This is a genomic window from Streptomyces sp. NPDC045998, from assembly GCF_056430285.1.
On sequence record NZ_JBWKLJ010000001.1, the window covers coordinates 550,482 to 778,844 of the forward strand.

Here is a 228,363-nt window from a genome sequence, read left to right on the forward strand (position 1 = left end):
GGGGGGAAGTGGGCCCCCGGCCACTCCGTCCGGCCCCGGCCACTCCGTCCGGCCCCGGCCACTCCGTCCGGCCTCGGCCACTCCGCTCGGCGCCGCCCCCCCCGCCGCCCGGCGCCGTCTGGCTCCGACTGGCGTAAGGGGCCCCGGCAGGGACGCGTGTGGTGACAAAAGGACTATTACGGTCGGAACATGCCCGTACCGGAACCCGCAGCCCCCTCAGACGCCCCCGCTCCCGCCTCCGCCGTACCGGAAGCGATCCACCGCCGCCGCTGGCTCATCCTCGGCGTCCTGATGTTCAGCCTGCTCATCGTCGTGCTGGACAACTCCATCCTCAACGTCGCGGTCAGGACCATCGCCGCCCCCGCGCCCGTAGGCCTCGGCGCCGCCCAGAGCGAGCTGGAGTGGGCGATCAACGCGTACACGCTCGTCTTCGCCGGCCTGCTCTTCACCGCCGGGCTCCTCGGCGACCGGCTCGGCCGCAAGAAGGTCCTGCTCGTCGGCCTGGTCGTCTTCGGTACGGGCTCGGCGCTCGCCGCGCTGTCCGACGCGCCGGGCGAGCTGATCGCCCACCGGGCGCTCATGGGGATGGGCGGCGCGCTGGTGATGCCCGCCACCCTCGCCATCCTGATGAACGTCTTCGAGCGCGACGAGCAGCCGAAGGCCATCGGCATCTGGGCCGGCAGCGTCGGTCTCGGCATCGCCATCGGCCCGGTCACCGGCGGGCTGCTCCTGGAGCACTTCTGGTGGGGCTCGATCTTCCTGGTCAACGTCCCCGTCGTGCTCGTCGCGCTGGTCGCCATGGTCCTGCTGGTACCGGACTCCAAGGACCCGCGCCCCGGCCGGCTCGACCCGCTGGGCGTGGCCCTCTCCATCGTCGGCCTCGTCCTGCTGGTGTACGGGATCATCCGGGGCGGCGAGCTCGCCGACTTCACCGCCCCCTCCTCCCTGCTGCCGCTGCTCGGCGGGCTCGCGGTGCTGGCCGGTTTCGTCCTGCACGAGAAGCGCACCGACCACCCGGCCATCGACATGGCGCACTTCCGCAAACCCGCCTTCTCCGGCGCCGTCGCCGCCATCTCGCTGGTGTTCTTCGCGCTCATGGGCGTGACCTTCGTCGCCGCCTTCTACCTCCAGAGCCTGCGCGGCTACAGCGCCCTCCAGGCCGGGCTGCTCCTGCTGCCGCTGGCCGTGGCGCAGCTGCTCTTCGCGCCCCGGGCGCGGCTGGCGGTGGCGCGCTTCGGGGCCCGGGCCGTGTGCACGGCGGGCATGCTCGTGATCGCCGGCTGCCTCGCCTCCTTCGCCTTCTACGACGCCACCACGCCCGTCTGGGTCCTGGAGCTGGTGCTCTTCGCGCAGGGCGCCGGGATGGCGCACGTCATGCCGCCGGTGACGGTGACCGTGATGCAGACGCTGCCGAGGGCCCGGGCCGGCTCCGGTTCGGCGATCAGCAACACCTTCCGGCAGGTCGGCGGGGCGCTCGGGGTCGCGGTCCTCGGCTCGGTGCTGTCGACCGCGTACCGCGACGGCGTCGAGGGGCACCTGGACGCGGTTCCGCCGGGCGCGGCCCGCGAGGCGGCGGGGGAGTCCATCGAGTCCACCCTCGCCGCCGCCGACCGCCTCGGCGCGGCCGGGCGGGAGCTGGCCCCGGCCGCGTACGACGCCTTCCTCGCCGCCATGCACCTCACGGCCGTGGTGTCGATGGGCGCCGCGCTGGTGGGCGCCGCGGTGGTGTCCACGGTGCTGCCCGCCCGCAGGCCGCCGCACGGCCCCGGCCACGGCGGCGGGCCCGCGCCGCAGGCCCCGCACGGGGACGCGCGGGAGGAACCGGTACGCGGCTGAGCGTGGGGCCCCGCGGCTCGGTGTCGCCACCGCGTCACCACCGGCCGCACAACGGTCGCAAATATGCGCGTTCTGTCACAGCTGCCGCCTCGACCGCAACCTTCGGAACCCGGCCGCGCCGCAATCTCGTCCTCGGGACAGTACGGCCGTCACCCGATCCCCTAGGGTCGGGGTTCCGGGGGACGGTGAGCACGACAAGCAAGGCAGTGAGGACGACGGAATGGCGCAGGTGGACGTGACGGAGACGGGGAGCGGCGGCGGCGCGGAGCGCGAGCGCACCGGATCCCGGGTCCGGTCGGTGGCCGACCGCTTGCGCCGCGATCCGGGGATCTGGCGCCGGGGCGTCCTCCTCGCCCTCTGCGCGGTGCTCCTCGCACTGGTGATGATCTTCCACGCCGAGATCCCGAACCGCGTCGGCAACATCGGCAGCCTCACCGAGACGTTCCTGCCCTGGATCGGCGTCTTCCTGCCGGTCCTGCTCGTCGCCGCGCTGCTGCGCCGCTCGGCGACCGCGCTGATCGCCCTGGTGCTGCCGGTCGCCGTCTGGCTCAACTTCTTCGGCGGCCTCGCCACCGACAAGTCCGGCCCCGGCGGCGATCTCATGGTCGTCTCGCACAACGTCAACGCCGACAACCCCGACCCCGAGGGCACCGCCCGCAGCGTCGCCGCCTCCGGCGCGGACGTCGTGGCCCTGGAGGAGCTCAAGCCGGCCATGGTCCCGGTGTACGAGAAGGCACTCGCCGACCGCTACCCGTACCACTCCGTCCAGGGCACGGTCGGCCTGTGGAGCACGTACCCGCTGGCCGACGTCGCCCCGGTCGACATCCGGCTGGGCTGGACGCGCGCCATGCGCGCCACCGTCTCCGCGCCCATGGGCGACTTCGCGGTGTACGTCGCCCACCTGCCGTCGGTCCGGGTCAAGCTCAACGCCGGCTTCACGGCCAACCAGCGCGACAACAGCGCCGACGCGCTGGGCGAGGCCATCGCCCGCGAGCCGCTCGGGAAGGTGATCCTGCTCGGCGACCTCAACGGCACCATGAACGACCGCTCGCTCAACGCCGTCACCTCGCAGCTGCGCTCCACGCAGGGCGCGGCGGGCGACGGCATGGGCTTCAGCTGGCCGGCCGCCTTCCCGATGGCGCGGATCGACCAGATCCTGGTGCGGGGCGTCGAGCCGGTCGCCTCCTGGACGCTCCCGGCGACCGACAGCGACCACCTGCCGATCGCCGCCCGCGTCACGCTCTGACCGCTCGCTGGGCTCAGCGCTCCGCGCGCTACGCCGTCGTCTCGCGCCAGCGGTTGGTGATCGGCAGGCGCCGGTCCTTGCCGAAGCCCTTGGCCGAGATCTTGGTGCCCGGCGGGTACTGGCGCCGCTTGTACTCGGCGACGTCCACCAGCCGCAGCGTCCTCGTCACCAGCTCCTCGTCGAAACCGGCCGCGACGATGGCGTCCTTGCCCCGGTCGCGGTCGACGTACAGCTCCAGGATCCGGTCCAGCACGTCGTAGTCGGGCAGGGAGTCCGTGTCGACCTGGCCGGGGCGCAGCTCGGCGCTCGGGGGCTTGGTGAGGGAGTTCTCCGGGATCGGCGGCGTCTGCCCGCGCTCCTCCGCCGCCCGGTTGCGCCACCGCGCCAGCCGGAAGACCGCCGTCTTGTACACGTCCTTGATCGGCCCGTACGCGCCGACCGAGTCGCCGTACAGCGTCGAGTAACCGACCGCCAGCTCGGACTTGTTGCCGGGCGCCAGGACGATGTGGCCCTCCTGGTTGGAGAGGGCCATCAGCAGCGTGCCGCGCAGCCGCGACTGGAGGTTCTCCTCCGCGAGGCCCGTCAGCCCCAGGGACCCCATGTACGCGTCGAACATCGGCTCGATCGGCACGGTGCGGAAGTTCAGCCCGGTGCGGCGGGCCAGCTCGGCCGCGTCGTCCTTGGAGTGCTGGGAGCTGTACTTGGACGGCATCGACACGCCGTACACGTTCGCCGCGCCCAGCGCGTCGCACGCGATCGCCGCGACGAGCGCGGAGTCGATGCCGCCGGACAGGCCGACCAGCACGGAGCGGAAACCGTTCTTCGCGGCGTACGCCCGCAGGCCCACGACCAGCGCGGTGTACACCTCCTCGTCGTCGTCGAGGCGCTCCGCGTACCCGCCCGTCAGCTCCGGCTCGTACGCCGGCAGCGGCTCCTCCGACAGCACCACCCGGTCGATGCGCAGCCCGTCGTCGACCAGGCCCTCCGGCGCGTCCGCGGCGGCGGCCGGCAGGTCCAGGTCCAGGATCACGCTGCCCTCGGCGAACTGCGGCGCCCGGGCGACGACCTCACCGTCCCGGTCCACGACGATCGAGTCGCCGTCGAAGACGAGCTCGTCCTGGCCGCCGATCATCGCCAGGTACGCCAGCGTGCAGCCGGCCTCCTGGGCGCGCTTGCGCACGAGGTCCAGCCGGACGTCGTCCTTGTTCTGCTCGTACGGCGAGGCGTTGATCGAGATCAGCAGACCCGCGTGCGCGCTGCGGGCGGCCGGGACGCGCCCGCCGTCCTGCCACAGGTCCTCGCAGATCGCCAGCGCGACGTCCACGCCGTGGACGCGCACGACCGGCATGGTGTCGCCCGGCACGAAGTACCGGAACTCGTCGAAGACGCCGTAGTTGGGCAGGTGGTGCTTGGCGAACTGCAGCACGACCTCACCGCCGTACAGCACGGCCCCGGCGTTCCGCGGCGCCCCGGCCGGCTGGCCGTACCGGGGCTGGGCCTTCTCCGCCCGGTCCAGGTACCCGACGACGACCGGCAGCTCCCCGAACCCCTCGTCGGCCAGCCGCCGGGCGAGCGCCCGCAGCGCGGCGCGGGAGGCCTCCACGAAGGACGACCGCAGGGCGAGGTCCTCGACGGGGTAGCCGGTCAGCACCATCTCCGGGAACGCGACGAGGTGCGCCCCCTGCTCGGCGGCGTGCCGGGTCCAGTGGACGACGGCCTCGGCGTTGGCCGTGAGATCGCCGACCGTCGAGTCGATCTGATTGAGGGCGAGGCGTAGTTGAGGCACGCGACCAGTCTAATCGTCAAAGCGACGCAATGTCCTGCGCCGACCCGCCCGCGTCCGCCCGCGGCACGGCGGAGGGGCACGGCCGGCCGGCCGTGCCCCTCCTCGTGCGTGCGTGCGCGTGTTACGGGGCGTAGACCCGCTCCGCGAACTCGGCCACCTGGCGGTCCGACAGGTGCCGGGCGAGGTCGGCCTCGCTGATCATGCCGACCAGGCGCTTGTTCTCGATGACCGGAAGCCGGCGGATCTGGTGGTCCTTCATCATCGTGAGGACCTCGCTCACGTCCGCGTTGGCGTCGATCCAGCGCGGCGTGCCCTTCGCCATGTCGCCCGCCGTCACCCGTGCCGGGTCGCGGCCCTCGGCCACACAGCCGACGACGATGTCGCGGTCGGTGAGGATGCCGCAGAGGCGCTCGTTCTCGTCCGCGATGGGCAGCGCGCCCACGTTCTCGTCGCGCATCAGCTGCGCGGCGCGGTCGAGGGTCTCGTGCTGGGGAAGCCAACGTGCGCCGGGGTGCATGATGTCCTTGGCGGTGGTCATGGGGTGCGTACCTCCGTAATGCAGGGTCATAAGGCCGTACGTCCCCGAGCGCTTCCCATTCTCGTCCGGCCCCCGTGCCCCCGCGACCGCTGTGGGCCGTCACGGGGGCACGGGTGGCGCCGCCGGCGAAGCTCAGCCCCGCGGCTTGGCCCCGCGCTTCGCCAGCATGTCGGTCATCAGCCGGACCTCCGACTCCTGCGCGTCGACCATGCCCTGGGCCAGCCGCTGCTCGACCCCCACCTCGCACTTCTCGACGCATCCCTGCGCCATGTGCACGCCGCCCTTGTGGTGGTCGATCATCAGCTGGAGGTACAGGACCTCCGCCTCCTTGCCGCTCGCGGCCCGCAGCCGGTCGAGCTCCGCCTTGGTCGCCATGCCGGGCATGAGCCCCTGGGCACCGGCACCGGCACCGGGGGAGGAGCCGTGCGACGGGCTGTGCGACGAACCGTGGGACGAGCCGTGCGACGAGCCGTGGGACGGCGTGCCCATCCAGGCCATCGGCTCCTGGTCCATGGCCACCTTCGGCAGCCCCCACAGGTCCAGCCAGCCCATCATCATGCCGCGCTGGTTGGCCTGGGTGTTGGCGATGTCGTACGCCAGGCGGCGCACCTCGTCGTCCGCCGTGCGGTCCCGCACGATGAACGACATCTCCACCGCCTGCTGGTGGTGGTCCGACATGTCCCGCGCGAACCCGGCGTCCGCCGAGTGCGCCGCCGGGGTCCGGGCCTCCTCCTCGCCGCCCTTGCCGCCCGCCGTGGCGACCGTCGCCACCCCGGCGAAGAGCAGCGCGAGCACGATCGCCACGGCGGCGGCCAGGTGCGTACGGGTCACCTTCACTGCGCGCCCACTCCGCCCGTGCACGCGGCACCCGGCTCGGGGGTCTGCGGGCCCTTGACGTACTTCGTGAGGAACTGGTCCACGCGCGGGTCATCGGCCTTGTCCACGGAGACCTGCTTGCCCCAGGCGCTCAGCATGATCGTCCCGGCCTGGTCCTTGACCGGGCTCATCAGCGTGTAGGGGGTCTTGCCGACCTTCTCCTCCAGCTTCTTCACGTCGGCGGCGGCCGCCTTGTCGTTGTACGTCACCCACACCGCGCCGTGCTCCAGCGAGTGGACGGCGTTCTCGTTGCGGACCGGCTTCTTGTAGACGTCGCCGTCGCAGTTCTGCCACACCGGGTGGTGGTCGCCGCCGACCGGCGGCTTCATCGGGTACGAGACCGGCGTGGTGGGGTGGTTGCGGCCGAGCTTCTTCGCGTCCCAGGACTTCTCGTCCTTGATGGGCGCCTTGGCCGCGGCCTCCTCCTGCCGCTTCTGCTCCTTCTCCTCGTTGAGCACGTACACGCCGAAGCCGACGAGGCCCGCGACCACCACCGTGCTCAGGGTGATGGTGAGGATGCGGTTGCGGCGCTCGCGCGCCTTCTCGGCACGGCGCATCTCCTCTATTCGGGCGCGGCGGTCGGCGCTGGAGGTGTTGCGGTTGGCAGCCATGATGTCGATGTCCTTCGTGAGGTGCGTGATCGGCGATGTGTGACGCGTAAGCGAGCGGACCTGGTCGATCTAGGTCCGCAGCACCTGAAGGACATGGAGGTCCGGGGCGCGCGCCCGCACCGCGACCCGGTCCGGGCGGTCGGCGGCGTACGCCACGGGGAGGCCCGCGAGCCCGTCGGTCTGCCGCGGCGGATCGAGCGGCGGGGCGGTGAGGACGGCGGGGGAGAGGTGGGGGAAGAGGGCGCAGTCGCCGTGGTCGTACGGGCAGGTGTACTCGGTGGCGACGGCGGCGAGCGTGATCCGGCGGGGCTCGTCCTGCCGGACCCCGGGGCGGTCGCCCCCGCCCAGACAGACGAAGAGCGCGGCGAGCAGCGTCACCACGGCGCTCACCAGCACCATGGGACGCGCGACGCGTATGAGCCCCAGGCCCCCCATGGGCGCTGATGTTAACGGCCGTACGCCTACGGGGCCACGGCCGCCGCCCCGCTCGCGTCCGGCGCGCTCAGCGCCAGCAGCGCCACGTCGTCGGCGATGACGCCCGCGTACGCGGACAGGTCCCGCCACACCTCGCGCACCAGCTCCACCGGCGGGCCCGCGTGGCGCGGGACGCGGGAGACCAGCGGGTAGAAGGCCCCCGTCGCGTCCCGTGCCTCCGTCACGCCGTCGGTGTGCGCGAGCAGGACGTCCGTCGGGCGCAGCGCCACGGTCGCCACCGGCGGCGGCCGGTACTCCGCGAGCCCCAGGCCCAGCGGCGACCCCGGCTCCACGGCCACCTCCCGCGCCCCCTCGCCGTTCACCAGCAGCGGCGCCGGGTGCCCGCAGCTGAGCACCCGTACGGCCCCCGCCGCCCCGTCGGCCCCCGGGGGCGCGAACTCCAGCAGCACGGCGGTGGCGAAGACCTCCGCCTCGGCGCCCCCGCGCCCGGCCGAGTCGACCACCAGCCGCCGGTCCAGCCGGGCCGCCACCCCGCCGAGCTCCGGTTCGTCGAGGACCGCCTCCCGGAAGGTGCCGAGCAGCGCCGCCACCGTCGCGACGGCCGCGAGCCCGTGCCCCTGGACGTCGGCGACGACGGCCCGCACGCCGTACGGCCCGTCCTGGACGTCGTACAGGTCGCCGCCGACGAGCGTGCCGCGCTCGGCGGCCCGGTACAGCGCCCCGCACCGCACCGGCCCGACGCGCTCCGGCAGCGGGGGCAGCACCGCGAGCTGCGCGGCCTCCGCGACCGTCCGCACGGACACCAGCTGGGCGTCCCGGCGCGCCCGCAGCCACGCCAGGAGCACGCTGACCGCGCCGATCAGCGAGAACGCCAGCAGGTCCCCGTGGGTGACGTCATCGGCCCGGATGGCCGGCATGAGCAGCAGCCCGAAGAGCGTGCCGGAGACCAGGGCCGTGCCGAGCATCCCGTACACGAGGGACGTCAGCGGCGGCACGACGGCGAAGGCGAAGCCGAGCTGGACGGTGGCGGGGGTGGTCAGCTGGACGATCACCAGGACGAGCAGCGCCAGCCACGGCAGCAGCCGCAGCCAGTCCGGCACGCGGGTGCCGGGCAGCTCCTGTGCGCCACGGTCCATAAGGCCCAGTCTGCGAGGCCACCGTTACGTACGCCACAGCCCGGCAGGCAGTATGGGTTCGCAACGTGCACGAAACCGTGTGGTGGCATGCTGGCCTGATCAGCGAGGATGGGTGTTGGAAATGGACAAGCAGCAGGAATTTGTGCTCCGCACGCTCGAGGAGCGCGACATCCGGTTCGTGCGCCTGTGGTTCACGGACGTGCTGGGCTTCCTGAAGTCGGTCGCCGTCGCCCCCGCCGAACTCGAACAGGCCTTCGATGAGGGGATCGGCTTCGACGGCTCGGCCATCGAGGGCTTCGCCCGGGTGTACGAGTCCGACATGATCGCCAAGCCGGACCCGGGCACGTTCCAGATCATCCCCTGGCGCGCCGAGGCCCCCGGCACCGCCCGGATGTTCTGCGACATCCTCATGCCCGACGGCTCGCCCTCCTTCGCCGACCCCCGCTACGTCCTCAAGCGCATCCTGGCCAAGACGTCCGACCTCGGGTTCACCTTCTACACCCACCCCGAGATCGAGTTCTTCCTGCTGAAGGACAAGCCGCTGGACGGCAGCAAGCCGGTTCCCGCCGACAACTCCGGCTACTTCGACCACACCCCGCAGAACGTCGGCATGGACTTCCGCCGCCAGGCGATCACCATGCTCGAATCGATGGGCATCTCCGTCGAGTTCAGCCACCACGAGGGCGCCCCGGGCCAGCAGGAGATCGACCTGCGGTACGCGGACGCGCTGTCGACCGCCGACAACATCATGACCTTCCGCCTGGTCATGAAGCAGGTCGCGCTGGAGCAGGGCGTCCAGGCCACCTTCATGCCGAAGCCGTTCTCCGAATACCCCGGCTCCGGCATGCACACCCACCTCTCGCTCTTCGAGGGCGACCGCAACGCCTTCTACGAGTCCGGCGCCGAGTACCAGCTCTCCAAGGTGGGACGTTCCTTCATCGCGGGCCTCCTGCGCCACGCGGCGGAGATCTCGGCCGTCACCAACCAGTGGGTCAACTCCTACAAGCGCATCTGGGGCGGCTCGGCCCGCACCGCCGGCTCCGGCGGCGAGGCCCCCTCCTACATCTGCTGGGGCCACAACAACCGCTCCGCCCTGATCCGCGTCCCCATGTACAAGCCCGGCAAGACCGGCTCCTCCCGCGTCGAGGTCCGCTCCGTCGACTCCGGCGCCAACCCCTACCTGGCGTACGCGGTCCTCCTCGCGGCCGGCCTCAAGGGCATCGAGGAGAACTACGAACTCGGCCCCGGCGCCGACGACGACGTCTGGGCCCTCTCCGACGCCGAACGCCGCGCGATGGGCATCGAGCCGCTCCCGCAGAACCTCGGCGAGGCGATCTCCCTGATGGAGCGCAGCGAGCTGGTCGCCGAGACGCTCGGCGAGCACGTCTTCGACTTCTTCCTCCGCAACAAGAAGCAGGAGTGGGAGGAGTACCGCAGCGAGGTCACGGCCTTCGAACTGCGGAAGAACCTGCCGGTGCTGTAAGCGCAGACGCGGTAGCGAGCGGTAACGACCACCCGGGCCGGCGGCACTCAGCCACTGGCCCGAAGTAGTCTCAACGGCCTTGGGCCGCCTGTGGGCCGTCCGGCGTGGAAGCGGCGGCTCTGCGGCCTGCTTGCCGCTCGGGCTCCTGTGCGGTCGCCGGCACCTACCCCACCCCGCCCCCTTCGGCAGAGTGCGCCAAACCTTCAGGCTATGCATCGTTTGCTATAGGCTATAGGTAGATGGCTTCTTGCTATAGGCGTACTGAGGGTAGGTGATGGCTGTGGTTCGCGCGGGACTGAGCCCGGAGCGGCTGACGCTCGCTGGTGCGGAACTCGCCGATGAGGCCGGTTTCGATCAGGTGACCCTGTCCGCGCTCGCCCGGGGTTTCGGCGTGAAGCAGGCGAGCCTGTACGCGCATGTGAAGAACTCCCACGACCTCAAGACCCGGATCGCGCTGTTCGCGCTGGAGGAACTCGCCGACCGGGTCGCCGACGCCGTGGCCGGGCGCGCGGGCAAGGACGCCCTGACGGCCTTCGCGAACGCCTACCGGGACTACGCCCGAGCGCACCCCGGCCGATACGAAGCGGCGCGGTACCGGCTCGACCCGCAGACCGCTGCGGCCAGCGCCGGCGTCCGGCACGCGCAGATGGCTCGGGCGATCCTGCGCGGCTACGAGCTGGCCGAGCCGGACCAGACACACGCGGTACGCATGCTGGGCAGCGTCTTCCACGGCTACGCCTCCCTGGAGGCAGCCGGCGGCTTCGACCACACCGAGATCTCCGCGCAGCAGTCCTGGGCCTGGACCTTGGACCGCCTCGACGCCGCACTGCGGAGCCGGTCCACCACCTGACCGGTCGCGTCACCCGCGACGGCTTCTTCACACCGACCCGACACCCCGCCCCAGGCTTGAGGCAATGAGCACCGAACAGCACCTGATCACCACCCCCGTCACCGCCGACTTCCTGCACGGACACCTCGAGGTGGAGGAGACCGCCCACGGCCTGCTGCCGCACCGGCTGCCCGCCGGGGCACGCCGCCAGATCCCCGACGCCCTGCTGGCCGTGGCCGAGGCTCAACCCTCAGGTGTCCGGCTGGCCTTCCGTACGAGCGCCACCACCATCCGCCTGGACACCCTGCCGACCAAACGCGTCTACCGGGGCTACCCGCCCCCGCCGGACGGCGTCTACGACCTCCTGGTCGACGGCCGCCTCACCGCCCAGGCCACCGTGGACGGCGGGAACCTGCGCACCATCACCGACATGCGGACCCAGACCGCGGAGTTCACCCCGGGCCCCGCCGGCACCGCCCACTTCACCGACCTCCCCTCCGGCGAGAAGGACATCGAGATCTGGCTCCCGCACACGGAGATCACCGAGGTCATCGCCCTGCGCACCGACGCCCCCGTCGAGCCGGCCCGGAAGACCGGTCGCCGGGTGTGGCTGCATCACGGCAGCTCCATCAGCCACGGATCCAACGCCGTCTTCCCCAGCACCATCTGGCCCGGGGTGGCCGCCTCCGCAGGCGATGTGGAGCTGATCAACCTCGGATTCGGCGGCAGTGCACTGGTCGACCCGTTCACCGCCCGCGCGATACGCGACACCCGTGCAGACCTGATCAGCCTCAAGCTCGGCATCAACGTCGTCAACAGCGACGCCATGCGCCTGCGCGCCTTCGCCCCCGCCGTCCACGGCCTCCTCGACACCATCCGCGAGGGCCACCCCACCATCCCCCTGCTCCTGGTCTCCCCCGTCCTGTGTCCGACCCACGAGAACACCCCCGGACCTCTCATGCCGGACCTCTCCAGCGGAACCCTGAAGTTCAAGGCCACCGGTGATCCGGCCGAGACCGCCGCCGGACGGCTGACGCTCACGATCGTCCGCGACGTCCTGGCCGACATCGTCAAGCAGCGGTCCGCCGAGGACCCCAACCTCCACTACCTCGACGGACTCGACCTCTACGGCGAGAGCGACCACGACGAGTTCCCCCTGCCGGACGGGCTCCACCCCGGCCCCGAAGGACACCGCCGCATCGGCGAGAACTTCGCCAGGCTCGTCTTCGCGAACAACGGGCCCTTCGCCCGGGAAGCGGCGGGCGCCTGACGCCGGACGCTCACGCGCGCCCCAACCCGCCGGTGCCGTCAGCGAAAAGCGGGTGCGCGCGCATCCCCGGCTTGGCTAGCGTGCGCGCCCATGACCTCTTCTCCTGTACGTCCCGTACGGCCCCCCTTCGACGCCGACGAGCGGACCCAGCTCGTCGGGTGGCTCGACACGCAGCGCGCCATCGTCCGGTGGAAGTGCGAGGGCCTCGCCGAGGCGGACGCGCACCGGGCCGTGCTGCCGCATTCGCCCCTCATGACCGTGGCCGGTGTCGTGTCGCACCTGCGGTGGGTGGAGCACGCCTGGTTCAAGGTGCTGTTCCTGGGCGAACCGGCCGACAGCAACCCGTCGTTCGACGAAAGCGAAGAGGACCTCGACATGAAGGTCGAGGGAGTGCCGCTCGCGCGGCTCCTGGAGGAGTACGAGCGGCAGTGCGAGGTCTCCAACGAGATCGTGGCGGCCCACGCCCTGGAGGAGACGGGACGCCACCCCGACTTCCGGTCCGGGCGGGCGAGCCTGCGGTGGATGCTCATCCACATGGTGGAGGAGACCGCACGGCACGCCGGGCACCTGGACGCGATGCGGGAACTGCTGGACGGGCAGAAGGGCTACTACTGACGCCCCCCGGCGCGCGGGGCTAGCGCTCCGAGAGCTCCGACGGGGCCTCCTGGACCGTCCAGCCGTTGCCGTCCGGGTCCTTGAAGAACATGAAGGAGTTCCAGGTCTCGCCCTTGCCCTCGGCCCAGCCCTCCGGGCCCACGTGCTGCACCGGGCTCACCTCCACCCCGCGCGAGACCAGCTCCGCGCGGGCCGCGTCGATGTCCGTGACGCACAGCTGGGGGCCCTGGAGCGACCCCGGGGCCATGGCCTTCTCGCCGGGGGCCAGCGGCATGCCGCTCTGCAGCGCGATCGAGCAGCGGGAGCCTGGTGGCGTCAGCTGGATGATGCGGATGCCCGGGGCCACCTCCGTGTCCAGGTCCACCTTGAAGCCGCACTTCGTGCCGTAGAAGTCCTTGGCCCGGTCCAGGTCGGTGACCGGGACGAGGACGACTTCGAGGGTCCAGTTCATGGACCGGGACCGTACTGGCCGCCGTCGGCCCGGGCAAGGACCCGGCCCTCACCTCTCCCAGGGCGTCCAGCGCAGCCGGCCGTCCAGGCCCAGGGCCGCGAAGCCGTACGGGGACGCCGCCGGGGCACCCGCGAAGAGACCGGAGCCGGGCGCGGGACGGCCCGCCGCGTCGAGCGGCGCCGTCCACAGCGCGCCGCCGCCTCCGCGCAGGGCCAGCCCCTCGCCGGACGCCGCCACCGCGCCGTAGCCGCCGCGGCCCCCGGTCCCGGTCCCGGTCCCGGTCCCGGCGCCGAGCACCGTCACGTCACCGCCCGCCGCGACGCGGGCCGAGCGCACCGCTCCCGAGTCCGGCTCGCGGAACCAGAGCCGTACGCCGTCGGCACCGTCCGGCGTGGCGCTCAGCGCCACCGTGGTCGGCGGCAGCCCGGTCGCCGCCGGGCCCGTCACCGGGGCGCCGGGGGCCGCCTGCGTCCAGGCCAGGACCGTCGTGGCCGTACCCGCGAAGACGTAGCCGCGGCCCGTCGCGTCGTTCACCGCCACCGGGTTGCCGTGCACCCCCTTCCCGCCCGCGGAACGCCACGGCGTCCACCCGCCGTCCGGCCGCTGCGACGTCACGCTCAGGCCGTGGCCCGCGTCCCGTACGTACACCGTCGCCCGGCCTTCCCGGTCCACCAGCACCGCCGGGACGCTGATGTCCGACGTGCCCGCGGCGTCGTCCGGGTCCGGCGTACCCAGGGAACGCCACGGCCCGAAAGCGCCCCCCGGTGCCGTCTGCACGGCGGTCACCACGTCACGGCGGTACGCCTCCGGGCGCTCGCCGCCCAGGTCCGTACGCGTGCCGAACACCGCGATCCGCCCGTCCGGGAGCCGGACGGACGTCACGCCGCCGTCCAGCCCCGCGCCCGCGTGGAGCACCGGGCCCGTCCACTCCGTCGTGGCCGTCCGGTGCCAGACCGCGAGGCGGCCGTCGAGGACGCCGAACGCGTACAGCTCACCGGGCCGGGGCCCCTGCCGCACCCACGTCGTCGACTCCGAGCGCGTGTAGCGGATGGACTGCGCCCAGCCGTGCCCGGCCGGCCGCGCGGCCACCTTGCGGTCGCCGCAACCGGCCGGGTCCTCGCAGTAGTCGGTGTGGTCCATCCACGCGTACGTCCTCAGCGAGCGCAGCTTCGCCTCGGTCGTCTCCGGGTCGAGCGCGTGCGGCAGGCCGCCGGTCGAGTACCCGAGGTAGTTCTGCACGGCGAACGGCGGGTGGCCCGGGGAGTCCGCGTACCGGGCCAGGGCCGCCTGCGCGAACCGCGCGCCGTACATGTGGTCCTGGTGGTCCGAGAGCTTGCCCGTACGGTCGTTGTGGCCGGGCGTCGGGTCCATCATCCGCACGAAGGTGGGGCGGAAGCGGTCGAGGAGGCCGGCGAGGGTCTCGACCGTCTCCTCCTTGCTGTACGAGAACTCCTCCCGCACCGGGGAACCGGCCGCCAGCTGCGACTCCAGCTCCTCGATCCGGCCGTCCCACAGGCCGTGCAGGCTGTGCGGGCGGTCGCCGGTGATGCTGCCCGCCTCGCGCAGCTGGAGCCAGACGAGGCTGACGTGCGGCTTGGCGCGCAGCGTGTCCAGCTCCGCGAGGCCGCCGCCGGCCGTGCGTATGGAGGTGCGGTCCCACGGGCTCGTGCGGTTGCCGGTCGCCATCTCGGCGTACGCGGCGCGGATGCCGTTCTGGCGCGCCTCGGCGTACGCCGCCTTGTCCGCGGGCGGGCGCGGGTCCTGGTGGCGGGCGTTGCGGCCGTCGGACTCGCCGGCCGTCAGGTAGACGGACGTCAGGCTCCGGCCGGTGGCGAGGGAGTGGCCGGTGTCCGGGTTCATGAAGAACAGGTCGTCGTCCGGGTGGGCCATGATCTGCACCACCGACTCCCCGGCCGTCCGCACCGGCTTCACCGCGTGCGCCTCCGGCACACCCCGGCTCGGCCAGTCGGACGCGCCCGAGGAACCGGCGGTGAACGCGAGCGTTCCGCCGGTGATGGCGGCGAGCACGGCGACGGGCGCGGCGAGGAACAGACGGCGGCGGGCGGGGCGACCGGCGGGGCGGGCAGCGGGGCGGCGGGGCATGGGCGAGGGCTTCCGTACGCGGAGGAATGGGCGAACCGGGGGAGAAGAGCGCGTTTGCCGTGATCGGGTTCATTGGGGGCGGTGTGCGGTCGGTCACGCCGACGGGCCGGTGCCGCCCGCTGCGCCGGTGCCTGCCGGTCCGCCGTCCCGGCCGGTGCCGCCCGCGGCCCTTGCCGCCGGCCGGAAGCCAGGTGCGTTCATGCCCCCGCCCGCCTGGGCCGATAGGCTCGGCGGCGACCCTTACTCGCGGTGGAGGGAGACCCATGACGGCGCCGGGGCGCAGGAGCAGTACCTTCACGCGGCTGCTGCGGCACGGGTTCACCGACCCCTCCGCCGCCGGGCGGCTGCTGGAGCTGCCGGTGCTCGCGGCCGTGCGCGAGAACCCGGTGCTCCTGGACGCGCTGGGCGCCACCGCCGATCCCGACCTCGCGCTGCGCGGGCTCGTACGCCTCGCCGAGGCGCAGGAGGACGGGCAGCTGCTGGCGACGCTGGTCGGCGCCAAGCCGCTGCGGGACCGGCTGCTCGGGGTGCTGGGGGCGTCCGAGGCGCTCGGCGACCACCTGGCGCGGCACCCGCAGGACTGGCGGGCGCTCGTCACGTACGAGGCGGCCGACCTGCACCCCGGGGTCACGGAGTTCGAGCGCGGGCTCGCCGGGGCCGACGACCCCGTGGCGCTGCGCGTGGCCTACCGCAGGTGCCTGCTGGCCATCGCCGCGCGCGACGTGTGCGGCACCATCGACGTGGCCGAGACCGCCGCCGAGCTCGCCGACCTCGCCACGGCCACCCTGCGCCGGGCGCTCGCCATCGCCGAGGCCGCCGCGCCCGAGGACGCCGCCGCGTGCCGGCTCGCCGTCATCGCGATGGGCAAGTGCGGCGGGAACGAGCTCAACTACGTCTCCGACGTCGACGTGATCTTCGTCGGGGAGGCGGCGGACGGCGGCGACGAGGGCAAGGCCCTCCAGGCCGCCACGCGGCTCGCCTCGCACCTCATGCGCATCTGCTCCGAGACGACCGTCGAGGGCGCCATCTGGCCGGTGGACGCCAACCTCCGGCCCGAGGGGCGCAACGGCCCGCTGGTGCGGACCCTGTCGAGCCACCTCGCGTACTACCAGCGCTGGGCGAAGACCTGGGAGTTCCAGGCCCTGCTGAAGGCGCGCCCGGTGGCGGGCGACGCCGAGCTGGGGGAGGCGTACATCGACGCCGTCTCCCCGCTGGTGTGGCAGGCCGCCGAGCGGGAGAACTTCGTCGCCGACGTCCAGAAGATGCGGCGCCGCGTGGTCGACAACATCCCGGTCGCCCAGGTCGACCGGGAACTGAAGCTCGGCCCCGGCGGCCTGCGGGACGTCGAGTTCGCGGTGCAGCTGCTGCAGCTGGTGCACGGGCGCAGCGACGCCACGCTGCGCAGCGGTACGACCCTGGAGGCCCTGAAGGCGCTGGCGGCCGGCGGGTACGTCGGACGGGTGGACGCGGCGCAGATGGACGAGGCGTACCGCTTCCTGCGCGCCATGGAGCACCGCATCCAGCTGTACCGGCTGCGCCGGACCCACCTGGTGCCGGAGGGCGAGGACGACCAGCGGCGGCTCGGGCGGTCGATGGGCATGCGGACCGACCCGGTGGCGGAGCTGAACCGGGAGTGGAAGCGGCACGCCGCCGTGGTGCGGCGGCTGCACGAGAAGCTGTTCTACCGGCCGCTGCTGGACGCCGTCGCGCAGCTCGCGCCCGGTGAGACGCGGCTGAGCGCCAAGGCGGCCGGGCAGCGGCTGGAGGCGCTTGGGTACGCCGATCCCGTCGCGGCCCTGCGCCACCTGGAGGCGCTGTCGTCCGGGGTCACCCGGAAGGCGGCGATCCAGCGGACGCTGCTGCCCGTGCTGCTGGGGTGGTTCGCGGACTCGGCGGATCCGGACGCGGGGCTGCTCGGCTTCCGCAAGGTGTCCGACGCGCTGGGCAAGACACCGTGGTACCTGCGGCTGCTGCGCGACGAGGGCGCGGCGGCGGAGAACCTCGCGCGGGTGCTGTCGGCCGGGCGGCTGGCGCCCGACCTGCTGCTGCGGGCCCCGGAGGCGGTGGCCATCCTGGGCGCGCCGGAGGGGCTGAAGCCGCGCCGCCGCGATCACCTGGAGCCGGAGATCCTCGCGGCGGTGGGCCGCGCCGACACCGCCGAGCAGGGTGTCGCCGTGGCCCGTGGCGTACGGCGCCGGGAGCTGTTCCGTACCGCCGCCGCCGACATCGTCGACTCGTACGGCACGGAGGACCGGCCCGCCGAGGTCGATCCGGGGGTGCTGGTCGACCGGGTCGGCGACGCGGTCACCGACCTGAACGCCGCGACCCTCGCCGGGGCCCTGCGTGCCGCCGTGCGCGAGCAGTGGGGCCAGACCCTGCCGACGAAGTTCGCCGTCATCGGCATGGGCCGCTTCGGCGGGCACGAGCTGGGGTACGGCTCCGACGCCGACGTGCTGTTCGTGCACGAGCCGCGCGAGGGCGTCGACGAGCAGGAGGCGGCCCGCGCGGCGAACGCCGTGGTCGCGGAGATGCGGCGGCTGCTCCAGCTGCCGACCGCCGACCCGCCGCTGCTGATCGACGCCGACCTGCGCCCCGAGGGCAAGAGCGGCCCGCTGGTGCGCACGCTCAAGTCGTACGAGGCGTACTACCGCCGCTGGTCGCTCGGCTGGGAGAGCCAGGCGCTGCTGCGGGCGGAGCCGATGGCGGGCGACCCGGAGCTCGGCCGCCGGTTCATCGAGCTGATCGACCCGCTGCGCTACCCGGCGGGCGGGCTGGACGAGGGCGCCGTACGCGAGATCCGCCGGCTCAAGGCGCGGATGGAGACCGAGCGGCTACCGCGCGGCGCCGACCCCACGCTCCACACCAAGCTGGGGCGCGGCGGCCTGTCCGACGTGGAGTGGACCGTGCAGCTGCTCCAGATGCGGCACGCGCGCGAGGTGCCCGCCCTGCGCACCACCCGCACGCGGCAGGCGCTGGCCGCCGCGCGCGAGGCGGGCCTCCTCGACGAGCACGACGCCCGGACGCTGGACGAGGCGTGGGTGCTGGCCACCCGGGTCCGCAACGGCGTGATGCTGGTACGCGGCCGGGCCGGCGACACCTTCCCCTCGGACGGGCGCGAACTGGCGGCCGTCGCCCGCTACCTCGGGTACGGCCCCGGGCACGTCGGCGAGATGGTCGAGGACTACCGCCGTACGACGCGCCGCGCGCGGGCCGTGGTGGAGGAGCTGTTCTACGGAGCGGCCTGAGCCTGAGGCGCCGCAGCCTGTGGGGCCGCAGCTTGGGGGACCGCGGCCTGGGGGACCGCACCACCGGTCACGGCCACGTAGCGGGGCAGGCGGTGCGGCACGCTGCCGTACCAGACGGACGCGAGCGCGTACCCGAAGGCGAGGCAGAGCAGGCCGCCGACCGCGTCCAGCCAGAAGTGGTTGGCGGTGGCGACGATGACCACCAGCGTGGCGACCGGGTAGAGGAAGCCGAGGATCCGCGCCCAGGGCGCCCGGGCCAGGGCGTAGATCGTCAGCCCGCACCACAGCGACCAGCCGATGTGCATCGACGGCATCGCGGCGTACTGGTTCGACATCTGCTTCAGGTCGCCGGAGGCCATCGACCCCCAGGTCTGGTGCACCAGGACCGTGTCGATGAATCTCTCGCTGGTCATCAGCCGCGGCGGCGCCAGCGGATACAGGTAGTAGCCGAGCAGGGCGACACCGGTGGTGGAGAACAGCACCAGGCGGGTGGCGGCGTACCGCCCCGGGTGCCAGCGGTAGAGCCAGACCAGGACGCCGATCGTCACGATGAAGTGGAGCGTGGCGTAGTAGTAGTTCATGCCCACGATGAGCCACGTCACGGAGTCGACGGCGTGGTTCACGGTCTTCTCGACCGCTATGCCGAGCGCCTGCTCGGCCCGCCAGATCCAGTCGGCGTTGCGCAGCGCCTCGGCCTTCTGCTCCGGTACGGCGTTGCGGATCGCCGAGTACGTGCCGTAACTGACCGCGATCAGCAGGATCTCGAACCAGATACGGGGGCGACGGGGGGCCCGCAGGCGCTCCAGGAGGGTCCGGCGCGGGGGCGCGGCCTGGGGGCGCTGCTCCTCGATGGGTGATGAGGGGGCCGTCGTACGGCCTTCCATTGTTCTCACTGTTGTGTCACCCATGGGCCAAGAGTCTGCCAGATATGTCCACTGCGTCGATCATCCGTCAGCCGGGTCCTCGCTGCCATCGCTGCCGTCGCCGCGCCGGTCCGCCCCCCGCCGGCCTTGGGGTCCGGAGGCCGTGGAGCCCCGGACGACGAGCTCGGGCATGAAGACGAACTCGCTGTGCGGGGCGGGGGTGCCGCCGATCTCCTCCAGCAGCGCGCGGACCGCCGCCTGGCCCATCGCCTGCACGGGCTGGCGGATGGTGGTCAGGGGCGGGTCCGTGAACGCTATGAGGGGGGAGTCGTCGAAGCCGACGACGGAGATGTCACGGGGGACGTGCAGGCCCCGCTGGCGCGCCGCGCGGATGGCGCCGAGCGCCATCATGTCGCTGGCGCAGACGACGGCGGTGCAGCCGCGCTCGATGAGCGCGGTCGCGGCGGCCTGGCCGCCCTCCAGGGTGTAGAGGGAGTGCTGGATGAGCTCCTCCGTCTCCTCCGGGGAGAGCCCGAGCCGCTCGCGCATGCCGCGCCGGAAGCCCTCGATCTTGCGGAGGACGGGGACGAAGCGCTTCGGCCCGACGGCGAGGCCGATCCGGGTGTGCCCGAGGGAGGCGAGGTGGGTGACGGCGAGCTGCATCGCGGCCCGGTCGTCGGGGGAGACGAAGGGGGCCTGCACCTTGGGCGAGAAACCGTTGATCAGGACGTACGGGACGCCCTTGCCGCGCAGCTGGTCGTAGCGCGTCATGTCGGCGGTGGTGTCGGCGTGCAGACCGGAGACGAAGATGATGCCGGAGACGCCGCGCTCGACGAGCATCTCGGTGAGCTCGTCCTCGGTGGAGCCGCCGGGCGTCTGGGTGGCGAGGACGGGGGTGTAGCCCTGGCGGGTCAGGGCCTGGCCGATGACCTGGGCGAGGGCCGGGAAGATCGGGTTCTCCAGCTCGGGCGTTATGAGCCCGACGAGCCCGGCGCTGCGCTGCCGCAGCCGCACGGGCCGTTCGTAACCGAGGACGTCGAGCGCGGCCAGCACGGACTGGCGGGTGGCCGCGGCCACACCCGGCTTGCCGTTGAGCACGCGGCTGACTGTGGCTTCGCTGACCCCCGCCTGGGCTGCGATGTCGGCTAGCCGCGCGGTCATAGGATGCGACTGTACCGGCCGCACGTCAGCTTGCCCACCAGACGCAGGAATCGGGGGCGAGGAGGACCGTCCGCCCGCTGTCGCCGGGCTCGGCGCCGTCCGGCAACTCGCGTGCCGGCGCGGGCACTTTGCCCTCGGCGGCCGCCCCGGACCCGGTCTGCGCGAAGTCGGCGCCCTGCGGCACGGGTGGCGCGCTCGCGAGCAGCAGCCGCCCCGGAACGGGCAGTTCCACCGGCTCGCCGCCGAGGTTCACCGTGCAGACGAAGACCGCGTCACCGGCGCGGCGGCGGAAGGCGAGCACACCGCGCGGCGCCGGGAGCCACTCCACGCCGTCGCCCGCGCCGAGGGCCGGGTGGGTGCGGCGCAGGGCGAGGGCGCCCCGGTAGAGCTCCAGCGTGGAGGCCGGGTCGCCGGTCTGGGCCTCGACGCTCAGGCCTCCCCAGGCGGCGGGCTGCGGGAGCCAGCTGCCGCCCGGCCCGAAGCCGTACGAGGGGCCCCCGGTGGTCCACGGGATCGGCACGCGGCAGCCGTCGCGCAGCCCGTCCTGGCCCTCGCCGCGCAGGAACGCCGGGTCCTGGCGCACATCGTCCGGCAGCTCCGTGACCTCGGGCAGCCCCAGCTCCTCGCCCTGGTAGAGGTAGACCGAGCCGGGCAGGGCCAGCATCAGCAGCGCGGCCGCCCGGGCCCGCCGCAGGCCCGCCTCGCCGTGGCCGTAGCGGGAGGGGTGGCGTACGACGTCGTGGTTGGAGAGGACCCAGGTGGTGGTGGCGCCCACCGAGGTGGTGGCGCGCAGGGAGTCGTCGATGACCCGGTGCAGGCAGTCGGCGTCCCACGGGCAGTTGAGGAACTGGAAGTTGAACGCCTGGTGGAGCTCGTCGGGGCGGACGTAGAGCGCGAGGCGCTCCGCCGACGGGGCCCACGCCTCGGCGACGCCGATGCGCTCGCCGTCGTAGGAGTCGAGCAGCCGCCGCCACGCGCGGTGGATCTCGTGGACGCCGTCCTGGTCGAAGAAGGGCAGCTGCTGGGTGCCGATCAGCCGGGCCTGCTCGCCGTGGCCGATGTCGGGCATGCCGGGCGCCTTCACCATGCCGTGCGCGACGTCGATGCGGAACCCGTCGACGCCCAGGTCCAGCCAGAACCGCAGCACCGAGTCGAACTCGGCCCGCACCTCCTCGTGGTCCCAGTTCAGGTCGGGCTGCTCGGGCGCGAAGAGGTGCAGGTACCAGGCGCCGTCCGGCACGCGGGTCCAGGCCGGGCCGCCGAAGACCGACTCCCAGTCGTTGGGCGGCAGCGAGCCGTCCGGGCCCCGGCCGGCGCGGAAGTGGTAGCGCTCGCGGCCCGTGCCCGCCAGCGCCTCCCGGAACCACGGGTGCCGGTCGGAGGTGTGGTTCGGGACGATGTCGACGATCACCCGCAGCCCCAGTTCGTGGGCCCGGCGCACCAGGTCGTCGGCGTCCGCGAGGTCGCCGAAGACGGGGTCGACGGCGCGGTAGTCGGCGACGTCGTACCCGCCGTCCGCCTGGGGCGAGGCGTAGAACGGCGTGAGCCACACGGCGTCCGCGCCCAGCTCCACCAGGTGCTCCAGCCGCTCCCGGGCGCCGCGCAGGTCGCCGATGCCGTCGCCGTCGCTGTCGGCGAAGGAGCGGACGTACACCTGGTAGATGACGGCGTCCCGCCACCACCCGGTTGCGGCGGCGCCGGCGAGGCACGCGTCCTCGGGTGCCTGGACGGGCGAGGTGAGCTCGTGGGGCATGCGCGGGTCCCTCTCGGTGGGCCGGGATGGGGGCTACGTACAGGCAACGAGGTGGGAGTGGGCGTGAAACGGTCCTGCAATGTGTCTGCAACGACTTCTGAAAAGGCTTGCAGAGGCTTCCAGGGGTCCGCAACCCATCCGTACGGGCGTGTCAAGCGATGTATCGGCAACTGTAGGGACACGCGAATGTAACGATCACCCGTGCTTGCAGAAAATTCCCGCAAGCTCTTTCGGCAAGTTTTCATCCCTGTTACGTTCCTGCCAGCCCGGCGCGCCGCGAGGGAGCGGTCGGCAGGAGGCGAGTACGCCTTCGTCTTCCCGGGATCAGTTGAAGGAGTTCACATGCGGCGTGGCATAGCGGCCACCGCGCTGGTCGCGGCCCTCGGCCTCACGATGGCGGCCTGCGGCGGCGGAGAGGGCGACGGCGGCAAGAAGAGCTCGGGCGAGCTCTCCGGCACCGTCACCTTCTGGGACACCGCGAACGAGGCGGAGAAGCCCACCTACAAGGCGCTGGCCGAGGGCTTCACCAAGCTGCACCCCAAGGTGAAGGTCAACTACGTCAGCGTGTCGTTCGGCGAGGCCAACGCCAAGTTCAAGAACGCCGCCGGCGGCAACTCCGGAGCGCCCGACGTGATGCGCACCGAGGTCGCCTGGGTCGCCGACTTCGCCAACCTGGGCTACCTCGCCCCGCTGGACGGCACCCGCGCCGTCGAGAACGAGGTCGACTGGCTGCCGCAGGCCGCCGCGTCCACCAAGTTCAACGGCAAGACCTACGCCGTGCCGCAGGTCATCGACACCATGGCGCTCTTCTACAACAAGAAGATGCTCAAGGACGCCGGCGTCGAGGTCCCGAAGAACATCGAGGAGCTCAAGGCCGCCTCCAAGAAGATCAGCGAGAAGTCGCCCGGCAAGACCGGCCTCTACCTCCGCGGCGACGACCCGTACTGGTTCCTCCCCTTCCTGTACGGCGAGGGCGGCGACATGGTCGACGCCAAGTCCAAGGCCGTCACCATCGACGACCCGGCGGGCGTCAAGGCGTTTGCGACCATCAAGGACCTGGTCGACTCGAAGGCGGCGATCACCGACGCCTCCGACGGCTGGAACAACATGCAGAACGCCTTCAAGTCCGGCAAGGTCGCGATGATGCTCAACGGCCCGTGGGCCATCGCCGACTCCCGCGCCGGCGCCGAGTTCAAGGACCCGGCCAACCTCGGCATCGCGCCCGTCCCGGCCGGCAGCGCCGCGCAGGGCTCCCCGCAGGGCGGCTGGAACCTCTCCGTCTACGCCGGGTCCAAGAACCTCGACGCGTCGTACGAGTTCGCCCGCTACATGAGCTCCGCCAAGGTCCAGCAGCAGACCACCGAGAAGCTCAGCCTGCTGCCGACCCGCCTGTCGGTCTACACGCAGCCGTCCGTCGCGGACAACGAGATGGTCAAGTTCTTCAAGCCCGCGGTCGACAAGGCCGTCGAGCGCCCCTGGATCCCGCAGGGCAACGCGCTCTTCGAGCCGATCCGCCTGCAGATGGCCAACGTCCTGGGCGGCAGGACCACCCCGGAGAAGGCCGCCCAGGAGACCGGCGACGCCTACCGCAAGATGCTCAAGGACTACAAGTAAGCAGTGAGAAGGGCTGACCGACCCATGGCTGTCGAGACCAGCCAGTCGGAGGCCACCGCCGCGGGCGCCCACAGCGCCCGCGGCCGCGGCCGCCGCACTGAGAAGACCCCCGGGCCCACGAGCCCGGGCCGGCTGCGCAGGGCGCTGACCACTCACTGGTACGCCTGGAGCATGGTCGCTCCGGTCGTCGCCGTGATCGGCGTGATCATCGGCTACCCGCTCGTGCGCGGCGTCTACCTGTCGCTCACCGACGCGAACGAAGCCAACGTCGAGCGCACGATCGGCGTCAACCACATTCCCGCGACGTACCAGTCCGTGGGTCTCGACAACTACAAGGCGATCCTCACCGACGGCGTCTTCTGGGACCGGCTCGGCTGGACCGTGGTGTGGACCGTCGCCTGCGTGTCGCTCTCCTTCACGCTCGGCCTGGCGCTGGCCACCCTGCTCAACCGGAAGATCAAGGGCCGCGCCTTCTACCGCATGGCCCTCGTCCTGCCGTGGGCCGTGCCCGCCTTCGTCTCCGTCTTCACCTGGAAGCTGCTCTTCAACGAGCGCAGCGGCGTGTTCAACAAGCTGCTCTCGGGCGGCGGCATCGACGCCGTCTCCTGGCTCAACGACCCGACCTGGGCGAAGATCTCCGTCATCGCCGTCAACGTCTGGATCGGCGTGCCCTTCATGCTGGTCGCCCTGCTCGGCGGGCTCCAGGCCATCCCCGGTGAGCTGTACGAGGCCGCCGAGATGGACGGCGCGACCCCCTGGCAACGGTTCCGCCACATCACGCTGCCCGGCCTGCGGCCGGTCTCCGCGACGGTCACGCTGCTCAGCTGCATCTGGACCTTCAACATGTTCCCGGTGATCTTCCTGCTGACCCGGGGCGGGCCCGGCGACGCCACCGAGATCCTCGTGACGTACGCCTACCGGCTCTCGTTCGTCGTCAGCCCGCGCGACTACGCGGCCTCCGCGGCCTGGGGCGTGGTGATCCTGCTGCTCCTGTCGCTCTTCGCGGTGGTCTACCGCCGTGCGCTCAAGAAGCAGGGAGACATGTGGTGAGCACCGCGACCAAGACCCCCGAGGTCTCCAAGACCGCCAAGGCCCGCAAGGTCCGCGGCCGCGAGGAGCGCTCCCCGCTGGCCTCCGTCGGCCTGCACCTGACGCTGCTGGCCGCCACCGTCATCGCGGTCTTCCCGCCGCTGTGGCTGGTCATCACCTCCTTCAAGCCGAAGACCGACGCCTTCGACACCTCGCTCGTCAAGAACTTCACCCTCGGGAACTACACCCACGTCGTCAACGACACCCAGTTCCTGTCCTGGCTCGGCAACTCGCTGATCGTCGTCGGCATCACCACCGTCGTCGGCGTCTTCATCTCCGCCACCACCGGGTACGCCGTCAGCCGCTTCCGCTTCCCGGGCCTGCGCCCGCTGATGTGGATGCTGCTGATCACCCAGATGTTCCCGGTCGCGGTGCTGATCGTGCCGCTGTACAACCTGCTCGCCTCGATGGGGCTGCTCAACCAGCCGGTCGGCCTGGTCGTCACGTACCTGACCGTCGCCGTGCCGTTCTGCGCCTGGATGATGAAGGGCTACTTCGACGGCATCCCGGCCGAGATCGACGAGGCGGGCCGGGTCGACGGACTGACCCCGTTCGGCACCTTCTGGCGGCTCATCATGCCGCTCGCCAAGCCCGGCCTCGCCGTCACGGCGTTCTACACCTTCATCACCGGCTGGGCCGAGGTCGCCTACGCCTCCGCCTTCATGACGGGCGAGGAGAACCTCACCCTCGCGGGCGGCCTGCAGACCTTCGTCAACCAGTACACCGCCGACTGGGGCTCGCTGACCGCCGCCGCCGTGCTCATCGCACTGCCCGCCGCCGTCATCTTCGGCCTCGTCCAGCGGCACCTGGTCTCCGGACTGACCGCCGGTGCCACCAAGTCCTGAACCTCCGTCCCGGTCTGCGGTGACCGGTCCGTGCCTGACACCGGACCGGTCACCGCTCCACTCCTTATGACTCCAGGGAAGACATGACCCAGCACCTCGCTGCCCCCGCCCCCTCCGCAACCGGCACCACCGGCACGCACACGGGCTGGTGGAGAGACGCGGTGATCTACCAGGTCTATCCGCGCAGCTTCGCCGACGGCAACGGCGACGGCATGGGCGACCTGGAAGGCATCCGCAGCCGGCTGCCGTACCTGAAGGAGCTCGGCGTCGACGCCGTCTGGCTCAGCCCCTTCTACGCCTCGCCGCAGGCCGACGCCGGCTACGACGTCGCCGACTACCGCGCCATCGACCCCATGTTCGGCTCCCTGCTGGACGCCGACGCGCTGATCCGCGACGCCCACGCGCTCGGCCTGCGCATCATCGTCGACCTCGTCCCCAACCACTCCTCCGACCAGCACGAGTGGTTCCAGCGCGCCCTGCGCGAGGGCCCCGGGTCGCCGCTGCGCGAGCGCTACCACTTCCGCAAGGGGAAGGGCGCCCACGGGGAACTGCCCCCGAACGACTGGGAGTCCATCTTCGGCGGCCCCGCCTGGACGCGCGTCGAGGACGGCGAGTGGTACCTGCACCTCTTCGCCCCCGAGCAGCCCGACTTCAACTGGGAACACCCCGCCGTACGCGACGAGTTCCGCTCCATCCTGCGCTTCTGGCTCGACATGGGCGTCGACGGCTTCCGCGTGGACGTCGCCCACGGGCTCGTCAAGGCCGACGGCCTGCCCGACATCGGCGCGCACGACCAGCTCAAGCTGCTCGGCAACGACGTGATGCCCTTCTTCGACCAGGACGGCGTCCACGAGATCTACCGCTCCTGGCGCCAGGTCCTGGAGGAGTACGACGGCGAGCGCGTGCTCGTCGCCGAGGCGTGGACCCCGACCGTCGAGCGCACCGCGAACTACGTGCGCCCCGACGAGATGCACCAGGCCTTCAACTTCCAGTACCTCGGCACCCACTGGGACGCCGCCGAGCTGCGCAAGGTCATCGACGCCTCGCTCGCCGCGATGCGCCCCGTCGGCGCCCCGACCACCTGGGTGCTGTCCAACCACGACGTGACCCGCCACGCCACCCGGTTCGCCAACCCGGCCGGCCTCGGCACCCAGCTGCGCACGCCCGGCGACCGGGAGCTCGGGCTGCGCCGGGCCCGCGCCGCCACCCTGCTGATGCTGGCGCTGCCCGGCTCCGCGTACGTCTACCAGGGCGAGGAGCTCGGCCTGCCGGACGTCACCGACCTGCCCGACGAGGTGCGCCAGGACCCGTCGTTCTTCCGCGCCACCGGCCAGGACGGCTTCCGCGACGGGTGCCGCGTGCCCATCCCGTGGACCGTGGACGGCTCGTCGTACGGCTTCGGCGCCGGCGGCAGCTGGCTCCCGCAGCCCGCGAGCTGGGCCGCCCTGAGCGTCGAGGCCCAGACCGGCGACCCGTCCTCGACGCTGGAGCTGTACCGCGCCGCGCTGGCGGTGCGCCGCGAGCAGCCGGGGCTGGGCGCGGGCGACGAGGTGGAGTGGCTGGACGCCCCCGAGGGGCTGCTGGCCTTCCGCCGCGACGGCTTCGTGTGCACGGCCAACACCACCGGCGAGGCGATACGCATCGAGGTGCCGGGCCGGATGCTGCTCGCCAGCGAGCGGGTGCGCACCAGCGTCGACGGCACCACCGAGGTACCCGCCGACACCACCGTCTGGTGGGCGGTGTGACGGCCTTCGTGCCGTCCGGTGAGCCGCGGGGCGACGGAGGAGGGGGCGCCCCGCGGCTCGCCGACATCGCGGCGCAGGCCGGTGTCAGCGAGGCCACCGTGAGCCGGGTCCTCAACGGCAAGGCGGGCGTCGCGGGCGGGACCCGCACCCGGGTGCTCGCCGCCCTCGACGTCCTCGGCTACGAACGGCCCGTACGGCTCAAGCGCCGCAGCGCCGGCCTGGTGGGGCTCGTCATCCCCGAGCTGACCAACCCCATCTTCCCGGCGTTCGCGCAGGTCATCGAGCAGGTGCTGGCGGCTCACGGCTACACCCCGGTGCTGTGTACGCAGATGCCGGGCGGTGCCACCGAGGACGAGCTCGTCGAGCAGCTGGAGGAGCGGGGCGTCACCGGCATCGTCTTCCTGTCCGGCCTGCACGCCGACTCCGCCGCCGACCCGGCCCGGTACGCCCGGCTGGCCGCGCGGGGCGTGCCGTTCGTGCTCATCAACGGCTTCAACGAGCACATCGACGCGCACTTCGTCTCGCCCGACGACCGCTCCGCCGCCCGCATGGCCGTACGGCACCTGGTGGAGCTCGGTCACGAGCGCATCGGCCTCGCCATCGGCCCCACCCGGTACGTGCCGTCGCGCCGCAAGGCCGAAGGCTTCACGGCGGCGCTGCGCGCGCTGCTGGGCCTCGGCCGCGAGGAGGTGGCACCGCTGGTGCGGTCCACGCTGTTCGGCGTCGAGGGCGGGCACGCGGCGGCGGCCGAGCTCCTCGACCAGGGCTGTACGGGGATCGTGTGCGGCAGCGACCTGATGGCGCTCGGCGCGATCCGCGCGGTGCGCGGGCGCGGGCTCGACGTGCCCGGGGACGTGTCGGTCGTCGGGTTCGACGACTCGCCGCTCATCGCGTTCACGGATCCGCCGCTGACCACGGTGCGCCAGCCGGTGCAGGCGATGGCGACGGCGGCGGTCGACGCGCTGCTGGAGGAGATCGACGGGAATCCGGTGCAGCGCACGGAGTTCGTCTTCCAGCCGGAGCTCGTGGTCCGGGGGTCGACCGCGCAGCGCCGGTAAGGGTGGTAACCGGCCCGGTCGGCCGGGCGCGTGGGAGCCCCGGGTTGACGGGGACCCTCGGCCGACCGGACCGGAGCGCTGGTTGAACGTAGCACCGCTGCAACTGCTTGCGAAAGAGCTTGCAGCGAGGACACCCGCGGATTTCCAGGGTGTAACCGGACTGTGTCCGAGGGGTTGACCGGAGGCCGGGCGGCTCGTACGGTCTCGACCGAAAACTGTTGCTGCTTTCTTGCAGCAAGAACCTTCAACTCCACAGGCCTTGCGGGCATGGCGCGTTGCCGCACGAGGCTGCACCGTCGCATCCGCACCTCCCTTCCCCAGGAGGAAACATGGCCAGAAAGCCCGTGGCCGCCGCGCTCGCCCTCGCCACCGTCGTGGCGGGGGCCGCGGTCGCCCTCACGGCGCCCCCCACCCCCGCGCAGGCCGCGCCGCCCGGCACCAAGGACGTCACCGCCGTGCTCTTCGAGTGGAACTTCGCCTCCGTGGCGAAGGCCTGCACCGAGCAGCTCGGCCCGGCCGGATACGGCTACGTCCAGGTCTCGCCGCCGCAGGAGCACATCCAGGGCGGCCAGTGGTGGACCTCGTACCAGCCCGTCAGCTACAAGATCGCGGGCCGTCTCGGCGACCGCGCCGAGTTCAAGAACATGGTCGACGCCTGCCACGGCGCGGGCGTCAAGGTCGTCGCCGACACCGTCATCAACCACATGGCGGCCGGGAACGGCACCGGCACCGGCGGCAGCGCGTACACCAAGTACGGCTACCCCGGCCTGTACTCCGCCCCGGACATGGACGACTGCACGGCCCAGATCACCACCTACCAGGACCGCGCCAACGTCCAGAACTGCGAGCTCGTCGGACTCGCCGACCTCGACACCGGTGAGGAGTACGTCCGCACCAAGATCGCCGGCTACCTGAACGACCTGCTGTCGCTCGGTGTCGACGGCTTCCGCATCGACGCCGCCAAGCACATGCCGGCGAACGACCTGGCCGCCATCAAGGCCAAGCTCACCAACCCGGGCGCCTACTGGAAGCAGGAGGCGATACACGGCGCCGGCGAGGCCGTCTCGCCCAGCGAGTACCTCGGCAACGGCGACGTCCAGGAGTTCCGCTACGCCCGCGACCTGAAGCGGATGTTCCAGAGCGAGAGCCTCACCCACCTGAAGAACTTCGGCGAGGCCTGGGGCTACATGGAGTCCGGCAAGTCCGCCGTCTTCGTCGACAACCACGACACCGAGCGCGTCGGTGACACCCTGAACTACAAGAACGGCTCCGCCTACACGCTGGCGAACGTCTTCATGCTGGCCTGGCCGTACGGCTCCCCGGACGTCCACTCCGGCTACGAGTGGACCGACAAGGACGCCGGCCCGCCCTCCGGCGGCCAGGTGAACGCCTGCTACAGCGACGGCTGGAAGTGCCAGCACGCCTGGCGCGAGGTCGCCTCCATGGTCGCCTTCCGGAACGTGGCCCGCGGTCAGGGCGTCACGAACTGGTGGGACAACGGCGGCGACGCCATCGCCTTCGGGCGCGGCACCAAGGCGTACGTGGCCCTGAACCACGAGACGTCCGCCCTCACCCGCACCTTCCAGACGTCGCTGCCCGCCGGCGACTACTGCGACGTCCAGTCCCACCGGACCGTGACCGTCAACGGCTCCGGCCAGTTCACCGCCACCCTCGGCGCGGGCACCGCCGTCGCGCTGCACGCGGGTGCGCGCACCTGCACCGGCGGCGGGACCACCACGCCGGTGACCGGCGGCGCGTCCTTCGCCGTCAACGCCACCACCGTCCCCGGCGAGAACATCTACGTCACCGGCGACCAGGCCGCCCTCGGCAACTGGAACCCGGCCGCCGCCCTGAAGCTCGACCCCGCCGCGTACCCCGTCTGGAAGCTCGACGTGACGCTCCCCGCCGGCACCTCCTTCGCGTACAAGTACGTCCGCAAGGACGCCGCCGGGAACGTCACCTGGGAGAGCGGCGCCAACCGCACGGCCACCGTCCCGGCCACCGGGAAGGTCGCCCTGAACGACACCTGGCGCGCCTGACGCCGCCGTACGTCCACGGCCCGGCGCCCTACGCCCCGCGTCCTGTGCCCCGCGCCCGGAGCTTCCCGGGCGTGGGGCCCCTTCTCCGCAACCCTCCCCGAGGAGAACCCGCCTTGATACGCCCCCGATCCCAGCCGCGCGTCCCGCGCAGAACGGCGGCCGCCCTCGCGGCGGCGACGCTCGCCGCGCTCGTGCCCGCGCTCCCGGCCGCCGCCACGCCCAGGCCGCCCGCGCCGCCCTCGGACAAGGCGCTCGCCGCCCAGCCCGCCCGCCACGACCTGACGCGCGAGCAGTTCTACTTCGTGCTGCCCGACCGGTTCGCCAACGGCGACCCGGAGAACGACCGCGGCGGGCTCACCGGCACGCGCCTCACCACCGGGTACGACCCCGCCGACAAGGGCTTCTACCAGGGCGGCGACCTCAAGGGGCTGACGGAGAGGCTCGACTACATCAAGGGCCTCGGCACCACCGCCATCTGGATGGCGCCGATCTTCAAGAACCAGCCCGTACAGGGCGAGGGGAAGGACGCCTCGGCCGGCTACCACGGCTACTGGATCACCGACTTCACCCAGGTCGACCCGCACTTCGGCACCAACGCCGACCTGGAGAGGCTGATCGACAAGGCCCACGCCAAGGGCATGAAGGTCTTCTTCGACGTCATCACCAACCACACCGCCGACGTCGTCGACTACCGGGAGAAGTCCTCCTCCTATCTCTCCAAGGGCGCCTTCCCCTACCTGACGAAGGACGGCGTCCCCTTCGACGACGCCGACTACGCCGACGGGACCAAGCCCTTCCCGAGGACGGACCTCGACTCCTTCCCGCGCACGCCCGTCGTGCCCGAGGGGAAGCGGAACCTCAAGGTCCCCGCCTGGCTCAACGACCCCGCGATGTACCACAACCGGGGCGACTCCACCTTCGCCGGCGAGTCCTCCACGCACGGCGACTTCGTGGGCCTGGACGACCTGTGGACCGAGCGCCCCGAGGTCGTCGAGGGCATGGAGAAGATCTACCAGCGCTGGGTGCGCGACTTCGACATCGACGGCTTCCGCATCGACACGGTCAAGCACGTCAACACCGAGTTCTGGACCCAGTGGGCCACCGCCCTCGACGCGTACGCCGCCCAGCGCGGCCGTGACGACTTCTTCATGTTCGGCGAGGTGTACTCGTCCGACCCGGCCGTCACCGCCCCCTACGTCACCCGGGGCCGGCTCGACGCCACCCTCGACTTCCCCTTCCAGGACGCCGCCCGCCGGTACGCCTCGCAGGGCGGCCCCGCCGCCAAGCTCTCCGAGCTGTTCGCGCAGGACTACCGCTACACCACCGACAAGGCCAACGCCTACGAGTCGGTGCCCTTCCTCGGCAGCCACGACATGGGCCGCTTCGGCACCTTCCTGAAGCAGGACAACGCCGGCGCCGACGACACGGAGCTCCTGGCCCGCTACCGGCTCGCCAACGAGCTGATGTTCCTCACCCGCGGCAACCCCGTCGTCTACTACGGCGACGAGCAGGGCTTCACCGGCGCGGGCGGCGACAAGGACGCCCGCCAGACCCTCTTCGCGTCGAAGACCGCCGACTACCTCGACGACGACCAGCTCGGCACCGACCGCACGCACGCCACCGACGCGTACGACACCGGCCACCCCCTCTACCGCTCCATCGCCGCGCTGGCGAAGCTCCGCAAGGCCCACCCGGCCCTTGCCGACGGCGTCCAGACCGAGCGCCACGCCGACAGCGGCCAGGGCGTGTACGCCTTCTCCCGTACGGACACGAAGGCGCGCACCGAGTACGTCGTCGCCGTCAACAACGCCACCGCCCCGAAGACCGTGGAGGTCACCACCGACTCCCCGGACACGGCCTTCCGTTACGTGTACGGCGGCAGCGGGACCGGCACCGGCACGGTCACGAGCAGCGGCGCGAAGCTGAAGCTGACCGTCCCCGCCCTGTCCTCCGTCGTCCTCAAGGCGGGCAAGCCCGTCCCGGCCCCGGCCACCAAGCCCGCCCTCGCCCTCAAGGCCCCGGCCGCCGGAGCCACCGGCACCGTCGAGGTCACCGCCGACGTCGACGGCGGCGGCCTGAACCGGGTCGTCTTCGCCGCCCAGCAGGGCACCGGGAAGTGGCAGGTCCTCGGCTCCGCCGACCACGCCCCGTACAAGGTCACCCACACCGTCACCGCCCCCGAGGGAACGGCCCTGCGCTACAAGGCCGTCGTCGTCGACGGCACCGGCCGCACCGCGAGCGCCGTCGCCACCACGACCGCCGGCCGGGCGCCCAAGCCCGGCAAGCCCAGCGCCGTCGACCGCGACTACGCCGTCGTCCACTACCAGCGCCCCGACGGCGACTACGACGGCTGGCAGCTGAGGACCGGCTCCACCACCGCCGCCTTCACCGGCCGTGACGCGTACGGCGCCTTCGCCTGGGTCAAGGTCGAGGACGGTACGACGTCCGTCCCGTACACCGTCGAGAAGGCGGGCACCGCCGACGGCCCGCAGCGCGTCCTCGACCTCTCCGCCACCGCCGAGGTCTGGGTCAAGCAGGGCGCGGACGGCCAGGCGGACAAGGCGCCCGACGGCGCCTACCCGCCGCAGGACCCGGGCAAGGCCGTCATCCACTACCACCGCCCCGACGGGAACTACGACGGCTGGGGCCTGCACACCTGGACCGGCGCCGCCACCCCCACCGACTGGTCCAAGCCGCTCCAGCCGGTGAGGAAGGACGCCTTCGGCCTCACCTTCGAGGTACCGCTCGCCGCCGGGGCCACCTCCCTCTCCTACATCGTCCACAAGGGCGACGAGAAGGACATCCCCGCCGACCGGTCCCTCGACTTCGGCACGTACGGCAAGGAGGTCTGGCTCCTCACCGGCGACACCGGCTACCTCCTGCCCACCTCGGGCGCCGCACCCGCCCTCGACCTCACCAAGGCCGAGGCGCAGTGGATCGACGCCGACACCATCGTCTGGAAGGTGAAATCCGCCCCCGGCACCAGCACCCAGCTCGTGTACGCCCGGGACGGCGGCATCACCGCCCCCGGCGGTGCCCTCTCCGACGAGGGCCGCTGGCTGCGCCTCACCCCGTCGGCCCTCACCGACGCCCAGAAGGCGACGTACCCGCACCTCAAGGACTACCCGGCCTTCACCCTCGACCCGCGCGACCGCGACCGGGCGCGTGACGCCCTGCGCGGCCAGCTGATCGCCACCCACCGCGCCCCCAACGGGGCCCTGCTCGCCGCGACCGGCGTCCAGATCCCGGGCGTCCTCGACGCCCTGTACGGCACGAAGGCCCAGCAGGCCGGCCTCGGCCCCGTCTTCCGCAAGGGCAGGCCCACCCTCTCCGTCTGGGCGCCCACCGCGCAGAACGTCGCCCTCGAACTCGACGGCAAGCGCGTGGCGATGAAGCGCGACGCGGCCACCGGCGTCTGGTCGGTCACCGGCCCGCCGAGCTGGCGGAACAAGCCCTACCGGTACGAGGTGACGGTCTGGGCGCCCAGCGTCCAGAAGGTCGTCACCAACAAGGTCACCGACCCGTACTCGACGGCCCTGACCACCGACTCCGCCCGCAGCCTGGTCACCGACCTCGCCGACCCGGCCCTCGCCCCGGCGGGCTGGGCGACCCTGAAGAAGCCCGCCGCGACCCCGCTGCGCGACGCGCAGATCCAGGAGCTGCACGTCCGGGACTTCTCGGTCGCGGACCGTACGTCCCGGCACCCCGGCGGCTACCTCGCCTTCACGGACACCACGTCCGACGGCATGAAGCACCTGAGGAAGCTGGCCGCGAGCGGCACCTCGTACGTCCACCTGCTGCCCGTCTTCGACATCGGCACCATCCCCGAGAAGAAGTCCGACCAGACGGCGCCCACCTGCGACCTGAAGGCGTACGCGCCCGACTCCGACGAGCAGCAGGCGTGCGTGGCGAAGGCCGCCGCCAAGGACGCGTACAACTGGGGCTACGACCCGCTGCACTACACCGTCCCGGAGGGCTCGTACGCCTCCGACCCGGAGGGCACGCGCCGCACGGTCGAGTTCCGGCGGATGGTGCAGTCCCTCAACCAGGCCGGACTGCGCACCGTCATGGACGTCGTCTACAACCACACCGTCGCGAGCGGCCAGTCGGAGAAGTCCGTCCTGGACCGGATCGTGCCCGGCTACTACCAGCGGCTGCTGGCCGACGGCACCGTCGCCACCTCCACCTGCTGCGCCAACACCGCGCCCGAGAACACGATGATGGGCAAGCTCGTCGTCGACTCGGTCGTCACCTGGGCGAAGGAGTACAAGGTCGACGGCTTCCGCTTCGACCTCATGGGCCACCACCCCAAGGCCAACATGCTCGCCGTCCGCCAGGCCCTCGACGAGCTCACCCTCGAACGCGACGGCGTCGACGGCAAGAAGATCATCCTGTACGGGGAGGGCTGGAACTTCGGCGAGATCGCCGACGACGCCCGCTTCGTCCAGGCCACCCAGAAGAACATGGCCGGCACCGGCATCGCGACCTTCTCCGACCGGGCGCGCGACGCGGTGCGCGGCGGCGGCCCCTTCGACGCCGACCCCGGCGTCCAGGGCTTCGCCTCCGGCCTCTACACCGACCCCAACACCTCGAAGGCGAACGGCACCCCGGCCGAGCAGAAGGCCCGCCTCCTGCACTACCAGGACCTGATCAAGGTCGGCCTGACCGGCAACCTCGCCTCCTACACCTTCACCGACACCTCCGGGAAGAAGGTCAAGGGATCCGAGGTCGACTACAACGGCGCCCCCGCCGGCTACGCCGCCGCCCCCGGCGACGCCCTCGCCTACGCGGACGCCCACGACAACGAGACCCTGTACGACGCGCTCGCCTTCAAGCTCCCGGCGGCCACGTCCCCCGACGACCGGGCCAGGATGCAGGTCCTCGCCATGGCGACCGCCGCCCTCTCCCAGGGCCCGGCGCTCTCCCAGGCGGGCAGCGACCTGCTGCGCTCCAAGTCGCTGGACCGCAACTCGTACGACAGCGGTGACTGGTTCAACGTCCTCAACTGGGACTGCCGGGCCGGCAACGGCTTCGGGCGGGGCCTGCCGCCCGCCGCCGACAACAAGGACAAGTGGTCCTTCGGCAAGCCGCTCCTCGCGTCACCGTCCCTGACGGTGGGCTGCCCGCAGATCACCGGCGCCTCCGCCGCCTACCGGGACCTGCTGACGATCCGTACGACGGAGAAGGCGTTCGGCCTCGCCACGGCCGACCAGGTCCAGTCCGCGCTCTCCTTCCCGCTCTCCGGCACGGAGGAGACCCCGGGCGTCATCACCATGCGCCTGGGCGACCTGGTCGTCGTCTTCAACGCCACCCCCAGGGAGCAGGCCCAGAAGGTGCCCGCACTCGCCGGCCAGGGCTACGCCCTGCACCCGGTCCAGGCGCGGGGCGCCGACGCGGCGGTCAAGTCGTCGTCGTACGAGGCGACTTCGGGCACCTTCACGGTTCCGGCCCGCACGGTGGCGGTTTTCAGCCGCAGCTGAGGAGATCGGTGACGGATTGACCACGGGCGCCCTGCCGACGGCAGGGCGCCCGCTTATCGTGAAGCGGCGCAGGACTCACACGCCGCACGACTCACACGGCGCACGAGTCACACGAGACAGGAGTGACCACGCCCATGCCGCACATCAGAGTCGACTACTCGGCCTCCCTGGAGGACGCCTTCGACCGGCGGGGCTTCGCGCTCGCCCTGCACCCGGTGGTGGCCGACACCGTCAGCACCAGCGTCACCAACTGCAAGTCCCGTTTCCGCCGCGCCGAGGACACGGTCGTGGGCGACGGCTCCGGCGAGGGCGCGGTGATCCACGTCGCGATCCGGCTCGCACCCGGCCGTACGGACGAGGTCAAGGGGCGGCTGACGGAGGCCGTCCTCGCCCTGCTGCCCTCCCACGTGAAGCCGGTGGAGGGCCTGACCGTGCACCTCTCCGCCGAGGCGCACGACTTCGAGAGGTCCTACCGCAGGCGCTGAGCCGGCACCTGCGGCAGCGCCCGCACCGTCGGCAGCAGCGCGCCCAGCCGGCCGATGAGGTCGCCCAGCGGCCCGTCGGCCGGCTCGTCCGCGAGCATGCGGACCAGCAGGGCCGCCATCTCCTCGTCGTACGCGGCGCTCACCGCCGCCAGCGCCGCGAAGTCGTGCACCAGCTGGAGCTCCAGCTCGGCGCGCGGGATGCGGCGCCCGTCCAGCCACAGCAGCGCCGTCGACTCGGCGAGCGACACCCAGGACCGGACGACCAGCTCCAGCCGGGCGGGCGGGTCGGTCACGCCGAGGTGGGCGAGGATCTGCTCGTACGCCGCCTGCCGCACCTCGTCGATCATCGCGTGCGTCGTGGAGGACCCCACGGCCGGTCCGCCGCGCATCAGCGCCGCGAAACCCGGCCCGTGGTCCTCCACGAAGCCGAAGAAGCGCCCCATCACGCGCAGCAGCCGCGCGCCCAGCGGCCCCTCGTGCGGCTCCTCGAAGCGGGCCGCCAGCTCGTCCGCCGCGCGCCGCAGGGCGGCCTCGTACAGGCTCTGCTTACCGGGGAAGTAGTGGTACACCAGCGGCCGCGAGATGCCCGCCGCGGCGGCCACCTCGTCGATCGACACGTCCTCGGGGGAACGGCGGCTGAACAGCTCCAGTGCCACACCGATCAGCTGGCGTCTGCGCTCCTCGACACCCATCCTGCGGCGCACCCCGGTCGTCATGCCGAACAGCGTAACCGTCCCTTCGAACAGTGCCCGCTACACCTTCCGTTACGCTGCCGGACATGAGCCTCTCCGACGAGGAAACCGCGCCCGCCCCCCACGCCCCACGGCCCGGACTCAGCCCGCGCCAGGCGCGGCGCCTGCGGATCGCCGCCGCCTCCGTCCTCCTGGTGGCCATGGCGGTCGTGCTGGTGCTGCGGCTGGCCAGCCGCACCTCCGTGCTGGTGGTCGGCGTGTACGGACTGGCCATGATCCTCTGCGGCGTCGTCATCGAGCTCAGCCGCAACGGCCGCACCCGGCTCGGCACCTGGCTGCTCGGCACGGGCCTGCTGGCGGCGCTGGCCGCCGACTGGCTCCTGCTGCCCTGACCGGCCTCAGAGGTCCAGCACCAGCCGTTCGCCGCGGCAGCGCGAGACGCAGATCAGCATCGAGTCGTGCCGCTCGTCGTCCGTCAGCAGCTCGTCGCGGTGGTCGACCTCGCCCTCCAGCACCCGCTGCTGGCAGGTCCCGCAGAACCCCTGCTCGCACGAGTACGACACGTGCGGCACCTCCGCGCGCACGGCGGCGAGCACCGACTGGTCCGCCGCCACCGCCACCGTACGGCCGGAGCGGCGCAGTTCGACCTCGAAGGCCCCGCCGTCCGCGGCCGAGGCGCCGCCCGGCGCGAACCGCTCCAGATGCAGGGTGACGCCCTGCGGGAGGACGGCGGCGACCGCGTCCATCAGGCCGTCCGGGCCGCAGCAGTAGACCCGGGCCTCCCGCGGCACGTCCGCCAGGAAGGCGCCCAGGTCCGGCAGCCCGGCCTCGTCCTCGGCCACCACCGTGACGTTCCCCAGCCGCTCCAGCTCCTCCAGGAACGGCATCGTCGCGCGCGAACGCCCGCAGTACAGCAGCCGCCAGTCCGCGCCCGCCGCCCGCGCCGCGCGCACCATCGGCAGCACGGGCGTGACGCCGATGCCGCCGGCGACGAAGACGTACGACTCCGCGGGGACCAGCGGGAAGCGGTTGCGCGGCCCCCGGATCTCGACCTCCGTGCCCTCGTGCAGCTGCTCGTGCACCTCCCGGGAGCCGCCCCGCCCGTCCTCGATGAGCCGGGTCGCGACGGTGTAGGTGTCCGGGTGGGCCGGGTCGCCGCACAGCGAGTACTGCCGCACCAGCCCCGACGGCAGCACCAGGTCCAGGTGCGCGCCCGGTTCCCACGGCGGCAGCCCGGTGCCCTCCAGCCGCAGCTGGACCACGCCGTCGGCGGGCGTGCTCCGGCCGGTGACCAGCACGCGGCGCCGCACGGTGGACGCCCGGCGGCCCCGCCCCGAGACGGGCTCCTCCAGGGCGGGCAGCGGCCACAGCGGGGCCGCCTGGATGCGGCGGCGCACGGCCCGCCTCACCAGCAGCGCCGCTCCGGTGGCGAGGACGACGGTACGCAGACGGGGTGGCATGGCTCAGTGACCTCCGGGGGCGGCGGGGGCGGCATGGGCGGCGCCGGCGGCGTGGGATGCGTTGGCGCCCGGGGAGGAGGCGAGGTAGGCGACCGCCTGGGCCGTACTGCCCTCCTGGGAGGGGTGGTAGGCCCGGCTCAGGTAGCGGGGTATGGAGCGCAGCATGTCCGGGGTCGACGGCAGGACGCCCTGCCGCCCGCGCCGGACGAAGTCCCCCAGCGTCGCCTTGCCGTCGAGGAGGGAGGGGTCGTTCTCCATGAAGAACCGCACCCCGCGCTGCCACAGGAAGACCAGCGCCGAGAACGCCGTCGCCCACGTGCGCACGCGCCGCCGGTAGCCGCCGTCGACGTGCAGGAACAGCTCGAAGGCGACCGCGCGGTGCTCGACCTCCTCCGCGCCGTGCCAGCGCAGCAGGTCCAGCATCACCGGGTCCGCGCCGCGCCGGTCCAGCTCCTCGGCGCCCAGCACCCAGTCGCCGAGGAAGGCGGTGTAGTGCTCGATCGCGGCGATCAGCGCCACCCGCTCCATGAGCCACCACTGCCGGGCCTTGCCGGGCGGCAGCGTCCGGTCCCCGAGGAGCTTCTCGAAGAGCCAGTCGACCTGCGCGGTGTACGGGGTCGGGTCGAGCCCCAGCTTCTTCAGGTGCGGCAGCACGTCGTCGTGCGCCTGCGAGTGCACCGCCTCCTGGCCGATGAACCCGATGACGTCCGCGCGCAGCCGGTCGTCCCGGATGTACGGCAGGACCTGCCGGTAGACGTGGATGAACCAGCGCTCCCCGGCCGGGAGCAGCAGGTGCAGCACATTGATGGTGTGAGTGGTGAACGGGTCGCCGGGAACCCAGTGGAGCGGGGTCTCCTCCCAGTCGAAGGAGACCTTCCGGGCCTTCAGCTCGCTCCGCTCCGACGTCCGCGCCGCCGGTTGCGTATTAGACATGGCGTCAATGTACTGATGGGTACGCCGCCGGCAACAGGGTCGTGCACGCGATTGTTCGGAGGACCGTTCGAGGGAGCCGCGGGCGCGCGCGAGGACGGTTCAGTGCAGGCTGTTGATCCTCGTGCCGTCCTGGAGCCGCGCGCCGAGCTCGACCCGCTCGGCCGGCTTCCCCTTCACCGCCACGGCGAGCAGCCGCTCGTCCGCCGCTCCCGTCACCGCGCCCGAGACGGCGATCGACGCCACCTCGGGGCTCCCGGCCGCGACCATGTACCACTGCCCGGCGGGCGACTTCCACAGCGCGCCCGCCAGGACGTGCGGGTCGCGCGCCCCGCACGCCGGTGAGTCGTCGGCCTTCGCGACGACCGCGCCGGCCGCCACCGCGCCCGCGTGCGGCTCGGACGATCCGGTGGCCTCGGGCGCCTGGAACTGGGCCAGCACCTTGCCGCCCGTACCCCGCCAGGTCTCCGCGCGCGTGCACAGCCACCGCGCGGTGCCGCCCTCGGCGGGCAGCTCCTGCTGCGCGAACCGCCAGGAGTTCACCGTCCGCACGCCGTGCGAGCGCACCATCGGCAGGAGGCAGGCCGTACGCGCCCACTCCGCGCGCGCCGCGTCGTCCGTCACGTCCACCGGAGCCGAGGGCGGCCCCGAGGTGAGCCGGGCGGGGGTGAGCTCGCCGAGGTCGGTCAGTACGCGCGTGGTCACGCCGTCGCGCACCTCCAGGGCGTCCCACGTGCGGCACTGGCTCGGCGCGACCGGGCTGAGCATCGGCTTCGTCACCCCGTCCGCGTCCCGCTCCAGCGGACGCGCCGCCTCGGCCGGCTTGAGCAGGTCCCGTACCGCCACGTCCCGCACCCAGGGCGCCGTCAGGTAGCGGACGTTGGCCTTCGTACGGCCCACCACCAGGGCGCCCGCCGAGGCCGTGTCGGCGCCGTCGGTACGGACGAAGTCCAGCGCCGCCCCGGCCGTACCGTCCGTCGGCTCCGCGTACCGCACCACCCGCAGGCCGTCGTGGAACAGCACCACCCGCGCCTGGTCCACCTCCCCGGCGAACAGCAGCTGCGCCGGGCCCATCGGCGGCCCCGGCGGCGTCCCCGGCGCCGCGGACACCTGCACCGTGTGCCCGGGCCGCGCCCACACGGCGAGGGCGCGCCGCAGCAGGGCGGTGTCGTTCACCAGCCCGCCGCGCGCGGGCCACACCGAGAAGTCCGTACGGGCGGAGCGCTGCCACATGGCCGGGGCCACCCGGCGCAGGTGGGCCGGGTCCAGCGCCGCCTCGGAGACCGGGTTGCGGGCGTACGCCGGAGCCGCCGCGCCGTCGGGACCCCAGCCCTCGCCCGGCAGCCCCAGGAGCGCCCCGCACACCACCGCCGCCGCCAGGGCCGCCAGCGCCGCCTTGGCGTGCTGGCGCCGCCGCATCAGGTCCGTCGGCCGGGCCTGGAGCGAGCACGGGTCGAACTCGGGCGACTCCAACAGGGCGGCCGCGCTGATTTCCCCCGGCGCCTCGAGGGTGTCCGCCTCGGCGAGCGCCGCCTCCGGGTCCTCGACGCCGGCGGCCTTCAGGACCCGGCACGCCTCCGCGTCGCCCTGCCGCTCCACCCCGCGCAGCACGTACGCCGCCCGGCCCGGCCCGGACAGCGCCGAGAGCCGCTGGTCCAGGGCCAGTTCGTCGGCGCCGCCGGAGCGCGGGAACAGCCGCAGGCCCCACACCTGGGGCAGCAGCGGCGGCAGCTGCGCCCGCTTGGGCCACGCCCGGCGCCTCAGCGGCAGACCCGCCTCCAGCGCCTGGCGCAGCACCTGGCCGCGTACGTACGCGTACCCCGGGTCGACCGCGTCGTCCGCCGTCCGCCGCTGCCCGGGCATCGCGCCCCGGCCGCCGGGGGAGCGGCGGCGGGGCAGCGCGCGCTGCACGAGCGCGTGGGCGGTCAGGACGCGGCGGTTGCGGCCGAGGGAGGGCGGCAGCACCAGATAGGCGATGCGGACGAGCCGGGGGTAGTGCTCGACGAGCGCCGCCTCGGCCTGTTCGACGTCGACGGGGGCGGGGGTAGCCAGTTCCTGGGTGCTCACGTTCAGCAGAACGAGCGAATCCGGGGATGGTCACCTGGCGCCCGTGTCCCCCGGACGCGGTCACCAGCCCGTCAGTCCGCTGAACTCCACCGTGCCGCGCGCCCCGCCGCCGCCGTTCCCGGCGGTCATGAACAGGCCCGCGTCCTGCACGGCCGCCGCGCCCGGCACGCGCACCGTGGCGACCGTACGCCACGTCGCGCCGCCGTCCGTGGAGCAGGCGCCGGTGTACGCGCCGCCCGCGCGGGACAGGCGCAGCAGCACCGGGGCCGTGACGCCGGTGATCCGCCGGTAGGTGTCCATGGCGCCGTCGCCGTCCGCGTCGTACGTCAGCGCCACGCCGTTGCCGGGGGTGACCGCCAGGTTGAGGAAGCCGGTGGAGCGCGGCGCGGCCAGGGAGTCGCGGACGGCGATCCCGGCCCGCGCCCAGGCGCCGGTCGCGTCCTGCGTGTCCACGCGGACGGTGAGCGCGCCTCCCTCCGCCAGGACACCCTCCCGGTAGAGGGCGCCGAACTCGGCGGTGGACCTCCACAGGTCCGCGCCGCCGCCGTTGATCGCGTACCGGTCGCCGAGCTGCCCGAAGACCGCGCCGTTGGTGGCGTACGTACGCCACGCCGCGTCCCGGAGGGGCCCGGCGACGTACAGGTCGCCCCGCTGGACGGCGGTGACCGGCTCCTCGCCCTCGGGGCCGTACGTCGTGCGCAGCTCGTAGGGGAGCGGCTCGACGGGGGTGGACAGGGGGCGGGCGGGGGCGGTGACTTCCCAGGAGACGTGTCCGGTGCCGGCGGGCGGGACGGGCGGCAGCTCCAGGGGCGGCTGGTCGCCGAAGCCCGTGAGCGCGAAGCCGACGCGGCCGGTGGCGCGCAGGCCGTTGACGTTCCGGAAGGCCGCCGTGAGCAGCGCGGTGCCGCCCGGGCGCAGCGCGGCGGGCTCACCGGAGACGGTGACCGCGCCCTGGTAGGGCGCGCGGGCGAGGACGTCATGGACCCTGCGCGCCGTCGCGTACGGATCGTTGCGGGGCCGCACGGGATAGGTCTTGGTCCCGTGGGTCCACGCCTCCTCGACCGCGTACCAGTCGAACGTCTTCGGGGCGCGGCCCTGGGCGAGGGCGTCCTCCAGGTCGTCCAGGTACGCCTGCCACTGGGGGAGGTGGACGTCGGCGATGAGGCCGGACCAGTCGCGGTTGGCGTAGTTGGCGAGGCGCCCGCCGTCGGCGGTGGGGCGGTCGGCCCAGGTGGTGACGAGCACGCGCGCGGTGCGCTCCAGCCCTTCGCGGCGTGCGTCGGCGAGCCACGGCCCCAGCAGGAACGCGTGGTGGGAGCCGGTCATCTCGTCGCTGAGCCGCATCAGCCGCAGCCACAGCCGGGACAGGGCGCGGAAGGTGTCCGGGTCTTCGCGCGTGAACGCCGCTTTCAGCTGTCCGATCAGGTGCCAGGAGCGGTTGGCGAGGACCTGCCGTCCCAGGTCGGTGAGGTCGTGGCGGTACGCGTCCGAACGGCGCAGCGGCTCCCGTACGGCGAGCAGCGCGGCGAAGGCCCGGTCGAAGCGGGCGGGGTCGAAGGCGGGGGAGTGGGTGGCGTAGTGGGCGCCCGAGCGGGCGTCCAGGGAGGGGCGGGCGGCGAAGACGGAGTCGTGGGGCCGGCCGTCGCGGCTGGTGATCCGGTACGCGGTGTCCCGCAGGACCGCGAACGCCTCCCGGGCGTGCGCGTCCCGGCCGCCGTAGCGCAGGTCCGCGTACGCCTCGAACCAGCGGGTCCGATCGACGGGCTCCCGCCGCCAGGCGAGCTCGGAGAAGAGCTCCAGGGCGACCGGGTCGCGCTCGGCGGCCTCCGGCATGTACGCCGTCCCCGCCAGGGCGGAGCCCGGCTTGTCGCGCCAGGCGGTGAAGCGGTCGGCCCACACGTGGGTCTTGGCGCCGAGGGTGGTGCGGCCGCCGAAGTTGGGGATGGTGCCGAAGGCGTACGGCGCCCCGCCCCAGTCGCGCTCGCGGTCGGTGACCGCCTCCAGGTCGGAGAGCCCGTCCAGGACCAGGACCTTGGTCCTGTCGAGCGCGTCGAGCAGCTCGCGGCGCGGGTTGGCCTGCCAGCCGAGGATCATCCAGAGCGCGCCGGGCCGGGCCTCCTGGAGCGCCGCCTCGACGGCCCGGGCGGCGTCCGGTACGGGCACGTCGCCCGCCGAGCCGCCCTCGTGCAGCAGGTCCATCTTGACGTGCCGTACGTCGCCGAAGAGCTCGGCCTGGTGGCGGTAGAACGCCGCCGCCACGCGCCGGAACGCGAGCGTGCGCGGGTCCAGCCAGTCGGGGCGCCTCAGGCCCGCCCAGACGCCCTGCGGGACGGTGCGGGCGCCGGGGTTGCGGGCGGCGAAGCCGTCGGGGACGGTGCCGAAGTACCCCGGCAGGACGGGGGCCATGCCGAGCGCGCGCAGCCGGTCCGCGATGCGGCGGCCCAGCGCGGCGCGGCGGGCGATCAGGCCGGGGTCGAGCGGGCCGCCGTACGCGCTCATGTTCTGCAGCAGCCACCAGGGCTGGTGCGAGGGCGCGGGAAGCCAGGCGCGCGCCTCGGCGTCCGTGTACCCGAAGTCCATGAGCAGCCGGTGGTAGACGGCCTCCTGGCCGACGGTGACGAGGACCTCGTTGAAGCCGTGCAGGGCGAGGACGTCGATGAGCCGCTCCCAGCGCGCCCAGTCGGCGTACGGCGCGGTGTAGCCGTCGTGCGTGTCGTTGAAGACGAACCGGTGCGGGACGGTCGCCTCGTGCGCGAGCGGCTCGCGCGGGGACGGCAGCGTACGGGGGAGGCGCAGCTGGGAGCCGGACCAGGACAGGTGGGCGCCGCACACGTACTTCAGGTACCAGTGGACGCCGGTGAGGAGGGTGGCGGGGCTGGTTCCCGCGACCTCGACGCGGGCCGCGCCGGGACCCGGCGACCCGGTGACGCGGAAGCGCTCCGGGCCGCCGGTGAGGTGGCGGAGGCGGAACTGGTCCGCGTGGTCCGGCAGGAGCCGCGCGAGGGCGGCGCGGGCCGGCGCCGTACGGCTGTCGTCCCGCGGCCCGGGCCCTGTCCCGTCCCGCGTCCCGTACGCCATGGCGTGCTGCCCGTTCCCGGCGAGGGCGGCGCCCGCGCCGATCGCTCCGGCGGTCCCCAGCAACGTACGTCTCGACACTCCGGCCACGGCGCTCCTCCATGGTGCTGACGTGCCATCAGATGCGTGAGGGTCGCACGTTACCCCGGGTTCGCACCCGGAACAGGGGTGCGAACCGGCACGATGGCCAGATGCGCACGGAACGACGAACGCGTACGCGTACGCGCACCGCACGGGTGGCCGCGACCGCCCTGATATCCCTGACCCTTCCGCTCCTCGCGGCCTGCGAGGCGGAGCGCGGGACCGACGCGGCGCCACCGACGGCGCCCACGGCGACGGGCACCCTGGAGCAGCTCGCGGAGAAGGCCGCCTGCGAGCCGGACATCTCGACGGACGCGAAGGAGCTGCGTCAGGCGACGTGTGAGACGAAGGACGGAAAGTACGTCCTGACCACGTTCGCCACCGACCGGGGCCAGCGCGAGTGGATCAACGAGGCGAACGACTACGGCGGCGCCTACCTGGTGGGCCGCAAGTGGGTCGTGTCGGGCGACCAGAAGGTGGTCACAGCACTGCGCGGCCGGCTCGGTGGTGACGTGGAGACCGGCGCCTCACACGGAGGGCACGAAGGGTCCCACTCGGGTCACCACGGGAGCTGACCGCGCAGGGAAGGGGGTGACGGATCAGATGGTGATCGGCGTGATCACCCGTCAAGTGATCACGCGCAACGGCGACCGCCGTTGATGCAGTTCACCATCTGGTTCATCAGCCTGCTGTTGAAGACGTTGATGAAATCTCCATGGTCGGTGATCGGCTTGTGGAGCTGCTCGGGGAACGAGTCGACGGCGAAGACCGTCCCTTGCGGCACGTCGTAGACGATGCGCTGCACGAGCTGCGGAATCGCCCGGAAGCCCCGGGGGCACTGCCCGTTCGCGTTGGCGAAGGCGACATGCGTGCGGTGGTTCGCGCTGTCGGTGTTCCGGCCGTCCCAGCAGCTCTGGAACTTGAACGTGCGCACCACCTGGCTGCCCTGCGGGCAGATCGGGTACTTGTCCTTGAGCTGGCGGTTCTCGAATCCGGTACAGCTCCAGGACGCGTTCGCATTGGCGTCACCGTTCGTGAAGGCCTTGGCGTCACCGGTGATGATGCGCAGGAAGCGCGGCATCGGGGACACCTTGGAGACCGGGTTGCCGACGAAATTCATCGTGACCTGGGAGGGCGTCAGGATTTCGCCGACGTTCTGGTCGTTCCCGCCGCCGTCGGCATTGGCGTCGTTCTCGTTCTGTCCGTTCTGCAGGCGCAGTACGGGCCAGAAGTAGGTCGACTTGTCGCCTTGATTACGGCAGGTGGTCTGCCCCCGGGCCAGGTCGGCATCGCTCGCGAAGGCGTCGTTGGCCTGGTTGCCGACGTAGTCGTGCATGTGGTGGGCGCCATTGCTCACGCCGGGCGCGACGATGACGTTGTCCGGGTTGAACTTGCCGTTCTCGTTGCGGCCGCAGTCGGTGACGAAGCTCCCGCGGGAGGCTCCGCTCAGCTGGCGCGGGGTGCGGACGTTGGGCTGGACGGACTGGATGTCGACGAAGTCCCCGGCGACGGGCCCGTTGCCGGCCTGCCCCTGGCCTTGTCCCTGGCCTTGGCCTTGGCCTTGGTTCTGGTTGTCGTCCTGGCCGTCTTGCCCCTGGTTCTGGTTCTGATTCTGGTCCTGGCCTTGGGCGCCACCGCCGCCGAACGTGTTGGCGTCGTCCGCGCGCAGTGTGCAGGGCGCCATGCTCCGCAACCCCTCGGGGCGGTCCGCGTTCCGGCCGATGGCCACGGTGATCCGTTCGATGGCGGCCAGCCGCTTGTCCTTGAGCGGATTGAGAATGGCGTTGTCGGCGAACCGGGGATCCTGCTGGATCCGTTGCTTTTCCTCGGCGAACCGCTGGTACGCCTCGGTGATCTGGCTGTCCATGTTCGCCAGTTCCCGGTCCACCTCCCCCCGTGCTTCGTCGGGCACCTGGGGAAGGCCGTTGGCGACTTCGGGGCAGTCGATGGTGGAGATCTGCTGCCCGGCGTTGAGGGTGTTCTGCCGCTGGGGTGGCGGGCTGGACCAGCTCTCACCCGCGGATGCGTAGAAATTGGCCGCGACCAGCCCACCCCCGCCCAGTAGCAAGGCAGCCGAGGCGGCGATCGCCCGGTTGGCCAGTGTCGAGCGTTTTCGTGTGCGTCCCATGGAACTCCAATCCCGGGAGGGGAGAACCGCTCCGTTCCATACGGAAGGCGCGCGCGGCCCGTTCAGCCCCTGCCCGGGTTCGTAGAAATCCACATCCGCAAAGGGTGCGTACTACTCCAGCCGTGCCGGCTTCTTCACCTTTCCAGCCCCAGCACCCCGGCCTCCTGTTCCGGACTCAGCCCCACCTGCGCCCGGTCGGGGCGCTGCGGCGCGGCGCCCCCGAGCGCGCACAGCCACGCCCAGGTGTCGTCGACCGTCTCGGCCACCGGCCGGCACCGCAGCCCCGCCGTGAGCGCCTTCGACACATCGGCGCGGTGCATCGCGTCGTGCAGCTCGCCCGGCGGCGTCCAGACCGGCAGCTGCGTCCAGGGCTCGACGCCCGCGCCGACGATCGCCTCCGGTTCGGTCCAGCGCAGCTCGGCGTCCGCACCGGTGGCCCGTACGCAGGCGTCCAGCAGCCCGCCCATGGTCGTGTGCCCGGACGGGGAGACCAGGTTGTACGCGCCCGAGAGCCCCCTCTCCGCGGCGTCCAGGGTCCACTCCGCCAGGTCGCGCACGTCGATGTACTGGAGCGGCAGGTCGCGCGGGCCCGGGGCCAGGACCGGACCGCCCCGGGCGATGCGGCCCAGCCACCACGGCAGTCGGCCCACGTTCTCGCCGGGCCCGAGGATCAGGCCCACCCGCACCAGCAGCGTCCGGTCCTCGCCGAACGCCCCGAGCGCGGCCAGCTCCCCGCCGCGCTTCGCTTCGGCGTACGGCACGTCCGCCGCGTCCGGGGACCCCTCCACCAGGGGCCCGTCCTCCGCGAGCCCCGGCGCCGGGGGCCAGGCGTACACCGAACGGCTGGAGACGTACACGTACCGGCCCGCCCGCCCGGCGAGGAGCCGCGCCGCGTCCCGTACGGCGACGGGCGCGTCCGTCCACGTGTCGACGACCACGTCCCACGGGCCGGCGTCCGCGAGGGCGGCGAGGCCCAGCCCGTCGGGCGCGGTGCGGTCGCCGAGCAGCGCGCTCACCCCCGCGGGCGGCTCGTGGCGGCCCCGGTGGAACACCGTCACCTGCCAGTCCCGGGCGAGGGCCGCCTCCGCCACCGCGCGCCCCGCGAATTCCGTACCACCGAGTATCAGAAGTCTCATGACGGCGACTCTGCCGCGTGGGCCCCTGCACTGACCAGCGGTTCCGCTGCGGGAGGAACATCGCGGAAGACGGCACTCCGGCCCCCCGGGGCTCCCGCCCGCAGCGCGGGGGTGGCAGCATGAGCGGACCATGACGGAGCCCCGGTCGCCGTTGCGCGCCCTGCGTGCCGCACTTTTCGCGGCGGTGTGCGTGACCTTGGCCGCGGTGGGGCATTCGTCCATGTCTGCGCATGACATCCCCCTGCCCGCGCTGCTCGCCGCCTTCGGCGCGACGACCGCCCTGGCCTGGCTGGCCGCGGCCCGCCGCAGGGGGGCGGCCTTCATCGCGACGGGTCTCCTGGGCCTCCAGGCCGCCCTGCACGTGACCTTCGGCGCGGGCCGCCCGCACGGCCACGGTCACGGCCACGGCTACGACCACGGCCACGGCGGCATGGAGATGAGTGACGCGGGCCGCGGCACCGGCTCCCTCCTCGACGCCATCGGCCTGGACGTCGTCGGCCTGGATGACATCGGCCTCGGCGGCGCGTCCGCCGGGATGCTCGCCGCGCACCTGCTCGCCGCGGGCGTCTGCGGCCTGTGGCTGGCCCGTGGCGAGGCCGCGTTCTTCCGGCTCGCCCGCGCCGTCGGCGCCCTCGCCTTCACGCCGCTGCGGCTGCTCCTCGCCCTCGTACGGCTGCCCGAGGCCCCGCGCCCGCCGCGCGGCGCCCGCCCGCGTCCCGTACGGCGGCACCACGGCGTCGTCCTCGCGCACAGCCTGTCGCGGCGCGGGCCGCCCGCGCTCGCCGTACCCCGCGCCACGGTCCCCGGAGCCGCGCTCGTCTGACCTGGGGGCCGCTTCCCCCTGCGGACACCGCAGACAACGCCGACTCCTAGGACAGTCATGGCCATTGACGACCGCACCACCACCTCCGTACCAGAACAAACCACCCCCAGACGGGACGGTTCGACGTGGGGCGCCCTGCGCCCCCTCCTCCTGCGCGTCCACTTCTACGCGGGCCTCCTCATATCCCCCTTCCTCCTCGTCGCCGCCGTGAGCGGGCTGCTGTACGCCCTCTCCTTCCAGATCGAGAAGGTCGTGTACGACCACGAGCTGCGCACCCCCGTCGGAGAGCGGGTCCTGCCCCTCTCCGCACAGGTGGACGCCGCCCGTACGGCCCATCCCGAAGGGACGGTGACGGCCGTGTGGCCGTCACCGGAGGAGGGCGCCACCACGCGCGTCCTGATGAGCAGCCCGGACGTCGAGGAGGGCAAGTCCCTCGCCGTCTTCGTCGACCCCTACACCGCCGAGGTGCGCGGGGACCTGCCGAGCTACGGCAGCTCGGGCGCCCTCCCGCTGCGGGCCTGGCTCTCCCAGTTCCACGCGGACCTGAAGCTCGGCGAGTTCGGCCGCCACTACAGCGAGCTGGCCGCCAGCTGGATGTGGGTCGTCGCCCTGGGCGGCCTGCTGCTCTGGCTCGGCCGCAGGCGCGCCGCCAAGCGGTCCCTGTTCCTGCCCGAGCGCGGCCCCAAGTCCCGTCGCCGTACCCTCTCCTGGCACGGCGCGGTCGGCCTGTGGGCGGTGACCGGACTCGTCCTGCTCTCCGCCACCGGTCTGACCTGGTCGCGGTACGCCGGCGAGAACGTCGACGCGCTCCAGGCCCGGCTCGGCGGCACCACGCCCACCGTCTCCGCCACCCTCGGCGGCGCCGCGCCCACGACGGACGGCGGCGGCCACGAGGGCCACGGCGCCGGCCACCAGCAGCCGCAGGCGCCGGCGGGGCCGGACGTCGGCATCGACAAGGCCGTCGAGGCGGCCGCCGCCGCGGGCGTCGCCGGGAAGATCGCGGTGACCCTCCCGGCCGACGGCAAGGGCTACGTCGTCAAGGAGACCGACACGCAGTTCCCCGCCCACCTCGACTCGGTCGCCGTCGACCCGGCCGACGGGCGGATCCTGGACGAGCTGCGGTTCGCCGACTACCCGCTCCTCGCCCAGCTCACCCGCATCGGCATCGACGCCCACATGGGCGTCTACCTGGGCCTGCCCAACCAGCTGGCCCTGGCCGCCCTCATGGTGGGCCTCATCCTCCTCATCCTGTGGGGCTACCGGATGTGGTGGCTGCGCAGGCCCACCAAGGAGCGGACGCTGAGCTTCGGCCGCCCCGTGCCGCGCGGCGCCTGGCGCAGGGTGCCGGCCACGCTGCTCCTGCCGCTGGCGGCCGGGACGGCGCTGGTGGGCTGGTTCGTACCGATGCTCGGCATCAGCCTGCTGGCGTTCCTGGTGCTGGACGCGGCCCTCGGACTGTTCGCCGGGCGCGCCTCCCGGCGCGCCGCGCAGGACGCCTCCTAGGGCGCGTACTTGTAGCCGACCCGCCGTACGGTCTGGATCGTACGGCGGTGCTCGGCGCCCAGCTTGCGGCGCAGCCGCGCCACGTGCACGTCGACGGTGCGCCCGTCCCCGACGTGGCCGTAGCCCCACACGGTGGTCACCAGCTGGTCGCGCGTGTGCACGCGGTGCGGGTTCGCCACCAGGTGCGCCAGCAGCTCGAACTCCAGGTACGTGAGCTCCAGCGGCCGCCCGTCCACCAGGGCGGTGCGGCGGACCGTGTCGATGACCACAGGGCCGCCGGCCGGCCCCTGAACCACGGCGGCCGGGCCGGGCAGGGCCTCCCCCTGCTCGGCCGGTACGAGGACGAGGTAGCCGACCATCGGCGGCTGCCCCGGCAGTACGGGCACGGCGTGCGGCGGCGCGGGCAGCCAGGTGGCACCCGGCGGGATCAGCTCGGAGACGTCGACGACCTCGTCCCGGCCGACGGCACGCAGCCGGTGCCGGCCGGACGGCAGGGGGAGAGGGGCTACAGGCGGGAGGGCGGTGACAGGGACGGCGGTACGGGTGTTCGCCATGATGAGGTCAGCTCTTTCGCGCGGAGGGACGGGAGTACGTCGTTGCGCGACGGCCGAAGGCGTGAGGGACCTGAGGGGCCTTCAGAGGCGTTAGGGGGCCGACGCGTTCCTCGCGCGGCAACACACCCGGTCGAAGTCGTGGTGCTGACGGGACGGCCAGAACGGCTCGAGGTCGTCGCTGCGACCCGTGGCGGTGTTCCGGAGGCTGGCCATACCGCTATTCAAGCAGAAACCCCCGTACGCGCGGGAGGGCGCCCGCCGAAAATCGGCGGACGCCCTCCCGGGTGCGTCGGGTGACGGCGGATCAGGCCTGGCCGGCCTTCTCCAGGGCCTCGCAGCAGGTGTCCACCAGCAGGCGGGTCACCACGTACGGGTCGACGTTGGCGTTCGGACGGCGGTCCTCGATGTAGCCCTTGCCGTCCTGCTCGACCTGCCACGGGATGCGGACCGAGGCGCCGCGGTCGGACACGCCGTAGGAGTACTGGTCCCAGGGGGCCGTCTCGTGCAGACCGGTCAGGCGGTCGTCGATGCCCGCGCCGTAGTTCTTGACGTGGTCCAGCGGCTTCGAGCCCTCACCGAGCGCCTCGCACGCGGTGATGATGGCGTCGTAGCCCTCGCGCATCGCCTTCGTCGAGAAGTTGGTGTGCGCGCCCGCGCCGTTCCAGTCGCCCTTGACCGGCTTCGGGTCGAGGGTGGCGGAGATGCCGAAGTCCTCGGCGGTGCGGTAGAGCAGCCAGCGCGCGATCCACAGCTGGTCGGCGACGACCAGGGGGGCCAGCGGGCCGACCTGGAACTCCCACTGGCCGGGCATGACCTCGGCGTTGATGCCGGAGATGCCCAGGCCCGCCTTCAGGCAGTTGTCCAGGTGCGCCTCGACGACGTCACGGCCGAAGATCTCGTCGGCGCCGACACCGCAGTAGTAGCCGCCCTGCGGGGCCGGGAAGCCGCCGGCCGGGAAGCCCAGCGGACGGGTGCCGTCGAAGAAGGTGTACTCCTGCTCGATGCCGAAGATCGGCTCCTGGGCGGCGTACCGCTCCGCGACCTCGGCCAGCGCCGCACGCGTGTTGGACTCGTGCGGGGTCATGTCCGTGTTGAGGACCTCGCACAGCACCAGGATGTTCTCCCCGCCGCGGATCGGGTCCGGGCAGACGTAGACCGGCTTCAGGACACGGTCCGAGGAGTGCCCCTTGGCCTGGTTGGTGCTGGATCCGTCGAAGCCCCAGATGGGGAGCTCGGCGACGCCGGTGGCCGCGCCCGCCGGGAGGATCTTCGTCTTCGAGCGAAGCTTGGCGGTCGGCTCGGTGCCGTCGATCCAGATGTACTCGGCCTTGATGGTCACGGGGGTGCCTCATCCTTCGGGTGCAGCGGGTGTCGCGCTCCGGGAAGCTTGGCAACACGGGATTTCCCGACGGTGTCCCGATTGTGAACCCCGTGTTACTCAGCTTTTCCGTAATGCTCCGGAACGCCCCTTATGCCCCTCGGTTCTTCACACCCTGTGCGACGGCGTGCGCGTCGAGCAACGGACCGAACCCGGCGGCCCGGACACGCGCCACCAACTCGGCGTACCCGGTGCCCAGCGCCTCCGCCGTACGCCCCAGGTGCCAGTCGCAGTCCGCCAGCCGCCGCAGCAGGTAGCCGCGCCGGACCTGGTTCTCCGACAGCCGGAACGTCTTCAGATAGGCCGTCCGCCCCTTGTGGTCGGTGATCAGCTCCCCGATGTGCTGCTCCGTCCCGCCGCCCCGCAGGAACGGCGGCAGGAACCGGTACAGCGCGTACGGGCCCATCCGCCGCACCCGCTCGAAGGCGTACGGGGTCTGCAGCAGGTCCCGCGCCATGAGCCCGTCGTGCGACTCCGTCCACGCCCGCTCCTGCGCCCGCGCCGCGGCCCGCAGACCGGCGAGCGTGCGCGGGGCGGCGGTGTCGGGGATGCGCGCGGTGAACTCCGGGACCGGCGCGCCGTACAGGGCGTACTGGTACACCGTCTCGCCGTACAGGTCCTCGATGAGCGACGGATGCAGGGCGCGGTAGTCGTCCGGGTGCGGGACGACGAAGGCGGCGGCGAGCGCGTCCGCCGCGTACACCATCACCCCGCACTGGCCCGGGTGGATCTCGAAGACGCGCAGCGCCTCACCGAGCCCGCGCACCCGCCGCCCGGCGTACGCGTCCTCCGCGCGCGGCGACAGGCCCTGGCGTACCGCCTGCCGGGACCACTCCTCCCACACGATGGACGGGCCGCCGAAGTGCAGCGCCAGGTACCCCTCCAGGGCGAGGTGCAGCGGCAGGAAGCGGACCCGCCCCGTGCGCCGCTCGCCCTTGACCAGGCGGTGGTGGACCCGGACGGGGACGCCGCAGGGCGGCCCGCCCCCGGCGTCGTCCGCGCCGAGCCGGGTCCCGTACGCCGCCGACTCGGCCGGCTGCCCCTTGCCGCCGGACCAGTCCGCCACGAGACCGTGCGGGATGTACGACACGTACTCGGTACGGGGGCCGACGTCGACCACGCCGTACCCGCCGTAGACCCGCCGGTGCAGGCGCAGCCCCTCCAGCGGCTCGGCCCGCACCAGCGGTACGAGCCGGATGCCGCCCCACACCTGCGCGGGCCGGGCGGTCAGGCCCGCCAGATCGATCCGGGTCACGACACGCCCTCCAGGAACAGCTCCACCCGCCGGTCGAAGTACGCCCGCAGCTCCGCGAGCCCCGTGCGCCCCTCCGCGAACTGCGCCACCTCCACCAGGGCGGGCAGGTCCTCCGCGTCCCGGATCCCGGCCGTCGGCACGCTCGGCGCGAGGCGCCGCACGTCGAAGCCGTCGGCGTCGTACACCGGGTTCAGGTGCACCACGCTGGTACGCCGCTCCGGGTCGAGCCGGGTGCGCCAGACCCGCAACACCTCGCCGGCCAGGCCGGGCGGCGCGTTGTCCCACCCGTCCGAGACGATCACGAGCCGCTGCGGCTCCGCCTCCAGCGCGTCGAGGATCCGCGTACCGAGCGGCGTCGGCCCCCAGGGGCGCACGAGGAGGGCGTCCGTGCCACCCGAGGTCCACAGGGGCGTGTACGCCGTCGCCAGCGCCTCCAGCAGGAAGTGGCAGCCCAGTGCCACGGCGAGCGGGCGGCGCCGCTTCTCACCGGAGCCGGACGCGGAGTAGCTGTCGTCGAGGACCGCCGCGACGCGCCCCCACGTCCCGGCGTACGGCCCCGCCGCCCGGCGCGCCGCGGCCCGCAGCGCGCCCGTCAGCTCCGCGCGCCGCGCCACCCGCTCCTCGACGCCGAGCGACAGCGCGTACAGCGCGAGCCGGGTCAGCGGCATGCCGGAGAGGTCCGCGGCCGGGCCGGTGCGCTGGGTGCGCAGCCGCTCCAGCCGGGTCATCCGGGGCGCGATGCGCTCCAGGAAGACCTCGCGCGGGATGCCGTGGTGGGCGGCGAAGCCCTCGGCGACGGTGAAGGGCAGCTCGTAGACCGCCGCCTGCTCGTAGTAGGCGCGGTGGTGCGCGTCCAGGAGGGCGTGGTCGTACCCCAGGTGGCCGCGGGACGCGAAGAGGAACCGCCCCACCTCGTCGCCCGGCAGCGGGGCATGGGCGTGGCGGGCGGCCGTCTTCATCCCGGTGCGGTACTTCACCGCGTCGTACGCCGGGTCGGGGCGGGCCGCCAGCCAGTCGCGTATGAGCGCACGCGTGCGGCGGTTGTTGACCCTGGCGGCGCGCAGCGCGCGGAAGAGGCGGTACACGCGCGGGGGCGGGAAGGTGGCCAGCCGGGCCGCGATGAGCCGCCCCTCGGCGCGCTTGGCCTCGGCGCCGCCCGCTTCGGCCGCCGTGCGGAGCAGCGCCTCGATGATGAGCGCGGCGTTGTGGTCGTTGATGTCGAGGGCGAGCGTGGCGGCGTACAGGGGCCGGTAGTTGACCCGTACGTACTCGTGGAGGAAGGACAGCGACAGGCGCTGCTCCTGTGCGTCCGACCGGAACTCGCGCTGGCCCGTCGCCGTCACGGCGGCGTTGACGAAGAGCAGCACGTCCTCGGCCGCGATGAGGTCGGAGAGGGTCTCCGCCATCGTCTCTTCCCCCCGGGACTGCTGTACTGGCGGCTGCGAACGTCGGTGCCGGCCGGGGAATGAGGGCGCGAACAGCTGAATCATTGCTTCATAGGCAAGTCCCGGAAGTCGCACCGGAGTCCCGCGGCCGGCCTCCGCAAGGTAACACCGCGGGCGGAGACGCGGCTCGGGCTTTTGTCAGCCCACGCGTTCGATCCGGGCCTTGCGGATCAGGAACTTGCCGGGCTCGCGGACCTGCTCGAACGCGGCGTTGTTCAGCAGGGCGCAGCTGCCGGAGAGGGCGGTGACCTCGACGGTGGTGGACTTGTTGTTGTCGAGGTTGGTCACCTTGAGCTTGGTGCCGATGGGGAACTGGTTGCTGGAGGCGGCGGGGGCGCCGCCCTCGCCGGAGAGGGTCACCGTGGACCCGGCGCAGACGACCTCGCCGACGGCACCACCACCGCCCTGCTGCCCGCCCTGCCCGGCACCCGCACCTGCTCCGGCAGCGGCCCCGGCTCCCGGGGCCTGGCCGCCGGCCTGGGCACCACCGGCTCCGGCTCCCGGGGCCTGGCCGCCGGCCTGGGCTCCACCGGCACCAGCGCCGGCACCACCCTTGTCGGCGGCGCCACCGCCGGCCCCGCCCTTGCCTGCGGCGGCGCTGCCCTGCCCCACCTCGCACCCGGAGGCGGCCTGCTTGCGCTTGATCTCCTCGATCACCGCCAGCCGGTTGGCGATCCGGGCCTCCGACTGGGCGTCAGGGTTGGCGCGCTGACCGGCGATGAACTGCTCGTTGTTGCCCAGCGCGGTCGCGAGCCCGTCACAGGCGACGGACGCCTGGCTGGTCCCGGTCATCACCACCGCCGTACCGCCGACCATCGCGACGGCACTGATGAGGAGGGCGAGTTTCTTCTTCCCGCTGAGGGTCTTTCCGCGTGACACGTGGGGGGCTCCTGTCCCCGGCCGCACGGGGGAACGGCGGCCGGATCGGTTCCGTGTGTGCCCCTACGTACGAGTAGCAAGCGGAATCTGCTCAACCGCCCCTCAGGAACGGCCGATTGCGTCCCGCACCGCCTCGTCGGTGCGGCCCACCACCGCCGTGCCGTCGTCGGCCGTGATGATCGGACGCTGGATCAGCTTCGGGTGCTCCACCAGCGCCGTGATCCAGCGCTCACGCGCACCGGCGTCGCGCGGCCACTCCTTCAGGCCGAGCTCCTTGGCGGCGGCCTCCTGGGTGCGGGTGATGTCCCACGGCTCCAGGCCGAGCCGGTCCAGTACGTCGCGGATCTCGTCCGCGGAGGGCACGTCCTCCAGGTAGCGGCGGACGGTGTACTCGGCGCCCTCCTCGTCGAGCAGCTTCAGGGCGCCACGGCACTTGGAACAGGCCGGATTGATCCAGATCTCCATGCCCGTCACCGTACCCGCCGCACCACCGGAAACCCGGGCGGAGCCCCCTGCGAAGCCCCGTCGGACAGGGCCGGTTGTCAGTGGTGGCCGGTAAAATTCAGGTAGTTCGTGAGGGCCCGGGGGAGGGCCCCCACACCGCGTACCAGGAGGTCGCCGATGGCTGTCGCCACGGTCCGGACACTGCCCCTCGAACCCTGGAAGCCTCTGCAGAAGAAGCCACTGCCGGCGGGCCGGCCCCGCGAGTGGTACGTCTCCCACAACCGCCGCCTCAAGGCCATGCGCCTGGCGATCGCCCTGCTGGACTCGGGCGTCTACCACCCGTCCAAGGCCGACGACGACACGATACGCAGCACGGCGGCGCGCCTCGACATGCACGCCCCGTCCGACGCCACCTGCCGGATGGTGCGCACCCTGATCCGCTCCGGCCGCTGAACCCCTCTCCCGCCGCCCCTCCCGGGGCGGCGGGCCCATGCTCCCGCTGGCTGAGGACCCTCACATGACGAGCACCCGCCCCCGTATGACCGCCGAGGAGCGCCGTCGGCGTCTCGCCGTGCGCCACCACCTGGCGCCCGCCGCCCGCGCGGCCACGGCCGAGGAGGTGGCGCGCTCGCTCACCGCCCTGCACGGCACCGACCCGGCCACCGTGTACCTGGCGGTGGGCGCCCGGCTCACCGACCCGGCCGGCCCGGTGGCCGCCATGGAGCGGGCGCTGTACGAGGACCGCACCCTGGTCCGTATGCACGGAATGCGCCACACCGTCTTCGTGGTGCCCACGGACCTCGCGCCCGTCGTCCAGTCCTCCACCACGCACGCGGTCGCCGCCCGCGAGCGGGCCAACCTCCTCAAGCAGCTGACGGCGGGCAGCTCCCTCGACGGGGCGTGGCTGGCGGACGTCGAGGAGTCCACCCTCGCGGCCCTGGCCCGCCTCGGCGAGGCCACCGCCGCGGAACTCGCCGCCGAAGAACCCCGCCTGCGCGAACAGTTCGTGTACGCCCCCGGCACCGCGTACGAGACCAAGCAGAGCGTCACCACGCGCCTGCTGCGGCTCCTCGGCACCGAGAACCGCGTCGTCCGCTCCCGCCCGCTGGGCTCCTGGACCTCCAGCCAGTTCCGCTGGGCGATCGCCCCCGTACTGCCGGACCTCCCGCCCGCCGAGGCCCAGGCCGCGCTCGTCCGCCGGTGGCTGAAGGCGTACGGCCCGGCGACGGAGGCGGACCTCAAGTGGTGGACGGGCTGGAAGGTCACGGACGTCCGCAAGGCCCTCAAGGCCGTCCAAGCGGTCGAGGTCGACCTCGACGACGACACGACCGGCCACGTCCTGCCCGACGACACGTCCCCCACCGACCCCCCGGCCCCCTGGGCGGCCTTCCTCCCGGCGCTCGACCCCACCCCCATGGGCTGGCAGCACCGCGACTGGTACCTCGACCCGGCCCACCGCCCCGAGCTCTTCGACCGCAGCGGCAACATCGGCCCCACCATCTGGTGGAACGGCCGCGTCATCGGCGCCTGGACCCAACGCCCGACCGGCGAACCGACCTGGCGCCTCCTCACGGACCCGGGCCGCGAGGCGACCTCCGCCATCGAGACGGAAGCGGCCCGCCTCCACACCTGGCTCAACGGCACGCGCATCACCCCCCGCTTCCGCACCCCACTGGAGCGCGCGCTGTCCGCGTAAGGGCGTGGCACGGACACACGGCGAAGGCCGCCACCCCGCTCCGGGGGTGGCGGCCTTCGCACGGGATCCGCGGCGTGCGGGCCGGCTTAGAGGTCGAAGTACAGCTCGAACTCGTGCGGGTGCGGGCGCAGCTGGATCGGGGCGATCTCCTTCGTGCGCTTGTAGTCGATCCACGTCTCGATCAGGTCGGACGTGAAGACGCCACCCGCCTGGAGGTACTCGTTGTCCTCCTCCAGCGCGTTCAGCACCGACGCGAGGTCCGTCGGGACCTGCGGGACGCCCGCGTGCTCCTCGGGGGCCAGCTCGTAGAGGTCCTTGTCGATCGGCTCGGCCGGCTCGATCTTGTTCTTGATGCCGTCGAGGCCCGCCAGCAGCAGGGCCGAGAAGGCCAGGTACGGGTTGGACGACGGGTCCGGGGCGCGGAACTCGACGCGCTTGGCCTTCGGGTTGGAGCCCGTGATCGGGATGCGCATCGCGGCGGAGCGGTTGCGCTGCGAGTAGACGAGGTTCACCGGGGCCTCGAAGCCCGGGACCAGGCGGTGGTAGGAGTTCACCGTCGGGTTGGTGAAGGCCAGCAGCGACGGGGCGTGCTTGAGGATGCCGCCGATGTAGTAGCGGGCGGTGTCCGAGAGGCCCGCGTAGCCCTGCTCGTCGTAGAAGAGCGGCTCGCCGCCCTGCCACAGCGACTGGTGGACGTGCATGCCGGAGCCGTTGTCACCGAAGATCGGCTTCGGCATGAAGGTCGCGGTCTTGCCGTTGCGCCAGGCGACGTTCTTCACGATGTACTTGAAGAGCATCAGGTCGTCGGCGGCGGCCAGCAGCGTGTTGAACTTGTAGTTGATCTCGGCCTGACCGGCGGTGCCCACCTCGTGGTGCTGGCGCTCGACCTGGAGGCCGGACTTCTCCAGCTCCAGGGAGATCTCGGCGCGCAGGTCGGCGAAGTGGTCGACCGGCGGGGCCGGGAAGTAGCCGCCCTTGTAGCGGACCTTGTAGCCGCGGTTGTCCTCGAGGGCACCGGTGTTCCAGGCGCCGGCCTCCGAGTCGATGTGGTAGAAGCCCTGGTTCGCCGAGGTCTCGAAGCGGACCGAGTCGAAGACGTAGAACTCCGCCTCCGGGCCGAAGTACGCCGTGTCCGCGATGCCGGTGGAGGCGAGGTACGCCTCCGCCTTCTTGGCGATGTTGCGCGGGTCGCGGCTGTACTGCTCGCCCGTGATCGGGTCGTGGATGAAGAAGTTGATGTTCAGCGTCTTGTCACGGCGGAAGGGGTCCACCCGCGCCGTGGACAGGTCGGCGCGCAGCGCCATGTCCGACTCGTGGATGGCCTGGAAGCCGCGGATCGACGAGCCGTCGAACGCGAGCTCCTCGGCCGGGTCGAACGCCGTCGCCGGGATCGTGAAGTGCTGCATCACACCCGGAAGGTCACAGAACCGGACGTCGACCATCTTGATGTCGTTGTCCTTGATGAACTTCTGGGCTTCGTCGGCGTTCTGGAACATCCAACTCCTCCTACTCCCACCCAGGGAGGGGCGGGGTTGCAGCTCGGTCGTGGGGCCAGTGCGGTGGCACACGCTGGTTCCGACCCTAGGTACCCGGGATTTCTCGGGCATGACCCATTTGTTTCGGGAAAGTTAACCAGCGGACGCGCGCGTAACACGTCAAGGACCCGGGTCGAAGTGATCGAAAGCGGGCACAGTACCGTGGTCGCGTGGACAACAGGCAAGCAATCGGATCGTGGCTCTCCGGACCGCGCGCGGCCGCGGAGGAGATGGGCGCGGACTTCGGCTACCGGGGTGAACGCCTCGGCCTGCCGCAGGAGGGGCCGGGCTCCATCGCCCCGCTCGGGCGGCGCTTCGGTGCCCTCTTCATCGACTGGACCCTGTGCCTCGTGATCGCATACGGGCTGATCGCGCCCGGTGACCAGACCAGGGCCGGCAACTGGGCCGTCGTGGTGCTCTTCGTCCTCAGCGTGCTCACCGTCGGTACCATCGGCAGCACCCCGGGCAAGCGTCTCCTCGGTCTGCGCGTCATCTCCGTCGACGGCGAGCGGCTCCCGTTCCTCCGCGTGTGGCTGCGCAGCATGCTGCTCTGCCTCGCGATCCCCGCGCTGATCTGGGACCGCGACGGGCGCGGACTGCACGACCGGCTCTCCCGCGCCGTGCAGGTCCGGAGCGGCTGACTGTACGCCCACGCATACGCCTACGAAAGAGGGGCGCCCCACCGCCGGCGGTGGGGCGCCCCTCTTTCGTAGGTCGCAGTCGCGGCTAGCGCATCCGGCCGCCGCGCGGCATCCGCATGCCCTTGGGCATCGGGCCCTTCGGCAGCGGCATGTTGCTCATCAGGTCCCCGAGCGCGCGCAGCCGGTCGTTGGCCTGCGTCACCTGCGGGCCCGTGAGCACCCGCGGCAGCTTCAGCAGGGTCACGCGCAGCTTCTTCAGCGGCACCTGGCCCTCGCCGGTGCCGACGATGACGTCGTGCACGGGGACGTCGACGACGCGGGCCATCCGCTTCTTCTCGGCCGCGAGCAGCGGCCGCAGCCGGTTCGGGTTGCCCTCGCCGACCAGGACGATGCCCGCCTTGCCGACCGCCCGGTGGACCACGTCCTGGTTGCGGTTCATCGCCACCGCCGGGGTGTGCGTCCAGCCGCGGCCCACGTTCTGCAGGACGGCGGCCGCCGCGCCCGGCTGGCCCTCCATCTGCCCGAAGGCCGCCCGCTCGGCGCGCCGCCCGAAGACGATCGCCATCGCGAGGAAGGCCAGCAGGAAGCCGAGGATCCCGAGGTAGATCGGGTGGCCGATCAGGAAGCCGATCGCGAGGAGGACGCCGAAGACGACGATCCCCACGCCCGCGACGACAAGCCCGACCTTCGGATCGGCCTTTCGGGTCATCTTGTACGTCAGGGCGATCTGCTTCAGTCGCCCGGGGTTCGCAGCGGCGTCAGCGCCGTCTGAGTTTGCCTTCCTCGCCATGCTGTGAAGTTTACGTGGCGGAGGAAGTGCGGCCCGACACCGCCTCCAGTACGTGCTCGGCCTCGACCCGGTCGCGGGCCCGGCGGCGGTCCTCCAGGACCGACGTCCAGGCGTTGCGGCGGGCCGTGCGCTGGCCCGCGCCGAGCAGCAGCGCCTCCAGGGTCCGCAGGGCGCCGGTGACGGTCGGGACGGCCGGGATCGGCGGGATGGACGAGATGGACGGGAACGCGTGGGCTCGTACCTCGCGTACCTCGTGGGCCATGGTGTGGGTCCCCCCTCGGAGCGGGTTCGGCGGGAGCATTGGGTGACTGCTGTGTGCGGTGCGTACGAACAGCATCACAGACTGGTGTTACCAAGGCATGGCGGGCCGGTCAAACCGCGATGAAACGTTCACGCCGCGACCGGGCCCCGTCGCGCCCGCCCCCGGAGAACGCCGACGCGGCCCGTACCCGCCCCGACCTGCGGGGACGTACGGGCCGCGTCGAATCGGCCGTCACCGGCCGGTCATCCGCCGGTCGTCGACCGGTCGTCGCTTGTGCGCGGATTCACACGCCGCCGGCGCACGGGCGCGCTCAGGCGGCGGCTTCGCTCCGGCGCTCCATCGCCTGCTGGAACAGGCGCCCGGCGCGGTACGAGGAGCGGACCAGCGGACCCGACATGACGCCGGAGTAGCCGATCTCGTCGGCCTCCTCCTTCAGCTCCACGAACTCCTGCGGCTTCACCCACCGCTCCACCGGGTGGTGGCGCACCGAGGGGCGCAGGTACTGGGTGATGGTGATGAGCTCGCAGCCCGCGTCGTACAGGTCCTGCAGCGCCTCGCTGACCTCCTCGCGGGTCTCGCCCATGCCGAGGATCAGGTTGGACTTGGTGACCAGGCCGGCCGCGCGGGCCTCGGTGATCACCTGCAGCGAGCGCTCGTAACGGAAGCCGGGGCGGATGCGCTTGAAGATCCGCGGCACGGTCTCGACGTTGTGCGCCAGCACCTCGGGGCGGGCGGAGAAGACCTCGGCCAGCTGGTCGGGCTCGGCGTTGAAGTCGGGGATCAGCAGCTCGACCTTGGTGCGGCCGGCCGCGCGGTCCGCCGTCTGCGCGTGGATCTGGCGCACGGTCTCCGCGTACAGCCAGGCGCCGCCGTCCTCCAGGTCGTCGCGCGCGACGCCGGTGATGGTGGCGTAGTTCAGGTCCATCGCGACGACCGACTCGCCCACGCGGCGCGGCTCGTCACGGTCCAGCGCCTGCGGCTTGCCCGTGTCGATCTGGCAGAAGTCACAGCGCCGGGTGCACTGGTCACCGCCGATGAGGAAGGTCGCCTCGCGGTCCTCCCAGCACTCGAAGATGTTCGGACAGCCCGCCTCCTGGCAGACCGTGTGCAGTCCCTCGCTCTTGACGAGCTTCTGGAGCTGGTTGTACTCGGGGCCCATCTTCGCCCGGGTCTTGATCCACTCGGGCTTGCGCTCGATGGGGGTCTGGCTGTTCCGGACCTCCAGGCGCAGCATCTTGCGTCCGTCGGGTGCGACTGCGGACACGGCTGGCTCCTACGGCTTCGATTCCTCGGCGAACACCAGGGTACGCCCGATAAAAGTGTGGCCTCGTTGCGGCTGTCGTTACGTCGGGCCAACCCTTTGGCCAGTGCACGGCATTCCCGCCCGGTCGGCCCCTAGGCGGCGGCCGTCTTCTCCACCGCGCGCGGCTTCAGCTCCGCGTTCTCCAGCACGTCCCGCAGGTGCTTCTCCGCCACCGGCAGGACGTCCGCGATGGTCACGTCCCGGCCCAGCTCCTCCGCCAGCGACGTGACGCCCGCGTCGCGGATGCCGCACGGCACGATCCGGTCGAACCAGGTGTTGTCCGGGTTCACGTTGAAGGAGAAGCCGTGCATCGTCACGCCCTTGGCGACCCGGATGCCGATCGCCGCCAGCTTGCGGTCCTCGCGGCGCTGGCCGGCGTTGGACGGGGCGTACTCCGGGCCGTTCAGGCGCGGGTCGAACTCGTCGTCCTGCAGCCGGGGGTCGAAGTCCAGCGAGAGCCCGCCGAGCGCGGGGCGCTGCTCCACCGGGTCGCCCAGCACCCACACGCCGCTGCGGCCCTCGACCCGGGTGGTCTCCACGCCGAACTCGGCCGCCGTGCGGATCAGCGCCTCTTCCAGGCGGCGTACGTGCGCCACCACGTCCACCGGACGCGGGAGCTTCATGATCGGGTAACCGACGAGCTGACCGGGGCCGTGCCAGGTGATCTTGCCGCCGCGGTCCACGTCGACGACCGGCGTCCCGTCCAGGGGGCGCTCGTTCTCGGCCGTGCGCCGCCCCGCGGTGTAGACGGGCGGGTGCTCCAGCAGCAGGCAGGTGTCCGGGATCTCGTCCGCGAAGCGAGCGGCGTGGATCTCACGCTGCTTGTCCCACGCCTTCTGGTACTCGACGGCTTCCTCGCCGAATCCCAGATGGACGAATCGCAGCTCACTCACGGCGTACGCCTCCCTCTCGTGTGCGGATCGCGCCCTCGCCACTGTACGGCGGCACCCGTCGTCGCGGTCGGGCAGGTCGCTCGGCCCGCCTTCCGGACGGTCGGGCGTCAGTGCCGGGCCCAATCCTCACACGATCGGATGAATGTGGGGCGAAGGTGGCGGTACGGACGTCCAGGGCAGTTAAATTCGCGCCGTTCCGCCGTTTCGTGTTTCAAGGGGGAGTCGGCACCCCGCCCGTAAGGCAAGGCAGGAGACCGCACACCTGATGACGGATCGTCCCCCGCAGCGCACCCCCAACCGGCAGCTCGCCGCCCTCATCGCCGAGGCCGGCTTCTCCAACGCGGGTCTGGCCCGACGGGTCGACCAGCTCGGGCTCGAACACGGCCTCGACCTGCGGTACGACAAGACCTCGGTCACCCGCTGGCTGCGCGGCCAGCAGCCGCGCGGCACCACCCCCGCGCTGATCGCCGAGGTGTTCACCCGGCGTCTGGGGCGACGGCTGTCCGCCCAGGACCTCGGGCTCGACGCCTGCGCGCCCGTGTACGCCGGGCTGGAGTTCGCGGCCACGCCCGAGGAGGCCGTCGACATCGTCAGCGGCCTGTGGCGCAAGGACTCCGGCAGCCACGCCGAGCTCCGCAAGATCGCCTTCACCCCGGCCGGGCTCGTCGTCCCCAGCCGCGACTGGCTCATCGGCCGCGCCGACGAGCGCGTCGCCCGCGGCGAGCCCCCGCAGGCCCAGGCCCCGGAGCCCCGCGTACCCGCCCAGGGGCGTGCCTCCGTGCCCCGCCAGCGCACCACCGACCGGACCCCCGGCCAGCGCGTCACCGGCGGCGACGTCGCCGCCCTGCGCTCCGTCGGCGAGCTCTTCCGCAGCCTCGACCACGCGTACGGCGGCGGCCACGCCCGCCAGGCCCTCGTCCGCTACCTGGAGCACGAGGCCGAACCCATGCTGCGCGGCGTCTACGGCGAGACCGTCGGGCGAAGACTGTTCGCCGCGGCCGCCGACCTCACCCGGCTCGCCGGCTGGACCTCGTACGACATCGCCGCCCACGGGCTCGCCCAGCGGTACTTCGTGCAGGCGCTGCGGCTCTCCCAGGCCGCCGGCGACCGCGCGTACGGCTCGTACGTCCTGATCACCATGAGCCGCCAGGCCGTCTACCTCGGCCACGGGCGCGAGGCCGTGCAGCTCGCGCGCGTGGCCCAACAAGGCGTCGGCTCCGCCGCGCCGCCCGTCGTCCAGGCGCTGCTGCACGCCGTCGAGGCCCGGGGTCACGCCGTCCTCGGCGAGGTCCGGGCCTGCACCGCCGCCCTCGTGCGCGCCGAGCGGGCGCTGGAAGGGGCCCGGCCCGGCGACGACGTCCCGTACTGGGCGCGGTTCTTCGACGAGGCGGAGCTCGCCGACGACGCCGCGCACTGCCACCGGGACCTCCAGCAGTACCGCGCCGCCGTCCAGCACGCGGAGCGCGCCCTCCAGCTGCGCGCCCCCGCCTTCGCCCGCAGCCGCCTCTTCTGCCGCGTCGTCCTCGCCACATCCCGGCTCGGCCTCGGCGAACTCGACCACGCGTGCGCACTGGGCGCGGAGGCCGCCCAGCAGGCGTCGGAGATCCGCTCCGCCCGCGCCGTCGAGTACGTACGCGACTTCGAACGCCGCCTGGAGCCGTACAAGGACGCCGTGGCCGTACGCACCTACCGCGACCGGGTCGGCGCCATGGGCCTCTGAGCCCGGGCCCCCGACGGGGTCACGCGGCCGCGCGGCTCTCCTCCGTCACCCGGTCGTCCCCCGGCCGGTCACCGGGGACCCCCAGGTCCCGCAGCACCGCCTGAGCGGCGCGGCGGCCCGACGACAGGGCCCCCTGCACGGTGCCCGAGTCCCGGTGGTCGCCGCAGACGTACAGCCCCGCCAGCAGCCGTACGGGCCGGCGCGGATCGTGCGGAGGCGGCATGGCCACGACGGCCTCCGGATCGTGGTGCACCGCCAGCAGCTCCCAGTCCGCCGTGCCCACCCCGTACAGCCCCGCCAACTGCCTGAGCACCCGCTCCTCCAGGCCGTCCGGCGGCGCGCCGAGCACCGTCGAGGAGACCAGCACCCGGCCCTGCGGCGCCCGCGACGGATCGACCTCGCTCATGACGGCGGTGTACGCCACCGGGCCCGTGCGGTCCGCGTCGAGCAGCAGCGCCGCCGGCTCGGCCGCCGGGGGCGCGGGCGCGGTGTGGTGCACCACCGTCACCGGGTGGAAGTCCGGCACGCGCAGCCCCGGCAGCAGTTCGGCGGCGGCGCGGGCGCCCGTGGCCACCAGCAGCGAACGGCACGCCAGCTCCCCGTGCTCGGCGGTGACGACCCGGTTGATCGACGCGTCCTTGACGTGGACGCCCGTCTTCACCGTGCCCGGCGGCAGCGCCGCCGCCAGGCGCTCCGGCAGCGTCGCGGCCCCGCCCGCCGGCACGCACAGCCGCCCGCGCGCGAAGCCGCGCAAAGCGAGGTCGGCGGCGCGGCTGGAGGTCGCGGTGAGGTCCGGGTCGCCGAGCAGCGCCGACAGCAGCGGCCGCAGGAACCGGTTCACGGTACGCGGTGGCAGCCCGCGCCCCGCCGCGCCCGCACCCGGGGCCAGCGCCGCCGACAGCTCCCGCCGGGCCAGCAGCCGCGCGGTCGGCGTCGTCGCCAGCCGCCCCAGCGCCGCGCCCAGCCGGGCCTGGTCCAGCGTGCGGGGCGCGTGCGCGAGGGCCCGCGCCCGTGTGAGCGCCCCACCCCTCGCGCTCCCCGCGGCGCCGAGCTCGGCGGTGCGGAGCTCCACGGCGCGGGTCTCGCCCGTACGGGCCGCCGCCATCCGGTGCAGCCTGCCGTCACTGTGCACCACGACCCCCGGCCGGAACGCCCGCAGCGCCGCGCCGTCGAGACCCGGCACCCGGCGCAGCTCCGGACAGGCCGTACTGAGCAGCGGCCCGATCCGGTCGAGCCGGAACCCGTCGACGTCCTCGGTACCCATCCGTCCGCCGACCCGAGGGGCGGCCTCCAGGACACTGACCGTCAGTCCTGCCCTGACCAGCTGATGAGCCGCGGCCAGACCCGCGAGCCCGGCTCCTACGATCACGACGTCCGCGTGCTGCTCCTGCTTGAGCACGTGTCCCTCCCCGGGGTGGCGGTTCGGTGCGTGGGGGGCTCATGCCCTCAACGGGGCGACGGAATGCCCGAGTCGGCCCGAGCGTAGGAGTCCCGGCACCTACCGGTCAGTCGCGCGCACGGGGGTTCACCGGTGCACGGGGGTCGCACGGGCGTTCTTTCTTTTGAGGGCTCGGTTCGCCTCCGGGGCGCTTAAGGCGGTGTCGACGGTCGATCGTGCTCGGTTCCTCGTTCCTCGGAACCTCCGCGCGTTCTCCCTTTCGACACCGCCGCGCCCCTTCGGCTCACTCGCCTTTGGTGCTCGGGGGAAGGGCGGAGGCGCGGCATGGCTTGCCCGAGGGTCACGGGCGAAGGGCGAGGGGAACGGCCCCGCGCCGCCTCGCGGGCACCGGGTACACGCCGGTTGCGCCGCCTCGCGGGCACGGGTACACGCCGGTCACGCTGGTTTCACGGCTCACGCCGCCGCGATCGCGCCGTCGATCGTCGGGAAGGCGAAGCGGAACCCCGACTCCAGGAGGCGGCCCGGCAGCACCCGCTGGCTGCCCAGGACGTCCGCCGCGAAGTCGCCGAGGGCGATCCGCAGCGCCGGGGCGGGGACGTGGAGGACGGCCGGGCGGCGCAGGACGCGGGACATCGCGGCGGCGACCTCGCGGTTGGTGACGGGGTCCGGGGCCGTCAGGTTCACCGGGCCGGAGAGGGACTCGGTGTCCAGGATGTGCCGCAGGGCCGCCACCTCGTCGTGCAGGGAGATGTAGCTCCAGTACTGCCGGCCCGAGCCCAGCCGTCCGCCGAGCCCCGCGCGGAACAGCGGGAAGAGGCGCCCCCACGCGCCGCCCTCGCGGGCGACGACCAGGCCGGTACGGGCGTAGGCGACGCGGATGCCCGCCTCCTCGGCCGCCGACGCGGCCTCCTCCCACTCGACGCAGACGGACGGCAGGAAACCGTCGCCCGCGGGCGCCGACTCGTCCACCGCGCGTGTGCCGGTGTCCCCGTAGTAGCCGAGCGCCGTACCGCACAGCAGGACCCGGGGCGGGGTGTCCAGGGAGGCGACGGCCTCCGCGATCGCCGCCGTACCGAGGACCCGGCTGTCACGGATCTCGCGCTTGTACGCCTCCGTCCAGCGCCGCTCGCCGACGCCCGCGCCCGCCAGGTGGACGACGGCGTCGCAGCCGACGAGGCCCGCGGCGTCGACGTACTGGCGCCGGGGGTCCCACTCCACCTCGTCGCCGGCGCGCGCCGGGCGCCGGACGAGGCGGACGACGTCGTGGCCGTCCGCGCGCAGGGAGCGGAGGAGGGCGGAGCCGATGAGGCCCGTGGAGCCGGTGATGGCGATACGCATGGGCACATCCTGCCCCGAGGGGGCCGCATGGCACAGTGACCGCCATGACCGACTCGTACGCGCGTACGCCCCCGCGCATCCGTACCGCCCGCCCGGCCGACGCCGGGCCGCTCGGCGAGCTGGACCGGGCCGTCTGGTCGCCGCTGCACGCCGTGGTGCCCAGGCCGCACCCGCCGTACGACCCCTTCTTCGACTCCCACCACCGCCCCGACGACTATCTGGTCGCCGAGGCGGACGACGGCCGCCTGGCCGGATACATACGGATCGTGCCGCCCACCCGCCTCGCCTGCAACGCGCACGTGCGGCAGATCCAGGGCCTCGCCGTCGCCGCCTGGGCGCGCGGCGCCGGGGTCGGCCGGGCGCTGCTGCGCGCGGCGTGCGACGAGGCGCGCCGCCAGGGCGCCACCCGCGTGACGCTGCGCGTCCTGGGCCACAACACGCCCGCGCGCCGGCTGTACGAGGCGGAGGGCTTCGCCGTCGAAGGGGTCCTGCCGGGCGAGTTCCACCTGGACGGGCGGTACGTCGACGACGTCCTCATGGGGCGCGCCCTGCTCAGCGGGGGCTGAACAGCCGCATCCCGCCGGTCAGCTCGCGCAGGCAGCGCGCCGCGAGCGCGGCCGCCTCCTGCGGGGGCGCGTCCGTCCCCGCCCACTCCTCCAGCGCCACCCTGATGGCGTCCGTCGCGGCGGCCGCCGCCAGCCGCACCTCCAGCGGGTCCGCGCCCTCGCCCGCCAGCGCGGCCAGCACCGGCCGCAGCCGCTGCTCCGACTCCTGGTTCGCGCGGTACCAGACCGCCCGCAGCGCCGGGTCCCCGGCGGCCGCCCGCAGCAGCCCGCGCGTCCAGCGCAGCCCCTCGGCCGCCGACCCGTCCGGTACGGACAGGGCCTCGGTGATCGACCGCTCCAGCGCCTCCCGCAGGGGTACGGCGCCGGGCTCGGCCGCCGCGAGGCGCGCGCGCCAGCGGTCGGCGCCGCCGGCGAGGAGCGGGGCGACGGCGTCCTGCTTGTTGCGGAAGTACCGGTAGAAGGTGCGCAGCGCGACCCCCGCCCGGTGGGCGATCTCCTCGGCCGTGGTGCCGTCCGGGCCGCGCTCGGCGAAGAGCTCCGCGGCCGCGCGGGCGATGTCCATCTGGGTCGCGGCCTTGCGGCGCTCGGTCAGCGAGGCGGGCTTGGTGCTCATCGGGGTTCAGCGTACGTCGGGGCGCCCCCACCGCCGGAGCCATGACGGCTGATGGCAAAACGTGCCACTGAGGCGTACCGTGACGCCATGGTGCAGCGCTATGAGAACCGACGCGTCCTCGTCACGGGCGCCGGCTCCGGCATCGGCCGGGCCACCGTCCACCGGATACTGGCCGAGGGCGGCCGGGTCTTCGCCGTGGACGTCGACGAGACCGGGCTGAAGGAGACGTACGCACAGGCCGCCGCGGCCTTCGCCGCGGACCGGCTCACCACCGCCCTCCTGGACGTCTCCGACGAAGCCGCCGTACGCGCCGGGGTCGCCGCCGCGACCGGGACGCTCGGCGGGCTGGACGTGCTCGTCAACGCCGCCGGGATCCTGCGCTCCGAGCACACCCACAAGACGACGCTCGACCTCTTCGAGCGGGTCATCGCGGTCAACCTCACGGGCACCTTCCTGGTGATCCGCGAGGCCCTCCCGACCCTGCTCGACGGCGACCGCCCGGTCGTCGTCAACTTCTCGTCCACCTCGGCGAGCTTCGCCCACCCCTACATGGCGGCGTACGCGGCCTCCAAGGGCGGCATCCAGTCGATGACCCACGCCATCGCGAGCGAGTACAGCAAGCAGGGCCTGCGCGCGGTGTGCGTCGCGCCCGGCTCCATCGCCTCCGGCATGACCACCGGTACCGGACCCGGCCTGCCCGAGGACGCCGACATGAGCCTCTTCGCCAAGCTGGCCCCGGCCATCGGGCAGGGCTTCGCCGGCCCGGAGACCGTCGCCGGGGTCGTCGCGATGCTCGGCTCCGAGGACGGGGCCTTCATCACCGGCACCGAGATCCGCATCGACGGCGGCACCCACTTCTGACCGCCGGACTCCTCGGTCACAGGCCGCCGAAGCGCTCCCAGAGCCGGGGGAACCGCTCCTCCAGCGCCGCGTCGTCGTCGAAGTCGAACGGCGTGCCCTCCGGCTCCGGCGGCTGGGGCGGGATGCCCAGGTCCGGCGCGACGGTCCCGGTCAACTGCTCGTACGCCTCGTCCGCCGCGTACCCCAGCTCCTCGCCGTCCCCGTCGATCTCCTCGTCGAACTCGTCGAGGAGCTCGGCGAGCGCGTCCGGGTCGTGCACCGCGCCCTCGAACACCTCCCGGCCCTGGCCGATCAGCCAGCAGCGGAAGTAGTCGAAGGCGTCGTCGCTCGCGCCGCCCAGCAGCACGGCGGCCGCGCCCCACAGGTCCCAGGTGTAGGCGCGGTTGTACCGCGCCTCGAAGTGCCGGGCGAAGTCCAGCACGGAGTCGGGGTCGAGCTGCAGCAGTCTCTCCACCAGCAGCTCGGCGTGGTCCTCGGGGTCGCCCTCGGCGGCCTCGCGCGTGGTGTCGATGATCTCCCAGAACTCCGTCTCGTCCATCACGGGACCAGCATCCTGGGTGGCGGACGGCGGCGCACGCCGAACGGCCGAAAGGAACGGCCGAAAAGAATCCGGACAGCAGGTGTCGCCTTTCGCTGTCACCGTCGTCGTATGACGAAGACGCAGCCGACCACGGCGCACCACAGCAACGACAAGCCGCTCGCCGGGAAGATCGCCCTCGTCGCGGGCGCCACGCGCGGCGCGGGCCGCGCCATCGCCGTCGCACTCGGCGCCGCGGGCGCCACCGTGTACGTCACCGGCCGCACCACCCGTACGAAGGTCAGCGAGGTCGGCCGGGCCGGCGAGACCATCGAGCAGACCGCCGAGCTGGTCACCGAGGCCGGGGGCGAGGGCATCGCCGTACCGACCGACCACCTCGTACCCGAAGAGGTCCGGGCGCTGGTCGCGCGCATCGACGAGGAGCGGAGCCGGCTCGACGTCCTGGTCAACAGCCTCTGGGGCGGCGACCACCTGCTGAAGTTCGGCGTCAAGATGTGGGACACGGACCTGCAGGACGGCCTGCGCATGCTGGACCTCGGCATCCGGAGCCACGCCATCACCAGCAGCTGCGCGCTGCCGCTGCTGATCCGGCACCCGGGCGCCCTGGTGGTCGAGATGACCGACGGAACGGCCGAGTACAACACCACCCGCTTCCGCGAGAACTTCTACTACGACCTCGCCAAGACCACCCCGATCCGTATGGCCTTCGCCCTCTCCGAGGACCTGAAGGACGTGGGCGGCACGGCCGTGGCGGTCACCCCGGGCTTCCTGCGCTCCGAGGAGATGCTCGACGCCTTCGGCGTACGCGAGGACAACTGGCGCGAGGGAACGGAGAAGGACCCGCACTTCGCCATCGCCGAGTCACCCGTCTACGTCGGCCGGGCGGTCGCCGCGCTCGCCGCCGACCCCGACCGCCACCGCTGGAACGGGCAGTCGCTCTCCAGCGGGCAGCTCGCCAAGGTGTACGGCTTCACCGACACGGACGGCTCGCGGCCCGACGCCTGGGGGTACTTCATCGACGTCGTCCACGGAGGGAAGCAGGCCACCGTCGACGACTACCGGTAGAGCTCGATCATCCGGGCCGCCGCCTCGGCGAACCGCGCCCGCAGCGAGACCGGCTCCAGCACCTCCGCCTCCGGGCCCAGCTGGAGGAGCTGGGAGTACGCCACCTCCTCCGACTCCACCCGGAGGGTGACCGTCACCCGGCCCTCCGCGTCCGGCGGACCGGCCGCCTCCAGCGCCTCGCGGGCGGCGGCCCGGTCCGTCACCCGCGGCAGCCACCGCGCCCCCGCCCCGCCGAGCCGGACCACCACCTCCGTGCGCAGCAGGGAGCGGGCGAACTCGGCCGCCCGCTCCTCCCAGAACCCCGGCAGGTCGAACCCCTCGTCCCGTACGAAGCGGTCGTCGCCGAGCGCCACGGCCGTGAACCGGTCCACCCGGTACACGCGGAAGGCGTCCTCGGCGCGGGCGCACAGGTACCAGACGCCCGCCTTGAGCACGAGCCCGTACGGCGCCAGCTCCCGCTCCACTTCGCCGTCCCGCCGCCGGTAGCGCGCCGAGACCAGCCGGTCGTCCCACACCGCCTCCGCGAGCGTCGGCAGCAGCTCCGGCGTCTCGGGCTCCTGGTACCAGCCCGGCGCGTCGAGGTGGAAGCGCTGCGCCGCCGAGACGGGCGCGTCCTTCAACGACGGCAGCAGCGCCGCCGACACCTTCAGCCGGGCCGCCGACGCCGCGTCGTCCAGCCCCATGTCCCGCAGCGCCCCCGGTACGCCCGAGAGGAACAGCGCCTCCGCCTCGCTGCGCGCCAGGCCCGTCAGCCGCGTCCGGTAGCCGCCGATCAGCCGGTAGCCACCCGCGCGGCCCCGGTCCGCGTACACGGGCACCCCGGCCTCCGAGAGCGCCAGCGCGTCCCGCGTGATCGTCCGCTCCGACACCTCCAGCTCGCGCGCGAGCTCGGCGGCCGTCATGACGGGGCGGGACTGGAGGAGCAGCACCATCTTGATCAGCCGGGCAGCGCGCATGGCCCCATCATGCAAGAAGCCCCCCGCCGGAGCGGGGGGCTTCTCGCACACGAGACCTACAGGCCGTAGCGCTCGCGGGCGTCCTTCACGACCGAGGCCGGGACCTCGCCGCGCTTGGCCAGCTGGGCCAGGGCCGCGACCACGATCGACGGGGCGTCCACGCCGAAGTGGCGGCGGGCGGCCTCACGCGTGTCCGACAGGCCGAAGCCGTCGGCGCCGAGCGAGCTGTAGTCCTGCTCGACCCACTGCGCGATCTGGTCCGGGACCTGGCGCATGTAGTCGGTGACCGCCAGCACCGGGCCGGGCGCGTCGGCCAGCGCCTGGCGGACGTACGGCACCCGCTCCTCGCCGCGCAGCAGCGCCGCGTCGGCCTCCAGCGCGTCGCGCCGCAGCTCGGACCACGAGGTCGCGGACCACACGTCGGCGGTCACGCCCCACTCGGCGGCGAGCAGCTCCTGCGCCTCCAGGGCCCAGTGGATCGCCGTGCCCGACGACAGCAGCTGGATGCGCGGCGCGTCGGCGGCGGGCGCGGTGCCCTCCTTGAACCGGTACAGGCCCTTGATGATGCCCTCGTCCACGCCCTCCGGCTTGGCGGGCTGCGGCATCGGCTCGTTGTAGACCGTCAGGTAGTAGAAGACGTTCTGGTCCTCGCCCGGCGCGGTCTCGCCGTACATCCGGCGCAGACCCTCCTTGACGATGACCGCGACCTCGTACGCGAACGCCGGGTCGTACGTCAGCGCTGCGGGGTTGGTCGCCGCGATGACGGGGGAGTGGCCGTCGGCGTGCTGCAGGCCCTCACCGGTCAGGGTGGTGCGGCCCGCCGTGGCGCCGACGAGGAAGCCGCGGCCGAGCTGGTCGCCGAGCTGCCACATCTGGTCGGCGGTCCGCTGCCAGCCGAACATCGAGTAGAAGATGTAGAACGGGATCATCGGCTCGCCGTGCGTGGAGTACGCGGTCGACGCGGCGATGAAGTCGGCCATCGAGCCGGCCTCGGTGATGCCCTCGTTGAGGATCTGGCCGTTCTTGGCCTCGCGGTAGTACATCAGCTGGTCGCGGTCGACCGGCTCGTACGTCTGCCCCTTCGGCGAGTAGATGCCGAGCGACGGGAACAGCGACTCCATACCGAAGGTGCGGGCCTCGTCCGGGACGATCGGGACCCAGCGCTTGCCGGTCTCCTTGTCGCGGATCAGGTCCTTCATCAGGCGGACGAACGCCATGGTCGTCGCGACCGACTGCGAGCCGGAGCCCTTGTCGAAGGCGGCGAACGCCTTGTCGGCCGGGGCCGGCAGCGGCGCGACCGGGTGGACGCGGCGGGCCGGGGCCGGGCCGCCGAGGGCCGCGCGGCGCTCCTGGAGGTAGCGGACCTCGGGGGAGTCGGCGCCGGGGTGGCCGTAGGGCACCTGGCCGTCGACGAAGGCGGAGTCCGGGATCGGCAGGCCCAGCAGGTCCCGCATGTCCTTGAACTCCTCCACCGAGAGCTTCTTCATCTGGTGGTTGGCGTTCTTGGACTCGAAGCCCTTGCCGAGGGTGAAGCCCTTCACCGTCTGGGCGAGGATCACGGTCGGCGCGCCCTTGTGGGAGAGCGCGGCCTTGTACGCGGCGAAGACCTTGCGGGACTCGTGGCCGCCGCGCGAGTGGTGGAAGCACTCGATGATCTTGTCGTCGGAGAGCAGCTTCGCCATCTCGACGAGCGCCGGCTCCTTGCCGAAGAAGTCCTCGCGGATGTAGGCCGCGTCACGCGTCTGGTACGTCTGGATCTGCGCGTCCGGTACCTCGCGCAGGCGGCGTACGAGCGCGCCCGTGGTGTCGAGCTGGAACAGCTCGTCCCAGGCGGTGCCCCACAGCGACTTCACGACGTTCCAGCCGGCGCCGCGGAACTGGGCCTCCAGCTCCTGCACGATCTTGAAGTTGGCGCGGACCGGGCCGTCGAGGCGCTGCAGGTTGCAGTTGATGACGAAGGTGAGGTTGTCGAGCTCCTCACGGGCGGCGAGCGCGAGGGCCGCCGTCGACTCGGGCTCGTCCATCTCGCCGTCACCGAGGAACGCCCACACGTGGGAGTTCGAGACGTCCTTGATGTTGCGGTTGGTCAGGTAGCGGTTGAACCGCGCCTGGTAGATCGCCGAGAGCGGGCCGAGGCCCATCGACACCGTCGGGAACTCCCACAGCCAGGGCAGGCGCCGCGGGTGCGGGTAGGACGGCAGACCGTTGCCGCCGGACTCCTGGCGGAAGTTGTCCAGGTGCTGCTCGGTGAGGCGGCCGTCGAGGAAGGCGCGGGCGTAGATGCCGGGCGACGCGTGGCCCTGGATGTAGAGCTGGTCGCCCGAGCCGTCGCCCTCCTTGCCGCGGAAGAAGTGGTTGAAGCCGGTCTCGTAGAGCCAGGCGGCGGAGGCGAAGGTGGCGATGTGGCCGCCGACGCCGTACTTCGCGCCGCGGGAGACCATGGCGGCCGCGTTCCAGCGGTTCCAGGCGGTGATCTTCGCTTCCATCGCCTCGTCGCCGTCGAAGCCGTACGCGGCCTCGGCGGCGGTCGGGATGGTGTTGACGTAGTCGGTTTCGAGCAGCTTGGGCAGCGCGAGACCGGCGCCCTCGGCGCGCTCCAGGGTGCGGCGCATCAGGTACGCGGCGCGGTGCGGCCCGGCGGCCTTGGCGACGGCGTCGAGGGACGCCTGCCACTCGGCGGTCTCCTCGGGGTCGCGGTCCGGCAGCTGGTCGAGCTCGCTCGGCTGGATGCGGTTCGGGTCGGTCGTCATAATCGCCGCCTTCCGGAGTCGAAGGGGTGTGGAGCCCTTGGTCTTGGCAGGACAGGGCGAGGTGGACCTCTGTTGAAGTCCGCGGACGACTGTACGACCGTGATCGATGATCGATCAAAGTGTTCGGGGAAAAATCTTTCCCAGAAGGGCAAAGTCGGCATCGGGTGCCACAAAAATGGGCACCCGGTGCCTTGTTTTCGCAGGTGGGCAGGGAGAATGAGCGCGCACGCCACCAAATGAGCGGGGGCGTGCGCGCCGGCGTGAAAGGGGGCGTGGGGAGGGGTGGTCAGGCCCTCGGAGCGCAGCCGAGGACGTGCTGCTTCACCAGGACCCCGATCTGGGGGTCCCGTCGGCGGAAGGCCTGGACGAGCTCGTCGTGCTCCTCCGCGTACGACTTCTGTACGGTCCCGAGCCAGCGGATCGACAACGCCGTGAAGACCTCGATGCCGAGCCCCTCCCAGGTGTGCAGCAGCACGCTGTTGTGCGCGGCGCGCACCAGCTCCCGGTGGAACGCCACCGTGTGCCGCACCTGGGCGGTCCCGTCGGCCCGCGCGTCCGCCTCGTAGAGGGCCGCCACATGGGGCTCCAGGGCCGAGCAGTCCTCGCCCAGGCGGTCGGCCGCCAGCTCGGCGGCGATCTGCTCCAGACCGGCGCGCACGGGGTAGCTCTCCTCCAGGTCCGCCGCCGTGAGGTTGCGTACCCGTACGCCCTTGTTGGGCGCCGACTCGATCAGCCGCAGGCTCTCCAGCTCGCGCAGCGCCTCGCGCACGGGCGTCTGACTGACCTCCAGCTCCGTGGCGATGCGCCGCTCGACGATGCGCTCACCCGGCTTCCAGCGGCCGCTGACGATGCCCTCCACGATGTGCTCGCGGATCTGGTCGCGCAGCGAGTGGACGACGGGCGGGGTCATGGGGGCTCCTTCGCGGCTGCGGCGGTCGATCGCCTGATCGCCATTATTCCGCCCGGTCAGGGCCGATGGCTGCCCCGGGGCGCGAGACACCTGTCACGCGACGGCACACGTGACGGCTCACGCAGCGGCTCACGCGACGACGGCGCCCCCGGCCGGAGAGTTCCGACCGGGGGCGCCGTCGTCATGTCCCGTACGCCGGGAGGGGCGGGCTACAGGCCGAGGTCGACCTCGAACTCGCCCGCTTCCAGGATGGCCTTGACGGCCGTCAGGTAGCGCGCGGCGTCGGCGCCGTCCACCAGGCGGTGGTCGTAGGAGAGCGACAGGTAGGTCATGTCGCGCACCGCGATGGTCTCGCCCAGGTCCGGGTGGTTGATGACCACCGGGCGCTTGACGGTGGCGCCGATGCCCAGGATGGCGACCTGGTTCGGCGGCACGATGACCGTGTCGAACAGCGCACCGCGCGAGCCGGTGTTGCTGATCGTGAAGGTGGCGCCGGACAGCTCGTCCGGGGTGATCTTGTTGCCGCGGACCTTGCCCGCGAGCTCGGCCGTGGCCTTGGAGATGCCCGCGATGTTCAGGTCGCCGGCGTTCTTGATGACCGGCGTCATCAGACCCTTCTCGGAGTCCACGGCGATGCCGATGTTCTCCGAGTCGAAGTACGTGATGGTGCCCTCGTCCTCGTTGATCCGCGCGTTGATGACCGGGTGGGCCTTCAGCGCCTGCGCGGCGGCCTTGACGAAGAACGGCATCGGGGACAGCTTGACGCCCTCGCGGGCGGCGAACGCGTCCTTGGCGCGGGCGCGCAGCTTCATCAGCTTGGTGATGTCGACCTCGACGACCGAGGTCAGCTGGGCCTGCGAGTGCAGCGCCTTCATCATGTTGTCGCCGATGACCTTGCGCATCCGGGTCATCTTGACCGTCTGACCGCGCAGCGGCGACGCCTCCAGCGCCAGCGCCTTGGCGGCCGGAGCGGCGGCGGCCGGAGCGGCCGCGGCGGGGGCCGGGGCAGCGGCGGCCTTGGCGGCCTCGGCGGCGGCCAGGACGTCCTGCTTGCGGATGCGGCCACCGACGCCGGTGCCCTTGACGGCCGACAGGTCGACGCCGTTCTCGGCGGCGAGCTTGCGGACCAGCGGGGTCACGTACGCGCCCTCGTCCGCCGGCTGTGCGGGCGCGGCGGGCGCGGCGGGCGCGGCGGCGGCCGGAGCCGGGGTGACCGGAGCCGGAGCCGGAGCCGGAGCGGCGGGCGCGGCGAGAGCCGGAGCAGCGGCCGGAGCCGGAGCCGGGGCGGCCGGGGCCTCCACGGCGGGGGCGGCGGCCGGAGCCGGAGCCTCCTGAGCCGGGGCGGGGGCGGCGGCCGGGGCCGGAGCCTCCTGGGCCGGGGCGGCCGCCGGAGCGGCACCCGCGGCGCCGATGACGGCCAGCTTGGCGCCGACCTCGGCGGTCTCGTCCTCGCCGACCACGATCTCCAGCAGCACACCGGAAGCCGGGGCCGGGATCTCGGTGTCGACCTTGTCCGTGGAGACCTCGAGCAGCGGCTCGTCCTCCGTGACCTCCTCGCCGACCTGCTTCAGCCAGCGGGTGACGGTGCCCTCGGTGACCGACTCGCCCAGCGCGGGCAGCACGACGTCGGTGCCCTCGGCGCCACCGGCCGGAGCGGCGGCGGGGGCCTCGGCAGCCGGAGCCGGGGTCTCGGCGGCGGGGGCCTGGGCGGCGGGGGCCTCGGCGGCCGGAGCCTCCGCGGCGGGGGCCTCCGCGGCGGGGGCCTCCGCGGCGGGGGCCTCGGCGGCGGCCGGGGCCGGAGCCTCGGCCGGGGCACCGGAGCCGTCGTCGATGATGGCCAGCTCGGCGCCGACCTCGACCGTCTCGTCCTCGGCGACCTTGATGGAGGCCAGGACGCCGGACGCGGGGGCGGGGATCTCGGTGTCGACCTTGTCGGTCGACACCTCGAGCAGCGGCTCGTCGGCCTCGACGCGCTCGCCCTCGGCCTTCAGCCAGCGGGTGACAGTGCCCTCGGTGACGCTCTCGCCGAGCGCCGGCAGGGTTACGGAAACCGACATGGTTTCAGTTGCTCCTAACGAATTGCGGTAAGTGGTCGTCGCGCCCGGACTGAGCGGATCAGTCGTGGGAGTGGAGGGGCTTGCCGGCCAGCGCCAGGTGAGCCTCGCCGAGCGCCTCGTTCTGCGTCGGGTGGGCGTGGATGAGCTGCGCGACCTCCGCCGGCAGCGCCTCCCAGTTGTAGATCAGCTGCGCTTCGCCGACCTGCTCGCCCATGCGGTCACCGACCATGTGGACGCCGACCACGGCACCGTCCTTGACCTGCACGAGCTTGATCTCGCCCGCGGTCTTGAGGATCTTGCTCTTGCCGTTGCCCGCGAGGTTGTACTTCAGAGCGACGACCTTGTCCGCGCCGTAGATCTCCTTGGCCTTGGCCTCGGTGATGCCCACGGAGGCGACCTCGGGGTGGCAGTACGTCACCCGCGGCACGCCGTCGTAGTCGATCGGAACCGGCTTCAGGCCGGCCAGCCGCTCCGCGACGAGGATGCCCTCGGCGAAGCCGACGTGCGCGAGCTGCAGGGTCGGGACGAGGTCGCCGACGGCGGAGATCGTGGGCACGTTGGTCTGCATGTACTCGTCGACGAGGACGTAGCCGCGGTCCATCGCGACGCCCTGCTCCTCGTACCCGAGGCCGGCGGAGACCGGGCCGCGGCCGATGGCGACGAGCAGCACCTCGGCCTCGAAGGTCTTGCCGTCCGCCAGGGTGACCTTGACGCCGTTGTCGGTGTACTCGGCGCTCTGGAAGAAGGTGCCGAGGTTGAACTTGATGCCGCGCTTGCGGAAGGCGCGCTCAAGAAGCTTCGAGCTGTTCTCGTCCTCGACCGGGACGAGGTGCTTCAGGCCCTCGATGACGGTGACGTCGGTGCCGAAGGACTTCCACGCCGAGGCGAACTCGACGCCGATGACGCCGCCGCCCAGGATGATCGCGGACTCCGGGACCCGGTCCAGCGTCAGCGCGTGGTCCGAGGAGATGATGCGGTTGCCGTCGATCTCCAGGCCCGGGAGGGACTTCGGTACGGAACCGGTGGCGAGGAGGACGTGGCGTCCCTCGACCCGCTGGCCGTTCACGTCGACGGAGGTGGGGGAGGAGAGCCGGCCCTCGCCCTCGATGTACGTCACCTTGCGGGAGGCGACCAGGCCCTGCAGGCCCTTGTACAGGCCCGCGATCACGTCGTCCTTGTACTTGTGGACGGCCTTGATGTCGATGCCCTCGAAGGTGGTGAGCACACCGAACTGGTCGGCCTCACGGGCCTGGTCCGCGATCTCACCGGCGTGGAGCAGGGCCTTCGTGGGAATGCATCCGTTGTGCAGGCAGGTGCCGCCGAGCTTGTTCTTCTCGATCAGTGCGACGTCCAGGCCCAGCTGCGCACCCCGCAGGGCCGCGGCGTAACCGCCACTGCCACCGCCGAGGATCACTAGGTCGAAAACGGTGCTGGCGTCGTTCGCCACGTCACGTCCTCCATGCATGTGCGCCGGTCGCCGGGCCCCCGGCCTCGGGGGATGACCGGCCTGTCGGCTGGTGTTCGGCCGCTGATTCTTCGGCCCTGTGGTGGGGGCCCTGTCCTGCCGAGAACCCATCTTCGCACTTGTTGCCGGAACAAGAGACGCCGGGCCAGGCTCTGAGACGGCGGATCGTCCACGCGCCCGGGCCGCCGACGCGTACGAACCTACGGATTCCGTCGCCCCGGAGCCGGGCCCGCCCCGACGGCGTACGACCCCGGAGTGAGCCTCCGGGGCCGCCTGCTCTACCTGGCGAGTGAGCCGAAGGAGCGCGCCGGCGTCGAAAGGGAGAACGCGCGGAGGGTCGCGAGGTACGAGCGACCCGAGCACGATCGACCGTCGACACCGGCTTAAGCGCTCCGGAGGCGAACCGAGCCCTTAAAAAATCAGCCCAGGTCGCCCGCGGCCACCCGCTCCGCGAGCTTCACCAGGGTGCGGACCGCCGAGCCGGTGCCGCCCTTGGGGGTGTAGCCGTAGGGGCCGCCCTCGTTGAAGGCGGGGCCCGCGATGTCGAGGTGGGCCCACGGGATGCCCTCGCCGACGAACTCCTTCAGGAACAGGCCGGCGACCAGGCCGCCGCCCATCCGCTCGCCCATGTTGGCGATGTCGGCGGTCGGGGAGTCCATGCCCTTGCGCAGCTCGGCGGGGAGCGGCATCGGCCAGGACTGCTCGCCCGCCTCCTCCGCGATCTCGTGGACCGCGGTGCGGAAGGCGTCGTCGTTGGCCATGATGCCGAAGGTGCGGTTGCCGAGCGCCAGCACCATCGCGCCGGTGAGCGTCGCGACGTCGACGATGGCGTCCGGGTTCTCCTCCGAGGCGCGGGTGAGCGCGTCGCCCAGCACGAGCCGGCCCTCGGCGTCGGTGTTGAGCACCTCCACCGTCTTGCCGCTGTACATGCGGAGCACGTCACCGGGGCGCAGGGCGGAGCCGGACGGCATGTTCTCGGCGAGCGCCAGCCAGCCGGTGATGTTCACCTCCAGGCCGAGGCGGGCGGCGGTGACGACCGCGGCGAACACCGCGGCGGCGCCGCTCATGTCGCACTTCATCGTCTCGTTGTGGCCCGCCGGCTTCAGGGAGATGCCGCCCGAGTCGTACGTGATGCCCTTGCCGACCAGCGCCAGCGTCTTCTCCGCCTTGGGGTGCGTGTAGGCGAGCTTCACCAGCCGGGGCGGGTTCGCGGAACCGGCGCCGACGCCGAGGATGCCGCCGTAGCCGCCCTTGGTGAGGGCGCGCTCGTCGAGCACCTGCACCTTGATGCCGTGTTCCTTGCCGGCCGCGGTGGCGATGGCGGCGAAGGCCTCGGGGGTGAGGTCGTTGGGCGGGGTGTTGATCAGGTCGCGGGCGCGGTTGAGCTCCTCGGTGAGCGCGACGGCGCGCTCCGCCGCCGCCTTGTACGCCTTGTCGCGGGGCTTCGCGCCCAGCAGCGCCACCTCGGCGAGGGGGCCCTTGGCGTCCTTGCCCTGCTCGCGGTACGCCGTGAAGGCGTACGCGCCCAGCAGCGCGCCCTCCGCGATGGCCTCGGCGTCCTCGACGGCCTCGATGGGCAGCGCGAAGGCGGCCTTCTTCGTACCGGCGAGGGCGCGGGCGGCGGTGCCGGCGGCGCGGCGCAGGGCCTCGGCGGAGTAGGTCTCGTCGTCCTTCTCGGGCGCCTGGCCGAGGCCGACGGCGAGCACGACCGGGGCCTTCAGGCCGGCCGGGGACGGCACCTTGGTCACCTCGCCGTCGGCGCCGGAGGCACCGAGGGTCTCCAGGACGTCGGCGAGCTTTCCGTCGAACGCCTGGTCGACGGCCTCGGCGCCGGGTGCGACGACGAGCCCCTTGCCGCCCTGCGGGCTCTTGGCGACGCCGACGACGAGGACGTCGGCGCGCAGTGTCGCCGCGCCGGCGGTGCTGAGAGTGAGAGCAGTCACGGTGGTGAAATCTCGCTTCCGTTTGAGTGGTCGGGCGGCGTGTGCGGCTGGCGTACGGCCATGGCACGGCCGAGATGCGGTCGAGGGGTGGGCCGACCTTGCCCGTCGCATCGTAATTCGGCCCGGGGAACGCCGGGACGAGCCTACGCGCGCGCTCCCGTCTCGCTCACGGCGGCGGCAATTCACTCATCCGTGGTGTCTCTTTCACGTTTGCCTCCCCATATGGGTGAGAGCTCGGTCACACTCTGCTCAATCGTGCAAGGGAGCGATCCGGCCCTTTGCATCATCTCCACAGATCCTCCGGGCGCCCCCACGCGCGCCGGCGGGTCCCGCGAGGGGGGAAAGACCATGCACGTCCACGGAATCCGCGCCGGGCGCACGGCGGCCGCGCTGCTCGCCGCGGTGCTGCTGACCGGCGCGCTCCTGGCGGCCGGCGCGGCGGCCGCGCCCACGCCCCGCATCGACCTCACGGTGCTCGTCGTGGACGACGGCGGCGGCGCGGTGGAGGCCCTCACCTCCGAACTGAAAGGTTCCGGCACGCCGTACCGCGCGGTCCGCCTCGGCGACCCGGGCCGCCCCGTCATCGACGCGGCCTTCCTCGCCGACACGGTCGACGGGCGCCCGCGCGCCAAGTACCAGGGCGTGGTGCTGCCCGACGAGGCGCCCCAGGGGCTGTCCGCGGCGGAGCGGGACGCGCTCGCCGCGTACGAGCGGACGTACGCGATCCCGCAGGTCGACGCGTACACCTGGGCCCACCCCGGCGTCGGCCTGGAGTACACGGACGACGGCGGCCGCTCCGGGGTGTTCGACGGCGTGGAGACCGCCCTCACCGCCGCCGGGAAGGCGGGGCCCTTCCAGTACCTCGACGGGCCGGTCGTCTTCGAGGACAACGACCCGGACGTCTCCGAGAGTTACGGGTACGCCGGACGCCCCCGCGCCGGATACACCAGCTACCTGGACGTGGCCACCGGCGACGGCGGCGGCCGGGCCAGCCTCCTCGGCGAATACGCCCACGACGGGCGGCGCGAGCTCGTCGTCACCTTCGCCTACAACCGGCACCAGCGGCAGTTCCGCGCCCTCGCCCGGGGCATCGTGGAATGGCTGACTCAGGGCGTACACCTCGGACAGAGCCGGAACTACTTTTCCGTCCATGTCGACGACGTCTTCGCCCCCGACGCCCGCTGGGACACCGTCCGCAACTGCACGCCCGGCGACTTCGACTGCCCGGGCGGCGACGGCGAGGGCACGCCGCCGATCCGCATGACCGCGGCCGACGCGCAGTACGCCGCCCAGTGGCAGCGGGCGAGCGGCCTCACCCTCGACATGGTCTACAACGCGGGCTCCGGCGAGGAGTGGAAGGCCGAGCACGGCGGCAGCGACCCGCTCACCGCCCAGCTCCTCGCGGACCGGGCGCAGTACCGCTGGGTCAACCACACCTACACGCACCCCTTCCTCGGCTGCGTCCAGGACACCTCCACCGTGCCGTGGCAGTGCGCCAAGGACGCGTACGGCAACACCCGCTGGACGAGCCGCGCCGAGATCGCCGCCCAGATCCGCGACAACCACACCTGGGCCGTGAACAAGGGCCTCGCCGTCGACCGCGCCGAGCTCGTCACCGGCGAGCACTCCGGCCTGAAGACCCTGCCGCAGCAGCTCACCGACAACCCGAACCTCGCCGGGGCGCTCTCCGACACCGGGGTCCGCTGGATCGCGAGCGACAACTCCCGAGAGCCCCGGCAGCGACCCGTGGGCGCCGCGAAGACCGTGCCCCGCCACCCGATGAACGTGTACTACAACGTCGGGACGGCGGAGGAGATGACCGACGAGTACAACTGGATCTACACCTCCGAGGAGGACGGCGGCAGCGGCGTCTGCGCCACCAACCCCGCCTCCACCTGCCTCGACGAGCCGCTCGACGTACGCACCGGGTACGCCGAGCACATCGTCCCGCAGGAGGCCCGCACCGCGCTGGGCCACGTCATGGCCAACGACCCGCGCCCGCACTACGTCCACCAGTCCAACCTCGCCGAGGAGCGGCTCCTCTACCCCGTCCTCGACAAGGTCCTCGCCGACCACCGCGCCCTGTTCGCGGAGAACACCCCGGTCGTCAACCCCCGCCACCGCGACATCGGTGCCGAACTGGCCCGCCGCGCCGCCTGGGACCAAGCCCTCGCGGACGGCAAGGTCACCGCGTACCGCATCGGCGCCACCGTCACCGTCAAGGCACCGGCCGGCGTGACCGCCCCGGTCACCGCGCCCGAGGGCACCCGCAAGCAGCAGCTGCTCGGTACGACGGCGTTCGGCACGCCCTACGCCGGGGCCCGCTCCGCCTGGACCGCTCCCGACACCTTCCAGACGGCGATCACCCTCACCCTGCCGACCGCCTGACCAGCGCCACCAGCACCGCCGGCGCCACCGCGCCACCAGCGCCTGACGAGCTCACTCCCGGGGGGGAACCGAATGCCGACCACAGGCCGCCATGTCACCATGCTCACCGAAGGCACCTATCCGCACGTCCACGGCGGCGTCAGCACCTGGTGCGACCAGCTCGTCCGCGGCATGCCCGAGGTCGACTTCCAGATCCTCGCCCTCACCGGCAGCGGCCGCGAGCCCGTCACCTGGGAGCTCCCGCCCAACGTCTACCGCCACACCGCCTTCCCGCTGTGGGGCCCGGCGCCGGGGCGCGGGCGGCCCCTGATCGGGCGGGCGCGGCGCCGCTTCACCGACACCTACGAGCGCTTCCTGCTCTCGATACTCGACCCGTCCGCCGGCTGCGACTTCGGCGAGGGCCTGTACGCCCTGGCCGCGCTCGCCCGCCGCGGACGGCTCTCCTCGGCCCTGCGCTCCGAGTCGGTGCTGCGGTCGCTGATGTGGATATGGACCATGCCGCACCTGCGGACCGCCGCCGCCCGCCCCACCGTCCACGACGCCCTGACCGCCACCGACCTCCTCGAACACGCGCTGCGGCCGCTCGCCGCCCGCATCCCCGCCGACAGCGTCGCCCACGCCGTCTCCAGCGGTCTCGCCACCCTTCCCGCCCTCGCCGCCCAGCACCTCGACGGCGTACCGTTTCTCCTCACCGAGCACGGCATCTACCTCCGCGAGCGCTACCTCGGCTACCGCACCGAGGCCCAGCGCTGGCCCGTCAAGGCGCTGATGCTCGGCTTCTACCGGGAGCTCAACTCCCTCGGCTACCGCAAGGCCGACCTCATCACGCCCTGCAACCAGTACAACCGGCGCTGGGAGGAGCGAGGCGGCGCCCCCGCCGACCGCATCCGCACCGTCTACAACGGCGTCGACCCGCACGCCTTCCCGCTCGCCGGCCCCGAGCCCGCCGTGCCCACCCTCAGCTGGTGCGGCCGCGTCGATCCCATCAAGGACCTGGAGACCCTGATCCGGGCGTACGCCATCGCCCGCGCGGAACTGCCCGAGCTGCGGCTGCGGTTGTTCGGGCCCGTCCCGGCCGGGAACGAGGACTACCGCACCCGGCTGGAGAAGCTCGCCGCCGAACTGGGCGTCACGGACGGCATCGTGTACGAGGGCCGGATCTCCGACGTGGCGTCGGCCTACGCGGCGGGCAGCGTGGTGATGCTCTCCTCCATCAGCGAAGGGTTCCCCTTCTCGCTCATCGAGGCCATGTCCTGCGGCCGGGCCACCGTCTCCACCGACGTGGGCGGGGTACGCGAGGCCGTCGGCGACACCGGCCTCGTCGTCCCGCCGCGCGAACCGGCGGTCATGGCCGAGGCCGTGCTCACGCTGCTGCGCGACGGGGAGCGGCGCGCCGAGCTCGGGCGCAGGGCCCGGCAGCGGGTCGTCGACCGGTTCACGCTGCACCGCTCCGTCGACGGCTTCCGCCGCATCTACCGGGAGCTCGCCGGGGTCCCGGAGGCTCCCGCGGCGGAGCCCGACGACTGGACCCTCCAGCTCCGCATCCCGGACCCTTGGTACCGCGAGCTCGATCGGACGATGTGAATGAGCGGCTCCCTCTGGCTCACCCCGCCCGCCCCCGGCGCCACCGGCACCCTTCCGGCGATCCCGCGCCCCCGCCCCAGCTGGGCCGCGCCCGATCCGCTCGACGAGCTCGCCCACCGCCTGGAGGACTTGATAGCGGCCGCCGTCCACCCCGACGAGATAGCCGCCATCCTCGAATCCGACGGCATGACGGACGACCACATACGGCTCACCTACGGCCGCCCCGACTCCTTCGCCCTCGCCGAGGACCTCTACGCGCGCGTGGAGCGCCGCTTCCCCGAACCCGACGGCCCGCCCACCGATCCTTGGCACACCGGCCTCGGCGGCTGCCTCCTGCGCGGTCTGGTCTTCGCCCTGCCCGGTCTCGCGTACGTCCTCGGCGCGCCCCTCCTCGCGGGCCCGCCCGGCGCACTGGGCCTGCCCGCCGGAACGGTTCCGCTGCTCGCCGGGGCCGTCACCGGCTGGGTCTGGAACCAGGCCCTCTCCCACCGCGCCTACTCCTGGCTCGGCCTCGGCGACCGCCAGGCCGCCGCCCGTACCCTGCTCACCGGCGCCCCGGCCGGAGCCCTCGCGGGCGCGGTCGTCGCCGTCGCCGCGACCGGGCCGGGGGAGTGGGGCGCCGCCGCCTTCGCGGCCGGACAGTCGCTGTACCTGGCCGCCGCGACCGTCCTGCTGGTCCTCGACCGCGAGAAGGCCCTGCTGGGCGCGCTGCTGCCGCTGGCGGCGGGCGCCCCCGCCGCGTTCTGGTACGACCCGCCGCTCGCCGTGCGCACCGCCCTGCTGCTCGCCTCGCTCGTCGCGGCCGTGGCGCTCGCGCTGCGGGTGCTCCTGCCGCTCGCCGCACCCGGCGTGCCCGGGAGGGCCGCGCCCCGGCTCGCCGCGTCGCTGCCGTACGGCCTCTTCGGGCTCGGCACCGGCGGGCTCGTGCTGTACGCCGCGCTCGGCGACGTCCTCGCCGACGGGCCCGGCGCGGCGGTGGCGGCGCCCTCCGCCGTGGCGCTCACCCTCTCGATGGGCCCCGCCGAATGGCTGCTGCACCGCTTCCGCAGCGAGAGCCTCGCCGGACTGCGGGCCAGCACCAGCGCCCGCGCCTTCCGCCGCACCACCGCGACCACGCTGGCGCTGTGCCTCACCGCGTACCTCACCGTCCTGCTGGCCCTCGCCGCCGGCGGAACGCTGCTGTGGCCGGGCGCGCCCGCCCTGGACGGGCTCCGGCTGGTGTCGCTGCTGCTCATCGGGACCGTCCTGTGGGCAGCCCTGCTGCTGCAGTCCTTCGGCGCGGCGCTCAGCGCGGCGCTGGTGTGCGTGGCGGCGACCGGCGCCCAGACGGTGTCCCTGGCGACGGGCGCGGGCGACCCGCAGGCGGCCGGCGCGGTCGTCACCGGGGCCGCGGCCGCGGTACTGGCCGCCCTCGGCTGGGTACTGCTCGGACGGGCGACCACCCACCGCACCTGAAGCACGCGCACCTGAAGCGCCCGCACCTGAAGCACGCAAAGGAAACGCCCGTGGACCTCCTGGTGCCCTACTACGAGCACCCCGCCGACCGCCCCGCCGAGTGGGACGCCATCATCGCGGCCGCGCCGCTCCTCTACGGCGTCGTGCTCAACCCCGCGAGCGGCGCGGGCCCGGCCCCCGACCCCGCCTTCGTGACCGTCGCCGACCGGCTGCGCGCGGCCGGGGTGTGCGTGCTCGGCTACACCGACACCGACTACGGCCGCCGCCCCCACGCCGACGTCCTCACCGACCTGGTCCGCCACCGCGACTGGTACGGCGCCGACGGCGCCTTCCTCGACCAGGTCCCCACCGATCCGCACCTCGCCCCGCACTACCGGCGCCTGGGCGTGGCCGCCCGCGCGGCCGGCGCCGCCACCCTCGTCCTCAACCACGGGGCGCACCCCCACCCCGCGTACGCCGAACTGGCCGACCTGCTCGTCACCTTCGAGGGCCCCTGGGACGCCTACCGCGTCCTCGACCTCCCGGTCGCCGACCACTACTGCCACCTCGTCTACGCCGCCCCGCCCGACGCCGACGCCCGCGTCACCACGCGCGTCCGGTGCGCCGTCCCGGGCGCCGGCGCCCACCCCTGGGGCACGCTGCCGCACGTCCTGGCCGGCGGCGGGAGGCGCGCGTGATGCGCCGCGCCCTGCTGTTCGTCGCCGCGCTGCTGCTGCTCGCGACGGGGTGTACGAGCCCCTCCGACCCGGCGCCACCCACACCGCACGAGGGGCGGCGCTGGCAGCCGGCCCCCGGGCAGCCCTGGCAGTGGCAGCTCAGCGGCCGCCTCGACCCGGCCGTCGACGTACCCGTGTACGACATCGACGGCTTCGACCACCCCCGCGCCACGGTCGACGACCTGCACCGGCGCGGCCGCAAGGTGATCTGCTACCTCTCCACCGGCGCCTGGGAGGACTGGCGGCCCGACGCCGCGAGGTTCCCCCAGGAGGTCATCGGGCGCGACAACGGCTGGAAGGGCGAGCGCTGGCTCGACATCCGCCGCACCGACGTCCTCGAACCGCTGATGGCCGCCCGCCTCGACATGTGCCGGACCAAGGGCTTCGACGCCGTGGAGCCCGACAACATGGACGGGTACGCCAACGAGACCGGATTCCCGCTCACCGCCGCCGACCAGCTGCGCTACAACCGCCTCATCGCCCGTCTCGCCCATGAGCGCGGTCTCGCCGTCGGCCTGAAAAACGACCTGGACCAGATCCCCGATCTGGTCCAGGACTTCGACTTCGCGGTCAATGAACAGTGCGCGCAGTTCCGCGAATGCGAGCGCCTGCGCCCCTTTCTGACGGCGGGCAAGGCCGTCTTCCACGTGGAGTACGAGCTCCCGACCCGGGCGTTCTGCCCGCAGGCCGAACGGCTGCGGACGAGCTCGATACTGAAGCGGTACGAGCTCGACGCCTGGCGAGAGCCCTGCTGAGCGGTCCCGTCAGGCCGGGGTGACGTTCTCCGCCTGCGGGCCCTTCGGCCCCTGCGTGACGTCGAACTGCACCTTCTGGCCCTCGTTGAGCTCGCGGTACCCCGTGCTGGCGATGGCCGAGTAGTGGACGAACACGTCGGGACCGCCGCCGTCCTGCTCGATGAAGCCGAAGCCCTTTTCCGCGTTGAACCACTTCACAGTGCCGGTTGCCATGATCATTCTCCTTCTTCCTCGATCCTCGACTACCAGGCTCCCGCGTGGCTCAAACACCCCTTAGGCCAATGTCAGCACCACCAGCACCACCGTCGCCGCCGTCTCCGCCACCGCCCCGAAGACATCCCCCGTCACCCCGCCGAACCGCCGCACACAGCGCCGCAGCAGCGCCTCCGCCACCACCAGGGCCAGCAGCCCCGCCAGTACGTGGCGCAGGGCGTCGTACGGCCCGAACAGCGCCCCGGCCCCGGCGGCCGCGCACCCCACCAGCGCCCCCACGCCCAGCGCGGCCCGCCCCGGCACCGTCCCCGCCACCACCGCGCCCAGCCCCTCGGGCCGGGCCGCCGGGACGGAGGCGCGCGAGGCGAGGGTGAGCGCGGCCCGGGCGACCGTGCCGCCCAGGGCCGCCGCGACCGCGCCGTACGCCCAGCCCTCCCCGTACAGCTCGTACAGCGCGGCCACCTGGGCGAGCAGGACGAAGAGCAGCGTGATGACGCCGAAGGGACCGATGTCCGACTGCTTCATGATCCGCAGCGCGTCCTCGGCGGGCTTCCCGCTGCCGAGCCCGTCCGCCGTGTCCGCGAGCCCGTCCAGGTGCAGGCCCCGCGTCAGCACGGCGGGAACGGCCGCCGAGGCGACCGCGGCGAGCAGCGGCCCCGCGCCGAGCAGCAGGGCCGCCGCCCCGGCCGCCGCCGCGCACAGGCCCACCACCAGCCCCGCCAGCGGCGCGGCGAGCATTCCGGCGCGGGCCGCCTCGCGGTCCCAGCGGGAGACGTGGACGGGCAGCACGGTGAGGGTGCCGAAGGCGAAACGTATGCCGTCGAGGCGTGTACGGGTGCGGGGCATGGTCACCGGGCGCAGGGTAGTCGCTAGGAGGCGCGATCATGGAGGGAGCGGGATGGGTCACTGGTTCTACCGCAACATCGTCGAGCCGGGGAAGCTGCCCCTGCTCCTCGCCCTGTCGTCCTTCGTCCTGACCTTCCTGCTCACCCGGGTGGTCACCCGGCTGATCCGGGCCGGCAAGGGGCCCTTCCGCAACGTCACCCCGGGCGGGCTGCACATCCACCACGTGATTCCGGGGGTCGTGCTCACCCTGATCGGTGGTTTCGGGGCGGTCGCCGTCGACCGGCGCGGCGTCGCCTCCATCGTCTGCGCGGTGCTCCTCGGCATCGGCGCGGGTTTGGTCCTCGACGAGTTCGCGCTCATCGTCCACCTGGACGACGTCTACTGGACCGAGGAGGGCCGCAAGAGCGTGGAGGTCGTGGTCCTCACCACCGCGCTGCTCCTGCTCGTCCTGCTCGGCTTCTCACCGCTCGGCGTGGACGAGGTGACCCCCGAGGAGCGGCAGAGCCGCAGCAGCCTCCTGATCAACTTCGGGCTCAACTTCCTCTTCGTGCTGGTGACCCTCTTCAAGGGGAAGTTCCGGATGGCGATCATCGGCCTGTTCGTGCTGCCGATCGCGATCTTCGGCGCCCTCCGGCTGGCCCGCCCCGACTCCCTGTGGGCCCGCCGCCTCTACCGCCGCAGGCCCCGCGCCCGCGCCAGGGCGGGGCTGCGCGCGTACCACCACGACCGCCGCTGGAACGCCGTCAGGCACCGCTTCCAGGACCTGATCGCCGGAGCGCCCGACCGCGTCCAGCAACTGCGCCGCCCGGGCGGCGACCGGCGGCGCTGAGCGCGAGGACCTCCCGAACCGCGCACGCCACGAGCACCGCCGCGATCGCGGCCAGGTGTTCCTTGCCCGCGAGGTTGTTCTTGAAGACCACCTCGACGATCATCGCCAGCACGACCAGGCCGCCGGTGAGCCAGGCCCGGTACCCCCAGCACACGACGACCGCCAGGCCGACGACCGCCGCCGACGGGCCCGTGTCGACGACGTGCGCGTCCGACGCCGGCAGCCCGAGCCCCAGCGGCGCGTCCGGCCCGAGCGCGATGCCGATCCGCGCGTAGAGCGTCCCGGCCAGCGTCGCGGCGTACGCGACGAGCAGCGTGCGCGCCCGCCCCAGGCAGATCTCGGCGATGCCGAACACCAGCAGCACCTGCGCCAGCGCGCCCCACACCGGCAGGTGCAGCGCCGGTACGAAGAGGGAGAGGGGCGTGCGCAGCAGCGCGAGCCACAGCGGGTCCTCGGCCCGGACCGAGCCGATGCCCTGGATGAGGCCGTAGCCCCAGGACTGGTTTTGGACAAGCTGGAAGAGGCCGGTCAGCGTGACCGCGCACAGCGTCAGCGGGACCGCCCGCCATCCGCGGGTGACGAGCCCCGCGCGTACCGCCGCGTACAGGGACCCCCACTCATGGCGCAGCGCACGGCGGACGAACGGCATGGGGACTCCAGGGGGTGGTCGGCACGGCGTCGAGCAGTCGAGCAGGCGGGCAGTCGAGCGGTCGGGCACGTGCGAAGACCGGCGCGGCGGCCGGGAAGTTGTCCGGCCGCCGCGTGATCCCCATCTCTCCGCCCCTGGGGGGGCGGTACCGCTCAGCTCTTCCGCTCCGGCAGCTCCGCCGCCAGCGCCGCGGCCGCCTGGACCAGCGGCAGCGCGAGCAGCGCCCCGGTGCCCTCGCCGACGGTCACGCCGTGGTCCAGCAGCGGATTGAGCGCCATCCGGTCCAGCGCCTTGCCCTGCGCCGGCTCGCCGCTCACCTGGCCCGCCAGCCACCAGTCCGGCGCCCGGAACGCCGCCCGCTGCGCGACCAGCGCGCACGCCGCCGACACCACGCCGTCCAGGATCACCGGCATCCGGCGGACCGCGCTCTGCAGGAGGAAGCCCGTCATCGCGGCGAGGTCAGCGCCGCCGACCGCCGCCAGGAGCTCCAGCTGGTCGCCCAGCACCGGGCGCGCCCGGCGCAGCGCGTCGCGGACCGCCGCGCACTTGCGCATCCACGCCAGGTCGTCGATCCCGGCGCCGCCCCGGCCGGTCACGACGGAGGCGTCCGTGCCGCACAGGGCGGCGATGAGCGTGCTCGCGGGCGTGGTGCCGCCCACGCTGAGGTCGCCCAGCACCACCAGGTCCGTGCCCGAGTCGGCCTCCTCGTCGGCGATGGCCATGCCGAGGCGTACCGCCTGCTCGGCCTCCTCCGGCGTCAGCGCGTCCTCGATGTCGATCCGGCCGCTGCCGCGCCGCACCCGGTGGCGTACGACGTCCTCGGGGAGCAGCTCCGGGTCGCAGTCCAGGCCCGCGTCGACGACCCGCACCGGGACGTCCATCCGCCGCGCGAGCACCGCCACCGGGCTCGCCCCGTCCAGCACGGCGCGCACCAGCGCGTGCGCGCCGCCCGCGGGCCGGCCCGACACGTCGAGGCCGGCCACTCCGTGATCCCCGGCGAACAGCACCACGCGCGGCCGGTCGATCGGCCGCACCGGGACGGCCCCCTGGGCGGCCGACAGCCATTCGCCCAGCTCGTCGAGGCGGCCCAGCCGGCCGGGCGGGACGGCGAGGCGCTCCCGGCGTTCCTCGGCGTCACGCCGCGTGGCGCTGTCGGGGCGCTCGATCAGTTCGGAGAAGTCGTCGAGATTCAGCCTGCTCATTCGCTGAACAGTACCGGTCACCCGCGGAGCACGAGGGCCTGACCGGCGACGACGTACAGGACGTGCTCGCACTCGTCCGCGAAGGCCGCGTTGAGCCGTCCGAGCTCGTCGCGGAAGCGCCGTCCGGCGGCGCTCGCGGGCACCACCCCGGCGCCCACCTCGTTGGTCACCGCCACGACCGTACGGCGCGTGGCGCGCACCGCCGCGACCAGTTCGGCGACCCGCTCGCGCAGCGCGCGCTCCCCGCTCGCCGCCCAGGTGCCGTCGTCCCACGCCCCGGCCCGGTCCATCGCGTCCGTTAGCCACAGCGACAGGCAGTCGATCAGCAGCGGCGGCCCCTCGCCACGCAGCAGCGGCGCGAGCTCGCACGTCTCCTCGGTGTGCCAGGACCCCGGACGCCGGTTGCGGTGCGTGCTCACGCGGGCCGCCCACTCGGCGTCGCCGTCGCGGGTGCCGCCCGTCGCGACGTACACGACCTCAGGGAAGGCCTCCAGGCGCCGCTCGGCCTCCAGCGACTTGCCCGAGCGGGTGCCGCCGGTCACCAGCGTCCGGCGCGGTATGTCCGGGACGTTCTGGTAGTCGCCGACGAGCAGCGTCGTCCCGTCCGGCACGGCCCGCGCCCCGGCCGCCGCCAGCCGCCGGTCCAGCTCGGGCCCGGGCGGCACCTCGTGGCCCAGGTGGACGGCGACGACGTCGGTGGCCGCCCCGATCGCACCGGCGCCGCGCAGCCGGGCCATCCCGTCCGGGCGCCCCACCACGTCGCCCACGACCATGTCGTACGCCGTCCCGGACTCGGTCACGCCCGCCGGGGCGCCGCCCGGCGGCAGGTACAGCAGCCGCAGCCCGTCCGGGGAGGTGACCTCGTACCCGGTGCCCGGCGCGTCCATCGGCACGGCCCGCACCCGGTGCCCGCTGATCAGCGTCAGCTCCCGCCCGTCCGGCACCCGCCCGGCCGCCGGCAGCCCGGCGGGCAGCTCCACGGCCGGCCCGTCGTGCGGGTGGGTCAACAGCACCTGCCGTACGCCGCCGAGCGACCGCCCGGCCCGTGCGGCGGCCAGCGCGGCCCCGGGCGTCAGATCGAGCAGCAGCGCCCCGTCCACGAGCAGCGCGGTCGCGGCACGCGCGTCCGCGCCGCGGGCGGTGGCGCAGCGGGCGCAGGGGCAGTCGGGGCGGGGCAGCCCGTCGGGGGCGCCGGTGCCGAGGAGAGTCAGTTCCACAGGGATGATCCTCCCGCGTCCCCGCACGGGGTGCGCGCCCGGCTACGCTGCGGGCAGGAAACCGATCACCTGGTGAACCCGGGAGGCGCACATGGCATGGACGTGGCGATTCGAGAGGTCCGACGGCACGGAGGTCCAGCCGGCAACCCAGCCGGAGGAGTTCACCACCCAGGGCGACGCGGAGTCCTGGCTCGGTGAGACCTGGAAGGACCTCCTCGACGAGGGCGTGGAGCAGGTCCACCTCTTCGAGGACGAGACGAAGATCTACGGCCCGATGAGCCTGCGCGAGGCCGAGGCCGCGGAGTAGCGAAGGTAGGACCAGGGCGCGCGGGGGACTCCGCCCGGAGGCGCGCGCCGGGGAGGCTCACATCTCGCCGAGCGTCACCGTCACCGTCCCCCGCCGCCCGTCCCTCAGGTACGTCACCGGCACCCGGTCGCCCGGCTTCGCGGACGCCAGCGCCTCCAGCAGCGAGGTGATGGTGGTGATGTCCGTGTCACCGACGCGGGTGATGATGTCGCCCGCCCGCAGCCCCGCGTCCGCCGCCGCCCCGCCCCGCGCCACCTCGGCGATCGCCACGCCCGCGGGCCGGTAGTCGTCGTCCAGGACGGTGCGGCCGGAGATGCCGAGGGCCGCGCGGCCCGAGTGCGTGACCCGGCCCGTGCGGACGATCTGGTCCGCGATCGTACGGACCGTGGAGGACGGGATCGCGAAACCGATCCCCGGCGCCGGACCGCCGCTCATGCCCGGCTCGGTGGCCGCCAGCGTCGGGATGCCGACGACCTCACCCGCCAGGTTGACCAGCGCGCCACCGCTGTTGCCCGGGTTGATCGCCGCCGACGTCTGCACCATGTTCCCGATGGTGGCGCCCGTCCCGCCGCCCGCGCCGCCCTCGCTCACCGTGCGGCCGGTCGCCGACACGATGCCCTGCGTGACGCTGCCGGACAGCCCCAGCGGCGAGCCCATCGCGAGCACGATCTGGCCCACCTCGACCTTCGACGAGTCACCGAACCTCGCCGGCTTCAGCCCCGGCGGCGGCGCGTCCAGCCGGATGACCGCGAGGTCCTGCTCGGGGTAGCTGGAGACCAGCCGGGCGGACAGCACCTCCTCGCCCGTCGCCACGGTGACCCGGAACGACCGCTCTCCGCCCACCACGTGAGCGTTCGTCACGATGTGACCCCGCTCGTCCCACACCACCCCGGAACCGATCCCCTGCCCCGCCTCGATCTGCACGACCGACGGCAGGACGTCCCGGATGACGTTGCGGTAGTCCTCCTCCAGCTCCCCGGCCGCCCGTCCGGCGGCCGCGGGCGACACGGCGGGGGTGGCGGCGGGCGGAGCCGCGCGCGGCTCCGGGGCCACGCAGCCGCCCAGCAGCACGGCGGCGGCGGTCACCGGCAGCAGCGGCACCAGCACGCGTACGGCGGCGGTCACGTTCACGGTCAGGGCCATGCCGCGAGTGTCCTGCGGAACCCCCCGCCACGGCCCGCCCAGCGCGTCCGATTCAGCGATCAGGGGGCGGGGCTCAGCCCCGGACCCCGCACAGGTGCAGCAGCGCCGCCACCCGGCGGTACGGGTCCGTGCGGCCCGCGCGGTCCTCGGCCGCGAGGAGGAGCTCCAGCTCCTCGGCGGCCGGCAGGCCCTCTTCGTTGGGTACGTTGTCGGTGAAGACCCGCACGCCGTACCAGGCGTGCAGCGGCGCCGCGATCCCCGCGAGCGTCGCCGTCAGCGCCCCCAGCCGGTCGGCCCGCACCGGCAGCCCGAGCCGGTTGACGTAGGCGTCCGACTCGAAGGCCGCAAGCGCCCCGGACCAGTCCCCGGCCAGCCCGGGCCGCATCGCCAGCGCGTCCGCGTTCCGTACGAGCAGCGACAGCAGGCCGCCCGGCGCCAGCATGCGGGCGAGGCCCGCGAGCATGGCGTCGCGCTCCTCCACGTACATCAGCACTCCGTGGCACAGCACCACGTCGAAGCTGCCCGGCAGGAAGTGCACGCCGGTCTCCCGGCCGTCGCCCTCGATGAGCCGGACCCGCTCCCGGATGCCCGCCGGCTCGGTCGCCAGCGCCTCCCGGGCGTACCGCAGCATCTCGGGGTCGGACTCCAGCCCGGTGACGGTGTGCCCCGCCCGGGCCAGGCGCAGGGCCTGCGTGCCCTGGCCCATGCCGACGTCGAGGACCCGCAGCCGCTGCCCCACGGGGTAGCGGGCGGTTATCTGCTCGTCCAGCTGGCGGGCGACGAGCTCCTGGCGGACCGTGTTGCGCAGTCCGCCGAGCCCGTCGAGCCAGCTCCCCGAAGCGCCTCCGAAACCGGAGACCTGGGTGCTCAGGGCCGCTCTCCGCGCTTGACCTGCGGCTTGGGCAGCCGCAGTCGGCGCATCTGGAGCGTACGCATCAGGGCGTACGCGATCGCGCCCCGCTTGGGCTCGTTGGGGAAGCGCTCATTGAGCTGCTTCTTCAGCCGGATCCAGATGCCGATCGAGTCCACCACGATCATGGCGATGACACCCAGCCACAGCAGCAGGGCGATGTTCTGCATCTGCGCCGACCGGACCATGGACAGGACCAGGATCACGACGGCCAGCGGCAGGAAGAACTCGGCGACGCAGAACCGCGAGTCGACGAAGTCGCGGACGAAGCGGCGGACCGGGCCCTTGTCACGGACGGGCAGGTAGCGCTCGTCGCCGCTCGCCAGCGCCTCGCGCTGCTTGGCCAGGTCCGCGCGGCGGGCCTCGCGCTGGCGGCGCATGGCCTCCTTGCGGTCGGTCGGTACGGTCTGCGCGCGGCGGCGCTGCGTCTGGGCCTCACTCCGCTTCGGGGTCGGGCGGCCCTTGGGGGCCTGGGGGTCGCGGGGCTGCTTGGAGAGGTCCGCCGTCACCTTGTCGGTGGGGGCCTTCTCATCCTTCGAACGGCTACGGAACACAAAGCCCAAGGGTACGGGGTACCCGGCATGCGCCCCACCCCCGCGGGGAACGATCCGGCAACGGCCTGCGTCCACCCGTACAAGGGATCCCGCCGGAACCCCTACTCCTTGCGCCGGATCACGAGCCGTCCGCAGTCGTCCTTGGGGATGAGCGCATCCCCGCTCGAACAGTGCGGTAATGGATGTAGGGCCCGTACTGTGGGTTCTGTTGGAGTGCTGGAGCCGAAGTCCGTCACGAAGGGGGCGCGCGAAGCCCATGAGCGGTGTCATGAAGCGTATGGGGATGATCTTCCGCGCGAAGGCCAACAAGGCCCTTGACCGGGCCGAGGATCCGCGCGAGACCCTCGACTACTCGTACCAGAAGCAGCTGGAGCTGCTCCAGAAGGTCCGCCGCGGCGTCGCCGACGTGGCGACCTCCCGCAAGCGCCTGGAGCTCCAGCTCAACCAGCTCCAGTCCCAGTCGGCCAAGCTGGAGGACCAGGGCCGCAAGGCGCTGGCGCTCGGCCGCGAGGACCTGGCCCGCGAGGCGCTGTCCCGCCGGGCGGCGCTCCAGCAGCAGGTGTCGGACCTGGAGACGCAGCACCAGACCCTCCAGGGCGAGGAGGAGAAGCTGACGCTCGCGGCGCAGCGGCTCCAGGCCAAGGTGGACGCCTTCCGTACGAAGAAGGAGACCATCAAGGCCACGTACACCGCCGCCCAGGCGCAGACCCGGATCGCCGAGTCCTTCTCCGGCATCTCCGAGGAGATGAGCGACGTCGGCGTCGCCATCCAGCGCGCCGAGGACAAGACCGCGCAGCTCCAGGCGCGGGCCGGCGCGATCGACGAGCTGCTCGCCTCCGGGGCGCTCGACGACCACTCCGGGCTCCAGAAGGACGACATCCAGGCCGAGCTGGACCGCCTGTCGGGCGGTACGGACGTGGAGCTGGAGCTCCAGCGCATGAAGGCGGAGCTGGCCGGCGGATCCACCTCCCAGCAGGCCATCGAGGGCGGCGGCGCCACGCCGCAGGACCAGTCCCAGCAGCAGTCCCAGACCCGGTTCGACAAGCAGTAAGGACGGCGCGTCATGATCGTGAGGATCATGGGGGAGGGCCAGGTGAGGCTGGCGGACAGCCACTTCGCCGAGCTCAACAAGCTGGACGACGAACTGCTCGCGGAGATGGAGAAGGGCGACGGCGAAGGCTTCCGCCGCACGCTCCACGCCCTGCTGGAAACGGTGCGCCAGCTCGGCGAGCCGCTGCCGGACGACTCCTTGGAACCCTCCGAACTGATCCTGCCCGCCCCTGACGCGACGCTCGAAGAGGTCCGCGAGATGCTCTCCGACGACGGCCTCATCCCCGGCTGACGGCCACCCCGGCACTCCACCCGTGCCCCGCCCCGGACGACCGGGTCGGGGCACGGGTGCTTCCCGGCGCCGTGCCAGGCCGTACGGTTCTCTCCCGTGACCACCCTCGGAACCCCGCTCGCGCGCGGGCGGTGCTGGCTGCGCGCGCATCCCCTGGCGTTCGACGGCGCCCTGGCCCTCGCCGTGCTGGTGTGCATGGTCGCCGGTTCGTTCGTCGACCGGCACGGCGGCCCGCACGGCGGGCCCGACTTCGGCGGGCGCACCCCCGGGGCGGTCAGCGTGCTCCTCATGCTGGTCGGCGCCGCGGCCCTGGTCCTGCGCCGCCGCAACCCCCTGGGTGTCCTGCTGTCCACCGGCGCGGTCACGCTCCTGGAGCACATCGCCGAGGACCCGCCGGCCCCGGTCGCGATGAGCGCCGTCGTCGCCCTCTACACCGTCGCCTCGCGCACCGACCGCCCCACCACCTGGCGGGTCGGCCTGCTGACGATGACGGTGCTGACGGGTACGGCGATGCTGTCCGGCTCCGCCCCCTGGTACGGCCAGGAGAACCTCGGCGTCTTCGCCTGGACCGGCATGGCGGCCGCCGCGGGCGACGCCGTACGCAGCCGCCGCGCCTTCGTCGACGCCATCCGCGAGCGCGCCGAACGCGCCGAACGCACCCGCGAGGAGGAGGCCCGCCGCCGGGTCGCCGAGGAGCGGCTGCGCATCGCCCGCGACCTGCACGACGTGGTCGCGCACCACATCGCGCTCGTCAACGTCCAGGCCGGGGTCGCCGCCCACGTCATGGACAAGCGCCCCGACCAGGCCAAGGAGGCCCTCGCGCACGTCCGCGAGGCCAGCCGGTCCGCCCTCGACGAGCTCCGCGCCACGGTCGGCCTGCTCCGCCAGTCCGGCGACCCGGAGGCCCCCACCGAACCGGCGCCCGGTCTCGCCGTCCTCGACGAGCTGCTCGCCACCTTCCGGCACGCCGGCCTGCCGGTGCAGCTGGCCCGCACCGACCAGGGCACCCCGCTGCCCGCGACCGTCGACCTCGCGGCGTACCGGATCATCCAGGAGGCGCTGACCAACGTGCAGAAGCACGCGGGCCCGGACGCCAGGGCCGAGGTGAGCGTCGTCCGGGTCGGCCGGACCCTGGAGGTGACGGTCCTCGACGACGGCGTGCCGACACCCACGCAGGAGAGCGGCGGCCACGGCCTGCTCGGCATGCGGGAGCGCGCCACCGCCCTCGGCGGCACCCTCACCGCCGCACCCCGCTACGGAGGCGGCTTCCGCGTCCACGCGATACTTCCGCTCACCGCAACCACAGGGGAGGCCGTGTGACCATCAGGGTGCTGCTCGCCGACGACCAGGCACTGCTGCGCAGCGCGTTCAGGATCCTGGTGGACTCCGAGCCCGACATGGAGGTCGTCGGCGAGGCGGCGGACGGCGCCGAGGCGGTCGCGCTCGCCCGCGCGGAGCGGGCCGACGTCGTCCTGATGGACATCCGGATGCCCGGCACGGACGGCCTCGCCGCCACCCGCCTGATCAGCGCGGACCCGGACCTGGCGGGCGTACGCGTCGTCATGCTGACGACCTTCGAGGTGGACGAGTACGTGGTCCAGTCGCTGCGCGCCGGGGCCTCCGGCTTCCTCGGCAAGGGCGCCGAGCCCGACGAGCTGCTGAACGCCATCCGGATCGCCGCCGCCGGGGAGGCGCTGCTCTCACCCGCCGCGACGAAGGCCCTGATCGCCCGGTTCCTCACCCAGAAGGACACCGCGGAGCCGTCCACGTACTCCGAGCGCCTCGCCGCCCTGACCGTACGGGAACGGGAGGTCCTGGTCCTCGTCGCCGGCGGCCGCTCCAACGACGAGATCGCCGACCGCCTCGAGGTGAGCCCCCTCACCGTCAAGACCCACGTCAACCGCGCCATGGCCAAGCTCGGCGCGCGCGACCGCGCCCAGCTGGTCGTCACGGCGTACGAATCCGGGTTGGTACGCCCCAGGGCGGAGTGAACGAGTACTCCATCCGGTGTACGCCGCGCATAAGCAAACGGGACCTGGGGGCGACGGAACCCTCCCCTCCATGGCTGATCGTGTGAAAGACCTGCCGATCCGCCACAGAAGAGAGACCCCATGTCCTGGCTGTCCAGATTCAGCCTCGCGCAACGGGCCCTGGTCGGGCTGATATCGATCGTGGCGATCGTCTTCGGGGCGATCGCCATCCCGCAGCTCAAGCAACAGCTGCTGCCCTCCATCGAGTTGCCGATGGTGTCGGTCCTCGCCCCCTACCAGGGCGCGTCCCCCGACGTGGTCGAGAAGCAGGTCGTCGAACCGCTCGAGTCCACCATCAAGGCCGTCGACGGCATCAAGGGCGTCACCTCCACGGCCAGCGAGGGCAACGCCCTCATCATGGCCACCTTCGACTACGGCGACGCGGACACCAAGCAGCTCGTCGCCGACGTCCAGCAGGCCGTGAACCGCGCCCGCGTGCAGCTGCCCGACACCGTGGACCCGCAGGTCGTGGCCGGGTCGACCGACGACATCCCGACCGTCGTCCTCGCCGTCACGTCCACCAAGGACCAGCAGGCCCTGGCCGACCAGCTGGAGCGGACCGTCGTCCCGGCCCTGGAGGACATCGACGGCGTCGGCCAGGTGTCCATCGACGGCGTCCAGGACCTCCAGGTCTCCATCACGCCCGACGACCGCAAGCTCGCCGCGGCCGGCCTGAACGCCATGACCCTGGCCGAGGCGCTGAAGGCGGGCGGCGCGACCGTCCCGGCCGGCTCCTTCTCCGAGGCGGGCCAGAGCCGCACGGTCCAGGTCGGCGGCGGCTTCACCTCCCTGGAGCAGATCCAGGACCTGCGGATCAAGCCCGCGAAGGGCGACGCGGTCCGCCTCGGCGACCTCGCCACCGTGAAGCAGGAGGAGTCCCGCCGGGTCTCCCTCACCCGGACGAACGGCAAGCCGAGCCTCGCCGTCATGGCGACCATGGACAACGACGGCAGCGCCGTCGCCATCTCCGAGGCGGTCAAGGACAAGCTGCCCGAGCTGCGCGAGGACCTGGGCTCGGGCGCCGAGCTGACGGTCGTCTCCGACCAGGGCCCGGCGGTGTCCAAGTCGATCTCCGGCCTGACCACCGAGGGCGCCCTCGGGCTCCTCTTCGCCGTCATCGTCATCCTGGTCTTCCTGGCGTCCCTCCGCTCCACCCTGGTCACCGCGGTCTCCATCCCGCTCTCCGTCGTCCTCGCCCTGATCGTGCTGTGGACGCGGGACCTGTCGCTCAACATGCTGACGCTGGGCGCGCTGACCATCGCCATCGGCCGGGTCGTCGACGACTCGATCGTGGTGCTGGAGAACATCAAGCGGCACCTCGGCTACGGCGAGGAGCGCCAGGCGGCGATCCTCACGGCGGTGCGCGAGGTGGCGGGCGCCGTCACCTCCTCCACCCTCACCACCGTCGCCGTCTTCCTGCCGATCGGCCTGGTCGGCGGCATGGTGGGCGAGCTGTTCGGCTCGTTCTCCCTCACCGTCACCGCCGCCCTCCTCGCCTCCCTGCTCGTCTCGCTGACGGTCGTCCCGGTCCTGTCGTACTGGTTCCTGCGCGCCCCCAAGGGCACGTCGGCGGACCCGGAGGAGGCGCGCCGCAAGGCCGAGGAGAAGGAGAACCGCAGCCTCCTGCAGCGCATGTACGTGCCGGTGCTGCGGTTCGCGACCCGCCGCCGCCTCACCAGCGTGGCCCTCGCGATCGTCGTCCTCGTCGGCACCTTCGGCATGGCCCCGCTGCTGAAGACGAACTTCTTCGACCAGGGCGAGCAGGAGGTCCTCTCCATCAAGCAGGAGCTGCCCGCCGGCACCAGCCTGGAGGCGGCGGACGCCGCGGCGAAGAAGGTCGAGAAGGTCCTGGCCGACGCCCCCGAGGTGAAGGACTACCAGGTCACCGTCGGCTCCTCCGGCTTCATGGCGGCCTTCGGCGGCGGTACGGGCGCCAACCAGGCCTCCTACCAGGTCACGCTCGCGGACTCGGCCTCGTACGAGAAGGTCCGCGACCACCTCGACGCCGAGCTCGGCAAGCTCGACGGCATCGGCGACACGACCATCGCGGCCGGCGACGGCTTCGGCAACCAGGACCTGAGCGTCGTGGTCAAGGCCGCCGACGCCGCCACCCTGAAGAAGGCCGCCGACCAGGTGCGCACCGAGGTCGCCGGACTGGACGACGTCACCGACGTCCAGAGCGACCTGTCGCAGTCGATCCCGCGCGTCTCGGTCAAGGCCACCGCCAAGGCGGCCGAGGCCGGGTTCAACGACGCCGCGCTCGGCATGGCGGTCGCCCAGGCGGTACGCGGCACCCCGGCCGGCAAGGCGATCCTGGACGACACCGAGCGTGACATCGTCATCACCTCCGCCGCGCCGGCGCGGACGATGGCCCAGCTCCAGCAGCTGCCGCTCGGCCCGGTGAAGCTCGGCGACATCGCGGAGGTGAAGCTGGTCCCCGGCCCGGTCTCGATGACGCGCATCGACGGCTCGCGGGCCGCGACCATCACGGCGAAGCCGACCGGTGACAACACGGGCGCGGTCAGCGCCGCGCTCCAGTCGAAGATCAGCGCACTGGACCTGCCCGACGGCGCCACCGCCACCATCGGCGGTGTGTCCGAGGACCAGGAGGAGGCGTTCGCCAACCTGGCCCTGGCGATGCTCGCGGCCATCGCGATCGTCTTCATGCTGCTGGTGGCGACCTTCAAGTCGCTGGTCCAGCCGCTGATCCTGCTGGTCTCCATCCCGTTCGCGGCCACCGGCGCCATCGGCCTGCTGGTCGCCACGGGCACGGCGATGGGCGTCCCGGCGATGATCGGCATGCTGATGCTGATCGGCATCGTGGTCACCAACGCCATCGTGCTGATCGACCTGATCAACCAGTACCGGGCGCAGGGCCTCGGCGTCATCGAGTCGGTCGTCGAGGGCGGCCGCCACCGCCTCCGCCCGATCCTGATGACCGCCCTGGCGACGATCTTCGCCCTGCTCCCGATGGCGCTCGGCATCACGGGCGAGGGCGGCTTCATCGCCCAGCCGCTCGCGGTGGTGGTGATCGGCGGCCTGGTGACGTCCACGCTGCTCACCCTGCTGCTGGTGCCGACGCTGTACGCGATGGTGGAGCTCCGCAAGGAGCGCCGCCGGACCAAGCGCGCTGCCCGTGCCGCCCGTGCCGCGGGGCGCGAGCCGGAGCGGGAGCCGGCCGGGGTCTGATCACGCGTGATCAAGCGCCGAGGGGCGCCCCGCTGCTGCGGGGCGCCCCTCACGTTCGTCTCACGGGACGGCTACGGCAGCGCCAGCATGCGCTCCAGCGCCAGCTTGGCGAAGCTCTCGGTCTCGCGGTCGACCTGGATCTGGTTGACCAGCTTGCCCTCGGCGAGCGACTCCAGCGTCCACACCAGGTGCGGCAGGTCGATGCGGTTCATGGTCGAGCAGAAGCAGACCGTCTTGTCGAGGAAGACGATCTCCTTGCCCTCGTCGGCGAAACGGTTCGCCAGGCGCCGCACCAGGTTCAGCTCCGTACCGATGGCCCACTTGGACCCGGCCGGGGCCGCCTCCAGCGTCTTGATGATGTACTCGGTCGACCCGACGTAGTCCGCCGCGGCCACGACCTCGTGCTTGCACTCCGGGTGCACCAGCACGTTGACGCCCGGGATCCGCTCACGCACGTCGTTCACGGAGTCCAGCGAGAAGCGCCCGTGCACCGAGCAGTGCCCGCGCCACAGGATCATCTTGGCGGCGCGCAGCTGCTCCACGGTCAGCCCGCCACCGGGCTTGTGCGGGTTGTAGACGACGCAGTCGTCCAGCGACATCCCCATGTCCCGGACGGCGGTGTTGCGCCCCAGGTGCTGGTCGGGCAGGAAGAGCACCTTCTCGCCCTGCTCGAAGGCCCAGTCCAGGGCCCGCTTGGCGTTGGAGGAGGTGCAGATGGTGCCGCCGTGCTTGCCGGTGAAGGCCTTGATGTCGGCGGAGGAGTTCATGTACGAGACCGGCACGACCTGCTCGGCGATGCCCGCCTCCGTCAGCACGTCCCAGCACTCCGCGACCTGCTCGGCCGTGGCCATGTCGGCCATCGAGCAGCCGGCGGCCAGGTCGGGCAGCACGACCTTCTGGTCGTCGGTCGTCAGGATGTCCGCCGACTCGGCCATGAAGTGCACACCGCAGAAGACGATGTACTCGGCCTCCGGCCGCGCCGCCGCGTCCCGCGCGAGCTTGAACGAGTCCCCGGTGACGTCGGCGAACTGGATGACCTCGTCGCGCTGGTAGTGGTGCCCCAGCACGAAGACCTTCCTCCCCAGCTTCTCCTTGGCCGCGCGGGCGCGCTCCACCAGGTCCGGGTCGGACGGCGATGGAAGGTCGCCGGGGCACTCGACGCCCCGCTCGCTCTTGGGGTCGGCCTCGCGGCCGAGCAGCAGCAGGGCGAGCGGCGTCGGCTGGACATCCAGGGGCTGGGCGGTGGTCACGTCACGCACCCTTTCTTTCTTCGGTAAGCGCGGCGAAGGAGCCTTTTCGTCTAAATGACGCTATCTATCATAACCGCTTCACGTCACTTTGACGATGGCCATAGTGTCGATGTGACACATCCCCCGTCCCCGGGGTGGCGCTTGCCCGACGTGCGTGCGCGCGCGTGTGCGAGCATGAAGGGGAAAGCACGCACTCGGCCCGGAATGAATCCGCGGCCCCGCCGGTTGCAACCGTCGGCAAGCAGTCTCCGTACACACCGGGAGAGAAGCAGATGTCCGTATCGGACGAGAAGACCACTGTCAGCGACGGCATCCTTCTGTCGGACGCCGCGGCGGCCAAGGTCAAGGCGCTGCTGGACCAGGAAGGCCGCGACGACCTGGCGCTGCGCGTCGCCGTTCAGCCCGGCGGCTGCTCCGGCCTGCGTTACCAGCTCTTCTTCGACGAGCGCTCGCTCGACGGGGACGTCGTCAAGGACTTCGACGGCGTCAAGGTGGTCACCGACCGCATGAGCGCTCCGTACCTGGGCGGCGCGTCCATCGACTTCGTCGACACCATCGAGAAGCAGGGCTTCACCATCGACAACCCGAACGCCACCGGCTCCTGCGCCTGCGGCGACTCGTTCAGCTAAGCCCGTACGGCGAAGGCGGCAGGCCCCGATGGGGGTCTGCCGCCTTCGCCGTACGCCGGTGCCGCTCGCGCCCTACTTCCGCGGCCGCCCTACTTCCGCGGCACCGCCTCACCCGACGCCGCGTCCACGACCTGCCGCGCGCCCAGCGGCCGGTCCAGCGCCACCGTGACGGTCTGCTCCTGCGCCATCGCGATGCAGTACCGCTCCGGGTCCGCCGGCGACTCGACCACCGTCACCTTCACCAGCGCGTCGCTCTCCGCGGCCTTGGCCGTATAGGTGCTGCACACGCCGCCCCAGAAGGTGACGGTCAGCTTCCGCCCGCTCCCGTCCGTCCGGTACGACTCGACCTGCCGGCCGGACTGCTCGGGCACCGCCGGCTGCGTCGGGGAGGGCTTCGGCGCCGGCGCGAGGTGCTCGGGAGCCACCGCCGGGTACGTGATCGTGAACGGACGCGCGTCGCCCTTCGGCTCCACCTGGAACAGCCACGACGGCACGAGCGCCGGCCGTCCCTCCACGGTGTGCGCGGCCAGCCCGAAGACGGCCTTGGAGATGGTCACGGTCTCCTTGGCGGGCTTCCGCTCCGGCGCGCAGCTCACCTCGGGGGCGGCCTTCCCCTCGCCCTCCAGCGGCGCGGGCGTCGCGCACCCGCCGATGGAGACGCCCCCCTCGTCCGGGGATCCGGCGTTCAGCAGCTTCAGCGCTTCCTCCGCGCCGATCACCGGGTACTCGTCACCCTTGACCGGCTCCTTCAGCCGCCCGCTGCCGCCGACCACCTGCCCGTCCGGACCCACCTGGATGCCGGTGGTCCAGCCGTACGTCGGCAGCCCGCCGACGACCGGATCGGCGTTGACGACCCGTACCGCGCCCATCAGCTGGGTGGCGTCCAGCTTGGCGTCGTCCTGCCCCAGTGCCTTCAGCACCGGAGCGGCCGCCTTCTTCGCCGCCTCCTCGCCCACCGGGGTCCCGCCCCAGCCCGTCGGCCCGCCGCCGTGCCCGCCGCCGGGACAGCTCGTGCCCTTGCGGCAGTCGTCACCCGCCGGCGCCGCGCCGAAGGACCAGGTCCCCGGCGCCTCCTTCTCGACCTGCAGCACCCCGCCCGAGCCGTCCTTCTCGGGACCGGCCTTCCACGCCGTACCGTCGGGGCGCGGCGCCCCCGACACCCCCAGGGCCCTCGCGAGCCGCGCGACCTCGTCCGCGCCGACCGCGCCCCGGGACCGGTGGACGTGCGCCGTGTCCGGCCCGTCCGGCAACGGGCCCGAGGCGCGGTAGACCACGCCGTTCGGCGCCGGCTCGCCGGGCGCGATCCCCGGCCCCGACGACCCCTCGGTGTGCCCGTCCAGCGCCAGCGGGGGCGGCGCCGTGCGGCCGGCCGCCGGCTCGGCGCGGCCGCCGTCCGACGCGCTCGTGGCGAAGTACGCGCCGCCGCCCCCGGCGAGCAGCACCGCCATCGCCACCGAGGCGACGACCAGCGGGGAACGCCCGGGACGGGCGGTGTCCTGCGTGGGCTCGGGTTCCGTACTGCTCACCGCAACGCTCCTTCGTCCGTCGTACTCCCTTTACGGAAGACACCCATGGGACGGAACGGAGGAGCACCCGGTTCCACGAGACGGCCGGGGATCAGACGCCGTACTCCACGCTCGCGTCGATCAGCCGCGCGGACGCGGGCGGCACCACCACCCCGTGGATCAGCGCCGGCGACACCGGCCCGGGCGGGGGAGCGTCCTCCGCCGGCACCCTCCAGTGCGGCGCCATGCGCGCGCTGTCGCCGCGCAGCTCGGCCAGGCCGAACTCCAGGCCCATGTCGGACTCCCCCAGCTCAAGTGGAGCGATGTACTCGGTCATATCGGCACCGTACGCAGCCACACCCGACCGAAAAAGACCTACTATCGGGTAGTTTCCGCATGTCGGCGGCTCCGCGACCGGGTAGCGTTAACCGTCAACTCCACCTTCCCCAGGAGCGCCCAGCCGTGCGTATCGCAGTCACCGGCTCCATCGCCACCGACCACCTGATGACCTTCCCCGGCCGATTCGCCGACCAGTTGGTCGCCGATCAGCTGCACACGGTCTCTCTCTCCTTCCTGGTCGACAACCTCGACATCCGCAGGGGAGGCGTCGGCGCCAACATCTGTTTCGGCATGGGGCAGCTGGGCGCCCACCCGATCCTGGTCGGCGCGGCCGGCTACGACTTCGACGAGTACCGCGCCTGGCTCGACCGGCACGGCGTCGACACCGGCTCCGTACGGATCTCCGAGGTCCTGCACACCGCGCGCTTCGTCTGCACCACCGACGCCGACCACAACCAGATCGGCTCCTTCTACACCGGCGCCATGAGCGAGGCCCGCCAGATCGAGCTCCAGGCGGTGGCGGACCGCGTCGGCGGCCTCGACCTCGTCCTGATCGGCGCGGACGACCCCGAGGCGATGCTGCGCCACACCGAGGAGTGCCGCTCGCGCGGGATCCCGTTCGCGGCGGACTTCTCCCAGCAGATCGCCCGCATGGACGGCGACGAGATCCGGATCCTGCTGGACGGGGCGACCTACCTCTTCTCCAACGAGTACGAGAAGGGGCTCATCGAGTCCAAGACCGGCTGGACGGCCGAGGAGATCCTCGGCCGGGTCGGCCACCGCGTCACCACGCTCGGCTCGCACGGCGTCCGCATCGAGCGGGTGGGCGAGCCGGTCATCGAGGTCGGCTGCCCGCAGGAAGAGGCCAAGGTCGACCCGACGGGCGTCGGCGACGCCTTCCGGGCCGGCTTCCTGTCCGGCCTGACCTGGGGCGTCAGCCTGGAGCGCGCCGCCCAGGTCGGCTGCATGCTCGCCACCCTGGTGATCGAGACGCTCGGCACCCAGGAGTACACGCTGCGCCGGGCCCACTTCATGGAGCGCTTCACCAAGGCGTACGGCGACGACGCGGCGGCGGAGGTCCACAAGCACCTCGCCTGAGCCGCGGGAAGGGGTACTCCTTACCCCTTCGCCCACCCCCCGGAAGACACTTCCTAGGCCACCCGCCGCACCTCGTACGCGCTGCCGCGTTCCGCCGGCCGCTCGCCCACGTACTCCTGGCCCCGCATCTCGCACCACGCCGGGATGTCGAGGCGGGCGGCCTCGTCGTCGCTGAGCACCGTCACGGTGGCGCCGACCGGTACGTCGCCGATCACCTTCGCCAGCTCGATCACCGGGATCGGGCACCGCTTGCCGAGCGCGTCGACGACGAGGTCCCCGGCCCCGGGCGCCGGCGCGGGGGCGGACGCCGGGGCGCCGAAGCGCTCCCGTACGCCCGCCACCGCGCCCGGCAGCACCTCCAGGAACCGCTCGACGTCCGCCTCCGGCGTACCGAACGGCAGCGAGACCCGTACGTTGCCCTCCGACAGCACGCCCATCGCGCGCAGCACATGGCTGGGCGTCAGCGTCGAGCTCGTACACGACGAGCCGGACGACACCGAGAAGCCCGCGCGGTCCAGCTCGTGCAGCAGGGTCTCCCCGTCGACATAGAGACACGAGAAGGTGACGACGTGCGGCAGCCGCCGCACCGGGTCGCCGACCACCTCCACGTCCGGCACCGACTCCGCCACCCGCGCCCGGATCCGCTCCACCAGCCCCCGCAGCCGCGCCGCCTCCGCGTCCGCCTCGGCCCGTACCGCCCGCAGCGAGGCCGCCGCGGCGACGATGGCCGGAAGGTTCTCGAACCCGGCGGCCCGCCCCGACTCGCGCTCGTCCGCCGGGCCTTGGGCGGCGAACCGGACACCCTTGCGGACGACGAGCAGCCCCACCCCCGCGGGACCGCCCCATTTGTGGGCGCTCGCGGTCAGCAGCGACCAGTCGCCGGCGACCGGACCCCACCCCAGCGACTGCGCCGCGTCCACCAGCAGCGGCACCCCGGCCGCCCGGCACGCCTCGGCCACCTCGGCCACGGGCTGCTCGGTGCCCACCTCGTGGTTGGCGGACTGCAGGCACGCGAGGGCGGTGTCGGCGCGCAGGGCGGCGGCGTACGCGGCCGGGTCGACCCGCCCGGCCCGGCCCACCGGCACCTCGGCCACCGTGCCGCCGTCCGCCTCGTGGGCGGCCGCCGAATGGAGCACCGAGGAGTGCTCGACCGCCGACACGACCAGGTGCCGCCCGACACGCCGACGCCCGGCGAGCGCCCCGGCAATTCCGGAGTGCACCGCACGTGTCCCCGAAGGGGTGAAGACGAGCTCGTCCGGACGGCACCCCACGGCCTCCGCCGCGGCCTCCCGCGCCGCGTCCAGCAGCATCCGCGCCCGCCGCCCCTCGCGGTACAGCCGCGCCGGATCGGCCCACCCCTCGTCGAGCGCCGCGAGCAGCGCCTGCCGGGCAACGGGGTGGAGGGGAGCGGAGGAAGCGGAATCGAAGTAGGCCACGCCCCCACGCTAACTCCGCCCCCGTGACCCCGGTACTGCCACCGCCTCCAGCCCCCGCGCGGCACCCCGGAGGTGCCCCGAACCCTCAAAAGAGGGGTCCGGCGGCGCGTTGGGCACCCTCCCCGCGCGACCCCAAATAGCGTCCAGTAGGGTTTGGTCCGCATAAACATCCAAACCCCTGCCCGCGTCAGGGCCGGCGACCGACCAGCGTGACGGCCGCAGCCGACCGCGCGGGCGAGACTCTCGGGAAGGCGCTACGTGAGTCCCAACGGCTCCGACCGCTCGTCGCGGCGCCCGATGCGGCGGAAGCTGCCGCAGGTGCTGACTGCGGGCCTGATCCTGGCTACCGCCTCCGGTTGCTCGTACAACTGGGAGGACTTCCCCCGCCTTGGTATGCCCACCCCGGTGACGGAGGAGGCTCCGCGGATCCTCTCCCTCTGGCAGGGCTCGTGGGCGGCTGCGCTCGCCACGGGCGTGCTGGTCTGGGGCCTGATCCTGTGGAGCGTCATCTTCCACCGGCGCAGCCGCACCAAGGTCGAGGTTCCTCCGCAGACCCGGTACAACATGCCCATCGAGGCGCTGTACACGGTGACCCCGCTCATCATCGTCTCGGTGCTGTTCTACTTCACCGCACGTGATGAGTCGAAGCTCCTCGAGCGCTCCAAGAACCCCACCCACACCATCAACGTGGTGGGCTACCAGTGGAGCTGGGGCTTCAACTACATCGAGAACGTCGACGGCAAGCCCGACACGGACGCCAAGTCCGCCAAGGAGCTCGCTCCCATTCCGGACCGGCTCCAGAAGGAGTTCCCGGCGGGTGCCGAAGGCGTCTACGACTACGGCATCCCCGGCACCCGGAACCCCCAGAACGGCAACCCGGGCCCGACCCTGTGGCTGCCGAAGGGCGAGAAGGTCCGGTTCATCCTGACGTCCCGTGACGTCATCCACTCCTTCTGGGTGCTTCCGTTCCTGTTCAAGCAGGACGTCTTCCCGGGCCACAACGTCAACGTCTTCGAGGTGACCGCCACCCAGGAGGGCACCTTCCGTGGCAAGTGCGCCGAGCTCTGCGGCGTCGACCACTCCCGCATGCTGTTCAACGTCAAGGTGGTCTCCCCGGAGCGCTACCAGCAGCACCTGAAGGAGCTGGCCGAGAAGGGGCAGACGGGTTACATCCCGGCGGGCATTCAGATGACCGACTCGGCCAGGAACTCGGAGATCAACCAACTGTGAGCATCCTCAACGAACCTCAGGGTGCCGCCACGGGAGCCGACGGCTCGGTGACCGAGCCGTATGAGAACGAGCTCCCTGTACGGCGCAAGCGGCCCGGCAACATCGTCGTCAAGTGGCTGACCACCACGGACCACAAGACGATCGGCACGCTCTACCTGGTCACGTCGTTCGTCTTCTTCTGCATCGGCGGTCTGCTGGCGCTCTTCATGCGCGCCGAGCTCGCCCGTCCGGGTACGCAGATCATGTCGAACGAGCAGTTCAACCAGGCGTTCACGATGCACGGCACGATCATGCTGCTGATGTTCGCGACGCCGCTGTTCGCCGGATTCGCCAACTGGATCATGCCGCTGCAGATCGGCGCGCCCGACGTGGCGTTCCCGCGGCTGAACATGTTCGCCTACTGGCTGTACCTGTTCGGCTCGCTCATCGCGGTGGCCGGCTTCATCACCCCGCAGGGTGCCGCCGACTTCGGCTGGTTCGCCTACACCCCGCTGTCGGACTCGATCCGCTCGCCGGGCGTCGGTGCCGACATGTGGATCATGGGTCTGGCCTTCTCCGGCTTCGGCACGATCCTCGGCTCGGTCAACTTCATCACCACGATCATCTGCATGCGCGCCCCGGGCATGACGATGTTCCGCATGCCGATCTTCACCTGGAACGTGCTGCTGACCGGTGTCCTGGTCCTGCTCGCCTTCCCGGTGCTCGCCGCCGCGCTCTTCGCGCTGGAGGCGGACCGCAAGTTCGGCGCGCACATCTTCGACCCGACCAACGGCGGCGCGCTGCTGTGGCAGCACCTCTTCTGGTTCTTCGGTCACCCAGAGGTGTACATCATCGCCCTGCCGTTCTTCGGCATCGTCTCGGAGATCATCCCGGTCTTCAGCCGCAAGCCGATGTTCGGTTACATCGGCCTGGTGGCCGCGACGATCGGCATCGCCGGTCTGTCCGTGACGGTGTGGGCGCACCACATGTACGTCACCGGCGGTGTGCTGCTGCCGTTCTTCTCCTTCATGACCTTCCTGATCGCGGTCCCGACCGGTGTGAAGTTCTTCAACTGGATCGGCACCATGTGGAAGGGCTCGCTCTCCTTCGAGACGCCGATGCTGTGGACGATCGGCTTCCTGATCACCTTCACCTTCGGTGGTCTGACCGGTGTCATCCTGGCCTCGCCGCCGATGGACTTCCACGTCTCGGACTCGTACTTCGTCGTCGCGCACTTCCACTACGTCGTCTTCGGCACCGTGGTCTTCGCGATGTTCGCCGGCTTCCACTTCTGGTGGCCGAAGTTCACGGGCAAGATGCTGGACGAGCGGCTCGGCAAGATCACCTTCTGGACGCTGTTCATCGGCTTCCACGGCACGTTCCTGGTGCAGCACTGGCTGGGTGCCGAGGGCATGCCGCGTCGTTACGCGGACTACCTCCACGCCGACGGCTTCACCGCGCTGAACACGATCTCCACGATCGCGTCGTTCCTGCTCGGCATGTCGATCCTGCCGTTCTTCTACAACGTCTGGAAGACGGCCAAGTACGGCAAGCCGGTCGGCGTCGACGACCCGTGGGGCTACGGCCGCTCCCTGGAGTGGGCGACGTCCTGCCCGCCGCCGCGGCACAACTTCCTCACGCTGCCGCGCATCCGCTCGGAATCCCCGGCCTTCGATCTGCACCACCCTGAGATCGCGGCCGTCGGCCAGCTGGAGAACCACGGGCAGAAGGACACCGCGCTGCTCGGTGGCAAGGAGGTCGGCAAGTGAAGATCCAGGGCAAGATGTTCATCTGGCTGAGCGTCTTCATCCTCGCCATGGCCATCGTGTACGGCCTGTGGTCGAAGGAGCCGGCCGGTACGACGGCGCTCTTCCTGGCCTTCGGCCTGGCGATCATGATCGGCTACTACCTGGCCTTCACGGCCCGGCGCGTGGACGCCATGGCGCAGGACGACAAGGAGGCCGACGTCGCGGACGAGGCCGGTGAGGTCGGCTTCTTCTCGCCGCACAGCTGGCAGCCGCTCTCCCTGGCCATCGGTGGCGCCCTCGCCTTCCTGGGCGTCGCGCTCGGCTGGTGGCTGCTGTACTTCTCCCTCCCGCTGATCCTGATCGGTGTCTGGGGCTGGGTGTTCGAGTACTACCGGGGCGAGAACCAGAACCAGTAGTCACACGGTTCGTCTCTCTCCAGGGGACCCGGTGACCTCCACAGGGAGGTCACCGGGTCCCTCTTTTGGTTGCATCCCGCGTGCCGCGGTCGACAGCTCTTCCTACGGTGTGCTCATGAGCCACACGAGCCGCTTGCGCACCGCCATAAGCTGCACCCTCCTGGTCGCCGTCACCGGAGCGAGCGCGACCGCGTGCGGTGGCCCCGAGGGCCACCCCCTCTCCGCGGAGCCGTACGACGCGGCCCGGCAGATCACCTTCAACGGCCCCTCGGAGGGCCGCAAGGCGCCGCTCGACAAGCCGCTCGAAGTCACCGCCAAGGCCAAGGACGGCCGCATCACGGACGTCACGGCCCGCGACGAGGCCGGTCACCACCTGGCGGGCGAGCTCTCCGCGGACGGCAGCCGCTGGCGCTCCACGGGGTCCCTGACGGCCGGCGCCCGCTACATCGTCAGGGTGGCCACGGAGGACCGGGAAGGCGCTCCTGGCGTCCGTACGCTGACCTTCGAGACGGCACCCGCCAAGAAGGTGCTGGCCGTGCGGTTCGGCCCGCAGGCGGGCACGTACGGCGTCGGACAGCCCATCACGGCGGAGCTGAGCGTCCCCGTGCGGTCCCGGGCGGGCCGCGCCGCCGTCGAACGCTCCCTGAAGGTCCGCTCCACCCCGGCCGTCGAGGGCTCCTGGTACTGGGTGGACGACAAGAAACTGCACTTCCGCCCCAAGGACTTCTGGCCCGCGGGCGCCTCCGTCACCGCCACCGGCAGGCTCGCCGGCGTACGGATAGACGGCGACCTGTACGGCGGGCCCGTCAAGCCCCTGTCCCTGACCATCGGCGACCGCATCGAAGCCATCACCGACGCGGGGACCCACCAGATGACGGTCAAGCGCAACGGGCAAGTGATCAACACCATTCCGGTGACCACCGGCAAACCGGGCTTCGCCACCCGCAACGGCATCAAAGTGGTGCTCGGCAAGGAGCAGTTCGTCCGGATGCGCTCCACCACCGTCGGCATCGCCGCGGGCAGCAGCGAGTCCTACGACCTGCCCGTCTACTGGGCCACCCGGGTGACCTGGAGCGGCGAATACGTCCACGCGGCGCCCTGGTCCGCCGGGTCGCACGGCTTCGCCAACGTCAGCCACGGCTGCACGGGCATGTCCACCAGCAATGCCGCCTGGTTCTTCAAAACCGTCCGTCCGGGGGACATCGTCGCCGTCGTCAACAGCGGGGGAAGCCCGATGGACCCCTTCGGCAACGGCTTCGGCGACTGGAACATCCCCTGGGACAAGTGGCGCACGGGCAGCGCCCTCGTGGACGCCGCCCGGCCTGGCGTCAACCCCGCCGACGCGGCACGCGTCCGCCCGGTCGCCTTCTGACCCTCACGCCTCGACGGACAGCCTGCTGCGCAGCAGCGCGGCCAGGGAGTCGGCCAGCTCCACCGGGTCCACCGGCAGCGTCACGGCCGCGTCGGCGCGGCTCCAGGTGGCCAGCCAGGCGTCCTGCGGGCGGCCGATGAGCAGCAGCACGGGCGGGCAGCGGAAGACCTCGTCCTTGATCTGCCGGCACACCCCCATGCCTCCGGCCGGAGCCGCCTCGCCGTCCAGGACGCAGACGTCGATCCCGCCCTGGTCCAGCCGCTCCAGCACGGCCGGCAGCGTCGCGCACTCGACGTACTCGACCGGCGGAACGTCGGCCGCGGGCCTGCGCCCGGCCGCCAGCCGCACCTGCGCGCGGGTGTTGGCGTCGTCGCTGTAGACCAGGACGGTGGCGCTCGACTGCATTGTTCCTCCGAGTACGTCGGCGGTGAGGGCAGGTAAGGCAGGTACCGCTGGGCCGGATGCTACTCCTCCCCACACCGCGTCAACACCGCTTCGGATGGGCCGTTCGGGCTGGACGGAGCCCATCAACACACCGAACGGCACCCCCCGGAGTGAGGGCGGGATAAGCGACCGACATAATGTCGGTCGTGGCGACAGCAACGACAGTAGAAACCGGGCACGCGCACCCGTCGGTCAATCGGCCGAACCTCACCAGCGTCGGAACCATCATCTGGTTGAGTTCCGAGCTGATGTTCTTCGCGGCCCTCTTCGCGATGTACTTCACCCTTCGTTCGGTGATGGGTGCCGAGTTCTGGTCCCAGCAGGCGGGACACCTGAACTTTCCGTTCTCGGCGACCAACACCACGATCCTGGTGCTCTCCTCCCTCACCTGTCAGCTCGGCGTGTTCGCCGCCGAGCGGGGCGACGTGAAGAAGCTCCGGACGTGGTTCATCATCACGTTCGTCATGGGTGCCATCTTCATCGGCGGCCAGGTCTTCGAGTACACCGAGCTGGTCAAGGACGCGGGCCTCTCGCTCTCGTCCGACCCGTACGGCTCCGTGTTCTACATGACGACCGGCTTCCACGGACTGCACGTGACGGGCGGCCTGATCGCCTTCCTGCTGGTCCTCGGCCGGACGTACGCGGCGAAGAGATTCACCCATGAGCAGGCAACCGCCGCCATCGTCGTGTCCTACTACTGGCACTTCGTCGATGTCGTCTGGATCGGCCTCTTCGCCACGATCTACATGATCAAGTAATCGGGCCCGTACCTCCGGTACGCCCGAACACATCCAGCAAGCATCGACGCAGAAGATCCTGACACCGGGGTAATCCGTGAAAAAGCTCTCCGCACGACGACGCCATCCGCTGGCGGCGGTCGTCGTCCTACTTCTCGCGCTGGCGGCCACTGGGGGGCTGTACGCCGCGTTCGCACCCGCGGACAAGGCGCAGGCCGACGAAACCGCCCAGTCACTCGCCATCGAGGAGGGCAAGAAGCTCTACTCCGTCGGCTGTGCCAGCTGCCACGGAACCGGCGGTCAGGGCACCTCCGACGGTCCGAGCCTGGTCGGCGTCGGCGCCGCCTCCGTGGACTTCCAGGTCGGCACCGGCCGCATGCCGGCGCAGCAGCCCGGCGCCCAGGTGCCGGAGAAGAGGAACATCTACTCGCAGGCGCAGATCGACCAGCTCGCCGCGTACGTCGCGTCCCTGGGCCCCGGCCCGGCCACGCCGACCGAGAAGCAGTACAGCCCCGACGGGGCGAACATCGCCCGCGGTGGTGACCTGTTCCGCACGAACTGTGCGCAGTGCCACAACTTCACCGGCGAGGGTGGTGCGCTCACCAAGGGCAAGTGGGCGCCCAGCCTCGAGGACGTGAGCGAGAAGCACATCTACGAGGCCATGCAGACCGGCCCGCAGAACATGCCGTCCTTCCCCGACACCACCATGCCGGAGAAGGAGAAGAAGGACATCATCGCGTACATCAAGACCGTGAACGGTGACGAGACCCCGACTCCCGGCGGCTTCGCGCTGGGCGGTCTGGGACCGGTCAGCGAGGGCCTGTTCGGCTGGATCTTCGGTCTGGGTTCGCTGATCGCTGTTGCCGTCTGGGTCGCGGCCCACACCGCTAAGGCCAAGAAGTCATGAGTAGCCAAGACATTTCCGAAGAGAGCCTGCCGCACAAGCAGGACGCCGCGCACGGCACGGCGGTAGCCGAGAACCCGTTCGCCGACCCGGGGCTGCCGCCCCACAAGCCGCGCATCCAGGACATCGACGAGCGGGCCGCCAAGCGGTCCGAGCGCACGGTCGCCCTGCTGTTCACGCTGTCGATGCTGGCCACGATCGGCTTCATCGCCTCGTTCGTGATCTTCCCGGTCGACAAGCTCGTGTACGTCTGGCCGCTCGGCCACGTCAGCGCGACCAACCTGTCGCTCGGCCTGACGCTCGGCATCGCGCTCTTCTGCATCGGCGCGGGCGCGGTCCACTGGGCCCGCACCCTGATGTCCGACCACGAGGTCGCGGACGACCGTCACCCGATCGAGGCCCCGGCCGAGGTCAAGGCCAAGGTCATGGCCGACTTCGCCGACGGCGCGCGGGAGTCCGCGATCGGCCGCCGCCCGCTGATCCGCAACACGATGCTCGGCGCGCTGGCCATGGTGCCGCTCTCCGGCGTGGTGCTGCTGCGCGAGCTGGGCCCGCTGCCCGAGAAGAAGCTGTTCCACACGTCGTGGGCCAAGGGCAAGCAGCTCATCAACATGAACACGAACGAGCCGCTGCGTCCCGAGGACGTCGCGGTCGGTTCGCTGACCTTCGCCAAGCCCGAGGGCCTGGAGGAGCACGACCACGAGTTCAACACGAAGATCGCCAAGGATGCCCTGATGATCGTCCGGATCCAGCCGGAGGACATCAAGGACAAGCGCGAGCTCGAGTGGTCGCACGAGGGCATCGTGGCCTTCTCCAAGATCTGCACCCACGTGGGCTGCCCGATCTCCCTGTACGAGCAGCAGACCCACCACGTCCTCTGCCCGTGCCACCAGTCCACCTTCGACCTCTCCGACGGCGCCCGCGTCATCTTCGGCCCGGCCGGTCACGCCCTTCCGCAGCTGCGGATCGGCGTCAATGACGAGGGCTTCCTCGAGGCGCTCGGCGACTTCGAGGAGCCCGTCGGTCCTGCATTCTGGGAGCGCGGATGAGCACCACGACCGCAACAGACGCACAGCGGAAGGCGCCCGCCGGCGAGCGGGTGGCCGACTGGGCCGACGGCCGTCTCGGGATCTACTCCCTGGCCAAGGCCAACATGCGGAAGATCTTCCCGGACCACTGGTCCTTCATGCTCGGCGAGATCTGCCTCTACAGCTTCATCATCATCATCCTCACGGGTGTGTACCTGACGCTGTTCTTCCACCCGAGCATGAACGAGATCGAGTACCACGGCTCGTACGTGCCGATGCAGGGCATCCGCATGACCGAGGCGTACGCCTCGACCCTGGACATCAGCTTCGACGTCCGCGGTGGCCTGCTCATCCGGCAGATCCACCACTGGGCGGCACTGATCTTCATCGCCGGCATGTTCGTGCACATGATGCGCGTCTTCTTCACCGGCGCGTTCCGCAAGCCGCGTGAGGTCAACTGGCTGTTCGGCTTCCTGCTGTTCGTCCTGGGCATGTTCACCGGATTCACCGGTTACTCGCTCCCGGACGACCTGCTCTCCGGCACCGGTGTCCGCTTCACCCAGGGCGCCATCCTGTCGACGCCGATCGTCGGCACGTACATCTCGATGTTCCTGTTCGGCGGGGAGTTCCCGGGCCACGACATCATCGCCCGGTTCTACTCGATCCACATCCTGCTGCTGCCGGGCATCATGCTCGGCCTCGTGGTGGCGCACCTGATCCTGGTCTTCTACCACAAGCACACGCAGTTCCCCGGCCCCGGCCGGACGAACAAGAACGTCGTCGGCATGCCGCTGCTGCCGGTGTACATGGCCAAGGCCGGAGGCTTCTTCTTCCTGGTCTTCGGTGTCATCGCGATCATCGCGGCGCTGTTCACGATCAACCCGATCTGGGCGCTCGGCCCGTACCGTCCGGACCAGGTGTCCACCGGCGCCCAGCCCGACTGGTACATGGGCTTCGCCGAAGGTCTGATCCGTGTCATGCCGGGCTGGGAGATCACCCTGTGGGGCCACACGCTGGTCCTGGGTGTGTTCATCCCGCTGGTCGTCTTCGGCCTCATGCTCGGCGCGATCGCGATGTACCCGTTCATCGAGTCGTGGATCACCGGTGACAAGCGGGAGCACCACCTCCTGGACCGGCCGCGCAACGCGCCGACCCGGACCGCCCTCGGTGTCGCCTGGGTGACCGCGTACATGATCATGCTGATCGGTGGTGGCAACGACATCTTCGCCATCAAGTTCCACCTGTCGATCAACGCGATCACCTGGTTCGTCCGGATCTTCTTCTTCCTCGGTCCGGTCATCGCCTTCGTCGTCACCAAGCGGATCTGCCTGGGTCTGCAGCGGCGCGACAAGGACAAGGTGCTGCACGGCCGGGAGACCGGCATCATCAAGCGCCTGCCGCACGGCGAGTTCGTCGAGATCCACGAGCCTCTCAGCCAGGCCCAGCTGCACGCGCTCACCGCGCACGAGCAGTACACGCCGGCCGAGATCGGCCCGACGGTCGACGAGAACGGCGTCGAGCGCAAGCCGACCCGCAAGGAGAAGCTCCGCGCCAAGCTCAGCAAGGGCTACTTCGGGGACGGCAACCAGGTCCCGAAGGCCAGCGTGGAGGAGTACAAGGAGATCGCCAGTGGCCACGGCCACCACTGATCGACCGGCACTCGCCGCCTGACCCACACGGTCGCCACACCGCAAAGAGCCCCGTCCATTCACCGGACGGGGCTCTTTGCCGTGCCCGTGGCTCGATAGGCTGTGGTCATCCCCGTACACACGGACACCAGGAGCGACCATGAGCGCTGTGCAACCCGCTGGAGGACCGAGCTCGGCGGGCCGCTCCTGGCCCGTGGTGCTGAACGGCCTGCTGGAGGGCCGCGACCAGAGCGCCGACGACACGGCGTGGGCGATGGACCGCATCATGAGCGGCGAGGCCACCGACGCCCAGATCGCCGGCTTCGCGGTCGCGCTCCGCGCCAAGGGCGAGACCGTCGAGGAGATCTCCGGCCTGGTCCGGACGATGTACGCGCACGCCAACCTGATCGAGGTGCCCGGCCCCTCCGTCGACATCGTCGGCACGGGCGGCGACGGCGCCAAGACGGTCAACATCTCCACCATGTCGGCGATCGTCGTGGCCGGCACCGGCGCCAAGGTCGTCAAGCACGGCAACCGCGCCGCCTCCTCCGCCTCCGGGGCCTCGGACGTCCTGGAGAAGCTCGGCGTCAACCTGGAGCTGACGCCCCGGCGGGTCGCCGAGGTCGCCGAGGAGGCGGGCGTCACCTTCTGCTTCGCGGTGAAGTTCCACCCCGCGCTGCGCCATGTGGCCGCCGCCCGCAAGGAGCTCGGCATCCGCACCACCTTCAACTTCCTCGGGCCGCTGACCAACCCCGCCCGGGTCAAGGCCCAGGCCACCGGTGTCGCGGACGCGCGCATGGCGCCCATCCTCGCCGGGGTCCTGGCCGAGCGCGGCTCCTCCGCGCTGGTCTTCCGCGGCGACGACGGGCTGGACGAGCTGACCACCACCGCCACCTCGAAGGTGTGGGTGGTACGGGACGGGGCCGTGCGCGAGGAGTCCTTCGACCCGCGGGACGTGGGTATCGCGCTCGTACCGGTCGAGGCGCTGCGCGGGGCGGACGCCTCGTACAACGCCGATGTGGCCCGCCGGCTGCTCGCGGGGGAGACCGGGCCCGTACGGGACGCGGTGCTGCTCAACTCCGCGGCGGCGCTGGTGGCGCTGGAGCCGACGGACGCGCCGCTCACCGAGCAGATCCGGGCCGGCATGGCGAAGGCGGCCGAGTCCATCGACTCGGGCGCGGCGCGCGCGGCGCTCGACCGGTGGGTGGAGGCCAGCCACCGCTGAACCCGCGCGGGTGGGTGTGACACAAGGCGCGGTCCGGCCCCTCTTGTCTCAGGAACCGGACTGCGCCTTGCGCATGCCGAGACGTATGGCATGATGCCATTCAAGGTCATGAGTGACAGCGACTACGGCCCCGGCCCGCTGTCCGGCAACCCTCCGTCCGTGGCGGGGTGCCCCGGGTGAAGACCAGGTCGCAGGCAGCGAGGTCTGCGGCAAGCGCGGACCCCTGCACACCCTGGGGTCCTGGTCCTCAAGGGAGCAGTCTCGTGAGCAAGCGAATGCGATAGGGCGTATCGCCCCTTCTTCGGCACCCCTTTTTTCCTTCCGCCGCGTCCGCACTCCTGTGCGTCGATGCGTCGAATTCGCCTGCCCTGTACGGGAGTTCGCCATGTCTGTCTTCACCGCTGCCGCCGACCAGTCCGTTTGTACGCCGCTGCCCGTTCTGGGCCGGGATGTCACCGTGCCGCTCGTCACCGGCGGCGAGGTCACCTACGCCGCGCTCGACTACGCCGCCAGCGCGCCCGCACTCCAGCGGGTGTGGGACGACGTCGCCGCGTACGCCCCGTACTACGGCAGCGTGCACCGTGGCGCGGGGTACCTCTCGCAGCTGTCGACCGACCTGTTCGAGAACAGCCGCGCCACCGTCGCCGCGTTCCTCGACTGCCGCGAGGACGACGAGGTCGTCTTCACCCGCTCCACCACCGACTCGCTGAACCTGCTGGCCGCCGCCCTGCCCGCCGACTGCCAGGTGTTCGTCTTCGAGACCGAACACCACGCCTCGCTGCTCCCCTGGAGGGACGCCCGCGTCACCTACCTCAACGCGCCCCGCACGCCGGGCGAGGCGGTCGACACGCTGGAGCGCGCCCTCGCCGACCGCGACCCCTACGGCCCGGCCCTCGTCTGCGTCACCGGCGCGTCCAATGTGACGGGTGAGCTGTGGCCGGTACGGGAGCTCGCCGCCGCCGCCCACGCGCACGGCGCCCGCATCGTGCTGGACGCCGCCCAGCTGGCGCCCCACCACCCCGTGTCCGTGCGCGACCTGGACGTCGACTGGGTCGCCTTCTCCGGGCACAAGCTGTACGCGCCTTTCGGCTCCGGCGTGCTCGCAGGGCGGGCCGACTGGCTGCAGGAGGCCGAGCCGTACCTGGCCGGCGGCGGCGCCTCCCGCACCGTGGCCCGGCGCGCCGACGGCGGCGTCGACGTCGAGTGGCACACCACGGCCGCCCGCCACGAGGCCGGCTCGCCGAACGTCATCGGCGCGTACGCCATCGCCTCCGCCTGCAAGGCGCTCACCGAGGCCGGCTTCGACGATCTGGTGGCGCGCGAGCGGTACCTCATCGGCACGGTGCGCGAGGGCCTGGCCGAGGTGCCCGAGGTGCGGGTGCTGTCGCTCTTCGGCGACGACGCCCCGCGCGTCGGCGTCATCTCCTTCGTGGTCGACGGCTGGAACAGCTCGCACTTCGCGGCGGCGCTCTCCGCCGAGTACGGCATCGGCGTGCGCGACGGCCTGTTCTGCGCCCACCCGCTGGTGCGGACGCTGCTCGGCAGCGACCCGCAGCAGGTCGGCGAGTGCGGCGCGCCCGAGGCGGCTCCGCCCGGTGAGAAGTCGCTCAACGCGATCCGGGTCAGCTTCGGGGCGGGGACGCCGGATGAGCACGTCGACCGTTTCGTTCGGGCCGTGAAGGAGCTCGTGCGGGACGGGGCGAAGTGGAACTACCGTACGGAGGACGGGCGTTGTGTGCCCGACCGCGGCTGACCAGCCGCGTGCCCACCAGGACCGTGCGCAGCGCCCGTTCGGCCGCGTCCGCCAGCAGCTCGGCCGCCCGCTCCAAGGACTCCTGGAGCGGCAGCGGCCCGGGCGCCAGCGACTCGTAGGCGTCCAGCTCCGCGTCGCGGGCGCCGGGGCCGAGCGTGCCGGCCAGCGCGAGGACCGGCACCCCCGCCTCCCGGGCGCGGCGCGCCACCTCGCCCGGGATCTTCCCGCGCACGGTCTGCGCGTCGAGGGCGCCCTCGCCCGTGATGACCAGGTCCGCTCGGGCGAGGCGCGCGCCGAGGTCCAGCCCGTCGAGCAGCACCTCGAACCGGGGCAGCAGCCGGGCGCCGAGCGCCGCGAGCCCCGCGCCCAGGCCGCCGGACGCGCCGGTGCCGGGCGCCCCGCGCAGGTCGACGCCCGGGGTGAACGCCTCCGTGAGCGCCGCAGCCCAGCGCTCCAGCGCCGCCGACAGGACCTCGACCTGAGCGGGGGAGGCGCCCTTCTGAGGGCCGAAGACCCGCGCCACGCCGCGCTCGCCGCACAGCACGTTGTACGGGTTGCACGCCACCAGCAGCTCGGTCTCCGCCAGGCGCGGGTCGAGCCCGTCGGCGTCGACGGCCGCGAGCCGCCCCAGGGCGGCGCCCCCGCGCGGGAGTTCGCGTCCGTCCGCGTCCAGCAGGCGTACGCCCAGCGCCTGGAGCGCGCCGGCGCCCCCGTCCGACGTACCGGAGTCGCCGCAGCCGACGAGGATGCGGCGGGCACCGGAGTCCAGGGCCGCGCGCAGCAGTTCGCCGACGCCGTACGTGGTCGTGGCGCCGGGGTCGCGGCGGCCCGGCTCCACCAGCGCGAGACCCGCGACGGCGGCCATCTCCACCACCGCCGAACCGTCGCCGAGCAGCGCGAAGTGGCTCTCCACGGGAGCACCGAGCGGCCCGGTCGCCACGCACGGCACCAGGTGCCCGCCGGTCGCGGCGGCCAGCGCCTCCGCCGTACCCTCCCCGCCGTCGACCAGCGGGATCAGGTCCAGCCGCGCGCCCGGCAGGACCCGCCGCACGCCCTCGGCGATGGACTCGGCGGCCTGGCGCGCGGACAGGGACTCCTTGAAGCCGCTGGGCGCGACGGCGATCCGGTACGAGTGGCTCATGGGTGGGACTCCAGGAGGACGGGCACGCCGAGCAGCGGCCAGACGGTCAGGGCGAACAGCAGCACCACGCCCGCGGTGAGCGGGGCCAGCACGGCCGACAGCCGCAGCAGGTCACGCGGCGTGTAGGTGGGCACGCCGTCCGGTACGTCCGCGAAGAGGGCCACCGGCTTGGCCGACGCGGGCAGCGTGTGGCAGAACCCGGCCGCGGCGGTGGACGCCAGCGCCGCCGTGACCGGATTGACCCCGGCGGCCGCCGAGGCCGCCACCACCAGCGGCACCAGCACCGAGGAGCGGGCCGAACGGGACTGCAGCACCAGGTGCGCGGCCGTGGAGACGACCACGACCACGGTGAGGAACAGCCACGGCGGCGCGTCCACCGGCAGCCCCGCCACCAACCACCCCGCCGCCCCCGAGTCCGCGAGCGCCACACCCATCGCCATGGTCGCCGCCATGAACAGCAGCAGCGGCCACGGCACCGTCCGCAGCGCGTCCTTGAGCCGTACGGTCCCGAGCGCGGGCGACGACGCGACCACCGCGCCGATCAGCGCCACCACCGCGGGCGACACCCGGTGCAGCGGCTCGCTGCACCACAGCACCACCACCGTGGCCAGCAGCAGCGCGCAGCGCGCCTCGGCGATGGACAGCGGCCCGGTCACCGGCGCGGGGGACTGCGCCTCGATGTCGGCGGGCGTGATGCGCACCGGGCCGCGCCGGTCGGCCCGCGAGGTGGAGGTCAGCAGCACCACCTCGGCGGCCAGGTGGGACGACACGACCGCGAGCGGCAGGCCGAGCAGCAGCCACTCCACGAACCCCAGCCGCTGCCCCGACTGCTCCCACAGCACGTTGACCGTGATCAGATGCGCGCCCGCGCCGATGAGCGTCGCGACGGCGGACAGCAGCACGACGGTCGGGAAGAGCAGCGCCAGCATCACCACCAGCCGCCCCCGGTCCGCCAGCACCTTCGCCAGCGCCAGGAAGACCGGCAGGGCGAGCGCGGCCCGCCCCGAGGTGGCCGGGACGGCGAACGACGTCACCACCAGCGCGGCCGTGGTGAGGTGGACCAGCTGACGCACCGTACGGGCCCCGCTGACCAGGAAGGCGGCGGCCCGGCCCGCGAGGCCCGTCCGGGTGACCGCCGCCGCCAGGACGAACGCGCAGATCAGCAGCCAGATCGTTTCATCACCCAGCGTCGCGAAGAGCGTCTCGCTGCTGATCACACCGGTCGCCGTGAGCGCCAGCCCCGCGCCCAGCGCGATGTAGGTGTCGTCGACGGGCGTGGCGATCCAGGCGACGGTGGCGAGGACGAACACACCCAGCGTGAGGCGCGCGTCGGCGCCGAGTCCTGGGAAGTAGGACGGTATCGCCAGCACCGCGCACAGGCCGAGCGCGGCACCCAGCCACACCGCCCGGCTGAGGGAGAGCGTCACACCACCGAGTCTCCCCACCCGCCGTGAGCCCTCAATGAGCCCTCTATGAGGGAAAGTTCATCTACGGCATGCGGTAGCCCATGCCCCGCACCGTCTCCAGCCGCCGCGCCCCCAGCTTCCTGCGCAGGTTGCGCACGTACACGTCCACGATGTTCGACCCCGGATCGAAGTCGTACCCCCACACGTGGGACAGGATCTGCTCCCGCGACAGCACCTGCCCCGGGTGGCGCAGGAAGAGCTCCAGCAGCACGAACTCACGCGCCGTCAGGTCGACGGTCCGGTCCTCCGCGCGGGCCCGCCGGGTGCGCAGGTCCAGGCTCAGGTCGCCGCTGCGCAACACCGTCACCTCGGGCGCGCGGGCGGCGGTGCGCAGCCGCAGCCGTACCCGCGCCAGCAGTTCCTCGAAGCGGAACGGCTTGGTCATCCAGTCGTCGGCGCCGCCCTCCAGCCCGGCGACCGTGTCCCCGACCGAGTCCCGCGCGGTCAGCACGATCACCGGCAGGGTCACCCGTGCCTCGCGCAACTCCCGCAGCACGGTGAAGCCGTCACGGCCGGGCAGCCCGATGTCCAGCACCATCAGGTCGAAGCCGCCCGTGACGGCGTAGTCCAGCGCCGTGTCGCCGTCGGCGGCCACCGTGGTGGTGAAGCCGTTGGCACGCAGCCCCTTCTCGACGAAGGAGGCGATCCGCTCCTCGTCCTCGGCGATCAGAATGCGGTTCACGCGTCCTCTTCCTCCAGTACGAGTACGAAGGTGGCGCCGCCGCCCTCGGTGGGACGCAGCTCGACCCGGCCCCGGTGGCCCTCGGCGATGGCCTTCACGATGGACAGCCCGAGCCCCGCGCCGCCGCTGGTACGGGTGCCGCGCCGGGAGCTGCCGCGCCGGAACCGCTCGAAGATCACACCGGCGTCCTCGGCCGGCACGCCGACGCCGCTGTCGGCCACGTACAGCTCGATGCGACCCGTGACCTCCCGCGAACCGATCCTTATCCGCTGGCCCGGCACGGTGTGCTGGACGGCGTTCTGCGCGAGCTGGACCATCGCCTGCGTGATGCGCTGCGGGTCGAGCTCGGCCTCCCGGTCGGTGACACCGTCCAGCACCCACTCCCGCTCGCCGAGCGCCCGCGCCTTCACGAAGACGTCGGCCGTCAGCTCGCCCAGCTGGACGGGCTCCGGCGCCACGAAGTCCGGCCGCTCGGCCTTGGCCAGCAGCAGCAGGTCCTCCACGATCCGGCTCATCCGGTCCAGTTCCTCCGTGACCAGCCGGATGGTCTCCGCCTGCTCGGCCGGGTCGTCACCCATCAGCTCCAGGTGCCCGCGCACGATGGTGATCGGCGTGCGCAGCTCGTGTCCGGCGTCGTCGACGAACTGCCGCTGCGCGGCGAACGCCCGCTCCAGCCGGTCCAGCATCGCGTTGAACGTCTCCGCGAGCAGCGCGATGTCGTCCCGGCCCTGCACCGGGATCCGGCGCGTCAGGTCCTGCTCGGTCAGCTGCGCGGCGGTCTGCCGGACCACCCGCACCGGCGCGAGGATCCGGCCCGCGACGGCCCAGCCGATCCCCGTCGTCATCAGCAGCGCGACCCCCGAGATCGCCAGCTGCGTACGGAACGCCTCGGCGGCGATCGCCTGTTCGTGGTCCGCGTGGAACGCCACCACGAACGCGCCCTGCGGCGCCGTACCGGCCGGGCTGATCGGCACCTTCGCCCACCGCACCTCGCCCTGCGGGCGTTCCAGCGTGCCGGAGCGGGCGTCCGCCGCGAAGATCCGCGCGAGCGCGTCGCGGTCCCGGTACAGCGCGACGTCCTCCGCGATGTCCCGCGGCTGCCGCAGCACGTCCGGCGCGGGCCCCGCACCCTCGGTCAGGCCCAGCAACTCCTCGTCGGGGTCGGAGTACTGGCGCTGCAGGAACACCTGGAGCAGCCGTCGCGGCTCGGTGAACCGGGCACCGTCGGCCGGGTCCACGCCCTGGTCCACGAAGTTGGCGAACTCCCGCGTCTCCTGCGTCAGCAGCTGGCTGATCCGGTGGTCCACGTCCCGCAGCAGGATCGACCGCGTGGTCGTCGCCACGGCGGCGAGCGCCACGGCCATCACCAGCAGCAGCCACAGCAGGATCCGTACGCGCGCGGAGACGCGGCGGTCAGTTCTCGTCAAGGGCGTCGTCACCGAAGTCGTCATCGTCGTCGTCCCCCGGCGCCGGCGCGGGCACCTTGGCGGCGGGCGGCCCGGGTACGACGGTGTCCTTCGGCGTGCCGCCGGGCCTGCCGCCGGGCACGTACGTCCGGCTCGGCGGCACCGCCGACGGCGAGGCACTCGCGGGCGCGGGGCTCGCGGGGCTCGCTGGGCTGGGGCTCTGGCTCCGGCCGCTCGCACTCGGTCGCGGCGTGGCGTCCAGCTCCACCTCGGCCGGTACGTGGGGCGCCTCGGGGGAGTCGGTCAGCAGATAGCTGGTCGCCGCGATCCCGAGGGGGATGGCGACGACGGCGGCGAGCGTAGCCATGCGGTGGGTGAAGGCCATGCGGCCATCCTGGGCGGGGTGTGCGCCGCCGCGAATGAGCGCGAGATGAAGGCTCCTTCATGAACCGCATGCTCCCCGACCGCGCCCTGCCAAGCCCCGTGCTCCGGGCCCCACCCCCCTGAAGGGTGACACGTCACGGGCGGGGATTTGTCCCCCACCCCGCCCCTTCCCGTAACCGGGGGCTGCGCCCCCGGACCCCCGGGGAGGTTGTACGTGGGGGCTGACGCCCCCACACCCCGGTACGCGGCAGCTTCGCGCCGCCACTCGGAGGGTTCGGCAGGGGCCCCGGCGGTGGCGTATGGGCACCACCGGGGGACGCACGCACCGACGGCGCGAGGGGCCACCGTCGTGAGGGGGTCGGGGGTGGAGCGTGGGGGTGGTCGGACGTAAGACGACTGAACTCGCGCGAAGCGCGGTGAACGAGAGTCCGACCACCCCCCACCGGAACCCCCGGCACCCGACCCGCACCCACCGGCGCAAGCCACCGCGCACCGGAAACCCACCCACCGGCGCAAGCCACCGCGCACCGGAAACCCACCCGCCGGGCAAGAGCACCGCGCAGCGGAAAGCCGCCCACCGGGCAGCAACCCACGCCCCCCGCGAGAGCAACCTACGCGTCGAGGCCGATCGCGAACGCCGCCTCCAGGTCGTGCTGCGAGTACGTGCGGAACGCGACGTGCGTGTCCGTCGCCTCGACGCCCGGGATCTTGCTGATGCGGCCCGGGATGACGTCCGCCAGGTCGTCGTGCTTGGCCACCCGCACCATGGCGATCAGGTCGTACGTGCCGGTGACGGAGAAGACCTCGCTGACGTTCTCCAGCGCGGCGATCGACTCGGCGATCTCGGGGATGCGGTCCACGCTGGTCTTGATGAGCACGATCGCGGTGATCACGGCTGTCCTTCTCCCTCGGGGCCCGCTGTCTGGGCCTTCACTCTAGCCCTCCACCCGTACCGGACCCACGCGTAGAGGAACCCCAGGCCGAAGCCCACCAGGTGCGCCAGGTACGCGACCCCGGGCCCGGCGCCCGCGCCGCGGGCCGCCAGCCATTGGAGGACGCACCAGAACACCAGCACGATCCAGGCGGGGAAGCGCAGGGGCAGGAAGAAGAGGAAGGGGAAGAGGCTGGTGACGCGGGCTTTCGGGAAGAGGAACAGGAAGGCGCCGAGGACTCCGGAGATGGCGCCCGAGCCGCCGACGAGGGTCTGCGCGGAGTGCGCGTGGGCCACGGCGTAGCCGACGAGCGCGAGGTAGCCGCAGCCCACGTAGAAGAGGGCGAACTCCAGGTGCCCGAGCCGTTCCTCGGCCATGGCGCCGAAGACGTAGAGGAACAGCATGTTGCCGAGGAGGTGCAGCCAGCTTCCGTGGACGAAGAGGGCCGTCAGCGGGGACGGCAGCGCGCCGGGGGTGCCGGTCAGCAGTTCGGCGGGGATCACCCCCCAGCGCCGGAAGTACGCGCTCTGCGCCGCGAGGAGCGCGTCACCGGTGCCGTACTCGTGGTTCAGGCCGGACACCGGACTGATCAGGAAGACCAGACAGCACGCCGCCATCACGCCGTACGTCACCACCGGACCCCGCTCGATCATGCACAGATCATGACGTAAAGGGAGGGAGCGGGACAGGGTGCCTCGCCGGGCCACAGGGGTACCCGTGAGGCCGTAGGGTTACGGGCAGTACATCCGCAGTTCGATGGCGCACCGCGGGCCCGCACCCGGCACGACCGGTACGAAAGAGGACGGCAACCCATGACGACGGTTCCCATGCCGACCGCGACGACCCGCTGGCGGTGCGCGCTCTGCGGCAATCTGACGCGCTTCGACGTGACCAGGTCTTCCAAGGTCGTCGAGTACGTCCATCTGGACCTCGCCGGTGAGCCGAAGGTCGAGGAGCGCGAGGTGGTCAGTGAGACCATCGAGTCGGTCCGGTGCCGCTGGTGCAACGCGGTGGACCAGATCGAGCTGGTGGACAGGCCGGACGCCGCCTCCTGACGGGAGGCCCGGCGGGGGCGAGGACGACGGGTAGTGGGGTGAGAACGTGGAGCAGCCCGCAAGCGGTGCTGAACCGGCCGGCGCGGCCGGAGACGCCGCCGAGGCGCTCGACCGCCCGATGCCCGAGGGTGTGCGGCGCCGGGTCGTCGCACTGGTGTCGGACGCCTTCGGCGGTCTGACCGTCGCGGAACTGCCCGCCCAGTTGCGGCAGTACGCCCGTTTCACCCCGTCCCGCCGGGTCAAGTTCGCGGGCAACGCCATGGCCGCCGCCCTGGAGGGCGACCCGGTCTTCCGGCAGCGGATCGGTGAGCGGTTCAAGGAGGCGCAGCCGGAGCTGGCCGGTGCGGTCGAGGGCGGCTCGCCGCCGGCGGCCGCCGACCCCGTCGACGTCGCCGCGGCCGCCTACGTGCTGCGCCCCGCCGGCTGGGCGAAGCTCGTCGCCGCGGCCGGCGAGGAGGCGCAGCGGGCGGATGCCGAGCGCGCCGACGAGGAGGGGCGCCGGGAGCTGGAGCGGCTGCGCGCGGAGCTCGCCGAGGCGCGGGCGCAGACCCGTACGGAGACGGAGCGGCTGCGCGCCGAGCTGGACGCGGCCCGCAAGGAAGCCGAATCGCTTCACCGCAAGCTCCGCAGCGCACAGAGCGATGTCAAGCGCGGCGAGGCCGCCCTGCGCCGTACGCAGGCGGACATCGACGCGATCCGGTCCGAGGCGGCGGCGCAGGTCTCCGCCGCCGAGAGCGAGACGCGGCGCCTCAAGGCGCGGCTCGGTGAGACGGAGGCCGCCCTGGAGGCCAGCCGCCGGGCCGCCCGGGAGGGGCGCTCGGTGGAGGACATGCGGGTGCGGCTGCTGCTGGACACCGTCCTGGAGTCGGCGCAGGGCCTGCGCCGCGAGCTGGCGCTGCCGCCGGTTTCGGTCCATCCGGCGGACACCGTCGACGCGGTCGAGCCGGGCCGGATGTCGCCCAAGGACATCGCGGCGCGCGCCCTGTCGGAGACCGACCCGGCGCTGCTCGACCAGTTGCTGGCGCTGCCGCAGGCGCACATGGTCGTGGACGGCTACAACGTCACCAAGACCGGCTATCCGACGATGCCCCTGGAGAAGCAGCGGCTGCGGCTGCTCGGCGGCCTGTCGGCGCTGGCCGCGCGCACGGGCGCGGAGGTCACCTGTGTCTTCGACGGCGCGGAACTCGCCGCGCCGGTGCTGCTCGCGCCGCCGCGCGGGGTGCGGGTGCTGTTCTCCAAGCCGGGCGTGACGGCGGACGAACTGATTCGTCAGCTGGTGCGCGCTGAGCCGCCGGGCCGGCCCGTGGTCGTGGTCTCCACGGACCGCGAGGTGGCCGACGGCGTGGCCAAGTCGGGTGCGCGGCCGGTCTCCTCCGCGCTGCTGTTGAAGCGCCTTTCGCGGCTCTCGTGAATTCCCGGGCTTCTTGCCCGAATTCGACCCGTTCTGAGAAATCAGTTGCGCGAACGTACCGTCAAGTGCTCATGACGCAGCGTGGAATGTGTGTAAAGAATGGGGCCCCTGAGCGAGATTTTTCGCATGAGGATTTGAACTGATCACAGCATGGTCACTAGGGTCTGCTCGAACCTTCGCGCAGTTGATCGCCCACCCGGGGTGACAGCGAAGGAACCGCCTCTCCCGCGCAGTCCCCGAAGGGTCGAGGCGGCTCTCGAAGGAGAAGGAGCTCGCCTCCGTGGCGTCCCACCGTCGTCCCAAGCGGCCGAGCCGTGCCCGCGTGACCGTGCTCACCGCGACCGCCGCCGCTGCCGTCGCCCTGTCCTCCCAGGCCGCTCAGGCAGACCCCAAGCCGAGCAAGAGCGAGGTCAAGGCCAAGGTCGACAAGCTCCACCACGAGGCCGAGGAGGCCACGGAGCAGTACAACCTCGCCGAAGAGCAGCGCGAGAAGCTCCAGAAGGAGATCAGCGCCCTCCAGGACAAGGTGGCGCGCGGCCAGGAAGAGCTCAACACGCTGCGCGACAGCATCGGTTCGGTGGCCAGCGCCCAGTACCGCGCCGGCGGCATGGACCCCTCCCTCCAGCTCTTCCTCTCCTCCAACCCGGACGACTACCTCGACAAGGCCTCCGCCGTCGACCAGTTGAGCGCCAAGCAGGCCGAGGTCCTGGAGACCATCCAGGCCAAGCAGCGCACCCTCGCCCAGGAGCGCGCCGAGGCGACCGCGAAGCTCGCCGACCTCGAGGACGTCCGCAAGACGCTCGGCGAGAAGAAGAAGGCGTTCCAGGGCAAGCTCGCCGAGGCCCAGAAGCTCCTCAACACGCTCACCGCCGCCGAGCGCGCCAAGATGCAGGAAGAGGAGCAGCGCGCCAGCCGCGCCGCGAGCGACCGCGTGGAGCTCGGCAACGAGGTCCCCGCCTCGGCGCGCGGCGCCGCCGCCCTCGCGGCCGCCGACACCCAGGTGGGCAAGCCGTACATCTCCGGTGCCGAGGGCCCCAACGCGTACGACTGCTCCGGTCTGACCCAGTGGGCCTACCGCCAGGCCGGCGTCAGCCTCACCCGCACCACGTACACCCAGCAGAACGACGGTGTGAAGATCGGCCGCAGCCAGCTCAAGCCCGGCGACCTGGTCTTCTTCAACGGCCTTTCGCACGTCGGCCTGTACGCGGGCAACAACACCGTCCTGCACGCCCCGAAGCCCGGGACGGTCGTCCGGTACGAGTCGATGGACTGGCTGGGCACGTTCCAGTTCGGCGTCCGCATCTGACGTACCGGGCCCCTCGGGACGCGCCCGTACACTCCCCTGATCAGGGGAATCGCGATCCCTTCAGTTGACGCTCCGCCCCGCCGGTGACCTTGCGGTCTACCGGCGGGGCGCCGCTGTTCGAGCCCTCCGGGCCTCACGCGGCCTTTGGCCTGTGCGTAGCCGTCCGGCTACTGTCTGGCGCGCAACGCACACAGCTGAAGGGAGCGCGGTTCGTGGCGTCCCATCGCCGGTCCTCGCCGTCGGGTCTCACGGGTTTCACGGGTCTCACCCAGGCCACCCGGAACGCGACGGTCACGGTCCTCTCCGCCGCGGCGGCCACCGCGGCGGCCGCCCTCGGCGCGGCCCCCGCGGGCGCGGCCCCCGGTGAGCCGGCCGACACCACGGAGACCACCCGGGCCAGGGTCGACCGGCTCTTCGAGGAGGCCGAGAAGGCCACCGAGGGGTTCAACCAGGCCGACGAACGCGCCGACGCCCTGCGCGAGCAGGTCTCCCGCACCCAGGACGCCGTCGCCCGCGGCCAGGAGCGCATCAACCACATGCGCGGCGCGCTCGGCACGGTCGCCGGCGCCCAGTACCGCTCCGGCGGCATGGACCCGGCGCTCGCACTGCTGCTCTCCGACGACCCCGACACCTACCTCGACAAGGCCGCGACCCTCGACCGGATCAGCGAGCGGCAGGCCCACGCCCTCACCGAACTGCGGCGCGCCCAGCGCCTGCTGGGCCAACAGCGCGCGGAGGCCACCCGCCAGCTGGCCGAGCTGGAGCGCAGCCGGGCCGCCGTCGCCCGCCACAAGCGGCTCGTCGAGCGCAAGCTGGCCGAGGCGCGGACGCTGCTCAACTCCCTGACCGCCGAGGAGCGCGACAGCCTCGACCGGGCCTCGCGCTCCGGGCGCGACGACCTGCCCCCGCTCGACGGCGCCGAAGGCGCCGAAGGCCCCGCGGGCGAGGCCGCGTCCGAGCGGGCGGCCGCCGCGGTCCGGGCGGCCCGCTCCGCCCTCGGGCGCCCCTACATCTGGGGCGCCAACGGGCCGTACGGCTTCGACTGCTCGGGCCTCACGCAGTGGGCGTACGCGCAGGCGGGCGTCAGCCTGCCGCGCACCTCGCAGGCCCAGCGCAACGCGGGACGCCACGTGCCGCTCTCCGAGGCGCGGCCCGGCGACCTGGTGACGTACCGCTCCGACGCCAGCCACATCGGGATGTACGTGGGCAACGGCCAGGTCATCCACGCCCCCTACCCGGGCGCGCCGGTGCGCTACGACCCGGTGGGCATGATGCCCATCTCGGCGGTCACGCGCGTCTGACCGTACGATCGCCGGGTGGTGGTGCGGAGGCGGGCGGTGGTGGCGGCGTTCGGCCCCCTGCTGCTCTCCGGTGTCTCCTCCGGCTGTACGGCTACGGGTCCGGAGACGGCGGCGGGCGCCGAGGAGCTCCGGGCGGCGGTGGACCGGTGGGCGGCGGCCGTCCGCTCCGGCGACCTCGCCGACGTTCCGCTTGCCTCCTGGTCGTACCGGATCACGCGGGCGCGGCAGGACGGCGACGGGCGGGCCACCGTCCGCGCCGAGCTCGGCTACCGCATCGCCGGGTACGACAGCGGCCCCGTCACCACCGAGCGCGCCCTGCGGCTCGCACGGCGGGACGGCCGCTGGCAGGTGACGTCCGACCGGCCCGCGCAGGGCGCCGCCCAGCAGCTGTGGGACCAGGGCACCCTCCAGGTCGTACGCGGGCGGCGCAGCCTGGTCCTCGGCTCCGGGCAGGACCCGGAGCGGCTGCGGGCCGTCGCGGCCACGGCGGACCGGGCGGTTCCGGCGGTGTCGGCCGCCTGGGCCGGTCCCTGGGCCGGGCGCGTGGTGGTGCTCGTCCCCGGCTCGCTGGCGGGCATGGGCGCGCTGCTCGGGGCGCCGGCCGACCGGCACCGGGGCATCGCCGCGGTGACGACCGGCCGGGCCGGGGGAGGGCCGGACGCCCCGGCGGACCGGGTGGTCGTCAACCCCGAGGCGTACACCGGACTCAGCGGAGTCGGCCAGGACATGGTGCTCACCCACGAGACGGCCCACGTGGCCACCCGCACCCACACCTCGGCGGCGACCCCGATGTGGCTCTCCGAGGGCTTCGCCGACTGGGCGGCCTACCGGGGCACGGCCCACCCGGCCGCCCAGGCGGCGCCCGCGCTGCGGGACGCGGTGCGCGCGGGACGGGCCCCCGCGGGACTGCCGTCCGACGGGGACTTCGCCTTCACCGGCGACGCGGACGCCCTGGCCCGCGCGTACGAGGGCGGCTGGCTGGCCTGCGCGCTGATCGCCGACCGGTGGGGCGAGCCGGAGCTGCGGGCCTTCTACCGCGCGGTGGGCGCGCACCGGCGCCGCGAGGCCCGGGAGCAGGCCGTGGCGCAGGCGCTGCGGGAGGTGCTGGGCACGACCCGGGAGGAGTTCACCACCCGGTGGCGCGACTACGTGCGGGAGCGGCTGGGCTGAGGCCCTCGCCATCCCGCGCCGCCCCTCGCCGGCACCGTCCCGCGCCGTCAGTCCAGCGTCTGGACGAGCTCCTGGCGGGTCGGCGTGAGGACGACACGGGCGCGGGCGCCGTTGACGAGCGGCAGGTACGGCGGGACGTGGCCGCACTCGACGTCGGCGATGATCGGCACGCCGAGCGGGCCGAGCGCGTCCAGCACGGCCTCGTGCTGGGTGAGCGAGTCGCGGTCGGGCGCCGAAGTACGGCCGACCAGGACGGCGTTCGCGGCGTCGAAGAAGCCGGCCAGGCGCATGCCGTGGAGGTTGCGGCAGATCTCGAGCGCGTCGTCGTCGCCCACCGCCTCCACGTAGACGAGCAGCCCCTCGGACGCGTGGGCGCGGGCGAACGCCGTGACGTCGCCGTACGGCGTGCCCGCCAGGTTGCTCACCGTCTCGATGCACCCGCCGATCAGCCGCCCCTCGACCTCCAGGTCACCGTCGCCGCCGCTGTCCAGGCGGGTCCAGGTGCCGGTCGCGTTCAGGGTGTACTCGCGCACGTCAGGGAAGACGCCGTAGTCGTCCCAGCCGCTGGTGCGGTGGCGGCCGGGCGGGGTCTGGGCGAACCGGCTGCCCTCGGGCAGGGCGGCGACGTCCAGCCAGGAGAGCAGCCCCTCGGGCACCCGGTAGGGGGTGTCCATCAGGTTGTTGCCGTGCAGGGTCGCGATTCCGGTCAGGAGCGTCAGCGGCGTGAGGATCGTCGACATGTCCGAGTAGCCGACCAGCCAGGTCGGCTCGGCCTCGCGCAACCGGTCGAAGTCCAGCAGCGGCAGCAGGTCGATCGCGGTCTCCCCGCCCCACGGCGGCACGACGGCCCTGATGGCCGGGTCCGTCAGCATCGCCATCAGCTCCGCCGCGCGCTCCGCCGCCGGGGCGCTGACGTGCCCCGAGCCGTCCATGCAGTCGCCGACGACCACCTCGTACCCCCGCGCCTCGACCGTCGCGACGGCCACCTCCAGGCGCTTGCGGAGCGCCTCGGGGACGCCGCTGGAGGGGGAGGTGACGCCCACGCGGTCACCGGGGCGCAGGGGCCGCGGGTAGCGGATCGGCGTGGTGGGCGTACCGGAAGGGGCGTCGGAGGGACTGTGCGAGGGGCTGTGGGAGGGGCTGGGGGAGGGAGCCATGATCGGATTCTGGCAGAGGGCCTCAGGAGGTCAGTACCCGGTTTCGGTCGGCGTCCCGGTCGGCCGCGGGCGCGGTGCCGTCCTGCGGCGGGACCGCCGCGGCCCGCTCGCGCAGCCGCGGCTCCGTGACCGTCTGCGTCCACAGCACCCGGCACGCCGTCAGCGTCGCCGCCACCAGGAGCCCATTGCGTACCAGCAGGAGCAGCAGCCCCAGTGGGTCGCTGTCCGACACGTGCGAGAACCAGATCGGGAACTCCAGCAGCGTCACCCCGGTCGCCACCAGCACCAGCCGGGCCGCCGTGCGCATCCGGCTCGTCGGGAAGACCAGGCAGACCGACGCCAGGCCGACCAGCCACAGCATGTACTGGGGGCTGATCACCCGGCTCGTGGTGGTGAACAGCAGCACCGCCACGAACGCCGCGTCGCTCAGCGTCGTCTTCCCGAACGCGCCCGTACGCCACACCCGCACCCGCCACACCAGCAGCCAGCCGAAGGCCGCCACCGTCAGCGCCAGCGCGGCCGTGGACACCACCGGCACATACGGCCCGAGGAACTCCACCGAGCCGTAGTTCAGCGTCGCCCGCCCCTCCCAGCCGAAGTGCCGTGCCACGTGGAACACCAGCGCCCCCAGCGACTCCACCTCGGTGCCCCGGTCCCGCTGGAACGTCAGGAACGCCAGCGCCCCCGGCATAGCCGCCGTACAGAGCAGCAGCACCCCGGCCGCCGTCACCACCGCGGCGGTCCACGAACGCAGGGTGACGCGCCCGCGCCGTGTGCCCGCGAGCAGCAGCACCGGCCAGACCTTCAGCATCGCGCCGAAACCGGCCAGCGCCCCCATGATCCTCGGGTGCCGGACACCCGCGAGCAGCGCGGCGACGGCGACGGCGGTCACCATCAGGTCATAGCGCGCGTACGCCGTCGGCCCCAGCAGCGGGACGCCCGCGACCCACACCCAGGCGCCCGACAGGCACTTGCCCGGGCGCCGGCCCGCGTACAGCAGCAGGCCGAAGACGGCCGCGTCGCAGACGAAGGCGAGGACGAAGAAGGCGGAGGCGTAGTCCAGGAACGGCAGCAGGCCGGGGGAGAGGACCGCGAGGGCGGCGGCCGGCGGGTACTGCCAGGTCACGTCGTCCATCGGATACGTGCCGGCCCGCAGCACGTCGTACCAGCCCCGGTAGATCTGCGAGATGTCCGTGGTGATGTCCGGGCCCGGGAGGGTCATCACCTTGAAGACGAGGAGGAGCAGGAGGGTCCTGGTCAGCAGCCATATGGGGATGGGGCCCTTCATGCCTACCTCTACGTCTACGTCGTCGTCTGGTGGGGGGTGGAGACCGCGCGTGGGCAGTGGAGCGGGGCCGTTCGGTACTGTCGGCCTTGATGCAAACGATGCACAAGACCTTGATCGTAACCAACGACTTTCCGCCCAGACCCGGTGGGATTCAGGCGTTCTTGCACAACATGGCGCTCAGGCTCGATCCCGAGCGTCTTGTTGTGTACGCCTCCACCTGGAAGCGGGGGCGTGAGGGCGCCAAGGCGACCGCTCTGTTCGACGCGGAACAGCCCTTCCAGGTTGTCCGGGATCGTACGACGATGCTGCTGCCCACCCCCAGGGTCACCGCCCGGGCGGTCGCGCTGCTGCGGGAGCACGGCTGCGAGTCGGTGTGGTTCGGGGCCGCGGCGCCGCTCGGCCTCATGGCGCCCGCGCTGCGCCGGGCCGGCGCGAAGCGGATCGTCGCCACGACCCACGGCCACGAGGCGGGCTGGGCCCAGCTGCCGGGCTCCCGGCAGCTGCTGCGGCGCATCGGCGAGGGCACGGACACGCTCACGTACCTCGGCGAGTACACGCGCTCGCGCATCGCCGCCGCGCTGACGCCCGAGGCCGCCGCGCGGATGGTGCAGCTGCCGCCGGGCGTCGACGAGAAGACCTTCCACCCCGGCTCGGGCGGCGACGCCGTGCGCGAGCGCCTCGGGCTCGCCGAGCGGCCGGTCGTCGTGTGCGTCTCGCGCCTCGTCCCGCGCAAGGGCCAGGACACCCTGATCAGGGCCATGCCCGCGATCCTGGCCCGCGTGCCCGACGCGGTCCTGCTGATCGTGGGCGGCGGCCCGTACGAGAAGGACCTGCGCCGCCTCGCCGCGGAGACCGGCGTGGCCGGATCCGTACGCTTCACCGGCGCGGTGCCGTGGGAGGAACTCCCCGCGCACTACGGCGCCGGCGACGTCTTCGCCATGCCGTGCCGCACGCGGCGGGGCGGCCTCGACGTGGAGGGCCTCGGCATCGTCTACCTGGAGGCCTCCGCCACCGGCCTCCCGGTCGTCGCCGGCGACTCCGGGGGCGCGCCCGACGCCGTCCTCGACGGCGAGACGGGCTGGGTCGTCCGCGGCACCTCCCCCGCGGAGTGCGCCGACCGCATCGTCACCCTCCTCGACGACCCGGACCTCCGCCGCCGCATGGGCGAACGGGGCCGCGCCTGGGTCGAGGAGAAGTGGCGCTGGGACTCGCTGGCGGAGCGGCTGCAGCGGTTGCTGTGAGGCGGTTGCCTGCGGTGCGGTGGCTTGGGGTGCGGCGGCCTGCGGTTCCGCGCCGTGCAGGCGCCGGCAGGGGCGGGGGCTGCGGAGGCTCGCGGCGCCGCCCCGGTCGCGCTTCCGCGGGGCGGCTCCCGCCGGTGGGGTGCGGGGCGGGACCCCTCCGGGCTCGACTCTCCCCCAGAGGGGGCACCCCCACGACGTCGGCGGCCTTGGCCCGTACGGACGCGGAACGGTTTCGGCGCCGCCAACGTCTGCGGGGACGACCCTGCACGGCCCCACCCCGGGCCGTCGCCCGCCTGCGGGTCGTAACCCTGCCGGTTGTAGACGCGTGCCCGAAGGGCTACGGGGGAGGGTGGGTACACCACGGTCCGCAGACAAACGGGGGCTCGGGGCGAAGCCCCGACGCGGGCCCGTCGGCCGGTGGCCCGGGCCGCTCTGGAGGACTGGGGCGCCCGGGGGCCGGGGCGGAGCCCCGGTTTCGGGAAGTGGGGGTCCCCACCCACGCCCGCAGGGCGTAGGGGGAGGGGTGGGGGAGACAGCACCGCCCAGCGCAGGCGAGCGGGTTCGGGGCGAGCCCCGACGCCGGCCCCGCGCCCCGGAGGGCAGGCCGGCGCGAGCGGAGCGCGCAGCCCGGCGCGGAACCACAGGCCTCGGAGGGGCCGGCAGGCCTCGGGACGCGAGGCCCCGCCTCAGGCGTGGTAGATCGCCTCGATCTCGTCCGCGAAGTCCTTCGCCACCACGTTCCGCTTCAGCTTCAGCGACGGCGTGATGTGCCCCGCCTCCTCCGTGAACTGCGACGTGAGGATCCGGAACTTCCGCACCGACTCCGCCTTGGAGACCGCCGCGTTCCCGTCGTCCACGGCCCGCTGGACCTCCGCCAGCAACTCCGCGTCCTCCCGCAGGGACGCCGCCGTCGAGCCCGCCGGCTTGCCGTGCTCCGCAGCCCAGCGGCCCAGGAACTCCTCGTCCAGCGTGATCAGCGCGCCGACGAAGGGCCGGCCGTCGCCGACGACCATGCACTCGGCGACCAGGGCGTGCCCACGGATGCGGTCCTCGATCACCGCCGGGGCGACGTTCTTGCCGCCCGCGGTGACGAGGATCTCCTTCTTCCGGCCCGTGATGGCGAGGTACCCGTCCTCGTCCAGCGTGCCGATGTCGCCCGTGTGGAACCAGCCGTCGGCCAGCGCCTCGGCGGTCGCGGCCTCGTTGTTCCAGTAGCCCGAGAAGACGTGCTCGCCGTGCAGCAGCACCTCGCCGTCGTCGGCGATCCGTACGACCGAGCCGGGCAGCGGCTGGCCGACCGTGCCGATCTTCGGCCGGTCCCACGGGTTGAACGCCGTCGCCGCGCACGACTCCGTCAGGCCGTACCCCTCCAGCACGGTGAAGCCGATGCCCCGGAAGAAGTGCCCGAGCCGCTCGCCCAGCGGCGCGCCGCCCGAGATGGCGAACTCGCCGCGCCCGCCCAGCACCGCGCGCAGCTTGCTGTAGACGAGCTTGTCGAAGACGAAGTGCTTCAGCCGCAGACCGAACGACGCGCCCTGCGGGGAGTCGACGGCGCGGCTGTACGCGATCGCCGTCTGCGCCGCCTTGTCGAAGATCTTGCCCTTGCCGTCCGCCTGCGCCTTGGCGCGCGCCGAGTTGTAGACCTTCTCGAAGACGCGCGGGACGCCGAGGATCAGGGTCGGGCGGAAGGAGGCGAGTTCGTCGGTGAGGTTCTTGATGTCCGGGACGCAGCCGAGGCGGATGGGCGCGAGGACGGAGGCGACCTCGACCAGCCGGCCGAAGACGTGCGCGGCGGGCAGGAAGAGCAGCACGGAGCACTCGCCCGTACGGAAGAGCGGCTTGAGGCGCTCGACGACGTTGCCGCACTCGGCGAAGAAGTTGCGGTGGGTCAGCACGCAGCCCTTGGGACGGCCGGTGGTGCCCGAGGTGTAGACGATGGTGGCGATGTCGTCGGCCTTGGCGCTGGCGCTGCGCTCGTCGACCGTCTCCTCGGAGACGTCCGCGCCGGCCGCGACCAGCTCGTCGATCCCGCCCTTGTCGATCTGCCAGACGTGCCGCAGCTCCGGCAGCCGGTCGCGCACGGACGCGACGGCGGCGGCGTGCGCGTCGCTCTCGACCATCACCGCGACCGCGCCCGAGTCGCCCAGGATCCACTGCACCTGCTCCGGCGAACTGGTCTCGTACACCGGCACGGTCACCGCGCCCGCGCTCCAGATCGCGAAGTCCATCTGCACCCACTCGTAGCGGGTGCGTGAGATGAGGCCCACCCGGTCACCGGGCCGCACGCCCTGCGCGATCAGGCCCTTGGCGGCGGCCCGCACCTCGGCGAGGAACTGGGTGGCGGTGACGTCCGTCCAGGCACCGGCCACCTTGCGGCCCATGACAGCCACGTCCGGGTGCTGCGCGGCATTGCGGCGGATGAGATCCGTCAGATTGCCGTCCGTGGGGACCTCGTACAGGGCCGGAAGGCTGAACTCGCGCAAGACTGCTGCTCCTCATCGGGCGCCGGCGCCACGGCTCTGTGTGATGCACCGGCTGCGGTCCATGATCGGGCAGGTGCTCGGTGGGGGTGAGCACGACTGGACTGCCCGGACGTTACCGACCGGTACTAGGTTCCCGATAGGGGCCCCGGCCGAATGTTCGCTGCGTCACACGTGTTCGGGGGTGCTTCGCGCACAGTAGTCCACAGTCGGGAAGACTCGGAAGTAACCGCAGGTCCGAGCACTTAGGGTGGGGGGTTATGCGAGGCACGAGGGTCAACGTGATCAGTGACGTCCACGGGAACGCCGAGGACCTGGCCAAGGCGGGGGACGGCGCGGACGCCCTCATCTGCCTCGGCGACCTCGTCCTCTTCCTCGACTACCACGACCACTCGCGCGGCATCTTCCCCGACCTCTTCGGCGTCGAGAACGCCGACCGCCTCGTCGAACTGCGCACCGCCCGCCGCTTCGACGAGGCCCGCGAGCTGGGCCGCCGGCTCTGGGCCGAGCTGGACGTGGACCGCGAGAGCGCCATCGAGGCGGCCGTGCGCACGCAGTACGCCGAGCTGTTCGCCGCCTTCCCGACACCGACGTACGCGACGTACGGGAACGTCGACATGCCCGGTCTGTGGCACGAGTACGCCCGCCCCGGCACCACCGTCCTGGACGGGCAGCGCGTCGAGATCGGCGGCCGCGTCTTCGGCTTCGTCGGCGGCGGGCTGCGCACCCCGATGCGCACGCCGTACGAGATCTCCGACGAGGAGTACGCGGCGAAGGTCGAGGCGCTCGGCGAGGTGGACGTGCTGTGCTCGCACATCCCGCCGGAGCTGCCGGAGCTCACCTACGACACGGTCGCCCGCCGCTTCGAGCGCGGCAGCCGGGCACTGCTCGCGGCGATCCGGCGGACGAAGCCGCGGTACGCGCTGTTCGGGCACGTCCACCAGCCGCTGGTGCGGCGGATGCGGGTGGGGGCGACGGAGTGCGTGAACGTCGGCCATTTCGCGTCGACCGGGACGCCGTGGGCCCTGGAATGGTGAGCCGCGGCCACGCGATAACCTTCCCACCTCAGACTCACCCAAGGAGCCACAGCGATGGCGGAACACACCAGCTCGAGCATTGAGATCGAGGCGGCGCCGGCCGACGTCATGGGCGTGATCGCCGACTTCGCGCGCTACCCCGAGTGGACGGGCGAGGTGAAGGAGGCGGAGGTCCTCTCGACGGACGCCGCCGGCCGCGCCGAGAAGGTCCGGCTGCTGCTGGACGCGGGCGCGATCAGGGACGAGCACACCCTGGCGTACACCTGGACCGGCGACGACGAGGTCAGCTGGACGCTGGTCAAGTCCCAGATGCTCCGCGCGCTGGACGGCACGTACCACCTGGCCCCGCTCGCGGGCGGCGCCCGCACCAAGGTGACGTACCGGCTGACGGTCGACGTCAAGATCCCGATGCTCGGCATGATCAAGCGCAAGGCCGAGAAGGTCATCATCGACCGGGCCCTGGACGGCCTGAAGAAGCGCGTCGAGTCGACCGCGTCCTAGGACCTGTCTTTCGGGTCTTGCCGGGCTCACGACGCCCGGCACCGCACCGCACGTTCATGGCCCCCGGGCCCGGGCCTCGTCCCGGCCGCCCGGGGCCGCCCCGGTAGCGTGGGGCGGCATGCGCACCCTCCTCGTCACCGGCCCCGGCGGCGCCGGCCGCACCACCCTCGCCGCCGCGACCGCTCTCGGCAGCGCCCGGCAGGGGCGGCGGGTCCTGCTCGTCACCGCCGACCGGGCGCCCGGCGAGTGGTTCCGGGACCGCTTCCCGGACGGTGACGGCCCCGTCGTCCGCCGCATCGACTCCGGCGCGTACTTCCGCGCCGAGCTCCTCGCCTTCCAGGAGCGCGCCGGCGCCGCGCTCGGTCTGCTGGGCGCGGCCCCCTTCGCGGAGGAGGAGCTCACCGAGCTGCCCGGCAGCGACCGGTTCGCGCTGCTGCGGGCGCTGCGGGACGCCGCCGCCGGGGACTGGGACCTCGTCGTCGTCGACATGCCGCCGCTGCCCGACGCCCTCGCCGTACTCGCCCTGCCCGCGCAGCTGCGCCGCTACCTGCGGCGGTTGCTGCCGCCCGAGCGGCAGGCCGCCCGCGCGCTGCGGCCGATGCTCGCGCAGCTCGCCGGCGTACCGATGCCCGCCGAGTGGCTGTACGAGACCGCGGGCCGCTGGGACGGCGAACTCGCCGCCGTCCAGGCGCTCGTCGAGGCCCCGACGACCTCGGTGCGGCTCGTGGCGGAGCCGGGACCGGCCGCCACCGCCGCGCTGCGCACCGCCCGCGCGGGGCTCGCCCTGTACGGCCTCGCCGTCGACACGGCCGTCGCCAACCGGATCCTGCCGACCGCCTCCCCCGACCCGTGGCTCTCCGGCCTCGCCGCCCAGCAGCAGGACCACCTGAAGGCGCTGTACGAGGACCTCGGCGACGGCGTGGACGCGGTGCGGGAGGTGCCGCACTTGGGGCACGCGCCCCGCTCCGCCGGCGACCTCGCGCCCCTCGACGTACCTCCCGGCAGCGCCCGGCCCGCGCCGGAGTGGGCCGTCGAGGACCGCCGCGACCCCGACGGCGTCCTGGTCTGGCGGATCCCGCTGCCCGGAGCGGGCAAGCCCGACCTCGGGCTCGTCCGCCGGGGCGACGAACTCGTACTCACGGTCGGCCCGTTCCGCCGCATCGTCCCGCTGCCGTCCGCCCTGCGCCGCTGCATCGTCTCGGGCGCCGGCCTCGCGGACGGCGTGCTGAGCGTGCGCTTCACACCCGACCCGGATTTGTGGCCCCGTACGCGGTAACGTCGAGGGTGACCCAGCCACACAGCCGCAGCAGCCGCAGGAGTACGCCATGAGCGATGCCACCCAGCATCCCGACGCCGACGCCTGGGCGAGGGCCTGCGCCGAGGACCTGGACGCCGAGCGGGCGCGCCGCCGCGGGCCGGCCGGACCGCCGCCCGGCACCGCCGCCGAGGAGCTGCGCAAGCTCGTCGACGCGGTCGCCGACAAGGTCGCCTCGCTGCGCACCCCGCTGCTCGGCGCGGGCGCGCAGAACGCCGTGCAGCAGCTCGTCAGCCAGGCCAAGTCGGCCGTGGAGCCGGTGATCGAGCGCAACCCCGAGGTCTTCGACCACCTCGCCGCCGCCGGCAGCGAACTGCTCGCCGCGTACCGCTCCGCCGTCGAGGGCCAGGAGCGCCGCTGGACCCAGGGCCGGCCGGCGGCCGGGAAGGACGACGGCCGCGACGGCGGCCAGAGTCGCGACGACCGCGAAGGCCCGGACCCGAGCGAGCACATCGACCTGGACTGAGGGGCCGGGACCGAGAGCTCCGTGCCCGCCCTCGGGTACGGTTGGCCGTAGCGGGGCTCGACCGAAAACTGAGGGACACATGGGACTCACCATCGGCGTCGACATCGGCGGCACGAAGATCGCGGCCGGAGTGGTCGACGAAGAGGGCACGATCCTCGACATCCACAAGGTGCCCACCCCGCCGACCGCCGACGGCATCGTCGACGCGATCTGCGCCGCCGTCGCCGAAGCGGGCAAGGGCCATGAGATCGAGGCGGTCGGCATCGGTGCCGCCGGTTACGTCGACGACAAGCGCGCCACCGTCCTGTTCGCGCCGAACATCCACTGGCGGCACGAGCCGCTGAAGGACAAGGTCGAGCAGCGCACCGGCCTCCCGGTGGTCGTGGAGAACGACGCGAACGCCGCCGCCTGGGGCGAGTACCGCTTCGGCGCCGGCCAGGGCCACGACGACGTCATCTGCATCACCCTCGGCACGGGGCTCGGCGGCGGCATCATCATCGGCAACAAGCTGCGCCGCGGCCGCTTCGGCGTGGCCGCCGAGTTCGGCCACATCCGGGTGGTGCCGGACGGTCTGCTGTGCGGCTGCGGCAGCCAGGGCTGCTGGGAGCAGTACGCCTCCGGGCGCGCCCTCGTGCGGTACGCCAAGCAGCGCGCCGCCGCCACCCCGGAGAACGCCACGATCCTGCTGGCGCTGGGCGACGGCACCCCCGAGGGCATCGAGGGCAAGCACATCAGCGACGCCGCCCGCCAGGGCTGCCCGGTCGCCGTCGACTCGTTCCGCGAGCTGGCCCGCTGGGCCGGAGCGGGCCTCGCCGACCTGGCGTCGCTGTTCGACCCGTCGGCGTTCATCGTCGGCGGCGGTGTCTCGGACGAGGGCGAGCTGGTCCTCGGCCCGATCCGCAAGTCCTTCCGCCGCTGGCTGGTGGGCGGCCGCTACCGTCCGCACGCCCAGGTGCTCGCGGCCCAGCTGGGCGGCAAGGCCGGGCTCGTCGGCGCGGCGGACCTGGCCCGCCAGGGCTGATCGTTCCGTCTCACGGTGCCCGCCGCGTCCTCACCCGGATGCGGCGGGCACCGTCATATCGTGCTGCTATGACGCTCGACGACCTGCCCAACTCCCGTACCGAGCCCGACGGTTCCGCCGTCATCCGGGTGCTGAGCTACAACGTCCGCTCGCTGCGCGACGACGAGGACGCGCTCGCGCGGGTGATCCGGGCGTGCCGGCCCGACGTCGTCTTCGTCCAGGAGGCGCCCCGCTTCTTCCGGTGGCGCAAGCACGCCGCGCGTCTGGCCAAGAAGAGCGAGCTGGTCGTGCTGACGGGTGGCGCGAGCGCGGCCGGTCCGCTGCTGCTGTGCTCGCTGCGGGTGACGGTCGAGCGCACCGAGGACGTCCTGCTGCCGCTCACGCCCGGCCTGCACCGGCGGGGCCTCGCGACGGCCGTCGTACGCGTCGGGGGCGCCCGGCTCGGGCTGGTCGGCTGCCACCTGAGCCTGAGCTCCGACGAGCGGTACGCCCAGGCCGGGATGGCGCTGGACCGGCTGGCCGCCCTGGACGCGCCGCACGCGATCGTGGCGGGCGACGTCAACGACGAGCCGGACGGGACCGCGTTCCGGCGGCTCGCGGCCGAGCTCCAGGACTGCTGGGCGGTACGGCCCTGGGGCGGCGAGCTCACCTGGCCGCCCGGCGGGCCGCGCAAGCGGATCGACGCGGTCTTCGCCACGAAGGGCGTCGAGGTGCTCGGCTGCGGCGTCCCGCGGGGCCTGCCGGGCATCACGGACACGGACCTGCGCGCGGCCACGGACCACCTCCCGGTCCTGGCGGCGCTCAGGGTGCCCGGCGACGCCGCCCGGACCGTTTAGGGCCTGTCTTCGGGATCAGGCCCTAGACCACGGCGCCCCGGCCCGGGTCGTCGTCCTCCTCGTCGCCGTGGCGCATCCGGGCCACCAGGGTGAGGAAGCCGCCGACGAAGCCACCGACGCACAGCGTGGTGAGCCACCACGTCATGTCCCACTGCAGCAGCACCGCGACCAGCATCAGCACCGGGCCGCCGACCACGCCGAGCCACGCGAACTTCGCGGTCGTGTCCGCCTCCGGCAGCGGGGGCGGCTCCGGTGGCACGAAGTGGCCCTCGTCCGATGCGTCGAGGTCGTCCTCCTTGGCCTCGGGCAGCTCGTAGTCGCGCGGGCCGCCACCTCCGACGCCGGGGGCGAAGACCACCGAGCTGCCCAGCGGCCGGTCGGCGGCCCCGCCCGCGTCGCGGGTCTCCCCGCCGCCGTCCTCAAGGTCCCCGTTGACGTCGCCCTCCGGCAGCGGCAGGTCCTCCACGGCCTTGAACGTGAACGGCTTCACGCCCGGCGGGTCCGCCGGCTCCTCGCCGTACCCGGCGACGATCGCCGCCCACGCCGCCTCTTCGTCGAACGGCTGCTCGTCCCGCTTGTCCGAGTCGTGCTGCTCAGCCACCGGTGGTGCTCCCCTTCTCGCCGACGCCCGGAGCGAGCCGGCCGATGAACGCGTAACTCTCCTCGAAGATCCGCTCCGCGTCGTGGTCCAACGTCGCCACGTGGTAGCTCTGTTCCAGCAGGACCTCCCGGACGTCCACCGAGGAGATCCGGCTCAGGATGCGGGCCGAGTCGGCCGGCGACACCACGTGGTCCTGCGGGCTGTGCAGCAGCAGCACCGGCTGCGTGACCTGCGGAAGCTCGCCGTCGACCATCCGGAAGAACCGCCGCACCGAGTGCGCGGCGTGCAGCGGCACCCGGTCGTACCCGGCCTCCGTCATGCCCTCCTTGGCTATGTCGTCCACGATGCCGGGCCGCGACGGGACGAGGTGGCGCACGACCGGCAGCGCGTGGGCGGCGAGCCCGTGGATCTTGTTCGCCGGGTTCACCAGCACGATGCCCCGTACGGCGTCGCCGTGCCGGGCGGCGAGCCGCAGGGTGAGCGCCCCGCCCATGGAGAGCCCGAAGACGAAGACCTGCTCGCACCGCGCCAGCAGCGCCCGCAGCTCGCGGTCCACCTCCGCGTACCAGTCCTGCCAGCCGGTCACCTGCATGTCCTGCCAGCGGGTGCCGTGCCCGGGCAGCAGCGGCAGCGACACCGTCAGGCCGCGCGCGGCCAGGTACTCGGCCCAGGGCCGCATGGACCGCGGCGAGCCGGTGAAACCGTGACAGAGCAGCACGCCGACCCGGCCGCCCTCGTGGCGGTACGGCTCGGCTCCGGGGACGACCGGCACGGGGGTCTCCTGTTCGGGAAAGGGTGATCGATGGGGCGGGGGTGGATCTCGGGAAGGAGGTGTACTTCACCGTACGCGACCGGACTGACACCGACCAGAGCCGTCGTCCCACCCATCAGCCCATCAGGAAGAGCCCAGGCGCCGCACGGGTTATGGTCTGTTCGACGGAACACAGGAGAGGCACTCGAAACTTGATCTACGGCGCAATGAAGTTCTCCATCGGAGGGACGCTGAAGCTCGCCTTCAGGCCCTGGGTGGAGGGCCTCGAGAACATTCCCGCCGAGGGGCCGGCGATCCTCGCGAGCAACCACCTCTCCTTCTCGGACTCCTTCTTCCTGCCCGCGGTCCTCGACCGCAAGGTGACCTTCATCGCCAAGGCCGAGTACTTCACCTCGCCCGGCGTGAAGGGCAAGCTGACGGCCGCGTTCTTCAAGGGCGTCGGCCAGCTGCCGGTGGACCGCTCGGGTGCCCGCGGCGCCGGCGAGGCGGCGATCAAGAGCGGTATCGAGGTCATCGAGCGCGGTGAGCTCTTCGGCATCTACCCCGAGGGCACCCGCTCGCCGGACGGCCGGCTCTACCGCGGCAAGCCCGGCGGCCTCGCGCGCGTGGCGCTGGCCACCGGGGCGCCGGTCATCCCGGTCGCGATGATCGACACCGAGAAGATCCAGCCGCCCGGCAAGGTCGTCCCCAAGCTCATGCGCCCGGGCATCCGCATCGGCAAGCCGCTGGACTTCAGCCGCTACCACGGCATGGACGGCGACCGGTTCATCCTGCGCTCGGTCACCGACGAGGTGATGTACGAGATCATGAAGCTGTCCGGCCAGGAGTACGTCGACATCTACGCGACCGCCGCCAAGCGCCAGATCGCCGACGCCGAGAAGGCGGCCAAGGAAGCGGCCAAGGAAGCGGCCAAGGAAGCGGCCAAGGAGGCCGCGAAGGAAGCGGCGAAGGCCGAGCGCGAGCAGCCCGGCGCCTGAGCGCGCCGTACATCCAGGGGTGGGGAAGTTGGCCAAGCGCGAGCGCGTCGTGCGCATGTCCGTCGAGCAGCCGCTGTGGCGTGCCCTGACCGCGTACCGCGTGCTCACCATGGTGTACGCGGTGCTGCTGTTCGTCTTCACCCGCGACAAGTTCGAGCGCCCCTGGGTGGCCGTCGCCTTCCTCGCCGTGATGTCGGTGTGGACGCTGGCCACCCTCCCGAAGGTCGCCGGTGCCGCCGGCTGCACCAAGCGGTTCCTCGTCGCCGACCTCACCCTCGCCCTCACCGGCATCCTGCTGACGCCGCTCGCCGACGTGCACGCCCAGACGTTCGACGGCTCGACGCTGCCGACCATCTGGACCGCCGGTTCGGTCCTCGCGTACGCCATCAAGGGCGGCTGGCGCTGGGCCGCCCTCGCCTCGTCCCTGGTGGCCGTCGCCAACATCGTCGAACGCGGCCAGCCCAGCCGGGACACCCTCCACAACGTGCTGCTCGTGTGGGTGGCCTCCATCGCCATCGGTTACGTCGTGGAGGTGGCCCGCGCCTCCGAGCGCACCCTCGCGCGGGCCCTGGAGATCGAGGCCGCCACCCGCGAGCGCGAGCGGCTGGCCCGCGACATCCACGACTCCGTCCTCCAGGTGCTGGCCATGGTCCAGCGCAAGGGCACCGCCCTGGGCGGCGAGGCCGCCGAGCTCGGCCGGATGGCGGGGGAGCAGGAGGTGGCGCTGCGCACCCTGGTCGCGGGCGGCCTGACCCCGGCCTCGTACGTCTCCGAGGACGAGTCCCAGGGCGCGGTGGTCCGCGTGGTGGAGGAGCCGGACGACGACACCGCCCCCGGCGCCCCCGTCGACCTGCGCACGCTGCTCGCCCCGCACGCCGGATCGCGGGTCACCTTCTCGGAACCGGGTGCTCCGGTGCTGCTGCCGCCCGCCGCGGCGAAGGAGCTGGCGGCCGCTGTCAGTGCCGCCCTGGACAATGTCCGCAGACACGCCGGCCAGGGTGCCCAGGCGTGGATCCTCGTCGAGGACTGGCCCGACGAGGTGATCGTGACGGTACGGGACGACGGGCCGGGCATCCCGGAGGGGCGGCTCGCGCAGGCGGAGGGAGAGGGACGCATGGGGGTGGCGCTCTCCATCCGCGGCAGGCTCCGCGACCTGGGCGGCACGGCCGAGCTGATCTCGGTCCCGGGCCAGGGCACAGAAGTCGAATTGAAGGTTCCACGGGGGAAGGCGACGAGATGACGCAGCAGCAGACGAAGGTGATGGTCGTCGACGACCATCCGATGTGGCGGGACGCGGTCGCCCGCGACCTGGCCGAGGCCGGGTTCGACGTGGTCGCCACCGCGGGGGACGGGGAGCAGGCGGTCCGCCGCGCCCATGCGGTCTCCCCGGACGTCCTCGTGCTGGACCTGAACCTGCCCGCCAAGCCGGGGGTCCAGGTCTGCAAGGAGCTCGTCGCCGCCAACCCGGCGCTGCGCGTGCTGGTGCTGTCCGCGAGCGGCGAGCACGCCGACGTGCTGGAGGCGGTGAAGTCCGGCGCGACCGGCTACCTGCTGAAGTCGGCCAGCACCGAGGAGCTGATCGACGCCGTGCGCCGTACCGCCGTCGGGGACCCGGTCTTCACGCCGGGCCTGGCCGGGCTCGTCCTCGGGGAGTACCGGCGGCTGGCCTCCGACCCCGCCCCCGCCACCGGGCGGGACGAGCCGAAGGCGCCGCAGCTCACCGAGCGCGAGACCGAGGTGCTGCGGCTGGTCGCCAAGGGCCTGAGCTACAAGCAGATCGCCGAGCGCCTGGTCATCTCGCACCGCACCGTCCAGAACCACGTCCAGAACACGCTCGGCAAGCTCCAGCTGCACAACCGCGTCGAGCTCGTGCGGTACGCGATAGAGCGCGGCCTGGACGACGCGTAAGCGCGCTGACGTATGCGCTGGGCGCGCGTAACTTCCCTACGCCCGCCCGGAATTCACCTTTCGTACCGTCCCGGAGTGAGCTGGGTCACCCTTACCGTGACCGTGCAGCCCTCGGCGACGACGAAGGGAAACGGTCCATGCGGGTGGGAGTACTGACCGGCGGCGGAGACTGCCCCGGCCTGAACGCGGTCATCCGCGGCATCGTCCGCAAGGGTGTCCAGGAGTACGGCTACGAGTTCACCGGCTTCCGGGACGGCTGGCGAGGCCCCCTGGAGGGCGACACCGTGCGCCTCGACATCCCCGCCGTGCGCGGCATCCTGCCGCGCGGCGGCACCATCCTCGGCTCCTCGCGCACCAATCCCCTCACGGCGGCGGACGGCATCCACCGCATCAAGCGGAACCTCGCCAAGGAGGAGGTGGACGCGCTCATCGCGATCGGCGGCGAGGACACCCTCGGTGTCGCCGCCCGCATCGGCGACGAGTACGGCGTCCCCTGCGTCGGCGTGCCCAAGACCATCGACAACGACCTGTCCGCCACCGACTACACCTTCGGCTTCGACACCGCCGTCGGGATCGCCACCGAGGCCATCGACCGCCTCCACACCACCGCCGAGTCCCACATGCGGGTCCTCGTCGTCGAGGTGATGGGCCGTCACGCCGGCTGGATCGCCCTCCACTCCGGCCTCGCCGGCGGCGCCAACGTCATCCTCATCCCCGAGCAGCGCTTCGACGTCGACCAGGTCTGCGCCTGGGTGACCTCGCGCTTCCGGGCCTCGTACGCGCCGATCGTCGTCGTCGCCGAGGGCGCCATGCCCAAGGACGGCGACATGGTGCTGAAGGACGGCACGCTCGACTCCTTCGGCCACGTCCGGCTCTCCGGGGTCGGCGAGTGGCTGGCCAAGGAGATCGAGAAGCGCACCGGCAAGGAGGCCAGGACCACCGTCCTCGGCCACGTCCAGCGCGGCGGCACACCGAGCGCCTTCGACCGCTGGCTGGCCACCCGCTTCGGGCTGCACGCCATCGACGCCGTACGCGACGGCGACTTCGGCACCATGGTCGCCCTGCGGGGCACGGACATCGTCCGCGTCCCGATCCGCGAGGCGACGGCCCGCCTGAAGACGGTCGACCCGAAGCTGTACGAGGAGGCCGACGTCTTCTTCGGCTGACGGGCCGCGCCGGCCGGTTCCGGCCGACCGGCGCGGGCCCGGGGGCGGTCGTATATTCGCCCTATCCGGGCGGAGGGAGACAGACCGTGGAAGTCCTGGCCTTCGGCGTGCAGACGGACGAGAAGCCGCTGATGGAGGCGGCTTTCGCGGGCCGGCACGACCTCCGCTGCCTGGACGTCTTCCTCACCGGGGACACCGTCCCCCTCGCCGCCGGGTACGAAGCCGTCTCCACCAGCGTCAACGCCGACCTCGACGCCCGCGTGCTGCACGCCCTCGCGGCCGGCGGCACGCGGATGATCGCCCAGCGCTCCACCGGCTTCAACAACATCGACCTGACCGCCGCCCAGCAACTGGGCCTCACCGTCGCCCGCGTCTCCTCCTACTCGCCGTACTCCGTCGCCGAATTCGCCTGGGCCCTCGCGATGGCGGTCAACCGCCGCCTCGTCCGCGCCGCCATCCGCACCCGCGACTTCGACTTCCGCCTCGACGGACTGCTCGGCCACGACCTGCACGGCCGCACGGCCGGCGTCGTCGGCACCGGCAGGATCGGCGAGGCGTTCACCCGGATCGCCCACGGCTACGGCATGGAGCTCCTCGGCTGGGACGTCGCCCCCAACCCCGCGTGCGTCGCGCTCGGCATGCGGTACGTCGAGAAGGAGGAGCTCTTCGCCGCCTCCGACGTCCTCAGCCTGCACGTGCCGCTGGTACCGGAGACCCGCCACCTGGTCGACGCCGCCGCGCTCAAGGCCATGAAGGACGACGCCATTCTGGTGAACTCCAGCCGCGGCGGTCTGATCGACACGGACGCCCTCGTCACCGAGCTGCGCGCCGGCCGCTTCACCGGCGTCGGCCTCGACGTCTACGAGGCGGAGGCCGGGCTCTTCTACCTGGACAAGTCCCTGGAGCCCGTCACCGACGACACCCTCGCCCGGCTGATGACCTTCCCGAACGTCGTGGTCACCTCCCACCAGGCGTACTACACCGTCGACGCGGTGACCGAGATCATCGCGACGACGGTGCGGAACATCACCGACTACGAGGCCGGCCGCCGCGGCGAGAACGTCCTGGTCCCGCCGCCCGGCGGCCTCACCGCGGGCTGACCTCCAGCTCCCGCAGCAACTCCCGTACGACCGCCGCGCCGCGCAGCGTCAGCACCGACTCCGGATGGAACTGCACGCCCGCGAAGCCCGGCCCGCGCAGCGCGTGCACCTCGCCCGTCGCCGCCTCGCGGCTGATCTCCACGCCGTGCGCCGCGAGCTCGGCGGCGGCACCGTCGTCGCAGCGGGCCGTGAAGCTGTTGTAGAAGCCCACCGTCTCCGGCGTGCCGAACAGGTCGATCCGCACCTGGGCCCCCTGGAACGGCACCTCCTTGCGCACGATCGGCAGCCCCAGCTCGGCCGCGATCAGCTCGTGCCCGAGGCACACCCCGAGGGTCACGTGGCCCGCAGGGCCTCGATGAGGGGTGGTGGCCGGGAGACGGGCGGGCCCGTGCGGGTGGCCGCCCGCCCGGCGTACGAGCTCGGCGGCGAGCGCCCGCAGCGACCGCATCTTCGGATCGGTCAGGTCGCCCGGGTCGCCGGGCCCGGGCCCCAGCACCACCGGACCCTCGTGCGCGAGCGCCGCCTCCCGCAGCCCCGGCTCGTCGTAGCGGCGGACCGTCACCTCCAGGCCCGAGGCGCGCAGCACGTGCGCGAGCATCGCCGTGAAGGTGTCCTCCGCGTCCACCACCAGCGCGTGCCCGGCGGCCGGGGCGGCGGGCCGGTCCTGCATCCTCAGCCAGAACGGCGCCAGGTCGGCGCGACGCGCGTCCAGCGCCGCCCGCACCCGGGGGTCCTCCGCCAGCCGCGCCGGCCGTACGGACTCCTCGCGCGGCCGCCCCGGGCGCACCCCCAGCGCCGCCAGCACCCCCGCCGCCTTGGCGTGCGTCTCGGCGACCTCGCTCTCCGGCACCGAGTGCCGCACCAGCGTGGCGCCGACCGGGACGCGCAGCTCGCCGTCGGCCGTGATGTCGGCCGTACGGATCAGGATCGGCGAGTCCAGCGTCTGCGCCCCGCTCGCGTCCGTCCCGAGCAGCGCCAGGGCGCCCGCGTAGTAACCCCGCCCACCCCTCTCATGCCGCTCGATGACGCGGCAGGCGTTCTGCACCGGCGACCCGGTGACCGTGGCCGCGAACATCGTCTCGCGCAGCACCTCCCGCACGTCCAGCGAGGAGCGGCCGCGCAGCTCGTACTCGGTGTGCGCCAGGTGGGCCATCTCCTTCAGCCGCGGCCCGACCACCACGCCGCCCATGTCGCCGACGGTGCACATCATCTTCAGTTCCTCGTCCACGACCATGGAGAGCTCGTCGGTCTCCTTGCGGTCGGCGAGGAAGGCGAGCAGGTCCTCGGCCGTCGGCCCGCCCGCCGGATACCGGTACGTGCCGCTGATCGGGTTCATCACCACCGTCCCGCCGGACATGCGGACGTGCACCTCCGGGCTCGCGCCCACCAGGGTGCGCTCGCCGGTGTGGACGACGAAGGTCCAGTAGGCGCCCCGCTCACCGGCGAGCAGCCGCCGGAACAGCGCCAGTGCGTCCCGCCGCCCGAACCCGGGGACCGCGCCCCGGTACGTACGCCGGATGACGAAGTTCGCGCCCTCGCCCCGCCCGATCTCGTCCTCGATGACCCGCCGCACGGTCCCGGCGTACTCCTCGTCCGAGACGTCGAAGGCCCCGCCCTCCACCACCACGTCGTGCGCGGGCAGCCGCTCCAGGACCTCCGCGAGCGGCAGCTCGTACGCCTCGTCGGCGACGAGCACCGACAGCGGCGTCCCGTCGTCGCGTACGTCGAAGCCGCGCTCCCGCAGCTGCCGGAACGGCACCAGGGCGAGCGCGGGCCGCGCCCCGACGGGGAGGTCGGCGAGGCGTTCCGCCTCGTGGACCGCGCCGATCAGCACCTCGACGGTGTCATGGTCACGGCCGGGTGTTCGGCGGCGCAGCAGGGCGAAGGGCGGGCAGGTGTCGTCGAGGAGTCGACCGAGGTCCATGGTGTGTGCGTTCCTTCCGGGAGGAGGGGGAGGAACGGCCCGTGAAACGGAAGAAGGCCGCCCCTCGGGCGGCCTTCGCGGTGTCGGTGCGTACGCGAGTCAGTGGGCCGCCGGATGAGCGGTCCACCACCAGTTCTGGGTCGTCTGGGTCTGCTGTGCGTACATGAGCCGCACACTACCCCAAGATTCCTTGTCTCATCAGGTGGGCTCACAGATGGACGTATCGGAAGAACCCGTAAGGTTGGTCAGGTGACCGTGAACGCTAAGACCACCGCTACCGGTGGCAACACCTGGCGAGACCTGCCCGCGGCGCAGCAGCCCGAGTACCCGGATGCCGAGGCTCTGCGCGATGTGATCGCGGACCTCGAGTCGTATCCGCCGCTCGTCTTCGCAGGCGAGTGCGACCAGCTGCGCGCCCGGATGGGAGCCGTCGCCAGGGGCGAGGCGTTCCTGCTCCAGGGCGGCGACTGCGCCGAGGCGTTCGACGCCGTGTCCGCCGACCACATCCGCAACAAGCTCAAGACGCTGCTCCAGATGGGCGCCGTCCTCACCTACGCCGCCTCCGTACCCGTCGTGAAGGTGGGACGGATCGCCGGCCAGTACTCCAAGCCGCGCTCCAAGCCGACCGAGACCCGCGACGGCGTGACCCTGCCGACCTACCGCGGCGACTCCGTCAACGGCTTCGAGTTCACCGAGGCGGCCCGCGTCCCGGACCCGCAGCGGCTCAAGCGCATGTACCAGGCGTCCGCCTCGACGCTGAACCTGGTGCGCGCCTTCACCACCGGCGGTTACGCCGACCTGCGCCAGGTGCACGCCTGGAACCAGGACTTCGTGAAGTCGTCGCCGTCCGGTCAGCGCTACGAGCAGCTGGCGCGCGAGATCGACAACGCGCTGAACTTCATGAAGGCCTGCGGCACCGACCCGGCCGAGTTCCGCACGGTCGAGTTCTACGCCTCCCACGAGGCGCTGCTGCTGGACTACGAGTCGGCGCTGACCCGCGTCGACTCGCGGACCGGGCACCTGTACGACACCTCGGGCCACATGGTCTGGATCGGTGAGCGCACCCGCCAGCTGGACGGCGCGCACATCGAGTTCGCCTCGCGGATCCGCAACCCCATCGGGATCAAGCTGGGCCCGACGACGACGGTCGACGACGCGCTGACGTACATCGACCGCCTCGACCCGGACCGCGAGCCGGGCCGGCTGACCTTCATCGTCCGCATGGGCGCCGACAAGGTCCGCGACAAGCTCCCCGAGCTGGTCGAGAAGGTCACGGCGTCCGGTGCCACGGTGGCCTGGGTGACCGACCCGATGCACGGCAACACCTTCGAGGCGGCCTCCGGCCACAAGACGCGCCGTTTCGACGACGTGCTCGACGAGGTCAAGGGCTTCTTCGAGGTCCACAAGGAGCTCGGTACGCACCCGGGCGGCATCCACGTGGAGCTGACCGGCGACGACGTCACCGAGTGCGTGGGCGGCGGCGACGAGATCTTCGTCGACGACCTGCACCAGCGCTACGAGACCGCCTGCGACCCCCGGCTCAACCGCAGCCAGTCGCTGGACCTGGCCTTCCTGGTGGCGGAGATGTACCGCGACCAGTGATCTTGGCTTGAAACAGCCTTGAAACGCCGATGGGGCGCGGATCCATGTGATCCGCGCCCCATCGGCGTTTTCGTCGGCTTCCCCGCTGTTGCGCTCCGGGGGTGCGGGGTAAGGTTAGGTTAGCCTCACCGAGGAATCGGGAAGGGCTCCCAGAACCATTGGCCGTCCGACCCGTTTCCGGATCCGCAGGGAGGTGACCGCGTGTACGTCTGCTCGTGCTTCGGTGTCACGGAGAAGCAGGTCAAGGAACACGCGGACGCCGGCGCCTGCACGCCCCGCCAGATAGCGTCCGCCTGCAAGGCCGGCACCGACTGCGGGTCCTGTGTACGCCGCATCCAGGCCATCCTCGGCCGCGGCAACTGCCCCCGGCGCGAGCTGGTGGACCAGGGCAGGCCCGCCCTCACCGCCGACGTCCCGGAGACCGCCGAACCGCTGGCCGAAGCCGCGTAAGGTCCGGGTGCGCTAGCTGTCCGGCTGCTCGATCAGCTGGGCGATGTAGAGCGCCTCGCCGAGCTTGTCGATCAGGTCCAGCTGCGTGTCGAGGTAGTCGATGTGGTGCTCCTCGTCCGCGAGGATCGACTCGAAGATGTTCGCCGACGTGATGTCGCCCTTGGTGCGCATCACCTCGATGCCGCGCTTGAGCCGGTCGATCGCCTCGACCTCGACCTGCCGGTCCGCCTGGAACATCTCGGTGAGCGTCTGGCCCACCCGGACGTGGAACAGCCGCTGGTAGTTCGGCAGGCCGTCCAGGAAGAGGATGCGGTCGGTCAGCACCTCGGCGTGCTTCATCTCGTCGAACGACTCCGCACGCGTGTACTTCGCGAGCTTCGTCCACCCCATGTTCTCCTGCATCTTGGCGTGCAGGAAGTACTGGTTGATCGCCGTCAGCTCGGCGGTGAGCTGCTCGTTGAGGAATTCGATGACCTCGGGGTCGCCCTGCATCGCAGAGGCTCCTTCCGCGCGTGTGAACGATGGCACATGCCGATGCCGCGCATCCTCGCACCGCCGGGAGAGGTCGTCCAGTAAGTACAGGCTTAGTGGGACTTGCCCGAATGCGGGCCTGTACCGTCCCGTCCCTGGTCATGACCACCCCTCCCGGTCTGTCACCATTGAGGCATGGGTCACCCAGGGAGCGAGGAAAACCGGGCGTCAGGGGAGTCCGAGCTTCCGCCGGGCCAGCGACTGCAGCGCGGTTGGCCGGTGACCCATTACGGCCCCGTCCCCAAGTTCAAGCCGGACCGCTGGGAGTTCCAGGTCTTCGGCGCCACGGCGGACGGCGAGAAGCACAGTTGGACCCACGAGCAGTTCTCGGCCCTGCCGTTCTCCACGGTCGTGGCCGACCTGCACTGCGTGACGAAATTCAGCATGGTGGGGGCCGAATGGGGTGGCGTCCCCGCCCGTACGATCCTGGAGCTGGCGCCGCCGGCCACTGGGGTCAGCCATGTGATGGTCTGGGCGGAGTACGGCTTCAGCGCCAACATGCGGCTCTCGGACTTCGCGTCGGACCGCTCGATTTTCGCCACCCACAAGGACGGTGAGCTCCTCACCGCCGAGCACGGCTTCCCGCTGCGGCTGATCGTGCCGCACCTGTACGCCTGGAAGGGGCCCAAGTGGGTCCGGGGCGTGGAGTACATGACCGCCGATCGCCGCGGCTTCTGGGAGGAGCGCGGCTATCACAACATCGGCGACCCGTGGCGGGAGCAGCGGTACTCGTACCAGGAGGAGCCGGGGGACGGCCCGGAGCTGTAGTACCCCTCCCGGGTAACCGGTCACGTCGTCAGTGGTGGTACTGGTGCACCACCGCGTGGCCCTTGCCGCGGCCGATCATCCACTTGTTGACGGGTGTGGTGATGACGAAGGCGGCGAAGAGGGCGAAGGCGAGGACCCCCCAGAAGAACGCGTCCGTCAGGTGGGCGTCCATGGCGCCGGGCCAGAGGGCGAGTACGCCGTTGTCGATGATCTCCATGACGGCGATGGAGAGCGTGTCGGCGGCGAGGGCGACCCGGAAGGCGGTCTTGAAGTCGACGCCGGCCTTGAGGATGCCGCGCAGGGTGAGCGCGTAGCCGAAGGTGAAGGCGAGGACGATCGCCAGGGCCATGGTGGGGACGTTGCCCCAGCCGAGGGCGGTGCCGATGACCATGCCCAGGACTTCGCCGATGGCGCAGCCGGTGAGGCAGTGGAGGGTGGCCTGGGCGGCCATGGACCAGCTGACCTTGCCCGCGCCCGTGTGGTGCTGGTGATGTTCGTGATGCTGGTGCTGCTCGTGGTCGTGGTGCTCGTGGCCGTGCTGGTCCTGCGGTGCGTGCTGCTCGTGGCCGTGGTGCTCGTGGCTCTCGGGCTGCTGGTGCTGTGCGTGGTGCTGGTGCGCCTGCTCGCTGTGCTCCGCGTGGCTGTCGTGCCGCATGAGATCCCCCAACGCCTGGTAGCGGTTCCTGCCGACAGCAAGAACCGTATACCCCCTAGGGGTATTCCCTCAAGGGGTCACCGTCACCGGAGTTTCTTCAGCCGCCCCACATCCGCCGCGTGGCCTTCCTTCCCCCCGGGCGTCTCGATGATCAGCGGCACGCCCTCCGTCGCCGGGTGGCGCATCAGCTCGCGGAACGGCTCCTCGCCGATGTGGCCGGCGCCGATGTTCGCGTGACGGTCCTTGTGGGCGCCCACCACGTCCTTGGAGTCGTTGGCGTGGATCAGCTTCAGGCGGCCCTCCCCGACCGTCTCCACCAGCAGGTCCAGCGTCTGCCGCATGCCGTGCTCCCCGGTGAGGTCGTGCCCGGCCGCGAAGATGTGGCAGGTGTCGAGGCAGATGCCCAGCTTGGGGTGGGCGTCGAGCGCCTCGAAGTACGGGCCGAAGTCCCAGGTCCGGGAACAGAGCGAGGCGCCTTGCCCGGCCGTCGACTCCAGCAGCAGGAACGGGTCGTCGTCGTGCGTCAGCTCGTCGAGCAGCGGCAGCATGTGGGTGCGCACCTGCGCGAGGGCCTCCTCGCGGGGGCGGCCCCCGGTCGCCGAACCGGTGTGCACCACCACGCCCAGCGCGCCGATCTCCCGGGCGCGCCGCAGCGAGTGGCGCAGCGACGCCACCGAGAACTCGACGGTCGCCTCGGTGTGGGAGCCGAAGTTGATCAGATACGGGGCGTGGACGTACGCCGGTATCCCCTCGGCGGCGCACTCGGCGCGGAACAGCTCGTCCTGCACCGGGTTCCCGGCGGGGGTCGCCCAGCCGCGGGGGTTGGCGACGAAGACCTGGACGGTTTCGGCGCCGAGCTCGCGTGCGTACGACAGGCCGGTCTTGGCGAGGCCGCCGGCCACGGGGACATGGCCGCCGACGGGGTTGCGCATGGGTGCTCAGATTCCCTTGGTCTTGATGGTGATGGTGCTGCCCTCGGGGGCCTTCTCGCCGCCGGCTACGGACTGCTCGCTCACGGTGTCGCTCAGGAAGGGGAAGGCCTTCTCGACCTTCACCTGGAAGCCCGCGGCCTCCAATTCGCGCCGCGCGTCGTCGACGCCGTCGCCCGTGACGTCGGGAACGGCGACCATGCGGGGGCCCTTGGAGACGGTGAGCGTGACCGTGTCGCCCTTGGCGGCCTGGCGGCCGTCGGCCGGGGACTGGCTGGCGACGGCGCCCGCGTCCTGGGCCGAGTGCACCCGCTCGGGGGCGACCTTCACGGTGAACCCGGCCTCCTCCAGCGTACGGGTGGCGTCCCGGACCGGGTCGCCGGTGACGTCCGGGACGTCGACCGGGGCGCCCCGGCTGACCACGAGGGCGACGGCGGAGTCGGGGTTGCGCTCGGTGCCGGGCTCCGGGTCGGTGCCGATCACCGCACCCGGCTCGACGTCCTCGCTGAAGGCCTTGGTGACCACGCCCGGCGCGAGACCGGCCTTGGTCAGCTCGCGCTTCGCCTCCGCGAGCGGCTTGCCCTTGAGGTCGGGGACCTTCACGATCTCGGGGCCGCGCGAGATCGTGAGCGTCACGGAGCCGTTGTCACGGATCCGCTCGCCGGGGGCGGGGTCGCTGGCCATGACCGTGCCCCGCTCGTAGGCGCTGCTGTAGGCCCGCTTGACCCCCTTGACGTCGAGGCCGGCGTCCGTGAGCCGCTTCTCCGCCTCGGCCTGGGTCTGGCCGAGGAGCGTCGGGACGCGGGTGAACTGCCCCGAGTTGATGTACCAGACGCCCGCGCCGACCCCCAGCACGATCAGGACGGCCACCAGCGCGGCGATCATGCCGCGCCGGGGGGCGCGCACCGCCGCCGGCCGGTCGGGCTCCGGGGCCGGAGGCTGCAGGGCCGGCGGCACCTCCAGGCGGCTGGTGTGGTGGACCGGCTCCTGCGGCTCGGGCAGCGGGCGCGCGATCACGCTGGTCACGTCCTCCGGGCCGCCGGCCCCGTCCGCCGCGGGCACCTCGGCCGGCGGCTGCGCCCGTACCGACGGCGGGTCCAGGTCCAGCTGCTCGTCGCCGAGCGCGGCCCGCGCCTCGCGGGCGTGCGCGAGGAGCGCGACGGCGTCGTACGGGCGGACCTCGGGGTTGCGGGCCGTGGCCAGCGCCACCAGCTCGTCCAGCTCGACGGCCAGCCCGGGCACGGCGGCGGACGGGGCCGGAACGTCGGCGTTCAGGTGCTGGTAGAGGACCTGGGCGGGCGTGTCGCCGGAGTGCGGCTTGGCGCCGGTCAGCATCTCGTACAGGACCACGCCGCACGCGTACACATCGGTGCGCGTGTCGGCGGCGCCGTCCTCGATCTGCTCCGGCGCCAGGTAGGACACGGTGCCGAGCACGGAACCGGTGGTGTTCGTGGCGGCGCCGACGGCCCGGACGAGCCCGAAGTCGGCGACCTTGACCCGGCCGTCGTCCCCGATCAGGACGTTCTCCGGCTTCATGTCCCGGTGGACGAAGCCCGCCCGGTGCGCGGCCCCCAGCGCCGCGAGCACCGGCTCCAGGATGTCGAGCGCGGCCCGCGGGCGCAGGGCGCCGCGCTCGCGCAGCACGTCGCGGAGGGTGCAGCCCGCGACGTACTCCATGGCGAGGTACACGTACGCCCCGTCGGCGCCCTGGTCGAAGACCCCGACCACGTTCGGGTGCGAGAGCCGCGCCACGGACTTGGCCTCGCGGATGAACCGCTCGACGAAGGTCGCGTCCGTGGCGAGGGCCGGGTGCATCACCTTGAGCGCGAGCACCCGGTCGAGCCGGGTGTCCACGGCCCGGTACACCGTGGCCATGCCCCCGACGGCGATGCGCGCCTCGACTCGGTAGCGGCCGTCGAGCAGCTGGCCCACGAGCGGGTCGTGCAGGGTCGTATCCACCCGCCCGAGTCTACGAGCCCGCACCGACACCCCCGCCGCCCCGTACGGGCCCCTGCCGTGACTGCAGCCGAGCTGTGACACCGACGACACCTCCGGCGCCCCGTGGAGGGGCGCCGGAGGTGTCGCCGTCAGAACGCCGGCCGCTCCGGGTCCAGGACCGCGCGCCCCTCCACCGGGGACGACGCCTCCGCGAAGTGCCGGCGCGGGATCCGCCCGGCGCGGTACGCGAGGCGGCCCGCCTCGACCGCGTGGCGCATCGCCTCGGCCATCAGCACCGGCTCCTGCGCCCGCGTCACCGCCGATGCCAGCATCACCGCCGCGCACCCCAGCTCCATGGCGAGCGCCGCGTCCGACGCCGTACCGGCGCCCGCGTCCAGGATCACCGGCACGCGCGCGTGCTCCACGATCAGCTGGAAGTTGTGCGGGTTGCGGATGCCGAGCCCCGAGCCGATCGGCGAGCCCAGCGGCATGATCGCCGCACAGCCGACGTCCTCCAGCCTGCGCGCGAGCACCGGGTCGTCGTTGGTGTACGGCAGGACCGTGAAGCCGTCGTCGACCAGGGTCTCGGCGGCGTCGAGCAGCTCGATCGGGTCGGGCAGCAGCGTCCGCTCGTCGGCCACCACCTCCAGCTTGATCCAGTCCGTGCCGAGCGCCTCCCGCGCGAGCCGGGCCGTCAGGACCGCCTCGCCCGCGGTGAAACAGCCCGCGGTGTTCGGCAGGACGCGGATGCCCAGCTTGTCGAGGACGGACAGGACCGAGCCCCGGACGGTCGGGTCCAGGCGGCGCATCGCCACGGTCGTCAGCTCGGTGCCGCTGGCGACGAGGGCGCGTTCCAGCACGTCGAGGCTGGGCGCCCCGCCCGTACCCATGATCAGCCGGGAGTCGAAGGCGGTCCCGGCGATGGTGAGACGGTCGTCCGCCATGGTTCAGCCCCCCTGGACCGCGGTGAGGACCTCGACGCGGTCGCCGTCGCCGAGCAGCGTCCCGGCCCACTGGCTGCGCGGGACGACGGTCTCGTTGACGGCGGCGGCGACACCGGACGGCGCGGTGGTGAGGGTGGCGACCAGGGCGTCGAGCGTGGTCGGGGCGGCGAGCTCGCGGGCCTCGCCGTTCACGGAGACGTTCATGACACTCCAACCGGAGAGACGGAAGAGACGGAAGAGGCGGAAGAGGCTGCGGAAGGGGTGGCGGAGGCGGAGGGAGAGGAGGCGGTGCCGGAGAGGAAACGGGCGGGGGCGAACGGACGCGCCTGCTCCGGCAGCTCCCCGCTCTCCAGCACCTCGGCCATCACGTCCCCCGTGACGGGCGTCAGCAGCACCCCGTTGCGGTAGTGCCCGGTCGCCAGGTGCAGCCCCGGCAGCGCGCTCGGGCCCAGCAGCGGCGCGTTGTCGGGCGATCCCGGGCGCAGCCCCGCGCGGGTCTCGGTGAGCGGCAGCTCGGTGATGCCCGGCACCAGCTCGTGCGCGTCGCGCAGCAGTTCGTAGACCCCGCCCGCCGTGACCGTGGTGTCCCAGCCGAGCTCCTCGCTCGTGGCGCCGACGACCAGCTCGCCGTTCTCGCGCGGCACCAGGTACACGTGGCTGCCGCGCACCACCGCCCGTACCGTCCGGGAGAGGAACGGCGCGTACGCGCGCGGCACCGTCAGCCGCAGCACCTGCCCCTTGACGGGCCGTACCGGCGGCAGAACGTCGTCCGGTACGCCGCCGAGCCGGCCGCTGAGACTGCCCGCGGCCAGCACCACCTGATCGGCGGCGAGCTCCGTGCCGTCCTGCAGGGCCGCCCCGGCCGCCCGGCCCCCGACCACCAGCAGCCGCTCCGCCCAGGCGCGGTGGAACACCACCCCGGCCCGCTCGCACGCGGCCAGCAGGGCCGCCGCGAGCCGCCGCGGATCGACCTGGTGGTCGCCGTCCACCCGCAGCCCGCCGCGCACACCGGGCGCCAGCATGGGCTCCAGGCGGCGGCACTCACGGCCGTTCAGCCACTCGGACTGAAGGCCGCAGCGGCTCTGCAGCGCGTGCAGCTCGCGCAGGTGAGCGCGGTCGTCGGCGTCCAGCGCGACGGCCAGCGTGCCGCACGCGCGGTAGCCGACGTCGAGGCCGCCCGCCGCCTCCCGGAGCTCGGTGACGAAGTCCGGGTAGCGGCGCGCCGACGCCAGGTTGAGGCCGAGGAGCGTCTCCTCGCCGTAGTGGAGCTCGGTGACCGCGGCGAGCATGCCCGCCGCGACCTGGGCGGCCCCGCCGCCCGGTTCCGGGTCGACGACGGCCGTGCGCAGCCCCCGCTGCGCCGCCCGCCAGGCCGTGACCAGGCCGATGATGCCGCCCCCGATGACGAGGACATCCGAGCCTGTACGTGTCGATCCCGTACGTGTCGATCCACGTGGATGCATGGGCGTCCAGCCCCTCCCTTCGCCGGCATGACCCGGATCAGGTTCGTACGGTCGGAGGCCGGCCAGCCTCCCTCTCAGCCCGGTGCGTCCGGGCTCCCGCGAGTGCTCTACGGTGGCCAGCCTAACCCGACCCCCCAACGGCCAGTAAGGGCGCCTTCACTCTGGCCCGACGACCCGTCACCTACGTAAGGTGATCGCGTGAGCGAGCGGATGCATACAGAGCGGCCGGCGGCCGAGCGGCGCGTCGTCATCGTCGGGGCGGGGATAGCGGGTGTGCAGACCGCCGTGGCCCTGCGCGACCAGGGCTTCGCGGGGCAGGTGCTGCTCATCGGCGCCGAGCCCCACCAGCCGTACGACCGGCCGCCGCTCTCCAAGGCGGTGCTGCTCGGCACGGCGGAGGGCTCGGCCTTCGAGGTCGACTTCGAGGCCCTCTCCATCGACCTGCGCCTCGGCCTGGCCGTGACCGGCGTACGCCCCCTCGCCCACGAGATCGACACGGAGGAGGGACCCCTTCCGTACGACGTGCTGGTCATCGCGACCGGCGCCGTGCCGCTGTCGCTGCCCGGCTCCGAGGGCGTCCCCGGCGTCCACCTGCTGCGCACCCTCGACGACGCCGAGCGGCTGCGCCCGGTCCTCGCCGAGCAGCACGACATCGTGGTCGTCGGCGCCGGCTGGATCGGCGCCGAGTTCACCACGGCCGCCCGCGAGGCGGGCTGCGCCGTGACGGTCGTCGAGGCCGCCGAGCGGCCGCTGGCGGGCGCCCTGCCGGCCGAGGTCGCCGCTCCGATGGCCGACTGGTACGAGGAGGGCGGCGCGAAACTCCTGACCAACGCGCGCGTGGGTCACGTCGAACCGGGCGAGGTGGCCCTGGAGGACGGCCGGCTCCTGCCCGCCGGGGCGGTGGTCGTCGGCATCGGTGCCCGGCCCGCCACCGACTGGCTGGCCGGTTCCGGCATCGACCTCGCCAAGGACGGCGCCGTCCTCGCGGACGACCACCTGCGCACCTCCGTGCCCGACGTGTACGCCGTCGGCGACTGCGCCTCCTTCCCCTCCGCCCGCTACGGCGAGCGGCTGCTGGTCCACCACTGGGACAACGCCCTCCAGGGGCCGCGCACGGTCGCGGCCGGCATCGTGGGCGAGGCGCCGCACCCGTACGACCCGGTGCCGTACTTCTGGTCCGAGCAGTTCGGCCGCTTCGTGCAGTACGCGGGCCATCACGGGGCCGCCGACGCGATGGTGTGGCGCGGCGACCCGGCCGGTGCCGCCTGGTCCGTCGCGTGGCTGCGGGAGAACGTCCTGGTCGCCCTGCTGGCGGTCGGCCGCCCCCGGGACCTGGCGCAGGGCCGCAAGCTGATCGAGGCGGGCACGCCCCTCGACGCGGAGCGCGTCGCGGACCCGTCGGTCCCCCTGAAGGCCGCGGCCGCGGCGTAGGCGGCACCGGGTCCGACGCGCCCTTGGCCCAGCCCGGGTACCGAGTGTCAGTCCGGGATGGCACGCTTGTCCCGTGACCGAGATTGACGCAAAAATCGATGCTCTCGTCCCCGCCTGGCTCCACCTGCCCGACATCGCGGAAATGCTGGGTGTCGAGGTGACGCGCGTGCGGCAGCTGGTCAAGGAGGGCCAGCTGATCGCCGTGCGCCGTGGTGAGAACCGGACGCTGCAGGTCCCTGCCGTCTTCATCAAGGACGGCAAGGTCCTCAAGGGCCTCTCTGGGACCCTGACGCTGCTGCGGGACGACGGCTTCACCGACGAAGAGATGCTGGAGTGGCTCTTCACCCCCGACCCGTCCCTGCCGGGCACCCCCGCGCAGGCGCTCAGCGAGAATCGCGGCACGGAGGTGAAGCGCCGCGCCCAGGCGCTCGCCGTCTGACGTACTGACACCCGAACACCGACACCAGGCGGTGTACGGGCCGGCCGGCCACGCTCGCGCACCCGTGCCGGTCCGTGCACCGCCGCACCAACGGGGGGAACCTCTCATGGCCACCGCACGCGCGCTCCTGTCCGACGCCCGGCTCTACCTGTGCACGGATGCCCGCAAGCGGCAGGGGGACCTCCCCGAGTTCCTCGACGCCGTGCTCGCCTCCGGCGTGGACATCGTCCAGCTGCGCGACAAGGGCATGGAGGCCGGTGAGGAGCTGGAGCACCTGGAGGTGTTCGCGGACGCCTGCCGCCGCCACGGCAAGCTGCTCGCGGTGAACGACCGGGCCGATGTGGCGCACGCCATCGGCTCCGACGTGCTGCACCTGGGCCAGGGCGACCTGCCGGTCCCGGCCGCGCGCGCGATCCTCGGCGACCAGGTGCTGGTGGGCCGCTCCACGCACGGCGAGGCGGAGGTCGACGCGGCGGTCGCCGAGCCCGGCGTCGACTACTTCTGCACCGGCCCCTGCTGGCCCACGCCCACCAAGCCCGGGCGGTACGCGCCGGGGCTGGACCTCGTCCGGTACGCCGCGTCGCTGGAGCAGCGGCGGCCCTGGTTCGCGATCGGCGGCATCGACGCGGACAACCTGGACCAGGTCCTGGACGCCGGCGCGCGCAGGATCGTCGTCGTACGGGCGATCACCGAGGCCGACGACCCGGCGGCCGCCGCGGCGTCCCTGGCCAAGCGGGTGCGCGAGCTCACTGTCTGAGACGGCCGTCTCAGATGGCTGTCGGAAGGGCGGGCTGAGCGGCCCGTGAGGGCGATATGAGCCCCGTTTTGTCCGATGGGTGGACAACAATCCGGCAAATCGGACGAATTCCCCTGCTCTGGTTGGGTGACGGACCCACCGTCGTTAACCTGCCCGTATGGCCCTTGGCACACCCTCCACCAGGACAGATCGCGCCCGCACCGTGCGCGATCTGCTCGCGACCGGCAAGACGACGTACTCCTTCGAGTTCTGGGCGCCCAAGACCGAGAAGGGCGAGCGGAACCTCTGGAACGCGCTGCGCCGGGTCGAGGCGGTGGCGCCGAGCTTCGTCTCCGTGACCTACGGGGCCGGTGGCTCCACTCGTGCCGGGACCGTCAAGGCCACCGAGCAGATCGCCGCCGACACCACCCTCACGCCCGTCGCGCACCTCACCGCGGTCAACCACACCATCGCCGAGCTGCGCAACATGATCGGCCAGTACGCCGACGCCGACATCCGCAACATCCTCGCCGTCCGGGGCGACCCGCCCGGCGACCCGATGGCCGAGTGGGTCCCGCACCCGCAGGGCGTGATGTACGCCGCCGACCTCGTCCGGCTGATCAAGGAGTCCGGCGACTTCTGCGTGGGCGTCGCCGCCTTCCCGGAGATGCACCCCCGCTCCTCCGACTGGGACACGGACATCCGCCACTTCGTGGACAAGTGCCGGGCCGGTGCGGACTACGCGATCACCCAGATGTTCTTCGACCCGGAGGACTACCTGCGGCTCCGCGACCGGGTCGCGGCGAAGGGCTGCGAGACGCCGATCATCCCGGAGATCATGCCGGTGACGAACGTCAAGCAGATCGAGCGATTCGCCCGGCTGAGCAATGCGCACTTCCCGCCCGCCCTGAAAGAGCGCATCCTCGCCGTCAAGGACGATCCGGCCGCTGTACGCTCCATTGGCATCGAGTTCGCAACGGAGTTCGCCGCTCGTCTGCTGTCCGAGGGCGTACCCGGGCTGCACTTCATCACGCTGAACAACTCCACCGCGACGCTCGAGATCTACGAAAATCTCGGACTGCACACGCAGTCCTGACCGGCCGTACCCGCCACGTCCCGGGGCGGCGGCCGTACGAGAGGGGCGGGCATGGGCTGGACGGTCCTCTACATCGCGTTCGGAATCGTCGCGCTGTGGCTGCTCGGTGAAGTGCTCCTGCAGTACAAGGCCCGGCTGCGGTGGCGCCTGCTCGCCTTCGCCGGCTTCCTGGGCGTGGTGCTGGGGGTGCTGCTGCCCTCCGTCTCGGTGATCATCGTGGGCGCGCTCGCGTTCGCCGTCGGCCAGACGTACGTCACGCTCTCCTTCCGGCGCGGCTTCTCCACCGGCTGGGCGCTCGGCGGCCGCCCCGGCGCGAGCCGCCGTCGACGCGGCGGGGGGAGCGCCGCCGGGCCCACGCTGGAGGTCACGGACGTGGCGTACGACACGCCCGAGCCGGCGCCCGAGGCCGGGCCCGCCGAGACCACGGCCGTCTACGAGCCGCAGCCGCTCCCGGACGAGACCGGGCAGTACGGCGTCTACACCGGCCCCACCGGCTACGGCACCGACCAGGCCGACGGGCCGGGCGGCGCCGCCGACCGGACCACCGCGTACGACACCGGCTTCGGGAGCCCCGCCCCGGCTGGCTACGACCAGCAGGACGCGTACACGTACACCGCCTCGTACGACTACGGCACCGGCCAGCAGCAGTACGCCACCTACTCCGACCCGTACATCGGCCCCAGCGCCGCCGGGCCCGTGCCCGGCGCCCAGCCGTATGGCGCGTACGACGGCTATGGCGGCCAGCAGCCCTACGCCGACCCCTACGCCGGGCAGTACGGCGGCGACACGCCCCCCGGCGGTGTGTGGGTGCCGCAGCAGCGCGACGCGGAGGGGCAGTACCCCCCGCCGCCGCCCGGGCAGCCGTCCCCGTACGGCTACGACCCGAACGACCCGCAGTACCGCTACTGAGGCCCCGGGGCACTGCCCCGGGGCGCCGTCACCCGGTCCGGCTACTGCGAGCCGCGGAAGGCGGCGCCCTCCACGATCAGCCCCGCCACCAGGGCGCCGGACATCCCGGCGTGCGCCAGCCCGCCGCCCGGGTGCGCCCAGCCGCCGGCGAAGTGGAGCCCCGGCAGGGGCGCCGGGTTCGCCGCCGGGAGCAGCGCGCCGCCCGCGCCCGCCAGCGCCGGGCCCGGCACCCGGTACGTGCCCGTCTCCCGGAAGGTGTCCGCCGGGGTGCGCACCTCCCGCCACAGCAGCCGCTCCCGCAACCCTGGTACGGCGGCCTCCGCGGCCTGGAGCATCCGGTCGGCGAAGGCGCTCACCGCCGTGTCCGCTCCGCCTTCGCCCCACAGGTTCTCCGAGGACCAGGCGCCGCCCGCGGCGACGGTCGCGGTGACCGTGATCGCCTCATGGCCCTCGTCCGGACGCAGCCGCGCGTCGTCGGGCCGCAGCACCGTCACCGTTGGCCGGTCGCAGAGCCGGCCGTGCGCGAGGCCGTTCAGCTCGTCGCCGCGGTCGGTGGAGTGCACCACCGTCCGGTGCACCGCGTCGGCGGGCCGCGCGCCGCGCAGGGCGAGGCAGAGGGTCACCCGTCCGGTGCGCATCGCCTCCTGGTGACACGGCCACTCGTCCTGGCTCTCCCACTCCAGCACCTGGTCCCGGTAGAGCGCGGGCACGGGCGCGCCCGCCACCACCTGGTCCGCGTCCACCCGGGTCCCGTAGGCCAGTTCCAGGCCCGCGGCACGGCCGCCCTCCGCCACCACCCCCGTGACCTCGGCGCCGAAGACGAAGTCGACCCCGCGGGCCCGGCAGCGCTCGTACACGGCGTCGGCCAGCGCCCGGATGCCGCCCGTCACGTACCAGCTGCCGAAGGTCTGCTCCATGTACGGCAGGACGGCGGCGGAGGCGGGCGCGGTGGCCGGATCGAAGCCGTACGCGAGGGCGTAGCTCTCCAGCAGCGCCGCCAGCCGGGGGTCGCGCAGCTCCCGGGCGCCCACCTCGGCGAGCGTCGTCGCCGCCCGGCGCAGCAGCCCGGTCTTCAGCGCCGGGTACGGGTCGCGGCGGAACGGCGACACGTCGGCCGGCAGCGGCTCCTCCAGCAGCGGGCGCCGCGAGCGGTCCCAGGCGTCCCGCGCCCGCGTGAGGAAGTCGCCCCACCGCTCGCCCGCCCCCGCGCCGAGCGCCGCGTCCAGCGCCGAGACGACACCCGCGCGCGACGCGTTCGGCAGGGAGACCGCCGTGCCGTCGGCGAAGACGTGCCGGGCGGCCGGGTCCACCTGGGTCATCTCGACGCACCGCTCCAGCGGCTCCTTGCCCGTCTTGACGAACAGGTCCCGGTAGACCGCGGGCAGGTGCAGCAGGCCGGGGCCGGTGTCGAAGGCGAAGCCGTCGCGCTCGAACCGGCCCACCGCGCCGCCGTACGTCGCCGTCCGCTCGTACACCGTCACCCGGTGGCCCGCGACGGCCAGCCGGGCCGCCGCCGCCATGGCGCCCATCCCGGCGCCGATCACCGCAATCCGTGCCATGTCAGGGACCATATCCGGCCCCTCTGACAGCGCCGCGCCTGGGCATGAACGCGGAGGTCTGAGTACCCGTACCTAGGCGGCGAGATGAGTAGGGACGCGGATGGGGCCCGACCCGCCGGGACGGAAGAGTGGAGACCACGGAAGGGGCGCGGGTCCCGCACCGCCGACACGGGGCGGCGGAACGGCACCCGCGCACCTGCCGGAACGGGGAACCGGGGGAACGCACGGGGGACACGGGGGACACAGGGGCGGGGGGAAGAACGGGGGACACGGGGGAAACGCCGGTTCGGACGGGCTCGGGGGGATCGAGCCCATCCGGACCGGCTTCCGCGTCACCTGCTCCTGCTCTCGGACTGCTACCCGCGTCCGCTCACGCGCCCGTGCAGCAGCCGGGACAGCGCCGCGTGGACGTCGTCGATGGAGCGCTCGCTCTGGAACGCCCGCCAGTCCAGCGCCGCCACCAGCACCATCCCGACCAGCGCGGCCGCCGTCAGCGAGACGTCGATCTCCTCGCTCAGCTCGCCGGCCGCCACGGCCTCCCGCAGGACCCCCTCGACGACGGCCACCGCCTCCTGGCGCACCACCAGGAGGGTGGACTGCCAGGCCCGGTTGGTGCGCCACAGTTCGGCCACGTACAGCTGGGTGAAGGACGGGTAACGGTCGATGAAGACCAGACCCGCGCGGATCATCGCGTCCAGCGCCTCCACCCGCGTCCCGCCACGCGCCGCCGTCTCGTCGGCGGCGGCCCGCAGCGAGGCCGTGAGCAGGCCGACGCCATGCCGCAGCAGCTCCTCGAAGAGCTCCGTCTTGCTCTTGAAGTTGTAGTAGACGGTGCCCTTGGCCACCCCGGCCCGCTCCGCGATCTCGTCCACCGTCGTCGCCGAGAAGCCCTGCTCGGCGATGAGGGTCACGGCGGCCTCGTACAGCTTGGTGCGCGTGGCCTGCCGTCTGCTGCTCTGGGTGTCCATGGCGTCGATTCTCACAGGACCGGTCACAGCGTCAGCTCCGGGTGGAGGCGGTCGAGGCTCCACACCTGCCTGCGGCGGGCGGAGACGGCCGTCAGCGCCAGGGCGCCCAGGGTGAAGGCCGCCAGGACCGCGCAGGCCTGCCAGACCGGGCCCAGGCCGCCGCCCGTGATGAGGCGGCGCAGCGCCTCGACGACGTAGCTCATCGGCAGGAAGGGGTGGATCGCGTTGAAGAAGCCCGGGCTGGTCTGTACGGGGTACGTGCCCCCCGCAGACGTCAGCTGGAGCATCAGCAGCGCCAGCACCAGGATCCGGCCGGCCGCGCCGAAGCGGGCGTTGAGCCACTGGATGATCGCCGCGAAGCAGCAGGTGACGAGGGCCAGGAAGGCCACCGTCAGCGCGGCGTTGGCCATCTTCAGGCCCAGGCCCCAATGCAGGACGGACATCAAAGCGGCCACCTGGAGGAGGCCGATGGTGGCGACCGGGAGCCAGCCGGCCAGTGCGATCCGCCAGGCGGAGGCGCCGGCGGCGAGGGCGCGCCGGTTGAGCGGCTGGATCAGCATGTACGCCACCATGGCGCCCACCCAGAGGGAGAGCGGGATGAAGTACGGGGCGAAGCCGGTGCCGTAGTTGTCCGCCTTGTGCAGCGACTGGGCGGCGAGCTTGACCGGGTCGGCCATCACCTCGGTGCGGCGGTCCCGGGCCTCCTTGTCGTAGTCCGGGATCTTGTCGACGCCGTCGTTGAGGCCGGCGGCGAGCTCGGTGGAGCCGTCGGCGAGCTTGAACAGGCCGCCGCTGAGCTCCCCGGCGCCCTTCTTGAGCTTGCCGACGCCCGTGTCGAGATCGGTGGAGCCCGTCTTGGCGCTCGTCACGCCGGAGTGCACCTTGTCGGCGCCCTCGGCGACCGCGTGGGCGCCCTTGTTGAGCTCGTTGATCTTCTTGACGGCGTCCGCGAGGTCGCTGTCCAGGTTCGGCGCCCGCTTGGCCAGGGCGTCGGCCTTCTTCTGCAGGTCGACCAGCTGCGCGTCCAGCTTCTTCAGGTCGCCGTTGCTGTCCTTCGACAGCTCGTGGAGGTCGTCGGCGATCTTCGCCACATCGGCGGCGGAGACCTTGGCGCGCTCCATGGCCGGGCACAGCTGCGGGTCGGGCAGCGTCGCGTCCTCGCAACGCTCCTTGTGGATGGCGGCCAGCTCGTCGGCCGCCTTGTGGGCGCCCTCACGGGCGGTGGGGCCGGTCTTCACGATGAGGTCGAGGTTGTGGCGCATGGCCTGTGACACGTCCGAGACCAATCGGGCGGAGTCACCGATCTTCTTGCCGTTGTCCTTCAGGTACGGGCGGACGTCGGCCGCCACGCCGTTGACCTTGTCGGCCAGCTGCTGGGTGCCGTCCGCCACCTCCCGGGCGCCGTTCTCCACCCGGCCCGCGCCCTTGTCGAGCTCCTTCAGGCCGCCGGCCAGCTTGCCGCTGCCCTCCTTGGCGTCCGTCAGGCCCTTGGACAGGTCCTCGGAACCCTTCTTGGCCTTGCCGACGCCATCCTTCACCTGGTCGGCGCCCTCGGCGGCCTTCTCGGTCGCGTCGTGGATGTCCGAGAAGGAGATGAAGATCTTGTCCAGGAAGGAGCGGGACGACTTCGTCGAGGCGGCGGTGCGCACCTCGGAGAACACCGTCCGCGAGATCTGCCCGACGATGTAGTTGTTGGCGTCGTTCGTACGCACCCGAAGGGCACCCGTCTCCGGCGAGTCGCCGGAGCTGGAGGCGATCCGCTCGCTGAAGTCGTGCGGCATGGTCAGCGACAGGTAGTACGTGCCGTCCTCCACGCCCTCCCGAGCCTCGGCGTCGCTCACCTCGTGCCAGTCGAAGACCTTGCTGTCACGCAGGTTCTTGGTGATCTCGTCGCCGGCGTTGAGCTTCTTGCCGTCGGCGGTGGCGCCCTTGTCCTCGTTGACGAGCGCCACGGGGATCTTGTCGAGCCTGCCGTACGGGTCCCAGAAGGACCACAGGTACAGCGCGCCGTACAGGAGCGGCAGCAGCAGGATCGCGACGAGTGCGGCGCGCGGCAGCTTGCCCCTGCCGAACCGCTTCAGCTCAAGCGCGGCCAGTTTCGGCGAGCGCATCGGCCGCCCCCTCCTCGGACTCGGTGGTGCGGATCGTGATCGTGTTCCCGGGGGCCTCGCTGCACACGGCGAGCACGGTGGTGCCGCCGGCGGCTATGGACCGCAGCATCGACCAGGCCTGGACGCGGTCGGCGTCGGAGAGCTTGAGGTCGGTGTCGTCGACGGCCAGCAGGCGCGGTTCGCCGATGAGGGCGAGGGCGACGGACAGGCGCAGGGCCTCCAGCCGCTCCAGATCGCGGACGGAGGTGCGCTCGCCCTTGGGCAGCGTGGCCGTGTCCAGCCCGGCCGCCTGGAGCGCCGCTTCGATGCGGGCGCGGGAGGCGGCGGCGCGCTCGGCCCGCGGGCGCAGCAGGGTGCGCAGCAGGGCCCGCGGCGAGGCGTCGAAGTGGCGCTGGAGCAGCGCGCGCTCGCGCAGGTGCTCGGCGACGGTGAACGCCGGGTCGAGGTCGCTGACCCCGGGCACGTGCCCCAGCGCGCTGACGCGGCGCACGGCGGCCATCTTGCGGGGCAGCGGCAGGCCGCCGACCTCGGCGTGGCCCTCGGTGGGGCGCATGCGGCCCGTGAGGGCCAGCAGCAGGCAGGTGCGACCGGAGCCGGACGGCCCCTCGATGGTGACGAGCGCCCCGGGCTCCGCCTTCACGGACACCCCCCGGAAGACCCACCCCCGGGGCCCCTTCATCCCCAGGCCCTCGGCGAGGAGGCCCGCGCCGCGCGCGGCCTCCGCCTCGGCCTTTTCGGCCGTGGCGGCTGCGTGGGTCGTAGGGGCCGCCTGAGCCTTCTGAGCCGCCGGGGCCGCCGGGGCGGTTTCGGCGGGCTTCCCGGCCTCGTCCGCCGGAGCGCTCTCCGTGGCCTTTTTGGACTTGTTGGCCTCGGTGGCTTCGGCGGCCCCGGCGCCTTCGGCGGTCCCGGCGGCCTTTTCCACGGTGTCCCGGTCGTCGTCGTGGTCGTCGTCGTTGCCCACGCGGCCTCCCCCAGAGATTTTGAACTGACCAGTCAGTGCAAAAGCTACTGCGAACGTGCGCGCGAGGCAAAATCCCAGGTCAGCGCGATTGTCAGTGGTGGCCTGCACGATGGACACATACGGCCACAGCGCCGTCACGCGACGACAGGAGGTTCGTCATGCCCGGCAGCTCGAACGCGGCAGCGCGCGACGTCCACCCCGTGCTGCGGCGCTCCTCCGCACCGCCCGCCGCCCTCGACCTGCTCGCCAAGGCCCGCGCCGGACTCGACGAGGCGGGCTCCCTCGACAGCCCCAACGAGCGGTACGCCACGGCCCACCTCGCCGCCCTGCGCACCGCCGCCGCGGTCCTCGCCGCGCGCGGGCGCCCCGAAGCGACCCCGCGCAAGCGGCAGCAGATCCGCAGCGCCTGGGACGTGCTGCCCGAGATCGCCCCCGAGCTGGACGAGTGGAGCGCCCTGTTCGCCGCCGGAGCGGCCCGCAGGGCGCGCGCCGAAGCGGGGATACCGGGCGCGGCCGGCGCCCGGGACGCCGACGATCTGATCCGCGACGTCGCCGTGTTCATACGCCTGGTGGAGCGGCTGCTGGCGCTCCAGCCCGCCCTGCCCCGTCCGCGAGCGGGAAGGCCGGGGGAGGAGGACGCCCAGGGGTGACCGAAGATCGCACGTGAGGCCATAGGGTGGGATGCGTTCGCAACCCTCCCGAGGAGTCAACTGCCGTGTCGGACCCGCAGCGCCCCCGCGCCTCCCTTCGTACCGCCGTGGTGTGGGACGTTCTCGAGGACGCCCTTGACCGCAGGGTCAAGGCGGCCGGGAAAGACAGCCTGGACGTCCTCGACACCGGTGGCGGCAGCGGCAACTTCGCCGTGCCCGTGGCCCGCCTCGGCCACCGCGTCACCGTCGTCGACCCCAGCCCCAACGCCCTGTTCGCCCTGGAGCGCCGCGCCGCCGAGGCGGGGGTCGCCGACCGGGTCAACGGTGTCCAGGGCGACATCCACGGCCTGTTCGACGTCGTCGAGCGCGGCGGCTACGACGCGGTGCTGTGCCACGGCGTCCTGGAGTACGTCGACGATCCGGCGGAGGGCGTGCGCCACGCGGTCGAGGCCCTGCGCCCCGGCGGTGCGCTGAGCCTGCTCGCCGCCGGCCTGGGCGGCGCCGTCCTGGCCCGGGCGCTCGCCGGCCACTTCACGGAGGCCCGCCACGCGCTGACCGACCCGGCCGGCCGCTGGGGCGAGGGCGACCCGGTGCCCCGCCGCTTCACCGTCGACCAGCTCACCGAGGCCGTCGAGGCCGCCGGTGTGGAGGTCGGCGCGGTCCACGGCGTGCGCGTCTTCGCCGATCTGGTCCCCGGCGTGCTCGTGGACACCGAGCCCGGCGCCCTGGATGCGCTGCTCCGGCTGGAAGCCGCCGCCGCCGAACTGCCCGCCTTCCAGTCGGTCGCCACCCAGCTGCACGTCCTGGGTGAAAAGCGCGGCTGACGCGGGCAGCGGGCTGATCAGCGGAGCAGCGGCGGACGGAGTACGTCACAGGCCCCCCGATCGCCGCCGGATCCCCGTATGATCGAGGGACACCATCCGGCATGACGGTTCGGAGGACGGGGAATCAACGCCTCACCAGCCGAACCGGCATGGCGGCCCGATCGGTGATTTGGCATTGAGGGCGGGTTTCACGGGGGCGATTCCCTGCCTATCCTGAAAGGGCCGCATACCGGTCGCCCCCCGCGACCGACGACGAGGAGGACTCCGTGCCGCTCTCGGAGCACGAGCAGCGAATGCTCGAGCAGATGGAGCGAGCGCTGTACGCCGAAGATCCCAAGTTCGCGACAGCGCTCGAGGGAAGCGGGCTGCGTACGTACACCCGGCGACGGGTCTACCAGGCGGTCGCCGGCTTCTTGGTGGGTATCGCGCTCCTCATGGCCGGAATGGTCGCCCAGCAAATCTGGATCAGCGTGGTGGGTTTTCTCGTCATGCTCGGCTGTGCGGTCCTGGCGGTCACCGGTTGGCGCAAGGCGCCCAAGCCCGGCGAGCAGCAGCAGTCACCAGGAGGCGCGGCCCCGGGCCGGCAGCCCCGGCAGCGCCGCTCGATGATGGACCGGATCGAAGAGCGGTGGCAGCGCCGCCGCGACGAGCAGGGCCACTGAGCGCGCCGCAGACATCACTCGTCCGACTCCACGCGCTTCTTCCACGGGTGAGGGGTGACCGCTTCCCAGCGGTCACCCCTCACCCGTATCCGTATCCGTATCCGTATCCGTGCCGTATCGGCCCCGGCTCAGCCGCGCTGCCGGGACGGCCGGCGCAGCAGGGCCGACCACCGGTCGGCCACCCGGCGGCGGCTCGCCGCCCACCGGTCCATGACCGTCGCCCAGCGCTCCGAGACCGCCCACAGCACCCGGACGGCCGAGCGCGGCAGCAGCGTCGCGCGCAGACGGGCCGCCGGGCCGAGCGCGGCCCGCAGTCCGGTCCGTACCCGGGCGGCGTCCTCGGCGAGCCCGCTCGCGGGGCGCGGCCACGGGGCGTAGAGCACCTGCTCCACCGCGCTCGCCATCCGGTGCACCGCCTCGGCCGGTCCGCCCTCCAGCCCGCCCAGGCGCACGATGCGCTCGGCCGTGCTGCGGGGCGTGCGCGACTCGTCCGGGACGATGCCGTGGTCCCAGGCCGTGTCGACGACCTCCCGCCAGGCCGCCAGCGTCCGGGCCCCCGCGTCCTCAGCGCTACGGCCGCCGCGTCCGCCCGACGACAGCCGGCGTGCCCGGACCCGTGTCCGCCACAGCATCGGCAGCAGCGGTATCAGCGCGACCGCCACCACACCGAGCGCGGCCAGCAGCACCGTCCCGACCGGCGTACCCGGATCGGCGGGCGGCAGTTCGCCCGGCGCCGCGGCCTCGCCGCACTCGCTCAGACGCTGCATCTGCGGCGTGCAGCTCGGGTCCGAGGAGGGCGTCGGCGACGGCGCGGCGGAGGCGCTCGCCTCGGGCCGCGCCGGGGTGGGCGTCGCGCCCGACGGCGCCTGCGGCCGGGTGTACTCGGGCGCCGTGCCCCGCGTCGGCGTCGGCTCGAACCGGAGCCAGCCCACGCCGTCGAAGTACAGCTCCGGCCAGGCGTGCGCGTCGCGTATGCCGACGGACATCACACCGTCGCCCTGCTGCGTCCCCGGGGTGAAGCCGACCGCCACCCGCGCCGGTATCCCCAGCGTCCGGGCCATCGCCGCCATCGAGAAGGAGAAGTGGACGCAGAAGCCCTCCTTGTCCCTCAGGAACCGGGAGACCGCGGCGACGCCCGTGCCCGAGTCCACCTCGGTGTCGTAGGTGAACCCGCCTTCCACGGCGAACCAGTCCTGCAGCTTCACGGCCCGCTCGTAGTCGCTGCCCGCGCCCATGGTCACCTCCCGCGCGGTCGTCCGCACGTCCTCGGGCAGGGACTCCGGCACGCTCGTGTACTCGCGCACCACCGACTCCGGCGGCGCCGGCGCGTTCGCCAGCCGGCTCGGCGTCGGTTTCAGGACCAGACTCGTCACGGAGTACTGCGTGCCCCGGGTGGTCTGCCCGTCGTCCCCGACGAGCATCCGCCCCTCCGGCTCGTACCTCCAGCGGCCCTCGATGTCGACGGCCGTCGCCGGGTAGGGCAACGGCAGCCACTTCTGCTCGTAGGACTCGGCAGCCGTGATGTTGGTGGTCACCGACGACGTCTCGACGTCATAGCCGAGCCCCTGCGGCCGGGGCAGCTGCTCCGGTACGTCCCCGACCCTGCGCTCCGACGACTTCCAGGAGGTGCCGTCGAACCGGTCGAGCGTCACCATCCGCAGGTACATGTCCGAGGAGTCCGGGGCGTTGGTGCGGTAGCGCAGCACCTCCCGGTCCTCCGGCTGGTTCAGGTCGTTCTGCAGCGACACCAGCGGGTTGACCGCGGAGATCGTGCCCCCGCCGCCCCCGCTCCCGCCGGTGCCCGCCTCGGCCAGCAGCCCGCCGCTGAGCGAGGGCAGCGCGGCCGGCACCACCAGCGCGATGCCGAGGGCCACCACGCCGATGCGCCGCCCCGTACGCACCGGAGCGGTACCGCCGCCCGACGCCGGGAACCCGGTCCCGGCGCGCCCCGCCGGCTTCGTCGGCGCGCCGCCGAAGACCCGGCCCCACTGGGAGATCCGGTCCCGGCCCTCCGCCAGCAGGAGCAGCAGATAGCCGGAGGCGGCCAGCAGGAACCACGGCCAGGTGGAACCGCCGTCGGACAGGCCGGCGGCGACCGAGTACAGCGCGAGCAGCGGCAGCCCCGCGGGAGCGGCGCTGCGGAACGTCACCGCCAGCGCGTCCACCGCCAGCCCGATCAGCAGCACCCCGCCGATCAGCATCAGCCGGATGCCGTCGGTCGCGGGCGCGGGCGTCGCGTACTGCCCGACGTCCTCGGCGCCGGCCTGCAGCAGCGCGGCGAGCCGCTGGACCGCCTCCGGTCCCGGCAGCACACCGGCCACCGCCTGCTCGCGGGCGAAGACCACCGTCAGCGTCAGCACGGCCAGCACGGCCTGGGCCGCCAGGGTCAGCGCCCTGGCCGGCGTGAACCGCCGCACCAGCGCGCCCGCCCCGCTCAGGACCGCCAGCAGCAGCGCCGCCTGCACGAACCAGCCGACCTGGATCACCAGCGGCAGCAGCGCACCCGACGCCATCAGCGTGGCGGCGTACGCGCACAGCGCCAGCCTCGCGCGACCGCTCATGACCAACCCCCTGAAGACCCTGTCGTGCCGCCGCCCGGCGCGCCCGACTCCATCCGCGTATGCCCGGCGAGCCGCCACAGGCCGGCCAGCGACGCACCCGGCGCCACGGCCAGCGCGGTCCACCCCGCCTCGGACAGACGGCGCACGCTGTCCTCGGCGGTCCCCGGCACCTCGCCGCCGGACAGCCAGGCGCCGCTGTCGAGGACGAAGGCGACCGCCGCGCCGCTGCGCTGCCGCATCCGGGCGGCCACCGCCGCCTGCTCCTCGTCGAGGTCGCCGACGAAGGCGACCAGCAGCCCCTCGCTCCCGAGGCGCAGCACGTCGTACGCGCGCGACAGGCCCAGGCCGTCGGAGTGGTCCACGATCGCGAGCGTGTCCATCAGCAGCCCGGCGGCGTCCGCCGAGTCCTGCGTGGCACCCACGAAGCCGTCCGAGCCCTCACCGGGCAGCGGGCTGCCGGTGTCCGTCAGCAACCGCACCTCGAAGCCCCGCTCCAGCATGTGCACCAGCACGGAGGCCGCGCCCGCGACCGCCCACTCGAAGGCCGAGTCCGGCCCGCCGCCCTGGTACGCCACCGCGCGGGTGTCCAGCAGCACCGTGCACCTGGCCCGGTGCGGCTGCTCCTCGCGCCGCACCATCAGCTCGCCGTAGCGGGCGGTGGAGCGCCAGTGCACCCGCCGCAGGTCGTCGCCGTAGCGGTACTCGCGCGGGATGACGTCGTCGTCGCCGGCCACCGCCAGCGCGCGCTGCCGCCCGTCGCCGTACCCCGGCGCGTCACCCGCCAGCCGCACCGGCGGCAGCGGTTCCGTGCGCGGTACGACCGTGAGCGTGTCGTAGGCGCTGAACGAACGGGTCAGCTCGCACATGCCGAACGGGTCGTTCAGCCGCAGCTGCAACGGCCCCAGCGGATAGCGGCCGCGCAGGTCGGAGCGGACCCGGTACGACACCTCGCGGCGGCCGCCCGCCTCGACCCGGTCCAGTACGAACCGGGGCCGCGGCCCCAGCACGTACGGCACGTGGTCCTGGAGCATCAGCAGCCCGGTCGGCAGCCGCGAGACGTTGTCCATGCGCAGGTGCACCCGCGCCTCCGCCCCGGCGGGCACCCGCTGGGGGCTGAGCCGCCGTCCGGCCACCACCCGGTAGCGGGTGCGGTAGAGCACGACCACGCACACCAGCGGCAGCACGGCCAGCAGCAGCCCGACCCGCAGCAGGTCGCCCTGGCCCAGCACGTAGGCGCAGATCACCGCCGCGACACCGGCCGCGAGGAACGACCGGCCGCGCGTGGTCAGCCCGGCGAGGGCGGCCCGTGCCCCGCCGCCTCTGCTCTCCCCGCCCCTGCTGTCGCCGCCCGTGCCCGCGCCGTCGGCGGCGGGCCCGGAGGCCGCCATCAAAGCCGCCGTACGCCGGGCTGCTGCCGGCCGTAGAGCGGAGCCGGACCGGCACCCGGCATCGGAGCCGGGGCGGCCGGCTGCTGGGCGGCCGTCGGCACCGGGATGCGCTGGAGTATCTCCAGCACCACCTGCTCGGAGGTGCGCCGGTTCAGCTGCGCCTGCGCGGTCGGCAGCAGCCGGTGCGCCAGGACCGCGACGGCCAGCGCCTGGACGTCGTCCGGCAGAGCGTAGTCCCGGCCCTGGAGCGCGGCCGAGGCCTTGGCGGCACGCAGCAGGTGCAGCGTGGCGCGCGGCGAGGCGCCGAGCCGGAGCTCCGGGTGGCTGCGGGTCGCGGAGACCAGCTCCACGGCGTACCGCCGGACGGCCTCGGCGACGTGGACCGACCGGACCGCGTCGACGAGCTTCACGATGTCGTGCGCGTGCGCCACCGGCTGGAGGTCGTCGAGCGGCGACACGGCGCCGTGGGCGTCGAGCATCGCCAGCTCGGCCTCGGGGCTGGGGTAGCCCATCGAGACGCGGGCCATGAAGCGGTCGCGCTGCGCCTCGGGCAGCGGATAGGTGCCCTCCATCTCCACCGGGTTCTGCGTGGCCACCACCATGAAGGGGCTGGGCAGTTCGTACGTCTGTCCGTCGATGGTGACCTGGCGCTCCTCCATCGACTCCAGCAGCGCGGACTGGGTCTTCGGCGAGGCGCGGTTGATCTCGTCGCCGATCACGATCTGCGCGAAGATCGCTCCCGGCTTGAACTCGAAGTCGCGGCGCTGCTGGTCGTATATCGAGACACCGGTGATGTCCGAGGGCAGCAGGTCGGGCGTGAACTGGATACGCCGGACCGAACAGTCGATGGACCGCGCCAGCGCCTTGGCCAGCATGGTCTTGCCGACGCCGGGCACGTCCTCGATGAGGAGGTGTCCCTCGGCGAGCAGCACGGTCAGCGAAAGCCGTACGACCTCAGGCTTGCCCTCGATCACAGCCTCGACCGACCTGCGGACACGCTCCGCTGTGGCGGTCAGATCTGTGAGGCTCGCTCGATCGTCATAACGATCGTCATAGGTCGTCACCCGGCCCTCCTCGGCCCGTTCCATGGGCCGTGCGCGGCTGACGGCCCGGCCCACCCTTGAAACACGGACACCGTCTCCGAACCATTCAGCGAAGGTGTCACCCCCGCATTGTTGTTGGCGTTGCCCGTGGCTGTCACTCGGCCACCGTCGGCCTGTGGATAACCACGGTCGATATGTCGGAGGCTGCGGTGCTTTCGGGTAGTGCCGGGCCGCGAAAATTCGCAGAAATTCGCGGAGCTCCCCGAAGGCGCGGAGAGGCGCCGGAGGGCCCGGTCAGGAAGCGGCGTCAGCGGCGTCGGCGGTGTCAGCGGTGTCGGTGGTGACGGCGGCGTCGATCTCGCGCAGCAGACCCGTGTGCACGTCGAACACGAAGCCGCGCACGTCGTCGGTGTGCAGCAGGAACGGCGACGTGCGCACCCGCTGCATCGACTGCCGCACGTCCTGGTCGACGTCGCGGAACGACTCGACGGCCCACGTCGGCCGCTGCCCGACCTCGGTCTCCAGCTCCTGCCGGAACTCCTCGGTCAGGATCTCCAGGCCACAGCCCGTGTGGTGCACCAGCATCACGCTGCGGGTGCCGAGCGCGCGCTGGCTGATGGTGAGCGAGCGGATCACGTCGTCGGTGACCACGCCGCCGGCGTTGCGGATGGTGTGGCAGTCGCCCAGCTCCAGGCCGAGCGCGGCGTGCAGGTCGAGGCGGGCGTCCATGCAGGCGACCACGGCGACCTGGAGCACGGGCCGCGCGTCCATCCCGGGGTCCTTGAAGTCGGCGGCGTAGCGCTCGTTCGCCTCGACGAGACGGTCGGTGACCGTGCCGGCGGTGCGTACATCGCGGGTCGAGGAATGCGCAGAAGTCGGCATGTCACCGACGTTAACCGTCACAGCGGACGGGCAGCGGTGGTGAGAGGGGACTAAGAGCGTCAACGCATCTTGTTGTGAGCTACCCCACAGGGGTGAGGGGATTGGCCCCGTACGGGTGAGCTGCCCGGGAATGGCCCCCTTGCGCGGACGGGCCGTGCGACGCGCTGCCCGGTTGATTGACCGGGCGGGGGAGTGGACTAAAGTGACGCGAAGTTCACGGAGACATTGAGCGAATCCCAGAGAATTCCGCAGTTTCTCCCCCGCGTGTGCGGCGGTACGTACGGCTCGGCCTCCTCCCGCTCACCGGGTCGGCCGACGCCCGACCCGGCGCCGGCCCGGCAGCGCGTACGGCCGCGCCGGATCTGAGAGGGCGCATGAGCGAGCGCAGCGAGAGCCGACACGTCCCGGTGATGCTCCGGCGGTGCCTGGACATGCTGGCCCCCGCCCTGGGGAAGCCGGGCGCCGTGGTCGTCGACTGCACCCTCGGCCTCGGCGGCCACAGCGAGGCACTGCTGACCCGCTTCCCCGAGGCACGGCTGATCGCCCTGGACCGGGACACCGAGGCGCTGCGGCTCTCCGGCGAGCGGCTCGCGACGTTCGGCGACCGCGCCACCCTCGTACACGCCGTCTACGACGAGCTGCCCGAGGTCCTCGAACGCCTCTCGGTCCCGCGCGTCCAGGGCGTCCTGTTCGACCTCGGCGTCTCCTCCATGCAGCTCGACGAGGCGGACCGCGGCTTCGCGTACGCCCAGGACGCCCCGCTCGACATGCGCATGGACCAGACGACCGGCATCAGCGCCGCCGAGGTCCTCAACACCTACCCGCCCGGCGAACTGGTCCGCATCCTGCGCCAGTACGGCGAGGAGAAGCAGGCCAAGCGGATCGTGGCGGCGATCGTGCGGGAGCGGGAGAAGGAACCGTTCACCCACAGCGCCCGGCTGGTGGAGCTGATCCGCAACGCCCTGCCGCAGGCCGCCAAGCGCACCGGCGGCAACCCCGCCAAGCGCACCTTCCAGGCCCTGCGCATCGAGGTCAACGGCGAACTGTCGGTCCTGGAACGGGCCGTCCCCGCCGCCGTGAAGGCCCTCGCGGTCGGCGGCCGGATCGCCGTCCTGTCGTACCACTCGCTGGAGGACCGGCTGGTCAAGCAGGTCTTCGCGGCGGGCGCCGCCACCACCGCACCGCCCGGCCTGCCCGTCGTACCCGAGCAGTACCAGCCGCGCCTGAAGCTGCTGACCCGCGGCGCGGAGCTGCCCACCGAGGAGGAGGTCGCCGAGAACCGCCGCGCGGCCCCCGCCCGGTTCAGGGCGGCGGAACGGATCAGGGAGGACGTTTTGTGAGCGACGCGTGCGAGGCCGCCGGGCCGCGGACGACGACGAAAGCCGCACCTCTGTGCCGAGCAGGCGGAGAAGCGAGGGAGAGGAACACGTGACCAAGGCGGGACCTCTGAAGGGGCGGGCCGCGCGGCTCGCGCGGCTCATGCCGTCCGGGCCCAGTACCGCCGCCCGTACCCCTTTCGTCCTGCTGGTCGTGCTGCTCCTCGGCGGCGGGCTGATCACCCTGCTGCTGCTCAACTCCTCCCTCAACGAGGGCTCCTTCAAGCTCAGCGAACTCAAGAAGAGGACCACCGAACTCACCGACGAGGAACAGGAACTCCAGCGGGACGTGGACGACCGTTCCGCCCCCGACGCCCTGGAGCGGCGGGCCCGCGAGCTCGGCATGGTGCCCGGCGGCAGCCCCGTCTTCCTCGACCCCGACGGCACCGTCCGCGGCGTGCCCAGCCCGGCCGGAGCCCCGCCCGCGCAGCCGCCCGCGTACCCGAACACCCCCGGCAGGTGACGAGTGCCCCCGACGCAGCCCCCGCCCCCGCGCCGGCGTGTGCCGGCCCCCGCGCGCCCCGCCCAGGGCCGCCCGCGCCCGTCGAGGGGGCCCGCCCGGCCGCAGTCCCGGCCCCAGCCGCGTACGGTCCGGCTCGCCAGCCACCGGCCCCGGCTGCGGCTGGTCAGCCTCGGCCTGACGCTGGTGATGCTGACGTTCGTCGTACGGCTCCTCCAGGTCCAGGCCGTCAACGCCGACGCGTACGCCGCCAAGGCGGGGAAGAACCGCTACCTCAGCCACAAGCTCACCGCCGAGCGCGGTGAGATCACCGACCGCGCCGGCATCGCGCTGGCCGCCAGCGTCGACGCGTACGACATCACCGCCGACCCCAAGATGTTCACGCCCGAGGAGAGCAAGGCCCCCGACGCGCCCGAGCAGGCCGCCGCCCTCCTCGCGCCCATCCTCGGCAAGGACCCCGCCGAGCTGGTCAAGAAGCTCAAGGCGCCCAAGTCCCGCTACGCGCTGCTGGCCCGCCGCCAGACGCCGCAGGTGTGGAAGCAGATCAAGGACCTGAAGAACGTCTTCGCCGAGAAGGCCCGCGCCGAGAAGGCCAAGGGCGGCCCCGGCGTCAGCGTCCTCGCGGGCGTCTTCAACGAACCCAGCAGCACACGCGTGTACCCCAACGGCGACCTCGCCGCCGGGATACTGGGCTACGTCAGGTCCGACGGCCGCGGCGGCGGAGGACTGGAGTCCATGCTCGAGGAGGAGCTGGCCGGCAAGGACGGCGAGATCACCTACGCCCAGTCCGGCGGCCGCCGGGTGCCCACCGCCGGCGCACGCGAGACCCCGGCCGTCCCCGGCTCCGACATCGAGCTGACCATCGACCGGGACATCCAGTGGGCCGCCCAGCAGGCCATCACCGAGCAGGTCGAGGCCTCCCGCGCGGACCGCGGCTACGTCATCGTGCAGGACGTCCGCACCGGCGAGGTCCTGGCCATGGCCAACGCCCCCGGCTTCGACCCCAACGACCTCTCCCAGGCCGACTCCGCCGCCATGGGCAACGCGGCCCTGCAGGACGCGTACGAGCCCGGGTCCACCAGCAAGGTGATGTCGATGGCCGCCGTCCTGGAGGAGGGCGCGGCGACGCCCTCGACCCACGTCGTCGTGCCCAACCGGCTGCACCGCGGCGACCGGCTCTTCAAGGACGACATCGACCACCCCACCTGGTACCTGACGCTCAACGGCGTCCTCGCCAAGTCCAGCAACATCGGCACCATCCTGGCCACCGGCCAGCTCGGCGACACCCAGGCCGAGGCGAACCGCGTCCTCCACTCGTACCTGCGCAAGTTCGGCATCGGCCGCCCCACCGGGCTCGGCTACCCCGGCGAGACGTCCGGCATCCTCGCCAAGCCGGAGGACTGGTCGACCTCGCAGCAGTACACGATCCCCTTCGGGCAGGGCCTGTCGGTCAACGCCATGCAGGCGGCGTCCGTCTACTCGACCATCGCCAACGGCGGCGTACGCGTGGCACCGACCCTGGTGCGCGGCACCAAGGGCCCCGACGGCCGGTTCACCCCGGCGCCCGCCCCCGAGGAGACCCGGGTCGTCAGCGAGAAGACCGCCAGGACGCTCGCCGCGATGCTGGAGTCGGTCGTCGGCGACGAGGAGGGCACCGGCACCAAGGCCGCGATCCCCGGCTACCGCGTCGCCGGGAAGACCGGCACCGCCAACCGCGTCGACCCCCAACTCGGCCGGTACAAGGGCTACACCGCCTCCTTCGCCGGCTTCGCGCCCGCCGACAAACCACGCGTCACGGTCTACTGCGCCATCCAGAACCCCACCAGGGGCAGCTACTTCGGCGGCCAGATCTGCGGCCCCATCTACAAGAAGGTCATGGAATTCGCCCTCAAGACCCTGCAAGTCCCCCCGACCGGCGAAGCGCCCCCCCGGCTGCCGGTCACCTTCAAACCCGGCGAGTGAGCCGACGGGAGCACCCAGTGACATCCACCACCCCCGATCCCGGGAACCGTTTCGGCAGCCCCGGCGCCGCGGCGGCCTCTTTTGGCCCGATCACGGGTACGCCCGGTACGCTCACCGCCGTGCCACACGCTGATCAGTCCCGAACCGCCCAGAAGGACGCCCCCGCGAAACACCCGGGAGCGCCCCGTCCGGCCCAGGTCCGCCCCACACCCCTGGGCGAGCTCGCCGCCCGGCTGGACATCCCGGCGCAGGACGGCGCAGAGGTGACCGGGATCACCCACGACTCGCGGGCCGTGCGCCCCGGGGACGTGTACGCCGCGCTGCCGGGCGCCCGCCTCCACGGTGCCGACTTCGCCGGCCAGGCCGCCGACCTCGGCGCCGTCGCGATCCTCACCGACCCGTCGGGCGCCGACCGCGCCGCCGCGACCGGACTGCCGGTCCTGGTCACCGAGGACCCGCGCGGCCGCATGGGCGAGCTCGCCGCCGAGATCTACGGGCGGCCGGGCGAGGACCTGCTCCAGATCGGCATCACCGGCACCTCAGGCAAGACCACCACCGCCTACCTCGTCGAAGGCGGCCTGAAGGCGGCCGGGCACCGCACCGGACTCATCGGCACCGTCGAGATGCGCATCGGCGACGAGCGCCTCAAGTCCGAACGCACCACCCCCGAGGCCACCGACCTCCAGGCCCTGTTCGCGGTGATGCGCGAACGCGGCACCCAGTCGGTCGCCATGGAGGTCTCCAGCCACGCCCTCGTGCTCGGCCGGGTCGACGGCTGCGTCTTCGACGTCGCCGTCTTCAACAACCTCAGCCCGGAGCACATGGAGTTCCACTCCGACATGGAGGACTACTTCCAGGCCAAGGCACAGCTCTTCACGCCGCGCCGCAGCCGCCTCGGAGTGGTCAACCTCGACGACGAGTACGGCAGGAGGCTCACCAAGGAGGCCTCCGTCCCCGTCGTCACCTTCTCCGCCGAGGGCCACCCCGACGCCGACTGGCGCGCCGAGTCCGTCGAAATCGGGCCCCTGGGCAGTACGTTCACGATCCTCGGCCCGAACGGCGAGCGCGTGGCCGCCAAGGCCCCGCTGCCCGGCCCGTTCAACGTCGCCAACACCCTCGCCGCCGTCGCCACGCTCGCCGTCGCCGGGGTCGACCCGCAGACCGCCGCCGACGGCGTCGCCGCCGTCCCCGGCGTCCCCGGACGCCTGGAGCGCGTCGACGCGGGCCAGCCGTACCTCGCGGTCGTCGACTACGCCCACAAGACGGACGCCGTCGAATCGGTCCTGCGCGCCCTGCGCAAGGTCACCGAGGGCAGACTGCACGTCGTCCTCGGCTGCGGCGGCGACCGGGACACCACCAAACGCGGCCCGATGGGAGCCGCCGCGGCGCGCCTCGCCGACACCGCCGTACTGACCTCCGACAACCCCCGCTCCGAGGACCCGCTCGCGATCCTCGCCGCGATGCTCGCCGGCGCCGCCGAGGTGCCGGTCCACGAGCGCGGCGAGGTCGTGGTGTTCGAGGACCGGGCGGCCGCGATCGCCGCCGCCGTGGCGCGCGCGAAGCCCGGCGACACCGTGCTGGTCGCGGGCAAGGGCCACGAGCAGGGCCAGGACGTCGCAGGGGTGGTACGCCCCTTCGACGACCGCCAGGTCCTGCGCGAAGCAATCCATAACAGTCAGGGATGAAGTAGTGATCGCCCTCTCCCTCGCCGAGATCGCCGAAATCGTCGGCGGGCAGACGCACGACATACCGGATCCGGCCATTCAGGTCACCGGGCCCGTCGTCCGCGACTCCCGCGAGATCGAACCCGGCAGCCTCTTCGTCGCCTTCGTCGGCGAACGCGTCGACGGCCACGACTACGCGCCCCAGGCCCTCGAGGCCGGTGCGGTGGCCGTGCTGGCGACCCGTCCGGTCGGGGTACCGGCCATCGTCGTGGACGACGTCCAGACGGCCCTCGGCGCGCTCGCCCGCGCGGTCGTACGGCGCCTTGGCACCCCGGTCGTCGCGCTGACCGGCTCGGCCGGCAAGACCAGCACCAAGGACCTCATCGCCCAGGTCCTCCAGCGCAAGGGGCCCACCGTCTGGACGCCGGGCTCCCTCAACAACGAGATCGGCCTGCCGCTCACCGCGCTGCGCGCCACCCAGGACACCGAGCACCTCGTCCTGGAGATGGGAGCGCGCGGAATCGGCCACATCCGGTACCTGACCGAGCTGACCCCGCCGACCATAGGGCTCGTGCTGAACGTGGGCTCCGCCCACATCGGCGAGTTCGGCGGCCGCGAGCAGATCGCGCAGGCCAAGGGCGAGCTCGTGGAGGCCCTGCCCCCGGCCGACGAGGGCGGCGTCGCCGTCCTGAACGCCGACGACCCGCTCGTACGGGCCATGGAAAGCCGCACCCGCGCGCGCGTGACGCTCTTCGGCGAGGCCGAGAACGCCCACGTACGTGCCGAGAATGTCCGGCTCATGGAGAACGGACGGCCCTCTTTCAAGCTTCACACACCCACCGGGTGCAGCGACGTGACCTTGCGCCTGTACGGTGAGCACCACGTGTCGAACGCGCTCGCCGCGGCCGCCGTCGCCCATGAGCTGGGCATGTCCGTCGACGAGATCGCCACCGCGCTCTCCGAGGCGGGCTCCCTCTCCCGCTGGCGCATGGAGGTCACCGAGCGTCCGGACGGTGTGACGATCGTCAACGACGCCTACAACGCGAACCCCGAGTCCATGCGAGCCGCCCTGCGCGCGCTCGCGGCCATGGGCAAGGCCGCACAGGCCAAGGGGGGCCGTACGTGGGCGGTGCTCGGCCAGATGGCCGAGCTCGGCGACGAGTCGCTCGCCGAGCACGACGCGGTCGGACGGCTCGCCGTCCGGCTCAACGTCAGCAAGCTCGTCGCGGTCGGGGGCAGGGAAGCGTCCTGGCTGCAACTGGGCGCATATAACGAGGGTTCGTGGGGTGAGGAGTCGGTGCACGTGTCCGACGCGCAGGCGGCGATCGACCTGTTGCGCAGTGAGCTGCGCCCGGGTGACGTCGTGCTGGTGAAGGCTTCCAGGTCGGTCGGGCTCGAGCGGGTCGCCCTGGCACTGCTCGAGAACGCTGCCGAGGGCGAGGTCGCCGGCCGATGAGGCAGATCCTCTTCGCGGGGGCCATCGGGCTCTTCCTGACCCTGATCGGTACGCCGCTGCTGATCAAGCTCCTGGCCCGCAAGGGATACGGGCAGTTCATCCGGGACGACGGCCCGCGCACGCACGGCAGCAAGAAGGGCACGCCCACCATGGGCGGCATCTCCTTCATCCTGGCCACGCTCATCGCGTACGCCCTGGCCAAGGTCATCACCGGCGAGGACCCGACGTACTCGGGCCTCCTGGTGCTGTTCCTGATGGCCGGTATGGGTCTGGTCGGCTTCCTCGACGACTACATCAAGATCGTCAAGCAGCGTTCGCTCGGCCTGCGGGCCAAGGCGAAGATGGCCGGCCAGCTGATCGTCGGCATCGCCTTCGCGATCCTGGCCCTGCAGTTCGCGGACGCGCGCGGCCAGACCCCGGCCTCCACCAGGCTGTCCTTCATCACCGACTTCGGCTGGTCCATCGGCCCGGTGCTGTTCGTGGTGTGGGCGCTCTTCATGATCCTGGCCATGTCGAACGGCGTGAACCTGACCGACGGTCTGGACGGCCTCGCCACCGGCGCCTCGGTGATGGTCTTCGGCGCGTACACCTTCATCGGGCTCTGGCAGTTCCAGGAGTCCTGCGCCAACGCCATGACCCTGACGAACCCGAACGCCTGCTTCGAGGTGCGCGACCCGCTCGACCTCGCCGTCGTCGCCTCCGCCCTCATGGGCGCCTGTTTCGGCTTCCTGTGGTGGAACACCTCGCCCGCGAAGATCTTCATGGGTGACACCGGCTCCCTCGCCCTCGGCGGCGCGCTGGCGGGCCTCGCCATCTGCTCCCGCACGGAGCTGCTGCTGGCCCTCCTGGGCGGCCTCTTCGTGCTGATCACCCTCTCCGTGGTCATCCAGGTCGGTTCCTTCCGCATGACCGGCAAGCGCGTCTTCCGGATGGCGCCCCTTCAGCACCACTTCGAACTCAAGGGGTGGTCCGAGGTCCTGGTCGTGGTCCGGTTCTGGATCATCCAGGGCATGTGCGTCATCGTGGGTCTGGGGCTCTTCTACGCGGGATGGGCAGCCGACAAGTGAGTACCACCTGGCAGGGCAAGAACGTCACCGTCGCCGGCATGGGCGTGAGCGGCATCCCCGCCGCCCGCGTCCTGCACGGCCTCGGGGCACGCGTCACGGTCGTCAACGACGGCGACGACGAGCGCTCCCGTACGCAGGCGGCCGAGCTGGAGGCGGAAGGCATCACCGTCCGCCTCGGCGACGGGGCGACCCTGCCGGAGGGCACCGAACTCATCGTCACCACGCCCGGCTGGGCGCCCGGCAAGCCGCTGTTCGCCGCGGCGGCCGAGGCCGGCGTCCCGGTCTGGGGCGACGTCGAGCTGGCCTGGCGCCTGCGCGGCCCGGACGCCGCCCCCTGGCTCGCGGTGACCGGCACCAACGGCAAGACCACGACCGTGCGGATGCTCGCCTCCATCCTGGAGGCGGCCGGCCTGCGGACGGCGGCCGTCGGCAACATCGGCGTCTCGCTCCTCGACGCCGTCCTCGGCGAGGAGAAGTACGACGTCCTCGCCGTCGAGCTGTCCAGCTACCAGCTCCACTGGGCGCCCTCGCTGCGCGCCCACTCCGCCGCCGTGCTCAACCTGGCGCCGGACCACCTCGACTGGCACGGCTCCATGGAGGCGTACGCCGCCGACAAGGGCCGCGTCTACGAGGGCAACCGGGTCGCCTGCGTCTACAACGTCCAGGACCCCGTCACCGAGCACCTGGTCCGCGAGGCGGACGTCGAGGAGGGCTGCCGCGCGATCGGCTTCACCCTCGGCACGCCCGGCCCCTCCCAGCTCGGCGTCGTCGACGACCTCCTGGTGGACCGCGCCTTCGTCGAGAACCGGCAGAAGCAGGCCCAGGAGCTCGCCGAGATCTCCGACGTGAACCCGCCGGCGCCGCACAACATCGCCAACGCGCTCGCCGCCGCGGCCCTCGCGCGCGCCTTCGGCGTCGAGCCGAAGGCCGTACGCGACGGGCTGCGCGCCTTCCGCCCCGACCCGCACCGCATCGAGCTGGTCGAGGAGGTCGAGGGCGTGGCGTACGTCGACGACTCCAAGGCCACCAACACGCACGCCGCCGAGGCGTCGCTCGCCGCGTACAACCCCATCGTCTGGATCGCCGGCGGCCTCGCCAAGGGCGCCACCTTCGACGAGCTGGTCGAGAAGTCGGCGAAGCGGCTGCGCGGCGTGGTGCTCATCGGCGCCGACCGCGCCCTGATCCGCGAAGCCCTGGCGCGACACGCCCCCGAGGTACCGGTCGTCGACCTCGACCGGACCGACACTGGGGCGATGTCCGCGGCGGTGGAGGAGGCGGCCCGGCTCGCCGAGCCCGGGGATACGGTTCTGCTGGCCCCCGCCTGCGCCTCCATGGACATGTTCGTCAACTACAACAAGCGGGGCGAGGCGTTCGCGGAAGCGGTCCGGGCCCTCGCCGCCGGGCGCGCCTGACCATCGAGCAGGTCCCGCGCCGCCGGGCACGACCGGAGCGACTGGAGGGGACGGCGACATGCGGGCCCAGCACACCCCCGCGTACGCACCGCACGCGATGCCGCGCCGCGCGGGGCTCGCCGGGCTGCCGGGCCTGGCCCTGCGCACCCGGTCCGCGGGCCTGCGCCGGCCCCCCAGCGTCCGCAGAGGGGGCCGGCTCCGCCGCGTCCCCGCACCGCGCCCACCGCGCGGCAGCGGGGCGCGGGCGCTCTACGAGCGGGCACGGCGGGCCTGGGACCGGCCTCTGACCGCGTACTACGTGATCCTCGGCGCCAGCCTCCTGATCACCGTCCTCGGGCTCGTGATGGTCTACTCGGCGTCCCAGATCAAGGCGCTGGAGCTGTCGCTGTCCGACACGTACTTCTTCCGCAAGCAGTTCCTGGCGGCGGCCATCGGCACCGGGCTGCTGCTGTTCGCCTCCCGCGTGCCCGCCAACCTGCACCGGGCGCTGGCCTACCCGCTGCTCGTCGGCACCGTCTTCCTGATGGTGCTCGTCCAGATCCCCGGCATAGGGCACGCGGTCAACGGCAACCAGAACTGGATCTACCTGGGCGGACCCTTCCAGCTGCAGCCCAGCGAGTTCGGCAAGCTGGCGCTGATCCTGTGGGGTGCGGACCTGCTCGCCCGCAAGCAGGACAGGCGGCTGCTGACCCAGTGGAAGCACATGCTGGTGCCGCTCGTGCCGGTCGCCTTCCTGCTGCTCGGCCTGATCATGCTCGGCGGGGACATGGGCACCGCGATCATCCTCACCGCGATCCTCTTCGGCCTGCTGTGGCTGGCCGGCGCCCCCACCCGGATGTTCGTCGGCGTGCTGACGGTCGCCGCCGCGATCGGCGTGATGCTCATCAGGACCAGCAGCAACCGCATGGCCCGCCTCGCCTGCATCGGAGCCACCGACCCGGGTCCCGGGGACACGTGCTGGCAGGCCGTGCACGGCATCTATGCTCTGGCGTCGGGCGGATGGTTCGGTTCGGGCCTCGGTGCCAGTGTGGAAAAATGGGGTCAACTCCCCGAACCGCACACCGACTTCATCTTCGCCATCACCGGGGAGGAACTGGGGCTGGCGGGGACGCTGTCGGTGCTCGCCCTGTTCGCGGCTCTAGGCTATGCGGGTATCCGCGTGGCCGGACGCACGGAGGACCCCTTCGTGAGGTATGCCGCGGGAGGCGTGACCACCTGGATCACGGCCCAGGCCGTGGTCAACATCGGTGCGGTGCTCGGCCTGCTGCCGATCGCCGGTGTCCCCCTCCCGCTGTTCTCCTACGGGGGCTCCGCCCTGCTGCCGACCATGTTCGCCGTCGGTCTGCTGATCGCCTTCGCGCGTCAGGAGCCCGCGGCGAAAGCGGCCCTGGCCATGCGCCAGCCGGTGTGGGGCAAAGGGGCCGGGGTGAGTTGGAAGTCGATGCGACGGCGCGTCAAGAAGCGTCCGTCCGGAGAGCGGTGAATTTCGGTGCATGTCGTACTCGCCGGTGGGGGGACCGCCGGCCACATCGAGCCCGCGCTCGCCCTCGCGGACGCCCTGCGCAGGCAGGACCCGACCGTGGGGATCACGGCCCTGGGAACGGAGCGGGGCCTGGAGACCCGGCTCGTCCCGGAGCGGGGCTACGAGCTGGCGCTCATCCCCGCCGTACCGCTGCCGCGCAAGCCCACGCCGGAGCTGATCACCGTGCCCGGGCGGCTGCGCGGCACGATCAAGGCCGCCGAGCAGATCCTGGAGCGGACCAAGGCCGACTGCGTCGTCGGCTTCGGCGGCTACGTGGCCCTGCCCGGCTACCTCGCGGCCAAGCGGCTCGGCGTCCCGATCGTCGTCCACGAGGCCAACGCGCGGCCCGGCCTCGCCAACAAGATCGGCTCGCGGTACGCGGCCGGGGTCGGCGTCGCCACCCCCGACAGCAAGCTGCGCAACGCCCGCTACATCGGCATCCCGCTGCGGCACACCATCGCCACGCTGGACCGCGCCCGGGTCCGCCCGGAGGCGCGCGCCGCCTTCGGCCTGGACCCGAACCTGCCGACGCTGCTGGTCTCCGGCGGCTCGCAGGGCGCCCGCCGCCTCAACGAGGTCGTCCAGCAGGTCGCCCCGGTGCTCCAGCGCTCCGGCATCCAGATCCTGCACGCGGTCGGCCCGAAGAACGAACTGCCGCACGTCGACAACATGCCCGGGATGCCGCCGTACGTCCCGGTACCGTACGTGGACCGCATGGACCTCGCGTACGCCGCGGCCGACATGATGCTGTGCCGCGCGGGTGCGATGACGGTCGCCGAGCTGTCGGCCGTCGGGCTCCCGGCCGCGTACGTACCGCTGCCGATCGGCAACGGCGAGCAGCGGCTCAACGCCCAGCCGGTGGTCAAGGCGGGCGGCGGCCTGCTGGTCGACGACGCCGAGCTGACGCCCGCGTGGGTCCAGGACAACGTCCTGCCGGTGCTCTCCGACCCGCACCGGCTGTACGAGATGTCCCGCGCCGCCGGCGAGTTCGGCCGCCGGGACGCCGACCAGCTGCTGGTCGGCATGGTCTACGAGGCGATCGCCGCACACCGGAAGGCGTAGCGGCGCGCGGAAGGCAGGGAGCATGGCCGGACCGACGACCACCGCCCAGCGCGGAGCCCGGGGGCCCCGGGGCACCTCGTCGGCCCGGCCCCCTCGCCCGGGGCCCGGGAGCGGCCGTACGCGGCTGCCCTCGCCCCGCACCCTGCTGGTGATCATCACCGCCCTCGCGCTCGTCGCGGGCGGCGTATGGGTGCTCTACGGCTCCAAATGGCTGCGCGTCCGGGAGGTCACGGTCTCGGGCACGCGCGTGCTGACGCCGGACCAGGTCCGCGCGGCCGCGGCCGTACCGCTCGGGTCCGCCCTCGCCTCGGTCGACGCGGAGGCGATCGAGGGGCGGCTGCGCGGCAAGCTGCCCAGGATCGGCTCGGTGGACGTCGTCCGGTCGTGGCCGGACGAGATCGTGCTGGAGGTGGCCGAGCGCGAACCGGTGCTCCTGCTGGAGTCGGGCGTGAAGTTCGTCGAGGTGGACGCCGAGGGCGTGCGCTACGCCACCGTGGAGCGGGCCCCGAAGGGCGTCCCGCTGCTCCGGATGACGGTGGATCAGTCGCCGAGCTTGCGCCGCTTCGGGGTCGAGCGGCTCATCCGGGAGGCGGTCGGCGTGGCGGGGGCCCTGCCGGAGCGGGTCGCCCGGGAGGTCCGGATCGTCGGCGTCCGCTCGTACGACTCCATCACCCTGGAGCTGACGGGGGGCCGGACGGTGGTGTGGGGGAGCGGCGAGGAGGGCGAGGCGAAAGCCCGTGCGCTGCTCGCACTGATGAAGGCGGCGCCCAAAGCGGGGCACTTCGACGTGAGTGCCCCGACAGCCCCTGCGGCAGCGCGGAGTTGACGCACATATGCGCTGGCCAGCACCCTGGTTGGTCAGCGCTATGGGTGATCACATAGGGTGAAAAGAAAAACGGGAGGTTCGGCGTGTTCGTTGAACGTGCGCCACTTGTCGACTTAGTGTCCTGTCCGGAAGAGTCCAGCGAACAGAGACACTGGTAACCCTAAACTTCAACGTTAGGGTTTGGGTCGGCGTTTCGGACCGTCCCATCGGCATCCGTCGCCGCGTCGCGAGACCACCGCGAAGTGGCGACACGTAACTCGAGGCGAGAGGCCTTCGACGTGGCAGCACCGCAGAACTACCTCGCAGTCATCAAGGTCATCGGTGTCGGCGGCGGTGGTGTCAATGCCATCAACCGAATGATCGAGGTCGGTCTCAAAGGCGTCGAGTTCATCGCCATCAACACGGACGCGCAAGCACTGTTGATGAGCGACGCCGACGTCAAGCTCGACGTCGGCCGCGAACTGACCCGCGGCCTCGGGGCCGGAGCCAACCCTGACGTCGGCCGCAAGGCGGCAGAGGACCACCGTGAGGAGATCGAGGAGGTCCTCAAGGGGGCCGACATGGTCTTCGTCACCGCAGGCGAAGGCGGCGGCACCGGCACCGGCGGCGCACCCGTCGTCGCCAACATCGCGCGCTCGCTCGGCGCCCTGACGATCGGTGTGGTCACCAGGCCGTTCACCTTCGAGGGCCGGCGCCGCGCCAACCAGGCGGAGGACGGCATCGCCGCGCTCCGCGAAGAGGTCGACACCCTCATCGTCATCCCGAACGACCGGCTGCTGTCCATCTCGGACCGCCAGGTCAGCGTGCTGGACGCGTTCAAGTCCGCCGACCAGGTGCTGCTCTCCGGTGTTCAGGGCATCACCGACCTCATCACCACCCCGGGCCTCATCAACCTCGACTTCGCCGACGTCAAGTCGGTCATGTCCGAGGCCGGTTCGGCGCTCATGGGCATCGGCTCGGCGCGCGGCGACGACCGCGCGGTGGCCGCCGCCGAGATGGCGATCTCCTCGCCGCTGCTGGAGGCGTCCATCGACGGCGCCCGCGGCGTGCTCCTCTCCATCTCCGGCGGCTCCGACCTCGGTCTCTTCGAGATCAACGAAGCCGCCCAGCTGGTCAGCGAGGCCGCCCACCCCGAGGCCAACATCATCTTCGGCGCCGTCATCGACGACGCCCTGGGCGACGAGGTGCGCGTCACCGTCATCGCCGCCGGCTTCGACGGGGGCCAGCCCCCGGCGCGGCGCGACAACATCCTCGGCGCCTCGTCCACCGCCAAGCGCGAGGAGCCGGCCCCGGCGCCGCGCGCGACCGAGTCCGCCCGGTCCATCGGCGGGCTCGGCAGCGTACCGATGCGCGAGGAGCCGCCGGCCCCGCCGGTGGAGCCGGCACCGGTCGCGAGCGAGCCCTCGCTGTCGCCGACCGGCCCGACGGCCGTGCCGCCGGCCCGCCCGTACCCGGACACCTCGGCCGAAGAGCTGGACGTCCCGGACTTCCTGAAGTGACCCGGTGACGTGATAGGGCAGCACGACATCGTGAACGGCGCGCACTTCGCCTTCACCGACAGGTGGGGCGGGGTGAGCGCCGTTCCGTACGAGGAGCTCAACCTCGGTGGCGCGGTGGGCGACGACCCCGGGGCCGTACGGGCCAACCGGCGGCTCGCCGCCGAGGCGCTCGGGCTCGGCCCGGAGCGCGTCGTCTGGATGAACCAGGTGCACGGCCGTGACATCGCCGTGGTCGAGGGGCCGTGGAGCGGCGGGGACGTCCCGGCCGTCGACGGCGTGGTCACCGCGCGGCGCGGGCTCGCGCTCGCCGTGCTCACCGCGGACTGCACCCCCGTCCTGCTCGCCGACCCGGTCGCGGGCGTGGTGGGCGCGGCCCACGCCGGACGCCCCGGCCTGGTCGCGGAGGTCGTGCCGGCCGCCGTGGAGGCCATGACCGCGCTCGGCGCCGAGCCGTCCCGTATCACCGCGCGTACCGGTCCGGCCGTCTGCGGGCGGTGCTACGAGGTCCCGGCGGACATGCGCGACGAGGTCGCCGCCGTCGTGCCGGAGGCGCACTCGGAGACGAGTTGGGGCACTCCGGCCGTCGACGTGAGCGCCGGGGTGCACGCGCAGCTCGACGCGCTGGGGGTGCGCGACCGGCGCGCGTCGGACGTCTGCACCCTCGAATCGCGCGACCACTACTCGTACCGCCGCGACCGCACCACCGGGCGGCTCGCCGGATATGTCTGGCTGGACTGATACCTGATGACGGACCGAAAGACCCAGCTCGCCGAGAACCTGGCACGGGTGGAGGAACGTATCTCCGCCGCCTGCGCGGCCGCCGGCCGGAAGCGGGAGGACGTGACCCTCATCGTGGTCACCAAGACCTACCCGGCGAGCGACGTGCGGCTGCTGCACGAGCTCGGCGTACGGCACGTCGCGGAGAACCGCGACCAGGACGCCGCGCCCAAGGCCGCCGCCTGCGCCGATCTCGATCTGACCTGGCACTTCGTCGGTCAGCTCCAGACCAACAAAGTCCGTTCCGTGGCGAGTTATGCCCATGTGGTGCAGTCCGTGGACCGGTTGAAGCTCGTCGGCGCACTCGCGGGTGCGGCGGAGCGCGCCGGGCGCGAACTGGGGTGCCTCGTGCAGGTCGCGCTCGACGCCGAGGCGGGCGAGCGGGGTGACCGGGGCGGCGTGGCGCCGGACGGCATCGAGGAGTTGGCGGACGCGGTGGCGGCCGCGCCGGGGCTGCGGATCGACGGGCTCATGACGGTGGCGCCGCTGGCCGGCCCGTACGCCGGGCGGGAACGCGCCGCGTTCGATCGGCTGATGGAATTCTCATCCCGCCTGCGCACCGCCCATCCGACTGCGAACATGGTGTCAGCAGGGATGAGTGCGGACCTCGAACACGCCGTGGCGGCCGGAGCGACACATGTGCGCATCGGGACTGCGGTACTCGGAGACCGACCCCGGCTCGGGTAACGTCGCGAAGAAGTCGGACCACAGCAGAAAATATGGTCATTTCCGCCGAACAGCGGACAGGCCCAGTGGATCGCGGGCACGAGCTGACGTTGCCGATCCACCACAGAGCGGAGGACTCAGAGCATGGCCGGCGCGATGCGCAAGATGGCGGTCTACCTCGGCCTCGTGGAGGACGATGGGTACGACGGCCGGGGCTTCGACCCCGATGACGACTTCGAACCCGAGCTGGAGCCGGAGCCCGAGCGGGACCGGCGGCGCCACTCGCAGCCCCCGCTCCAGGTGGAGCGGGAAGAACCGGTACGCGTCGTTCCGCAAGCACCCGTGCAGAGGGAACCGGTTTCGCTTCCGGCGGAAAGCGGACGACCCGCCCGAATCGCCCCCGTGGCATCCATCACACCTGAACGTCCGAGCCTGGAGAAGAACGCACCGGTGATCATGCCCAAGGTCGTGTCCGAGCGGGAGCCGTACCGCATCACCACGCTGCACCCGCGGACCTACAACGAGGCCCGTACCATCGGGGAACACTTCCGCGAGGGCACGCCTGTGATCATGAACCTCACCGAGATGGATGACACGGATGCGAAGCGACTTGTCGACTTTGCCGCCGGTCTCGTCTTCGGCCTGCATGGCAGCATTGAGCGAGTGACGCAGAAGGTGTTCCTGTTGTCGCCTGCTAACGTCGATGTCACGGCGGAGGACAAGGCCCGCATCGCAGAGGGCGGATTCTTCAACCAGAGCTGAGAGCACGACACCGGGAACGGCCGGCCGGAAGGGTCGGTGGACATGGTCAGGGGAGAGGGAAGCGCGGGATGAGCGTCGCACTGCAGGTGATCTACATCGCTCTGATGTGCTTCCTCGTCCTGCTGTTCTTCCGACTGGTCATGTCGTACGTCTTCCAGTTCGCCCGTTCATGGCAACCCGGCAAGGCGATGGTGGTCGTTCTGGAGGCCACCTACACTGTCACCGATCCACCACTGAAGCTTCTGCAGCGGTTCATCCCACCGCTGCGTCTCGGGGGCGTGGCACTCGACCTGTCCTTCTTCGTTCTGATGATCATCGTCTACATCCTTCTCAACATCGTGGGTAACTTCGCGATGAGGGTCTGAGGGTGTAGAGCGATAACGGTCCTGCCGACTGCCGACGACTACGTAGAGGTGAAGAAGAGATGCCGCTGACCCCCGAGGACGTGCGGAACAAGCAGTTCACGACCGTCCGCCTCCGAGAAGGCTATGACGAGGACGAGGTCGATGCCTTCCTCGATGAGGTCGAAGCCGAGCTGACCCGCCTGCTCCGCGAGAACGAGGACCTGCGCGCCAAGCTGGCCGCCGCCACGCGCGCGGCCGCGCAGAACCAGCAGCAGCAGGGCATGCGCAAGCCTCCGGAGCAGCAGGACCAGCGGCCCGTGGGTCCCGGCGCCCCCGTGCCCGCCGGGATATCGGGTCCGCCGGTCCAGCAGCAGCCCCCGCAGATGGGTCCGCCCCAGCTGCCCGGTGGTGCTCCTCAGCTGCCGGCCGGTCCCAGCCACGGTGGCCCGCAGGGTGGCGGCCACGGCGGTCCGATGGGCCCCGGACCGATGCAGGGCGGCCCCATGGGCGGTCCGATGGGCGGCACCATGGGTGGCCCCATGGGCGGTCACGGCCCGCAGATGCCGCAGCCGGGCCAGGGCCCGGGCGGCGACAGCGCGGCCCGCGTGCTCTCCCTCGCCCAGCAGACCGCCGACCAGGCGATCGCGGAGGCCCGCTCCGAGGCCAACAAGATCGTCGGCGAGGCGCGCTCGCGCGCCGAGGGCCTGGAGCGCGACGCCCGCGCCAAGGCCGACGCCCTGGAGCGGGACGCGCAGGAGAAGCACCGCGTCGCGATGGGCTCGCTGGAGTCGGCCCGCGCCACGCTGGAGCGCAAGGTCGAGGACCTGCGCGGCTTCGAGCGCGAGTACCGCACCCGCCTGAAGTCGTACCTGGAGAGCCAGCTGCGCCAGCTGGAGACCCAGGCCGACGACTCGCTGGCCCCGCCGCGTACGCCGTCCGCCGCGCCGTCGCTGCCGCCGTCCCCGTCGATGGCGTCCGCGGGTGCGAGCGCCCCGTCGTACGGTGGCAACCAGACGATGGGCGGCAACCCCGGCATGGGTGGTGGCCCGTCGTACGGCGGCCAGCAGCAGATGTCGCCGGCGATGACCCAGCCGATGGCACCGGTGCGGCCGCAGGCGCCCCAGCCGATGCAGCAGGCGCCGTCGCCGATGCGCGGCTTCCTCATCGACGAGGACGACAACTGACGGGCGCGGTCGCGCGCTGAGCGCGTAGCCGTCGGCCGGCAGGCTGTAGGGCCGGGGCCCGGGACACATGTCCTGGGCCCCGGCCCTTTTGGCGTGCCGTACGGGCATGCGCGTGCCGGGCGGGCGGCGGGCATGCGGAAGGGGCCCGGCCACGTGGTGTGGCCGGGCCCCTTCGGTCTGCCTGCGGGTTACGCCTTGCGGAGGCGGAACGTCAGGGACAGGGACTCGTCCGTGAACGGGGCACCGAAGGTGTCGTCGGCCTCCCCGGCGGCGTAGTCCGTGCACAGGACCTCGTCGGCGATCAGGGCCGCGTGGTCCGTGAGCGCCTCGGTGACCTCCGCGTCCGTGGAACGCCAGCGCAGGGCGATCCGGTCCGCGACGTCCAGGCCGCTGTTCTTGCGGGCCTCCTGGATCAGGCGGATCGCGTCACGGGCCAGGCCCGCGCGCCGCAGCTCCGGCGTGATCTCCAGGTCCAGTGCGACCGTCGCGCCCGCGTCGGAGGCGACGGACCAGCCCTCGCGCGGGGTCTCCGTGATGATCACCTCGTCGGGGGTGAGGGTGATCGTCTCGCCGTTGACCTCCAGGGCCGCCTCGCCGCCGCGCAGGGCCAGGGAGAGCGCCGCCGCGTCCGTCGCCGCGATGGCCTTGGCCACGTCCTGGACGCCCTTGCCGAAGCGCTTGCCCAGGGCGCGGAAGTTCGCCTTGGCGGTCGTGTCGACGAGCGAGCCGCCGACCTCGGAGAGGGAGGCGAGGGAGGAGACGTTCAGCTCCTCGGTGATCTGCGCGTGGAGCTCCGGGGAGAGGGCCTCGAAGCCCGCCGCCGCCACCAGCGCCCGGGAGAGCGGCTGGCGGGTCTTCACGCCCGACTCCGCGCGGGTGGCGCGGCCCAGCTCCACCAGGCGGCGCACCAGCGCCATCTGGGACGAGAGGGCGGGGTCGATGGCGGACAGGTCGGGCTCCGGCCAGGTGGCCAGGTGGACCGACTCCGGCGCGTCCGGCGTCACCGGCACCACCAGGTCCTGCCAGACCCGCTCGGTGATGAACGGGGTCAGCGGGGCCATCAGGCGCGTGACGGTCTCCACGACGTCGTGGAGGGTCCGCAGCGCCGCCTTGTCGCCCTGCCAGAAGCGGCGGCGCGAGCGGCGCACGTACCAGTTCGATAGGTCGTCGACGAAGGAGGACAGCAGCTTGCCGGCCCGCTGCGTGTCGTACGCCTCCAGCGCCTGCGTGACCTGGTCGACGAGGGCGTGCAGCTCGGACAGCAGCCAGCGGTCCAGCAGCGGCCGGTCCGCCGGGGCCGGGTCGGCGGCCGACGGCGCCCAGCCGGTCGTCCGCGCGTACAGGGCCTGGAAGGCCACCGTGTTCCAGTAGGTCAGCAGCGTCTTGCGGACGACCTCCTGGATCGTGCCGTGGCCCACGCGCCGCGCGGCCCACGGGGAACCGCCGGCCGCCATGAACCAGCGCACCGCGTCGGCGCCGTGCTGGTCCATGAGCGGGATCGGCTGGAGGATGTTGCCCAGGTGCTTGGACATCTTCCGGCCGTCCTCGGCGAGGATGTGGCCGAGGCAGACGACGTTCTCGTACGACGACTTGTCGAAGACCAGCGTGCCGACCGCCATCAGCGTGTAGAACCAGCCGCGGGTCTGGTCGATGGCCTCCGAGATGAACTGCGCCGGGTAGCGCTTCTCGAAGAGGTCCTTGTTCTTGTACGGGTAGCCGTACTGCGCGAACGGCATCGAGCCCGAGTCGTACCAGGCGTCGATGACCTCGGGGACGCGGGTCGCCGTCTCCCGGCAGGTCGGGCAGGGGAAGGTGACGTCGTCGATGTAGGGCCGGTGCGGGTCCAGGGAGGACTGGTCCGTGCCCGTCAGCTCGGTCAGCTCGGCGAGGGAGCCGACACACGTGAGGTGGTTCTCCTCGCAGCGCCAGATGGGCAGCGGGGTGCCCCAGTAGCGGTTGCGGGACAGGGCCCAGTCGATGTTGTTGTTCAGCCAGTCGCCGAAGCGGCCGTGCTTGACGGAGTCCGGGAACCAGTTGGTGTTCTCGTTCTCCTCCAGGAGCCGGTCCTTGACGGCGGTCGTACGGATGTACCAGGACGGCTGCGCGTAGTAGAGCAGCGCCGTGTGGCAGCGCCAGCAGTGCGGGTAGCTGTGCTCGTACGCGATGTGCTTGAAGAGCAGGCCGCGGGCCTGGAGGTCGGCCGTCAGGGCCTCGTCGGCCTTCTTGAAGAACTGGCCGCCGACGAGGTCGAGGTCCTCCTCGAAGGTGCCGTCGGGGCGGACCGGGTTCACCACGGGCAGGCCGTACGCGCGGCAGACCTTCAGGTCGTCCTCACCGAAGGCGGGCGCCTGGTGGACCAGACCCGTACCGTCCTCGGTGGTGACGTAGTCGGCGTTGACGACGAAGTGGGCCGCTTCCGGGAAGTCCACGAGGGTGAAGGGGCGCTCGTAGGTCCAGCGCTCCATCTCGGCGCCGGTGAAGGTCTGGCCGGTGGCCTCCCAGCCCTCCCCGAGGGCCTTCTCCAGCAGGGGCTGGGCCACGACCAGCTTCTCCTCGCCGTTGGTGGCGACGACGTACGTGACCTCGGGGTGGGCGGCGACGGCGGTGTTGGACACCAGGGTCCACGGGGTCGTCGTCCAGACCAGGAGGGCCGCCTCGCCCGCGAGGGGGCCGGAGGTCAGCGGGAAGCGCACGAAGACGGACGGGTCGACGACCGTCTCGTACCCCTGCGCCAGCTCGTGGTCGGACAGGCCCGTGCCGCAGCGGGGGCACCAGGGGGCGACCCGGTGGTCCTGGACCAGCAGGCCCTTGTCGAAGATCTCCTTCAGGGACCACCAGACGGACTGGACGTACTCCGGGTCCATGGTGCGGTACGCGTCGTCCAGGTCGACCCAGTAGCCCATCCGGGTCGTCAGCTCGGCGAACGCGTCCGTGTGGCGGGTCACCGACTCGCGGCACTTGGCGTTGAACTCGGCGATGCCGTACGCCTCGATGTCCTTCTTGCCGGAGAAGCCGAGCTCCTTCTCGACGGCGAGCTCGACCGGCAGGCCGTGGCAGTCCCAGCCGGCCTTGCGGGCGACGTGGTAGCCGCGCATGGTGCGGAAGCGCGGGAAGACGTCCTTGAAGACGCGGGCCTCGATGTGGTGGGCGCCGGGCATGCCGTTGGCGGTGGGCGGGCCCTCGTAGAAGACCCACTCCGGGCGGCCCTCGGACTGCTCGAGGCTCTTGGCGAAGACCTTGTGCTCGCGCCAGAAATCGAGCACGGCGTGCTCGAGGGCGGGCAGGTCGACCTGGGCGGGTACCTGGCGGTACTGCGACATCGGATCCTCCGGCGGACTGTTGCTCGTTCCGTCGGAGGGACGAGAGCGCGTGCGTGCTCCCGCGGTACCACCCTCCTTGGCCCCGGGCGCCCGGCTGGGCGTCCTGAGCCCCCTCATTCGGGTCGCGATGCCGGGTCTACTGGCCCCGCGGTCTCCCGAGGGCGTTCTTCCGGCGGCTCCGGGGTGATGCTTCACATCGGGCTCGCCCCCGGGCTCTCACCGTCCCCGGGTCGCTCATGGCTGCGTACGACGCTACTCGTCCCCATCCACGCCTTTCGCTCCGCCCAGTGTAAGGGCCCGCCGGGGGAGGGGCCGACCGGTTTTCGGCGGGGCCCGGACTGACCCGAATGCCACACCCTCGTACCCGGGCCGGTGGCGCCGGTCGGTGGCCTGATTACGCCGCGGCGAGCTGGGCACAACGGATGCAGGTTGTCTTGCCGTGGGCATGGGGCGATCGGAACCGGCGGCGTGCCCCGTTGCCGCGGGGCTGGAGTCGATTTATCGTCCCAGCACGATTCGCGAGCAAGATCACAATATGTGAAGGGGCCGTGAGATGGTGGCGAAGAAGACCGCCGCGAAGAAGACGGCCGCCAAGAAGACGACCGCGAGGACGCCGGCGCGTGCCGGGGGCACGGCCTCCGGCGCCGAGCGCAAGCCCGGCAAGTCCGGGACGCCCGGGAGCGCGGCGAAGGAGGCCGCGGGCCCGGTCGCGGAGCCGCCGTCGGCGAAGTTCGCGAAGTCCGAGAAATCCGCGAAGTCCGAGAAATCCGCGAAGTCCGCCAAGAAGGCGCCCGCCGGGAAGGTCACCCAGGGCGACGCGCTGGAGGCCGGCGCGGACAAGCCTGTGAAGAAGTCGGCGGCGAAGAAGCCGGCCGCCTCGCAGGCACCCGCCAAGGAGGCGGCGCCGAGGAAGGCCGTCGCCAAGAAGGAGCCTGTCCGGAAGATCACCCACGGCGACGCGCTGGCGGAGGCGGTCGGGGAGAAGAAGCCCGCCAAGAAGACGGTGGCGAAGAAGTCGGCCGCCAAGGACCCGGCCGCGGAGGAAGTACCTGCCAAGAAGGCGGCCGCCAAGAAGACACCTGCCAAGAAGACCGCCGCCCACGAGCCGGCCGCCGGTGAGGCGCACACCAAGAAGGCGCCTGCCAAGCGGACGACCGCCAAGAAGGCCGCGGTCCAGGAGCCGGGCCCCGAGGCGCCGGCTGAGAAGGCGCCTGCCAAGAAGACGCCTGGAAAGAAGTCAGCCGTCCAAGAGCCGGGCTCTGAGGCGTCGGCTGAGAAGGCGCCCGCCAAGCGGACGACCGCCAAGAAGGCGGCCGTCCAGGAGCCGGGCCCTGAGGTCGCGCCTGTCGAGAAGGCGGCCACCAAAAAGGCGGCCACCAAGAAGGCGTCTGCCAAGAAGGCCGCCGGCCGCGAGCCGGCCGCCAAGGGAGCGACCGCACCGCAGGCGGCGGCCGAGCGCGCGCACGCCGGAACGGCAGGCGCCGGGCAAGCACCCGCCGAACCCGCCGGAAAGGCACCCGCCAAGAAGGCCGCCGTCCACAAGACGGCCACCAAGAAGGCGCCCGCCACCGAAGCCGCCGCCAAGGCCGCTGCCGTGGAGACGCCGGGTGGCGGGGCAGAGGCGGCGCCGGCGGGTAGGAGTGGCGCTGAGAGCGAGGCGCCGGCCGGGACGGCGGGCGGGAAGAAGCGGGCGGCCAAGGCGGCCGCCGGTAAGGCCGCAGCCGCGGCCGAGGGGGCGGCGCAGGCCGCGGAGAAGACGGGAGCCAGGACGGTGGCAGCGAAGAAGATCGCGGACGTGACCACGGCGAAGACCGCGAAGCCGGTGCCGCCGGCCCGGGGTGTCGCCGAGGCGGCGCCCGAGGAGTTGGCCGTACGGCCCGGTGAGGAGCCCTGGAGCCCCGAGGAGGTCGCGGAGGCGCGGGCCGAGCTGGAGGGCGAGGTCGCGCGGCTCCAGGCCGAGATCGCGGCCTCCGAGGAGGCCCTGTCCGGGCTGATGCGGGACTCCGGGGACGGCGCCGGCCACGACGAGGCCGACACCGGCACCAAGAACATCACGCGCGAGCACGAGATGGCCCTCGCCGCGAACGCGCGCGCCACCCTGGAACAGACCGAGCACGCGCTGCAGCGGCTCGACGCGGGAACGTACGGTCTGTGCGAGGTGTGCGGCAAGCCGATCGGCAAGGCGCGCATGCAGGCGTTCCCGCGGGCCACCCTGTGCGTGGAGGACAAGCAGAAGCAGGAACGGCGAGGCTGAAGCCGTAGGTGTGTGCCGTACCCTCGTGGTCAGTCAGGCACCTAGGTTGAGGGACTCACGTGGCAGAGGCGGAGCGCATCATCGGTACGCCGGATGTGGACGACGAGGCTGCGGCGCCCGCCGAGCAGCCCAAGGGCGGGCGCAGGATCGTCGCGCTGTTCGCCGTGGCCCTGGTGGCCTACCTGCTGGACCTCGGCACGAAGATGCTCGTGGTGGCCAAGCTGGAGCACCACGAGCCGATCGAGGTGATCGGGGAGCTGCTGACGTTCCGGGCGGTACGGAACCCGGGCGCCGCGTTCGGGATGGGTGAGGCCTTCACCGTGATCTTCACGGTCATCGCGGCGACGGTGATCGTGGTGATCATCCGCCTGGCGCGCAAGCTGTACAGCCTGCCGTGGGCCCTCGCGCTCGGCCTGCTGCTCGGCGGCGCGCTGGGCAACCTCACCGACCGGATCTTCCGCTCGCCGGGTGTGTTCCGGGGCGCGGTGGTGGACTTCATCGCCCCCGCGCACTTCGCCGTCTTCAACCTCGCCGACACGGCGATCGTGTGCGGAGGGTTCCTGATCGTCATCCTGTCGTTCCGGGGCCTGGACCCCGACGGGACCGTCCACAAGGACTGACAAGGCATACTCGACGGGTGAGCACGATTCCCGAGATCCGTACGCTGCCCGTTCCCGATGGCCTTGAGGGCGAGCGCGTCGACGCCGCCATCGCCCGTATGTTCGGGTTTTCCCGCACGAAGGCGGCCGAGCTCGCCGCCTCCGGGAAGGTGCTCGTCGACGGCGCCGTCGTCGGCAAGTCCGAGCGGGTGAGCGGCGGCGCGTGGCTGGAGGTCGAGATGCCGGCCGCCCCCGCGCCCGTACAGATCGTCGCGGAGCCCGTCGAGGGCATGGAGATCGTCCACGACGACGACGACATCGTCGTCATCGTGAAGCCGGTCGGGGTGGCCGCGCACCCGAGCCCCGGCTGGACCGGCACCACCGTGATCGGCGGCCTCGCGGCGGCCGGGTACCGCATCTCGACGTCCGGCGCGGCGGAGCGGCAGGGCATCGTGCACCGCCTCGACGTCGGCACGTCCGGGCTCATGGTCGTGGCCAAGTCGGAGCGGGCGTACACCCTCCTCAAGGCGCAGTTCCGGGAGCGCACGGTCGACAAGCGCTACCACGCGCTCGTCCAGGGCCACCCGGACCCGCTGAGCGGCACGATCGACGCGCCCATCGGGCGCCACCCGAACCACGACTACAAGTGGGCCGTCACCGCCGAGGGCAAGCCCTCCGTGACGCACTACGACCTGATCGAGGCGTACCGCGCGGCGTCCCTCCTGGACATCAAGCTGGAGACGGGCCGCACCCACCAGATCCGCGTCCACATGTCGGCCCACCGCCACCCCTGCGTCGGCGACCTGACGTACGGCGCCGACCCGACGCTCGCCAAGCGCCTCAAGCTGACCCGGCAGTGGCTGCACGCCGTCCGGCTCGGCTTCGAGCACCCGGCGGACGGCCGCTGGGTCGAGTTCGAGAGCACCTACCCGGCGGACCTCCAGCACGCCCTCGACGCGATCGCCGCGGAGAGCGCGTGAGCCCCTTCCTGGTGAGGGAGGCCGTGACCGACGAGGACCGCGCGGCGGGCTTCGCCGTGCGCCGCGAGGTGTTCGTCGTCGAGCAGGGCGTCCCGGAGGAGATCGAGTACGACGCGTACGACGCGACCGCGGTGCACGTACTGGCCGTCCGCCGCGCCGACGGAACCGCCCTCGGGACCGGCCGGCTGCTGTACGGGCCGGACGCGGCCGGCAAGACGGGCGGCGCCGAGGGCGTCGGCTCGCTGGGCCGGCTGGCGGTGGCGAAGAGTTCGCGCGGCCTCGGCGTGGGGGTGGCGCTGGTGCGCGCCATCGAGGACGCGGCACGCGCGCGCGGCCTGACCGCCGTGGACCTGCACGCCCAGACGCAGGCGCTCGCCTTCTACGAGCGGCTCGGGTACGCGGCGTACGGCGCCGAGTTCCATGACGCGGGCATACCGCACCTGGCGATGCGTCGGACGCTCTGAGCCGACCGCGCTCGTGGCAGGCTGGCAGGGTTGATGATCGTCTGATCGGCCCGACCGGGTGGAGGGCGCCCCGTGGACCAGCTGGCTCTGCTGCTCGTGCTGCTGCTCGGGGCGGTGGTGACCGTCCCCCTGGGGGAGCGGCTGCGGCTGCCCGCGCCGGTGCTGATGACGCTCGCGGGGATGGTGCTCGCCCTCCTCCCCTTCGTACCGAACGTCGACATCCCGCCCGACTACATCCTCCCCCTCGTCCTGCCGCCCTTGCTGTACGCGGCCGTCCAGCGCACCTCCTGGAGCCAGTTCGCCGCCAACAAGCGGCCCATCTTCCTGCTCGCCGTCGCGCTGGTCTTCGTGACCACGGCGGCCGTCGCCGCCGTCGCCAGCGCTGTCGTACCGGGGCTGCCGCTCGCCGCGGCCGTGGTGCTCGGCGCCCTCGTGGCGCCCCCGGACCCGGTCGCCGCGACCGCCGTCGCGGGCTCCCTGGGCCTGCCGCGCCGGCTGGTGTCGATCCTGGAGGGCGAGGGACTGTTCAACGACGTCACCGCGATCGTGCTGTACCACGTGGCGATCGGGGCGGCGGTCGGCGGAACGTTCTCCTGGCCGCGCGCCGCCGGGCAGCTGGTGCTCTCCGCGGTGGTCGCCGTCGCCGTCGGGCTCGCGCTGGGCTGGCTGTCGAACCGGCTGATGGGCATGCTCGGCGAGCCGACCCTGCAGACCGGTCTCACGTTGCTGGTGCCGTTCGTGAGTTACGTCCTCGCCGAGGAACTGCTCGGCTCCGGCGTCCTCGCCGTCCTGGTCACCGCCCTCTACCTGGCCGAGAACGCCGTGGACGCGGACGACGTGATGGGCCGCCTGGCCGGGCGGACCTTCTGGGAGATCGTCGACGTCCTCGTCACGGGCGTCGCCTTCGGACTGATCGGGCTGGAGCTGCACAACGTCTTCGGTACGGCCGAGGACCGGCTGGGGGAGATGCTCGGCTGGGGAGGCGCGATCGCCGCCTGCGTCGTCGGCGTACGGCTGCTGTGGCTGCTGCCCGCCACCTGGCTGGCCAAGAGGCTGCACAAAGGCGGGGACTACGACGAGGAGATCCCCGTGACGTGGCGGGAGACCGTCGTCATGTGGTGGTCCGGCATGCGGGGCGTGGCGTCCGTCGCCCTGGCGCTCGCCGTCCCGCTGCGCGACGACTCGGGGGCGGCCTTCGCATGGCGGGACGAGATCATCTTCATCGCCTTCTGTGTGATCATCGCCACCCTCGTCTTCCAGGGGCTCACCCTGCCGTGGCTGGTCCGGAAGCTCGGTGTGCGGGCCGACACGGACGCCGAGCGGGCGCTGGAGCGCGAGCTGGCCGTCCGGGCCGCCAAGGCCGCGAAACGGCGCCTGAAGGAGATCCCGGAGGTCGAGGAGCTTCCGGAGGAGCTCCAGGAGCGGTTGCAGCGGATGGCGTTCGAGGTGGGGGCGCGGATCAGCCCGGACCTGGTGGACGAGGAGCGCCGGTCGACGGCGGCGCGGCGGGCCGAGCGGTTCCGGCGGATGCAGCGCATCCAGCACGAGATGCTGTCGGCCGCCCGCCACGAGGTGCTGGCGGCGCGCAGCGAGCCGGGGGCGGACCCGGAGGTCGTGGACCGGGTGCTGCGGCACCTGGACGTCCACAGCCTGCGCTGAGGCGCCCGGTCGGCCCGTCGGGCCCGGTGCTCGGGCCCGGTGCTCGGGTCTGTGGGGGTCAGCCCCGGCCGGTGCGCGGCTCGGTCGGCTGCGGCTCCGGCTGCCGCTGCTGCTGGGGCTTCCGCTTCCGAGGCGGCCGCTTCTCCTCGTTCCGTACGACGTAGGCGTCCACGTTGTTGCTGAGCACCTCGGCGGCCCGCGGCGGCTTGTCGTCTCGCCACTGGCCGTCGGGGGAGGGCGCGGGCGCGGCGGTCGCGGTGGTGACGCGCGGCAGCGCGTACGGGTGCTCCTTGACCAGCCAGGCGATCATCTGCTCCCGTACGGCACAGCGCACCGTCCAGACGTCGTCCGCGTCCTTCGCCGTGACGACCGCGCGCACCTGGATCGTGGTGGGAGTGGTGTCCGTCACGGCCAGCGACCAGTCGCGGCCGTCCCAGGCGGGGCTGTCGGCCAGGATCGCCTTGAGCTTCTCGCGCATCAGCCCGACGGGCGCCGAGTGGTCGAGCTGGAAGAAGACCGTGCCCGTCATCTGGGCGCCGCCGCGCGACCAGTTCTCGAAGGGCTTGCTCGTGAAGTACGAGACGGGCATCGTGATCCGGCGCTCGTCCCAGGTCCGTACGGCCAGGAAGGTCAGCGTGACCTCCTCGACCACGCCCCACTCGCCGTCCACCACGACCGTGTCGCCTATCCGCACCATGTCGCCGAAGGCGATCTGGAACCCGGCGAAGAGGTTGCCGAGGGTGGACTGGGCGGCGACACCGGCGACGATGCCGATGATGCCGGCGGAGGCCAGCATCGACGTACCGATGGTCCGGAAGTCGGGGAAGGTCAGCAGCATCGCCGCGACCGCCACCACCCCGACCACCGCCGTGACGATCCGCATGATGAGCGTCACCTGGGTACGGACCCGGCGGACCCGGGCGGTGTCGCGCGTGGAGGAGGCGTAACGGGCGTAACTCGACTCCACTATGGCGGCGGCGATCCGCACCACCAGCCAGGCCCCCGCGCCGATCAGCACGAGCGAGAGCACCTGGCCCATGACCTCCTGGTGGCGGACGACGACCTGCCACTTGGTCTGCCGGTACGTGCCGCGCAGGAGCGCGGTCAGCAGGACGACCTGGACGGGTATCCGGCAGCGGCGCAGCAGGTCCCACAGCGGGGTCTCGGGGTGCTTGGCGTCGATGCGGCGCAGCAGCAGGTCGACGAGCCAGCCGACGACCAGCGTGAGCACCACCGAGCCACCGACGACGGTCAACGGGCGCAGCGCGTTCTCCATGGATCCGGGACTCCGACCCTTTCCGGTGCTTGCTGGCAGGATGGCCGGATGGACATCATGCTCTTCCACTCGGCCTACGGTCCGCGCCCGGCCGTGCACGCCGCAGCCGACCGGCTGCGTGCCGCCGGGCACCACGTGCACGTGCCCGACCTCTACGAGGGCCAAACCGCCGGCACGGTCGAGGAAGGCATGGCGATCAAGGACCGGATCGGCCAGGAGGCGCTGCTCAAGCGCGCGATCCTGGCCGCGGCGGCCTACTCGGAGCGAGGTCTGGTGTACGCCGGGTTCTCGATGGGCGCGTCGATCGCCCAGACCCTGGCGCTCGGTGACGAGAAGGCGCGCGGGCTGCTGCTGTTCCACGGCACGTCCGACCTCGCGGAGGTCGCGTCCGTGGACGACCTGCCGGTCCAGCTGCACGTCGCCGACCCCGACCCCTTCGAGCCGGACGACTGGCTGAACGCCTGGTACCTGCGGATGCGGCGGGCCGGGGCGGATGTGGAGGTCTACCGCTATCCGGGGGCCGGACACCTGTACCTGGACCCGGACCTGCCGGACTACGACGAGGACGCCGCCGAGCGGACCTGGCAGATCGCTCTGGGCTTCCTGGAGAGCCTGTAGGGGCTCCACGCGCGTGGGGCACGGTGCCGCGTAACTCGCGGCACCGTGCCCCACACGGGAGACGGGCGGCCTCCCGTCAGACGGTGCGGTACGCCGTCCAGTGGTCCTTCATGCGCTGCACCTGGCCCGCCGTGAACTGGTACATGCAGGCGTCGTACGTGTAGTCCATGAAGTTGTGAACCGGGTCAACACCCGTCTTGCTGGCGCAGCTGTCGCGTCCCGTCGGGCACTCGTACGCCGGGCTCTTCTCGGCCGGGGTGTCGGAGACGTAGTCGCCGTTGCCGTTACAGCCGCCCTGGAAGGTGTGGTACAGCCCCATCCAGTGGCCGACCTCGTGGGTGCCGGTGTCGCCCTGGTCGTAGTTGGTGGCCGCGCCGCCCGGCAGGGAGGCGTCGAGCACCACGACGCCGTCCATGGTCGGGTTGGACTTGTAGGAGGACGGGAACGTGGCCCAGCCGAGCAGCCCGCCGCCGAGGTTGGCGGTGTAGAAGTTGAGCGCGTTCGCCCCGCCCTTGCGGAGGGCCGACTTCATCGCCTTCTCCTCGGCGGAGCCGGAGCTCAGGTTGTACCAGGCGGCGTTGTCCGTGTAGTCCGTGCCGGCCAGCGTGAACTGGAAGCCGGAGTCGGTGTTGCCGGTGCCCTGGCCGCCGAAGGCGGAGTTGAGGACGGCCATCTGCTGGTTGATGGCCGTCGTGCTGAGCTTGCCGGTGTCGCCGTCGTGGATGACGTGGAAGTACACCGGGATGGTGGTGGCGGTGGCGGTGAGGCCCGCGGCGCCGCTCGCCCGCACGGATTCGAGTCTCTTCTTCAGGTCCGCGTCCATGGCCTTGGCCTTGGCGTCGGTGACCTCGTTGGGCTCGTGGGCGTGGGAGGCGCCCGGGAGCTCGCGGGCGGTCGTGCTCACGCCCGTACCCTCCTCGCACTCCTCGGCCGAGACCCGGTCCGCGGCGGGTGCCTTGGCGGCCAGGGCGCCCGTCGGGGTGGAGAGCGGGAAGAGGGCCAGGGTTCCGGCCATCACCGCCGTACCGAGGGCACGACGGTGCAGACGCGGAGATATTCGGGCAAGAGCACGCATGGTGACTCCTCGCGGGGGGTTGTGGAGAGGGCCTTCCTCGCCACCGCGGGGAGATTACGGGGCCATGTCAGATCTTGATGAGCATCGAACAAGCCCAATCAATCGTTGAGTAAATGAAGACATCGGGGAGAAAAGCTTCGGTCCGTTCCGGGTGTTGAGACACGCACGTAACGAACGCGCCACCGAGAGCGGATGGTGTGTCCGGATTCGATCTCCCGGAACGCACCACCCGCGACGGCCGTGTGATCTCCCGTTAACACGCGGCTGGTTGGCCGAAAATCGACCATCGAGGTCCGCTCAGCGTACGGGGGAGTACACCCGCTCGACCTTCTGCGTTCCACTCCGCGTCAGGTACGACCGCGTCCAGGCCGCCGTGGCGTCCGGTTTCGTACGGTCCGAGAGGACGTAGTAGTCCATCTGCGTGCGCTCGGCGGTCACGTCCAGCACACCGAAGCCGTGGTGGTCCATGTCGACCCACTTCACATGGCGGTTGGCCGCCCGGATCGCCCCGGCGGCGGCCACCGACACCGTCCCCGGCGCGACCCGCAGGATGTCGTCCAGGTTGTCCGACGTCACCGAGGTCACGACGAACTCAGTCGCCGCCGACCGCGACAGCGGGTACGTCGCCGCCGTCACCGGCACGTCGTTCGCCCACGCCATGTGGATGTCCCCGGTGAGGAACACGGTGTTGCGGATGGACCGGTCCGTCAGGTGCGCGAGCAGCTCCCTGCGGTCGTCCGTGTACCCGTCCCACTGGTCCACGTTGATCGCGAGACCGCCCTTGGCCAGGCCCAGCAACTCCGCGACGGGCTCCAGCAGATGGGCCGGCAGGGCCCCGAAGGCGACCGGCGAGATCATGACGGAGGTGCCGACCAGCCGCCAGGCGGTGTCGGACGCGGCCAGACCCGACTTCAGCCAGTCCAGCTGGGCGCGGCCCGTGATCGTACGGTCCGGGTCGTCGACCTTCCCGCTGCCGTGGGACGCCTGCTGGGAGCGGAACGAGCGCAGATCGAGCAGGTGCAGGTCGGCCAGCTTGCCGAACCGCAGCCGGCGGTAGACCGTGCCCTCCGTGGAGGCGCGGACGGGCATCCACTCGAAGTACGCCTGCTTCGCGGCCGCCACACGCGCCGCCCAGGCGCCCTCCGTCTCCGGCGTGTGGTTCTCGGCGCCGCCCGGCCAGGCGTCGTTGGCGAACTCGTGGTCGTCCCATATCGCGATCAGCGGGTGCGCGGCGTGCAGCGCCTGGAGGTGGGCGTCGCTCTTGTACGTGGCGTGCCGCAGCCGGTAGTCCGCCAGCGTGACGATCTCGTGCCGGGGCTCGTGGGGCCGTACGACCTTCTCCAGGGCCGGGTAGGCGCCGGAGGCGTACTCGTAGATGTAGTCGCCGAGGTGGAGCACCGCGTCCAGGTCGGCGCGGTCCGCGAGATGGCGGTACGCGGCGAAGTGGCCCGCCTCCCAGTTGGCGCAGGAGACCACGCCGAACCGGATGCCCGGCGCGGCGGCGTCGGGGGCCGGGGCGGTGCGGGTGCGGCCGACGGGCGAGACCACGGCACCCGTGGTGAAGCGGAAGTAATAGGCGGTCGCCTGGCGCAGGCCCCTTACGTCGACCTTCACGGTGTGGTCGGTGGCGGCGGTGGCCGTGACCGTGCCCCGGGCGACGACGCCCGTGAAGGCCCGGTCCTCGGCCACCTCCCATCTCACCTCCGCGTCCGGGCCCTTGCCGGACCCTGGGAGGGCGTCCGGGGACGGCGTGACGCGCGTCCACAGCAGGACGCCGTCCGGGAGCGGGTCGCCGGAGGCCACACCGTGGTGGAAGACGGGAGACGCGGTGTCCGCGGCGGCGGACGTGCCGGGCGCCAGCACGGGGGCGGCCACGGCGGTGGCGGCGGCGGCCTTGACGACCGTGCGGCGGCTGGGACGGGGGATGGATGCGGGGACGGATGCGGATGCGTGTCGACTGGTCACGGCCGATCAGATTACTGACCGGTAGAGCCAACGGGCGGGTGAACTCCCATGAGTTCACCCGCCCGTTGGCCGAAAGACGTACCCGATGGGCCCGCCGGCTCAGCCCTTGAGGGCCTTGTCCACGGCGGTGGTGAACTCGCTCGCCGTCATCGGCGCTCCCTCACCGTCCGCGTCGGTGACCGTCTTGCCGTCCATCTTCAGCGTCGGCGTGCCCCGGACACCGCTCTTGTCGAAGGCCGCGGACATCTTCATCGCCCACGCGTCGAAGGTGCCGCTCTCCACGTCCTTCTTGAAGGCGGCGTTGTTCTTCAGCGCGGGCACCGTGTCCGCGATCTTCAGGAGGTACGAGTCGTCGGCGAACTTGTCCTGCGACTCCTCCGGGTGGAACTTCACGGAGTAGAGGGCCGCCTTGTAGTCCAGGAACGCCTCGGGGCTGACGTTCAGGGCGGCGCCCAGCGCAGAGAGGGCGTTCTTGGAGCCCTCACCCTGGTCGGAGTTGTCGATGAAGGTGGCGCCCACGTACCGGACCTTGTACTTGCCCGCCGCGACGTCCTTCTCGATCGTCTCGCCGACCTGTTGCTCGAAGACGGCGCAGACCGGGCAGCGGGAGTCCTCGTACAGCTCCAGCGTCTTCTTGGCGGTGGCCTTGCCGACGACGACGGTGGTGCCGTCGTCCCCCGTGGTGTTCTTCGGTGCCGTGACGTTCTTGGCGTCCTTCACGGCCTCCCAGTGGGAGGGCTTGTTCGCCTGCACGACGGCGTAACCGATGCCGCCGGCCACCGCCAGGACGGCGACGGCCGAGACGGCGACGGTGACCTGCCGGCGGACCTTCTCCTTCTTCGCCTGGCGCTCGCGCTCCTGGCGCAGCCGCTCGCGGGCCGCCGCCTTGTTGGCCTGGCTGTTGCGTGCACTCATGGTCGTACTTCTCCGTGTGGTGGGGTGCTTCTCGGGGTGGACTGTTCCGCTCGGTTCCGCTCAGGCGGTGAGCGCCGGGCGGAGCGGCGGTCCACGCCGTCCCACGCAGTGCACGAGAAGCCGGTGCCGGGCCGGGACCGGCCGCTCCGCGGGCCGCGGGCCCCGCCGTACGCCCCGCCCGCGCGTGCGCACCGCGGCGACCGCGACCAGCAGCGGCCGGAACGCGAAGGCGGCCACCGCCCGCACCAGCCCGGCCAGCGCGCTCTCACCGCGCCGCAGCCAGGCCGCGGCGACCAGCCCGACCGAGACGTGCGCGGCGAGCAGCAGCCAGGGCAGGGCCGGGTCGGGGGAGTGCAGCAGGGTGGCCGTGCCGCCGGCCGGGGCGGCCACGCCGGGCAGCGGGGTCCCCACCCCGCCGCCCCCGCACAGCACGTCGACGCCCACCGAGCGCAGGGCGCCCGCCACGGGCCCGCCGGACGGCCCGTAACAGGCGTGCTGACCGGAGGTGAAGACGGTGTCGGCGGCGAGCTCCAGCGGGACCAGCAGCCCCGCGATGCGCCGGAAGCCGCGCTCCGCCTCGCCCGCGAGCGCGTACGCGACGGCGAGGACCCCGGCGGCGACGACGGCGACGGTCGTCAGGGGCAGCGGCACCCCGGACAGCAGCACGTGGGAGGCCACGGACAGCGTCACGACGAGTGCCGTGAAGAGCGCCGCCCGCAGCCACCTGAGCCGGGTCCCGGATATGTCTTCCATCGCCGCACGAGTGTGCCACGCCGGATGGTAAGCGGTCCCTAAAGGCCGGGGAACCCGGAGAGGGGACCTCCACAGGCTCCCTACAGGCCCGGGATCCGGCCGTTGCGGAACAGGTCGACGAAGATCTGGTGGTCGGCGCGCGCCCGGGCGCCGTAGCGGTGGGCGAAGTCCACCAGCAGCTCGCCGAAGCCCTCCTCGTCCGCCGCGATCGCCGCGTCGATGGCCCGCTCCGTGGAGAACGGCACCAGGGAGTGCCCGCTCTCGTCGTCCGCCGCCGCGTGCATGGTCGCCGTCGCCCGCCCCAGGTCCGCGACGGTCGCCGCGATCTCCTCCGGGTCGTCGATGTCCGACCAGTCCAGGTCCACGGCGTACGGCGAGACCTCCGCCACCAGCTGTCCGGCCCCGTCCAGCTCGGTCCAGCCCAGCCACGGGTCGGCGTGCGCCTGGAGCGCCCGCTGCGAGATGACCGTGCGGTGCCCCTCGTGGTGGAAGTACGCGCGGACGGCCGGGTCGGTCACATGGCGCGAGACGGCCGGGGTCTGGGCCTGCTTCATGTAGATCACGACGTCGTTCTCCAGGGCGTCGCTGTTGCCCTCCAGGAGGATGTTGTACGACGGCAGCCCGGCGGAACCTATGCCGATGCCCCGCCGCCCCACCACGTCCTTCACGCGGTACGAGTCCGGCCGGGCCAGGCTCGACTCGGGCAGCGTCTCCAGGTATCCGTCGAACGCCGCCAGCACCTTGTAGCGGGTCGCCGCGTCCAGCTCGATCGTCCCGGCGCCGGAGGAGAAGCGCCGCTCGAAGTCACGGATCTCGGTCATGGACGCCAGCAGCCCGAACCGGGTCAGCGAGCGCGCGTCGCGCAGGGCGTCCAGCAGCGGCCCCTCGGCCGTGTCCAGTGTGAAGGGCGGGACGTCCTCGTGGCGGGCGCCGGCCGCCAGGGCGTGGATGCGCTCGCGGTAGGCCGCGGCGTAGATCCGTACCAGTTCGGTGATCTGCCCGTCACTGAGCGCCTTGGTGTAGCCGATCAGCGCCAGGGAGGCGGACAGCCGCTTCAGGTCCCACGTGAAGGGGCCGACGTACGCCTCGTCGAAGTCGTTGACGTTGAAGATCAGCCGGCCGTTGGCGTCCATGTACGTGCCGAAGTTCTCGGCGTGCAGATCACCGTGGATCCACACCCGGCCCGTGCGCTCGTCCAGGTACGGGCCGCCGTCCCGCTCCTGCTCCAGGTCGGCGTAGAAGAGGCAGGCCGTACCCCGGTAGAAGGCGAAGGCCGAGGCGGCCATCTTCCGGAACTTGACCCGGAAGGCCGCCGGGTCGGCGGCCAGGAGCTCGCCGAAGGCGGTGCCGAAGACGGAGAGGATCTGCTCACCGCGCTCCTCGGCGGTGGGCTGGGGGACCGACATCGCGGGGTGCCTCCTGGTACGGACGTGCGGGCGGGGCGCGCGGGCGCGCCCCTTGGCTTCGTACATGACAAAACGGACAGGTGTTCCGTCCGTCTCAACGCGCGACCGTACTCTCCGGTGCCCCAAGACTGTCAGTGGGCCCACGTAGACTTCCGAGCGTCCCCATCCCCGACTCTCCCGGAGGCCGCAGCCGTGTCGAAGCCGCCGTTCACGCACCTTCACGTGCACACCCAGTACTCCCTGCTGGACGGTGCCGCGCGGCTCAAGGACATGTTCAACGCCTGCAACGAGATGGGCATGACGCACATCGCCATGTCCGATCACGGCAACCTCCACGGGGCGTACGACTTCTTCCACTCGGCCCAGAAGGCGGGCGTCACGCCGATCATCGGCATCGAGGCGTACGTCGCCCCGGAGTCCCGGCGCAACAAGCGCAAGGTCCTGTGGGGCCAGCCGCACCAGAAGCGGGACGACGTCTCCGGTTCCGGTGGTTACACCCACAAGACGATCTGGGCGGCGAACAACACCGGCCTGCACAACCTGTTCCGGCTCTCCTCCGACGCGTACAAGGAGGGCTGGCTCCAGAAGTGGCCGCGTATGGACAAGGAGACCATCGCGCAGTGGTCCGAGGGCCTGATCGCCTCCACCGGCTGCCCCTCCGGTGAGCTCCAGACCCGGCTGCGCCTCGGCCAGTTCGACGAGGCCCTGAAGGCCGCCTCCGAGTACCAGGACATCTTCGGCAAGGACCGGTACTTCCTGGAGCTGATGGACCACGGCATCGAGATCGAGCGCCGCGTCCGCGACGGCCTGCTGGAGATCGGCAAGAAGCTCGGCATCCCGCCGCTGGTCACCAACGACTCGCACTACACGTACGCGCACGAGGCCGGCGCCCACGACGCGCTGCTGTGCATCCAGACCGGCAAGAACCTCTCCGACCCGGACCGCTTCAAGTTCGACGGCACCGGCTACTACCTGAAGTCCACGGACGAGATGTACGCCATCGACTCCTCGGACGCCTGGCAGGAGGGGTGCCGCAACACCCTCCTGGTCGCCGAGCAGATCGACACCACCGGCATGTTCGAGAAGCGCGACCTCATGCCGAAGTTCGACATCCCCGAGGGCCACACCGAGGTGACGTGGTTCAAGGAGGAGGTCAAGCGCGGCATGCACCGCCGCTACCCCGACGGCATCCCCGAGGACCGCCAGCGCCAGGCGGACTACGAGATGGACGTCATCATCCAGATGGGCTTCCCGGGGTACTTCCTCGTCGTCGCCGACTTCATCATGTGGGCCAAGAACCAGGGCATCGCCGTCGGCCCCGGCCGAGGCTCCGCGGCCGGCTCGATCGTGGCGTACGCGCTCGGCATCACCGACCTCGACCCGATCCCGCACGGCCTGATCTTCGAGCGCTTCCTCAACCCCGAGCGCGTCTCCATGCCCGATGTCGACATCGACTTCGACGAGCGTCGGCGCGTCGAGGTGATCAGGTACGTGACCGAGAAGTACGGCGCCGACAAGGTCGCCATGATCGGCACGTACGGCACCATCAAGGCCAAGAACGCCATCAAGGACTCGGCGCGCGTCCTCGGCTACCCGTACGCGATGGGCGACCGCATCACCAAGGCCATGCCCGCCGACGTCCTCGGCAAGGGCATCCCGCTCTCGGGCATCACCGACCCGTCCCACCCCCGTTACTCGGAGGCGAGCGAGGTCCGGGCGATGTACGAGAACGAACCGGACGTGAAGAAGGTCATCGACACCGCGCGCGGCGTCGAGGGCCTGGTGCGGCAGATGGGCGTGCACGCCGCCGGCGTGATCATGTCCAGCGAGACCATCACCGACCACGTCCCCGTCTGGGTGAGGCACACCGACGGCGTCACCATCACCCAGTGGGACTACCCGAGCTGTGAGTCGCTCGGCCTGCTCAAGATGGACTTCCTGGGCCTGCGCAACCTCACGATCATGGACGACGCCGTCAAGATGGTGAAGGCCAACAAGGGGATCGACATCGATCTCCTGAGCCTCCCGCTCGACGACCCCACGACCTTCGAACTGCTCCAGCGCGGCGACACCCTCGGCGTCTTCCAGTTCGACGGCGGCCCCATGCGCTCGCTGCTGCGGCTGATGAAGCCCGACAACTTCGAGGACATCTCCGCCGTCTCGGCCCTCTACCGGCCGGGCCCGATGGGCATGAACTCGCACACGAACTACGCGCTGCGCAAGAACGGCCAGCAGGAGATCACCCCGATCCACCCCGAGCTGGAGGAACCGCTCAAGGAGGTCCTCGGCGTCACCTACGGCCTGATCGTCTACCAGGAGCAGGTGCAGAAGGCCGCCCAGATCATCGCCGGGTACTCACTCGGCGAGGCCGACATCCTCCGCCGCGTCATGGGCAAGAAGAAGCCCGAGGAGCTGGCGAAGAACTTCACCATCTTCCAGGCCGGTGCCAAGAAGAACGGCTACAGCGACGAGGCCATCCAGGCGCTCTGGGACGTCCTGGTCCCCTTCGCCGGCTACGCCTTCAACAAGGCGCACTCCGCCGCGTACGGGCTCGTCTCCTACTGGACGGCGTACCTCAAGGCCAACCACCCCGCCGAGTACATGGCGGCGCTGCTCACCTCGGTCAAGGACGACAAGGACAAGTCCGCCGTCTACCTGAACGAGTGCCGCCGCATGGGCATCAAGGTGCTCCCGCCGAACGTCAACGAGTCGGAGGCGAACTTCGCCGCCCAGGGTGACGACGTCATCCTCTTCGGCCTCTCCGCCGTGCGGAACGTCGGTACGAACGTCGTCGAGTCGATCATCAAGTGCCGCAAGTCGAAGGGGAAGTACAGCTCCTTCCCCGACTTCCTCGACAAGGTCGAGGTGGTCGTCTGCAACAAGCGCACCATCGAGTCGCTCATCAAGGCCGGCGCCTTCGACACCATGGGCCACACCCGCAAGAGCCTGGTCGCGCACCACGAGTCGATGATCGACAACGTGGTGGCGGTCAAGCGCAAGGAGGCCGAGGGACAGTTCGACCTCTTCGGCGGCATGGGCGAGGAGGACAGCAGCGAGCCCGGCTTCGGCCTCGACGTGGAGTTCTCCGACCTCGAGTGGGAGAAGTCCTACCTGCTCGCCCAGGAGCGCGAGATGCTCGGCCTGTACGTCTCCGACCACCCGCTCTTCGGCATCGAGCACGTGCTGTCCGACAAGGCCGACGCCGCGATCTCCCAGCTCACCGGCGGCGAGCACGCCGACGGCGCGGTCGTCACCATCGGCGGCATCATCTCCGGGCTCCAGCGCAAGATGACCAAGCAGGGCAACGCCTGGGCCATCGCCACCGTCGAGGACCTGGCCGGTTCCATCGAGTGCATGTTCTTCCCGGCGACGTACCAGCTGGTGTCCACCCAGCTGGTCGAGGACACCGTCGTCTTCGTCAAGGGCCGTCTCGACAAGCGCGAGGACGTGCCCCGGCTGGTCGCCATGGAGCTGATGGTCCCCGACCTCTCCTCGGCCGGGACGAACGCCCCGGTGGTGCTCACCATCCCCACCGTGAAGGTCACCCCGCCGATGGTCAGCCGCCTCGGCGAGATCCTCACACACCACAAGGGCAACACCGAGGTGCGCATCAAGCTCCAGGGCCCCCGCTCGACCACCGTGCTCCGCCTCGACCGGCACCGCGTCCAGCCGGACCCGGCGCTCTTCGGCGACCTCAAGGTGCTGCTCGGCCCGTCCTGCCTGGCCGGCTGACCTGACCCGTCCCCACCCCGCGCGAAGGGGCGCGCCCGTCGTCACGGGCGCGCCCCTTCCGTCAGCTCACGCGCTAGTTGTGGCCGAACCGCTTCTTCCGGCCCTTGTGGGCCACGTCGGCCGGGGTGACGGGGGCCATGCGCGGCTCGGCCTCCATCGTGCCGGCGGCCTGCGGAGCGCCGCGCTCGGCGGCGGCGGGCTGCTTCTGACTGCGGTCCTGCTTCCGGTTCTTGGCCATGGTGATGCCTCCGTGGGGTGTAGGGGCCAGGGCCGCGTTCAGACTCACACACGCGTAAAAACCGCGCATTTTGGATCATTGCGGACCGTAGTCGGGAGCCCTGCGGGGCGCGTAGGGTGATCCGCCACGCCGGTGATCCAGTTCCGGCCGTTAACCCTCCCGCAGTCGGGCAGACTCGAAGAACCCGAAGCCCCGGCGTACGCGGAGATCGACGCAACCGGAGATCCCGCCGTACCCGGAGACCCGCAGCACTCGCCGTACCCGCAACACCCGCAGTACCCGCAACACCCGCAGTCCCCGCAGCACACGCCGTGCCGAAGACCCGAAGCGCCTGAAGAACCCGCACGACCGAAGAGACCGAAGCAACTTCCGATCCCGAGGTTCCCGAAAGAGGGTGGAACACGTGGACCGCTGCGTCGTCCTGGTGGACGCCGGCTACCTCCTGGGCGCCGCCGCCAGCCTCCTCGCCGGGGAACCGGCCCGCTCCCGGATCACCGTCGACCACGCCGCCCTCATCCAGGGGCTGCGCGAACGCGCCGAGAGCGACACGGCCCAGCCCCTGCTGCGGATCTACTGGTTCGACGGCGCCCCCGACCGCGTACCCCAGCCGGAACACCGCCGGCTGCGCGTCATGCCCCGCGTCACCGTCCGGCTCGGCGCCCTGACCCGCAGCGACGGCCGCTGGGCCCAGAAGGGCGTCGACGCCGCGATGCACGCCGAGCTCACCGAGCTCGCCCGCAACCGCGCCTGCTCCGACGTGGTGCTCGTCACCGGCGACGGCGACCTGCTGCCGGGCCTGATGTCGGCGAAGGAGCACGGCGTCGCCGTCCACCTCTGGGCGGTCCAGGCCGCCGACGGCGACTACAACCAGTCCGAGGACCTCGTCGCCGAGGCCGACGAGCGGCGCGTCCTCGACCGTGCGTGGATCACCCGCGCCGTACGGGCCAAGGAGCTGGGCGGCGTGTGCGCCCCGCAGCCCGCCCCCCGCCCCGAGATCGCCGCCATCCTCTCCGCGCCGCTCCCCGAGTCGGCCCTGGCCGCCGCCGAGGCCGCGGCTTCCGCGGCCGCCGCCGTACGCAACGGGGCCCCGGCCCCGGCGGCGCCCGCCCCGGCCCCCGCGCCGACCGCCGCCGTCAACGGCTCCGGTGGCCCCTCCGGCCCCGGCACCGGCAGGGCGGTGCCGACCCCGAAGGACCTGGCCGGCCTGCGCGGCCCGGCCCACCCCCAGACGCCCCCGCCCAGCCCCCAGCCGGCCAACGCGACCCTGCGCTGGTCCTCCGACCGGGGCTGGATCGACCGCCCCGGGAGCCAGGTCGGCGAGCCGGCCGAGACGGCGTCGCTGCCCACGCTCGCCCAGCTGACCAGCGCCGAGCAGCGCTGGGCTGACCGCGAGGAGGACATCACCACCGTCGGCGGCGACCCCTTCGAGGTCGGCCAGGTCTTCGCGCGGCGCTGGATGGAGCGGCTTCCCGACCAGGGTCACGTCGGGAAACTGTCGAGCATGTACCCGCGCATCCCGCACCGCATCGACGGGGAACTGCTGCGGTACGCGGCACGGTTCGGGCTGCTCGCCCACAAGGACGACCAGATCGACGAGCACGACCGGTACGCCATCAGGGCTGGCTTCTGGCGAGAGATCGACGTACGGGCGGCCGCCGAACACGCCCCCGTGGGCGAATAGGGCAGCGCGACCCTTTAGGCTCATCCCTCGTGAGTACGGTGTGCGTGGTGCGGGACCTGGTCAAGACGTACCCCGCCGCGCGCGCCCGAAGAGGGGCTCCCGCGACGCCCGAGGTGCGCGCCACCGACGGGATCACCATGGAGGTCCGCAGCGGCGAGATCTTCGGCCTGCTCGGGCCGAACGGCGCCGGCAAGTCCACCCTCGTACGCCAGCTGACCGGGCTCATGCGGCCCGACTCCGGCACCGTGGAGGTGCTCGGCCACGACCTCGTACGCCACCCGGAGCGGGCGTCGCGGCTGATCGGCTACCTGGGGCAGGAGTCCACCGCCCTCGACGAGCTGACCGTCGCGCTCGCCGCCGAGACCACCGGGCGGCTGCGCGGCCTCCCGGCGCGCGACGCGCGCAGCGAGCGGGACGCCGTCCTCGCCGAGCTGGGCCTCACCGAGCTCGCCGGGCGGCCCCTCAAGCGGCTCTCCGGAGGCCAGCGGCGGCTCGCCTGCTTCGCCACCGCGCTCGTCGGACGGCGGCCCCTGCTCATCCTCGACGAGCCGACCACCGGCATGGACCCGGTCGCGCGGCGCGCCGTGTGGGCGGCCGTCGACCGGCGCCGCGCCGAGCACGGCACCACCGTCGTCCTCGTCACGCACAACGTCATCGAGGCCGAGACCGTACTGGACCGGGTCGCCGTCCTGGAACGCGGCCGGGTCATCGCCTGCGACACCCCCGCCGGACTCAAGGAGCGGGTCGCCGGTGACGTACGGGTGGAGCTGGTGTGGCGCGACCGGGCGCCGCTCGACGTGCCCGAGGTCGCCGCGCTGCGGGCCTCCGCGCAGGAGTCCGGGCGCCGGTGGGTGCTGCGACTGGCGCCGGACGAGGCGCGGGCGGCGGTCGCGGCGGTGACGGGCGGCGCGGCGTTCGCAGCGCTCGACGACTTCACACTCGCCACGCCGAGCCTGGAGGACGTGTACCTGGCGCTGGGCGGCGAGGCGAAGGGGCTGGTCAAGGCATGAACAGGAGCATCAGGTGAGCATCGTGCCCGCACGGGCCGCCCTGTCGCCGGGATCCCCCGGCACGGTCGGCTCAGCCCCGGTCGCCGGCCCCGCGCCGCGCGACCCCGCGCCGCGTGATGACCCCGCGCCGGACGCTTCCGCGTCGGACGCTTCCGCGCCGGGCACGGTCACGTCCGGTGCCGCCGCGCCGCTCGCGCCGCGCGCGCGGCTGCTGCCCGCGCTGGGCGCCGTCTACCGCGCGCAGCTGTCCCGCGCCCGGGTGGCGCGCATCCCCCTCCTCTTCGTGGCGACCTTCCAGTCCGTCGGGATCATGGTCCTGATGCGCGGTGTCGTCGACGGCGGCGCCGAGGCGCGAGCCGTGGTCGCCGGGTCGTCCGTGCTCGTGGTGGCCTTCGTCGCACTGAACCTGCTCGCCCAGTACTTCGGGCAGCTGCGGGCGAGCGGCGGGCTCGACCACTACGCCACACTGCCGGTGCCGCCCGCCGCGGTGGTGCTGGGGGCGGCCGGGGCGTACGCCTCCTTCACCGTGCCGGGCACCGTCGTCACCGCGGTCGTCGGCTCCGTCCTGTTCCAGCTGCCGCTGACGCACCTGTGGATCCTGGCGGCCGTCGTGCCGCTCGCCGGGGCCGCGCTCGCCGGGCTCGGCGCGGCGCTCGGGCTGCTCGCGCCGCGGCAGGAACTCGCCACGCTGCTGGGCCAGCTCGGGATGTCGGCGGCCCTGCTGCTGGGCGTGCTGCCGGCCGCCCGGCTGCCCGAGCCGGTCGGGTGGGCGCGGGACCTGCTGCCGTCCACGTACGGAGTCGAGGCGCTCGCCCGGACGTTCGACACCCGTCCCGACTGGGCGGCGGTCGCGGTGGACCTGGCGGTCTGCGCGGTGGTCGGCGTGCTGTCGCTGACCGCCGCGACGTGGGCGTACCGGCGGGCGGCGGTCCGATGAGGCGGCCCCGGCGGGCGCCTGGCACGATGGCAGGGTGACCGCACCGTTGACGCCACCTACGCCGCCTACCCCTCCCACGCCGCCTCACCAGCCGTCGCCGCAGGACTCCGCCTGGCCGCCGCCGTACCCCTCCGCCGCCACGAAGCGCGCCGAGCAGGCGGACGGGGCGGACGGTGCGCCGGACATGGCCGCCGAAGCACGGCAGGGCGTCCTGGTGGCGGCCTGCGTGACACTCGCGGGCGCGGCGCTGGGGCTGCTGTGGCTGTGGCTGGCGCCGCGGATCGGCTTGGTCTCGGACGGCAAGGCGGTGTTCGTCAAGGACACCGAAGGCGAGGGCGCGGTCGGCGCCGACGGTACGTTCACGCTGCTCGGGCTGGGCTTCGGCGCGCTGAGCGCGGCGGCCGTGTTCTGGTTCACGCGCCGGCACGGCGGCATCGCGGTCGTCGCCGGCCTCGCCCTGGGGGGCCTGCTGGGCTCCCTGCTCGGCTGGGGCGTCGGTACGCTCCTGGGCCCCACGCACGACGTGGTGGCGCACGCCCGGGCGGTGGGTCCGGGCGTCACGTTCGACGCGCCGCTGGAGCTCAACGCGCACGGGGCGCTGCTGGCGTGGCCGGTCGCCGCCATGCTCGTCCACCTGGCCCTGGCGGCCCTCTTCCTGCCCCGGGACCCGGACCCGGAGCCGTACCCGAGCTCGGAGTGGGACGCCTAGGGCCTGTCTTCCGGATCAGGCCGGGTCAGGGAGCGGGGTCTGGTACGTGCAGATGCAAGGCGGAGGATGGAGCCACTGCGGAGCATTGGCGACTGACGACAACGCTGGGGGCACCTCCCGTGCCCGAAGGGCTACGGGGGAAGATGCGCGTGCCAGACCCCGCGAGCCCGGCAAGATCCGGAAGACAGGCCCTACGGTCCCGCGACCCCGAAGGACGGCGCCACCCCCTGACGCGGGCCCCCTGACGCGGGCCGCACGACGTGGGCTGCGGGGCGCCGTACCGCCTACCCGCGGCCGATGGGTGCGAGGACCGCGTCCGTGAGGGCGGCGAGGTCCGAGGGCGCCAGCTCCACCTCCAGGCCCCGGCGGCCCGCCGAGACGCAGATCGTGGCGTGCGCGGAGGCCGAGGCGTCCAGGACCGTACGCAGCCGCCTGCGCTGGCCCAGCGGGGAGATGCCGCCGCGGACGTAGCCCGTGGTGCGTTCGGCCGCCGCGGGGTCGGCCATCGCCGCGCGCTTGCCGCCCACCGCCGCCGCGAGGGCCTTGAGGTCGAGCTGCCCGGCCACGGGCACGACCGCGACGGTCAGCTCTCCGTCCACGTCGGCGACCAGGGTCTTGAAGACGCGCTCCGGCGAGACGCCGAGCGCCTCCGCGGCCTCCTCCCCGTACGAGGGGGACGCCGGGTCGTGGTCGTACGCGTGCACCGTGAAGGGCGTGCCCGCGGCGGTGAGCGCCACCGTCGCCGGGGTCCCGCCCGCCCCCTTCTCCTGCTTCTTCGCCTTCTTCGCCACCTGCGGTGCTCCTCGCGTCAGTTGGGGCTCGTCGGAGTGCGGGTGAGGTCCACCGCCGGCAGCGACGGCAGATGGCGCAGGACCGCCGTCTCCGAGCGGAGCAGGCGCAGTTCCTCCCGCAGCCGCGTCGCCGTGTCGGGCGCCTGGAGCAGCCGCTGCTTCGCGGAGGTGTCCAGCACCGCCGCCGCGGCGACCAGGTACGAGACGACCGACGGCTCGTCGGGCAGCTCCACGCCCGTCGCCAGTGACCGCTCGCGCGCCCCGGCGAGCCGCTTCTGGTACGCGCGGAAGGCGCGCAGCACGCCCTCGGCGAGCGCGCCCGCGCCCTCGCCGCGCACCTCATCCAGCTCCTCCAGCTCGGCCGTGAGGAACGGCCCGCTCGCGTCGACCGACAGCAGCTTCACGCGCTTCGTACCGGTCGCGAGCACTTCGAAGCTGCCGTCCTCCCGCTCCCGGATCGTCGCCGCGTCCGCGACACAGCCGACCCGGTGGAACGCCTGGATCGGGTCCGCGCCGAAACCGGCGGCGGGCCCCTTCTCCGGCAGCGCGGTCTGGTCGGGCAGGCCGGGCGCGGTCGGCGCGACCTCGCGCCCGTCGCGGATGGCGACGACGGCGAAGCGGCGCGGTTCGTCCTCGCCGGTCTTCAGCAGCTCGCGCATCATGGCGCGATAACGCTCCTCGAAGACGTTGAGCGGCAGCACGAGGCCGGGGAACAGCACCGCGTTCAGCGGAAAGAGGGGCAGGCGAGCGGTGGTCACAGCGGCTAAGCGTAATGGCCACCCGTACGGCCACGACCGGCCCGTCCGCGCAACGGGACGGCAGCGCGTCCGGCGCGGGCCACTTCGAGCCGCACACCGGCGCGCGCGTCGAGGAACCGGCCCAGCGGATCCTCCCCGGCCGAGGCCCACGGAAACGACGTCGCATGCGGCCCGATGAGCCGGAACTGCTCCAGCGCCGCCGCCCACCGCGCCCGCCCGACCAGCACGTAGGCCAGCACGTTGCGCACCTCGGCCGGCCACGGGTCGCCCGCCCCGTACCGTCCGGACAGCTCGATGGCCAGGTCCGCCGCCGCGTCGATCCGGTCCGCCTGTACGGAGCCGACGCCGCCGGCCGTCAGCTGCGTGAACGCCGCCCGCACCGGCAGCGCCCTTATCAGCGAACCGGGCAGCGCGTCGGCCGCGGCCTGCTCGGCGAAGTGGAAGCACTCGCGGTGCGCGCCGCGCCGCTGGACCGACAGGTAGGTGAGCGCGGCGACATGGCAGCCGTAGTGGTGCGCGGAGCGCCGCACGGCCTGCTCCCACAGCGACTCGAACGCCGTGTGCGTGGCGTGGGTGCCGCGCGCGTGGTCCAGCGCCAGCCGCCACGGCACCGGGTCGCGCGGAGCCGCGTCGGCCGCCGCGCCGATCAGCGGCCCCAGCTCGCGCAGCCGCTCGGCGCGCGCCGGCGACGCCCACGCCCTGCGGATCTCCAGCTCGGCGTGGACCAGGAGCGCGTCCGGGTCACGCGGGGCGCGCGCCAGCCAGCGGCTCAGCCACTCGTCGCGGCTGCGCGCGAACGCGGCCAGCCGCACCACGTACCGGTCGCGGCTCTCCCACTCGGCCGCCTCGCGGGTGGCCGCCAGCAGTGCGGCGGCCGGGGCGTGGTCCCCCAGCGCGGCGGCGACCAGCGCCGGGCCGAGCCGCTCGTCCGGCGCGTCGAGCAGCACCGCGTGGTCCGGCGGAAGCCCGTCCGCGGGTTGCGGGCCGCCGCGCCGTCCCGCACGGGCGGTGCTGAGCAGAGCACGGAGCAATGACATGGTGCGGACCATTGAAAAACGCAGGTGGGGACCGCGCCAGTGGCCTGCTGTGAAGCTTTCGTAGCGGCGGAATGGTTGCATCCCCGAATGTCAAGAGACCGTAAAGAAAGCGGTGTCCCGGCGGCGAATCGGGGCACATTCGTCGCACGCCGGTACGGAAGGCGGCCGTTTGTTCAGCTCGCCCGCAGCCCGCCTCGGCTCGGGCTCAGCGCTCGGCCCGCCGCCGCTCAGGCGCGGCTCGGCCTCAGCTCCGCCGCAGCAGCCGTGAGGCACCCGCCGCCACCGTCGTGGCCAGGACCCATCCCAGCAGGATCAGCACGGCCGAGGCCCACTGCCATATGCCCTCCAGGCGCCAGTACCCGTCCTGCCCCAGGTTGATCACCGGCAGCAGCAGATCGAGCGCGTACAGCGGGGCGTTCCACTCGGGGTGCTCGTCCCCCTTTATCGCGGCGGGGTCGCACTGCGCGAAGGCCAGCGCCCCCGCCGCCCACAGCACCGCCATCCACAGCGCCGCCCGGCCCGGCCGGTAGCCGTACGCCACCGTCCAGTCCTGGAGGTATCCCCAGAGCTTCGCGGCCAGCGGCAGCGTCTCGCGCCGCCTGCGCTGCTTGGCCAGCAGTACCTCGCGCGCGTCCGCGTCCTCCCCGCTGTTGCGCAGCACCGCCGCGAGCCGTTCGTACGGCTCCGGCGCGTACTCGGGGGTCGCAGCCGCCACCCACTCCAGGCGCCGGGCGAGCGGGAAGTGCCCGTACGGCACGAGGTTCTCGTACACGAAACCGCCCATCGCCAGCCCGCCCGGCCCCGGCCAGC

General features: G+C 72.5%; 197 protein-coding genes, 1 pseudogene and 2 riboswitches (1 of these 200 cut by a window edge). Of the genes and pseudogenes, 105 read left to right on the forward strand and 93 right to left on the reverse strand.

Annotation, left to right across the window (positions count from 1 at the left end):
• Window positions 1–189 precede the first annotated feature (189 nt).
• Both AC07FJ_RS02510 and AC07FJ_RS02515 read left to right on the forward strand, forming a co-directional pair.
• Complete coding sequence (locus tag AC07FJ_RS02510; RefSeq protein WP_479044463.1) at window positions 190–1,836, forward strand: MFS transporter; 1,647 nt, start codon at window positions 190–192, stop codon at window positions 1,834–1,836.
• Window positions 1,837–2,056: 220 nt separating this feature from the next.
• The gene (locus AC07FJ_RS02515; protein WP_479044464.1) at window positions 2,057–3,082 is read left to right on the forward strand and encodes an endonuclease/exonuclease/phosphatase family protein; all 1,026 of its coding nucleotides are present in this window, start codon (window positions 2,057–2,059) and stop codon (window positions 3,080–3,082) included.
• Window positions 3,083–3,110: 28 nt separating this feature from the next.
• On the opposite strand, the gene AC07FJ_RS02520 is transcribed toward AC07FJ_RS02515, so the two are convergent.
• The 6 genes from AC07FJ_RS02520 to AC07FJ_RS02545 all read right to left on the reverse strand — a co-directional run bounded on the left by AC07FJ_RS02520 (window position 3,111) and on the right by AC07FJ_RS02545 (window position 8,464).
• Window positions 3,111–4,868 carry an NAD+ synthase gene (locus AC07FJ_RS02520; protein ID WP_479044467.1) on the reverse strand — a complete coding sequence of 586 codons (1,758 nt, stop codon included), beginning with the start codon at window positions 4,866–4,868 and terminating at the stop codon, window positions 3,111–3,113.
• Between the two features lie 121 nt (window positions 4,869–4,989).
• Entirely contained in the window at window positions 4,990–5,406 is a 417-nt protein-coding gene (locus tag AC07FJ_RS02525; RefSeq protein WP_361414268.1) for a CBS domain-containing protein, read from the reverse strand.
• 132 nt (window positions 5,407–5,538) lie between these two features.
• The gene (locus AC07FJ_RS02530) at window positions 5,539–6,237 is read right to left on the reverse strand and encodes a DUF305 domain-containing protein (RefSeq protein ID WP_479045257.1); all 699 of its coding nucleotides are present in this window, start codon (window positions 6,235–6,237) and stop codon (window positions 5,539–5,541) included.
• Window positions 6,238–6,239: 2 nt separating this feature from the next.
• Window positions 6,240–6,893 carry a DUF3105 domain-containing protein gene (locus AC07FJ_RS02535; RefSeq protein WP_479044470.1) on the reverse strand — a complete coding sequence of 218 codons (654 nt, stop codon included), beginning with the start codon at window positions 6,891–6,893 and terminating at the stop codon, window positions 6,240–6,242.
• 69 nt (window positions 6,894–6,962) lie between these two features.
• The gene (locus AC07FJ_RS02540) at window positions 6,963–7,328 is read right to left on the reverse strand and encodes a hypothetical protein (protein WP_479044473.1); all 366 of its coding nucleotides are present in this window, start codon (window positions 7,326–7,328) and stop codon (window positions 6,963–6,965) included.
• A 26-nt stretch (window positions 7,329–7,354) separates the two neighbouring features.
• Entirely contained in the window at window positions 7,355–8,464 is a 1,110-nt protein-coding gene (locus AC07FJ_RS02545; protein ID WP_479044476.1) for a PP2C family protein-serine/threonine phosphatase, read from the reverse strand.
• 121 nt (window positions 8,465–8,585) lie between these two features.
• On the opposite strand from AC07FJ_RS02545, the gene AC07FJ_RS02550 reads away from it, so the two are divergent.
• From AC07FJ_RS02550 to AC07FJ_RS02565, 4 genes are all read left to right on the forward strand, one after another.
• Window positions 8,586–9,947, forward strand: a complete 1,362-nt coding sequence (locus AC07FJ_RS02550) for a glutamine synthetase family protein (protein ID WP_361414276.1) — start codon at window positions 8,586–8,588, stop codon at window positions 9,945–9,947.
• Window positions 9,948–10,227: 280 nt separating this feature from the next.
• Window positions 10,228–10,797, forward strand: coding sequence for a TetR/AcrR family transcriptional regulator (locus AC07FJ_RS02555; protein WP_479045259.1), 570 nt, complete (start codon window positions 10,228–10,230; stop codon window positions 10,795–10,797).
• A 64-nt stretch (window positions 10,798–10,861) separates the two neighbouring features.
• A complete protein-coding gene (locus AC07FJ_RS02560) occupies window positions 10,862–12,046 on the forward strand; it encodes a GDSL-type esterase/lipase family protein (protein ID WP_479044477.1) in 1,185 nt (394 codons plus the stop codon).
• A gap of 90 nt (window positions 12,047–12,136) precedes the next feature.
• The gene (locus tag AC07FJ_RS02565; RefSeq protein WP_479044480.1) at window positions 12,137–12,661 is read left to right on the forward strand and encodes a DinB family protein; all 525 of its coding nucleotides are present in this window, start codon (window positions 12,137–12,139) and stop codon (window positions 12,659–12,661) included.
• A gap of 19 nt (window positions 12,662–12,680) precedes the next feature.
• On the opposite strand, the gene AC07FJ_RS02570 is transcribed toward AC07FJ_RS02565, so the two are convergent.
• Both AC07FJ_RS02570 and AC07FJ_RS02575 read right to left on the reverse strand, forming a co-directional pair.
• Window positions 12,681–13,112, reverse strand: coding sequence for a VOC family protein (locus AC07FJ_RS02570; RefSeq protein WP_479044482.1), 432 nt, complete (start codon window positions 13,110–13,112; stop codon window positions 12,681–12,683).
• Window positions 13,113–13,160: 48 nt separating this feature from the next.
• The gene (locus AC07FJ_RS02575; RefSeq protein WP_479044484.1) at window positions 13,161–15,215 is read right to left on the reverse strand and encodes a PIG-L family deacetylase; all 2,055 of its coding nucleotides are present in this window, start codon (window positions 15,213–15,215) and stop codon (window positions 13,161–13,163) included.
• Between the two features lie 263 nt (window positions 15,216–15,478).
• Here AC07FJ_RS02575 and AC07FJ_RS02580 point away from each other — a divergent pair, with 263 nt between their 5' ends.
• Window positions 15,479–18,460, forward strand: a complete 2,982-nt coding sequence (locus AC07FJ_RS02580) for a bifunctional [glutamine synthetase] adenylyltransferase/[glutamine synthetase]-adenylyl-L-tyrosine phosphorylase (RefSeq protein ID WP_479044486.1) — start codon at window positions 15,479–15,481, stop codon at window positions 18,458–18,460.
• On the opposite strand, the gene AC07FJ_RS02585 is transcribed toward AC07FJ_RS02580, so the two are convergent.
• Genes AC07FJ_RS02585 through AC07FJ_RS02595 form a run of 3 tightly spaced genes read right to left on the reverse strand, consistent with a single transcriptional unit; the run spans window position 18,445 to window position 22,237 of the window.
• Complete coding sequence (locus AC07FJ_RS02585) at window positions 18,445–19,368, reverse strand: phosphatase PAP2 family protein (RefSeq protein ID WP_479044488.1); 924 nt, start codon at window positions 19,366–19,368, stop codon at window positions 18,445–18,447. The two genes, AC07FJ_RS02580 and AC07FJ_RS02585, sit on opposite strands and share 16 nt — an antisense overlap.
• 36 nt (window positions 19,369–19,404) lie before the next feature.
• Window positions 19,405–20,484, reverse strand: coding sequence for a LacI family DNA-binding transcriptional regulator (locus AC07FJ_RS02590; protein WP_479044490.1), 1,080 nt, complete (start codon window positions 20,482–20,484; stop codon window positions 19,405–19,407).
• Between the two features lie 25 nt (window positions 20,485–20,509).
• A complete protein-coding gene (locus tag AC07FJ_RS02595) occupies window positions 20,510–22,237 on the reverse strand; it encodes a glycoside hydrolase family 13 protein (RefSeq protein WP_479044493.1) in 1,728 nt (575 codons plus the stop codon).
• A 342-nt stretch (window positions 22,238–22,579) separates the two neighbouring features.
• Between AC07FJ_RS02595 and AC07FJ_RS02600 the strand changes: the two genes are divergently transcribed.
• From AC07FJ_RS02600 to AC07FJ_RS02635, 8 genes are all read left to right on the forward strand, one after another.
• Complete coding sequence (locus tag AC07FJ_RS02600) at window positions 22,580–23,851, forward strand: extracellular solute-binding protein (protein WP_479044495.1); 1,272 nt, start codon at window positions 22,580–22,582, stop codon at window positions 23,849–23,851.
• Window positions 23,852–23,875: 24 nt separating this feature from the next.
• Window positions 23,876–24,901 carry a carbohydrate ABC transporter permease gene (locus AC07FJ_RS02605; RefSeq protein WP_479044497.1) on the forward strand — a complete coding sequence of 342 codons (1,026 nt, stop codon included), beginning with the start codon at window positions 23,876–23,878 and terminating at the stop codon, window positions 24,899–24,901.
• Window positions 24,898–25,785 (forward strand): sugar ABC transporter permease, encoded by an 888-nt coding sequence (locus AC07FJ_RS02610; protein WP_479044499.1) that lies wholly within the window; start codon window positions 24,898–24,900, stop codon window positions 25,783–25,785. Before AC07FJ_RS02605 ends, AC07FJ_RS02610 begins: the two co-directional genes overlap by 4 nt.
• 83 nt (window positions 25,786–25,868) lie before the next feature.
• Window positions 25,869–27,530: a glycoside hydrolase family 13 protein gene (locus tag AC07FJ_RS02615; RefSeq protein WP_479044501.1), complete on the forward strand. Its 1,662-nt coding sequence runs from the start codon at window positions 25,869–25,871 to the stop codon at window positions 27,528–27,530.
• A complete protein-coding gene (locus AC07FJ_RS02620) occupies window positions 27,515–28,588 on the forward strand; it encodes a LacI family DNA-binding transcriptional regulator (protein ID WP_479045261.1) in 1,074 nt (357 codons plus the stop codon). The genes AC07FJ_RS02615 and AC07FJ_RS02620 overlap by 16 nt, the downstream gene beginning before the upstream one ends.
• A gap of 329 nt (window positions 28,589–28,917) precedes the next feature.
• Window positions 28,918–30,627 (forward strand): carbohydrate-binding module family 20 domain-containing protein, encoded by a 1,710-nt coding sequence (locus AC07FJ_RS02625; RefSeq protein ID WP_479044503.1) that lies wholly within the window; start codon window positions 28,918–28,920, stop codon window positions 30,625–30,627.
• A gap of 113 nt (window positions 30,628–30,740) precedes the next feature.
• On the forward strand, window positions 30,741–36,107 hold the full coding sequence (pulA, locus tag AC07FJ_RS02630; protein ID WP_479044504.1) for a pullulanase-type alpha-1,6-glucosidase: 5,367 nt from the start codon (window positions 30,741–30,743) through the stop codon (window positions 36,105–36,107).
• Window positions 36,108–36,241: 134 nt separating this feature from the next.
• Window positions 36,242–36,592, forward strand: a complete 351-nt coding sequence (locus AC07FJ_RS02635; protein WP_361414311.1) for a 5-carboxymethyl-2-hydroxymuconate Delta-isomerase — start codon at window positions 36,242–36,244, stop codon at window positions 36,590–36,592.
• On the opposite strand, the gene AC07FJ_RS02640 is transcribed toward AC07FJ_RS02635, so the two are convergent.
• Window positions 36,577–37,308 (reverse strand): TetR/AcrR family transcriptional regulator, encoded by a 732-nt coding sequence (locus AC07FJ_RS02640; protein ID WP_468295386.1) that lies wholly within the window; start codon window positions 37,306–37,308, stop codon window positions 36,577–36,579. The two genes, AC07FJ_RS02635 and AC07FJ_RS02640, sit on opposite strands and share 16 nt — an antisense overlap.
• Before the next feature lie 62 nt (window positions 37,309–37,370).
• Between AC07FJ_RS02640 and AC07FJ_RS02645 the strand changes: the two genes are divergently transcribed.
• On the forward strand, window positions 37,371–37,676 hold the full coding sequence (locus AC07FJ_RS02645) for a hypothetical protein (protein ID WP_361414315.1): 306 nt from the start codon (window positions 37,371–37,373) through the stop codon (window positions 37,674–37,676).
• A gap of 6 nt (window positions 37,677–37,682) precedes the next feature.
• On the opposite strand, the gene AC07FJ_RS02650 is transcribed toward AC07FJ_RS02645, so the two are convergent.
• The 4 genes from AC07FJ_RS02650 to AC07FJ_RS02665 all read right to left on the reverse strand — a co-directional run bounded on the left by AC07FJ_RS02650 (window position 37,683) and on the right by AC07FJ_RS02665 (window position 44,906).
• Window positions 37,683–38,744, reverse strand: a complete 1,062-nt coding sequence (locus tag AC07FJ_RS02650) for a PDR/VanB family oxidoreductase (RefSeq protein WP_479044508.1) — start codon at window positions 38,742–38,744, stop codon at window positions 37,683–37,685.
• Window positions 38,745–38,747: 3 nt separating this feature from the next.
• Window positions 38,748–39,677 (reverse strand): metal-dependent hydrolase, encoded by a 930-nt coding sequence (locus tag AC07FJ_RS02655; protein ID WP_479044510.1) that lies wholly within the window; start codon window positions 39,675–39,677, stop codon window positions 38,748–38,750.
• Between the two features lie 99 nt (window positions 39,678–39,776).
• Entirely contained in the window at window positions 39,777–41,750 is a 1,974-nt protein-coding gene (locus AC07FJ_RS02660; RefSeq protein WP_479045263.1) for a hypothetical protein, read from the reverse strand.
• Window positions 41,751–41,801: 51 nt separating this feature from the next.
• Window positions 41,802–44,906 (reverse strand): alpha-N-acetylglucosaminidase TIM-barrel domain-containing protein, encoded by a 3,105-nt coding sequence (locus AC07FJ_RS02665; protein ID WP_479044512.1) that lies wholly within the window; start codon window positions 44,904–44,906, stop codon window positions 41,802–41,804.
• A 101-nt stretch (window positions 44,907–45,007) separates the two neighbouring features.
• Between AC07FJ_RS02665 and AC07FJ_RS02670 the strand changes: the two genes are divergently transcribed.
• A complete protein-coding gene (locus AC07FJ_RS02670) occupies window positions 45,008–45,472 on the forward strand; it encodes a hypothetical protein (RefSeq protein ID WP_479044514.1) in 465 nt (154 codons plus the stop codon).
• Between the two features lie 59 nt (window positions 45,473–45,531).
• Here AC07FJ_RS02670 and AC07FJ_RS02675 read toward each other — a convergent pair whose 3' ends face one another.
• Together AC07FJ_RS02675 and AC07FJ_RS02680 are read right to left on the reverse strand one after the other, a co-directional pair.
• On the reverse strand, window positions 45,532–47,025 hold the full coding sequence (locus AC07FJ_RS02675) for a DUF1996 domain-containing protein (protein WP_479044516.1): 1,494 nt from the start codon (window positions 47,023–47,025) through the stop codon (window positions 45,532–45,534).
• Window positions 47,026–47,159: 134 nt separating this feature from the next.
• Window positions 47,160–48,161, reverse strand: a complete 1,002-nt coding sequence (locus tag AC07FJ_RS02680) for an NAD-dependent epimerase/dehydratase family protein (protein ID WP_479044518.1) — start codon at window positions 48,159–48,161, stop codon at window positions 47,160–47,162.
• 220 nt (window positions 48,162–48,381) lie between these two features.
• Between AC07FJ_RS02680 and AC07FJ_RS02685 the strand changes: the two genes are divergently transcribed.
• Both AC07FJ_RS02685 and AC07FJ_RS02690 read left to right on the forward strand, forming a co-directional pair.
• The gene (locus AC07FJ_RS02685) at window positions 48,382–48,984 is read left to right on the forward strand and encodes a hypothetical protein (RefSeq protein WP_479044520.1); all 603 of its coding nucleotides are present in this window, start codon (window positions 48,382–48,384) and stop codon (window positions 48,982–48,984) included.
• Between the two features lie 57 nt (window positions 48,985–49,041).
• Entirely contained in the window at window positions 49,042–50,487 is a 1,446-nt protein-coding gene (locus AC07FJ_RS02690) for a PepSY-associated TM helix domain-containing protein (protein ID WP_479044522.1), read from the forward strand.
• Here the strand turns inward: AC07FJ_RS02690 and AC07FJ_RS02695 are convergent.
• The 6 genes from AC07FJ_RS02695 to AC07FJ_RS02720 form a co-directional block, all read right to left on the reverse strand.
• Window positions 50,484–51,041: a winged helix-turn-helix domain-containing protein gene (locus AC07FJ_RS02695; RefSeq protein ID WP_479044524.1), complete on the reverse strand. Its 558-nt coding sequence runs from the start codon at window positions 51,039–51,041 to the stop codon at window positions 50,484–50,486. The two genes, AC07FJ_RS02690 and AC07FJ_RS02695, sit on opposite strands and share 4 nt — an antisense overlap.
• A 304-nt stretch (window positions 51,042–51,345) precedes the next feature.
• Window positions 51,346–52,380 carry a glutamine synthetase gene (gene glnII, locus AC07FJ_RS02700; protein ID WP_479044526.1) on the reverse strand — a complete coding sequence of 345 codons (1,035 nt, stop codon included), beginning with the start codon at window positions 52,378–52,380 and terminating at the stop codon, window positions 51,346–51,348.
• Between the two features lie 130 nt (window positions 52,381–52,510).
• Complete coding sequence (locus AC07FJ_RS02705) at window positions 52,511–53,674, reverse strand: ARPP-2 domain-containing protein (RefSeq protein ID WP_479044528.1); 1,164 nt, start codon at window positions 53,672–53,674, stop codon at window positions 52,511–52,513.
• Window positions 53,671–55,080 (reverse strand): hypothetical protein, encoded by a 1,410-nt coding sequence (locus tag AC07FJ_RS02710; protein ID WP_479044529.1) that lies wholly within the window; start codon window positions 55,078–55,080, stop codon window positions 53,671–53,673. The genes AC07FJ_RS02705 and AC07FJ_RS02710 overlap by 4 nt, the downstream gene beginning before the upstream one ends.
• 177 nt (window positions 55,081–55,257) lie before the next feature.
• Complete coding sequence (locus AC07FJ_RS02715; RefSeq protein ID WP_479044531.1) at window positions 55,258–55,998, reverse strand: RlpA-like double-psi beta-barrel domain-containing protein; 741 nt, start codon at window positions 55,996–55,998, stop codon at window positions 55,258–55,260.
• 102 nt (window positions 55,999–56,100) lie between these two features.
• Window positions 56,101–56,463, reverse strand: a complete 363-nt coding sequence (locus tag AC07FJ_RS02720) for an arsenate reductase family protein (RefSeq protein ID WP_479044533.1) — start codon at window positions 56,461–56,463, stop codon at window positions 56,101–56,103.
• A 156-nt stretch (window positions 56,464–56,619) separates the two neighbouring features.
• On the opposite strand from AC07FJ_RS02720, the gene AC07FJ_RS02725 reads away from it, so the two are divergent.
• Together AC07FJ_RS02725 and AC07FJ_RS02730 are read left to right on the forward strand one after the other, a co-directional pair.
• Window positions 56,620–56,895, forward strand: coding sequence for a hypothetical protein (locus tag AC07FJ_RS02725; RefSeq protein ID WP_468295353.1), 276 nt, complete (start codon window positions 56,620–56,622; stop codon window positions 56,893–56,895).
• Window positions 56,896–56,959: 64 nt separating this feature from the next.
• Entirely contained in the window at window positions 56,960–58,138 is a 1,179-nt protein-coding gene (locus AC07FJ_RS02730) for a winged helix DNA-binding domain-containing protein (RefSeq protein ID WP_479044535.1), read from the forward strand.
• A gap of 86 nt (window positions 58,139–58,224) precedes the next feature.
• Here AC07FJ_RS02730 and glnA read toward each other — a convergent pair whose 3' ends face one another.
• A complete protein-coding gene (gene glnA / locus AC07FJ_RS02735) occupies window positions 58,225–59,634 on the reverse strand; it encodes a type I glutamate--ammonia ligase (protein ID WP_361414348.1) in 1,410 nt (469 codons plus the stop codon).
• Between the two features lie 209 nt (window positions 59,635–59,843).
• Here glnA and AC07FJ_RS02740 point away from each other — a divergent pair, with 209 nt between their 5' ends.
• The gene (locus AC07FJ_RS02740) at window positions 59,844–60,314 is read left to right on the forward strand and encodes an RDD family protein (RefSeq protein ID WP_479044537.1); all 471 of its coding nucleotides are present in this window, start codon (window positions 59,844–59,846) and stop codon (window positions 60,312–60,314) included.
• Between the two features lie 85 nt (window positions 60,315–60,399).
• Here AC07FJ_RS02740 and AC07FJ_RS02745 read toward each other — a convergent pair whose 3' ends face one another.
• The 4 genes from AC07FJ_RS02745 to lipB form a co-directional block, all read right to left on the reverse strand.
• Window positions 60,400–61,104 (reverse strand): DUF4191 domain-containing protein, encoded by a 705-nt coding sequence (locus tag AC07FJ_RS02745; protein ID WP_479044540.1) that lies wholly within the window; start codon window positions 61,102–61,104, stop codon window positions 60,400–60,402.
• Between the two features lie 10 nt (window positions 61,105–61,114).
• Window positions 61,115–61,366 (reverse strand): SCO2195 family GlnR-regulated protein, encoded by a 252-nt coding sequence (locus AC07FJ_RS02750; RefSeq protein WP_361414353.1) that lies wholly within the window; start codon window positions 61,364–61,366, stop codon window positions 61,115–61,117.
• A 310-nt stretch (window positions 61,367–61,676) separates the two neighbouring features.
• Complete coding sequence (gene lipA, locus AC07FJ_RS02755; RefSeq protein ID WP_361414355.1) at window positions 61,677–62,630, reverse strand: lipoyl synthase; 954 nt, start codon at window positions 62,628–62,630, stop codon at window positions 61,677–61,679.
• A 131-nt stretch (window positions 62,631–62,761) separates the two neighbouring features.
• Window positions 62,762–63,562 (reverse strand): lipoyl(octanoyl) transferase LipB, encoded by an 801-nt coding sequence (gene lipB / locus AC07FJ_RS02760; RefSeq protein ID WP_479044541.1) that lies wholly within the window; start codon window positions 63,560–63,562, stop codon window positions 62,762–62,764.
• Between the two features lie 265 nt (window positions 63,563–63,827).
• Between lipB and AC07FJ_RS02765 the strand changes: the two genes are divergently transcribed.
• The gene (locus AC07FJ_RS02765) at window positions 63,828–65,282 is read left to right on the forward strand and encodes an NsdA family TPR-like regulatory protein (protein ID WP_361414359.1); all 1,455 of its coding nucleotides are present in this window, start codon (window positions 63,828–63,830) and stop codon (window positions 65,280–65,282) included.
• A 19-nt stretch (window positions 65,283–65,301) separates the two neighbouring features.
• On the opposite strand, the gene AC07FJ_RS02770 is transcribed toward AC07FJ_RS02765, so the two are convergent.
• Both AC07FJ_RS02770 and AC07FJ_RS02775 read right to left on the reverse strand, forming a co-directional pair.
• Window positions 65,302–66,681, reverse strand: coding sequence for an NAD(P)/FAD-dependent oxidoreductase (locus tag AC07FJ_RS02770; RefSeq protein WP_479044543.1), 1,380 nt, complete (start codon window positions 66,679–66,681; stop codon window positions 65,302–65,304).
• 453 nt (window positions 66,682–67,134) lie between these two features.
• Window positions 67,135–68,019: a TIGR01777 family oxidoreductase gene (locus AC07FJ_RS02775; protein WP_479044544.1), complete on the reverse strand. Its 885-nt coding sequence runs from the start codon at window positions 68,017–68,019 to the stop codon at window positions 67,135–67,137.
• A 44-nt stretch (window positions 68,020–68,063) separates the two neighbouring features.
• Between AC07FJ_RS02775 and AC07FJ_RS02780 the strand changes: the two genes are divergently transcribed.
• The gene (locus AC07FJ_RS02780) at window positions 68,064–68,585 is read left to right on the forward strand and encodes an N-acetyltransferase family protein (protein ID WP_479044546.1); all 522 of its coding nucleotides are present in this window, start codon (window positions 68,064–68,066) and stop codon (window positions 68,583–68,585) included.
• Here AC07FJ_RS02780 and AC07FJ_RS02785 read toward each other — a convergent pair.
• Window positions 68,572–69,198 carry a TetR family transcriptional regulator gene (locus AC07FJ_RS02785; protein WP_479044548.1) on the reverse strand — a complete coding sequence of 209 codons (627 nt, stop codon included), beginning with the start codon at window positions 69,196–69,198 and terminating at the stop codon, window positions 68,572–68,574. The two genes, AC07FJ_RS02780 and AC07FJ_RS02785, sit on opposite strands and share 14 nt — an antisense overlap.
• An 87-nt stretch (window positions 69,199–69,285) precedes the next feature.
• On the opposite strand from AC07FJ_RS02785, the gene AC07FJ_RS02790 reads away from it, so the two are divergent.
• Entirely contained in the window at window positions 69,286–70,059 is a 774-nt protein-coding gene (locus tag AC07FJ_RS02790) for an SDR family NAD(P)-dependent oxidoreductase (RefSeq protein WP_479044550.1), read from the forward strand.
• Window positions 70,060–70,075: 16 nt separating this feature from the next.
• Here the strand turns inward: AC07FJ_RS02790 and AC07FJ_RS02795 are convergent, their stop codons facing one another.
• A complete protein-coding gene (locus AC07FJ_RS02795) occupies window positions 70,076–70,597 on the reverse strand; it encodes a DUF4240 domain-containing protein (RefSeq protein WP_468295924.1) in 522 nt (173 codons plus the stop codon).
• A gap of 111 nt (window positions 70,598–70,708) precedes the next feature.
• Between AC07FJ_RS02795 and AC07FJ_RS02800 the strand changes: the two genes are divergently transcribed.
• A complete protein-coding gene (locus AC07FJ_RS02800; RefSeq protein ID WP_479044552.1) occupies window positions 70,709–71,662 on the forward strand; it encodes an SDR family oxidoreductase in 954 nt (317 codons plus the stop codon).
• Here AC07FJ_RS02800 and AC07FJ_RS02805 read toward each other — a convergent pair.
• From AC07FJ_RS02805 to AC07FJ_RS02830, 6 genes are all read right to left on the reverse strand, one after another.
• A complete protein-coding gene (locus tag AC07FJ_RS02805; RefSeq protein ID WP_479044553.1) occupies window positions 71,653–72,618 on the reverse strand; it encodes a helix-turn-helix transcriptional regulator in 966 nt (321 codons plus the stop codon). The two genes, AC07FJ_RS02800 and AC07FJ_RS02805, sit on opposite strands and share 10 nt — an antisense overlap.
• 56 nt (window positions 72,619–72,674) lie before the next feature.
• Complete coding sequence (aceE, locus tag AC07FJ_RS02810; protein ID WP_361414371.1) at window positions 72,675–75,368, reverse strand: pyruvate dehydrogenase (acetyl-transferring), homodimeric type; 2,694 nt, start codon at window positions 75,366–75,368, stop codon at window positions 72,675–72,677.
• A 286-nt stretch (window positions 75,369–75,654) separates the two neighbouring features.
• Window positions 75,655–76,278: a GntR family transcriptional regulator gene (locus AC07FJ_RS02815; RefSeq protein WP_479044556.1), complete on the reverse strand. Its 624-nt coding sequence runs from the start codon at window positions 76,276–76,278 to the stop codon at window positions 75,655–75,657.
• 209 nt (window positions 76,279–76,487) lie between these two features.
• On the reverse strand, window positions 76,488–78,335 hold the full coding sequence (gene sucB, locus AC07FJ_RS02820) for a 2-oxoglutarate dehydrogenase, E2 component, dihydrolipoamide succinyltransferase (protein WP_479044558.1): 1,848 nt from the start codon (window positions 78,333–78,335) through the stop codon (window positions 76,488–76,490).
• A gap of 58 nt (window positions 78,336–78,393) precedes the next feature.
• Complete coding sequence (lpdA, locus tag AC07FJ_RS02825; RefSeq protein ID WP_361414375.1) at window positions 78,394–79,782, reverse strand: dihydrolipoyl dehydrogenase; 1,389 nt, start codon at window positions 79,780–79,782, stop codon at window positions 78,394–78,396.
• Between the two features lie 437 nt (window positions 79,783–80,219).
• Window positions 80,220–81,743, reverse strand: coding sequence for a leucyl aminopeptidase (locus AC07FJ_RS02830; RefSeq protein ID WP_479044561.1), 1,524 nt, complete (start codon window positions 81,741–81,743; stop codon window positions 80,220–80,222).
• A 348-nt stretch (window positions 81,744–82,091) separates the two neighbouring features.
• On the opposite strand from AC07FJ_RS02830, the gene AC07FJ_RS02835 reads away from it, so the two are divergent.
• From AC07FJ_RS02835 to AC07FJ_RS02855, 5 genes are all read left to right on the forward strand, one after another.
• Entirely contained in the window at window positions 82,092–84,131 is a 2,040-nt protein-coding gene (locus tag AC07FJ_RS02835; protein ID WP_479044563.1) for a hypothetical protein, read from the forward strand.
• A gap of 72 nt (window positions 84,132–84,203) precedes the next feature.
• Window positions 84,204–85,715 carry a GT4 family glycosyltransferase PelF gene (gene pelF / locus AC07FJ_RS02840; RefSeq protein WP_479044565.1) on the forward strand — a complete coding sequence of 504 codons (1,512 nt, stop codon included), beginning with the start codon at window positions 84,204–84,206 and terminating at the stop codon, window positions 85,713–85,715.
• Window positions 85,716–87,170: a hypothetical protein gene (locus tag AC07FJ_RS02845; protein WP_479044567.1), complete on the forward strand. Its 1,455-nt coding sequence runs from the start codon at window positions 85,716–85,718 to the stop codon at window positions 87,168–87,170. It abuts the gene before it with no gap.
• Window positions 87,171–87,220: 50 nt separating this feature from the next.
• A complete protein-coding gene (locus AC07FJ_RS02850) occupies window positions 87,221–87,847 on the forward strand; it encodes a spherulation-specific family 4 protein (RefSeq protein WP_479044569.1) in 627 nt (208 codons plus the stop codon).
• Window positions 87,847–88,641: an endo alpha-1,4 polygalactosaminidase gene (locus AC07FJ_RS02855; protein WP_479045266.1), complete on the forward strand. Its 795-nt coding sequence runs from the start codon at window positions 87,847–87,849 to the stop codon at window positions 88,639–88,641. The genes AC07FJ_RS02850 and AC07FJ_RS02855 overlap by 1 nt, the downstream gene beginning before the upstream one ends.
• A 9-nt stretch (window positions 88,642–88,650) precedes the next feature.
• Here AC07FJ_RS02855 and AC07FJ_RS02860 read toward each other — a convergent pair whose 3' ends face one another.
• On the reverse strand, window positions 88,651–88,854 hold the full coding sequence (locus AC07FJ_RS02860; protein WP_165260076.1) for a cold-shock protein: 204 nt from the start codon (window positions 88,852–88,854) through the stop codon (window positions 88,651–88,653).
• Between the two features lie 60 nt (window positions 88,855–88,914).
• The gene (gene cobS, locus AC07FJ_RS02865) at window positions 88,915–89,700 is read right to left on the reverse strand and encodes an adenosylcobinamide-GDP ribazoletransferase (RefSeq protein WP_479045268.1); all 786 of its coding nucleotides are present in this window, start codon (window positions 89,698–89,700) and stop codon (window positions 88,915–88,917) included.
• 52 nt (window positions 89,701–89,752) lie between these two features.
• Between cobS and AC07FJ_RS02870 the strand changes: the two genes are divergently transcribed.
• Window positions 89,753–90,529, forward strand: a complete 777-nt coding sequence (locus AC07FJ_RS02870; protein ID WP_479044572.1) for a hypothetical protein — start codon at window positions 89,753–89,755, stop codon at window positions 90,527–90,529.
• On the opposite strand, the gene AC07FJ_RS02875 is transcribed toward AC07FJ_RS02870, so the two are convergent.
• The 3 genes from AC07FJ_RS02875 to AC07FJ_RS02885 all read right to left on the reverse strand — a co-directional run bounded on the left by AC07FJ_RS02875 (window position 90,444) and on the right by AC07FJ_RS02885 (window position 93,597).
• Window positions 90,444–91,178 carry a hypothetical protein gene (locus tag AC07FJ_RS02875; RefSeq protein WP_479044573.1) on the reverse strand — a complete coding sequence of 245 codons (735 nt, stop codon included), beginning with the start codon at window positions 91,176–91,178 and terminating at the stop codon, window positions 90,444–90,446. The two genes, AC07FJ_RS02870 and AC07FJ_RS02875, sit on opposite strands and share 86 nt — an antisense overlap.
• 152 nt (window positions 91,179–91,330) lie before the next feature.
• The gene (cobT, locus tag AC07FJ_RS02880) at window positions 91,331–92,380 is read right to left on the reverse strand and encodes a nicotinate-nucleotide--dimethylbenzimidazole phosphoribosyltransferase (protein ID WP_479044575.1); all 1,050 of its coding nucleotides are present in this window, start codon (window positions 92,378–92,380) and stop codon (window positions 91,331–91,333) included.
• 17 nt (window positions 92,381–92,397) lie between these two features.
• Complete coding sequence (locus AC07FJ_RS02885) at window positions 92,398–93,597, reverse strand: bifunctional adenosylcobinamide kinase/adenosylcobinamide-phosphate guanylyltransferase (RefSeq protein ID WP_479044577.1); 1,200 nt, start codon at window positions 93,595–93,597, stop codon at window positions 92,398–92,400.
• Window positions 93,598–93,688: 91 nt separating this feature from the next.
• On the opposite strand from AC07FJ_RS02885, the gene AC07FJ_RS02890 reads away from it, so the two are divergent.
• Entirely contained in the window at window positions 93,689–93,904 is a 216-nt protein-coding gene (locus AC07FJ_RS02890; RefSeq protein WP_361414396.1) for a hypothetical protein, read from the forward strand.
• 57 nt (window positions 93,905–93,961) lie between these two features.
• On the opposite strand, the gene AC07FJ_RS02895 is transcribed toward AC07FJ_RS02890, so the two are convergent.
• The 3 genes from AC07FJ_RS02895 to AC07FJ_RS02905 form a co-directional block, all read right to left on the reverse strand.
• Window positions 93,962–95,047 (reverse strand): S1C family serine protease, encoded by a 1,086-nt coding sequence (locus AC07FJ_RS02895; protein WP_479044579.1) that lies wholly within the window; start codon window positions 95,045–95,047, stop codon window positions 93,962–93,964.
• A 73-nt stretch (window positions 95,048–95,120) separates the two neighbouring features.
• Window positions 95,121–95,855 carry a class I SAM-dependent methyltransferase gene (locus tag AC07FJ_RS02900; RefSeq protein ID WP_479045269.1) on the reverse strand — a complete coding sequence of 245 codons (735 nt, stop codon included), beginning with the start codon at window positions 95,853–95,855 and terminating at the stop codon, window positions 95,121–95,123.
• Window positions 95,856–95,914: 59 nt separating this feature from the next.
• Window positions 95,915–96,511 carry a DUF3043 domain-containing protein gene (locus AC07FJ_RS02905; RefSeq protein WP_479044580.1) on the reverse strand — a complete coding sequence of 199 codons (597 nt, stop codon included), beginning with the start codon at window positions 96,509–96,511 and terminating at the stop codon, window positions 95,915–95,917.
• Between the two features lie 256 nt (window positions 96,512–96,767).
• On the opposite strand from AC07FJ_RS02905, the gene AC07FJ_RS02910 reads away from it, so the two are divergent.
• From AC07FJ_RS02910 to AC07FJ_RS02930, 5 genes are all read left to right on the forward strand, one after another.
• On the forward strand, window positions 96,768–97,562 hold the full coding sequence (locus AC07FJ_RS02910) for a PspA/IM30 family protein (RefSeq protein WP_479044582.1): 795 nt from the start codon (window positions 96,768–96,770) through the stop codon (window positions 97,560–97,562).
• A gap of 12 nt (window positions 97,563–97,574) precedes the next feature.
• Window positions 97,575–97,853, forward strand: coding sequence for a PspA-associated protein PspAA (gene pspAA, locus AC07FJ_RS02915; protein ID WP_403550214.1), 279 nt, complete (start codon window positions 97,575–97,577; stop codon window positions 97,851–97,853).
• 96 nt (window positions 97,854–97,949) lie between these two features.
• Complete coding sequence (locus tag AC07FJ_RS02920) at window positions 97,950–99,173, forward strand: sensor histidine kinase (protein WP_479044584.1); 1,224 nt, start codon at window positions 97,950–97,952, stop codon at window positions 99,171–99,173.
• The gene (locus AC07FJ_RS02925; protein ID WP_479044586.1) at window positions 99,170–99,844 is read left to right on the forward strand and encodes a response regulator; all 675 of its coding nucleotides are present in this window, start codon (window positions 99,170–99,172) and stop codon (window positions 99,842–99,844) included. The genes AC07FJ_RS02920 and AC07FJ_RS02925 overlap by 4 nt, the downstream gene beginning before the upstream one ends.
• 120 nt (window positions 99,845–99,964) lie before the next feature.
• A complete protein-coding gene (locus AC07FJ_RS02930; protein ID WP_479044589.1) occupies window positions 99,965–103,072 on the forward strand; it encodes an efflux RND transporter permease subunit in 3,108 nt (1,035 codons plus the stop codon).
• Window positions 103,073–103,143: 71 nt separating this feature from the next.
• On the opposite strand, the gene nadA is transcribed toward AC07FJ_RS02930, so the two are convergent.
• Window positions 103,144–104,331, reverse strand: coding sequence for a quinolinate synthase NadA (gene nadA, locus AC07FJ_RS02935; protein WP_361414412.1), 1,188 nt, complete (start codon window positions 104,329–104,331; stop codon window positions 103,144–103,146).
• Between the two features lie 263 nt (window positions 104,332–104,594).
• Between nadA and AC07FJ_RS02940 the strand changes: the two genes are divergently transcribed.
• Window positions 104,595–104,951 (forward strand): HesB/IscA family protein, encoded by a 357-nt coding sequence (locus AC07FJ_RS02940; RefSeq protein WP_018848827.1) that lies wholly within the window; start codon window positions 104,595–104,597, stop codon window positions 104,949–104,951.
• 89 nt (window positions 104,952–105,040) lie between these two features.
• Here AC07FJ_RS02940 and AC07FJ_RS02945 read toward each other — a convergent pair whose 3' ends face one another.
• Both AC07FJ_RS02945 and AC07FJ_RS02950 read right to left on the reverse strand, forming a co-directional pair.
• Window positions 105,041–106,477 (reverse strand): hypothetical protein, encoded by a 1,437-nt coding sequence (locus tag AC07FJ_RS02945; protein ID WP_479044592.1) that lies wholly within the window; start codon window positions 106,475–106,477, stop codon window positions 105,041–105,043.
• A 91-nt stretch (window positions 106,478–106,568) separates the two neighbouring features.
• A complete protein-coding gene (locus tag AC07FJ_RS02950) occupies window positions 106,569–106,793 on the reverse strand; it encodes a hypothetical protein (RefSeq protein WP_479044594.1) in 225 nt (74 codons plus the stop codon).
• 125 nt (window positions 106,794–106,918) lie between these two features.
• Between AC07FJ_RS02950 and AC07FJ_RS02955 the strand changes: the two genes are divergently transcribed.
• Complete coding sequence (locus AC07FJ_RS02955; RefSeq protein WP_479044596.1) at window positions 106,919–107,893, forward strand: carbohydrate kinase family protein; 975 nt, start codon at window positions 106,919–106,921, stop codon at window positions 107,891–107,893.
• 53 nt (window positions 107,894–107,946) lie between these two features.
• Here the strand turns inward: AC07FJ_RS02955 and AC07FJ_RS02960 are convergent, their stop codons facing one another.
• A complete protein-coding gene (locus AC07FJ_RS02960; RefSeq protein ID WP_479044598.1) occupies window positions 107,947–109,329 on the reverse strand; it encodes an aminotransferase class V-fold PLP-dependent enzyme in 1,383 nt (460 codons plus the stop codon).
• A 258-nt stretch (window positions 109,330–109,587) separates the two neighbouring features.
• Between AC07FJ_RS02960 and ctaC the strand changes: the two genes are divergently transcribed.
• From ctaC to AC07FJ_RS02980, 4 genes are all read left to right on the forward strand, one after another.
• A complete protein-coding gene (gene ctaC / locus AC07FJ_RS02965; RefSeq protein ID WP_479044600.1) occupies window positions 109,588–110,559 on the forward strand; it encodes an aa3-type cytochrome oxidase subunit II in 972 nt (323 codons plus the stop codon).
• Window positions 110,556–112,307, forward strand: coding sequence for an aa3-type cytochrome oxidase subunit I (gene ctaD / locus AC07FJ_RS02970; protein ID WP_479044601.1), 1,752 nt, complete (start codon window positions 110,556–110,558; stop codon window positions 112,305–112,307). The genes ctaC and ctaD overlap by 4 nt, the downstream gene beginning before the upstream one ends.
• Complete coding sequence (locus AC07FJ_RS02975) at window positions 112,304–112,702, forward strand: cytochrome c oxidase subunit 4 (protein WP_361414426.1); 399 nt, start codon at window positions 112,304–112,306, stop codon at window positions 112,700–112,702. The genes ctaD and AC07FJ_RS02975 overlap by 4 nt, the downstream gene beginning before the upstream one ends.
• Window positions 112,703–112,817: 115 nt before the next feature.
• Entirely contained in the window at window positions 112,818–114,074 is a 1,257-nt protein-coding gene (locus AC07FJ_RS02980) for a L,D-transpeptidase (RefSeq protein WP_479044603.1), read from the forward strand.
• 3 nt (window positions 114,075–114,077) lie between these two features.
• Here the strand turns inward: AC07FJ_RS02980 and AC07FJ_RS02985 are convergent, their stop codons facing one another.
• Window positions 114,078–114,479: a DNA-binding transcriptional response regulator gene (locus AC07FJ_RS02985; protein ID WP_356644196.1), complete on the reverse strand. Its 402-nt coding sequence runs from the start codon at window positions 114,477–114,479 to the stop codon at window positions 114,078–114,080.
• A 176-nt stretch (window positions 114,480–114,655) separates the two neighbouring features.
• Here AC07FJ_RS02985 and ctaE point away from each other — a divergent pair, with 176 nt between their 5' ends.
• The 6 genes from ctaE to AC07FJ_RS03015 all read left to right on the forward strand — a co-directional run bounded on the left by ctaE (window position 114,656) and on the right by AC07FJ_RS03015 (window position 121,793).
• Window positions 114,656–115,276 carry an aa3-type cytochrome oxidase subunit III gene (ctaE, locus tag AC07FJ_RS02990; RefSeq protein WP_355367190.1) on the forward strand — a complete coding sequence of 207 codons (621 nt, stop codon included), beginning with the start codon at window positions 114,656–114,658 and terminating at the stop codon, window positions 115,274–115,276.
• 76 nt (window positions 115,277–115,352) lie between these two features.
• Window positions 115,353–116,162, forward strand: coding sequence for a cytochrome bc1 complex diheme cytochrome c subunit (gene qcrC, locus AC07FJ_RS02995; protein WP_361414432.1), 810 nt, complete (start codon window positions 115,353–115,355; stop codon window positions 116,160–116,162).
• Entirely contained in the window at window positions 116,159–117,208 is a 1,050-nt protein-coding gene (gene qcrA, locus AC07FJ_RS03000; RefSeq protein ID WP_361414434.1) for a cytochrome bc1 complex Rieske iron-sulfur subunit, read from the forward strand. The genes qcrC and qcrA overlap by 4 nt, the downstream gene beginning before the upstream one ends.
• Window positions 117,205–118,836, forward strand: a complete 1,632-nt coding sequence (gene qcrB, locus AC07FJ_RS03005; protein WP_479044607.1) for a cytochrome bc1 complex cytochrome b subunit — start codon at window positions 117,205–117,207, stop codon at window positions 118,834–118,836. The genes qcrA and qcrB overlap by 4 nt, the downstream gene beginning before the upstream one ends.
• A 139-nt stretch (window positions 118,837–118,975) precedes the next feature.
• Window positions 118,976–120,040, forward strand: coding sequence for an anthranilate phosphoribosyltransferase (gene trpD, locus AC07FJ_RS03010; RefSeq protein ID WP_479044608.1), 1,065 nt, complete (start codon window positions 118,976–118,978; stop codon window positions 120,038–120,040).
• Window positions 120,041–120,144: 104 nt separating this feature from the next.
• A riboswitch (SAM riboswitch) is annotated at window positions 120,145–120,262 on the forward strand.
• Window positions 120,263–120,425: 163 nt separating this feature from the next.
• Window positions 120,426–121,793: an aminotransferase class V-fold PLP-dependent enzyme gene (locus AC07FJ_RS03015; RefSeq protein ID WP_479044610.1), complete on the forward strand. Its 1,368-nt coding sequence runs from the start codon at window positions 120,426–120,428 to the stop codon at window positions 121,791–121,793.
• Here AC07FJ_RS03015 and AC07FJ_RS03020 read toward each other — a convergent pair.
• The 7 genes and pseudogenes from AC07FJ_RS03020 to AC07FJ_RS03050 all read right to left on the reverse strand — a co-directional run bounded on the left by AC07FJ_RS03020 (window position 121,751) and on the right by AC07FJ_RS03050 (window position 128,457).
• Window positions 121,751–122,934: pseudogene (locus AC07FJ_RS03020) on the reverse strand (glycerate kinase family protein). The gene AC07FJ_RS03015 and the pseudogene AC07FJ_RS03020 overlap by 43 nt on opposite strands.
• Window positions 122,931–124,361: an SLC13 family permease gene (locus AC07FJ_RS03025; RefSeq protein ID WP_479044612.1), complete on the reverse strand. Its 1,431-nt coding sequence runs from the start codon at window positions 124,359–124,361 to the stop codon at window positions 122,931–122,933. The pseudogene AC07FJ_RS03020 and the gene AC07FJ_RS03025 overlap by 4 nt, the downstream one beginning before the upstream one ends.
• Window positions 124,362–124,422: 61 nt before the next feature.
• On the reverse strand, window positions 124,423–125,082 hold the full coding sequence (locus AC07FJ_RS03030) for a response regulator transcription factor (protein WP_361414444.1): 660 nt from the start codon (window positions 125,080–125,082) through the stop codon (window positions 124,423–124,425).
• Entirely contained in the window at window positions 125,079–126,533 is a 1,455-nt protein-coding gene (locus AC07FJ_RS03035) for a sensor histidine kinase (protein ID WP_479044615.1), read from the reverse strand. The genes AC07FJ_RS03030 and AC07FJ_RS03035 overlap by 4 nt, the downstream gene beginning before the upstream one ends.
• Window positions 126,496–126,873 (reverse strand): small hydrophilic protein, encoded by a 378-nt coding sequence (locus tag AC07FJ_RS03040; RefSeq protein WP_479044618.1) that lies wholly within the window; start codon window positions 126,871–126,873, stop codon window positions 126,496–126,498. The genes AC07FJ_RS03035 and AC07FJ_RS03040 overlap by 38 nt, the downstream gene beginning before the upstream one ends.
• Before the next feature lie 610 nt (window positions 126,874–127,483).
• Window positions 127,484–127,765: an Lrp/AsnC family transcriptional regulator gene (locus tag AC07FJ_RS03045; RefSeq protein WP_267241175.1), complete on the reverse strand. Its 282-nt coding sequence runs from the start codon at window positions 127,763–127,765 to the stop codon at window positions 127,484–127,486.
• Window positions 127,762–128,457: a rhomboid family intramembrane serine protease gene (locus AC07FJ_RS03050; protein ID WP_361414450.1), complete on the reverse strand. Its 696-nt coding sequence runs from the start codon at window positions 128,455–128,457 to the stop codon at window positions 127,762–127,764. The genes AC07FJ_RS03045 and AC07FJ_RS03050 overlap by 4 nt, the downstream gene beginning before the upstream one ends.
• A 159-nt stretch (window positions 128,458–128,616) precedes the next feature.
• On the opposite strand from AC07FJ_RS03050, the gene AC07FJ_RS03055 reads away from it, so the two are divergent.
• From AC07FJ_RS03055 to AC07FJ_RS03075, 5 genes are all read left to right on the forward strand, one after another.
• The gene (locus AC07FJ_RS03055; RefSeq protein ID WP_355367223.1) at window positions 128,617–128,859 is read left to right on the forward strand and encodes a hypothetical protein; all 243 of its coding nucleotides are present in this window, start codon (window positions 128,617–128,619) and stop codon (window positions 128,857–128,859) included.
• Between the two features lie 46 nt (window positions 128,860–128,905).
• On the forward strand, window positions 128,906–130,270 hold the full coding sequence (locus tag AC07FJ_RS03060) for an NYN domain-containing protein (RefSeq protein ID WP_479044621.1): 1,365 nt from the start codon (window positions 128,906–128,908) through the stop codon (window positions 130,268–130,270).
• Between the two features lie 280 nt (window positions 130,271–130,550).
• On the forward strand, window positions 130,551–131,576 hold the full coding sequence (locus AC07FJ_RS03065) for a C40 family peptidase (RefSeq protein ID WP_479044623.1): 1,026 nt from the start codon (window positions 130,551–130,553) through the stop codon (window positions 131,574–131,576).
• A 212-nt stretch (window positions 131,577–131,788) separates the two neighbouring features.
• Window positions 131,789–132,877: a C40 family peptidase gene (locus tag AC07FJ_RS03070; RefSeq protein ID WP_479044626.1), complete on the forward strand. Its 1,089-nt coding sequence runs from the start codon at window positions 131,789–131,791 to the stop codon at window positions 132,875–132,877.
• An 18-nt stretch (window positions 132,878–132,895) separates the two neighbouring features.
• Window positions 132,896–134,047, forward strand: coding sequence for a hypothetical protein (locus tag AC07FJ_RS03075; RefSeq protein WP_479045273.1), 1,152 nt, complete (start codon window positions 132,896–132,898; stop codon window positions 134,045–134,047).
• A 47-nt stretch (window positions 134,048–134,094) separates the two neighbouring features.
• Here AC07FJ_RS03075 and AC07FJ_RS03080 read toward each other — a convergent pair whose 3' ends face one another.
• Entirely contained in the window at window positions 134,095–135,204 is a 1,110-nt protein-coding gene (locus AC07FJ_RS03080) for a S66 family peptidase (protein ID WP_479044628.1), read from the reverse strand.
• A 22-nt stretch (window positions 135,205–135,226) separates the two neighbouring features.
• Window positions 135,227–136,492 carry a glycosyltransferase 87 family protein gene (locus AC07FJ_RS03085; protein ID WP_479044631.1) on the reverse strand — a complete coding sequence of 422 codons (1,266 nt, stop codon included), beginning with the start codon at window positions 136,490–136,492 and terminating at the stop codon, window positions 135,227–135,229.
• A 98-nt stretch (window positions 136,493–136,590) separates the two neighbouring features.
• Between AC07FJ_RS03085 and AC07FJ_RS03090 the strand changes: the two genes are divergently transcribed.
• Window positions 136,591–137,733 (forward strand): glycosyltransferase family 4 protein, encoded by a 1,143-nt coding sequence (locus AC07FJ_RS03090; protein ID WP_479044634.1) that lies wholly within the window; start codon window positions 136,591–136,593, stop codon window positions 137,731–137,733.
• A 686-nt stretch (window positions 137,734–138,419) separates the two neighbouring features.
• Here the strand turns inward: AC07FJ_RS03090 and AC07FJ_RS03095 are convergent.
• On the reverse strand, window positions 138,420–140,216 hold the full coding sequence (locus AC07FJ_RS03095) for an AMP-dependent synthetase/ligase (protein ID WP_479044636.1): 1,797 nt from the start codon (window positions 140,214–140,216) through the stop codon (window positions 138,420–138,422).
• A gap of 257 nt (window positions 140,217–140,473) precedes the next feature.
• Here AC07FJ_RS03095 and AC07FJ_RS03100 point away from each other — a divergent pair, with 257 nt between their 5' ends.
• The 6 genes from AC07FJ_RS03100 to AC07FJ_RS03125 all read left to right on the forward strand — a co-directional run bounded on the left by AC07FJ_RS03100 (window position 140,474) and on the right by AC07FJ_RS03125 (window position 145,389).
• A complete protein-coding gene (locus AC07FJ_RS03100; protein WP_479044638.1) occupies window positions 140,474–141,250 on the forward strand; it encodes a metallophosphoesterase family protein in 777 nt (258 codons plus the stop codon).
• Window positions 141,251–141,304: 54 nt separating this feature from the next.
• Window positions 141,305–141,751, forward strand: coding sequence for an SRPBCC family protein (locus AC07FJ_RS03105; RefSeq protein ID WP_479044641.1), 447 nt, complete (start codon window positions 141,305–141,307; stop codon window positions 141,749–141,751).
• Between the two features lie 118 nt (window positions 141,752–141,869).
• A complete protein-coding gene (locus tag AC07FJ_RS03110; RefSeq protein WP_479044643.1) occupies window positions 141,870–143,027 on the forward strand; it encodes an ArsA family ATPase in 1,158 nt (385 codons plus the stop codon).
• A gap of 49 nt (window positions 143,028–143,076) precedes the next feature.
• Complete coding sequence (locus AC07FJ_RS03115; RefSeq protein WP_479044646.1) at window positions 143,077–143,532, forward strand: DUF5304 domain-containing protein; 456 nt, start codon at window positions 143,077–143,079, stop codon at window positions 143,530–143,532.
• Between the two features lie 79 nt (window positions 143,533–143,611).
• Window positions 143,612–144,553 carry an ROK family glucokinase gene (locus tag AC07FJ_RS03120; protein WP_361414476.1) on the forward strand — a complete coding sequence of 314 codons (942 nt, stop codon included), beginning with the start codon at window positions 143,612–143,614 and terminating at the stop codon, window positions 144,551–144,553.
• A gap of 68 nt (window positions 144,554–144,621) precedes the next feature.
• Complete coding sequence (locus AC07FJ_RS03125; RefSeq protein WP_479044648.1) at window positions 144,622–145,389, forward strand: endonuclease/exonuclease/phosphatase family protein; 768 nt, start codon at window positions 144,622–144,624, stop codon at window positions 145,387–145,389.
• Between the two features lie 22 nt (window positions 145,390–145,411).
• Here AC07FJ_RS03125 and AC07FJ_RS03130 read toward each other — a convergent pair whose 3' ends face one another.
• Complete coding sequence (locus tag AC07FJ_RS03130; protein ID WP_479044651.1) at window positions 145,412–145,990, reverse strand: hypothetical protein; 579 nt, start codon at window positions 145,988–145,990, stop codon at window positions 145,412–145,414.
• The gene (locus tag AC07FJ_RS03135) at window positions 145,983–146,762 is read right to left on the reverse strand and encodes an alpha/beta hydrolase (RefSeq protein WP_361414482.1); all 780 of its coding nucleotides are present in this window, start codon (window positions 146,760–146,762) and stop codon (window positions 145,983–145,985) included. Before AC07FJ_RS03135 ends, AC07FJ_RS03130 begins: the two co-directional genes overlap by 8 nt.
• Window positions 146,763–146,968: 206 nt before the next feature.
• On the opposite strand from AC07FJ_RS03135, the gene AC07FJ_RS03140 reads away from it, so the two are divergent.
• The 5 genes from AC07FJ_RS03140 (at window position 146,969) to AC07FJ_RS03160 (ending at window position 151,913) form a co-directional block, all read left to right on the forward strand.
• Window positions 146,969–147,739, forward strand: coding sequence for a lysophospholipid acyltransferase family protein (locus tag AC07FJ_RS03140; protein ID WP_479044654.1), 771 nt, complete (start codon window positions 146,969–146,971; stop codon window positions 147,737–147,739).
• 28 nt (window positions 147,740–147,767) lie between these two features.
• Complete coding sequence (macS, locus tag AC07FJ_RS03145; RefSeq protein ID WP_479044656.1) at window positions 147,768–148,979, forward strand: MacS family sensor histidine kinase; 1,212 nt, start codon at window positions 147,768–147,770, stop codon at window positions 148,977–148,979.
• Entirely contained in the window at window positions 148,976–149,647 is a 672-nt protein-coding gene (locus tag AC07FJ_RS03150; RefSeq protein ID WP_479044658.1) for a response regulator, read from the forward strand. Before macS ends, AC07FJ_RS03150 begins: the two co-directional genes overlap by 4 nt.
• Window positions 149,648–149,784: 137 nt before the next feature.
• On the forward strand, window positions 149,785–150,813 hold the full coding sequence (locus AC07FJ_RS03155; protein WP_479044660.1) for a 6-phosphofructokinase: 1,029 nt from the start codon (window positions 149,785–149,787) through the stop codon (window positions 150,811–150,813).
• Window positions 150,814–150,899: 86 nt separating this feature from the next.
• A complete protein-coding gene (locus tag AC07FJ_RS03160; RefSeq protein ID WP_479044662.1) occupies window positions 150,900–151,913 on the forward strand; it encodes a 2-hydroxyacid dehydrogenase in 1,014 nt (337 codons plus the stop codon).
• On the opposite strand, the gene AC07FJ_RS03165 is transcribed toward AC07FJ_RS03160, so the two are convergent.
• The gene (locus tag AC07FJ_RS03165) at window positions 151,900–153,837 is read right to left on the reverse strand and encodes an anthranilate synthase family protein (protein ID WP_479044664.1); all 1,938 of its coding nucleotides are present in this window, start codon (window positions 153,835–153,837) and stop codon (window positions 151,900–151,902) included. The genes AC07FJ_RS03160 and AC07FJ_RS03165 overlap by 14 nt on opposite strands.
• A 99-nt stretch (window positions 153,838–153,936) precedes the next feature.
• On the reverse strand, window positions 153,937–154,002 hold the full coding sequence (locus tag AC07FJ_RS03170; protein WP_468293381.1) for a trp operon leader peptide: 66 nt from the start codon (window positions 154,000–154,002) through the stop codon (window positions 153,937–153,939).
• A gap of 90 nt (window positions 154,003–154,092) precedes the next feature.
• Between AC07FJ_RS03170 and AC07FJ_RS03175 the strand changes: the two genes are divergently transcribed.
• Together AC07FJ_RS03175 and AC07FJ_RS03180 are read left to right on the forward strand one after the other, a co-directional pair.
• Window positions 154,093–155,439, forward strand: coding sequence for a class II 3-deoxy-7-phosphoheptulonate synthase (locus AC07FJ_RS03175; RefSeq protein WP_361415177.1), 1,347 nt, complete (start codon window positions 154,093–154,095; stop codon window positions 155,437–155,439).
• A 201-nt stretch (window positions 155,440–155,640) separates the two neighbouring features.
• Window positions 155,641–155,889: a (2Fe-2S)-binding protein gene (locus AC07FJ_RS03180; RefSeq protein WP_361414494.1), complete on the forward strand. Its 249-nt coding sequence runs from the start codon at window positions 155,641–155,643 to the stop codon at window positions 155,887–155,889.
• Window positions 155,890–155,901: 12 nt separating this feature from the next.
• Here the strand turns inward: AC07FJ_RS03180 and bfr are convergent, their stop codons facing one another.
• Entirely contained in the window at window positions 155,902–156,381 is a 480-nt protein-coding gene (bfr, locus tag AC07FJ_RS03185; protein ID WP_479044666.1) for a bacterioferritin, read from the reverse strand.
• 174 nt (window positions 156,382–156,555) lie between these two features.
• Here bfr and AC07FJ_RS03190 point away from each other — a divergent pair, with 174 nt between their 5' ends.
• Entirely contained in the window at window positions 156,556–157,188 is a 633-nt protein-coding gene (locus AC07FJ_RS03190; RefSeq protein WP_479044668.1) for a sulfite oxidase-like oxidoreductase, read from the forward strand.
• A gap of 28 nt (window positions 157,189–157,216) precedes the next feature.
• Here the strand turns inward: AC07FJ_RS03190 and AC07FJ_RS03195 are convergent, their stop codons facing one another.
• The 6 genes from AC07FJ_RS03195 to thiO all read right to left on the reverse strand — a co-directional run bounded on the left by AC07FJ_RS03195 (window position 157,217) and on the right by thiO (window position 163,117).
• Window positions 157,217–157,843 (reverse strand): DUF4396 domain-containing protein, encoded by a 627-nt coding sequence (locus AC07FJ_RS03195; protein WP_479044670.1) that lies wholly within the window; start codon window positions 157,841–157,843, stop codon window positions 157,217–157,219.
• Window positions 157,844–157,926: 83 nt separating this feature from the next.
• Window positions 157,927–158,775 carry a deoxyribonuclease IV gene (locus AC07FJ_RS03200; RefSeq protein WP_479044673.1) on the reverse strand — a complete coding sequence of 283 codons (849 nt, stop codon included), beginning with the start codon at window positions 158,773–158,775 and terminating at the stop codon, window positions 157,927–157,929.
• A 6-nt stretch (window positions 158,776–158,781) separates the two neighbouring features.
• Window positions 158,782–160,731 carry a Stk1 family PASTA domain-containing Ser/Thr kinase gene (pknB, locus tag AC07FJ_RS03205; RefSeq protein WP_479044675.1) on the reverse strand — a complete coding sequence of 650 codons (1,950 nt, stop codon included), beginning with the start codon at window positions 160,729–160,731 and terminating at the stop codon, window positions 158,782–158,784.
• A gap of 128 nt (window positions 160,732–160,859) precedes the next feature.
• The gene (locus tag AC07FJ_RS03210; RefSeq protein ID WP_361414506.1) at window positions 160,860–161,654 is read right to left on the reverse strand and encodes a thiazole synthase; all 795 of its coding nucleotides are present in this window, start codon (window positions 161,652–161,654) and stop codon (window positions 160,860–160,862) included.
• 3 nt (window positions 161,655–161,657) lie between these two features.
• Window positions 161,658–161,858, reverse strand: a complete 201-nt coding sequence (thiS, locus tag AC07FJ_RS03215; RefSeq protein WP_355366970.1) for a sulfur carrier protein ThiS — start codon at window positions 161,856–161,858, stop codon at window positions 161,658–161,660.
• Complete coding sequence (thiO, locus tag AC07FJ_RS03220; RefSeq protein ID WP_479044677.1) at window positions 161,855–163,117, reverse strand: glycine oxidase ThiO; 1,263 nt, start codon at window positions 163,115–163,117, stop codon at window positions 161,855–161,857. The genes thiS and thiO overlap by 4 nt, the downstream gene beginning before the upstream one ends.
• Window positions 163,115–163,227, reverse strand: a riboswitch (TPP riboswitch). Its footprint overlaps the gene before it by 3 nt.
• Window positions 163,228–163,327: 100 nt before the next feature.
• Here thiO and AC07FJ_RS03225 point away from each other — a divergent pair.
• The 5 genes from AC07FJ_RS03225 to AC07FJ_RS03245 all read left to right on the forward strand — a co-directional run bounded on the left by AC07FJ_RS03225 (window position 163,328) and on the right by AC07FJ_RS03245 (window position 167,728).
• Window positions 163,328–164,548, forward strand: coding sequence for an NAD(P)/FAD-dependent oxidoreductase (locus AC07FJ_RS03225; RefSeq protein WP_479045277.1), 1,221 nt, complete (start codon window positions 163,328–163,330; stop codon window positions 164,546–164,548).
• Window positions 164,549–164,621: 73 nt separating this feature from the next.
• A complete protein-coding gene (locus AC07FJ_RS03230) occupies window positions 164,622–164,987 on the forward strand; it encodes an Rv2175c family DNA-binding protein (RefSeq protein WP_361414510.1) in 366 nt (121 codons plus the stop codon).
• Window positions 164,988–165,093: 106 nt separating this feature from the next.
• Complete coding sequence (gene thiE, locus AC07FJ_RS03235) at window positions 165,094–165,744, forward strand: thiamine phosphate synthase (RefSeq protein WP_479044679.1); 651 nt, start codon at window positions 165,094–165,096, stop codon at window positions 165,742–165,744.
• 157 nt (window positions 165,745–165,901) lie between these two features.
• Entirely contained in the window at window positions 165,902–166,819 is a 918-nt protein-coding gene (metF, locus tag AC07FJ_RS03240; RefSeq protein WP_479044681.1) for a methylenetetrahydrofolate reductase [NAD(P)H], read from the forward strand.
• Window positions 166,820–166,870: 51 nt separating this feature from the next.
• Window positions 166,871–167,728 (forward strand): hypothetical protein, encoded by an 858-nt coding sequence (locus AC07FJ_RS03245; protein WP_479044683.1) that lies wholly within the window; start codon window positions 166,871–166,873, stop codon window positions 167,726–167,728.
• 41 nt (window positions 167,729–167,769) lie between these two features.
• Here AC07FJ_RS03245 and AC07FJ_RS03250 read toward each other — a convergent pair whose 3' ends face one another.
• The 4 genes from AC07FJ_RS03250 to AC07FJ_RS03265 form a co-directional block, all read right to left on the reverse strand.
• On the reverse strand, window positions 167,770–169,287 hold the full coding sequence (locus AC07FJ_RS03250; RefSeq protein WP_479044686.1) for a phytoene desaturase family protein: 1,518 nt from the start codon (window positions 169,285–169,287) through the stop codon (window positions 167,770–167,772).
• Window positions 169,288–169,643: 356 nt separating this feature from the next.
• Window positions 169,644–170,255, reverse strand: a complete 612-nt coding sequence (locus tag AC07FJ_RS03255; RefSeq protein WP_355366947.1) for a TetR/AcrR family transcriptional regulator — start codon at window positions 170,253–170,255, stop codon at window positions 169,644–169,646.
• A 23-nt stretch (window positions 170,256–170,278) separates the two neighbouring features.
• Entirely contained in the window at window positions 170,279–172,366 is a 2,088-nt protein-coding gene (locus tag AC07FJ_RS03260) for a YhgE/Pip family protein (protein ID WP_479044688.1), read from the reverse strand.
• Entirely contained in the window at window positions 172,338–173,327 is a 990-nt protein-coding gene (locus AC07FJ_RS03265) for an ATP-binding cassette domain-containing protein (RefSeq protein WP_479044690.1), read from the reverse strand. The genes AC07FJ_RS03260 and AC07FJ_RS03265 overlap by 29 nt, the downstream gene beginning before the upstream one ends.
• Window positions 173,328–173,485: 158 nt before the next feature.
• On the opposite strand from AC07FJ_RS03265, the gene AC07FJ_RS03270 reads away from it, so the two are divergent.
• The 3 genes from AC07FJ_RS03270 to AC07FJ_RS03280 all read left to right on the forward strand — a co-directional run bounded on the left by AC07FJ_RS03270 (window position 173,486) and on the right by AC07FJ_RS03280 (window position 175,463).
• A complete protein-coding gene (locus AC07FJ_RS03270) occupies window positions 173,486–173,977 on the forward strand; it encodes an SAV_6107 family HEPN domain-containing protein (protein ID WP_479044692.1) in 492 nt (163 codons plus the stop codon).
• Between the two features lie 65 nt (window positions 173,978–174,042).
• Complete coding sequence (locus AC07FJ_RS03275; RefSeq protein WP_479044694.1) at window positions 174,043–174,801, forward strand: methyltransferase; 759 nt, start codon at window positions 174,043–174,045, stop codon at window positions 174,799–174,801.
• A 266-nt stretch (window positions 174,802–175,067) separates the two neighbouring features.
• Complete coding sequence (locus AC07FJ_RS03280) at window positions 175,068–175,463, forward strand: DUF3040 domain-containing protein (protein WP_361414528.1); 396 nt, start codon at window positions 175,068–175,070, stop codon at window positions 175,461–175,463.
• 128 nt (window positions 175,464–175,591) lie between these two features.
• Here AC07FJ_RS03280 and AC07FJ_RS03285 read toward each other — a convergent pair whose 3' ends face one another.
• From AC07FJ_RS03285 to AC07FJ_RS03300, 4 genes are all read right to left on the reverse strand, one after another.
• Entirely contained in the window at window positions 175,592–178,024 is a 2,433-nt protein-coding gene (locus AC07FJ_RS03285) for a transglutaminase TgpA family protein (protein ID WP_479044696.1), read from the reverse strand.
• Window positions 178,021–179,412: a DUF58 domain-containing protein gene (locus AC07FJ_RS03290; RefSeq protein ID WP_479044699.1), complete on the reverse strand. Its 1,392-nt coding sequence runs from the start codon at window positions 179,410–179,412 to the stop codon at window positions 178,021–178,023. Before AC07FJ_RS03290 ends, AC07FJ_RS03285 begins: the two co-directional genes overlap by 4 nt.
• A complete protein-coding gene (locus AC07FJ_RS03295) occupies window positions 179,412–180,500 on the reverse strand; it encodes an AAA family ATPase (protein ID WP_479044701.1) in 1,089 nt (362 codons plus the stop codon). Before AC07FJ_RS03295 ends, AC07FJ_RS03290 begins: the two co-directional genes overlap by 1 nt.
• A 249-nt stretch (window positions 180,501–180,749) precedes the next feature.
• A complete protein-coding gene (locus AC07FJ_RS03300) occupies window positions 180,750–181,400 on the reverse strand; it encodes a beta-class carbonic anhydrase (protein WP_479044704.1) in 651 nt (216 codons plus the stop codon).
• 311 nt (window positions 181,401–181,711) lie between these two features.
• Between AC07FJ_RS03300 and rsmH the strand changes: the two genes are divergently transcribed.
• The 16 genes from rsmH (at window position 181,712) to AC07FJ_RS03380 (ending at window position 199,376) form a co-directional block, all read left to right on the forward strand.
• A complete protein-coding gene (gene rsmH / locus AC07FJ_RS03305) occupies window positions 181,712–182,677 on the forward strand; it encodes a 16S rRNA (cytosine(1402)-N(4))-methyltransferase RsmH (RefSeq protein ID WP_479044707.1) in 966 nt (321 codons plus the stop codon).
• An 88-nt stretch (window positions 182,678–182,765) separates the two neighbouring features.
• Window positions 182,766–183,176, forward strand: a complete 411-nt coding sequence (ftsL, locus tag AC07FJ_RS03310; RefSeq protein WP_468292574.1) for a cell division protein FtsL — start codon at window positions 182,766–182,768, stop codon at window positions 183,174–183,176.
• Window positions 183,177–183,179: 3 nt separating this feature from the next.
• Window positions 183,180–185,135 (forward strand): peptidoglycan D,D-transpeptidase FtsI family protein, encoded by a 1,956-nt coding sequence (locus tag AC07FJ_RS03315; RefSeq protein WP_479044711.1) that lies wholly within the window; start codon window positions 183,180–183,182, stop codon window positions 185,133–185,135.
• A gap of 17 nt (window positions 185,136–185,152) precedes the next feature.
• Entirely contained in the window at window positions 185,153–186,820 is a 1,668-nt protein-coding gene (locus AC07FJ_RS03320; RefSeq protein WP_479044714.1) for a UDP-N-acetylmuramoyl-L-alanyl-D-glutamate--2,6-diaminopimelate ligase, read from the forward strand.
• Between the two features lie 4 nt (window positions 186,821–186,824).
• Window positions 186,825–188,255 carry a UDP-N-acetylmuramoyl-tripeptide--D-alanyl-D-alanine ligase gene (locus tag AC07FJ_RS03325; protein WP_479044716.1) on the forward strand — a complete coding sequence of 477 codons (1,431 nt, stop codon included), beginning with the start codon at window positions 186,825–186,827 and terminating at the stop codon, window positions 188,253–188,255.
• Window positions 188,252–189,322, forward strand: coding sequence for a phospho-N-acetylmuramoyl-pentapeptide-transferase (gene mraY, locus AC07FJ_RS03330; protein WP_361414546.1), 1,071 nt, complete (start codon window positions 188,252–188,254; stop codon window positions 189,320–189,322). Before AC07FJ_RS03325 ends, mraY begins: the two co-directional genes overlap by 4 nt.
• Window positions 189,304–190,734: a UDP-N-acetylmuramoyl-L-alanine--D-glutamate ligase gene (murD, locus tag AC07FJ_RS03335; protein ID WP_479044718.1), complete on the forward strand. Its 1,431-nt coding sequence runs from the start codon at window positions 189,304–189,306 to the stop codon at window positions 190,732–190,734. Before mraY ends, murD begins: the two co-directional genes overlap by 19 nt.
• 97 nt (window positions 190,735–190,831) lie before the next feature.
• Window positions 190,832–192,217 (forward strand): putative lipid II flippase FtsW, encoded by a 1,386-nt coding sequence (gene ftsW, locus AC07FJ_RS03340; protein WP_479045279.1) that lies wholly within the window; start codon window positions 190,832–190,834, stop codon window positions 192,215–192,217.
• Window positions 192,218–192,223: 6 nt separating this feature from the next.
• Entirely contained in the window at window positions 192,224–193,318 is a 1,095-nt protein-coding gene (gene murG / locus AC07FJ_RS03345) for an undecaprenyldiphospho-muramoylpentapeptide beta-N-acetylglucosaminyltransferase (RefSeq protein WP_361414550.1), read from the forward strand.
• A gap of 22 nt (window positions 193,319–193,340) precedes the next feature.
• Complete coding sequence (locus AC07FJ_RS03350) at window positions 193,341–194,144, forward strand: cell division protein FtsQ/DivIB (RefSeq protein WP_361414552.1); 804 nt, start codon at window positions 193,341–193,343, stop codon at window positions 194,142–194,144.
• 278 nt (window positions 194,145–194,422) lie between these two features.
• Window positions 194,423–195,643: a cell division protein FtsZ gene (gene ftsZ / locus AC07FJ_RS03355; RefSeq protein ID WP_479044720.1), complete on the forward strand. Its 1,221-nt coding sequence runs from the start codon at window positions 194,423–194,425 to the stop codon at window positions 195,641–195,643.
• 9 nt (window positions 195,644–195,652) lie between these two features.
• Window positions 195,653–196,381 carry a peptidoglycan editing factor PgeF gene (gene pgeF / locus AC07FJ_RS03360; RefSeq protein WP_479044722.1) on the forward strand — a complete coding sequence of 243 codons (729 nt, stop codon included), beginning with the start codon at window positions 195,653–195,655 and terminating at the stop codon, window positions 196,379–196,381.
• A 6-nt stretch (window positions 196,382–196,387) separates the two neighbouring features.
• A complete protein-coding gene (locus AC07FJ_RS03365) occupies window positions 196,388–197,107 on the forward strand; it encodes a YggS family pyridoxal phosphate-dependent enzyme (RefSeq protein ID WP_479044723.1) in 720 nt (239 codons plus the stop codon).
• Between the two features lie 123 nt (window positions 197,108–197,230).
• Window positions 197,231–197,848, forward strand: coding sequence for a cell division protein SepF (locus tag AC07FJ_RS03370; RefSeq protein ID WP_479044726.1), 618 nt, complete (start codon window positions 197,231–197,233; stop codon window positions 197,846–197,848).
• A gap of 68 nt (window positions 197,849–197,916) precedes the next feature.
• Window positions 197,917–198,213: a YggT family protein gene (locus tag AC07FJ_RS03375; RefSeq protein WP_468292601.1), complete on the forward strand. Its 297-nt coding sequence runs from the start codon at window positions 197,917–197,919 to the stop codon at window positions 198,211–198,213.
• A 59-nt stretch (window positions 198,214–198,272) separates the two neighbouring features.
• On the forward strand, window positions 198,273–199,376 hold the full coding sequence (locus AC07FJ_RS03380; RefSeq protein ID WP_468292604.1) for a DivIVA domain-containing protein: 1,104 nt from the start codon (window positions 198,273–198,275) through the stop codon (window positions 199,374–199,376).
• 188 nt (window positions 199,377–199,564) lie between these two features.
• Here AC07FJ_RS03380 and ileS read toward each other — a convergent pair whose 3' ends face one another.
• Window positions 199,565–202,696 carry an isoleucine--tRNA ligase gene (ileS, locus tag AC07FJ_RS03385; RefSeq protein ID WP_479044729.1) on the reverse strand — a complete coding sequence of 1,044 codons (3,132 nt, stop codon included), beginning with the start codon at window positions 202,694–202,696 and terminating at the stop codon, window positions 199,565–199,567.
• Window positions 202,697–203,249: 553 nt separating this feature from the next.
• On the opposite strand from ileS, the gene AC07FJ_RS03390 reads away from it, so the two are divergent.
• From AC07FJ_RS03390 to AC07FJ_RS03410, 5 genes are all read left to right on the forward strand, one after another.
• Entirely contained in the window at window positions 203,250–204,950 is a 1,701-nt protein-coding gene (locus tag AC07FJ_RS03390) for a TraR/DksA family transcriptional regulator (RefSeq protein ID WP_479044731.1), read from the forward strand.
• Between the two features lie 59 nt (window positions 204,951–205,009).
• Complete coding sequence (gene lspA, locus AC07FJ_RS03395) at window positions 205,010–205,570, forward strand: signal peptidase II (RefSeq protein ID WP_361414567.1); 561 nt, start codon at window positions 205,010–205,012, stop codon at window positions 205,568–205,570.
• A 17-nt stretch (window positions 205,571–205,587) separates the two neighbouring features.
• Complete coding sequence (locus AC07FJ_RS03400; protein ID WP_479044733.1) at window positions 205,588–206,529, forward strand: RluA family pseudouridine synthase; 942 nt, start codon at window positions 205,588–205,590, stop codon at window positions 206,527–206,529.
• Window positions 206,526–206,993, forward strand: coding sequence for a GNAT family N-acetyltransferase (locus AC07FJ_RS03405; RefSeq protein WP_479044735.1), 468 nt, complete (start codon window positions 206,526–206,528; stop codon window positions 206,991–206,993). Before AC07FJ_RS03400 ends, AC07FJ_RS03405 begins: the two co-directional genes overlap by 4 nt.
• Before the next feature lie 72 nt (window positions 206,994–207,065).
• Window positions 207,066–208,652, forward strand: coding sequence for a Na+/H+ antiporter (locus AC07FJ_RS03410; protein ID WP_479044738.1), 1,587 nt, complete (start codon window positions 207,066–207,068; stop codon window positions 208,650–208,652).
• A gap of 58 nt (window positions 208,653–208,710) precedes the next feature.
• Here AC07FJ_RS03410 and AC07FJ_RS03415 read toward each other — a convergent pair whose 3' ends face one another.
• Complete coding sequence (locus AC07FJ_RS03415; RefSeq protein WP_479044741.1) at window positions 208,711–209,928, reverse strand: mechanosensitive ion channel family protein; 1,218 nt, start codon at window positions 209,926–209,928, stop codon at window positions 208,711–208,713.
• Between the two features lie 48 nt (window positions 209,929–209,976).
• Here AC07FJ_RS03415 and AC07FJ_RS03420 point away from each other — a divergent pair, with 48 nt between their 5' ends.
• Complete coding sequence (locus AC07FJ_RS03420) at window positions 209,977–210,546, forward strand: dienelactone hydrolase family protein (protein ID WP_479044743.1); 570 nt, start codon at window positions 209,977–209,979, stop codon at window positions 210,544–210,546.
• Between the two features lie 76 nt (window positions 210,547–210,622).
• Here AC07FJ_RS03420 and AC07FJ_RS03425 read toward each other — a convergent pair whose 3' ends face one another.
• The 5 genes from AC07FJ_RS03425 to AC07FJ_RS03445 all read right to left on the reverse strand — a co-directional run bounded on the left by AC07FJ_RS03425 (window position 210,623) and on the right by AC07FJ_RS03445 (window position 216,660).
• Window positions 210,623–211,621, reverse strand: a complete 999-nt coding sequence (locus AC07FJ_RS03425; RefSeq protein ID WP_479044744.1) for a zinc metalloprotease — start codon at window positions 211,619–211,621, stop codon at window positions 210,623–210,625.
• A 297-nt stretch (window positions 211,622–211,918) separates the two neighbouring features.
• Entirely contained in the window at window positions 211,919–213,586 is a 1,668-nt protein-coding gene (locus tag AC07FJ_RS03430) for an alkaline phosphatase D family protein (protein ID WP_479044746.1), read from the reverse strand.
• 99 nt (window positions 213,587–213,685) lie between these two features.
• Window positions 213,686–214,501: a DsbA family protein gene (locus AC07FJ_RS03435; protein ID WP_479044748.1), complete on the reverse strand. Its 816-nt coding sequence runs from the start codon at window positions 214,499–214,501 to the stop codon at window positions 213,686–213,688.
• 60 nt (window positions 214,502–214,561) lie between these two features.
• The gene (locus tag AC07FJ_RS03440; protein ID WP_479044750.1) at window positions 214,562–215,254 is read right to left on the reverse strand and encodes a hypothetical protein; all 693 of its coding nucleotides are present in this window, start codon (window positions 215,252–215,254) and stop codon (window positions 214,562–214,564) included.
• Window positions 215,255–215,334: 80 nt separating this feature from the next.
• Entirely contained in the window at window positions 215,335–216,660 is a 1,326-nt protein-coding gene (locus AC07FJ_RS03445; RefSeq protein ID WP_361414587.1) for a DUF2252 domain-containing protein, read from the reverse strand.
• A gap of 192 nt (window positions 216,661–216,852) precedes the next feature.
• Here AC07FJ_RS03445 and dnaE point away from each other — a divergent pair, with 192 nt between their 5' ends.
• The gene (gene dnaE, locus AC07FJ_RS03450; protein ID WP_479044752.1) at window positions 216,853–220,392 is read left to right on the forward strand and encodes a DNA polymerase III subunit alpha; all 3,540 of its coding nucleotides are present in this window, start codon (window positions 216,853–216,855) and stop codon (window positions 220,390–220,392) included.
• A gap of 73 nt (window positions 220,393–220,465) precedes the next feature.
• Here the strand turns inward: dnaE and AC07FJ_RS03455 are convergent, their stop codons facing one another.
• On the reverse strand, window positions 220,466–220,630 hold the full coding sequence (locus AC07FJ_RS03455; RefSeq protein ID WP_361414591.1) for a hypothetical protein: 165 nt from the start codon (window positions 220,628–220,630) through the stop codon (window positions 220,466–220,468).
• A gap of 394 nt (window positions 220,631–221,024) precedes the next feature.
• Between AC07FJ_RS03455 and AC07FJ_RS03460 the strand changes: the two genes are divergently transcribed.
• From AC07FJ_RS03460 to AC07FJ_RS03475, 4 genes are all read left to right on the forward strand, one after another.
• Complete coding sequence (locus AC07FJ_RS03460; protein WP_479044754.1) at window positions 221,025–222,311, forward strand: NYN domain-containing protein; 1,287 nt, start codon at window positions 221,025–221,027, stop codon at window positions 222,309–222,311.
• 38 nt (window positions 222,312–222,349) lie between these two features.
• Window positions 222,350–223,321 (forward strand): ABC transporter ATP-binding protein, encoded by a 972-nt coding sequence (locus AC07FJ_RS03465; RefSeq protein ID WP_361415187.1) that lies wholly within the window; start codon window positions 222,350–222,352, stop codon window positions 223,319–223,321.
• Window positions 223,322–223,529: 208 nt separating this feature from the next.
• Entirely contained in the window at window positions 223,530–224,258 is a 729-nt protein-coding gene (locus AC07FJ_RS03470) for an ABC transporter permease (protein WP_479045282.1), read from the forward strand.
• Window positions 224,259–224,292: 34 nt separating this feature from the next.
• Window positions 224,293–224,967: a DUF2567 domain-containing protein gene (locus tag AC07FJ_RS03475; protein ID WP_479044756.1), complete on the forward strand. Its 675-nt coding sequence runs from the start codon at window positions 224,293–224,295 to the stop codon at window positions 224,965–224,967.
• Window positions 224,968–225,251: 284 nt separating this feature from the next.
• Here the strand turns inward: AC07FJ_RS03475 and ybaK are convergent, their stop codons facing one another.
• The 4 genes from ybaK to AC07FJ_RS03495 form a co-directional block, all read right to left on the reverse strand.
• Complete coding sequence (ybaK, locus tag AC07FJ_RS03480) at window positions 225,252–225,758, reverse strand: Cys-tRNA(Pro) deacylase (protein WP_479044758.1); 507 nt, start codon at window positions 225,756–225,758, stop codon at window positions 225,252–225,254.
• 17 nt (window positions 225,759–225,775) lie between these two features.
• Complete coding sequence (locus tag AC07FJ_RS03485) at window positions 225,776–226,516, reverse strand: LON peptidase substrate-binding domain-containing protein (RefSeq protein ID WP_479044759.1); 741 nt, start codon at window positions 226,514–226,516, stop codon at window positions 225,776–225,778.
• A 5-nt stretch (window positions 226,517–226,521) separates the two neighbouring features.
• Window positions 226,522–227,565, reverse strand: a complete 1,044-nt coding sequence (locus tag AC07FJ_RS03490) for a hypothetical protein (protein WP_479044761.1) — start codon at window positions 227,563–227,565, stop codon at window positions 226,522–226,524.
• Window positions 227,566–227,797: 232 nt separating this feature from the next.
• Window positions 227,798–228,363: the end of an oxidoreductase gene (locus AC07FJ_RS03495; protein WP_479044762.1), read on the reverse strand. The gene runs 1,042 nt beyond the window's last position; 566 of the gene's 1,608 nt are visible here — the last part of the coding sequence; its start codon lies beyond the right edge, outside the window; the stop codon is at window positions 227,798–227,800.

What these genes read in the sequence shown, in the direction of transcription:
- sucB (WP_479044558.1), bottom strand. Translation starts at nt 78,335, where the DNA reads ATGTCGGTTTCCGTAACCCTGCCGGCGCTCGGCGAGAGCGTCACCGAG.
- AC07FJ_RS02860 (WP_165260076.1), bottom strand. Translation starts at nt 88,854, where the DNA reads ATGGCAACCGGCACTGTGAAGTGGTTCAACGCGGAAAAGGGCTTCGGC.
- AC07FJ_RS02605 (WP_479044497.1), top strand. Translation starts at nt 23,876, where the DNA reads ATGGCTGTCGAGACCAGCCAGTCGGAGGCCACCGCCGCGGGCGCCCAC.
- AC07FJ_RS02710 (WP_479044529.1), bottom strand. Translation starts at nt 55,080, where the DNA reads ATGGCGGAGACCCTCTCCGACCTCATCGCGGCCGAGGACGTGCTGCTC.
- AC07FJ_RS02765 (WP_361414359.1), top strand. Translation starts at nt 63,828, where the DNA reads ATGACGGATCGTCCCCCGCAGCGCACCCCCAACCGGCAGCTCGCCGCC.
- AC07FJ_RS03295 (WP_479044701.1), bottom strand. Translation starts at nt 180,500, where the DNA reads ATGGAACGGGCCGAGGAGGGCCGGGTGACGACCTATGACGATCGTTAT.
- ftsW (WP_479045279.1), top strand. Translation starts at nt 190,832, where the DNA reads ATGCCGCGCCGCGCGGGGCTCGCCGGGCTGCCGGGCCTGGCCCTGCGC.
- AC07FJ_RS03110 (WP_479044643.1), top strand. Translation starts at nt 141,870, where the DNA reads ATGCGCACCCTCCTCGTCACCGGCCCCGGCGGCGCCGGCCGCACCACC.
- AC07FJ_RS02690 (WP_479044522.1), top strand. Translation starts at nt 49,042, where the DNA reads ATGGCCATTGACGACCGCACCACCACCTCCGTACCAGAACAAACCACC.
- AC07FJ_RS02780 (WP_479044546.1), top strand. Translation starts at nt 68,064, where the DNA reads ATGACCGACTCGTACGCGCGTACGCCCCCGCGCATCCGTACCGCCCGC.
- AC07FJ_RS02800 (WP_479044552.1), top strand. Translation starts at nt 70,709, where the DNA reads ATGACGAAGACGCAGCCGACCACGGCGCACCACAGCAACGACAAGCCG.
- AC07FJ_RS02680 (WP_479044518.1), bottom strand. Translation starts at nt 48,161, where the DNA reads ATGAGACTTCTGATACTCGGTGGTACGGAATTCGCGGGGCGCGCGGTG.
- AC07FJ_RS02855 (WP_479045266.1), top strand. Translation starts at nt 87,847, where the DNA reads ATGCGCCGCGCCCTGCTGTTCGTCGCCGCGCTGCTGCTGCTCGCGACG.
- AC07FJ_RS03165 (WP_479044664.1), bottom strand. Translation starts at nt 153,837, where the DNA reads ATGGACCTCGGTCGACTCCTCGACGACACCTGCCCGCCCTTCGCCCTG.
- AC07FJ_RS03050 (WP_361414450.1), bottom strand. Translation starts at nt 128,457, where the DNA reads ATGATCGAGCGGGGTCCGGTGGTGACGTACGGCGTGATGGCGGCGTGC.
- AC07FJ_RS02930 (WP_479044589.1), top strand. Translation starts at nt 99,965, where the DNA reads ATGTCCTGGCTGTCCAGATTCAGCCTCGCGCAACGGGCCCTGGTCGGG.
- aceE (WP_361414371.1), bottom strand. Translation starts at nt 75,368, where the DNA reads ATGACGACCGACCCGAACCGCATCCAGCCGAGCGAGCTCGACCAGCTG.
- AC07FJ_RS02845 (WP_479044567.1), top strand. Translation starts at nt 85,716, where the DNA reads ATGAGCGGCTCCCTCTGGCTCACCCCGCCCGCCCCCGGCGCCACCGGC.
- AC07FJ_RS02720 (WP_479044533.1), bottom strand. Translation starts at nt 56,463, where the DNA reads ATGGAGATCTGGATCAATCCGGCCTGTTCCAAGTGCCGTGGCGCCCTG.
- AC07FJ_RS03085 (WP_479044631.1), bottom strand. Translation starts at nt 136,492, where the DNA reads ATGAAGGGCCCCATCCCCATATGGCTGCTGACCAGGACCCTCCTGCTC.
- AC07FJ_RS02685 (WP_479044520.1), top strand. Translation starts at nt 48,382, where the DNA reads ATGTCTGCGCATGACATCCCCCTGCCCGCGCTGCTCGCCGCCTTCGGC.
- AC07FJ_RS02790 (WP_479044550.1), top strand. Translation starts at nt 69,286, where the DNA reads ATGGTGCAGCGCTATGAGAACCGACGCGTCCTCGTCACGGGCGCCGGC.
- AC07FJ_RS03190 (WP_479044668.1), top strand. Translation starts at nt 156,556, where the DNA reads ATGGGTCACCCAGGGAGCGAGGAAAACCGGGCGTCAGGGGAGTCCGAG.
- AC07FJ_RS02670 (WP_479044514.1), top strand. Translation starts at nt 45,008, where the DNA reads ATGCGCACGGAACGACGAACGCGTACGCGTACGCGCACCGCACGGGTG.
- AC07FJ_RS03435 (WP_479044748.1), bottom strand. Translation starts at nt 214,501, where the DNA reads ATGAGTGCACGCAACAGCCAGGCCAACAAGGCGGCGGCCCGCGAGCGG.
- thiE (WP_479044679.1), top strand. Translation starts at nt 165,094, where the DNA reads ATGGCCACCGCACGCGCGCTCCTGTCCGACGCCCGGCTCTACCTGTGC.
- AC07FJ_RS03375 (WP_468292601.1), top strand. Translation starts at nt 197,917, where the DNA reads ATGAGCGTCGCACTGCAGGTGATCTACATCGCTCTGATGTGCTTCCTC.
- AC07FJ_RS02730 (WP_479044535.1), top strand. Translation starts at nt 56,960, where the DNA reads ATGACGAGCACCCGCCCCCGTATGACCGCCGAGGAGCGCCGTCGGCGT.
- AC07FJ_RS02940 (WP_018848827.1), top strand. Translation starts at nt 104,595, where the DNA reads ATGTCCGTATCGGACGAGAAGACCACTGTCAGCGACGGCATCCTTCTG.
- AC07FJ_RS03365 (WP_479044723.1), top strand. Translation starts at nt 196,388, where the DNA reads ATGACGGACCGAAAGACCCAGCTCGCCGAGAACCTGGCACGGGTGGAG.
- AC07FJ_RS02645 (WP_361414315.1), top strand. Translation starts at nt 37,371, where the DNA reads ATGAGCCTCTCCGACGAGGAAACCGCGCCCGCCCCCCACGCCCCACGG.
- AC07FJ_RS02985 (WP_356644196.1), bottom strand. Translation starts at nt 114,479, where the DNA reads ATGCAGTCGAGCGCCACCGTCCTGGTCTACAGCGACGACGCCAACACC.
- AC07FJ_RS02745 (WP_479044540.1), bottom strand. Translation starts at nt 61,104, where the DNA reads ATGGCGAGGAAGGCAAACTCAGACGGCGCTGACGCCGCTGCGAACCCC.
- AC07FJ_RS02595 (WP_479044493.1), bottom strand. Translation starts at nt 22,237, where the DNA reads ATGCCCCACGAGCTCACCTCGCCCGTCCAGGCACCCGAGGACGCGTGC.
- pspAA (WP_403550214.1), top strand. Translation starts at nt 97,575, where the DNA reads ATGATCGTGAGGATCATGGGGGAGGGCCAGGTGAGGCTGGCGGACAGC.
- AC07FJ_RS02895 (WP_479044579.1), bottom strand. Translation starts at nt 95,047, where the DNA reads ATGGCCCTGACCGTGAACGTGACCGCCGCCGTACGCGTGCTGGTGCCG.
- AC07FJ_RS02525 (WP_361414268.1), bottom strand. Translation starts at nt 5,406, where the DNA reads ATGACCACCGCCAAGGACATCATGCACCCCGGCGCACGTTGGCTTCCC.
- AC07FJ_RS02910 (WP_479044582.1), top strand. Translation starts at nt 96,768, where the DNA reads ATGAGCGGTGTCATGAAGCGTATGGGGATGATCTTCCGCGCGAAGGCC.
- bfr (WP_479044666.1), bottom strand. Translation starts at nt 156,381, where the DNA reads ATGCAGGGCGACCCCGAGGTCATCGAATTCCTCAACGAGCAGCTCACC.
- AC07FJ_RS03195 (WP_479044670.1), bottom strand. Translation starts at nt 157,843, where the DNA reads ATGCGGCACGACAGCCACGCGGAGCACAGCGAGCAGGCGCACCAGCAC.
- AC07FJ_RS02980 (WP_479044603.1), top strand. Translation starts at nt 112,818, where the DNA reads ATGAGCCACACGAGCCGCTTGCGCACCGCCATAAGCTGCACCCTCCTG.
- AC07FJ_RS03140 (WP_479044654.1), top strand. Translation starts at nt 146,969, where the DNA reads ATGAAGTTCTCCATCGGAGGGACGCTGAAGCTCGCCTTCAGGCCCTGG.
- AC07FJ_RS03125 (WP_479044648.1), top strand. Translation starts at nt 144,622, where the DNA reads ATGACGCTCGACGACCTGCCCAACTCCCGTACCGAGCCCGACGGTTCC.
- AC07FJ_RS02675 (WP_479044516.1), bottom strand. Translation starts at nt 47,025, where the DNA reads ATGGGACGCACACGAAAACGCTCGACACTGGCCAACCGGGCGATCGCC.
- AC07FJ_RS02625 (WP_479044503.1), top strand. Translation starts at nt 28,918, where the DNA reads ATGGCCAGAAAGCCCGTGGCCGCCGCGCTCGCCCTCGCCACCGTCGTG.
- glnA (WP_361414348.1), bottom strand. Translation starts at nt 59,634, where the DNA reads ATGTTCCAGAACGCCGACGAAGCCCAGAAGTTCATCAAGGACAACGAC.
- AC07FJ_RS02550 (WP_361414276.1), top strand. Translation starts at nt 8,586, where the DNA reads ATGGACAAGCAGCAGGAATTTGTGCTCCGCACGCTCGAGGAGCGCGAC.
- AC07FJ_RS02950 (WP_479044594.1), bottom strand. Translation starts at nt 106,793, where the DNA reads ATGACCGAGTACATCGCTCCACTTGAGCTGGGGGAGTCCGACATGGGC.
- AC07FJ_RS03445 (WP_361414587.1), bottom strand. Translation starts at nt 216,660, where the DNA reads ATGTCGGTCCCCCAGCCCACCGCCGAGGAGCGCGGTGAGCAGATCCTC.
- AC07FJ_RS02545 (WP_479044476.1), bottom strand. Translation starts at nt 8,464, where the DNA reads ATGGACCGTGGCGCACAGGAGCTGCCCGGCACCCGCGTGCCGGACTGG.
- AC07FJ_RS03115 (WP_479044646.1), top strand. Translation starts at nt 143,077, where the DNA reads ATGAGCGATGCCACCCAGCATCCCGACGCCGACGCCTGGGCGAGGGCC.
- AC07FJ_RS02570 (WP_479044482.1), bottom strand. Translation starts at nt 13,112, where the DNA reads ATGAACTGGACCCTCGAAGTCGTCCTCGTCCCGGTCACCGACCTGGAC.
- AC07FJ_RS02590 (WP_479044490.1), bottom strand. Translation starts at nt 20,484, where the DNA reads ATGACCGCGCGGCTAGCCGACATCGCAGCCCAGGCGGGGGTCAGCGAA.
- AC07FJ_RS03090 (WP_479044634.1), top strand. Translation starts at nt 136,591, where the DNA reads ATGCACAAGACCTTGATCGTAACCAACGACTTTCCGCCCAGACCCGGT.
- pelF (WP_479044565.1), top strand. Translation starts at nt 84,204, where the DNA reads ATGCCGACCACAGGCCGCCATGTCACCATGCTCACCGAAGGCACCTAT.
- AC07FJ_RS02870 (WP_479044572.1), top strand. Translation starts at nt 89,753, where the DNA reads ATGGGTCACTGGTTCTACCGCAACATCGTCGAGCCGGGGAAGCTGCCC.
- trpD (WP_479044608.1), top strand. Translation starts at nt 118,976, where the DNA reads ATGAGCGCTGTGCAACCCGCTGGAGGACCGAGCTCGGCGGGCCGCTCC.
- AC07FJ_RS02575 (WP_479044484.1), bottom strand. Translation starts at nt 15,215, where the DNA reads ATGCCCCGCCGCCCCGCTGCCCGCCCCGCCGGTCGCCCCGCCCGCCGC.
- AC07FJ_RS02635 (WP_361414311.1), top strand. Translation starts at nt 36,242, where the DNA reads ATGCCGCACATCAGAGTCGACTACTCGGCCTCCCTGGAGGACGCCTTC.
- AC07FJ_RS03350 (WP_361414552.1), top strand. Translation starts at nt 193,341, where the DNA reads ATGGCCGGACCGACGACCACCGCCCAGCGCGGAGCCCGGGGGCCCCGG.
- AC07FJ_RS02695 (WP_479044524.1), bottom strand. Translation starts at nt 51,041, where the DNA reads ATGGCGAACACCCGTACCGCCGTCCCTGTCACCGCCCTCCCGCCTGTA.
- AC07FJ_RS03490 (WP_479044761.1), bottom strand. Translation starts at nt 227,565, where the DNA reads ATGGTCCGCACCATGTCATTGCTCCGTGCTCTGCTCAGCACCGCCCGT.
- AC07FJ_RS03290 (WP_479044699.1), bottom strand. Translation starts at nt 179,412, where the DNA reads ATGGCGGCCTCCGGGCCCGCCGCCGACGGCGCGGGCACGGGCGGCGAC.
- cobS (WP_479045268.1), bottom strand. Translation starts at nt 89,700, where the DNA reads ATGCCCCGCACCCGTACACGCCTCGACGGCATACGTTTCGCCTTCGGC.
- ileS (WP_479044729.1), bottom strand. Translation starts at nt 202,696, where the DNA reads ATGTCGCAGTACCGCCAGGTACCCGCCCAGGTCGACCTGCCCGCCCTC.
- AC07FJ_RS03015 (WP_479044610.1), top strand. Translation starts at nt 120,426, where the DNA reads ATGTCTGTCTTCACCGCTGCCGCCGACCAGTCCGTTTGTACGCCGCTG.
- AC07FJ_RS02510 (WP_479044463.1), top strand. Translation starts at nt 190, where the DNA reads ATGCCCGTACCGGAACCCGCAGCCCCCTCAGACGCCCCCGCTCCCGCC.
- AC07FJ_RS03380 (WP_468292604.1), top strand. Translation starts at nt 198,273, where the DNA reads ATGCCGCTGACCCCCGAGGACGTGCGGAACAAGCAGTTCACGACCGTC.
- AC07FJ_RS02835 (WP_479044563.1), top strand. Translation starts at nt 82,092, where the DNA reads ATGCACGTCCACGGAATCCGCGCCGGGCGCACGGCGGCCGCGCTGCTC.
- ctaE (WP_355367190.1), top strand. Translation starts at nt 114,656, where the DNA reads ATGTCGGTCGTGGCGACAGCAACGACAGTAGAAACCGGGCACGCGCAC.
- AC07FJ_RS02585 (WP_479044488.1), bottom strand. Translation starts at nt 19,368, where the DNA reads ATGGGTGACACAACAGTGAGAACAATGGAAGGCCGTACGACGGCCCCC.
- AC07FJ_RS03390 (WP_479044731.1), top strand. Translation starts at nt 203,250, where the DNA reads ATGGTGGCGAAGAAGACCGCCGCGAAGAAGACGGCCGCCAAGAAGACG.
- AC07FJ_RS02725 (WP_468295353.1), top strand. Translation starts at nt 56,620, where the DNA reads ATGGCTGTCGCCACGGTCCGGACACTGCCCCTCGAACCCTGGAAGCCT.
- AC07FJ_RS03250 (WP_479044686.1), bottom strand. Translation starts at nt 169,287, where the DNA reads ATGGCACGGATTGCGGTGATCGGCGCCGGGATGGGCGCCATGGCGGCG.
- AC07FJ_RS03255 (WP_355366947.1), bottom strand. Translation starts at nt 170,255, where the DNA reads ATGGACACCCAGAGCAGCAGACGGCAGGCCACGCGCACCAAGCTGTAC.
- AC07FJ_RS03150 (WP_479044658.1), top strand. Translation starts at nt 148,976, where the DNA reads ATGACGCAGCAGCAGACGAAGGTGATGGTCGTCGACGACCATCCGATG.
- AC07FJ_RS02750 (WP_361414353.1), bottom strand. Translation starts at nt 61,366, where the DNA reads ATGGCCCACGAGGTACGCGAGGTACGAGCCCACGCGTTCCCGTCCATC.
- AC07FJ_RS03425 (WP_479044744.1), bottom strand. Translation starts at nt 211,621, where the DNA reads ATGCGTGCTCTTGCCCGAATATCTCCGCGTCTGCACCGTCGTGCCCTC.
- qcrA (WP_361414434.1), top strand. Translation starts at nt 116,159, where the DNA reads ATGAGTAGCCAAGACATTTCCGAAGAGAGCCTGCCGCACAAGCAGGAC.
- AC07FJ_RS03210 (WP_361414506.1), bottom strand. Translation starts at nt 161,654, where the DNA reads ATGGCGGACGACCGTCTCACCATCGCCGGGACCGCCTTCGACTCCCGG.
- AC07FJ_RS03200 (WP_479044673.1), bottom strand. Translation starts at nt 158,775, where the DNA reads ATGCGCAACCCCGTCGGCGGCCATGTCCCCGTGGCCGGCGGCCTCGCC.
- AC07FJ_RS02600 (WP_479044495.1), top strand. Translation starts at nt 22,580, where the DNA reads ATGCGGCGTGGCATAGCGGCCACCGCGCTGGTCGCGGCCCTCGGCCTC.
- AC07FJ_RS03100 (WP_479044638.1), top strand. Translation starts at nt 140,474, where the DNA reads ATGCGAGGCACGAGGGTCAACGTGATCAGTGACGTCCACGGGAACGCC.
- AC07FJ_RS02565 (WP_479044480.1), top strand. Translation starts at nt 12,137, where the DNA reads ATGACCTCTTCTCCTGTACGTCCCGTACGGCCCCCCTTCGACGCCGAC.
- thiO (WP_479044677.1), bottom strand. Translation starts at nt 163,117, where the DNA reads ATGCATCCACGTGGATCGACACGTACGGGATCGACACGTACAGGCTCG.
- AC07FJ_RS03260 (WP_479044688.1), bottom strand. Translation starts at nt 172,366, where the DNA reads ATGCGCTCGCCGAAACTGGCCGCGCTTGAGCTGAAGCGGTTCGGCAGG.
- AC07FJ_RS02815 (WP_479044556.1), bottom strand. Translation starts at nt 76,278, where the DNA reads ATGACCCCGCCCGTCGTCCACTCGCTGCGCGACCAGATCCGCGAGCAC.
- metF (WP_479044681.1), top strand. Translation starts at nt 165,902, where the DNA reads ATGGCCCTTGGCACACCCTCCACCAGGACAGATCGCGCCCGCACCGTG.
- AC07FJ_RS02535 (WP_479044470.1), bottom strand. Translation starts at nt 6,893, where the DNA reads ATGGCTGCCAACCGCAACACCTCCAGCGCCGACCGCCGCGCCCGAATA.
- AC07FJ_RS03370 (WP_479044726.1), top strand. Translation starts at nt 197,231, where the DNA reads ATGGCCGGCGCGATGCGCAAGATGGCGGTCTACCTCGGCCTCGTGGAG.
- AC07FJ_RS02785 (WP_479044548.1), bottom strand. Translation starts at nt 69,198, where the DNA reads ATGAGCACCAAGCCCGCCTCGCTGACCGAGCGCCGCAAGGCCGCGACC.
- AC07FJ_RS03455 (WP_361414591.1), bottom strand. Translation starts at nt 220,630, where the DNA reads ATGGCCAAGAACCGGAAGCAGGACCGCAGTCAGAAGCAGCCCGCCGCC.
- mraY (WP_361414546.1), top strand. Translation starts at nt 188,252, where the DNA reads ATGAGGCAGATCCTCTTCGCGGGGGCCATCGGGCTCTTCCTGACCCTG.
- AC07FJ_RS03415 (WP_479044741.1), bottom strand. Translation starts at nt 209,928, where the DNA reads ATGGAGAACGCGCTGCGCCCGTTGACCGTCGTCGGTGGCTCGGTGGTG.
- AC07FJ_RS02775 (WP_479044544.1), bottom strand. Translation starts at nt 68,019, where the DNA reads ATGCGTATCGCCATCACCGGCTCCACGGGCCTCATCGGCTCCGCCCTC.
- AC07FJ_RS03120 (WP_361414476.1), top strand. Translation starts at nt 143,612, where the DNA reads ATGGGACTCACCATCGGCGTCGACATCGGCGGCACGAAGATCGCGGCC.
- AC07FJ_RS02795 (WP_468295924.1), bottom strand. Translation starts at nt 70,597, where the DNA reads ATGGACGAGACGGAGTTCTGGGAGATCATCGACACCACGCGCGAGGCC.
- AC07FJ_RS02890 (WP_361414396.1), top strand. Translation starts at nt 93,689, where the DNA reads ATGGCATGGACGTGGCGATTCGAGAGGTCCGACGGCACGGAGGTCCAG.
- AC07FJ_RS02875 (WP_479044573.1), bottom strand. Translation starts at nt 91,178, where the DNA reads ATGCCGTTCGTCCGCCGTGCGCTGCGCCATGAGTGGGGGTCCCTGTAC.
- AC07FJ_RS03105 (WP_479044641.1), top strand. Translation starts at nt 141,305, where the DNA reads ATGGCGGAACACACCAGCTCGAGCATTGAGATCGAGGCGGCGCCGGCC.
- qcrB (WP_479044607.1), top strand. Translation starts at nt 117,205, where the DNA reads ATGAGCACCACGACCGCAACAGACGCACAGCGGAAGGCGCCCGCCGGC.
- thiS (WP_355366970.1), bottom strand. Translation starts at nt 161,858, where the DNA reads ATGAACGTCTCCGTGAACGGCGAGGCCCGCGAGCTCGCCGCCCCGACC.
- AC07FJ_RS03285 (WP_479044696.1), bottom strand. Translation starts at nt 178,024, where the DNA reads ATGAGCGGTCGCGCGAGGCTGGCGCTGTGCGCGTACGCCGCCACGCTG.
- AC07FJ_RS02805 (WP_479044553.1), bottom strand. Translation starts at nt 72,618, where the DNA reads ATGCGCGCTGCCCGGCTGATCAAGATGGTGCTGCTCCTCCAGTCCCGC.
- AC07FJ_RS02580 (WP_479044486.1), top strand. Translation starts at nt 15,479, where the DNA reads ATGACGGCGCCGGGGCGCAGGAGCAGTACCTTCACGCGGCTGCTGCGG.
- AC07FJ_RS02615 (WP_479044501.1), top strand. Translation starts at nt 25,869, where the DNA reads ATGACCCAGCACCTCGCTGCCCCCGCCCCCTCCGCAACCGGCACCACC.
- AC07FJ_RS02515 (WP_479044464.1), top strand. Translation starts at nt 2,057, where the DNA reads ATGGCGCAGGTGGACGTGACGGAGACGGGGAGCGGCGGCGGCGCGGAG.
- AC07FJ_RS03035 (WP_479044615.1), bottom strand. Translation starts at nt 126,533, where the DNA reads ATGACGACTTCGGTGACGACGCCCTTGACGAGAACTGACCGCCGCGTC.
- cobT (WP_479044575.1), bottom strand. Translation starts at nt 92,380, where the DNA reads ATGAGCAGGCTGAATCTCGACGACTTCTCCGAACTGATCGAGCGCCCC.
- AC07FJ_RS02540 (WP_479044473.1), bottom strand. Translation starts at nt 7,328, where the DNA reads ATGGGGGGCCTGGGGCTCATACGCGTCGCGCGTCCCATGGTGCTGGTG.
- AC07FJ_RS02560 (WP_479044477.1), top strand. Translation starts at nt 10,862, where the DNA reads ATGAGCACCGAACAGCACCTGATCACCACCCCCGTCACCGCCGACTTC.
- AC07FJ_RS03420 (WP_479044743.1), top strand. Translation starts at nt 209,977, where the DNA reads ATGGACATCATGCTCTTCCACTCGGCCTACGGTCCGCGCCCGGCCGTG.
- murD (WP_479044718.1), top strand. Translation starts at nt 189,304, where the DNA reads ATGGGCAGCCGACAAGTGAGTACCACCTGGCAGGGCAAGAACGTCACC.
- AC07FJ_RS03055 (WP_355367223.1), top strand. Translation starts at nt 128,617, where the DNA reads ATGACGACGGTTCCCATGCCGACCGCGACGACCCGCTGGCGGTGCGCG.
- AC07FJ_RS03040 (WP_479044618.1), bottom strand. Translation starts at nt 126,873, where the DNA reads ATGGCCTTCACCCACCGCATGGCTACGCTCGCCGCCGTCGTCGCCATC.
- AC07FJ_RS02655 (WP_479044510.1), bottom strand. Translation starts at nt 39,677, where the DNA reads ATGTCTAATACGCAACCGGCGGCGCGGACGTCGGAGCGGAGCGAGCTG.
- AC07FJ_RS02640 (WP_468295386.1), bottom strand. Translation starts at nt 37,308, where the DNA reads ATGACGACCGGGGTGCGCCGCAGGATGGGTGTCGAGGAGCGCAGACGC.
- AC07FJ_RS02650 (WP_479044508.1), bottom strand. Translation starts at nt 38,744, where the DNA reads ATGCCACCCCGTCTGCGTACCGTCGTCCTCGCCACCGGAGCGGCGCTG.
- AC07FJ_RS03225 (WP_479045277.1), top strand. Translation starts at nt 163,328, where the DNA reads ATGCATACAGAGCGGCCGGCGGCCGAGCGGCGCGTCGTCATCGTCGGG.
- AC07FJ_RS03440 (WP_479044750.1), bottom strand. Translation starts at nt 215,254, where the DNA reads ATGGAAGACATATCCGGGACCCGGCTCAGGTGGCTGCGGGCGGCGCTC.
- AC07FJ_RS03155 (WP_479044660.1), top strand. Translation starts at nt 149,785, where the DNA reads ATGCGGGTGGGAGTACTGACCGGCGGCGGAGACTGCCCCGGCCTGAAC.
- AC07FJ_RS03245 (WP_479044683.1), top strand. Translation starts at nt 166,871, where the DNA reads ATGGGCTGGACGGTCCTCTACATCGCGTTCGGAATCGTCGCGCTGTGG.
- AC07FJ_RS03270 (WP_479044692.1), top strand. Translation starts at nt 173,486, where the DNA reads ATGCCCGGCAGCTCGAACGCGGCAGCGCGCGACGTCCACCCCGTGCTG.
- AC07FJ_RS03080 (WP_479044628.1), bottom strand. Translation starts at nt 135,204, where the DNA reads ATGGCTCCCTCCCCCAGCCCCTCCCACAGCCCCTCGCACAGTCCCTCC.
- rsmH (WP_479044707.1), top strand. Translation starts at nt 181,712, where the DNA reads ATGAGCGAGCGCAGCGAGAGCCGACACGTCCCGGTGATGCTCCGGCGG.